The 230,686-nt window shown below is 57.5% G+C and carries 204 protein-coding genes and 1 tRNA gene (1 of these 205 cut by a window edge); 105 read left to right on the top strand and 100 right to left on the bottom strand.

Annotation, left to right across the window (positions count from 1 at the left end; translation table 11 throughout):
- Positions 1-722 carry the 3' portion of a TRAP transporter large permease gene (locus tag F0155_RS05965; RefSeq protein ID WP_150523572.1) on the top strand. 562 nt of this gene lie to the left of the window's left edge, so only the last 722 of its 1,284 coding nucleotides appear in the window; the start codon falls outside the window, past its left edge; it ends in the stop codon at positions 720-722.
- A 76-nt stretch (positions 723-798) separates the two neighbouring features.
- Here F0155_RS05965 and F0155_RS05960 read toward each other — a convergent pair whose 3' ends face one another.
- The 9 genes from F0155_RS05960 to F0155_RS05920 all read right to left on the bottom strand — a co-directional run bounded on the left by F0155_RS05960 (position 799) and on the right by F0155_RS05920 (position 11,892).
- Entirely contained in the window at positions 799-2,580 is a 1,782-nt protein-coding gene (locus tag F0155_RS05960) for a thiamine pyrophosphate-binding protein (RefSeq protein ID WP_150523571.1), read from the bottom strand.
- Complete coding sequence (locus F0155_RS05955) at positions 2,580-3,989, bottom strand: aldehyde dehydrogenase family protein (protein ID WP_150523570.1); 1,410 nt, start codon at positions 3,987-3,989, stop codon at positions 2,580-2,582. Before F0155_RS05955 ends, F0155_RS05960 begins: the two co-directional genes overlap by 1 nt.
- Positions 3,990-4,012: 23 nt before the next feature.
- Positions 4,013-4,891 carry a sugar phosphate isomerase/epimerase family protein gene (locus tag F0155_RS05950; RefSeq protein WP_150523569.1) on the bottom strand — a complete coding sequence of 293 codons (879 nt, stop codon included), beginning with the start codon at positions 4,889-4,891 and terminating at the stop codon, positions 4,013-4,015.
- Between the two features lie 212 nt (positions 4,892-5,103).
- The gene (locus F0155_RS05945; protein WP_150523568.1) at positions 5,104-5,910 is read right to left on the bottom strand and encodes a citryl-CoA lyase; all 807 of its coding nucleotides are present in this window, start codon (positions 5,908-5,910) and stop codon (positions 5,104-5,106) included.
- A 1-nt stretch (position 5,911) separates the two neighbouring features.
- Complete coding sequence (locus F0155_RS05940; protein WP_244303464.1) at positions 5,912-7,795, bottom strand: bifunctional sugar phosphate isomerase/epimerase/4-hydroxyphenylpyruvate dioxygenase family protein; 1,884 nt, start codon at positions 7,793-7,795, stop codon at positions 5,912-5,914.
- Positions 7,792-9,087, bottom strand: a complete 1,296-nt coding sequence (locus tag F0155_RS05935) for a TRAP transporter large permease (protein ID WP_150523567.1) — start codon at positions 9,085-9,087, stop codon at positions 7,792-7,794. The genes F0155_RS05940 and F0155_RS05935 overlap by 4 nt, the downstream gene beginning before the upstream one ends.
- On the bottom strand, positions 9,084-9,644 hold the full coding sequence (locus F0155_RS05930) for a TRAP transporter small permease (protein ID WP_150523566.1): 561 nt from the start codon (positions 9,642-9,644) through the stop codon (positions 9,084-9,086). Before F0155_RS05930 ends, F0155_RS05935 begins: the two co-directional genes overlap by 4 nt.
- Before the next feature lie 29 nt (positions 9,645-9,673).
- Positions 9,674-10,687 (bottom strand): TRAP transporter substrate-binding protein DctP, encoded by a 1,014-nt coding sequence (dctP, locus tag F0155_RS05925; protein WP_150523565.1) that lies wholly within the window; start codon positions 10,685-10,687, stop codon positions 9,674-9,676.
- Between the two features lie 110 nt (positions 10,688-10,797).
- On the bottom strand, positions 10,798-11,892 hold the full coding sequence (locus F0155_RS05920; protein WP_150523564.1) for a Gfo/Idh/MocA family protein: 1,095 nt from the start codon (positions 11,890-11,892) through the stop codon (positions 10,798-10,800).
- A 176-nt stretch (positions 11,893-12,068) separates the two neighbouring features.
- Here F0155_RS05920 and F0155_RS05915 point away from each other — a divergent pair, with 176 nt between their 5' ends.
- Entirely contained in the window at positions 12,069-12,725 is a 657-nt protein-coding gene (locus F0155_RS05915) for a GntR family transcriptional regulator (protein WP_150523563.1), read from the top strand.
- A gap of 13 nt (positions 12,726-12,738) precedes the next feature.
- On the opposite strand, the gene F0155_RS05910 is transcribed toward F0155_RS05915, so the two are convergent.
- The 10 genes from F0155_RS05910 to pobA form a co-directional block, all read right to left on the bottom strand.
- The gene (locus tag F0155_RS05910) at positions 12,739-14,052 is read right to left on the bottom strand and encodes a TRAP transporter large permease (RefSeq protein ID WP_150523562.1); all 1,314 of its coding nucleotides are present in this window, start codon (positions 14,050-14,052) and stop codon (positions 12,739-12,741) included.
- A complete protein-coding gene (locus F0155_RS05905; RefSeq protein ID WP_150523561.1) occupies positions 14,049-14,633 on the bottom strand; it encodes a TRAP transporter small permease in 585 nt (194 codons plus the stop codon). Before F0155_RS05905 ends, F0155_RS05910 begins: the two co-directional genes overlap by 4 nt.
- Positions 14,634-14,701: 68 nt before the next feature.
- Positions 14,702-15,745, bottom strand: a complete 1,044-nt coding sequence (locus F0155_RS05900) for a TRAP transporter substrate-binding protein (protein ID WP_150523560.1) — start codon at positions 15,743-15,745, stop codon at positions 14,702-14,704.
- Positions 15,746-15,876: 131 nt separating this feature from the next.
- Positions 15,877-17,193, bottom strand: a complete 1,317-nt coding sequence (locus tag F0155_RS05895; RefSeq protein WP_150523559.1) for a lyase family protein — start codon at positions 17,191-17,193, stop codon at positions 15,877-15,879.
- A 30-nt stretch (positions 17,194-17,223) separates the two neighbouring features.
- Positions 17,224-18,057, bottom strand: coding sequence for a 3-oxoadipate:acetyl-CoA acetyltransferase (locus F0155_RS05890; protein ID WP_150523558.1), 834 nt, complete (start codon positions 18,055-18,057; stop codon positions 17,224-17,226).
- 12 nt (positions 18,058-18,069) lie between these two features.
- Positions 18,070-18,693 (bottom strand): protocatechuate 3,4-dioxygenase subunit alpha, encoded by a 624-nt coding sequence (pcaG, locus tag F0155_RS05885; protein ID WP_150523557.1) that lies wholly within the window; start codon positions 18,691-18,693, stop codon positions 18,070-18,072.
- Between the two features lie 2 nt (positions 18,694-18,695).
- Positions 18,696-19,421, bottom strand: a complete 726-nt coding sequence (gene pcaH, locus F0155_RS05880) for a protocatechuate 3,4-dioxygenase subunit beta (protein ID WP_150523556.1) — start codon at positions 19,419-19,421, stop codon at positions 18,696-18,698.
- Positions 19,418-19,834: a 4-carboxymuconolactone decarboxylase gene (gene pcaC / locus F0155_RS05875; RefSeq protein WP_150523555.1), complete on the bottom strand. Its 417-nt coding sequence runs from the start codon at positions 19,832-19,834 to the stop codon at positions 19,418-19,420. Before pcaC ends, pcaH begins: the two co-directional genes overlap by 4 nt.
- Positions 19,827-20,618, bottom strand: a complete 792-nt coding sequence (gene pcaD, locus F0155_RS05870; protein WP_150523554.1) for a 3-oxoadipate enol-lactonase — start codon at positions 20,616-20,618, stop codon at positions 19,827-19,829. The genes pcaC and pcaD overlap by 8 nt, the downstream gene beginning before the upstream one ends.
- Entirely contained in the window at positions 20,618-21,787 is a 1,170-nt protein-coding gene (gene pobA, locus F0155_RS05865; protein ID WP_150523553.1) for a 4-hydroxybenzoate 3-monooxygenase, read from the bottom strand. Before pobA ends, pcaD begins: the two co-directional genes overlap by 1 nt.
- A gap of 93 nt (positions 21,788-21,880) precedes the next feature.
- On the opposite strand from pobA, the gene pcaQ reads away from it, so the two are divergent.
- The 10 genes from pcaQ to F0155_RS05815 all read left to right on the top strand — a co-directional run bounded on the left by pcaQ (position 21,881) and on the right by F0155_RS05815 (position 39,704).
- Positions 21,881-22,801, top strand: a complete 921-nt coding sequence (gene pcaQ, locus F0155_RS05860; protein WP_150523552.1) for a pca operon transcription factor PcaQ — start codon at positions 21,881-21,883, stop codon at positions 22,799-22,801.
- A 221-nt stretch (positions 22,802-23,022) separates the two neighbouring features.
- Entirely contained in the window at positions 23,023-24,918 is a 1,896-nt protein-coding gene (locus tag F0155_RS05855) for a DUF4114 domain-containing protein (protein WP_150523551.1), read from the top strand.
- 430 nt (positions 24,919-25,348) lie between these two features.
- Positions 25,349-26,860: an HlyD family secretion protein gene (locus F0155_RS05850; RefSeq protein WP_161599760.1), complete on the top strand. Its 1,512-nt coding sequence runs from the start codon at positions 25,349-25,351 to the stop codon at positions 26,858-26,860.
- Positions 26,861-26,863: 3 nt separating this feature from the next.
- Positions 26,864-28,465, top strand: a complete 1,602-nt coding sequence (locus F0155_RS05845) for a glycosyltransferase (protein ID WP_208999149.1) — start codon at positions 26,864-26,866, stop codon at positions 28,463-28,465.
- A gap of 172 nt (positions 28,466-28,637) precedes the next feature.
- Positions 28,638-29,900 (top strand): hypothetical protein, encoded by a 1,263-nt coding sequence (locus F0155_RS05840; protein ID WP_150523549.1) that lies wholly within the window; start codon positions 28,638-28,640, stop codon positions 29,898-29,900.
- Positions 29,900-31,138: a tetratricopeptide repeat protein gene (locus tag F0155_RS05835; RefSeq protein WP_161599759.1), complete on the top strand. Its 1,239-nt coding sequence runs from the start codon at positions 29,900-29,902 to the stop codon at positions 31,136-31,138. The genes F0155_RS05840 and F0155_RS05835 overlap by 1 nt, the downstream gene beginning before the upstream one ends.
- Before the next feature lie 3 nt (positions 31,139-31,141).
- Positions 31,142-32,650: an MBOAT family O-acyltransferase gene (locus tag F0155_RS05830; protein ID WP_150523547.1), complete on the top strand. Its 1,509-nt coding sequence runs from the start codon at positions 31,142-31,144 to the stop codon at positions 32,648-32,650.
- A 14-nt stretch (positions 32,651-32,664) separates the two neighbouring features.
- On the top strand, positions 32,665-34,617 hold the full coding sequence (locus F0155_RS05825) for a hypothetical protein (RefSeq protein WP_150523546.1): 1,953 nt from the start codon (positions 32,665-32,667) through the stop codon (positions 34,615-34,617).
- 76 nt (positions 34,618-34,693) lie between these two features.
- On the top strand, positions 34,694-38,191 hold the full coding sequence (locus F0155_RS05820) for a PAS domain S-box protein (protein ID WP_150523545.1): 3,498 nt from the start codon (positions 34,694-34,696) through the stop codon (positions 38,189-38,191).
- Positions 38,192-38,222: 31 nt separating this feature from the next.
- Positions 38,223-39,704 carry a sigma-54-dependent transcriptional regulator gene (locus F0155_RS05815; protein WP_150523544.1) on the top strand — a complete coding sequence of 494 codons (1,482 nt, stop codon included), beginning with the start codon at positions 38,223-38,225 and terminating at the stop codon, positions 39,702-39,704.
- Positions 39,705-39,735: 31 nt separating this feature from the next.
- On the opposite strand, the gene F0155_RS05810 is transcribed toward F0155_RS05815, so the two are convergent.
- A complete protein-coding gene (locus F0155_RS05810) occupies positions 39,736-40,308 on the bottom strand; it encodes an NUDIX hydrolase (protein ID WP_150523543.1) in 573 nt (190 codons plus the stop codon).
- Positions 40,309-40,310: 2 nt separating this feature from the next.
- On the bottom strand, positions 40,311-41,153 hold the full coding sequence (locus F0155_RS05805; protein ID WP_150523542.1) for an HAD family hydrolase: 843 nt from the start codon (positions 41,151-41,153) through the stop codon (positions 40,311-40,313).
- Between the two features lie 561 nt (positions 41,154-41,714).
- On the opposite strand from F0155_RS05805, the gene F0155_RS05800 reads away from it, so the two are divergent.
- The 3 genes from F0155_RS05800 (at position 41,715) to F0155_RS05790 (ending at position 44,317) form a co-directional block, all read left to right on the top strand.
- Positions 41,715-43,124: a nucleotide sugar dehydrogenase gene (locus tag F0155_RS05800; RefSeq protein ID WP_150523541.1), complete on the top strand. Its 1,410-nt coding sequence runs from the start codon at positions 41,715-41,717 to the stop codon at positions 43,122-43,124.
- Between the two features lie 252 nt (positions 43,125-43,376).
- Positions 43,377-43,733 (top strand): TA system antitoxin ParD family protein, encoded by a 357-nt coding sequence (locus F0155_RS05795; protein WP_150523540.1) that lies wholly within the window; start codon positions 43,377-43,379, stop codon positions 43,731-43,733.
- An 8-nt stretch (positions 43,734-43,741) separates the two neighbouring features.
- On the top strand, positions 43,742-44,317 hold the full coding sequence (locus F0155_RS05790) for an ATPase (RefSeq protein WP_244303463.1): 576 nt from the start codon (positions 43,742-43,744) through the stop codon (positions 44,315-44,317).
- Positions 44,318-44,321: 4 nt separating this feature from the next.
- On the opposite strand, the gene F0155_RS05785 is transcribed toward F0155_RS05790, so the two are convergent.
- From F0155_RS05785 to F0155_RS05760, 6 genes are all read right to left on the bottom strand, one after another.
- Entirely contained in the window at positions 44,322-44,975 is a 654-nt protein-coding gene (locus tag F0155_RS05785) for a DUF2848 domain-containing protein (protein ID WP_150523538.1), read from the bottom strand.
- Between the two features lie 6 nt (positions 44,976-44,981).
- The gene (locus F0155_RS05780; RefSeq protein WP_150523537.1) at positions 44,982-46,268 is read right to left on the bottom strand and encodes a TRAP transporter large permease; all 1,287 of its coding nucleotides are present in this window, start codon (positions 46,266-46,268) and stop codon (positions 44,982-44,984) included.
- Positions 46,265-46,813 carry a TRAP transporter small permease subunit gene (locus tag F0155_RS05775; RefSeq protein ID WP_150523536.1) on the bottom strand — a complete coding sequence of 183 codons (549 nt, stop codon included), beginning with the start codon at positions 46,811-46,813 and terminating at the stop codon, positions 46,265-46,267. The genes F0155_RS05780 and F0155_RS05775 overlap by 4 nt, the downstream gene beginning before the upstream one ends.
- Positions 46,814-46,841: 28 nt before the next feature.
- The gene (locus F0155_RS05770; protein WP_150523535.1) at positions 46,842-47,879 is read right to left on the bottom strand and encodes a TRAP transporter substrate-binding protein; all 1,038 of its coding nucleotides are present in this window, start codon (positions 47,877-47,879) and stop codon (positions 46,842-46,844) included.
- Positions 47,880-47,881: 2 nt separating this feature from the next.
- A complete protein-coding gene (locus tag F0155_RS05765) occupies positions 47,882-48,730 on the bottom strand; it encodes a putative hydro-lyase (protein ID WP_150523534.1) in 849 nt (282 codons plus the stop codon).
- An 88-nt stretch (positions 48,731-48,818) separates the two neighbouring features.
- Positions 48,819-49,700, bottom strand: coding sequence for a LysR family transcriptional regulator (locus F0155_RS05760; protein ID WP_150523533.1), 882 nt, complete (start codon positions 49,698-49,700; stop codon positions 48,819-48,821).
- Positions 49,701-49,907: 207 nt separating this feature from the next.
- On the opposite strand from F0155_RS05760, the gene napF reads away from it, so the two are divergent.
- The 8 genes from napF (at position 49,908) to F0155_RS05720 (ending at position 56,462) form a co-directional block, all read left to right on the top strand.
- Positions 49,908-50,420 carry a ferredoxin-type protein NapF gene (gene napF, locus F0155_RS24095; RefSeq protein ID WP_150523532.1) on the top strand — a complete coding sequence of 171 codons (513 nt, stop codon included), beginning with the start codon at positions 49,908-49,910 and terminating at the stop codon, positions 50,418-50,420.
- A complete protein-coding gene (locus tag F0155_RS05750; RefSeq protein WP_150523531.1) occupies positions 50,417-50,692 on the top strand; it encodes a chaperone NapD in 276 nt (91 codons plus the stop codon). The genes napF and F0155_RS05750 overlap by 4 nt, the downstream gene beginning before the upstream one ends.
- A 1-nt stretch (position 50,693) precedes the next feature.
- Positions 50,694-53,186, top strand: a complete 2,493-nt coding sequence (gene napA, locus F0155_RS05745) for a nitrate reductase catalytic subunit NapA (RefSeq protein ID WP_150523530.1) — start codon at positions 50,694-50,696, stop codon at positions 53,184-53,186.
- Between the two features lie 21 nt (positions 53,187-53,207).
- Entirely contained in the window at positions 53,208-54,026 is an 819-nt protein-coding gene (gene napG / locus F0155_RS05740) for a ferredoxin-type protein NapG (RefSeq protein WP_150523529.1), read from the top strand.
- A complete protein-coding gene (gene napH / locus F0155_RS05735) occupies positions 54,023-54,934 on the top strand; it encodes a quinol dehydrogenase ferredoxin subunit NapH (protein WP_150523528.1) in 912 nt (303 codons plus the stop codon). Before napG ends, napH begins: the two co-directional genes overlap by 4 nt.
- 21 nt (positions 54,935-54,955) lie before the next feature.
- Positions 54,956-55,399 (top strand): nitrate reductase cytochrome c-type subunit, encoded by a 444-nt coding sequence (locus F0155_RS05730; RefSeq protein WP_150523527.1) that lies wholly within the window; start codon positions 54,956-54,958, stop codon positions 55,397-55,399.
- A 23-nt stretch (positions 55,400-55,422) separates the two neighbouring features.
- Positions 55,423-56,124 carry a NapC/NirT family cytochrome c gene (locus F0155_RS05725; RefSeq protein ID WP_150523526.1) on the top strand — a complete coding sequence of 234 codons (702 nt, stop codon included), beginning with the start codon at positions 55,423-55,425 and terminating at the stop codon, positions 56,122-56,124.
- Between the two features lie 71 nt (positions 56,125-56,195).
- Entirely contained in the window at positions 56,196-56,462 is a 267-nt protein-coding gene (locus F0155_RS05720; RefSeq protein ID WP_150523525.1) for a hypothetical protein, read from the top strand.
- Between the two features lie 44 nt (positions 56,463-56,506).
- On the opposite strand, the gene F0155_RS05715 is transcribed toward F0155_RS05720, so the two are convergent.
- The 11 genes from F0155_RS05715 to tssM all read right to left on the bottom strand — a co-directional run bounded on the left by F0155_RS05715 (position 56,507) and on the right by tssM (position 72,881).
- Positions 56,507-57,766: a molybdopterin molybdotransferase MoeA gene (locus F0155_RS05715; RefSeq protein WP_150523524.1), complete on the bottom strand. Its 1,260-nt coding sequence runs from the start codon at positions 57,764-57,766 to the stop codon at positions 56,507-56,509.
- Positions 57,767-57,918: 152 nt separating this feature from the next.
- Positions 57,919-59,343 carry an amidohydrolase gene (locus F0155_RS05710; protein ID WP_150523523.1) on the bottom strand — a complete coding sequence of 475 codons (1,425 nt, stop codon included), beginning with the start codon at positions 59,341-59,343 and terminating at the stop codon, positions 57,919-57,921.
- Positions 59,344-59,364: 21 nt separating this feature from the next.
- Complete coding sequence (locus F0155_RS05705; protein ID WP_161599758.1) at positions 59,365-61,020, bottom strand: gamma-glutamyltransferase; 1,656 nt, start codon at positions 61,018-61,020, stop codon at positions 59,365-59,367.
- Positions 61,020-62,024, bottom strand: a complete 1,005-nt coding sequence (locus F0155_RS05700) for an ABC transporter ATP-binding protein (protein WP_150523521.1) — start codon at positions 62,022-62,024, stop codon at positions 61,020-61,022. The genes F0155_RS05705 and F0155_RS05700 overlap by 1 nt, the downstream gene beginning before the upstream one ends.
- A complete protein-coding gene (locus F0155_RS05695; protein WP_150523520.1) occupies positions 62,021-62,998 on the bottom strand; it encodes an ABC transporter ATP-binding protein in 978 nt (325 codons plus the stop codon). The genes F0155_RS05700 and F0155_RS05695 overlap by 4 nt, the downstream gene beginning before the upstream one ends.
- The gene (locus F0155_RS05690) at positions 62,995-63,882 is read right to left on the bottom strand and encodes an ABC transporter permease (RefSeq protein ID WP_150523519.1); all 888 of its coding nucleotides are present in this window, start codon (positions 63,880-63,882) and stop codon (positions 62,995-62,997) included. Before F0155_RS05690 ends, F0155_RS05695 begins: the two co-directional genes overlap by 4 nt.
- Complete coding sequence (locus tag F0155_RS05685; protein WP_150523518.1) at positions 63,879-64,856, bottom strand: ABC transporter permease; 978 nt, start codon at positions 64,854-64,856, stop codon at positions 63,879-63,881. The genes F0155_RS05690 and F0155_RS05685 overlap by 4 nt, the downstream gene beginning before the upstream one ends.
- Positions 64,857-65,013: 157 nt before the next feature.
- Positions 65,014-66,624 carry an ABC transporter substrate-binding protein gene (locus tag F0155_RS05680; RefSeq protein WP_150523517.1) on the bottom strand — a complete coding sequence of 537 codons (1,611 nt, stop codon included), beginning with the start codon at positions 66,622-66,624 and terminating at the stop codon, positions 65,014-65,016.
- Between the two features lie 96 nt (positions 66,625-66,720).
- Positions 66,721-67,647 carry a LysR family transcriptional regulator gene (locus F0155_RS05675; protein ID WP_150523516.1) on the bottom strand — a complete coding sequence of 309 codons (927 nt, stop codon included), beginning with the start codon at positions 67,645-67,647 and terminating at the stop codon, positions 66,721-66,723.
- 132 nt (positions 67,648-67,779) lie between these two features.
- Entirely contained in the window at positions 67,780-69,273 is a 1,494-nt protein-coding gene (locus F0155_RS05670) for a TssA family type VI secretion system protein (protein ID WP_150523515.1), read from the bottom strand.
- 5 nt (positions 69,274-69,278) lie between these two features.
- Positions 69,279-72,881 (bottom strand): type VI secretion system membrane subunit TssM, encoded by a 3,603-nt coding sequence (tssM, locus tag F0155_RS05665; RefSeq protein ID WP_192913762.1) that lies wholly within the window; start codon positions 72,879-72,881, stop codon positions 69,279-69,281.
- Positions 72,882-73,172: 291 nt separating this feature from the next.
- Here tssM and tssB point away from each other — a divergent pair, with 291 nt between their 5' ends.
- From tssB to F0155_RS05605, 12 genes are all read left to right on the top strand, one after another.
- Positions 73,173-73,802 (top strand): type VI secretion system contractile sheath small subunit, encoded by a 630-nt coding sequence (gene tssB, locus F0155_RS05660; RefSeq protein ID WP_150523513.1) that lies wholly within the window; start codon positions 73,173-73,175, stop codon positions 73,800-73,802.
- A gap of 73 nt (positions 73,803-73,875) precedes the next feature.
- Complete coding sequence (gene tssC, locus F0155_RS05655) at positions 73,876-75,369, top strand: type VI secretion system contractile sheath large subunit (protein ID WP_150523512.1); 1,494 nt, start codon at positions 73,876-73,878, stop codon at positions 75,367-75,369.
- A gap of 14 nt (positions 75,370-75,383) precedes the next feature.
- Positions 75,384-75,845, top strand: coding sequence for a type VI secretion system baseplate subunit TssE (gene tssE / locus F0155_RS05650; RefSeq protein ID WP_192913761.1), 462 nt, complete (start codon positions 75,384-75,386; stop codon positions 75,843-75,845).
- Between the two features lie 108 nt (positions 75,846-75,953).
- Positions 75,954-77,678 (top strand): type VI secretion system baseplate subunit TssF, encoded by a 1,725-nt coding sequence (tssF, locus tag F0155_RS05645; protein ID WP_244303462.1) that lies wholly within the window; start codon positions 75,954-75,956, stop codon positions 77,676-77,678.
- Positions 77,642-78,736 carry a type VI secretion system baseplate subunit TssG gene (gene tssG / locus F0155_RS05640; protein WP_192913760.1) on the top strand — a complete coding sequence of 365 codons (1,095 nt, stop codon included), beginning with the start codon at positions 77,642-77,644 and terminating at the stop codon, positions 78,734-78,736. The genes tssF and tssG overlap by 37 nt, the downstream gene beginning before the upstream one ends.
- A gap of 10 nt (positions 78,737-78,746) precedes the next feature.
- Positions 78,747-80,243 (top strand): type VI secretion system-associated FHA domain protein TagH, encoded by a 1,497-nt coding sequence (gene tagH, locus F0155_RS05635; protein WP_150523510.1) that lies wholly within the window; start codon positions 78,747-78,749, stop codon positions 80,241-80,243.
- The gene (gene tssJ / locus F0155_RS05630; protein WP_150523509.1) at positions 80,233-80,793 is read left to right on the top strand and encodes a type VI secretion system lipoprotein TssJ; all 561 of its coding nucleotides are present in this window, start codon (positions 80,233-80,235) and stop codon (positions 80,791-80,793) included. The genes tagH and tssJ overlap by 11 nt, the downstream gene beginning before the upstream one ends.
- Before the next feature lie 31 nt (positions 80,794-80,824).
- Positions 80,825-82,174, top strand: a complete 1,350-nt coding sequence (gene tssK, locus F0155_RS05625) for a type VI secretion system baseplate subunit TssK (RefSeq protein ID WP_150523508.1) — start codon at positions 80,825-80,827, stop codon at positions 82,172-82,174.
- Complete coding sequence (icmH, locus tag F0155_RS05620; protein WP_192913759.1) at positions 82,174-82,977, top strand: type IVB secretion system protein IcmH/DotU; 804 nt, start codon at positions 82,174-82,176, stop codon at positions 82,975-82,977. The genes tssK and icmH overlap by 1 nt, the downstream gene beginning before the upstream one ends.
- A gap of 15 nt (positions 82,978-82,992) precedes the next feature.
- The gene (gene tssH / locus F0155_RS05615) at positions 82,993-85,692 is read left to right on the top strand and encodes a type VI secretion system ATPase TssH (protein ID WP_150523506.1); all 2,700 of its coding nucleotides are present in this window, start codon (positions 82,993-82,995) and stop codon (positions 85,690-85,692) included.
- 3 nt (positions 85,693-85,695) lie between these two features.
- Positions 85,696-87,315, top strand: coding sequence for a sigma-54 interaction domain-containing protein (locus F0155_RS05610; RefSeq protein ID WP_150523505.1), 1,620 nt, complete (start codon positions 85,696-85,698; stop codon positions 87,313-87,315).
- Between the two features lies 1 nt (position 87,316).
- Positions 87,317-88,222, top strand: a complete 906-nt coding sequence (locus tag F0155_RS05605; RefSeq protein ID WP_161599757.1) for a type VI secretion system-associated protein TagO — start codon at positions 87,317-87,319, stop codon at positions 88,220-88,222.
- A gap of 14 nt (positions 88,223-88,236) precedes the next feature.
- Here the strand turns inward: F0155_RS05605 and F0155_RS05600 are convergent, their stop codons facing one another.
- The 5 genes from F0155_RS05600 to F0155_RS05580 all read right to left on the bottom strand — a co-directional run bounded on the left by F0155_RS05600 (position 88,237) and on the right by F0155_RS05580 (position 94,317).
- Entirely contained in the window at positions 88,237-89,649 is a 1,413-nt protein-coding gene (locus F0155_RS05600) for a 3'-5' exonuclease (RefSeq protein WP_150523503.1), read from the bottom strand.
- The gene (locus tag F0155_RS05595) at positions 89,649-90,170 is read right to left on the bottom strand and encodes a hypothetical protein (protein ID WP_150523502.1); all 522 of its coding nucleotides are present in this window, start codon (positions 90,168-90,170) and stop codon (positions 89,649-89,651) included. Before F0155_RS05595 ends, F0155_RS05600 begins: the two co-directional genes overlap by 1 nt.
- Positions 90,171-90,331: 161 nt before the next feature.
- Positions 90,332-92,161: a DUF294 nucleotidyltransferase-like domain-containing protein gene (locus F0155_RS05590; RefSeq protein ID WP_150523501.1), complete on the bottom strand. Its 1,830-nt coding sequence runs from the start codon at positions 92,159-92,161 to the stop codon at positions 90,332-90,334.
- Positions 92,162-92,260: 99 nt separating this feature from the next.
- A complete protein-coding gene (locus F0155_RS05585) occupies positions 92,261-94,042 on the bottom strand; it encodes a sodium:solute symporter family protein (protein ID WP_150523500.1) in 1,782 nt (593 codons plus the stop codon).
- Between the two features lie 14 nt (positions 94,043-94,056).
- Complete coding sequence (locus tag F0155_RS05580; RefSeq protein ID WP_150523499.1) at positions 94,057-94,317, bottom strand: DUF4212 domain-containing protein; 261 nt, start codon at positions 94,315-94,317, stop codon at positions 94,057-94,059.
- 765 nt (positions 94,318-95,082) lie between these two features.
- Between F0155_RS05580 and F0155_RS05575 the strand changes: the two genes are divergently transcribed.
- A complete protein-coding gene (locus F0155_RS05575; RefSeq protein ID WP_150523498.1) occupies positions 95,083-96,366 on the top strand; it encodes an O-acetylhomoserine aminocarboxypropyltransferase in 1,284 nt (427 codons plus the stop codon).
- A 75-nt stretch (positions 96,367-96,441) separates the two neighbouring features.
- Here the strand turns inward: F0155_RS05575 and F0155_RS05570 are convergent, their stop codons facing one another.
- The gene (locus F0155_RS05570) at positions 96,442-97,527 is read right to left on the bottom strand and encodes a COX15/CtaA family protein (RefSeq protein WP_150523497.1); all 1,086 of its coding nucleotides are present in this window, start codon (positions 97,525-97,527) and stop codon (positions 96,442-96,444) included.
- Positions 97,528-97,651: 124 nt separating this feature from the next.
- On the opposite strand from F0155_RS05570, the gene F0155_RS05565 reads away from it, so the two are divergent.
- Positions 97,652-97,864, top strand: coding sequence for a DUF2842 domain-containing protein (locus F0155_RS05565; protein WP_150523496.1), 213 nt, complete (start codon positions 97,652-97,654; stop codon positions 97,862-97,864).
- Here the strand turns inward: F0155_RS05565 and F0155_RS05560 are convergent.
- The gene (locus F0155_RS05560) at positions 97,824-98,819 is read right to left on the bottom strand and encodes a polysaccharide deacetylase family protein (RefSeq protein ID WP_208999147.1); all 996 of its coding nucleotides are present in this window, start codon (positions 98,817-98,819) and stop codon (positions 97,824-97,826) included. The two genes, F0155_RS05565 and F0155_RS05560, sit on opposite strands and share 41 nt — an antisense overlap.
- A gap of 283 nt (positions 98,820-99,102) precedes the next feature.
- On the opposite strand from F0155_RS05560, the gene F0155_RS05555 reads away from it, so the two are divergent.
- Positions 99,103-100,248, top strand: coding sequence for a GNAT family N-acetyltransferase (locus tag F0155_RS05555; RefSeq protein WP_150523494.1), 1,146 nt, complete (start codon positions 99,103-99,105; stop codon positions 100,246-100,248).
- A gap of 33 nt (positions 100,249-100,281) precedes the next feature.
- Here F0155_RS05555 and F0155_RS05550 read toward each other — a convergent pair whose 3' ends face one another.
- Positions 100,282-102,603: an exopolysaccharide transport family protein gene (locus tag F0155_RS05550; protein WP_150523493.1), complete on the bottom strand. Its 2,322-nt coding sequence runs from the start codon at positions 102,601-102,603 to the stop codon at positions 100,282-100,284.
- Between the two features lie 197 nt (positions 102,604-102,800).
- Here F0155_RS05550 and F0155_RS05545 point away from each other — a divergent pair, with 197 nt between their 5' ends.
- The 5 genes from F0155_RS05545 to F0155_RS05525 all read left to right on the top strand — a co-directional run bounded on the left by F0155_RS05545 (position 102,801) and on the right by F0155_RS05525 (position 107,670).
- The gene (locus F0155_RS05545; protein WP_150523492.1) at positions 102,801-103,358 is read left to right on the top strand and encodes a polysaccharide biosynthesis/export family protein; all 558 of its coding nucleotides are present in this window, start codon (positions 102,801-102,803) and stop codon (positions 103,356-103,358) included.
- 107 nt (positions 103,359-103,465) lie between these two features.
- Positions 103,466-104,698 carry a glycosyltransferase family 4 protein gene (locus F0155_RS05540; RefSeq protein WP_150523491.1) on the top strand — a complete coding sequence of 411 codons (1,233 nt, stop codon included), beginning with the start codon at positions 103,466-103,468 and terminating at the stop codon, positions 104,696-104,698.
- Complete coding sequence (locus tag F0155_RS05535) at positions 104,695-106,287, top strand: undecaprenyl-phosphate glucose phosphotransferase (RefSeq protein WP_150523490.1); 1,593 nt, start codon at positions 104,695-104,697, stop codon at positions 106,285-106,287. The genes F0155_RS05540 and F0155_RS05535 overlap by 4 nt, the downstream gene beginning before the upstream one ends.
- Positions 106,284-107,546 (top strand): O-antigen ligase family protein, encoded by a 1,263-nt coding sequence (locus tag F0155_RS05530; protein ID WP_150523489.1) that lies wholly within the window; start codon positions 106,284-106,286, stop codon positions 107,544-107,546. The genes F0155_RS05535 and F0155_RS05530 overlap by 4 nt, the downstream gene beginning before the upstream one ends.
- Before the next feature lie 47 nt (positions 107,547-107,593).
- Positions 107,594-107,670, top strand: a tRNA-Pro gene (locus F0155_RS05525).
- 417 nt (positions 107,671-108,087) lie between these two features.
- Here F0155_RS05525 and F0155_RS05520 read toward each other — a convergent pair.
- Positions 108,088-108,276: a hypothetical protein gene (locus F0155_RS05520; RefSeq protein WP_150523488.1), complete on the bottom strand. Its 189-nt coding sequence runs from the start codon at positions 108,274-108,276 to the stop codon at positions 108,088-108,090.
- 247 nt (positions 108,277-108,523) lie between these two features.
- Here F0155_RS05520 and F0155_RS05515 point away from each other — a divergent pair, with 247 nt between their 5' ends.
- The 3 genes from F0155_RS05515 to F0155_RS05505 all read left to right on the top strand — a co-directional run bounded on the left by F0155_RS05515 (position 108,524) and on the right by F0155_RS05505 (position 112,365).
- Positions 108,524-109,753 (top strand): cytochrome P450, encoded by a 1,230-nt coding sequence (locus F0155_RS05515; protein WP_150523487.1) that lies wholly within the window; start codon positions 108,524-108,526, stop codon positions 109,751-109,753.
- A gap of 46 nt (positions 109,754-109,799) precedes the next feature.
- Positions 109,800-111,002, top strand: coding sequence for a glycerophosphodiester phosphodiesterase family protein (locus F0155_RS05510; RefSeq protein WP_425299912.1), 1,203 nt, complete (start codon positions 109,800-109,802; stop codon positions 111,000-111,002).
- A gap of 73 nt (positions 111,003-111,075) precedes the next feature.
- On the top strand, positions 111,076-112,365 hold the full coding sequence (locus F0155_RS05505; protein WP_150523486.1) for a hypothetical protein: 1,290 nt from the start codon (positions 111,076-111,078) through the stop codon (positions 112,363-112,365).
- Positions 112,366-112,415: 50 nt separating this feature from the next.
- On the opposite strand, the gene F0155_RS05500 is transcribed toward F0155_RS05505, so the two are convergent.
- The 6 genes from F0155_RS05500 to F0155_RS05475 form a co-directional block, all read right to left on the bottom strand.
- Positions 112,416-113,024 carry a MerR family transcriptional regulator gene (locus F0155_RS05500; protein ID WP_150523485.1) on the bottom strand — a complete coding sequence of 203 codons (609 nt, stop codon included), beginning with the start codon at positions 113,022-113,024 and terminating at the stop codon, positions 112,416-112,418.
- A 130-nt stretch (positions 113,025-113,154) separates the two neighbouring features.
- On the bottom strand, positions 113,155-113,463 hold the full coding sequence (locus F0155_RS05495) for an integration host factor subunit alpha (protein ID WP_150523484.1): 309 nt from the start codon (positions 113,461-113,463) through the stop codon (positions 113,155-113,157).
- Between the two features lie 158 nt (positions 113,464-113,621).
- Positions 113,622-114,599 (bottom strand): beta-ketoacyl-ACP synthase III, encoded by a 978-nt coding sequence (locus F0155_RS05490; RefSeq protein WP_150523483.1) that lies wholly within the window; start codon positions 114,597-114,599, stop codon positions 113,622-113,624.
- A complete protein-coding gene (gene plsX, locus F0155_RS05485; protein ID WP_150523482.1) occupies positions 114,596-115,660 on the bottom strand; it encodes a phosphate acyltransferase PlsX in 1,065 nt (354 codons plus the stop codon). Before plsX ends, F0155_RS05490 begins: the two co-directional genes overlap by 4 nt.
- Positions 115,661-115,831: 171 nt before the next feature.
- Entirely contained in the window at positions 115,832-116,395 is a 564-nt protein-coding gene (locus tag F0155_RS05480) for a YceD family protein (protein ID WP_150523481.1), read from the bottom strand.
- 48 nt (positions 116,396-116,443) lie between these two features.
- On the bottom strand, positions 116,444-116,968 hold the full coding sequence (locus F0155_RS05475) for a ubiquinol-cytochrome C chaperone family protein (protein WP_150523480.1): 525 nt from the start codon (positions 116,966-116,968) through the stop codon (positions 116,444-116,446).
- Positions 116,969-117,085: 117 nt separating this feature from the next.
- On the opposite strand from F0155_RS05475, the gene F0155_RS05470 reads away from it, so the two are divergent.
- Complete coding sequence (locus F0155_RS05470) at positions 117,086-117,523, top strand: outer membrane protein assembly factor BamE (protein ID WP_150523479.1); 438 nt, start codon at positions 117,086-117,088, stop codon at positions 117,521-117,523.
- Between the two features lie 79 nt (positions 117,524-117,602).
- Here the strand turns inward: F0155_RS05470 and F0155_RS05465 are convergent, their stop codons facing one another.
- From F0155_RS05465 to F0155_RS05390, 16 genes are all read right to left on the bottom strand, one after another.
- Positions 117,603-119,741 (bottom strand): sodium-translocating pyrophosphatase, encoded by a 2,139-nt coding sequence (locus F0155_RS05465; RefSeq protein ID WP_150523478.1) that lies wholly within the window; start codon positions 119,739-119,741, stop codon positions 117,603-117,605.
- Between the two features lie 232 nt (positions 119,742-119,973).
- Positions 119,974-121,200, bottom strand: coding sequence for an MFS transporter (locus tag F0155_RS05460; protein WP_150523477.1), 1,227 nt, complete (start codon positions 121,198-121,200; stop codon positions 119,974-119,976).
- A 264-nt stretch (positions 121,201-121,464) separates the two neighbouring features.
- Entirely contained in the window at positions 121,465-122,463 is a 999-nt protein-coding gene (gene thiL / locus F0155_RS05455; protein ID WP_150523476.1) for a thiamine-phosphate kinase, read from the bottom strand.
- Between the two features lie 2 nt (positions 122,464-122,465).
- Positions 122,466-122,987 carry a transcription antitermination factor NusB gene (nusB, locus tag F0155_RS05450; protein ID WP_150523475.1) on the bottom strand — a complete coding sequence of 174 codons (522 nt, stop codon included), beginning with the start codon at positions 122,985-122,987 and terminating at the stop codon, positions 122,466-122,468.
- Position 122,988: 1 nt separating this feature from the next.
- Entirely contained in the window at positions 122,989-123,438 is a 450-nt protein-coding gene (gene ribH, locus F0155_RS05445; protein WP_150523474.1) for a 6,7-dimethyl-8-ribityllumazine synthase, read from the bottom strand.
- Between the two features lie 134 nt (positions 123,439-123,572).
- Entirely contained in the window at positions 123,573-124,184 is a 612-nt protein-coding gene (locus tag F0155_RS05440; protein ID WP_150523473.1) for a riboflavin synthase, read from the bottom strand.
- 1 nt (position 124,185) lies between these two features.
- On the bottom strand, positions 124,186-125,316 hold the full coding sequence (gene ribD / locus F0155_RS05435; protein WP_150523472.1) for a bifunctional diaminohydroxyphosphoribosylaminopyrimidine deaminase/5-amino-6-(5-phosphoribosylamino)uracil reductase RibD: 1,131 nt from the start codon (positions 125,314-125,316) through the stop codon (positions 124,186-124,188).
- 31 nt (positions 125,317-125,347) lie between these two features.
- Positions 125,348-125,824, bottom strand: a complete 477-nt coding sequence (gene nrdR / locus F0155_RS05430) for a transcriptional regulator NrdR (protein WP_150523471.1) — start codon at positions 125,822-125,824, stop codon at positions 125,348-125,350.
- Between the two features lie 31 nt (positions 125,825-125,855).
- Positions 125,856-127,166, bottom strand: coding sequence for a serine hydroxymethyltransferase (gene glyA, locus F0155_RS05425; protein WP_150523470.1), 1,311 nt, complete (start codon positions 127,164-127,166; stop codon positions 125,856-125,858).
- Between the two features lie 177 nt (positions 127,167-127,343).
- The gene (locus tag F0155_RS05420; protein WP_150523469.1) at positions 127,344-127,550 is read right to left on the bottom strand and encodes a DUF6898 family protein; all 207 of its coding nucleotides are present in this window, start codon (positions 127,548-127,550) and stop codon (positions 127,344-127,346) included.
- A 115-nt stretch (positions 127,551-127,665) separates the two neighbouring features.
- Positions 127,666-128,979: a L,D-transpeptidase family protein gene (locus tag F0155_RS05415; RefSeq protein WP_150523468.1), complete on the bottom strand. Its 1,314-nt coding sequence runs from the start codon at positions 128,977-128,979 to the stop codon at positions 127,666-127,668.
- A 358-nt stretch (positions 128,980-129,337) separates the two neighbouring features.
- Positions 129,338-129,850, bottom strand: coding sequence for a transcriptional regulator LdtR (gene ldtR, locus F0155_RS05410; RefSeq protein WP_150523467.1), 513 nt, complete (start codon positions 129,848-129,850; stop codon positions 129,338-129,340).
- A 156-nt stretch (positions 129,851-130,006) separates the two neighbouring features.
- Positions 130,007-130,948, bottom strand: a complete 942-nt coding sequence (mmsB, locus tag F0155_RS05405) for a 3-hydroxyisobutyrate dehydrogenase (RefSeq protein WP_280176995.1) — start codon at positions 130,946-130,948, stop codon at positions 130,007-130,009.
- On the bottom strand, positions 130,938-131,363 hold the full coding sequence (locus F0155_RS05400; RefSeq protein WP_150523465.1) for a DUF6163 family protein: 426 nt from the start codon (positions 131,361-131,363) through the stop codon (positions 130,938-130,940). The genes mmsB and F0155_RS05400 overlap by 11 nt, the downstream gene beginning before the upstream one ends.
- 42 nt (positions 131,364-131,405) lie before the next feature.
- A complete protein-coding gene (locus F0155_RS05395; RefSeq protein ID WP_150523464.1) occupies positions 131,406-132,440 on the bottom strand; it encodes an enoyl-CoA hydratase/isomerase family protein in 1,035 nt (344 codons plus the stop codon).
- A 33-nt stretch (positions 132,441-132,473) separates the two neighbouring features.
- Positions 132,474-133,613 carry an isobutyryl-CoA dehydrogenase gene (locus tag F0155_RS05390; protein WP_150523463.1) on the bottom strand — a complete coding sequence of 380 codons (1,140 nt, stop codon included), beginning with the start codon at positions 133,611-133,613 and terminating at the stop codon, positions 132,474-132,476.
- Positions 133,614-133,876: 263 nt separating this feature from the next.
- Between F0155_RS05390 and hemB the strand changes: the two genes are divergently transcribed.
- The 5 genes from hemB to F0155_RS05365 all read left to right on the top strand — a co-directional run bounded on the left by hemB (position 133,877) and on the right by F0155_RS05365 (position 139,542).
- Positions 133,877-134,869: a porphobilinogen synthase gene (hemB, locus tag F0155_RS05385; protein WP_244303466.1), complete on the top strand. Its 993-nt coding sequence runs from the start codon at positions 133,877-133,879 to the stop codon at positions 134,867-134,869.
- The gene (locus F0155_RS05380; protein ID WP_150523461.1) at positions 134,869-136,116 is read left to right on the top strand and encodes a threonine ammonia-lyase; all 1,248 of its coding nucleotides are present in this window, start codon (positions 134,869-134,871) and stop codon (positions 136,114-136,116) included. Before hemB ends, F0155_RS05380 begins: the two co-directional genes overlap by 1 nt.
- A 91-nt stretch (positions 136,117-136,207) precedes the next feature.
- Positions 136,208-136,702 (top strand): RDD family protein, encoded by a 495-nt coding sequence (locus F0155_RS05375; protein WP_150523460.1) that lies wholly within the window; start codon positions 136,208-136,210, stop codon positions 136,700-136,702.
- Positions 136,703-136,905: 203 nt separating this feature from the next.
- Positions 136,906-138,738, top strand: a complete 1,833-nt coding sequence (locus F0155_RS05370) for an SLC13 family permease (RefSeq protein ID WP_150523459.1) — start codon at positions 136,906-136,908, stop codon at positions 138,736-138,738.
- A gap of 42 nt (positions 138,739-138,780) precedes the next feature.
- Complete coding sequence (locus F0155_RS05365; protein WP_150523458.1) at positions 138,781-139,542, top strand: arginyltransferase; 762 nt, start codon at positions 138,781-138,783, stop codon at positions 139,540-139,542.
- 21 nt (positions 139,543-139,563) lie between these two features.
- Here F0155_RS05365 and F0155_RS05360 read toward each other — a convergent pair whose 3' ends face one another.
- Together F0155_RS05360 and F0155_RS05355 are read right to left on the bottom strand one after the other, a co-directional pair.
- Positions 139,564-140,241, bottom strand: coding sequence for a uracil-DNA glycosylase (locus tag F0155_RS05360; RefSeq protein WP_150523457.1), 678 nt, complete (start codon positions 140,239-140,241; stop codon positions 139,564-139,566).
- Between the two features lie 4 nt (positions 140,242-140,245).
- Positions 140,246-140,830 carry a LabA-like NYN domain-containing protein gene (locus tag F0155_RS05355; RefSeq protein ID WP_150523456.1) on the bottom strand — a complete coding sequence of 195 codons (585 nt, stop codon included), beginning with the start codon at positions 140,828-140,830 and terminating at the stop codon, positions 140,246-140,248.
- Positions 140,831-141,222: 392 nt separating this feature from the next.
- On the opposite strand from F0155_RS05355, the gene rpoZ reads away from it, so the two are divergent.
- The 9 genes from rpoZ (at position 141,223) to recO (ending at position 149,186) form a co-directional block, all read left to right on the top strand.
- Positions 141,223-141,624, top strand: coding sequence for a DNA-directed RNA polymerase subunit omega (gene rpoZ, locus F0155_RS05350; protein ID WP_150523455.1), 402 nt, complete (start codon positions 141,223-141,225; stop codon positions 141,622-141,624).
- Between the two features lie 99 nt (positions 141,625-141,723).
- Complete coding sequence (locus F0155_RS05345) at positions 141,724-143,964, top strand: RelA/SpoT family protein (RefSeq protein ID WP_150523454.1); 2,241 nt, start codon at positions 141,724-141,726, stop codon at positions 143,962-143,964.
- 37 nt (positions 143,965-144,001) lie between these two features.
- Positions 144,002-144,583 carry an orotate phosphoribosyltransferase gene (pyrE, locus tag F0155_RS05340; RefSeq protein WP_150523453.1) on the top strand — a complete coding sequence of 194 codons (582 nt, stop codon included), beginning with the start codon at positions 144,002-144,004 and terminating at the stop codon, positions 144,581-144,583.
- A gap of 30 nt (positions 144,584-144,613) precedes the next feature.
- The gene (locus F0155_RS05335; protein ID WP_150523452.1) at positions 144,614-145,204 is read left to right on the top strand and encodes a DUF2062 domain-containing protein; all 591 of its coding nucleotides are present in this window, start codon (positions 144,614-144,616) and stop codon (positions 145,202-145,204) included.
- 39 nt (positions 145,205-145,243) lie between these two features.
- Positions 145,244-145,678: a holo-ACP synthase gene (gene acpS, locus F0155_RS05330; RefSeq protein WP_150523451.1), complete on the top strand. Its 435-nt coding sequence runs from the start codon at positions 145,244-145,246 to the stop codon at positions 145,676-145,678.
- A gap of 292 nt (positions 145,679-145,970) precedes the next feature.
- Positions 145,971-146,723 (top strand): signal peptidase I, encoded by a 753-nt coding sequence (lepB, locus tag F0155_RS05325; RefSeq protein WP_150523450.1) that lies wholly within the window; start codon positions 145,971-145,973, stop codon positions 146,721-146,723.
- Positions 146,724-146,754: 31 nt separating this feature from the next.
- On the top strand, positions 146,755-147,459 hold the full coding sequence (rnc, locus tag F0155_RS05320) for a ribonuclease III (protein WP_150523449.1): 705 nt from the start codon (positions 146,755-146,757) through the stop codon (positions 147,457-147,459).
- Positions 147,460-147,465: 6 nt separating this feature from the next.
- Positions 147,466-148,392 carry a GTPase Era gene (gene era / locus F0155_RS05315; RefSeq protein WP_150523448.1) on the top strand — a complete coding sequence of 309 codons (927 nt, stop codon included), beginning with the start codon at positions 147,466-147,468 and terminating at the stop codon, positions 148,390-148,392.
- 26 nt (positions 148,393-148,418) lie between these two features.
- Positions 148,419-149,186 carry a DNA repair protein RecO gene (recO, locus tag F0155_RS05310; RefSeq protein WP_150523447.1) on the top strand — a complete coding sequence of 256 codons (768 nt, stop codon included), beginning with the start codon at positions 148,419-148,421 and terminating at the stop codon, positions 149,184-149,186.
- Positions 149,187-149,205: 19 nt separating this feature from the next.
- Here the strand turns inward: recO and F0155_RS05305 are convergent, their stop codons facing one another.
- The gene (locus F0155_RS05305; RefSeq protein ID WP_150523446.1) at positions 149,206-151,191 is read right to left on the bottom strand and encodes a putative bifunctional diguanylate cyclase/phosphodiesterase; all 1,986 of its coding nucleotides are present in this window, start codon (positions 151,189-151,191) and stop codon (positions 149,206-149,208) included.
- 333 nt (positions 151,192-151,524) lie between these two features.
- Here F0155_RS05305 and parC point away from each other — a divergent pair, with 333 nt between their 5' ends.
- The 3 genes from parC (at position 151,525) to F0155_RS05290 (ending at position 155,496) form a co-directional block, all read left to right on the top strand.
- Positions 151,525-153,783, top strand: coding sequence for a DNA topoisomerase IV subunit A (parC, locus tag F0155_RS05300; RefSeq protein ID WP_150523445.1), 2,259 nt, complete (start codon positions 151,525-151,527; stop codon positions 153,781-153,783).
- 97 nt (positions 153,784-153,880) lie between these two features.
- Positions 153,881-155,044, top strand: coding sequence for an iron-containing alcohol dehydrogenase (locus F0155_RS05295; RefSeq protein WP_150523606.1), 1,164 nt, complete (start codon positions 153,881-153,883; stop codon positions 155,042-155,044).
- The gene (locus F0155_RS05290; protein WP_150523444.1) at positions 155,041-155,496 is read left to right on the top strand and encodes an acyl-CoA thioesterase; all 456 of its coding nucleotides are present in this window, start codon (positions 155,041-155,043) and stop codon (positions 155,494-155,496) included. The genes F0155_RS05295 and F0155_RS05290 overlap by 4 nt, the downstream gene beginning before the upstream one ends.
- A gap of 100 nt (positions 155,497-155,596) precedes the next feature.
- Here the strand turns inward: F0155_RS05290 and smpB are convergent, their stop codons facing one another.
- Positions 155,597-156,079 (bottom strand): SsrA-binding protein SmpB, encoded by a 483-nt coding sequence (gene smpB, locus F0155_RS05285; RefSeq protein WP_150523443.1) that lies wholly within the window; start codon positions 156,077-156,079, stop codon positions 155,597-155,599.
- Between the two features lie 56 nt (positions 156,080-156,135).
- On the bottom strand, positions 156,136-157,014 hold the full coding sequence (gene dapA, locus F0155_RS05280; RefSeq protein WP_150523442.1) for a 4-hydroxy-tetrahydrodipicolinate synthase: 879 nt from the start codon (positions 157,012-157,014) through the stop codon (positions 156,136-156,138).
- A 226-nt stretch (positions 157,015-157,240) separates the two neighbouring features.
- Here dapA and F0155_RS05275 point away from each other — a divergent pair, with 226 nt between their 5' ends.
- Complete coding sequence (locus F0155_RS05275) at positions 157,241-158,158, top strand: alpha/beta fold hydrolase (protein WP_150523605.1); 918 nt, start codon at positions 157,241-157,243, stop codon at positions 158,156-158,158.
- Between the two features lie 122 nt (positions 158,159-158,280).
- Here the strand turns inward: F0155_RS05275 and F0155_RS05270 are convergent, their stop codons facing one another.
- From F0155_RS05270 to parA, 4 genes are all read right to left on the bottom strand, one after another.
- Complete coding sequence (locus F0155_RS05270; protein WP_150523441.1) at positions 158,281-159,444, bottom strand: porin; 1,164 nt, start codon at positions 159,442-159,444, stop codon at positions 158,281-158,283.
- A gap of 436 nt (positions 159,445-159,880) precedes the next feature.
- Positions 159,881-162,034 (bottom strand): penicillin-binding protein 1C, encoded by a 2,154-nt coding sequence (gene pbpC / locus F0155_RS05265; protein ID WP_150523440.1) that lies wholly within the window; start codon positions 162,032-162,034, stop codon positions 159,881-159,883.
- An 8-nt stretch (positions 162,035-162,042) separates the two neighbouring features.
- Positions 162,043-167,493: an alpha-2-macroglobulin family protein gene (locus F0155_RS05260; protein WP_150523439.1), complete on the bottom strand. Its 5,451-nt coding sequence runs from the start codon at positions 167,491-167,493 to the stop codon at positions 162,043-162,045.
- A gap of 173 nt (positions 167,494-167,666) precedes the next feature.
- Complete coding sequence (gene parA, locus F0155_RS05255) at positions 167,667-168,308, bottom strand: ParA family partition ATPase (RefSeq protein WP_150523438.1); 642 nt, start codon at positions 168,306-168,308, stop codon at positions 167,667-167,669.
- Positions 168,309-168,445: 137 nt separating this feature from the next.
- On the opposite strand from parA, the gene F0155_RS05250 reads away from it, so the two are divergent.
- Both F0155_RS05250 and F0155_RS05245 read left to right on the top strand, forming a co-directional pair.
- Entirely contained in the window at positions 168,446-169,147 is a 702-nt protein-coding gene (locus F0155_RS05250; RefSeq protein WP_161599756.1) for a DUF2927 domain-containing protein, read from the top strand.
- Between the two features lie 22 nt (positions 169,148-169,169).
- Complete coding sequence (locus F0155_RS05245; protein ID WP_150523436.1) at positions 169,170-170,138, top strand: aldo/keto reductase; 969 nt, start codon at positions 169,170-169,172, stop codon at positions 170,136-170,138.
- 16 nt (positions 170,139-170,154) lie between these two features.
- On the opposite strand, the gene F0155_RS05240 is transcribed toward F0155_RS05245, so the two are convergent.
- Positions 170,155-171,360, bottom strand: coding sequence for a lytic murein transglycosylase (locus tag F0155_RS05240; RefSeq protein ID WP_204934395.1), 1,206 nt, complete (start codon positions 171,358-171,360; stop codon positions 170,155-170,157).
- A gap of 450 nt (positions 171,361-171,810) precedes the next feature.
- Between F0155_RS05240 and F0155_RS05235 the strand changes: the two genes are divergently transcribed.
- The 4 genes from F0155_RS05235 to F0155_RS05220 all read left to right on the top strand — a co-directional run bounded on the left by F0155_RS05235 (position 171,811) and on the right by F0155_RS05220 (position 174,455).
- The gene (locus F0155_RS05235) at positions 171,811-172,431 is read left to right on the top strand and encodes a glutathione S-transferase (RefSeq protein ID WP_150523435.1); all 621 of its coding nucleotides are present in this window, start codon (positions 171,811-171,813) and stop codon (positions 172,429-172,431) included.
- Between the two features lie 25 nt (positions 172,432-172,456).
- A complete protein-coding gene (locus F0155_RS05230) occupies positions 172,457-173,128 on the top strand; it encodes a cupin domain-containing protein (RefSeq protein ID WP_150523434.1) in 672 nt (223 codons plus the stop codon).
- Positions 173,129-173,267: 139 nt separating this feature from the next.
- A complete protein-coding gene (locus F0155_RS05225) occupies positions 173,268-173,843 on the top strand; it encodes a TetR/AcrR family transcriptional regulator (protein WP_150523433.1) in 576 nt (191 codons plus the stop codon).
- Positions 173,844-173,870: 27 nt separating this feature from the next.
- On the top strand, positions 173,871-174,455 hold the full coding sequence (locus tag F0155_RS05220) for an HD domain-containing protein (protein WP_150523432.1): 585 nt from the start codon (positions 173,871-173,873) through the stop codon (positions 174,453-174,455).
- Here the strand turns inward: F0155_RS05220 and F0155_RS05215 are convergent.
- Both F0155_RS05215 and F0155_RS05210 read right to left on the bottom strand, forming a co-directional pair.
- Positions 174,452-175,261, bottom strand: a complete 810-nt coding sequence (locus tag F0155_RS05215) for a class II glutamine amidotransferase (protein WP_150523431.1) — start codon at positions 175,259-175,261, stop codon at positions 174,452-174,454. The genes F0155_RS05220 and F0155_RS05215 overlap by 4 nt on opposite strands.
- On the bottom strand, positions 175,261-176,727 hold the full coding sequence (locus F0155_RS05210; RefSeq protein WP_150523430.1) for an aminotransferase class V-fold PLP-dependent enzyme: 1,467 nt from the start codon (positions 176,725-176,727) through the stop codon (positions 175,261-175,263). Before F0155_RS05210 ends, F0155_RS05215 begins: the two co-directional genes overlap by 1 nt.
- Positions 176,728-176,831: 104 nt before the next feature.
- Between F0155_RS05210 and F0155_RS05205 the strand changes: the two genes are divergently transcribed.
- Both F0155_RS05205 and bamE read left to right on the top strand, forming a co-directional pair.
- On the top strand, positions 176,832-177,305 hold the full coding sequence (locus tag F0155_RS05205) for an Lrp/AsnC family transcriptional regulator (RefSeq protein ID WP_150523429.1): 474 nt from the start codon (positions 176,832-176,834) through the stop codon (positions 177,303-177,305).
- A gap of 248 nt (positions 177,306-177,553) precedes the next feature.
- Entirely contained in the window at positions 177,554-177,934 is a 381-nt protein-coding gene (gene bamE, locus F0155_RS05200) for an outer membrane protein assembly factor BamE domain-containing protein (protein WP_150523428.1), read from the top strand.
- Positions 177,935-177,986: 52 nt separating this feature from the next.
- On the opposite strand, the gene F0155_RS05195 is transcribed toward bamE, so the two are convergent.
- Positions 177,987-179,096, bottom strand: a complete 1,110-nt coding sequence (locus F0155_RS05195) for a YeeE/YedE family protein (protein WP_150523603.1) — start codon at positions 179,094-179,096, stop codon at positions 177,987-177,989.
- A 124-nt stretch (positions 179,097-179,220) separates the two neighbouring features.
- Between F0155_RS05195 and F0155_RS05190 the strand changes: the two genes are divergently transcribed.
- Positions 179,221-180,174: an MBL fold metallo-hydrolase gene (locus tag F0155_RS05190; protein WP_150523427.1), complete on the top strand. Its 954-nt coding sequence runs from the start codon at positions 179,221-179,223 to the stop codon at positions 180,172-180,174.
- A gap of 44 nt (positions 180,175-180,218) precedes the next feature.
- Here F0155_RS05190 and F0155_RS05185 read toward each other — a convergent pair whose 3' ends face one another.
- From F0155_RS05185 to F0155_RS05175, 3 genes are all read right to left on the bottom strand, one after another.
- Complete coding sequence (locus tag F0155_RS05185; RefSeq protein ID WP_150523426.1) at positions 180,219-181,322, bottom strand: YeeE/YedE family protein; 1,104 nt, start codon at positions 181,320-181,322, stop codon at positions 180,219-180,221.
- Positions 181,323-181,474: 152 nt separating this feature from the next.
- Positions 181,475-181,825 carry an ArsR/SmtB family transcription factor gene (locus F0155_RS05180; protein WP_150523425.1) on the bottom strand — a complete coding sequence of 117 codons (351 nt, stop codon included), beginning with the start codon at positions 181,823-181,825 and terminating at the stop codon, positions 181,475-181,477.
- An 80-nt stretch (positions 181,826-181,905) separates the two neighbouring features.
- Positions 181,906-182,298 (bottom strand): transcriptional regulator, encoded by a 393-nt coding sequence (locus F0155_RS05175; RefSeq protein WP_150523424.1) that lies wholly within the window; start codon positions 182,296-182,298, stop codon positions 181,906-181,908.
- A gap of 105 nt (positions 182,299-182,403) precedes the next feature.
- On the opposite strand from F0155_RS05175, the gene F0155_RS05170 reads away from it, so the two are divergent.
- The 11 genes from F0155_RS05170 (at position 182,404) to F0155_RS05120 (ending at position 192,668) form a co-directional block, all read left to right on the top strand.
- Positions 182,404-183,138 carry a cytochrome c biogenesis CcdA family protein gene (locus tag F0155_RS05170; RefSeq protein ID WP_150523423.1) on the top strand — a complete coding sequence of 245 codons (735 nt, stop codon included), beginning with the start codon at positions 182,404-182,406 and terminating at the stop codon, positions 183,136-183,138.
- Positions 183,139-183,159: 21 nt separating this feature from the next.
- Positions 183,160-183,747 (top strand): thioredoxin family protein, encoded by a 588-nt coding sequence (locus F0155_RS05165; RefSeq protein ID WP_150523422.1) that lies wholly within the window; start codon positions 183,160-183,162, stop codon positions 183,745-183,747.
- A 150-nt stretch (positions 183,748-183,897) separates the two neighbouring features.
- A complete protein-coding gene (gene soxX, locus F0155_RS05160; RefSeq protein ID WP_150523421.1) occupies positions 183,898-184,362 on the top strand; it encodes a sulfur oxidation c-type cytochrome SoxX in 465 nt (154 codons plus the stop codon).
- A gap of 18 nt (positions 184,363-184,380) precedes the next feature.
- The gene (gene soxY / locus F0155_RS05155) at positions 184,381-184,830 is read left to right on the top strand and encodes a thiosulfate oxidation carrier protein SoxY (RefSeq protein ID WP_150523420.1); all 450 of its coding nucleotides are present in this window, start codon (positions 184,381-184,383) and stop codon (positions 184,828-184,830) included.
- 32 nt (positions 184,831-184,862) lie between these two features.
- On the top strand, positions 184,863-185,189 hold the full coding sequence (gene soxZ, locus F0155_RS05150; RefSeq protein WP_150523419.1) for a thiosulfate oxidation carrier complex protein SoxZ: 327 nt from the start codon (positions 184,863-184,865) through the stop codon (positions 185,187-185,189).
- Between the two features lie 63 nt (positions 185,190-185,252).
- Entirely contained in the window at positions 185,253-186,107 is an 855-nt protein-coding gene (gene soxA / locus F0155_RS05145; protein ID WP_150523602.1) for a sulfur oxidation c-type cytochrome SoxA, read from the top strand.
- Between the two features lie 198 nt (positions 186,108-186,305).
- Entirely contained in the window at positions 186,306-188,003 is a 1,698-nt protein-coding gene (soxB, locus tag F0155_RS05140) for a thiosulfohydrolase SoxB (RefSeq protein WP_150523418.1), read from the top strand.
- Between the two features lie 26 nt (positions 188,004-188,029).
- Positions 188,030-189,313 (top strand): sulfite dehydrogenase, encoded by a 1,284-nt coding sequence (soxC, locus tag F0155_RS05135; protein ID WP_150523417.1) that lies wholly within the window; start codon positions 188,030-188,032, stop codon positions 189,311-189,313.
- Positions 189,297-190,403, top strand: coding sequence for a c-type cytochrome (locus tag F0155_RS05130; RefSeq protein ID WP_150523416.1), 1,107 nt, complete (start codon positions 189,297-189,299; stop codon positions 190,401-190,403). The genes soxC and F0155_RS05130 overlap by 17 nt, the downstream gene beginning before the upstream one ends.
- Positions 190,404-190,558: 155 nt before the next feature.
- Positions 190,559-191,338 carry a c-type cytochrome gene (locus F0155_RS05125; RefSeq protein ID WP_150523415.1) on the top strand — a complete coding sequence of 260 codons (780 nt, stop codon included), beginning with the start codon at positions 190,559-190,561 and terminating at the stop codon, positions 191,336-191,338.
- Positions 191,339-191,390: 52 nt separating this feature from the next.
- Positions 191,391-192,668, top strand: coding sequence for an NAD(P)/FAD-dependent oxidoreductase (locus F0155_RS05120; protein ID WP_150523414.1), 1,278 nt, complete (start codon positions 191,391-191,393; stop codon positions 192,666-192,668).
- Between the two features lie 235 nt (positions 192,669-192,903).
- Here the strand turns inward: F0155_RS05120 and F0155_RS05115 are convergent, their stop codons facing one another.
- Complete coding sequence (locus F0155_RS05115; protein ID WP_150523413.1) at positions 192,904-193,236, bottom strand: endonuclease domain-containing protein; 333 nt, start codon at positions 193,234-193,236, stop codon at positions 192,904-192,906.
- A gap of 728 nt (positions 193,237-193,964) precedes the next feature.
- Between F0155_RS05115 and F0155_RS05105 the strand changes: the two genes are divergently transcribed.
- The gene (locus F0155_RS05105) at positions 193,965-194,375 is read left to right on the top strand and encodes a helix-turn-helix transcriptional regulator (RefSeq protein ID WP_150523412.1); all 411 of its coding nucleotides are present in this window, start codon (positions 193,965-193,967) and stop codon (positions 194,373-194,375) included.
- 239 nt (positions 194,376-194,614) lie between these two features.
- On the opposite strand, the gene F0155_RS05100 is transcribed toward F0155_RS05105, so the two are convergent.
- Together F0155_RS05100 and F0155_RS05095 are read right to left on the bottom strand one after the other, a co-directional pair.
- Entirely contained in the window at positions 194,615-195,736 is a 1,122-nt protein-coding gene (locus tag F0155_RS05100; protein ID WP_150523411.1) for a Gfo/Idh/MocA family protein, read from the bottom strand.
- Positions 195,737-195,745: 9 nt separating this feature from the next.
- Positions 195,746-196,471 (bottom strand): GntR family transcriptional regulator, encoded by a 726-nt coding sequence (locus tag F0155_RS05095; RefSeq protein WP_150523410.1) that lies wholly within the window; start codon positions 196,469-196,471, stop codon positions 195,746-195,748.
- A gap of 103 nt (positions 196,472-196,574) precedes the next feature.
- Between F0155_RS05095 and F0155_RS05090 the strand changes: the two genes are divergently transcribed.
- From F0155_RS05090 to F0155_RS05065, 6 genes are read left to right on the top strand one after another with little or no spacing between them, the layout of a single operon-like run.
- Positions 196,575-197,729, top strand: coding sequence for an LLM class flavin-dependent oxidoreductase (locus tag F0155_RS05090; RefSeq protein WP_150523409.1), 1,155 nt, complete (start codon positions 196,575-196,577; stop codon positions 197,727-197,729).
- Positions 197,729-198,619, top strand: coding sequence for an aldo/keto reductase (locus tag F0155_RS05085; protein ID WP_150523408.1), 891 nt, complete (start codon positions 197,729-197,731; stop codon positions 198,617-198,619). The genes F0155_RS05090 and F0155_RS05085 overlap by 1 nt, the downstream gene beginning before the upstream one ends.
- Positions 198,619-199,134 carry a flavin reductase family protein gene (locus F0155_RS05080; protein WP_150523407.1) on the top strand — a complete coding sequence of 172 codons (516 nt, stop codon included), beginning with the start codon at positions 198,619-198,621 and terminating at the stop codon, positions 199,132-199,134. The genes F0155_RS05085 and F0155_RS05080 overlap by 1 nt, the downstream gene beginning before the upstream one ends.
- A gap of 48 nt (positions 199,135-199,182) precedes the next feature.
- Complete coding sequence (locus F0155_RS05075; RefSeq protein ID WP_150523406.1) at positions 199,183-199,773, top strand: TRAP transporter small permease; 591 nt, start codon at positions 199,183-199,185, stop codon at positions 199,771-199,773.
- Positions 199,773-201,062 (top strand): TRAP transporter large permease, encoded by a 1,290-nt coding sequence (locus F0155_RS05070; protein ID WP_150523405.1) that lies wholly within the window; start codon positions 199,773-199,775, stop codon positions 201,060-201,062. The genes F0155_RS05075 and F0155_RS05070 overlap by 1 nt, the downstream gene beginning before the upstream one ends.
- A 26-nt stretch (positions 201,063-201,088) precedes the next feature.
- Positions 201,089-202,147, top strand: coding sequence for a TRAP transporter substrate-binding protein (locus F0155_RS05065; RefSeq protein ID WP_150523601.1), 1,059 nt, complete (start codon positions 201,089-201,091; stop codon positions 202,145-202,147).
- A 67-nt stretch (positions 202,148-202,214) separates the two neighbouring features.
- Here F0155_RS05065 and F0155_RS05060 read toward each other — a convergent pair whose 3' ends face one another.
- A complete protein-coding gene (locus tag F0155_RS05060; RefSeq protein WP_192913758.1) occupies positions 202,215-202,697 on the bottom strand; it encodes a tetratricopeptide repeat protein in 483 nt (160 codons plus the stop codon).
- Between F0155_RS05060 and F0155_RS05055 the strand changes: the two genes are divergently transcribed.
- The 4 genes from F0155_RS05055 to F0155_RS05040 all read left to right on the top strand — a co-directional run bounded on the left by F0155_RS05055 (position 202,638) and on the right by F0155_RS05040 (position 207,447).
- Entirely contained in the window at positions 202,638-204,032 is a 1,395-nt protein-coding gene (locus F0155_RS05055) for a cytochrome-c peroxidase (RefSeq protein ID WP_150523404.1), read from the top strand. The two genes, F0155_RS05060 and F0155_RS05055, sit on opposite strands and share 60 nt — an antisense overlap.
- A 9-nt stretch (positions 204,033-204,041) precedes the next feature.
- The gene (locus F0155_RS05050) at positions 204,042-205,040 is read left to right on the top strand and encodes a YeiH family protein (RefSeq protein ID WP_150523403.1); all 999 of its coding nucleotides are present in this window, start codon (positions 204,042-204,044) and stop codon (positions 205,038-205,040) included.
- 168 nt (positions 205,041-205,208) lie between these two features.
- Positions 205,209-206,741: a methionine--tRNA ligase gene (gene metG, locus F0155_RS05045; RefSeq protein ID WP_150523402.1), complete on the top strand. Its 1,533-nt coding sequence runs from the start codon at positions 205,209-205,211 to the stop codon at positions 206,739-206,741.
- A gap of 268 nt (positions 206,742-207,009) precedes the next feature.
- Entirely contained in the window at positions 207,010-207,447 is a 438-nt protein-coding gene (locus F0155_RS05040; protein WP_150523401.1) for a glyoxalase superfamily protein, read from the top strand.
- A gap of 74 nt (positions 207,448-207,521) precedes the next feature.
- Here F0155_RS05040 and F0155_RS05035 read toward each other — a convergent pair whose 3' ends face one another.
- Together F0155_RS05035 and F0155_RS05030 are read right to left on the bottom strand one after the other, a co-directional pair.
- Entirely contained in the window at positions 207,522-207,917 is a 396-nt protein-coding gene (locus F0155_RS05035; protein WP_150523400.1) for a hypothetical protein, read from the bottom strand.
- Positions 207,918-208,285: 368 nt separating this feature from the next.
- A complete protein-coding gene (locus F0155_RS05030) occupies positions 208,286-208,744 on the bottom strand; it encodes an Lrp/AsnC family transcriptional regulator (protein WP_150523399.1) in 459 nt (152 codons plus the stop codon).
- A gap of 112 nt (positions 208,745-208,856) precedes the next feature.
- Between F0155_RS05030 and F0155_RS05025 the strand changes: the two genes are divergently transcribed.
- Positions 208,857-210,062, top strand: a complete 1,206-nt coding sequence (locus F0155_RS05025; protein WP_150523398.1) for a methionine gamma-lyase — start codon at positions 208,857-208,859, stop codon at positions 210,060-210,062.
- A gap of 51 nt (positions 210,063-210,113) precedes the next feature.
- Here F0155_RS05025 and F0155_RS05020 read toward each other — a convergent pair whose 3' ends face one another.
- Complete coding sequence (locus tag F0155_RS05020) at positions 210,114-210,740, bottom strand: LysE family translocator (RefSeq protein WP_150523397.1); 627 nt, start codon at positions 210,738-210,740, stop codon at positions 210,114-210,116.
- A 178-nt stretch (positions 210,741-210,918) separates the two neighbouring features.
- On the opposite strand from F0155_RS05020, the gene F0155_RS05015 reads away from it, so the two are divergent.
- The gene (locus F0155_RS05015) at positions 210,919-211,695 is read left to right on the top strand and encodes a DUF3108 domain-containing protein (RefSeq protein WP_150523396.1); all 777 of its coding nucleotides are present in this window, start codon (positions 210,919-210,921) and stop codon (positions 211,693-211,695) included.
- Positions 211,696-211,866: 171 nt separating this feature from the next.
- On the opposite strand, the gene F0155_RS05010 is transcribed toward F0155_RS05015, so the two are convergent.
- A complete protein-coding gene (locus tag F0155_RS05010) occupies positions 211,867-213,912 on the bottom strand; it encodes an NADH:flavin oxidoreductase (RefSeq protein WP_150523395.1) in 2,046 nt (681 codons plus the stop codon).
- Between the two features lie 10 nt (positions 213,913-213,922).
- On the bottom strand, positions 213,923-215,491 hold the full coding sequence (locus tag F0155_RS05005) for a trimethylamine methyltransferase family protein (RefSeq protein ID WP_150523394.1): 1,569 nt from the start codon (positions 215,489-215,491) through the stop codon (positions 213,923-213,925).
- A gap of 110 nt (positions 215,492-215,601) precedes the next feature.
- Here F0155_RS05005 and F0155_RS05000 point away from each other — a divergent pair, with 110 nt between their 5' ends.
- A complete protein-coding gene (locus F0155_RS05000) occupies positions 215,602-216,219 on the top strand; it encodes a TetR/AcrR family transcriptional regulator (protein ID WP_150523393.1) in 618 nt (205 codons plus the stop codon).
- On the opposite strand, the gene F0155_RS04995 is transcribed toward F0155_RS05000, so the two are convergent.
- Positions 216,220-217,164 carry a GlxA family transcriptional regulator gene (locus tag F0155_RS04995; protein ID WP_150523392.1) on the bottom strand — a complete coding sequence of 315 codons (945 nt, stop codon included), beginning with the start codon at positions 217,162-217,164 and terminating at the stop codon, positions 216,220-216,222. It abuts the gene before it with no gap.
- A 77-nt stretch (positions 217,165-217,241) separates the two neighbouring features.
- Here F0155_RS04995 and F0155_RS04990 point away from each other — a divergent pair, with 77 nt between their 5' ends.
- The 5 genes from F0155_RS04990 to F0155_RS04970 are packed head-to-tail and all read left to right on the top strand — an operon-like array spanning position 217,242 to position 223,565.
- Positions 217,242-218,402: an acyl-CoA dehydrogenase family protein gene (locus F0155_RS04990; RefSeq protein ID WP_150523391.1), complete on the top strand. Its 1,161-nt coding sequence runs from the start codon at positions 217,242-217,244 to the stop codon at positions 218,400-218,402.
- A 5-nt stretch (positions 218,403-218,407) separates the two neighbouring features.
- A complete protein-coding gene (locus tag F0155_RS04985; RefSeq protein WP_150523390.1) occupies positions 218,408-220,453 on the top strand; it encodes an acetate--CoA ligase family protein in 2,046 nt (681 codons plus the stop codon).
- A complete protein-coding gene (locus F0155_RS04980; RefSeq protein WP_150523389.1) occupies positions 220,443-221,228 on the top strand; it encodes a carnitinyl-CoA dehydratase in 786 nt (261 codons plus the stop codon). Before F0155_RS04985 ends, F0155_RS04980 begins: the two co-directional genes overlap by 11 nt.
- Positions 221,229-221,238: 10 nt before the next feature.
- Entirely contained in the window at positions 221,239-222,150 is a 912-nt protein-coding gene (bcoG, locus tag F0155_RS04975) for a 3-dehydrocarnitine:acetyl-CoA trimethylamine transferase BcoG (RefSeq protein WP_150523388.1), read from the top strand.
- Positions 222,147-223,565: a carnitine 3-dehydrogenase gene (locus tag F0155_RS04970; RefSeq protein ID WP_150523387.1), complete on the top strand. Its 1,419-nt coding sequence runs from the start codon at positions 222,147-222,149 to the stop codon at positions 223,563-223,565. The genes bcoG and F0155_RS04970 overlap by 4 nt, the downstream gene beginning before the upstream one ends.
- A 17-nt stretch (positions 223,566-223,582) precedes the next feature.
- Here F0155_RS04970 and F0155_RS04965 read toward each other — a convergent pair whose 3' ends face one another.
- From F0155_RS04965 to F0155_RS04955, 3 genes are read right to left on the bottom strand one after another with little or no spacing between them, the layout of a single operon-like run.
- Positions 223,583-225,088: a SpoVR family protein gene (locus tag F0155_RS04965; RefSeq protein WP_150523386.1), complete on the bottom strand. Its 1,506-nt coding sequence runs from the start codon at positions 225,086-225,088 to the stop codon at positions 223,583-223,585.
- Positions 225,081-226,403 carry a YeaH/YhbH family protein gene (locus tag F0155_RS04960; protein ID WP_150523385.1) on the bottom strand — a complete coding sequence of 441 codons (1,323 nt, stop codon included), beginning with the start codon at positions 226,401-226,403 and terminating at the stop codon, positions 225,081-225,083. Before F0155_RS04960 ends, F0155_RS04965 begins: the two co-directional genes overlap by 8 nt.
- A gap of 22 nt (positions 226,404-226,425) precedes the next feature.
- Positions 226,426-228,360 (bottom strand): PrkA family serine protein kinase, encoded by a 1,935-nt coding sequence (locus tag F0155_RS04955; RefSeq protein ID WP_150523384.1) that lies wholly within the window; start codon positions 228,358-228,360, stop codon positions 226,426-226,428.
- A 318-nt stretch (positions 228,361-228,678) separates the two neighbouring features.
- On the opposite strand from F0155_RS04955, the gene F0155_RS04950 reads away from it, so the two are divergent.
- Positions 228,679-228,975, top strand: coding sequence for a hypothetical protein (locus F0155_RS04950; protein WP_150523383.1), 297 nt, complete (start codon positions 228,679-228,681; stop codon positions 228,973-228,975).
- On the opposite strand, the gene F0155_RS04945 is transcribed toward F0155_RS04950, so the two are convergent.
- Both F0155_RS04945 and F0155_RS23365 read right to left on the bottom strand, forming a co-directional pair.
- A complete protein-coding gene (locus F0155_RS04945; RefSeq protein ID WP_150523382.1) occupies positions 228,958-229,446 on the bottom strand; it encodes a hypothetical protein in 489 nt (162 codons plus the stop codon). The genes F0155_RS04950 and F0155_RS04945 overlap by 18 nt on opposite strands.
- Before the next feature lie 317 nt (positions 229,447-229,763).
- Positions 229,764-230,686, bottom strand: a 923-nt coding sequence (locus tag F0155_RS23365; protein ID WP_161599755.1) for a CdiA C-terminal domain-containing protein, incomplete at its 5' end; no start/stop codon positions are given.

Below are 230,686 nucleotides of genomic sequence, written 5' to 3'. Positions count from 1 at the left end.
CCATTGGCCGGTTCCTGCTGCGCAAGGAAACCGCCGTGATAGAGGCCACCAAGGAGTTCTCGTCTGCCTCGATGGCCGAGACCTTCCGCAAGTCCTTCTGGGCGCTTCTGGTTCCGATCATCATACTTGGCGGGATTTATAGCGGCATCTTCACACCGACCGAGGCTGGAGCCGTCGCCGTTCTTTATGCTGCCGTGGTCGGCCTGTTCGTCTATGGCGACATAGGGCTGCGCGACCTGCCGGGCATTCTGGCCCAAAGCGCACTGACAAGCGGAACCATCCTCATTCTGGTGATCATGGCAACGGCCTTCGGGCGTCTTGTCACCCTGGCTCAGATCCCCGCAGATTTGGCTAACTGGCTGACGCACCTGTCGGATAATCCGATCCTGATCCTGCTTTTGATCAATCTGCTGCTTCTCATCATCGGCATGTTCATGGAGACGATATCCTCGATCATCATCATGACGCCGATCCTGCTGCCCGTAGCAGCTGCCATTGGCGTTGATCCGATTGTCTTCGGGGTGATCCTGACGGTCAATCTGGCCATCGGCTTCTGCACCCCGCCCCTCGGCGTCAACCTGTTTGTGGCAAGCGGCATATCCGGCGTTTCCATCGAACGCCTGAGTATCGCCATCCTGCCCTTCTTTGCAGGAATGCTCGTGCTGTTGATGATGGTGACCTACATCCCGGCGCTTTCGTTGTTCCTGCCCTCCCTATGGTGACGCAGCAAAAGAGCCAACAAAAATACCCGGTGCAGTGACTGCGCCGGGCATTTTCTTTTCTCACAGCAGAAGCCTATCAGGTCGCGACGTGCGAAACGTCCTTGTCCGGAGAATAGATATCCAGAATGTTCCAGTGGCCCGTGGTTGGTGTCGGGTTGTTGATCATCGGAACATCCAGAACCGTCGGCTTGCCGCTGGCGATTGCGGCTTGCAGCGCTGGCAGAAGGTCTTCGGCGCTCTTGATGCGAATGCCGACGGCCCCATACGCCTTTGCGATGTCAGCATAGCTCGGACCGTTCGTCGGCTCGGCAGCCGTACCCGGAAACGTCGTTCCATAGGTCAGGCCATGATGCGCCTTTTGAAGGCCGGCGATGGTCCCAAACGCGTTGTTGTTCATCACCAGCCAGACAATCCCGAGGTTCAACTCGACTGCCGTTGCCAGCATGGACGGGTTTTGACCAAACCCGCCATCGCCCACAAGGCTGATGACAACACGGTCTGGCGCAGCCAGCTTGGCGCCAATGGCGCCCGGAGGGCCAAATCCCATGGTCGCAAAGCCGCCCGGTGTCAGGATCGAGCCTGGCGTGAGGATGTCGAATTGCTGGCCGACGCCGTTCTTGTTCCAGCCCACATCGGTCGTGATGATTGCGTTCTCTGGCAGCGCCTTTCTGGCATCTGCAAGAATGCGCTCCGGCATCATCGGGAAAGCGGAAGATGTTGCCATCTCCTGATTTCCTGCCTTGAACCTTGCCCGGAAGTCAGAAATCTTCTTCACCAGATCCGGACGCTGGAAGCCGTTCGGGTACATCTCCTTCGCCACCCGCGTCAGAACCTTGAGCGCGGATTTCGCATCAGCGACCACGCCGATTTCGGTCGGGTAATTGCGCCCGATTTCCGAAGGCTCGATATCGATATGGATCACCTTGGAGCCGGGGATGTTGAACGTGTAGCCCGGATACCAGCTGGAGCAGTCGGCTTCCTTGAAACGGGTGCCGATTGCGAAAATGTAGTCCGCATTAAGACAGCTCTGATTGACCAGTTCGGTGCCCCAGAACCCCGTCATGCCGAGCACAAGCGGATGGGCGTCGGAAAGAGCCCCCTTCCCCATCAGGCTATGGGCAACCGGCAGTCCCATATGATCGACAAATTCACGCAATTCCTCGGATGCCTTGGCCAGAAGAATACCGCCGCCGACATAGGCAACCGGGTCCTTGGCCTTGGCCAGCGCTGTCACGATCTTGCGGGCGGTTTCATCGTCGAGAGACGGCTTCACCAAGGTGCGGGTGTTGTCGAGGATGCGGTCAAAGCTCTCTGACGAAATCACTTGCGAGAAGATGTCCATCGGCACATTGACAAGCACCGGTCCCGGCTGGCCGCTTTCGGCCAGATGGAACGCCTTTTCAAGGATTTCCGCCATCAGGTCAGCACGGTCGACACGCCAGGCGCGCTTCACGAAAGGACGATAGATCTCCCACTGCGCCGCATCGGCATGGAGGTTCACCTCCTGATGCGGATGCTTGCCGTAATAGTGGGTCGGAATATCCCCGGCGATAACGACCATCGGGATACAGTCCAATGCCGCATTGGCAACGCCTGTCGCGCAGTTGGTCAGGCCCGGAGACAGGTGCGACAGAACCACGGATGCCTTGCCCTTCACCCGGGCATAGGCATCGGCAGCGTGGCTGGCGATCTGTTCGTGGCGAACGGTGACGAAATCAATCGGGCTTTCGGCGAGCGCTGCCAGAACGGCGATGTTGGTGTGGCCGCAGAGGCCGAAGACATGCTCCACGCCGCGGCGCTCCAGAAAGCTGACAATATGCTCGGCGACAGTCCGTTCGGTCGATGTCTTGTCCAGCATCACGCAACCTCCCTGCCAAAGAACTCTCCAAACAGCTCTTCTTCGGACGGGCGATCTTCCGGGATCGGTCGGCTCACCCACGTGTAGTTCATCATGTGCTTGATGGTGACGTTTTCATTGGTGATGTTGCCGCCCCAGATGCCACAGCCGAGCGATGAGGTCATCGGCATGCCGTTTGTCCATGCACCGGCATTGGCCTTGGATTGCGGCTGGCGAACCATCATGCGGCTGACGGGCGCAAGGCGAGCCAGACGGTCGATGTTCTCGTCGCTGTGGCTGTAGATGCCGCAGGAGTGCCCCTTGCCGCCGACTTCATAAATCTGGCGAACGGTTTCCAGCGCGTCATCAAATGTCTCGAAGTGATAAAGCGCCATCAAGGTGGTCAGCTTTTCCTTTGAGAATTTGTGCTCCGGACCAATCTGGCCCTGATTTTCAACCATCAGGAACTTGCGGTCGTCGGGAATGGAGAACCCGGCAACTTCGGCTGTCTGTTGCGGGCGGCAGGCAATGGTCGGGAATGTCCGGTTGCCCTTCTCGTCCCACATGGCCTTTTCCAGAAGGACCTTTTCTTCCGAGCTGCAGAGATATCCGCCTTCGGCTTCCAGAGCCTTGACCATGCGGTCATAGATGGACTTCTGGATGATGATGTTGCCGTCAGCAGAGCAGCCCGAGCCAAAATCGGAGGTCTTGGAAACCCGGGTATTCTGGGCTGCAATCTCGATGTCAGCGGTTTCATCGATGACGATGGAAGAGTTTCCAGCGCCAACGCCATAAGCCGGACGACCCGAACTGTAGGCGGCCTTTACCATCGGCTTGCCACCGGTTGCCAGCGTCAGATCTGCCCGCGACATCAGATAGTTGGTCATCGGGATGGACGGCTTGCGGATCGACTGGAACAGATCTTCCGGAGCGCCGACGGCCCGGCAGGCGGCCCGCATGACTTCCACCATCTCGTAGGTTGTCAGCGCCGTGCGCGGATGCGGGGAAAAGATGACGGCGTTTCGTGCATTGGCGGAGGACACACCGGTCACAGGTGGGGTCATGGCCGGGTTGGTCATCGGGATCAACGAGGCAATGACACCAGCCGGCTTTGCGTATTTTACAAGGCCCTTCGCCTCATCCACTTCGACAATGCCGGTCGACGGCGTGCGAAGCACATCACGCAGCACCATGTGGATCTTGAAACGTTTTGCCGGGCGCCCGTCCCGGTCACCAATGCCGCTTTCATCCACACCCTGCTGCGCCAGCCGGGTGAATGTCTTTTCGTTACCGGAATACCATGCAATCGCCTGACTGAGCCGATTGAGGTTCTCCTGGCTCCAGTCCTCGATCTCAGCCATGGCCGCTCTCGCGCGTACCAGCATATCGTCGACGAGTTGACGTTCGTCGTCAGTCAGTTCTTTCCCCATGGGGTCCCTCTTTCATTTGAAGATCAGGCGGCAACCTGTTCAAGGGTGCGGCGTTTGGATCGGGCCTGCCCGAAGGTTTTCTTCGCGTGGGTCAGGCAACGTCTGGCGTGTTCCTCGTAGCCGAGTTCGGCCACGCGGCTCTGGTTCGGAAGTTCGATGGAGTAATCGACCGGCGGAATGCGCTCGATGATGCCGGCAAAGTCGATCCAGCCCTCACCGGGATAAAGGCGCGCATCGCGGGCCAGCTGAATCATGCCTTCGCGCGTGTCGGCGATACCTGGAAGACAGTCGGAAATATGGAGGAAGTGCAGAAGGTTCGGCGGTACATGCAGCAACTCGCCGAGATCCACGCGGCTGAGGTGGAGATAAAGCGTGTCCACCAGAATGCCGGAGTTGGGCCGATCAGCCGCCCGGACGATATCCAGCGCCTCATCCAGCGTTCTCAGGCGCGAAAAACTCGGGAATTCAAGATCAACGGTCAGACCATAGGGCGCTGCCAGATCACAGGTTTCAGCATAGACATCGACGATAAAGTTCCGGTCATCCCGTGCCTTGGTCCAGGCGCTCATGATCATCCGGCTTGCGCCAAGCTCTCCGCCGAGTTCCAGAGCGCGCTCGAAGTTGCGCGGGTCGCAGTCTTCAGTCACGCGCGCAAGCTCGATGTCGAGAACCTTCAGGCCTGTGCTGGCCAGCGCAGTTTTCGTGGCCTGTATCTGTGCCTGATCAATCGGGTCTTCGGGAAACTCGCCGGGGACGTTCATCTTGATCAGACGAGGGCTGACAGCATCGTAGCCAGCGCGGGCGGCGATATAGACCAGTTCCGGCGCAGTTGCCCCGATCAGGGTCAAATGCGCCAGAGAATAGAGCGGTTCAGTCGACGCGATCGCTTGCCAGCCCGACATGGCGGTTCACTCCCAATTGGACCTGCGGCCCAAGTTGTAAATTATATTTTTCAAAATATCAGATATTTTTTATTCTATCAACTATTCGAGTTCGAATTTTGACGGAGGGTGGCAGTGCAGCTTCCACCGCTGAAAAAAGACAAGGGCTCCCAAACGGAAGCCCTTGTGACTGCGCATAAAAAGCAGGGCGCGATATATTCGTGAATGAAGCCTCAGGACGGCTCATACATGGGCAGATAGGCAGGTGGCATGGGCCCCTTGTTGCGGCCACCCTGCTGCGTTTGTTCCCAGCCATGGGCCAGAATTCCGATGGAGCGCGACAGGCAGAACAGTCCCCGCGACAGCGGCGCCGGGAATCCCAGCTCGCAGAAGATCACTGCCGTTGCCCCGTCGATATTCATTGCTATCGGGACCTTTCGCTCACTGCCGATAGCTGCCTGCACGGCCTCGCCAATATCGGCAAAGCGGCCTGATACCGTTCCCTGTTCTGCCGCTTCGCGAACGAGCTGCATCAGGCGCGGCGCGCGCGGGTCGACCGGCTTGTGGAACCGGTGACCGAAACCGGAGACGATCTTGCCGTAAGTTTCACGCCAGGCGGCGAGCCCCTCGCTGACGGCGGTTTCCATGTTGGCACCGGCATCAATCCGCTCGGCAATATCATAATAAAGCTCGGCACATTGTTCGCCCGCCCCGCCATGGATATCTCCAAGCATGTTCAGCCCGGTTGCCATGACATTGTTGAGACCGATGCCGCAGGTCGCTGCCATGCGGGCAGCGGCGATGGACGGGGCTTGCGGACCATGGTCGACACCAGCCACCAATGCGCATTCCAGCAGCGCAGCCTGCTGCGGCGTAGGGTTTCCGCCTGCAACCATCAGCCAGATCATCTGACCCAGACCAACATTGCCGATGAGATCCTGTATCGGTGTGCCGCGGAAAGCGATCTTCCCCGGTGCCATGTCGATGATCGAGGTACGCCACCATTTGCGGACGGCTTGCGCATCCGGATTGTCAGTCATGTCATTTGGCCTTGTTTTTCTGATAGCGCATTTGCGCTGCAAGACGGATGGGCGCGTTGCGTGCGCCATACCCCTGATAGCTGCGCCTCCGTTCGACGATTTCAAAGAAGAACCCGTCGAAGATCGGCACGCTGTAGATCTGGAAATACTCGCTCGTGCGGTCCCTGTCGTAGAGGATATGCCCGGCTTGGAGCTGATCGATCACATCGTCAGCAAGGCCAAATCGTGCCTTGAGATCAGCGTAGTAGTTCTCCGGCATCTGCAGGCGCTCAAAGCCTGCCTTTTGCAGTTGGGACGAGGTTTCAAAGATATCATCGGTCAGGAAGGCTATGTGCTGCACACCTGCCCCGAACCGGTCCGCCAGAAAGGCTCCGGCAAATGTCCGCCGCGGCCCCGCCCCATTCAGGTTCAGCCGCACCTCGCCTTCAGGACTGGAGATAGCCTGACTGAGCACGATGCCCAGCGGGTCCGGCACATCGACAATCGGGCTTTTGTCCATCTCAAATGTCGATGTGTAGTAAGTCAGCCAGCTCTGCATCTCCTGATAGCGCATGGTCTGGGCGACGTGATCGATCCGGCGCAAGCCTGCAGGCTGGGTTGCTTCGGCATTGGGAACAGCATCAAACTCAATGTCCCAGACCCGGTGGAGGTCGGACTTCTCGTCAATGAAATGGACTACATTTCCGCCCACCCCCTTGATCGCCGGAATGTCCAGCTCGCCGGTTCCAACGGGCTGCGAAAACACCGGAGCCCCGAGAGCCTTTGCCCGCGCAACCGTCTTTGCTGCATCTGCCACCCGCAGTCCCATGTCGCAGACCGAGGGTCCGTGTTCGCGGAAGGTTTCCGCCGAAAACCCTTCGGTTTCCATGTTGACGACAATATTCACCGCGCCCTGACGCCACAGCTCTACATTCTTGGAAATATGACGCCGTTCCATGCGAAAGCACATGCGGTTGAGCATGGTTTTCAGCTGCGCACCGGTTGCCTCGTTGGTGGCAAACTCGACGAATTCGATGCCGGTTGCATGCACGCGCGGCGGCAGGTCCGGAATCGGAGCCTCCAGAGCAGGCTCCGTTCTGGCCACATCATCCAGAAGATTGACCAGAGAGCGATAGGCATCGCGGGTAAAGCTTTCGCTTCCGGCAAGTGACGTGGTGCTGACACGGGCAATCGACCAGGGGCCCTGATACCCGGCCTTTGCCAGAACGCGGACGAAACCACCGAGCTTCAAGCCACCCTGCCCCGGCAGCATTCCGAATTCCCGTTTCAGCTTGCGCACATCAACATCAAAGGCCGGTGCGTCTGACAACTGAACATGAAACAGCTTGTCACCTGGAATATCCCGCAAATGCGAGGGCATGGACCCGTCGGCGAGCGAGAAGAAACTGTTCAGGGCAAGCCCGAAATTGGCCCTGTCGACCTTCTGAACCATGGCCAGAGCACCGGCATCGGTCTGAACAAACCGGCCCCAAGGCAGCGCGATATAGGCGATTTTGATGCCGCGCGCCGAAGCCCGATCAGCAAGTTCTGTCAGGTCGCGGAGATGATCTTCCTCGTTGGGACTTGCTTGCGGATGCGCCGTTGACCCGACCAGAAGCGTTTTGGCGCCCAGCTGGTTCAAAAGGTCGAGTTTGAGTTCAAGGCGCTCAAAGGCGCTGAACCGGCTTTCCCCATCAAGCCCTTCAAAATCATGGAACGGATGAAAGACCTCGATGCGAAGGCCCAGATCCTCAACCTGCTTGCGGATTTCGTCGGGCGAGCCCGCAAAGCCGGTCAGGTCCGGCTCGTAGAGTTCGATCCCGGTGAAACCGGCCGCGCTGATCGCGGCCAGTTTTTCCGAGAGGTCACCAGGTACTGATGTGGTGGCGACCGAAAGGCGCATCATCCCTGATACCCCAGCAGACGCGGAAGCCAGAGAACGAGATCCGGCGCCAGGATCAGCAGCAGAAGCGCTGCGACCAGAACACCCAGAAACGCCCAGATTTCCGCAATGATTTCCTTCAACGGAATGCCGGTTACGGCATTGATCACAAAGAGAAGGATGCCATAGGGCGGCGTGATCAGCCCAATCATGGAATTCACCACGACAAGGACGCCGAAGTGCACCAGATCGATCCCGAGCGCCTTGCAGGTCGGGATGAACAACGGAACGATCACCAGAATGATGGTCGTTGCATCCAGAACGCAGCCCAACAGCAGGATCAGAACGTTTACGGCCAGAAGGAAGACAATCGGATGAACGTCAATCCCGGTCAGATAGGCCGACATCATGCCCGGAATGTTCTCCGAGATGACGACAAAGTTCAGGATCAAGGCCCCACCGATGACAACACCGACCGCAGCCGACGAGCGCGCGCTTTCGACGAGAATGTCATAGAGCGAGCGGAACGACAGCGCACGATAGAACACCGCAGCAAGGATCAACGCATAGAAGGCAGCAACCGCAGCGGCTTCAGTTGGTGTCGTGACACCGCCATAAATGCCGTAGAGCAGGATGACCGGCATCAGCAAGGCCGGAAAGGCATTGGATGTGATCTTCGGCAGTTCCTTGAGCGGAACCGGCTCTTCCATGGCAAAGCCGCGCTTCGTGGACAGATAGGTGTTCATCCCCATCAACACCGCTCCCATGACCAGACCCGGCAAAATGCCCGCGAGAAACAAGGCCCCGATGGAGCTGTTCGAAACAAGCGCATAGAGAACCATGGGAATGGACGGCGGAATGATCGGACCGATGGTTGCCGTCGCAGCCGTAATGGCGGCTGCATATCCAGAGCTGTAGCGACCGTCCTTTGTCATCATGCCGATGATGATCTTGCCAAGGCCCGCGGCATCAGCCACCGCCGAGCCGGACATCCCCGAGAAGATCAGAGATGCGACGACGTTCACGTGCCCCAGCCCGCCACGGAAGCGACCGACAAGGGCCACGCAGAAATTCAGCAGCCGATCGGAAATCGTGCCTGCATTCATGATGTTGGCGGCAACGATGAACAGCGGCACGGCCAGAAGCACGAAGCTGTTGTAGAGGCCCTGCAGGATCTTCTCGCCTGCAAGGGCAACATCAAGACCTGCCGCACCGAGATAGACGACTGATGCCAGGATAATGGAATACCCGATGGGCGTGCCGATACCGGCAAGTCCGAACAGGGTGATCAGGCAAAGGGCGAGTTCAATACTCATACCACGTCCTCCCCGTGTCTGAGATGCGGCGGCTCCGGCTCATGGCCGGGTATGGCGTGATCGTCATCCGGAGGCCCTTTTCGCAAGACCTCGACAAAGCGCCAGGAGTAGCGAACGATCACAGCCAGCATGAAAACGGCGTAGATCGAAAAGATCGTCCGCATGGGTATCTTTTGGCCGGTGAAGGGATCGGGAACCGTGGTGGTCTTCCGGATCTTCATCCAGTCGATGTAGTCCCATGTGGGCAAAAAGGCCCAAACCATGCCAAGAACAATTGCGGCGGCCGAGATCAGCGCGAGGACCTTGCGGATGCGCGTTGGCGCAGCAAGGTAGAAGATGTCAAAGGTGACATGATCCTTCTCCTTCACCACGAAGGCGCAGCCAAAAAAGACGATCCAGACCCAGAGAATGAGACAAAGCTCAAGCGTCCAGCCGAATGGGGTTTGCAGGACGTAGCGCGAGAATATCTGAACCAGAAAGGTCAGGAACATCGCCGCCAACATTGCGGCGGCGATGAATTCTGCACTACGGGTGAATAGCTTGAGAGCCTTTTGCATCGCATTCCTCCCGTAGCGATGAGCCGCTCTTACTTGCTACCCAGAGCGTTGATCTTTTCCAGAACGCCTTGCGGCCAGCTGGCTGCAAATTCGCTTTCCAGATACATGCCCTGTACCTGGTTGCGGAACGCGGCAAGATCCGGCTCATAAACGGCAAGCCCCTGCTCTTCGAGGAATGCGACCAGGCTGGCTTCCTTCTCAAGCTGCTTCTGGCGGCCGGACTCAGCAGCAGCATCGGCAGCAGCCTGCAGCTTTGCCTGCTGGTCTGCAGCAAGACCGTCCCACAGCGACTTGGAGATCGCGATGTAGTTCAGGTCGACAAGATGCGACGTCAGAACGATCTGTTTGGTGACTTCGTAGAACTTGGCATCGACCACCGTCGGAAGCGGGTTGTCCTGACCATCAACAGCGCCGGTGGACAGAGCCGTGTAGACTTCGGCAAATGCCATCGGGGTCGGGGCTGCGCCGAGTGCCTTGCCGAGGAACTGCCATGCATCGGTGCCCGGCATGCGAAGGTTCACACCGGCGAGATCAGCCGGGGTCTTGACGGTCAGCTCGTCCTTCGACTGGCGAAGGTTTACCTGACGGCGGCCAAGATACATCACGGACAGCAGCTTGACGCCGAGTTCGTCTTCAGCCTTTGCCTTGAACGCATCCATCAGCGGATCGTTGAAGACCGCGACCTGATGGGCTGCATCCTGATGAACATAGCCAGCAGTGAAGATGGAGAACTCCGGGAAGAACTGTGCCAGTTCCTGTGCAGAGGTGATGGACATTTCCAGATTGCCGCGAGAGATCGCGTCCAGCTCTGTGCCCTGCGCAAAGATGGTGCCGTTGTAGCTCGGCTCATAGGTTGCGAAGTCGGCAACCATCGGAGCGAAGACTTCAGCCAGCGCGACAGACCGCTGATCCGTTTCGGAACCGGACGTTGCCATGCGCAATTTGATCTTTTCGGCAGCAAAAGCCGGAACTGCGAGACCAGCAGTCAGACCCAGTGCGGTAACAGTTGCCACAAGGGTGCGGCGTGAGATTTTCGACAGCATTTCAATTCCTCCCATCGATTGACCTATCGAGACCTGAGATCTTAACGCTTAAATGATTATTCCTGTTTTGCAATATGTTTTTAAAAATATCTGATATTTTTGATTTACACTTACGCGGTAGCCGAACTGAACATGTCTTTGGCCGGCGCAAACGCCTGCTCCTGTTCAACGAGAGAAACCGGCTCCCCAATTTCCGAAGCTTTCTCAATTGCCTCAATGACTTGAAGGGACTTCAAGCCTTCCTTACCGGACACAAGGCATACGGTGGCACCCCGAATGACCTCGCAAAAATGCAGCGCCTGCGCTGTCAAAGGGTCATGTGCTTCAGCAAGAAGCGAAGTCGCCGAAATCGGGCTCCACCAATCCGGTTGAGCCTCGTGTTTCCAGACGCGAAGGTCCGGAATGGAGAGAGCGCCTTCCGACCCACCGATGAGGTAACAGCTTTGGTTGGTTGCCGGATATGCAGGATTTTCACGGGCCGTCAGCTCCCAACTCCAGGGCGAGACTACGGAGTCGGACACACTCAGTGTAGCCACTGCCCCCGACGCAAATTCGAGGATTGCCGCAGCAAGATCCTCGTTTTCGTATTTTCGGATGGATGGGCGCGCCACGGCGCGAACACGTTCGACATCGCCGCAAAAATGGCGCAGCAGGTCGACGTCGTGGACGAGATTGACCGACACAGGACCGGCACCATGAAGCTTGCGCCACGCAGCGGCGTCAAAATAGCTATCGGGCTTGTAGAACCAGCAGGTTGCCTGAACCGATCGGATTGCGCCGATCCGCCCCTCATCGATTGCCGCCTTTGCAGCGCGGATGAGTGGATTATGCCGGCGGTGATGCCCGACAAGCAGTGGGACCCTTGCCTGCTCAGCCGCCTCGACAAGGCGCGAAGCCTCGGCGGACGTAACTGCAATCGGCTTTTCCACTAGAACCGGGCATCCGTTTGCAACACATTCCAGGCCCTGTTCAACATGAAGCGGTGTCGGGGTTGCGAGGATGACCCCGTCGGGGCCGTCTTTGGCAAACATGTCCGAGAGGCTTGCGTAGCACGGCACACCATGGCGCAGCACCTGCTCTCTGGCCGCATCGTGCGGCTCCACGATTGCTGCCAGCTCGATCTGCGGGATGCGAATGAGCGTTTCGACGTGACGTTTTCCGACAAGACCGTACCCGACGACGGCCAGACGCGTTATTTCCGGCATTTGAAGTGTCCCAGCTGCCGCGACCAATTCGCGGTCTCAAATGCCTACATCAGATAAATGATATAATCAATAATATCGGATATTTTTAGTTTTTACCTAATAAACCGATACTTGTGATAATTACCCTCAAGCATTAGAGTTCCTGCAACATTCGGAAAAATCAGATGGTTTGAATGATGGCCAAAACGCTAAGCACCGTCGGCTCCACGACCTATCAGCGCATCAAGCGCGACATCATTTTTGGTGAACTTGCGCCGGGTTCCAAGCTGAAGCTGGACCGATTGCGCGAGCGCTATGAGGCCAGCATGTCAACCTTGCGGGAAACGCTCAGCCGCCTTTCAAGCGAAGGCTTTGTTGCTGCCGAAGAACAACGGGGTTTCTTTGTCACCCCTGTTTCCCGGGAAGACCTGACCGAGATCGCCAATCTGCGGGTGCTTCTGGAGTGTCATGCGCTGTCGCTGTCCATTCCCAACGGCGATACAGAGTGGGAAGGAAATCTGGTTGCCGCCCATCACAAGCTGCACCTGATGGAAAAGCGCATGTTATCGGGTGACGCGTCCAGCCGCGAAGAATGGAAACGGTTTGACTGGGAGTTTCATCTCGCCACCATCCAGGCCTGCGGCTCCGCGAACCTTCTGGCCCTCCACGCCATCCTCTATGACAAATACCTCAGATACCAAATGCTCGTCCTGACCCATCGTGGAGACGAAGCCGTTGCCGAGCACCGCGACATTTTTGACGCGGCGCTCGAGCGAAATGCCGACAAGGCCGTGAAGGTACTGCAGGCGCATATCCTGAATGGCCTGCATCACACGCTGGAACAGATGTCCTGATCGCGTCCGGTTGTTACGGCAACAGGAACAAGGTGATTGCCGGGAACAGGACCAGCAAGATCACGCGTAGGATATCCGAGGTAATGAACCACATCACCGCCTTGTAGGTCTGGACCATCGGCGTTGACCGATCCATGGCGTTGATGATGAAGAGGTTCATGCCCACAGGTGGGGTTATCAGGCCGACTTCCACAACGATCAGGACCAGAATTCCGAACCAGATCGCCACATGTTCCGGGCTCATGCCAAAATCGAGGGCACTGATGACCGGAAAGAAGATCGGAATGGTCAGCAGGATCATCGACAAGCTGTCCATCAGGCAGCCGAAGACGAGGTAGAAGATCAGGATCAGCGTGAGCACGGCCATCGGGCTGAGCCCCTGATCTATCACCCATCCCGACAGCTCTTGCGGAACCTGTGTCAGCGCGAGGAAACTGTTGTAGAACCCTGCCCCGAGCACAATGAAGAAGATCATCGCAGTACTGACAGCAGTCTGCAGGATCGCGTCCTTGAAAAGCGCCCAGGTCATGTTGCCGGACGCAAGCGCGACCAGACCCGTACAGGCAGCGCCAACAGCCGCGCCTTCCGTTGGGGTGAACCAACCGAGATAAATGCCGCCCACAACGAGGCCGAAGACGACCAGAACCGGCCAGACATCAACGAGCGCCTTCAGGCGCTCCGAATAAGGCACCGGCTCGCGCGTTCCTGCCGCATCCGGATTGACGCGCACATAGATCGAAATGGTGATGATGTAGCCGATTGCGGCCAGAATGCCCGGCACGAATGCCGCCAGAAACAGCTTGGCGATGTTCTGTTCGGTCAGGATCGCGTAGATCACCAGAATGACGGATGGCGGGATCAGGATGCCGAGGGTTCCTCCTGCAGCCAGCGTTGCAGTCGCAAAGCCGCCCGAATAGCCGTATTGCTTGAGTTCCGGCAAGGCGACGCGACTCATTGTTGCAGCAGTTGCAAGGGATGAACCGCAGATGGCGCCAAATCCTGCACAAGCCCCGATGGCCGACATGGCCACACCGCCCTTGCGGTGACCCAACCAGCTTTCCGATGCCTTGAACAAGGCAGAAGACATTCCGGACAGGGTTGCAAACTGCCCCATCAGGAGAAACATCGGGATGATGGTCAGCGAGTAGTTGGAGAAGGTCGAATAGGTTTCGCTCTTCAGCTTGGACAGCACCACATGCGAGCCACCCATCGCCAGATAAAGCCCCGCGATGCCGCACACCATCATGGCAAGACCGATGGGCGCGCGCAGGAAAATCAGAATAAGGAGTACCGGGAAGGACAGGTATCCGAGCTCGAGCATGCTCAATGGACCGCTCCTTCACCTGTCGGGAGCACGTGGCGCCCGGTAAACAATTCGATCATGCGGGCAGCCGCGCAATAGACCCCGACAAGGGACGCCACAACGGCTGCCACAAAACTGGCGGCATAGGCCCACCAGACGGGAAACTGCAGCAGGAACGTTGTCTCCCCGTATTCCATCTTGGACACCATGCCCTCATAGAGCCGCCAGGTGATCAGGATAATCACCGCAGTCAGGAGCACTTCCCAGAAGGTTCGGAGGAACTTGTTGAAACCATCGCTCATGAAGGAGGCAAAGACATCCACGGTCGCGTGGCCGCCCTTGAGCTGGCAAATCGGCAGAAAGGCGAAGATGGCGAAGGCAATTCCTGCCTCAACCAGCTCGAAGTCGCCCGTCACCGGGCCGACACCTGTACTGATGATGGCGTTGGAGAGGATTTCGGAAAAATCTGTCACCAGACCCGAATGACCAAAGGTGTTCAAGCCGCGTCCCAATACGCTGACACAGGTCAACAAGACCAGAAGTGTCAACACCACGCCGCCGATATAGGCCACCAGTCTCGCTATGCGCTCGATAAAATCGTGCACGCACGCCTCCCCCGCATGTCATAAAAAAGTCCCGCCAGCAGCCTGCGCTGGCGGGATCTGATCTTGTTTTATTTCGTGTTGGCTTCGATCAGCTCAAGCGCCCGACCCCGAAGAGCTGCACCGTCGATGCCCTTGTCAGACATTTCGCCGATCCAGTTGTCGATGGTCGGCTGGGCCGCTTCCTTCCAGCGCGCGACTTCTTCCGGCGGCAGGTCGATCAGGTTGTTGCCGAGATCGATCGCCAGCTGGCGCGGACCTGCATCATCCGACTGCATCTGCTTGCCGGCAGCTGCGGAGAACTCGATGCCAGAGTTGGCATCAATCACCGCCTTCAGGTCATCGGGAAGAGCATTGTACCGATCCTTGTTCATCGCGAAGATGAAGGTGGTCGTGTAGAGCGTCTGATCGCCGAAGGACGTGTGGTTCTTGACGAGCTCACCAACTTTCAGTGCCTGCGTGACTTCCCACGGAATGACAGCTGCGTCGATCACGCCCTTGGACAGCGCTTCGGGAACTGCCGGAACAGGCATGCCAACCGGAGTGGCGCCAAGGTTTCCGAACATGGCCGTGGTGATGCGGGTCGGGCCACGCAGCTTCACGCCGTTCAGGTCTTCCAGCTTTTCAATCGGCGTCTTGGAGTGGATGAGGCCGGGTCCGTGAACCCAAAGACCCAGAACCTTGAAGTCCTTGAAGTCCTGATCCATCATCGTTTCTTCGGCCAACTGCCAGTAGGCGCGCGAAACCGCTTCGGCGTTCGTCATCGTGAACGGAAGCTCGAAAACCTCCGCGCGTGAGAACCGGCCCGGAGTGTAACCGCCAACGGTCCACACCACATCGGCAACGCCATCAATCACCTGATCGATGAGTTCCGGCGGCTTTCCGCCCAGCTGCATGGACGGGAAGTGTTGAACTTCGATCCGGCCACCAGACTCTTTGGCGATCTTGTCCGCCCAGGGCTGCAGGATGTTTTTCGGCACGTTGGCCTGTGCAGGCAGGAACTGGTGCATGCGCAGGGTAACTTCTGCGGCATTTGCCACAGCCCCGCCCAGAATTGCTCCACCTACCGATGCAGCAAGAAGTCCCTTCAAAAGTGTCCGACGCAGTTTGATCATTGTGTCCTCCCTGACAAACTGGTGATCCTCAAGACAATTGCCGTTGTCAGTTTCTTCGGCAATTTAGTTACATTAGAAACTTGTTTTGTCCAGTCGCAATCTTGCGTATTCCGGCTTTCAGACGAAATATTTCATCCCTCACGCCTCTCCATACCCCTTTTGGTTCGGACTGCGAATATTGCATTGGCAACGCTTTTAGCCGGATCGATGTAGTGGGAAAGGCTGTCGAAAGCGCCCCAATCCGCTGCCGGATGGCGCTGTCTGAGTGTTTCAAGGAAAGGCGCTCCACCTGCCAAGGCATCCTTGACTGCGCGGGTAGCGGCCTCGTGTCCAATCTCACCTGCGATCACGCTTGTTGCGGCTTCCACCAATGTCTCGGGCATCGCCATGACACGCTCTCGCATGGCAGCGGCATCGGGTCGAAAGTCATTCATCAGCACCTGCGCGTGGCGCAGCGCTGCTCCGGCTGCAGAAAAAAGCTGAGGCATCAAATGCCATTCGAGAGGCCATGTTCTGCCGTCCCGTTCCTCGCCATGAACGGCGCTGGCGCTGAGACCTGCCATCAAGGACGTCGCAAGGAGCGCGATCGATTGGAGAAATTCGGCAACGACCGGATTGGACTTGTGCGGCATGGCCGATGATCCGCCACCGGGGCCCGCCGAAAGCTCGGCAATCTCGCCTCGCGACGACAGGCTGATGTCAGCGCCGATCTTGGCCAATGCCGCAATCAAGCGCTCCAGCCATCCACTGAGTTCGCGAATGGAAGACCGGTCGGTGTGCCAAGGCGCAGCGTTCTCAAGCCCCAGTCTTTCGGCAAGCCTTGCAGCCAGCTGCTGCCCATGGACCCCGACACTGCTACGACTGCCAGATGCGCCGCCGAACTGGACCTTGAAGGCTCTGGATGCAATGTGATGCTGGTCCGCCTCCAGCGCAACAAGTGGCTGGGCCCATTGGGCAATTCTCAATCCGAGGGTAATCGGTGTTGCCAATTGACCGCGCGTTCGGGCAAGCATCACCGTTTCAGCATGGGAAGATGCTTTTTTCTCCAGTGCATCAATCAGTGCGTTCAGTCGCGCTGTCAGAAGACCAAATGCCTTTTGGTAGGCAAGGCTGAAGGCGGTATCGATGATGTCCTGACTGGTCGCCCCGAAATGCACCCAGCCAGCATACTCACTGCCGACCGCTTTCCGAAACTGACGAACGAACTCGGGAACCGGAACGCCGGCAGACGCCACGCTGTGTTCGATAACGTTGTCCGCACAGGACCACCCCTCACCCGCCTTGCGTATAGCATCCGCTGCGCTTTCGGAGATCAGTCCAAGCTCCGCCTGCACTTCAGCCAGCGCCACTTCCACCCGTACCATTTCACCGGCAATGGCAGTGGACCCGAAACAGGTCTCAATCTCCCTGTCGGCAAATATCGGCGCTGTCAAAGCATCAAATGGCATGGTCTTCCTTGGTCAAGAACACGAGCGATTTCAGGTGGGCATCGGCAGATCAAGAATCCGCCGCGCCTCCTGCCATGTTGCCACAGGTCTTTCATATTTATCGCAGATTTCGGTTGCCCTGCGCACAAGTGCCACATTGGACGGCGCCAGTTCTGTTCCCGAGAGACGGATATTGTCTTCCATCCCTGTGCGCGTGTGACCTCCGGCGGCTATGCACCATTCATTGATGGTTAGTTGGTGCCGTCCAATGCCGGCAGCGCACCATTCGGCGTCCGGTGCAAGACGCTCAACCGTGCGGATGTAATAGTCAAAGACATCCCGGTCGACCGGCATGGCATTCTTCACCCCCATGACGAACTGGACATAAAGCTTGCCCGATATCCGGCCGTCCTTGTTCATCGTTGCCGCCTGATGAATGTGCGAGAGATCGAACGCCTCGACTTCCGGCTTGATGCCGTATTCGCGCATTTCGCTGGCCAGCCAGTCGACAAGATCGGGGGGATTTTCATAGACGCGGGTCGGAAAGTTGTTCGAGCCCACGGAGAGTGACGCCATGTCGGGCTTCAGCGGGAGCATCCCTCCCCGTTCTTTGCCTGCCCCCGATCGACCACCCGTCGAGAACTGGATGATCATGCCAGGACAATGCTTTTCCAGCCCCTCCTTCAAGCGGGAGAACCGCTCCGGATCGGAAGACGGGGTCTGATCTTCGTTACGCACATGGGCGTGCACGATGGTTGCTCCGGCCTCGAACGCTTCCTGAGTGGACTCGATCTGCTCACTGACCGTGATCGGAACAGCCGGATTGTTCTCCTTGCGCGGCAGGGACCCGGTGATGGCAACGCAGATGATGCAGTGCTTTGTCATGCTTCGCGGTTCTCAGATATCAAAGAAAACGGTTTCATCGAGGCCTTGCAGCTTGATGTCGAACCGGTAGACCGGCGTGCCACCCTTTTCGCCGGATCGATGGGCGAGCAGCGTTGCCCGGCGTCGCTCCCATTCAATCAGGTTCAGAACCGGGTCTTCGGCATTGGCATCCGCTTCATCTGCGAAGTAAAGCCGTGTCTGGAGGCCGACATTGATCCCGCGAGCCACGATCCAAAGGCTGATATGCGGGGCCATGGGCTTGCCCTTGGCATCGCGAACCGAACCCGGTTTGATGGTGTCAAAACCCCATTCGCCGGTCTCGAAGTCGGTTATGATCCGGCCCCAACCACGAAAGCCGTCTTCGACCTCCCCTTCATGCTCGGGATGGGCATAGATACCTTGTGAATTGGCTTGCCACGCCTCCAGCAAAACGTCCTTGATTGGCGATCCCATACCGTCGATCACGGACCCTTCGATCCGGATGCGCTCGCCCTTTGCGTTCGGACCGGCAATGTCCCAGCCAAGCTCGTGCTTGTAGATGTCGAACCCGGCAGCACCCGGTGCAAGACCGATATGGACATAAGGCCCGGCAGTCTGGGATGGCGTTTCCTTCAGATAATCCAGCATCTGCCGCATGATCAGTTGCCCTCCATACGATTTTCAAACAACGTCGAGCGGCGCCCGCGCAAAATGATATCGAACTTGTAGGCAATCGTGTCGAGCGGGATCGTTGCGTTCATGTCGAGCTGGGCGATCAGTTGCTCAATGGCCTCAGGATCCGGGATCGTGCTCACGATCGGGCATTGGCGGATCAGGGGATCACCCTCGAAATAGCATTGTGTGATCAGCCGCTGTGCGAAGGCCGTTCCGAACACCGATACATGCACATGCGCCGGGCGCCAGTTGTTCACCCAGTTACGCCAGGGATAGGCGCCGGGTTTCACGGTGCGGAAATAATAGTAGCCGTTCTCGTCAGTCAGCGTCCGGCCGCAGCCGCCGAAATTCGGATCGATCGGCGCAAGATACATATCCTTCTTGTGTCGATAGCGCCCGCCAGCATTCGCCTGCCAGATTTCGACAAGCGTATTGGGTACGGGACGCGCATTTTCATCCAGAACGCGGCCATGAAGGATAATGCGTTCGCCAATCGGGCTCTCGCCGGTCTTGGCGTAGTTTGACAGAAGGTCCCTGTCGAGCGGGTCGATATCATTGTGGCCGAAGACCGGGCCGGTCATCTCGCTGATCGTGGTTTCCAGACTGATCAGGGAATATTCCGGAGACCGCGCGACGCTTGTCTTGTAATCGGGCGTTTTGGCCGGTGCGTGCCACTGCCGGTCCCGCTGGTAAAATGGTCCTGGCTTCATCTTTGTTCCTCCCCGCCGAAGCCAGTATGCATGGTGTCTGCACGTTCCATTTCCGCATAGGTTTCTCTGGCTAGCTTCAACGCCTGATTGGCCCTTGGAACACCAGCATATATTGCGACATGTTGGAAGGCTTCCAATACATCCTGCTTGCTCGCGCCTGTTCTTGCGGTCGCGCGGATGTGCATCGGGATCTCGTCGAAGTTTCCAAGTGCGGCAAGCAGAGCCAGCGTCAACATCGAGCGCTCGCGAGGCGCAATTCCGTCAGAGGCCCAGACCGTGCCCCAGGCACTTTCGGTGATCAGCGTTTGAAACGGCTCATCGAGAGCCGACTTGTTGGCCTCTGCCCTGTCCACATGGGCATCGCCAAGCACACTGCGCCGGACACGCATTCCGGTTTCATATCGCTCAGGCATGGCGTGTCTCCTGCAAAAAGGCGTTTAGATGATTGGCAAAAACCTGTGGGGCCTCGACGCAGGGAAGATGCCCCGCCCCTGAAATCTCGACGTATTGGCTTCCGGCAATGAGGTCGCTTGTTCCACGAACAAGGGATGGCGGACTGGCGAGGTCTTCAGACCCACCGATGCAAAGAACCGGCTGGCCAAGTTTACGGGTCGTTTCGGTCAGATCCGCCCCTGCGATAGCCGCGCAGCAGCCGACATATCCGTCTGCCGGTGTACGTGTCAGCATGGATTTCCAGGCGGAAAGCTCGACAGTCTGGCGAAAGGCGGCGCTGAACCAACGCTCCAGAACTGCATCAGCAATCGAGGAAAGCCCACCTGTGCGCACCGCGTCCATCCGCTGCGCCCACATGGCTGGCTCGCCCATCTTTGCAGCCGTATTGGAAAGCACCAGCGCCTTGACCAGATCAGGCCGGTTGCCCGCGAGTTGCTGGCCGATCATGCCGCCGATGGACAGCCCGACGAACGTGCAGGTCTTCACGCCCAGATGAGAGAGCAGAGCCTCCACATCGGCAACCAGTTCGTCCATCGTGTAGGGAGATGCCGGACAGGACGACAATCCATGCCCGCGCTTGTCGAACCGGATGAAGCGATATCCGGCGCGAGGCAAGAGATCGATCACACTATCCCAAAGCCTGAGATCAGTGCCGAGAGAATTGGCAAAGACAACTGGCTCTCCGGTCGGATCACCGTCTTCTCGCCAATGCAGGTCAAATTGAGGGAGCCGTAAAACCTTCATCAGTAGGGTAGTCCCACATAATTCTGCGCAAACCACTTCTGCGCGATCTCGTTGTGGTGCAGGGATTCGATTTCCGCACGCTGCATCTTGAGATCGAAGTCTGTCTGATCCGGGAACCGGTGCAGCAAATTGGTGGTCGCCCAGCTGAAGCGCTCTGCCTTCCAGACACGGGCCAGAGCCGTCTCCGAATACTGATCGATGCCCGCAATGTCCTTGTCGCGATAGTACTGCGTAAGCGCCTCGTGGAGATAACGAACATCTGAGGCCGCGGTGTTCAGTCCCTTTGCCCCGGTGGGCGGGACAATGTGCGCGGCGTCACCACAGAGAAACAACCTTCCCCATCGCATCGGTTCGCTGACGAAGGACCGCAAGGGCGCGATGGACTTTTCGATGGATGGCCCGGTCACCAGCTTGTCGGCAACCTCCTCCGGCAATCGACGCTTCAGCTCGTCCCAGAACGCTTCGTCGCTCCAGTCTTCCACCTTGTCAGTCAACGGGCACTGAACGTAATAGCGCGACAGATTCTGGTTTCGCATGGAGCACAAGGCAAAGCCGCGCGGGGAATTGGCGTAGATCAGTTCCTCATGCACCGGGGGCGTTTCGGACAGGATGCCCAGCCAGCCGAAGGGAAAGACCTTTTCGTATTCCCGGCGCACGGTGTCAGGGATCGTTTTCCGGCTCACTCCATGGAAACCGTCGCATCCGGCTATAAAATCGCAATCAATCCGCTGCTCGGCACCGTCCTTTGCAAAAAGGACGTAAGGCCGATCAGTATCCGCATCGCATATCCGGACATCCTCTGCCTCAAAGATTGTCTTCGCCCCGACCGCATCCCGCGCGTCATAAAGATCGCGCGTAACTTCAGTCTGGCCATAGACCACCACATTCTGGCCGATCAGCTTCTGGAAATTGATCGCAAACAGCTCGTTTTCGTAGGAAATGCAGGTGCCTTCATGGATGAAGCTCTCCTTGTCCATGCGCTCGGAAACACCTGCATTGCGCATCAAATCAACAAGACCCGTTTCCAGAATGCCCGCGCGGATGCGGGAAAGCACATAGTCACGGGTCTTTCGTTCCAGGATGACCGTGTCGATCCCCGCAAGATGGAGCAGTTGCCCCAGCAACAGGCCCGACGGCCCACCTCCAACTATGACAACCTGTGACCGCATACTCACTTCCTCCAATGACAATCATCTTGATTGATCAAAAATGCGAAGTAAAATGAGTTTTTCCGGCATTTAGTTATCATTTTTGGAAACCATATGATCGATCGCAGGGTCAAATATCGCCATATTCAGTGTTTCGTTGAAATCGCGCAGGAAGAGAGCCTGAAAACTGCCGCTGACAAGCTGCATCTGACCCAACCTGCCATTTCCAAGACACTCAAGGAATTGGAGGAAATCGTCGGCGCGCAGTTGATGGTCCGAAATCGCGCCGGTGTTTCCCTGACCAAACAAGGCAAGGTCTTCCTGCACTTTGCCCGCATTTCGCTGGCCAGCCTGCAACAGGGCTTTGATGGTGTCGAACAGGAAGGCACTCACGCCCGCACCACCTTGAAAGTTGGTGCACTCCCCAGCGTTTCGGCCAGCATCATGCCTGCGATCATCAAGGAATATTCGGAACTTGCCCCTGACGTGATTGTCCGGATCATGGATGGACCACATGGATATCTGATCGAACGCCTGAAACTTGGGGAACTGGATCTTGTCATCGGGCGCCTTGGGCGACCGGCATCTATGGAAGGCGTGGCTTTCACGCAGCTCTATTCCGAGCATGTGGAGTTTGTCGTGCGTGCAAATCATCCGCTGCTGGAACGGCCCGATGTCAAACGGCTCGTGGACTGGCCCGTTCTCTATCCTCCGGAGGGGGCAGCCATTCGCCCGCTTGTCGAGCGGTTCCTGATTGCAAATGGCGTTGGTGAAATCCGCGACCGTATAGAAACCGTGTCGGGTGCCTTCGGGCGCATCTACACCCGCAACACCGATGCCGTCTGGATCATCTCCTCTGGTGTCGTGCAGAATGAAACCAGCGACGGACACTTGGTCCGCCTGCCCTTTGACACGACCATTACAAGAGGCCCGATTGGCCTGATGACCCGCCCGGATGCGGTGCAAAAGCCGGAAGAACAAATCTTCCGTCTTGCCGTGCAAACCATCATCGACGCCTTGAATCTGAGGTCATGAGCTCAAACTGTCAGGCTTTGGTGAACACCAAAACCGCATCCGGATTTGCAAAGAATGATGCCATTCTGCAAATCAGTCGGAGTTAATTCAAAGTCGACCCGTTCTAACGTATTGTTTTTTCATTCAGTTTCTTTTGCACCCGGCAACTGAAGGCTGGCCCATTCCCTGCACCTTTCTCTCTGTTTTGCGCACATGTGCTGTGCAGGAAGGAGCACGAATTCATGGTGAGCTTACCCGCCACTCGCCCCATCATTGGGACGAGTGAAGATGATGTGCTGGATGGCTCGGTCCATTCTGACGTCATGTCGGGCCGCTTTGGCGACGACATTCTTTTTGGAGACAACGGGAATGATGAAGTCTGGGGTGGAACCGGCGACGATATTCTCTACGGGGACAACGGTAACGACAAGCTCTATGGCTCGGGAGGGCCAACCCTCGTCCAGATCACATCTATCGAAATAGCCAACGACTATCCCGTCTCTGTCGTCTTTGAAGGCGAGACCGCCGGCTATAAGAACACGTTTGGCTACTACAAGGTTCAGGAAGATGGGTCGATCACAGATGTCAGCTTCATCTGGCAGAACGCGTCCCTGCAAGGGAGCGGCGGTGACTTGATCGGGGGCGTCAGCCGCGAGTATCTCGATGTTCAAAACGGCGACAAAATAGCGTTCTTCATCATTTCCAACGGCTTCAACCTGAACAACGGGTATGCAGGGCTGGATCTGGAAAACGGAACATTACAGTTCCTGAATGCCGACGGGACACAGGCAACCATCAATAGCGACGGTCCTCGCCTCTATTATATTGCGCCGGACGGCACGAAAACGCTGATCAATACACACGCGTATCACACTGCCGCCTACGACGAGACTGTCGACCTGAACCCGGACAGTTTGCTCCACACGACTGGCGTTTTGAAAACAGATGCCGGCACCGTGACGCTCGGGTTTGAGGATCTCTACAATGGTGGCGACCTCGATTTCGATGACAGTGTCTTCACGGTCGATATCGGCTTGGCCAATGCCCTTCTTCTGAACGCTCACTACCAGAACGAAAATGGGGGCACCGACCCCAACCCCGGTATCGGCTATGAGGTGTCTGAGATCGTGCGCAGCGACAACGACATTCTTTGGGGTGGCAACGGGGCTGACGAGATGCATGGTCGGTCAGGCAATGACCAGTTGGACGGAGGCACCGGTCACGACCGGATGCACGGCGGCAGCGGTAACGATGTCATGAACGGCAATTCGGGTCAGGACACGCTCTATGGCAATTCCGGCGATGATGTCATCTATGGAGGAATGCAGGAGGACACTCTCAATGGCAACAATGGTGATGACAGCCTGTACGGCGAACATGGTGCCGACACGCTCAATGGCGGTTCAGGTCATGACACACTGGACGGCGGAAACGGTGACGACACTGTTATCGGCGGCTCTGGTAACGACATGCTGTATGGTGGTTATGGCAACGACATCCTGAAAGGCGGAGCCGGAGACGACCATCTTTGGGGCGGCCACAACAACGACGAGCTTTATGGCGGTCACGGCGATGATACCTTTTATGGTGATGCCGGGGACGACATGATGCATGGTGGTCAGGGCAATGACACGGTCAACTACGCCGCCTATTCCGTCGACCTGTCCATCTCGTTGCACGACAAGCGGGCCCACGGGCTCCAAATCGGTACGGACACCCTGAAGTTCATCGACAATATCGTCTCTGGATCAGGAAACGATATCCTCAAGGGCACGTCAGGAGAAAATGTCATTGAAGCTGGCGCCGGAGATGATCAGATCAGAGGCCTCGGTGGCAGCGATACTCTGACTGGCGGCGATGGGAGCGACACTTTTGTTTACCGGACATACGACCTGTCAGGGACAGATCAGATCACCGACTTTGAAGTGGGTGTTGACTATCTGGACTTCAGCCATCTTGCCAACGGTCTGACGGTCGAAGCTTTCCTGGAGTTTCTTCAGGCAACTTCTGACGGAACTGACACCACCTTGTCCGTCGATCTGGACGGAGACGGCACTTATCAGGACGTATGTAACCTTCAGAGCGTCGGCAATCAGTCGGTCTCGTCGCTCTATGAAAATGACTGTTTCATATTCTAGTCCATCGAAAGAGGGCTGAAACCGAACTGGGGCCCATCGGTCAATGTTGGCCGGGAGAAATCCTGCCAACTCGACGGCCCGATGGCCCCCAGACCAACCACTTTCATCCCGGGTTTGCAATTTGAGAAACCTGGCCCGGGATGAAAGACACCTCTCCTCATCTGGTTTTGCAATTTGGCAAATTGATGGGTGAGTTTGGGCAGATGAAAATCTTCCAATTTTGCAAATCTCCGACTGAATACTTATTTCTCCTAATTATTTCATGCACTTATGAAACCTTGTCCGCTTAGCGGACTTTGAGTCGATCTTCCCCTGATCTGGCATTGCCCTTGCAATTCCCGAGATGTCACTTCGTAATCTCGGGTTTTTGCAATTGAAGATCGTGCACGAAAGGCCCTGCCAACGCCTCCATTATCGGGTCAGAGCGCCCATGAAGGTGACGCTTGGCGACCACACGTTCGACACGTATGACTGGGGATTGGGTGGCGTCCGGCTGATTGGCTTCAGCGAAGGCTACCCGGAGCTTGGAAGCGAACACGTTCTGTACTGCACGCTTCCCTTTCAGGGTTTCAGCATCACACTCAAGGCCGAGGCCGAGGTTGTCCGTCACGATACCGAGATCGGACACTGCGCATTCCGTTTCACATTTTTGGGCGAGCGCGAAAGCGCCCTGATGCAGCATTTTGTCGAGGATCTGATCCGCGGCAAGATGACGGAAGTGGACGATACCATCGCCCGGATCGACACTCCGGTGACCCCCGTCCCCACCAAGCCCGATCCCAATCCGGTTCAAGCGATCCCCGTCCGCCGGTGGCCGGTGCGGCAGATCATGATGACAATGTTCTACTTCCTCTTTGGTACCGCCGTCTTCGGATATGCCGCCGTCTATTTCTACTCAGCCCTTTTCAGACTTGAGGTGACCGCTGCAGTCGTCGCGTCTGAACGCGTGGTGGTCATGGCTCCCGTTACCGGGACTGTTCTGCAAGCGCCGCACCGCGAGGGAGACACGGTCTCCGCCGGAACACTGCTTGTCTCCGTGGAGGATGCAAATCAGGAGACCGTCCTGAGGCAGGCCCGCTCGATCATGGCGTCCAATATCGCCGAGCTCTCTGAAACGGAGGCGCTTCTTGCGGAAGAAAAACGTCGGGCCAAAGGCTATGCGCTCGTCGCCCGAAACAATATCCGGCAATCCGAATCTCAACTGGTCGGTCTGGAAATCGCGAAGGAAAACGCGCGATTAAAGGCAGAAAGGATGAGGAAGCTCGCCAAAAAGGGACTGGCCCTCGCCAGCGATGTCGAGGAAGCTGAATACAATTTCAAGGCGATGGAGTCGGAACTCGATCGCAAGCGGATCCATATTCAGGAACTTGAGGAACTGGTTGATGCCGGTGAGAGTGTTCAGCTCTTTACCGGCGCAGTTTTTGCGGGTCGGGTCGCCGAAATAGAAGCCCGCGTGACCCGCTTGAAAACCGAACTGGCATTCCGCAGGAAGGCTATCAGCGAACTTGAGAAGAAGCGGATACAGCGGACCATTTTTGCGCCCTTCGACGGGCGCGTCGCACAGATAGACCTTCTGCCGGGTGTCAGCATCAAGCAGGGTGAACCTGTCCTCGCTCTTGAAGAAGCCGGTGCGGAAATCGTGACCGCTTACCTGACGCAGGAAGAAGTCCTTCATATCGAGAAGGACAGCACCGCGAAACTCTACATTACTTCCGAAAAGAGATGGGTAGACGCTCAGGTCAAGACCGTGGATCGCACCATGGGCTTTGTTGACGAGATCATGGAAACCAATCGGTTCCGAGCGCCGGATGCAAGATCTGCTCTTGTAACCCTGCAGGCCGTTTCCGAGCCCCTTCCCCGCAGCGGAACCCCAATTACCGTTTATTTCGAACGCAACCGAAGCAACGTGGTCTGGCAAACCATTCAGCAATGGATGAGCTGACTGATGCGCCAAGAAAATCCAAACCTGATTTACAACGTGGACGAGATCACCCATCAGCCCAAGGGCTGGGAAAAATGGACACCTTTCGTCCTGTACAAGATCGCCCTCTATTTCGGCGTTTGCTTCATTGGGCTGACCACGTTTGAGAATGTGTTTTTCAGCCCGGCGACGAAAGAGATCACGATTGTTATCGGAGTTCTGGGCGCGTGGCGTTATGGCTGGTGGTTTACCCACGCGGTGAGAGCCTGGATCTATGCCAACCGGGTCTATCCGGCGATGCGCGAAGCTGGTCGCAAGGTCTGGGAAGACGGGTGGCGTCCGCGTCACCTTCACTTCATGATGACCACCTACAAGGAGCATCGTGACATCACCGAGAAGGTGATCCGGTCAATCTGCCGGGAGATCCACAATGCCGGGGTGCCCGGAACAATCTGGCTCGGATCAGGTGACTCTTACGACGAGACCCTGATCTCCAATCAACTCCGCAGGGAGTGGCCGAACCTTGACGTTACGCTGCACATCATCCGCCAGAACCAACCCGGCAAACGCCTTGCCATCGGCCTCGTGCTCAGGGCCATGAGCCGTGGCGAGGTTGAGGATGATGACCTCATCATCTTCATGGATGGGGATTTCATCCTTGGTCACAACGCGGTTGGCGCCTGCCTTCCGCTGTTCAAGCTCTATCCGGACCTTCAGGCCTGCACGACAGATGAGGAAGTGATCTGCATCGGACCGCGCTGGATTGCCAACTGGCTCACGATGCGCTTCGCCCAGCGCCGACTGGCCATGCAGTCGCATTCCCTCTCCGGTCGCGTATTGACGCTGACGGGTCGGATGTCAGTATTTCGCGCCAAGCATCTGGTCAAATTGAAGTTCATCCGGTTGCTGGAAGCCGACCATCTGGAACACTGGCTATGGGGTCAGTTTCGCTTCCTCTCCGGCGACGACAAGAGCACCTGGTACTACATGCTCCAGTCCAAATGCCGGATGCTCTATGTCCCTGATTCAATGGGCTACACCGTTGAGGTCATAGAAGGTTCCGGTCTGGGCCGTATGGTGCAGAATTTCCGGCGCTGGTCCGGAAACATGTTGCGCAACGGCTCTCGCGCTCTTGCGCTGGGGCCAACCCAAATGCCCTTCTTCGTCTGGTGGTGCCTGCTGGATCAGCGCGTTTCCATGTGGACCATGCTCGTCAGTCCGGTTCTGGCACTTTGCACGACCGTGCTTCACGAACCGCACTACCTGTTCGGCTATGTCGTCTTCATCTGCATCACGCGCATGTTGCTGTCGCTGTTCCTCTATCAGTATGCCCGCAAGGTGGATCTCAGCTATCCGTTCATTCTCTATTTCAACCAGCTCATCAACGCTTCGGTGAAGGTCTATTGCATCTTCCGGCTGTCAAAGCAGCGCTGGTCGAACCGCGGAGACCAGCGAGCGGGAGAAGGAGATGGCTTCAAAGCCATGTGCCAGAACTGGATGGCGACCTACCTGACGTTTCTCTATGTGACGATCCTGTTCCTGGGTGTCGTGATGATGGCCGGTCTTATTGCCCCGCCGAGCGTCAGCATGATGTCTCTTGCGCTCAGCTTGCCCGGCTTTGGTTGAGGCCGGCCCGTTCCGAATTTGCAAACCGGAATTTCAGATTCGCGAAGCCGAACCATTTCCCAAAACGCAAATTCCCTAGCAATCATTTGTTTTTACAAACTTTTTCACAATCCTCTCACATGGCACCGATCTTGATGAATGAAGCAGAAGATCTCCCAGAAAGGGGCTGGTTATGTCGCTCAAGTTCAAACGCTACACCGCCGCAATCGTCGCAACGGCCGTGTTCGCGCTATCGCCGATCATCTTCAACATCGTGGTGGATGCCTTCAACCACAATCGGTTGGTTGATCTGGAACTCGACAAGCAGGAAATCAGCGTCAAGGCCCACTACCCGCTTTACAAGATGATCGAGTATCCGCGGATCAAGGCACCTGTCGTGGTTCTGGGTGACAGTCGGGCGCGCGCCTTGCAGGATAAGTACTGGCAAGAGCTCGGGCGTGATGACGTCTATAATTTCGCCTATGGTGGCGCCACGGTCTTCGAGATCTACGACACGTTCAAGTACCTGACTAAAACAGTAGAGCTGGACACGCTGATTGTCAGCTTGCCGATGAGGAGCATGGATACGCGCTTCAAGGGCGCAATGAACCGGGTTCCAGAAGCAATCCGCATCGCCAACAATCCCTTCAGCTACTATAGCAACTGGTTTGTAGCAAAAACCGGTTGGACCCTGCTGGAAGCTCGGTATCCTGCCCTGGAGACCGCCGCCAATTCACTTTCCCTCAATCCGGTCAGCACCGCCAAGGCAGCTGCCTCACTCGACGCTGCCGCACTTTCGCTTGACGAGCTGCTGGATCCGAAGCTCTGCGAAGACTGCTCGTTTCCCAAAGCCAAGAACACCGCACCAAAGCCCCTGATGGTATTCCGCTCGGAAGCAAGCCTTGGCTCATGGGCCGACTACTGGCCCGAGATCACCCTGAAGCGCGACTTGCCGAAACTCTTTGCAAAACAGGTCGGGACCAATGGCGCGGCAGACTGGCGGGTCTTCAAGCAGTCGGATCTCCTTTGGGAGATGACCGAGGAAATCGCTGCATGGTGCAAAGAGAACGATGTTCGGCTGCTCTTCATCATTCCCCCAACCGTTACCGAGATGCAGCGCCGGATCAACGACTTCGGGCTGAAGACAGAAAACCACAAGTTTCGGGAGCGGCTCTCGGCTTTGGCGCCTGTCGTCGACTTTGATTTCGACGGACCGTTCACCCAGGATCTGGAGAATTTCACGGACGCCTATCACTTCAGCTCCGGCCCAGCCCGAAAGATCGTGGGCGAGTTGCTGATGTTGTTCGACGACAATCCCGAACGTCTGGCGCGGGCACGCAAGCGGCGGGACATCCTCGCCTGCCCCGCGCAGCCCGAAGACATTACGCAAGCCCATTCCGAGGACATGGTGGAAATGACCGAAGGCACCTCGTGCCGTGTATGGAGGAAACTGTGATGCGCAAGTCCAGCCTGTCTCCAAAGGTCTTCAAGCTGAAGCTTCTATTCGTCGGTGGCTCGATATCCTTTCTCGCATCGATCGCGGTTCTGGGCCCGCAAAGCGGATTTCTCTCTCCACCTTCCCAGCAGGAAACCTCGGTTGAGGAGCTGATCAAGCAGGCACGCGGTCTGCAGAAGCTCGGTCGTTGGGAAAAGGCGGCGGAAATCCTGACCAAGCTGGCCACCGATGGTGAACCCCTCGGGCTGTATCATCTTGGAAGAGCCTACAAGAATGGCTGGGGAGTTGAAGCCGATCTGGATCAGGCTCGCCTGCTTTTCATGGAGGCTGTCAGAAAGCCCTTCGAGCTTCGCGGAGAAACCGCCTATGAATTGGGGCGCATGTTCCAGAGATGCTCAAACGAGAAATGCAGCTCCATTGCGTTGCAATGGTTCCTGAAGTCTCTGGAGTGGGAATATCCGAAGGCTCACGTTCAGCTGGCCAAACATTACGAGCGCGGCATCGGGACGGAACAGGATCTGCCCTCGGCGCTCCACCATTATGAACGCGCCGCTATCGCCGGCTATCCGTCTTCCACCATCAACTTCGCGCACATCCTGTCGGAAGGTCGGCACGGGACGACCCCGGACGAGGAAAAGGCTCAGTTCATGGCTGACCGTGCCATCAGCGGACTTGAGAAGAAAGCTCGAGACGGATCTGCAAGTTCGGCAAAAACCCTCGCGCGCCTCTACCGAGATGGAGAGTTCACTGACCCCGATCCCGCCAAGGCGAAAGAGTGGTTTCTTCGCTCGGCAAGTCTGGGAGATTCCGGTGCCATGCATGATCTGGGCAGCATGCTGCTCAAGCAGGACGACCAGGACGGCAACATCGAGGAAGGCCTCAAATGGCTTCGCCTTGCAGCCGAAAATCAACATGGCGGCGCTTTGACAGCCCTGGCCCGACTTCATCTTCGAAAGAAATACGACCTCAAGCAGGAAGATGCGCTGGGATATCTTGAGCGCGCGGTAAGCACCGGACACCCCGGTGCCATGGAAGAGCTCGCCCGCCTTCATTCCACGGGACTTCTTGTAGAGCAGAACATGCCCAAGGCCATTGAGCTTGCCCGTACTGGCGCCGGCAAAGGGCACAGGGGCAGTCAAAAGCTTCTGGAACAGCTTGAAAATCCGAAACCCAGCGATGGAAAGGCGACCGGCAAGCGGGCCACCAAACAACGCGACCAATCCAATCAGGAGGGATAGATCATGGTTTTCAGTTCCCTTGAGTTTATCTATCTCTTCATGCCCCCGGTATTCGCCGTTTACCTGCTTTTGCGGTATTTGAAATGGGAAACGGGGATCATCTGGTGGCTGTCAATCGCCTCGCTGGGCTTCTACGCATGGTGGACGCCGGTCTACCTGCCGCTGCTCCTCGGCTCGCTTCTCGTCAATTACGGCCTGCACCGTGCCCTGTTGAAGATGAGAAGCAAGGCTCTGCTGATTGCCGGTATCGCGTTCAATCTGGCGCTGATCGCTGTCTTCAAATATGCGGACTTCTTCATCGGCAACGTGAACTTCTTCACCAATGCCGAACTGCCAATGCTGCATCTGGTTCTGCCACTGGCAATCTCGTTCTTCACCTTCCAGCTGATTTCGTTTCTGGTCGACACCTACAAGGGCAATATCACCTCCTGCGACTTCGCCAGATACACGCTGTTCGTCGTGTTTTTCCCGCAGCTCATCGCCGGGCCGATCGTCATGCAGAAGGAGACCATTCCGCAGTTCCGGCTGACAAATTTCCAGAACAAGCTGCTGACCAATCTGGCTGTTGGCGGCACCCTGTTTGCCATCGGGCTGTTCAAGAAGATCGTGCTTGCGGACGGTATCGCACCCTACGCCAACAGCGTCTTCAATCTGGCTGAGACCGCCAATGGTGTTCCGCTTGAAGCAGCCTGGATCGGGGCGCTCGCCTATACGTTCCAACTCTATTTCGACTTCTCCGGCTATTGCGACATGGCGCTCGGCCTTGCACGCCTCTTTGGCATTCGCCTGCCGGTAAACTTCAATTCGCCCTACAAGGCGACAAGCATCTCGGACTTCTGGCGCCGCTGGCATATTACCCTTTCCCATTTCCTGCGGGACTATCTCTACATTCCGATGGGCGGAAACCGCTGCGGCCCGATCCAGCGCTATGCCAACCTGATGATCACCATGCTTTTGGGTGGTCTTTGGCATGGTGCAAGCTGGACATTCGTCTTCTGGGGCGGCCTGCACGGTGCATATCTCGGCATCAATCACGCCTGGGGAGCCTTGTGCGAGAAGGGATATGTGCCGTCTCTCGTTCCGGCATGGCTGGGCAACCTGCTGGCCCGCGGCATCACGCTTCTCGCTGTTATTGTTGCCTGGGTCTTCTTCCGCGCTCAGAGCTTTGACGGGGCAAGCGGCATTCTGGCCGGGATGTTCGGTCTTTCGACGGTTTATGAGCCGGAGCTTTGGACGAATGTGGAAACAGCGACCCTTTCGGTCTGGGCCTCGCTCGCCTGCCTTGCCGCCATCGTCTTCTTCCTGCCGAACGCCATCGAGTTCACCGAGAACTACAATCCGGTTCTTGGGCTGAAGAAGCTTCTGGCACAGCGCAAGACGGAAGGGTTCCTGCCCTTGCGCTGGCGCCCGAGCACCGGATGGGCAATGGCCGTCTCCGCCCTTTTTGCGGTCGCGATGGTGCAGACCTACCGGCTCGCCGAAATCACCGAATTCATCTACTTCAACTTCTGACAGGACACGGGACCATGCTTTCAAGAACACTCGCGCTTCTGTGCCTGTCAGCGGCGATTTCGCCTGCTATGGCGCGGGACGGGAATGCACCGTCAAACCGGCTGGAGCTTCCTGCACAAAACATCGTTGTCGATCTCGATACCGGTCTGGTGTCAAGCAAGGACAGTGAAGGCCAGTGTATCGAAAAGGCCAGCCGCTCCGGCCATCACAAGCTCGTCGTCATGAAGGCTCCCGGCGACGACTATCCAACGGTGACAGTCAATTCTGAACCGAGCTCATATGTGGACACGGCAACAGGTCGCAGCAGGCTCGGCGGGATTGGGCTTTCAAGGGACGGCTCGCTCGCGCATCTGAGAACCTGGAAAACCTCCGGCAAACAAACCGAACTGGTTCAGGATGGCGATGTTGTGGAGAGCTGGGAGCGAGGCTCCACCGTCAGGCTTCTGCGTTTTACGCGACATGCTGCCTATGTGCTTGAGGAAAGCCTCCGCCACCCTGCCCGCCTCACCAAATACATGCGGGACAAACAGGGACGTGTTGGACAGGGAAACAAGGTCCTGATCGATTTTGGCAGCTGTAAACCAGACCGCTTGCTGCTCCGGAATACGGAAGCTTGGGCAAAGCTTCTTTGCGAAGATACAACGAGGAACGGCATCTACAGAATTCCACTGACCACCGGTCAGATTGACCAGCGCCTCGTGGAAGATGCCAACGCGGACTTCTTCACCCTTGCCCGCAATCCGACCATTCCCGACGGCGAAGCCATTGCCACGATTTCAGGAACCGAGAACGCACTGCACTTCTATCACGCGGTGAGCGGTCTGCTGCTCGCCCAAACCGGGGAGGTCCGCGCCTGTTCATCCGATGCGGAAGGTTTGCAAAGCTGGAACCAGAGTTACCGTGTTCGTGCCCTTGCCGAGTTGTTCGAAAAGACTGATGCCAATGTCTTTGCGGACCTTGCTCGAAAGTCCCTGCGCCTCACCCTTGCTGCCAGAGACGGCAAGATGGACCGGGCAAGCCACAAGAACCCCTCTTGCGGGTGGAGTTCCACCATCTACGGCCTCGGGGCCAACCACCGCCTCAGCCTGTTGGTGAACCAGTCAGTCATTTCAAATTCGATCCGCTCTGCTTGTGATCAATTGGGACTTGCCTGCCCCAATGACCTGCGCCGTGAAATCCGAGAAAATGAAAGCTGCCTTGCAGAGGCCTTCGAGTCTGATTTCGACCCACAGACGCAACTCTATCGCATAACCAAGGACGTGGATTTCCGCTTCGCTGGCGCAATCGCACCCTGGAACTGGCAAATCTCGTTCGCCGCCCTTCTGCAAGCTCAGGACAATCCGACGCTGAAACGGCGTGCGGCGGCGATTGCTGAGAAGTTTATCGGCGAATGGAAGAAGGATGAAAATGGCGCGCTATGGCGCTATTGGCCCAACGCTTATTATGTCGAGAAAGGACTGCGAGCTTCCCAAATCGACAACATGCGCTACGAAGATACAGGGCATGCCGGGATCAGCCTGTTGAGCCTGTCTGCTTTTGGTGCCGCAATGCCGGATACCATGGCGAAAAGCATTCGCAACCGACTGGACTTCATGATGGGTTTTGGCCATGCGACGCCCCGCGATCTGAATGGCGAAGGACCGAAAGAAGGAAGATGGTTTCCTTCCGGCGGATGGTCGAACTACGCATCTGACACATTCTCCAGGATCTATGCCAATTCAGCGATAGACCGGCAGTCTGCCGATGCGCTTTTCACCTTTGCGCGCCTTTTTGATCCAAAGAAGGAGTTCCAGCTGAATATCGATGTCCAGATTTGCGGTGAAACCTGTCTCCCGTTTCATCGCTATACATTCGACAGCTGGCAATCCTTCCTGTTTCAAAATCCGCTGTTCCGCCTCACGGCTCCGAATTTTCAGATTCCCTCGGGTCCACGCAATGCCGCGCTGGTTTCCCGCGGTGGAAACTGAAATTCGGGTATGTATTCTTAAGTAATTCTCCTTAAGATTGTACCGCGAATCCGCGTCAGATTGAAGGAATTGCACATTGCGAGACTTGAAAAGGCAGATAAGGCATGACGCGACATTCTGGCTGGTTCTGATCTTTATTTCCGTTTCCGCGATTGCTGCCTACGTTCTCGCCGCCGAACTGGACATCAAGGCCCGCACAGCGGACCTTTCTTCCGCAGCAAAGGCACAATCGGATCTGCTAACCGCATCCAGATCCTTCTATTCCAGAGAAGTGGTGGACAAGCTGTACTCCTCTGGTGACGTCACCGTCAGCCATGACTATCTCAATCGGGAACTGGTCGTTCCCGCCCCTGTCTCCATGACCTTGGCGCTGGAAACCGAGCTGAAGTCCTTTGGGGCGGACAGCAGCATACGAATGTATTCCAAGTATCCGTGGCCTTGGAGGAAGGACCGGGAACTTGACGATTTCGGCAAGGCCGCGCTGGCGACACTGCTCGCCAATCCTTCCGGAGAATATGAGCGGATCGAGACCGTCGGCGACAAGAGCGTTTTCCGCAGCGCACGGGCGGTCATCATGGAAGAAAGCTGTGTTGCCTGCCACAACACCCATGAGAGTTCGCCCAAGACGGACTGGGAGGTGGGCGATATCCGCGGCGTTCAGGAAGTCATCATCCCCACATCCGTCCATTACGGATCCGGATACGGAAGCATTTCCAACCTGGTTTACGTGCTGATCCTGGCCTTCATAGCGGCCCTCGTCCTTACATTCTCCCTGTCGGTACAGCGAACGCGCGTAACCGGCCGCCTGGCGCGGATGATCGAGGAAGAACGGGAGAAAAACGAGGCTCTCAGCAAGGCGACGCGCCGGGCTGAAAAAGGGGAAGCTCGAGTAAACACGATCCTTGCCACGATGCTCGATGGTGTCCTGACAGTTTCAAAAGACGGCACCATCTTGAGCTCGAATCCGGCCAGCAGAAAGATGTTTGGCGCCAAGGACTCTGACCAGCTTGATGCTCGGCCGATTTCACAATTTCTTCCAGAAGCCGACAAGCTGAATTGGCCGATCAACGCCGATACGCCGATAGCCCTTACCCAGAATGGCAGCTATCGGATGGAAACCTTCGCCCGCAAGCTGGATGGTCTTGAATATCCGGTAGAAATCTCGCTTTCCCTGATCAACTCGGAAGACACAGATGCTCTCACGCTGGTTCTTCGCGACCTGACGGAACAGAAGAAAGCGGCGTTAAAGCTGAAGCAGGCGGAAACCCGTCTGATAGACGCGATTGAGTCTCTTCCAGACGGGTTCGTGCTCTATGACGCTGATGACAGGCTGGTGGTTTGCAACAGCAAATACATTGAAACTTATCTGCTGAGTGCCGACCTCATCGTACCCGGCACCCGGTTTGAGGACATCATCCGCGGCGGTGCCGAGCGTGGCCAATACGATACGGGCGACCTGACTGTCGACGAATGGGTGGCCAACAGAATTGCGCAGCATCACACCCCCGGAACGCCCCACGAACAGCAACTCAGAAACGGTCGCTGGATCCGGGTCATCGAGTCCCGAACCCGTGAAGGCGGTCTGGTTGGCTTCAGAGTGGATGTGACCGAGCTCAAACGGCGCGAACAAGCCTTGTTGGGCAGCCAAAGCCTGATGCGAAATGTCGTATCGGCGTCATTCGACGGCATCATCGTCATGGACGGCAACGGGGTTGTTATGGATTTCAGTCCCGCTGCAGAAGAGGTCTTCGGCTGGAGTGCGGACGAGATCATCGGGCAGAAGATGTCCGACTTCATTATCCCGGAGAAGTACCGGTCCGCCCACGATGAAGGACTGGCGCGGTTCCTTGTAACCGGTACAGGACCGGTTCTTGGCAAACGCTTTGAAATCGAGGGCTTGCATCGCAAGGGACACGCCATCGACGTTGAACTGGCTATTCGCCATACGATGGGGGAAGACGGCCCTCTCTTCCTCGGTTACGTCCGCGACATCACAGTGCGCAAGGCGGCCGATGCCGCACTTCGCGAGGCCAAGGAAAAGGCTGAAGCGGCCAATGAGGCCAAGGCCAAGTTCCTTGCCATGATGAGCCACGAAATCCGCACACCGATGAACGGTGTTCTTGGTATTCTCAGCCTTCTGAAGGACACCGAACTTGATGAAACCCAGTCAGGTTATGTGCAAACGGCAAGGGAGTCCGGGCGCTCACTTCTGGAACTGATCAACGACATTCTGGACTTCTCCAAGCTCGAAGCTGGCAGAATGGATCTGGACGAGACACCGTTCCGCCTTCAGAGCTTCGTGAAGAGCGTCTATGACCTATTCTTGCCAATTGCCGATGAAAAAGGCCTGAAGCTCACCCTGGACTACGATGCAAACCTTCCGCAAAACCTTGTGGGGGATGCGGGAAAGGTCCGCCAGATCATCCTGAATCTGGTCTCGAATGCCATCAAGTTCACAGAGACTGGTTTCGTGGACATAAAGGTGACGATCGAAGATCCAGATTCGGCAAAGCCGAGCTTCTGCTTCAGCGTTCAGGACACGGGTATCGGTGTTCCTCCAGACAAGCATGAAATACTGTTCGGCGAGTTCATGACCGTCGACGCCAGCTACACCAAGAAGCAAGGCGGCACGGGGCTTGGTCTGGCGATCAGCAACCAGATTGCCAAGCTGATGGGAGGGTCTATCACGCTGGAAAGCGAAGTGGGCGTTGGTACCACCTTCCATTTCAAGGTCCCGATCAAGCTGGCAGAAGACCAAACCCCACTGCCAACACCGGAAAAGTCCAGCAAACCGGTCCAGATCGCTGAAAATCTGACGATTCTGGTCGCGGAAGACAATGCCACCAACCAGATTGTCGTTGGGCACACACTGGAAGCTGTTGGCTATGATTTCGACATCGCCAATAACGGCCGTGAGGCGCTACAGGCCGCGCAGAGACGAGACTATGATTGCATCCTCATGGATATCTCCATGCCGGAAATGGATGGTCTGGAAGCCACCCGCCGCATCCGTACCGGAGACCGCAACCAAGACACGCCGATTATCGCATTGACTGCCTATTCGCTTCGCGGCGACCGGGAACGTTTTCTGGCTGCGGGAATGTCGGATTTCCTGTCAAAGCCGGTGGAAAAAGACCAGCTGCTCGCCTGCATTTCTCGCAATATTCATCCTGATGCCAAGCAGGGCGAGCCTGCACAGACACAGGCCTCGAGTGCGCCACTTTCCGCTGCGCGGGAAATTCTCGAGACCATGCCCCCGGAGCTGAAACAAAAGCTCCTTCAGCAGTTTGTCGACGATACACAGAAGCGGCAGGAAGCCATTCAGCAAGCACAAGAGCATGACGATCTTGAACAGCTTGAGCGGGTAACCCACTCCCTCAAGAGCATGGCGGCGACCTTTGGAGCAACAGAGATGACAAACATCGCCGGAACGATCAACACACGGGCTCGCAACAACAAGAGCCGGTCTGCAATGGACAAAATTCCCGAACTGTTGGAAGTTTGTGACCATACTTTAGAGCATGTGAAACTCTTGGCAGAAGAAATGGCCATCCCGGTAGAGTTCGACGCGTAACTATCCGGCTCGCGGAGCGGAAGGAGTTATTTTGAAAGTCCTGCTAGTTGAAGATACCTTGTCGATTGCAACGGTCTATAGCCACCAGCTTTCGCGTGTCGGCATAGATACGATCCACGTTGAAACGGGGGATCAGGCGCTGGCGTCCATCCGTAAGGGAAATATCAGCGTTGTCCTGCTCGATCTTCAGCTGCCGGACATGAACGGCATGGATGTCCTTTCCGCCATTCGCACGGAAGAACTTCCCGTAACCGTGGTGGTCGTGACGAGTTCCGGTTCCATCAAGACAGCTGTCGAGGCCATGCAAGCCGGGGCCTATGACTTCCTCGTCAAGCCGGTCTCCGAAGAGCGGCTCATTACGACAACACGCAATGCGCTCGAACGGGAAGTCTTGACCGAGGTTGCGGCCGATGTGCGCAAACCGAAGACAAGCGCAGCCCATGGCGGTTTTGTCGGCTCCTCCCTGCCCATGACAGCGGTCTACAAGATGATCGAAAGTGTGGCGCGGTCGAATGCGTCCGTGTTCATCACGGGAGAAAGCGGAACGGGCAAGGAAGTCTGTGCCGACGCCATTCATCGCTCCAGTCCACGGTCAAACGGTCCCTTTGTGCCGCTGAACTGCGCAGCCATCCCGAAGGACCTGATTGAATCGGAAATCTTTGGCCATTTGAAAGGCGCCTTTACCGGCGCAACATCTGATCGCGATGGCGCTGCGGTGAAAGCTGACGGCGGCACCCTGTTTCTTGACGAAATCTGTGAACTGGAGCTGGGTCTGCAGGCCAAACTACTGCGGTTCCTGCAAAGCGGTACGGTTCAGAAGGTGGGCAGTGACAGTCTCAAGAAGGTCGATGTCAGGATTGTTTGCGCAACCAACCGCGATCCGCTGACGGAAGTGGAACAGGGACGTCTGCGCGAAGACCTTTATTACCGGCTGCACGTTCTTCCGATTGCCCTTCCCCCCTTGCGCTCGCGGGGTGGAGATATTCTGGAACTCGCACGGCATTTTCTCGAACAATTCTCCAAAGAGGAAGAAAAAGGCTTCGAAGGCTTCTCGGTAGAAGCGGAGGATGCGTTGATGGCACATCCTTGGCCGGGAAATGTTCGAGAAATGCAGAATACGATCCGCAATCTGGTTGTTTTGAACGAAGGGCCGATTGTTTCCGCCGAGATGTTGTCGGGACTGTCCGCAAAGCCTCAAGCACCCGGACATGGCGGTAGCCCCATGCCCTTCAACAATCCTGCCAGCCGGTATTCGAGGCAATCTGTTGCCGATGCTTCGGCCGGTGCGTGGCCTGAGTTGACCCTTGAACTTGGTCAACCGTTTGAGGTGCTTGAACGTCAGATCATCGAGGCGACGATCGATTTTTGCGGCGGCAGCCTTCCCAAGACCGCAAGAGTTCTGCAGGTCAGTCCTTCTACCCTCTATCGCAAGAAGGAAATGTGGGCGGAAAAGGACGAGGACCAGCCCGCCGACGAGCTGGAACCGTCGAACAGTCGTGCCGATTTTGGCTGATTGCGGATTTTACGTCGATCCCGAGGCTGATCTAGAGACCAGCCAGCAAGGTTTCCGCAATTCCGGCAACAGCCACATGGGTCGTGATCGGAAGCTGACCGTCCATGATTGTCTTCCAGAGCTCGCTGCGCGGTCTGGTGACCAATGACGCCTGTTCCAGATCGCCGGAATTGGCCTCGTTCAGCTTGATGACATGACACGCCACGAAGGTGTGAGCCACGGATATGCGCTGATTGCCGTGAAGAACCAGTGAGGGACCGGAAAGCCACCGCCCTCCGCCGTAACCGGTTTCCTCAAGCAATTCCCGGCGCGCTGCAAACTCCGGTTCTTCTCCGGGATCAATTTGACCGCCTGGCAAGGTCAGGCACACTTCTCCAACGCCGTGCTTGTACTGTTCGAGCAACAGCACTTCGCCCTGCTCGTTGACGGCATAGATCGTGACGAAGGACGGCAGATCGATATGGTAATAATCATCGATCACCCTGTTGTCGGGGAGCCAGACCTTGTGCCGGTTGACTCGGACGCGGTTCTTGATTTCAAAGACTTTTTCGTTTTCCAAAAGAAGCCAGTCATCGGTCAATCGTTCCTGAAGCGGCGCATCCATTGTCATACCCTCCGAAGGTATTCATTGAGGAAGACAATGCTCTGGTATTCACCGGCCAATCGCCCCTTCTCGTAGCTCAGAAGCTGCAGGACCTCGTTCGGCGCAGATGCCGCGTTGAAGATGTCATCCTCGCCCATCGCCTTGCGCAGGTTCTCGCCGTAACTGTTGGACGTTTGACGAGACATGTATGACACAAGCCGCATGGACGAGTGCTTGGATTGAAGGTGATCGTAGACCAGGGATGTCGAGAAACTGGCAGGTGTGATCAGGACGCTGTGTTCGGTATCCTTGAAGACCCGGTACTCCGGAAACAGGTCGCGTACGCCAAACATCATGCGCGCCAGCTCAAGCTGCTCACGCCTCAACAAGGCGTCGGGAATGCTTGAGCGTTCAGAAAAGACGCGCAGCTCCAGTGATACTCTCAGTGTAGCGACCCCACAGGACAACTGCAGCTGCAGGTTATCCGGGTGATTGCCCGACTGGAAATCCTTCACCAGATAGTCATAGAGCTCCGCGGAAAAGGCATGTTTGTGCACGACCTGTATCGAGTTGTTCTGCCACAGCTCCGTTCCTGACGCGGCAAAGATACCTTGGAAGCTCTCGCGCAGCTCCGGGCTCAGTCGCTTCATGACCTCACCATAATTGCTGCTCGTCAGGAGATAACAAATATTCTCCATCGCGAACTCGGAGAGGATAGATGCCAGCGGCTCATCAATCGGGCCACGCGTTTTGCCAACAAGTGCATCCAGGTCAAACAGGAAGACCTCGGTTTGAGGGTTGACCCCATCGGTAACGAACGGACCGGAAACCTGACCAACAGGTGCGAAAACGGCTTGCGGGAACATTTCGGTATCTCCTTCGCAGGGCGATGTTTGTTCCCTTACGTGCAATGTCTTTGCCAAATGGAGACCAGATGCCAATTCTTAAATACTATTTATATTTCAGATACTTGTGGCATTCTCCACAGAATCTGGCATACGAGTAAGCTGCTCAGCCTTTGCGAAAAGGGAAAACCGCTATCCAAATTCGCAAAGTTGGAATGGGCAAGATGCTTTCCCGCAAAACCAGGCCAATTCCTGCCTGCTGCTGACTTTATATATACGGGCTCATACCGGTTATCGGCTGCGCACGTTCCCCCTCTCAGCGACCAGCCACAAGAAGTGGCGGCAGGAAACGGATGCTGCAGCCTCTGGCAGAGTTTCTCATCGGTCCGATGTTGTTTTCATTTTCGGGAAGATATTGCCATTCTGCAATTGCAGCACTGGAAAAGCTGATACCAATGAGAGCACCCACCAAAATTCAATAACACCCCAACTAACTGTTACTTCTATATTTTTCCCACTTCCTACGAATGTGGCACGGTCCTTGTTTCTCTCCTGCCAAAAGCCTCATACGGGAGAGATCCGATGAACAAGTTTGTAGGAAATCTGGAATTTGCTCGTGAGATCGACCTTCTCACGCTCAAACTGCTTGATACCAAGGTTGCGATCAGCGTGATTGGTCTTGGCTATGTTGGTGCGGTTTCCCTCGCTTGCCTCAGCTCTCTCGGTCACCGTGTTGTTGGCGCAGACATTGATCAGGACAAGGTCGACAGCATTGCATTTGGCGAGAGCCCGATTGTCGAAGATCGCCTTGGCGAGCTCTTGACCAGTGGCGTTGCCATGGGCCTCCTGACCGCAACAACCAACATCAAGCGCGCAGTCGAACATACAGATGTGACCTTTGTGTCCGTCGGAACCCCGACAAGCGAAGATGGTGGATGCGATACGCGTGCCATCCGTGCTGTTGGTCAGGCAATCGGCGAAGCTCTGGCAGTAAAGGATGATTTCCACGTCGTGGTCCTGCGCTGCTCGGTTCCTCCCGGAACAACTCTCGGCATCATGAAGCCGGAAATCGAAAAGGCCTCCGGCAAGATTGCTGGCGTGGATTTCGGCATCTGCTTCAACCCGGAATTCCTGCGTGAAGGCACCGCTGTTGCCGACTTCCATGCACCCCCGAAAACCGTAATCGGCGTTACCGACGAACGCTCTGCCCGTGTCCTGTCCAAGATCTATGCCCCGGTCGACGAAAATCCGATCGTAACCGAGATCGAAGTCGCCGAACTGGTGAAGTACGTCGACAACGTGTGGCACGCCACCAAGGTGTGTTTTGCAAATGAAGTGGGCCGCCTGTGCAAGCCGATGAACATCGACAGCCACGCCGTGATGGACATCTTCGTCAAGGACACGAAGCTGAACCTGTCACCCTACTACCTGAAGCCGGGCTTTGCTTTCGGGGGCTCCTGCCTTCCGAAGGAAGTTCGCGCCGTCAACCATCTGGCCGAAGAGCTGGGGGTCGATGTCCCAATGATCAATGCACTGATCCCATCGAACAACGAACAGATCGAAAACGCGATCGAACTGGTCCGCAAGTCCGGAGCAAAGAAGGTGTCTGTCATCGGCATCGCCTTCAAGCCCGGCACAGATGATCTGCGCGAAAGCCCCATCCTGGAAGTCATCTCCGCGCTCAAGAAGGAGGGACTTGAAATCAGCGCCTATGACCCGGCCATCGAACCGAGCCCGCGCATCGCCATGCAATTCAACTACATGCAGTACGCAGCCCCACACCTAAAGGACGTCGTCGATACGTTGCCCGAAATGCTCAAAAAGACACCGGCCTCTGCAATCGAAGACGCTGACGTGATCGTCATTTCCCAGAAGATTCCGGGAATTGAAGACTACCTGAAATCCAAGAAGGAAAAGGCAACTGTCCTTGACCTCGTCCGCATAACAAAGGAGGCCCCATCATCAGCAGACTACACAGGTATAGCCTGGTGACCCCGGGCTGCCGCATCTGATGGCTCACCTCTGACAGATAACGGCAGCTCCCCCAACCGGTCACTGGTCATATCCATTGCTACTATTCCAACAACCCGTTCATGGGTTGCCCGCAACCGATAACCTCACCCCGCCAGTCTCCCCAGATTGGCGGGTTCTTTTTGCTGTCAGGAAGCTCTCTCGGCTGACCACTCAGGGAAATTGACAAGAAGGTGGCAAATTGCTACCTTTCATGCAAATGGAGGTCGTGACATGGCTCAATCCGTGAAGCTGAGTGATGATGTGATGGCGCTTGTTCGGCGCGAGAGTGAACTGCAGAGCCGGTCTGTGGCCGGGCAGATCACCCATTGGCTGCGCATAGGACGCGCCATTGAAAAGTCCGGGAATTTCGATCAATCCCGGATTACCTCCGTCTTGTCAGGCGAAATGGAAACCACCGCGCTGACCGACGAGGAAAAGGATGTCTGGCTCGACAGCTTTACCGCAAAGATGGCACAGCCGGGTCCGGAAGAAGAAGCCTTTTTCAAGAACCGCCGCCAACTTGGTCTTGGCGTCGGGCTTGATGCGTCCGGCAATCTGGTTCGCGCGGACGCCCCGTCCAAGGCATGAGCCCAACCATGATCCTGCTCGCCGGTCCGAACGGATCCGGCAAGACGACCCTTTACCAGACCCGCGTCGCCCCCTGCTTCGCGGGTCCGTTTATCAATGCAGACATCATTCAGCGGGATGAGTTGAAGGACCCAGCCCCGGCCGCCTCTTATGAAGCTGCGCGCATCGCGGAAAGCCGCCGCGCGGAGTTCATCGCTCAACACCGCGACTTCGTGACCGAAACTGTCTTCTCGCATCCTTCAAAACTGGACCTGATCAGTGCGGCACGACAATCTGGATATACCGTCATAGTCATGCATGTCAGCGTGAACTCGCCGGACTTATCCGTCGCCCGTGTGTCGGCGCGTGTCGATGAAGGTGGTCATACGGTTCCGGAGGAAAAGATTCGGGCGCGCTATACGCGAAGTGCATCCCTCATCCGCGAAGCAGTTCTGCAGGCAGATCGTGGCATGGTGTTTGACAATTCGAACCTGAACCAGCCACCCAGCCAGTGCCTTGTCTTTGCGAAGGGCCGGCTCGTGTCCGCACTCCCTCTCCTGCCGGACTGGATCAGGACCGTCTATGTTCAGGATCTGGTTTACTGATCACCTACTCTACAATCGGCAGTGTTTTCACCGAGTAGGACAGTTCAAGCGCGCGGCCCAGCTTTTCGTCAACCAGTTCCATGAGATAGCTGGTCGCCGGCCTAACTCCGCCAATGGCACCAAGAGTGCCGCACAACATGGCGCCACCGTCCTGGAGTTCTGCGCTTTTCAGGAGCTCGGGCAGCGGCCTTATTCGGGCGAGCGTCCCTTCCTGATAGAGCACCCACCTGCCGTTTTCCTCGATACAGCAGCGCAGGATCAACTCGTCAAGATGGCCTTCCACCTCGGAAAACTGCCACAACGCACGGGCAACCGGTTTTGGACACGCCTGCTTGGACGCGGCTACAGAATACGCCTCCAGTTCCCGATCCGTATGATCAGAGGCAAGACCGAGCCAGAGATCTCCATTTGCACGAAGAAGGAGAGGTTCGACCTCTCCAGATGTTGCCGACCCCACAACCTCGATCTCGGTTTCCCGTGTCAGCAGCGATCTTGAGGTTTTGTAGAAAAGCGGCACCTTGGAAGGTGGCTTTACGCCGATTTCCGCCAATTCATCAATATGGTGCTGAACCGCTGAAACATCGCGGCCGGTCCAACCGGCCACGACAAGTTGCGCGATATCAATGTCTTTTGGTCCGCCGACCGTCGAAAACCGCATGATAGATCACCCGCCAAGCGCTGATGGCAGGAACAACGCGATCTGCGGAAAGGCGATCAATGCGGCGACCATTACCAACATGGCAATGACATAGGGAATGACGCCAAGCATGACTTCGCTGAGTTTTCCGCCCTTGCGCGCGCCCTGCACCACATAGAGATTGAGGCCTACCGGGGGCGAAATCAACGCCATTTCGATCAGGACAATCATCAGGATCCCGAACCAGATCACGTCATAGCCCTGTGCCAGAACCAGAGGCACGATGATCGGGATCGTCACCACCATCAAAGACAGGGTTTCGATGAAGAAGCCGAGCACGATGTAGATCACGACAACCACCAGAATGGTCATCAGCGGGGAAAGTCCGAGACCGTCCAACATGTTCTTGAGTTCAGCACCGAGGCCTGCTGACGCGAGGGTGAAATTCAGGAACGACGCGCCGATCACGATCAACATGATCATGGACGTGATCTTGATCGTGCCAACCACGCTTTCGCTTACCATCTTGATCGAAACACCGCCGAAATAGGCAGCAATGACAAGGGCGCCTGCGACCCCGACGGCCGCCGCTTCGGTTGGGGTTGCCCATCCGCGGTAGATCGTGCCGATGATTGCGCCGAAGAGAAGAATGATCGGCACCAGCTGGATCAAGGCACGAAGCATTTCACCGATCGGGAACACCCGCCGTGTTCCCCCGAGATCCGGCCTGACGACACAGATCAATGCAGTGACGGCCATGAACCCGGCTGCAAGCAACAGCCCCGGCAAGAGCCCCGCCAGAAAGAGCTGCGGGATCGAGGACTGGGTCAAAAAGCCATAGACGATCAGGTTGATCGAGGGCGGGATCATGATGCCAAGCGTTCCGCCTGCGGCAATCGCGCCGGAAAAGAGTTTCGGGTCGTAACCCAGCCTTTCGGCCTGCGGCATGGCAACGGTCGCAACCGTCGCTGCCGTTGCAACGGACGATCCCGAGATTGCCGAGAACATGGTGGAGGTTGCCACATTGGCATGCACAAGCCCGCCCGGCATCCACGACACCCAGCGATCCAGCGCCTCATATGTCCGCGTTGCAATGCCGCTGCGGACCAGAATTTCCCCCAGCAACACGAAGAACGGAATGGCGATCAGGGTCGCATTGTTGGACGTTGACCAGACAAGGTTTCCGAGGCCCTTGGTCAGCGGAAACGGGCTGAAAAAGGCATCAACTCCAAAACCCAGAAGGAAGAGCACAATGCCAACGGGGATGGAAAGGGTCAGCAATGCCAGCAGACCGATGGAGATAGCGCCGATCATTGCACATTCCCCTCTTCAACAAAGGCACCGATGGCAGCTTCGGATTCAGCAAACTCACCGCGAAGCACGAGGTAAATGGCAGCAAGCAGCGTGACGATGGACACTATGGCGAACCAGAGCCAACCGGCGAACCACGGGATCTGGACGAGCGCCAGGGGCGTCTCCAGAGGCGTGTTTGCGCGCGATCCATTGATGAGCGAGCGCTCAACCACAGGCCAGCACCTGAAGGCGACAACGGTCACCGTGGTTGTCAGAACGCTCATGGCCAAGAGGTCGAACATCGCCTTGCCGACCTTGTTGACCTGGGCACGAATGATGTCGATGCGAACATGCGACAGCTCCAGCAGGGCAAATCCCATGCCCCAGGACGTCACGATAGCCATCACATATCCGCTGATTTCATCCGTACCGCCGAGGGACGACCCCAACTGGCGCACGACAATCTCTGCAAGAATGAAAACAACACATGCCAGCAGCACGATACCTATCAGCATCGCCACAAAGCGATTGAGCCGTTTCATCAAGGCTAAGACCTTCAGAGCCATCGAGGTCGTCTCCCTATTCTTGTTGCGCTTACTTGGCAGCGATGGTTACGCCGACGGCCTGACCGACGGACTCATTCCAGCGCTTGACCCAGTCGCCACCTGCGCGTTCTGCCCACTCGGGAAGAACCTGCTCGACGAGAATGGTCCGGGCGTGCTGGAAGTCGGCATCGGAAACTTCGACCAGCGTCATGGAGCGGCTTTCACCAGAAGTGCATTCGCCTTTGCCAGTGAGGCAGGAAATGTCGTTTGCAAGCGCCCCTTGAGCAACGCTCCATGCCGGATCTTCAAAGTCGGCAGCGATGGAGTCCTGAATAAGCTTCTGGCTGTCTGCGGACATACCGTTCCACTTGTCGAGGTTGATCGCGGTGACAACGGAGTCCCAGCCGCCGAGCGGGATCGGCAGAAGATGCGTGGAAACTTCCCACCAACCGGCGCTGTAGCCCGAACCTGCACCGGTGACAGCGCAATCGACAACCCCCTTCTGCAGAGCACCTGGAACTTCAGAGAAGCTGACATTGACGCCTTCTGCGCCCAGCGCTTCAAGGAACTTTGCAGTCATGCGGCCGGATGCGCGAACCTTCAGGCCTTTCAGGCCATCAAGGTTTGTCACTTCCTTGTTGCAGAACACGACCTGCGGCGGATATGGCGCGATGGCAAGAACATGGCTGTTGAAGCGCGTCTTGAAGATGTCCTCCACCATCGGGCGGGCTGCATCGACCATCTTGCGGGCATCGTCGGCCGTCAGGGCGAGAAGCGGAACATCAAGACCTTCCAGCTCCGGTGCATCGGCTACCGCATAGTCGGCCACAGTCATGCCGACGTCATAGACGCCATCCCCCAGAAGACGGAAAACGTCGGCAATGCCGAGGTTCATTTGATTGTGCGTGGTCAGGTTCACATTGATGCTGCCGCCGGAGGCCGCAGGCAGCTTTTCCGACCAGAACGGCGCTTCAAACTGCTTGTGCAGCGGCAGGCTGGACCAGCTGCCGACGACCGACAGGTCTTCTGCGGCGACCGGCAGGGTCATCAGGGCCGTACCAGCGAGGGCCAATACTGTTCTTTTCATGTTCATTCTCCCAGTTGATGCATTTGTTGATCTGTTTGCCAAAATTGCGAAATGGAAAGGTTCACCTTCGGGGCCTGCATGGACGGCACATCTGTCACCAGCATGCAGCCCGGGGCGTGGGTCATGCAAAAATCGGGTTTGGCGCTGTCAATCGCCGCCTGTGGGGTCACTCCGCAGGCCCAGAATACGGGCACCTCGCCCTCCGGAACGCCCATCGGATCGCCATAGTCCGGCTTCATCAGATCGCTGATCCCGATGACCTCCGGGTCTCCCCAATAGATCGGCGTGCCATGCGCGTGTGGATACTGCGCGGATAGCTCATAGATGTCGGGGATCTGGCTTTCCGGATAGGAACGCATGGTAACCACCAGCGGGCCGCTGAAGATACCGCCTGGCATGGTCTCGATATTGGTGCGGAACATCGGCACATTCTGTCCTGCCTCGATATGGCGGACAGCATAGCCGTTCTGGATCAGGGCTTCCTCGAAGGTGAAGGAACAGCCAAGGACAAAGGCAACCAGATCATCGCGCCAGAACTCACGGATATCGGTGGTCTCGCCTTCCAGATGCCCTTCCCGGAACAACCGATATCTCGGAATGTCGGTGCGGATGTCGATATTACCAAGATCGGGAAGAGTTGGGTCCCCCACCCCGGATACGCCGATGACGGGACATGGCTTGGGATTGTTTGCGCAATAGAGCATGAAGTCCTGCGCATATCTCAAAGGGAGAATGACGACATTGCCTTGCAGGAAATTCGGGGCCTGCCCGGCTGTCTGGCCGCTGAAACGACCGGCGCGTACTTCCGCACGCAGATCCTGTCCAGTCTTGAACTTGTTGTTATTGAGCACATCTGCCTCCCAGTACACCTAGGGAAGTAGAAATCTCAATATAAATCAAATCGAATTATTTTTTCATATCCGATAGAAATTTTTTATCTTACTTTCCGAGATACCGCAGAACAGCGCTGGCAATTTCCTCAACAAGCGCGCCGTTTGCAGCCCCGGAAACATAACTCGCCGTGAACGCGATTGGGGCAACCTTCAGGTTGGAATTGAGCAACACAAGGCTGCCCTCTTCCAACTCCGAGTGGATGATGGATCGCGGCAGAGCGCATATGCCGTAGCCTGCACGCCCCAGACGAACGATAGCCCCCAAAGAGGCCGATCCGGTGATATTCACCTGCCCCAGTGTGTGTTGCGTCAGCAGCTCGCGCAGTTGTCGGTGGGGTCTGGAACTAGCCGAAAAGGTGACCACCGTCTGGCGGGCGATTTCTTCCACGCTCCAGAACTCCCGTTGGGCGGCCAGTTCGGGCGCAGCGGCCAGCACCATCTCATACTCACACAGATCAAGGTTCTTGATGCTGGCCTCGGCAATCGGGCCCATGAGAAAGGCCAGGTCGATTTCCCGAGATACCAGCGCATTGCGCAAGTGATTGCTTGCGTCAACGGTCAGGTCAAAATTCAGCTTCGGTCTCGTTCTGGAATATTCGGTCAGAAAGTCGGGCAACCAGCTGCTGACGATCGACTCCGATGCGCCCAAACGAACTGTCTGCTCGACGGTAGCGCTGTCGGAGAAGGCGTTGATAACCGCGTAGTCCAGCTCCATCAAACGCTCGGCATAAGGCAGCAAACGCTTCCCTGCCGGTGTCAGCTCCGCACTGCGGGTATCTCGTACGAACACTTCCGTACCCAAGTCCTGTTCCAGCACCTGAATGCGTGCGGTTATGGCCGGCTGGGTCAGGTTCAGCTTCTGCGCGGCAGAGCGAAAACTGCCTAGGCTGGCGACCCAATAGAAGGTGTCGAGATTGCGTATCTTCATGTGACAGGCATAGCACCGGTGATTGCTTGTGTCAGGCAGGCTATTTCCACAATAGACGCAATAGGGTGATTTCATTGATCTAACGCAAGGAAAGAAATCTCCTCGAAAACTAGGTTGCGCGCAGGAACAAGGGACTTGCCGGACCTGCCATGCGGGAACGATTTCAAGATCCCCCTTGTTCAGGTAGCCAGACGAGAGGATAGCGCAATGCCGCTTTCTGCTCCCAGCCGAAGAAATTTCCTGAGAGGCAGATTTCAGGAAACCGACCACGAGGTAATGCGCCCACCCGGTGCATCGCAGGACTTTGCGCGCCTTTGCGATGGCTGCGCAGCCTGCGTGGACGCGTGCCCTGAAGGCATCATCGTCCGTGGGCCAGATAACCGCCCGACGATCGACTTCTCCAAAGGAGAATGCACCTTCTGCGGCGACTGCGCGCGCGCCTGTCCAACGGCAGCTCTTGTCGCAGACAACGTTGCAGACTGGGACTGGAAAGCTGAAATTTCTAACACTTGCCTGTCTCTCAACAGCGTCATGTGCCGCAGCTGTGAAGATACCTGCGATGCAAGAGCCATCCGGTTTCAGGTTTTGCCGCACGGTAAATCGATGCCGATTTTTGATTTAGATCAATGTATAGGGTGCGGCGCATGCGCACAGTCCTGCCCGGCGTCGGCTATCCGATTCACCAGAAGAAGACCGCCGTCTGAGGGAGATACAACATGAATATCTGCGGTTGCCTCGTGCACGCCTCTGCGGAGACGGCGAGCACGGTCCGGCATGCCATTGAGGCGCTGGGCGGAGCCGAAATTCACGCAGATGGCGAAGACGGACGGTTTGTCGTCGTCGTCGAGGATACGGATACTTCCCTCGCATCAGAGCTGATTATGGCCATCCACCAGATCCCCGGTGTGATTTCGGTCACCCTCACCTATCACCACTTCGAAGACCTGTCGCAGCCGGTTGATTGCGCAACTCCCATAATGTCGGAGGCCTGACATGACCATCTCGGAATCCCGCCGCTCCTTTCTAAAGGCCACTGCGGCCACGACCACAGCGGCAGCTGCTGGCCTCACGCTGAAAACCGCGCCGGTAATGGCGCAAGCACAAACATCCGACATCCGTTGGGACAAGGCCCCGTGTCGCTTCTGCGGCACCGGGTGCTCCGTGCTTGTCGGCACGAAAAATGGCCGGGTCGTCGCCACACAAGGTGATCCCGATGCTCCGGTGAACCGGGGGCTGAACTGCATCAAGGGCTATTTCCTGTCCAAGATCATGTACGGCAAGGACCGCCTGACAACGCCGCTCTTGCGCAAGACCAATGGCGTCTACGACAAGAATGGCGATTTCGAGCCTGTGAGCTGGGACGAAGCCTTCGACATAATGGCCGAGAAATGGAAAGAAGCGCTCGCCAAGAAGGGCCCGACTTCCGTTGGCATGTTCGGCTCCGGCCAGTGGACCGTCTGGGAAGGCTATGCAGCCGCCAAGTTCATGAAGGCAGGCCTGCGCTCCAACAACATTGATCCGAACGCACGTCACTGCATGGCGTCTGCCGTGGTTGGTTTCATGCGCGCCTTCGGCATTGATGAGCCGATGGGCTGCTATGACGACTTCGAGCATGCCGACACGTTCGTTCTGTGGGGCTCGAACATGGCGGAAATGCACCCGATCCTGTGGTCCCGCCTGACCGATACCCGGCTGACCAAGGAAGGCTGCGAAGTCCACGTTCTGTCGACCTACGAGCACCGGTCCTTTGAACTGGCCGACAACGGCATGGTCTTCACACCCCAGAGCGATCTGGCGATCCTCAACTACATCGCCAACTACATCATCCAGAACGACGCGGTGAACTGGGACTTCGTCAACGCTCATGTCAACTTCAAGCGCGCTGACACCGATATCGGTTATGGGCTGCGCGACAACCATCCGCTTCAGGAAGCGGCGGCCAACCCGAACTCCGGCAAGATGTCCGACATGACGTTCGACGAGTATGCGGCATCCGTTGCCGAGTACACCGTTGAAAAGGCTTCGGAAATCTCCGGTGTTCCGGCAGAGCAACTGGAACGCCTTGCCCGCCAGTACGCCGACCCGAACCGCAAGGTCATGTCGCTGTGGACCATGGGCTTCAACCAGCACACCCGCGGCTCCTGGGTGAACGGCCTGATGTACAACGTCCACCTTCTGACCGGTAAGATCTCGGAACCGGGCAACTCACCCTTCTCCCTGACAGGTCAGCCCTCAGCCTGTGGAACGGCTCGCGAAGTCGGTACCTTTGCCCATCGCCTGCCGGCGGACATGGTGGTTACCAGCGACAAACACCGCGAGATCTGTGAAAAGGCATGGAACATCCCGGCAGGCACCATTCCGCCGAAACCGGGTTACCATGCGGTCCTGCAGCACAGAAAACTCAAGGATGGCGAACTGAACGCTTATTGGGTGATGTGCAACAACAACATGCAGGCCGCCCCGAACATGAACGAGGAAGGCTTTCCCGGTTACCGCAACCCGGAAAACTTCATCACCGTTTCCGATCCCTATCCGACCGTGACTGCGATGGCTGCGGACCTGATCCTGCCGACAGCGATGTGGGTTGAAAAGGAAGGCGCCTATGGCAATGCGGAACGCCGCACCCAGTTCTGGCGTCAGCAGGTGGATGCTCCGGGCGAGGCAAAGTCCGACCTTTGGCAGCTGATGGAATTCTCCAAGCGCTTCACCGTTGAGGAAGCTTGGGGCGCAGAGCTTATTGCCGCAAAACCGGAGTTTGCAGGAAAGACGGTCTACGAGGTTCTGTTCGAAAACGGCAAGGTCAACAAATATCCGCTGACGGAAACAGCTGAAGGCTTTAACAACGATGAAGCCAAACACTTCGGCTTCTACATTCAAAAGGGCCTTTTCGAGGAATATGCAGACTTCGGGCGTGGGAAAGCGCACGATCTGGCACCGTTCGAAACCTACCACAAAGCACGCGGGCTTCGCTGGCCGGTCGTAGACGGAAAGGAAACGCTGTACCGTTTCCGCGAGGGCTATGACCCTTATGTCGGCGAAGGCAAGGGCGTGGAGTTCTACGGCAAGCCGGATGGCCGGGCGAACATCATCTTTGCTCCGTTCGAACACGCTCCGGAGGTTCCGGATGCCGAGTTTGATCTGTGGCTCTGCACGGGCCGCGTGCTGGAGCATTGGCATTCGGGTTCCATGACCCGTCGGGTTCCCGAACTTCACCGAGCTGTTCCCTCCGCCATGGTGTTCATGCACCCGGACGACGCACGAGATCGCGGTGTTCGCCGTGGACAGGAGATCCTCATCTCCACTCGTCGCGGGGAAATGCTGAGCCGTGTGGAAACCCGCGGACGCAACAAGCCGCCGCGCGGCCTCGTGTTCGTGCCGTGGTTCGATGAAGGCCAGCTCATCAACAAGCTGACCCTTGATGCCACCTGCCCGCTTTCCAAGGAGACGGACTTCAAGAAGTGCGCCTGCAAGGTCGAGCGAGCCTGAGCAGAGCCAAGGTAGCCAGCAATGTCAGCCACCGGAAAGCCCATCTCACCAGAACGCCGCCGTTTCCTCACGGATACGGCGCGAGCTGCAGGTGGCTGTCTTTTGGCTGGCTCGGCGCTGGCCTACTTGGCGAGTGACGCTAAGGCCCTTCCGGCGGAAGCCCTTCGCCCGCCGGGGGCACTTGCCGAGGAAGCCTTTCTGTCGGCTTGCGTACGCTGTGGTCTATGCGTTCGCGATTGCCCTTATGACACCCTAAAACTTGCCGAGCTGGGTGAAGACGGTCCGGCCACGGGAAGCCCGTTCTTCACGGCGCGGGATGTCCCCTGCGAAATGTGTGATGACATACCCTGTGTGGCGGCCTGTCCGACGGGTGCGCTTGATCCGGACCTCACACGCATTGACGAAGCCCGCATGGGCACCGCTGTTCTGGTGGATCAGGAAAACTGCCTGAATTTCCTCGGACTGCGCTGCGACGTCTGCTACCGGGTATGCCCGGTGATCGACGAAGCGATCACGCTGGAACTCTCTCACAATAACCGCTCCGGCAAACACGCCATCTTTGCCCCGACCGTTTATGCCGACAAATGCACCGGCTGCGGAAAGTGCGAGAAGAGCTGCGTTTTGCCGGAGGCGGCCATCAAGGTCCTGCCCATCCGGCTGGCGCGCGGGTCTTCCGCCGAGCACTATCTGAAAGGCTGGGAAGAAAAGGAACGCAAGGGCGCACCCCTGGTCGACGGCATCATCGATTTGCCGGACCGGATGCCAGACGGCCTTCCCTCAGTTTCGTCTGATCCGGGTGCTTTCGAGCCCGCCTTCAAGTTGCCGGGGAGCAGCCAATGAGTGCGTCCTCCTCCCTGCCTGTCGGGGCAGAAGCCATTCAAGTCAAGGGCTGGCTCAAGGCAAATCGCTTCTTGATCCTGCGCCGACTGTCTCAGGCATTCTTTCTTGGATTGTTCCTGCTCGGTCCCTGGTTCGGGATCTGGTGGGTGGAAGGCACGCTTGCCAGTTCGCGCACATTCGACGTCCTGCCGCTGACCGACCCTCTTGTTCTGATCCAGTCGATCATTGCCGGGCATTTGCCGGAACTGACCGCGGTTACCGGCGCCATTATCGTTGTTACGGTTTATGCGCTTGTCGGTGGCCGGACCTATTGCTCGTGGGTTTGCCCGATCAACCCGGTGACCGACGCAGCCCATTGGCTACATGTCAGACTTGGCTTGCCCAAGGGCTGGCAACCCAAGAAGTCTACGCGGCTCTGGCTTTTGGTCGGCGTTCTTGGAGCAAGCGCCCTTTCCGGAACCATCGCCTGGGAGCTGGTGAACCCGATTACAGCCCTTCATCGCGGCCTTGTCTTCGGAATGGGGTTTGCCTGGATGCTGGTCCTGTGCGTCCTCCTGTTCGATTTGCTCGTATCGCGACGTGGCTGGTGCGGTCGCCTGTGCCCGGTTGGCGCCTTTTACGGCCTTGTAGGCACGGCAAGCGTGCTTCGCGTTACCGCAGCAAAACGGTCGGCCTGTGACGATTGCATGGACTGTTATGCCGTCTGCCCGGAAAACCACGTTATTTCGCCAGCCTTGAAAGGTGCAAAGGGCAGCACACCGCTGATCCTTTCGTCCGACTGCACCAATTGCGGGCGCTGCATCGATGTCTGCGCTGTCGACGTCTTTGCCTTCACGCACCGCTTTGACAACGCCCACAACGATATTGCCGCCCCCTCTGGTGCGGCCCCTACCAAACAAGCCGTTTGAACGGAACAACGGAGAAGAGAGATGAAACTGCCGGTCCTTGTAGGAATACCAATCCTAGCAATCTCGACGCTCCTGGCGGGTCTGGCCATTGCACAGTCTTCCGGCGGCGTACATAGCTTGCGGGGAACTGAAATCGAAGACCTGCGTGCGGTGGATGAGGTCCACAAGCAGGTCGAGGGACGCTTGACCCGCAACTATCGCCAGCAACCGCCGCTCATCCCGCATGCGATTGAGCAATACCAGATCGACAAGCGCACGAACCAGTGCCTGAGCTGTCACGACTGGACCGTTGCCGGTGAGCGCCGGGCCCCCACCTTGTCGATGACCCACTATCTCGACCGCGAAGGCCGCCAGCTCGATACGGTTGCCGGAACCAGATGGTTCTGCAACCAGTGCCATGTGCCGCAAGTCAACGCGCCGGAACTCGTCGGCAATGACTTCCTTCCCTCCAGCGCCGAGCGCTGAGTTCGATCGGGGGACACAAGACAATGTCAGATACAAATGGCGGCCCGAAACAAGGGCTCCTGCGCAGACTGTGGAACGGCTTCTGGAGCCCGGCTTCAGCCTTCAGCCTCGGCTTCATTCTGATCTCCGGTTTTCTCGGCGGGATCATCTTCTGGGGTGGTTTCAACTGGAGCCTTGAACTCACCAACACGGAGGAGTTCTGCGTTTCCTGCCACACGATGGAGACCAACCTTGGCGAATATCGGGAGACGATCCACTATAACAACCACTCCGGTGTGCGTGCGATCTGCTCCGACTGCCACGTTCCGCATGAATGGCAGCATAAGGTGAAAGCCAAGATCATTGCCGTGAAGGACGTCTATCACGAGCTGGTCGGCACGATTTCCACTCCGGAAAAATACGAAGAACATCGTCTTGCCATGGCCGCTCAGGTCTGGAAGAAGATGAAGGCATCGGACAGCCGCGAATGCCGCAACTGCCACTCTTTCGAGTACATGGACTTCACCATTCAGGAAACCCGGGCGGCCAGTGAGCACCAGCGAGCCATCGACAACAAGATGACCTGTATTGATTGCCATCAAGGCATCGCCCATGCCCTTCCCGAAGGTTATCTGGAACAGTACCGCAGCGTGGTTGAAGACCTTCAGGCCAGCAATGGCAAGGCAACCCCGCACAATGCTGATGTGGCTGCAATTCAAACCTATGTCGGCGGACTGCCGAAGTAATCCGGACCGTTTGAAGCCAGCCTCTCCAAGGGGGCTGGCAATCAGACCGGCGGTCTGAAGAAAGGTGCACAATGCTTGGATTTCTTGATCTTCTGGGAACCATCGGCGGCAATATCCTGAGTTTTCCCGGCATCCTTGGCCTTGCGCTTGGCATGATGACCCGCAATTGGATGCTTGCAGCCGTCATGGGCGCAGTCGTCGGCATTATGAAATCCCTGATCTTTGCAGGATTTCACTTCTCCAGTGTCGACATGATCGACCTTGGCGTTGCCATCGTGATCGGGGTGCTTGCGGCCAGTGTCGGCTGCGCCATTCGTCACAAGGGCGCAACAGCCTGACGTTTCACAACATGGTCGCGGGCGAACTGCCCGCGCCTATTGGGTCAAAGGCCCATGTCTGCCCGGAACGGGTAGAACTGCAAGATCCCGCCGGGTTGGACCTCGGTGCAGTCGGCGGCGACTACGCCCAGACCATCGGCCTCGATCAGGGGTGTCAGGCGTGCAGATCCGGCCCGGCCGGTTTTTTCCAGCAAAGGCAATCCTTCGTCCGTCCGCCCGACGATGTTGCAGGGGAAGAACTCCCTGCGGCCAGCCCGACGACTCCAGGAAAATGCCGCGCGTGCCTGCTGAACCAGAGGGGCACGATGGGCAGCACCAGTCAGAGCATCGAGAATGGGACGCCCGACAAGCAGGTAGTCGACGAAGCATGCCAACGGATTGCCCGGAAGCCCCAGATAGACAGCCTTTTCGATCTTGCCGAGGGCAATCGGTTTGCCGGGCTTGATGGCCATGCGCCAGCTGGTGATTTCACCGCCAGCCGAAACCACGGCAGCTTTCAGATGATCTTCCTCGCCGACTGAAACCCCACCGGACGTGATGATCAGATCGTGGTTTTTTGCCGCTTCCGCCAGTGCGGAGACAATCTGTTCCTGACTGTCGCGAACGATGCCGAGATCCGTCACTTCGACATTTCGCGTGGACAGCAGTGCTTTCAGCATCGGCCTGTTGGTGTCGAAAATCTGCCCCGACCCAATACCCGTTCCGGCATCCAGAAGCTCGTTACCCGTTGAAAGCAGAGCGATTTTCACCTTTCGCGCCACACTGATGCGCTGATAGCCGCTGGCGGTCAGAATGGCGGCGTGACGTGCATCCAGCCGGGTCCCCGCCTTGACCAGAATGTCGAATGCCTGAACGTCTTCACCCGCGCGCCGGATGTTATCGCCCTCCGGCACCTCGAAATCAGGTTTCACCCTGTCGCCAGCAACACTTGCATGTTCCTGCATGACGACACATTGCGCCCCCTTGGGAATGGGCGCTCCGGTCATGATGCGCACGGCTTGCGAAGCTCCGATCTCAAGTTTAGAGCTATCGCCCGCAATCCTCCGACCGACGATCTGAAACTCTCCGCCCCCGCTTGCGCCTAGCGCATAGCCGTCAACAGCCGAATGATCGTGCAGCGGCAAGGCAAACAGCGAGACCGTGTCCCCGGCACTTACGCGCCCAACCGCCTCGCTGAGGAGCACATCCTCGGTTCCCTGAATGCGGGTTGAGAGCGCTACGGCCTGCGCCACCGTCTCTTCCACCTGGAAAAGCCTGCCGCTTTCCAGGTGATCGCAGCAGTCGGGATGAGCCGGATTTTTCATGAGGCAAGCCTGACGTCAAAGTGTCGTGAACCAAGGCCCCGACCCTACCGCAAGCAGCCTGAATTTACAAAGCAGAACCACGCTTGGCGCGTTGATTCTGCTTTGTTTCTTTGTTCTTTCCCGCCGGGTGGAGACCGGCTGGATTTGGTCGCTTACTGGTTGCTCATCGCCTTGAGCGGCGGATCAACATCATCCGGAATCGGACACATATAAGGATCGCGCTCGAGTGCCTTCTTGTGGCTTTCAATGGCGGCCGCCAGTGTCGGTGCATCTTCGAAAAGTTCGACGGCGGTACCAGCCATGATCTTGGCTGCGTGCAGCATGCCCTTGTGGGCGGCGGGGGACTTGCCCTGTGCCGTCAGTTGCCAGGAATGGAAGGGTGTTCCAACTGCACATGTTGCGACCCTCGCCTGTACCGTCGGGACTGCCCAGCTGACATCGCCAACATCCGTGGAGCCTTCGCCACCATCTCCCTGCCGATCCAGCGGCGCAAAGAAGTCGCACAGCGCAAGATCGGGGTCGACCTCAACGCCAATGCGGCGGAAGGACGTCGCAATATTGTCGTCGCTGAGGGTTTTGCGGATCTTGTTGGCGAATGCCTTGTCAGCGTCGTCGAATTGTGGCGCACCAAGCCTTTCGAGGCTCCGTTGCATGGCTTCTTCAAGGGGCCGGTTGCCGATCAGATTGGACACACCGCTGACAACGCGGGTTTCGACCCGAGTTTCGGTCATCAACGCCGCACCTTCTGCGATCTTGCGCACCCGCTCGACCAGACCGCGCAGTTGTTTGAGGTTCCGTGCACGGATCAACTGGCGCACAGTTGCGCGGGCCTGAACAACGTTCGGCGCAATCCCGCCGGCATCCAGATAGGCGTAGTGAATACGTGCGTCGTCGGGCATGTGTTCACGCATGTAGTTGACGCCGACATTCATCAATTCGACTGCATCGAGCGCGCTTCGACCAAGATCCGGCGCGCCCGCTGCATGCGCCGCCTTGCCGTGAAAGGTGAAGTCGATCCGGGTGTTTGCCAGTGACTTTGCCTCGTTGACAGCGGTGAATGTCGACGGATGCCAAGAAATGGCAGCATCGACATCATTGAAATATCCAGCCCGCACCATGAACGCTTTTGCGGCGCCACCTTCTTCCGCCGGACAACCGTAGTAGCGCACCCGTCCCTTGATCCCACGCTCGGCAAGGTAGTCCTTGACGGCAGCAGCAGCGCAGAGCGCGGCAGCTCCCAAGAGGTTATGCCCGCAGCCATGGCCGGGACCACCGGGAACCACCGGCTGGTGCTCGGCTGAGCCTGCGACCTGCCCCAGTTCAGGCAAGGCATCGAATTCGCCGAGGATGGCGATGACCGGCCCTTCGTCACCCGCTTCACCGATGATGGCCGTGGGGATGCCAGCTACATTTTCGGTAATCCGGAAACCTTCCTGCTCCAGCATCAGCTTGTGCTCGGCGACGGATTTGAACTCCGTATAAGCGATTTCCGGCACATCGAAGACCCGGTCGGAAAGACCGATATAGTCTTCCCGGCGTGTATCAACCAAATCCCAGACACGATCCGTATTTTTCACTTCTTACCTCCAAAATCGCACTTAACACACGCCTGCCGCCCCTGCATAAGCAGGGTCTGCGGAAGCTTCAAAACTCGCCCCGCACCGCCCGACAGCGTGTACGATGCCCAGATGGTCAACGGGACCACGGTCCGTTATTTCCGTATTGATTCCAGCGTGTTGCAGCTTCTCAAGCAGCGACTTTGGAGCATCGACATGCAGCCGCACGAGCGGGCCAACCCAGTTGGCCCTTGGCTGACACATAGCGCTCGCAAGATTGTCGCCTGCGATCAGATGCCTGACGACATTTGCAACCGCTCCCGGAATGCGCTCGCTTCCCGCACCACCCAGCGCATAAACAGCATCGCCCTTTCTGAGCAAGGACGGGCACTGTTCGGTTACGTCTTCTGCGAGAGGAACCGGATCGAACTCCATCCGGTAGGAATGCCCGAAGAGAATGCCGTATTTCGGATCGACCACCCGAGCTCCAAAATGCGGTCCGATGGACTGGGTTATGGATACTTGCAGTCCGCTTGCATCAATCACGCTCATATGGGTCGTGTCACGCTCTTCAGAAGCCACTCCAAGAACGCCTCGATCCATCCCCGGCGCGATATTCGCAATATCGCCCTTGTCCAGCTCCCCGGACAGCGCCGAACGTACATTTCGCCAAGCCTCGGCTTCAGCGAAAAGCGCCCTGTCGAGAAGGTCCTCAAAGGGGATCGGACTTGATTTCGGCTTGAGTGAACGAAGGTGCTGCGGGCGGTCATCAAACGCTTGTGCGATGGCCATAAGCTCCGCAAGTTCAAGAGCCGCGCCGGAATGCCCCGCCCGTTTGGCCCATTGGTTCAGTGCCGTAATCTGGAGCAATGTATGGCCCCAACCCTGACGGCCAATGCTGACAAGTTCCCAGTCCTCTTCGGCAAGCCTGACAACCTCGCCCTCTCTTGGGAAAATGTGCCAGACATCCTTATCCGACCAGGTCAGCCCCTTGGAGGCGTTCCGCTCGCAGAAACCGGATACAAACTCGATATTCGTGAAAGGGTCTTTGCCCGTCGCCGCCAGTTCCCTGAAGAAAAGCGCCAGACCAGCGTGGCAGAAAATATCACCTGCGACCGGAATTTTTCCGCCGGGAAGATACCAGTTGCGCGCGTCTTCGTCCCTCAGGTCTCCAGCCCGAACAGCCCAGATCTGAGCCAGTTCATCGGGCACCTCAAAGCCGGTTTCGGCCAGCTCGATAACCGGCTGCAGGATCGTTTGAAGGGAAAGCCTGCCGCTTTTTCCGTGCAGATGAAGCAATGCTCCGACGATCCCCGGCAGAGGAATTGGTGCCGCTCCTTCCCGCACATGTTCCGGCGCTCGCGTCGTCCCGTTGATCGCGTGCGGTTCTTCTCCATCTTGCCGATAGAGGACATGCCCACGCCCTGCCGGAGAACAATTGACCGGGTCGGCGACCATCATCGCGCAGGCCATCCCGACAGCCGCATCGGCAGCGCTGCCGCCGGACTTCAGGAGATCAAGGCCAATGCGGACGGCATGCGGACTGCCGCAAGCAACAGCGCCGTATCTTCCTTCAACTGACTGAACATGCCGCGGCAAACCAAGGCTCGTGCGGTTCTGGAGGCTTGCCACCAGATCATCCGAAGCGGGATCGCCTTCGGAAGCTCCGCCGCCTCCCTTTGCCGAAAAGCCTGCCATCATTCCACCTCGGCCGGTTGGCGCACCAGACAAGCGGCGACGCGGCCATCCGGATGACTTTCAAGCACGGGAACCTGTTCGCGGCAGGCCTGCACTGCCAATGGGCATCTTGGGTGGAACGTGCACCCGGGCGGCGGATTGAGCGGCGACGGGATTTCCCCCTTGATCGGCGCAAACTCCTGCTTTCTGCGATCAAGCCTCGGCGCTTCTTCCAGGAGCGCCGTCGTATAGGGATGGATCGGGCCGGCAAAGATGTTCTCAGACTTGCCCATCTCCACGACCCGGCCCAGATACATAATGGCAATCCGATCGGAGATGTGTTCGACCGCTCCAAGATCATGGCTGATGAACAGGTAGGTCAGCTGGAACTCGTCTTTCAGATCCATGAACAGGTTCAGGATCTGTGCCTGAATGGAAACGTCGAGCGCGGAAATCGCCTCATCACAGACGATCAGCTTCGGCTTGACGGCCAACGCGCGGGCGATGCCGATGCGCTGGCGCTGGCCACCGGAAAACTGGTGGGGATAGCGCTGCATGTAGTCCGGGCCGAGCCCGACTTTTTCCATGAGATTGGCGACATAGTCGCGGCGGTCTGATGCCTTGATCAGACCGTGCGCAACCGGTGCCTCACCGACAATCTTTTCCACGCGCAAACGTGGATTGAGGCTGGCAAACGGATCCTGGAAGATCATCTGGACGTCCAGATCATACCGCCGACGCTGCGCCGTGGTCATGTCGGCGATAGCTGTGCCGTTGTAAAGTATGTCTCCGGATGTGGCCCGCTCGACACCGGCGACCATTCGGCCCAGTGTCGACTTGCCACAACCGCTCTCCCCTACAAGCCCCAGCACTTCTCCGGGCTGGATTTCCAGATCCACACCGGAGACCGCCCGAACAACGGTTTCCTTGTAGTTCGCGCCAAGCATGTTGGCGATCTTTTCGGCCGTGTCCGGCTCGTTGACATAGCGCTTCGTGAGGCCCTTGAGCTGCAGGAGTGGTGTCATCCCTTTGCCTCCAGAACAGGATTGTGGCACCGCACCCAATGTCCCTCGCTGAGTGTGTGTTCGTCCGGATCAACGGCACAGGCATCCGTTGCCTTCGAGCAGCGCGGCCGGAAGGGGCAGCCGTCGCCAAGATTGAGCAGACTGGGCGTCATGCCCGGGATCTGGGTCAAGCGTTTGCCATGGGAGGCGTTGCTGGGAATGGAATCGATCAGGCCCCGGGTATAGGGATGCGCCGGAGCATCAAGTAGTTCGTTCACAGAGCCGTATTCGACAATACGGCCTGCATACATCACAGCCACCTTGTGGGCGAGACCGGCAACCACGGTCAGATCGTGTGTGATCCAGATCAGTCCCATGTTGCGGTCACTCAAAAGCCGCTGCATTTCATAGAGAATCTGGGACTGGATCGTGACATCGAGCGCCGTTGTCGGCTCGTCAGCAATGATCAGGTCCGGCTCCAACATCAAGGCAATGGCAATCACCACGCGCTGGCGCATGCCTCCGGACATTTCGTGCGGATAGGTCTTCAGCCGCTCCGCAGGTGACGGAATTCCGACCTGTGCAAGAGCGTCTTCAGCAATCTGGCGTGCCTCTGCCTTGGAAACGTTGCGATGCGCCTGAATGGTCTCGATCATCTGCGTGTCGATGCGCAGGACCGGGTTCAGTGTCATCATTGGGTCCTGAAAGATCATCGCGATCCGGTCGCCACGCAACTTACGAAGCTCTCTCGAATCTTCCTTGTTCAGGTCCTTGCCGTTCAGCAGGATTTCGCCGGATTTCACTTTCCCGGGTTGGTCGAGCAACTGCATGATGGAAAAACCGGTGATGGTCTTGCCGGACCCGGACTCCCCGACAATGCCGAGAACTTCTCCCGGCTGAACATCGAAGCTGACATTGTTCACAGCCCGAAGAGTGCCCGCACGCGTATCGAACTCGGTGACAAGGTTGCGGACAGAGAGTACCGGCGCGGTCATTTCTTTGTCCTCGGATTCAGGATTTCACGAATGTGGTCGCCCACGACATTGATGCAGACCAGTGTCACCAGCAGCATCACGCCGGGATAAAAGCTGATCCAGTAGCGCCCCGACAGCAGGTAGCCAAACCCGTTGGAGATCAGCAGGCCAAGCGAGGGTTCGGTGATTGGCACGCCCACCCCGAGGAAGGACAGCGACGCTTCGATCGCAATCGCGTTGGCGACCTGAACCGTGGCAATGACAATGATCGGCGGCAGGCAGTTCGGCATCACATGGCCAAACAGGATCCGCATTGGATGAAGCGCAAGGCAGCGGGCCGCCATGACATAATCCTTGCGGATCTCAACGAGCGCTGCCGCACGGACGGTTCTGGCGAAATAGGCCCACTGGACCAGCACCAGCGCAATGATCACCTTGTCGACACCCTTGCCGAGAATGGCGAGCAACAGCAGCGCCACCAGCAGTGTCGGGAAAGACAGCTGGATATCAACGGCCCGCATGATGAGGGACTCGATCCGTCCCCCGGCCCAGGCTGCCAGCATTCCAAGGCTCATTCCGATAAAAACCGCGCTTCCCACGGCAATCAGGCTCACCGACAGGGAAATCCTGAGGCCGTAGATCATGGCCGACAGCATGTCACGGCCCTGCTCGTCCGTGCCGAGCAGATAGTAGAAGCCATCAAAACCGACAGATCCCGGAGGCAAGCTGCCGTCCATGATGTTGATCTCTGCAAGATCATACGGATTTTGCGGAGAAATCGGTCCAGCGAAGATCGCAAGACACGCGATCACGAGAACCCCGAAACCGGCGATGACGGCTGTCGGACTGCTGAAGAAGTCTTCGGCAAACCGCTTGAACGGGCTTTCGACAGGAATGGTGCTCATGCCTTGCCTGCCTTGATCCGAATGCGCGGATCCAACATTGAATAGGCCATGTCTACGAAGAAATTGATCATTACGAACATAAAGACTGTCAGCATCATGTAGGCGACCACCACGGGGCGATCCAAAAGTCCGATGCTGTCGATGAGAAGTTTGCCGATGCCCGGCCAGGCGAAGACGGTTTCAGTGACCACTGCAAAAGCGATGACGTTGCCCAGCTCCAATCCAAGGACAGTGACAACCGGAATGAGAATGTTCTTCAGGATATGCACTCCGACGACCCGCTTTTCGGAAAGCCCCCTCGCCCTTGCATATTTCACGTAGTCCTGAAGGGAGACTTCCGCCGTCCCCGCTCGGGACAAGCGTATGACCAGGGAAATCTTGAAGATGGCGAGATTGAGCGCGGGCAGGATGAGATGCTTCAGGCCGTCGAGGGTCAGAAAACTGACGGGAACACCGAAGAGTTCCGTCGTTTCCCCTCGCCCGCCAGACGGCAGAACGCGCCAGAACACGGCAAACAACATGATCAACATCAGCCCCTGCCAGAAATTCGGCGTCGAAAAGCCGATGATCGATCCCCCCATGATGATGCGGCTTCCGGGGGACTTCGGGTAAAGACCTGCAAACATGCCCAGCGGAATTCCGATCAGCACCGCGAACAGCATTGCAAAGAATGCAAGCTCAAGCGTGGCCGGAAGACGGGAGAGGATCAGTTCCAGTGCCGGCGTGTTGTGAACGAAAGAAACACCGAGATTGCCGGTGGCAACACCCTTCAGAAACTGGAGAAACTGAATATAGACGGGCTGATCCAGCCCAAGACGGCGGATCGCCTCTTCCTGAGCGGCAAGATCGTCTTCCGGATTGATCAGCAGATCGATCGGATTTCCGACCATATACAGTCCGAAAAACACAATTGTAGCCATGACCGCCATGACCAGAAACGACTGGCCGAGACGGCGAATGAGATATGCAAGCATGAATCAGGTCCGGTTGGGACGGGCCGGGAAAACCCCGGCCCGAAGAGCTTGGCCCCAGAGCATCGGGCGTTTTGGTAGAAACGCCCAACGATGCTCGTTCACTGCTGGATCGATCAGCTTTGGGCGCTCAATCGATTCCGATCTCGCGCCCGCTGAGTTAGTTGGCAGGACGGACCGTCGTCAGAACGGTGTGCTGGTCTGCCCGCGGCGTCGTTGTCAAACCTGCGCGCAGAGCCCACGGGGTGACTTCGAAATGCAGCGGCAGGATTGCCACGTCATCCACCACGATCTTGCTGGCCCGGCGAAGGGCGGCATCGTGTTCTGCCGGATCAACGGTTGCCAGAGCGGCTTCGATTTCCGCATCAAGCGCGGCATTCGAGTAACGACCACGGTTGGTGCCGCCCAGTCCCTTGTCCTTGTTCTGGGTTGCGACCAGAGCGCGGAGCGGAGATGCCATGCCGGCACCTGATGCGCCCCATCCGGCCAGGTAGAGCGAGAACTCATACCCATTGCGGCGCGAGAAGAAGACGCTGGCAGTCATTGCGTCAATCTCGGTCTTGATGCCAACGCGGGTGAACATCTGCGCCACGGCCTGAGCAATCTTGGAATCGTTGATGTAACGATCATTCGGCGTGCCCAGCACAAGGTTGAATCCGTCCGGATATCCGGCTTCAGCCAGAAGGCGCTTGGCTTCTTCCGCATTCGGCTCTTCCAGAGCGATTTCCGGATCAACGCCACGCATGAAGTCCGGCACCAGCTGGCGGGCCACAACAGCCTGACCGCCCATGATGCGATCCACAATCAGCTTGCGGTCGATTGCCAGCGACATGGCCTTGCGGACTCGGATGTCCTTGAGCGGGTTCTTGTCGTTGGTTCCGGTGATGCCCGGGCTTGGCTCGCCTTCATGATCGAAATGCAGATAGATAACACGCGAGGAAGGGCCTTCGACCACGTTGACCGCAGGATCGGACTTGAGACGCTCAAGATCCTGCACTGGCGGCTTTTCGATGATGTCCACGTCGCCGGCCAAAAGAGCGGCAACACGGGCACCGCTGTTGGTGATCGGGCGGATCACGATCTCATCCCAATACGGCTTGTCGCCCCAATACCCGTCATTGCGGGTCATGGTGATGCGATCACCGGGAACAAAGCTGGCAAACTTGAACGGACCGGTTCCAATGGCCGCCTTGCCGGAATTGTAATCTTCTGAGGGCGGATAGGAGGCGATGCCCTCGCAACCGTCCTTGCTATAGGTTACCGGACCATCGTGCCCGTTGGCGCTCGCAGACACCACGCCGAAGCTGGCAAAATCGCTCAGCAGCAGCGGATATGGTGCTGCCGTCGTCACCCGGATCGTGTGAGAATCGGGGGCCGTGATTGTCTCGGCGGTCTTTGTGAAGCCTGCCATGGACGATGGGCTGTTCGGCACATTGGGAATGCGGCAGGCGGTGTAAAGGAAATCACGCGAAGTGAAGTCGCCGCCATCATGGAACTTCACGCCTTCACGAAGCTTGAACTCCCATGTGAGTGGGTCCGGGTTGCTCCAGCTCACGGCCAGCATCGGAACGATGGCCAGATTCTCGTCTTCGCCAACCAGAGCTTCGAACATGTGCTTGCGCAGCGCATTGTTCGGTCCAAGGTTGTGATAGAGCGGGTCGACCGAGCTTGGCTCCGATGCGAAGCCTGCGGTCAAGGTTTCGGCGTTTACTGCCGAACTTCCGACCGCAAGACCGGTAGCAAGGGCCAGCGTCCAAATTCCGTATTTCATCTCCACCTCCGTATTTTTCAGGGAGTTTCAGAGACGGAAATCCGAAATTCAACTGTATTCACAATCGGAAAACCCTATTCCCACACGGAATACCGCTCAGGGATTGCCAAGGGTATCGACTTCCAGACCGGTAGTGGCACACATGTGCTCAACGCTTTTCTGGAGGCATTTCAGGAAACTGTCGACCTCCGGCTTGCGCTCGACACCCGCCACTTCCACCAACGCAAGCGTGTGAAAAATCTCGGATGAAAAGGGACGGATCACCACATTGGAACTGTCCGAGTATCCGGCCATCAAAGCGTTGACGATGGCGACACCCAAACCCTGCTCCGCGCATTTGCACGCGGAAAGAACATTTGCGGTCTCCACCCGGATCACGGGCTTGATCCCCTTGCGCCGGAAGGCTTCATCAATCTGTTGGCGCGTCGGCTGGCGAGCGGACAGGAGGATGAGTGGCTCGCCGATCAGGTCCTCCGCCGTTATGTGATCCTTGGCCGCGAGCGGATGGGATTTGAGCAAACAGCAGTGGCTTGTCGAGCGATATAGAGGCTTGACGGACAGCGTTGGGTGAGAAACCGGCAACGTGACCAGAGCGAAGTCGGCCGCTTGCCGGATCATCATGTCGATGGTCGCCTGTGTCGTGCGAACGTCAAATAAAACACGGACTTGCGGGTGGTACTTGTCAAATTGATTCAGCACCATCGGAATGACCGCGTGCGCCAGACTGGGCACGGTTACAAGCTTCATGATCCGTTGGCTTGCATCTTCCCGGTCGTCGCGGACCTCGCGCAGGGACGAGACCGCTTCGAGCACACGGCGCACCCTTTCAAGCACTGAAGACGCCCGTGGCGATGGCAACAGCTTGCCGTTCTGGCGATAGAAAACCTCGTAGCCGAGCTCTTCCTCAAATCGGGCCAGGATCTTGCTGACAGCCGACTGCGTCATGCCCATTTCACGCGCTGCCGCAGAGACGGAGCCGGATCGGACAATGGCGTCAAACACTTCAAGCTGCTTCAATTGCATGGGAAAAACTGACCGGTTGGAAAAAATGCCCAGTCAGTATTGTCTGCAAAGCCGGTAAACTGCAACTCGGGTCGTCCTTGTTCGACCCATGCGTCATGCCGGACCAGCTCCCCTCAACAGAAGGTCAGGTCTTCATTTCCCGCTTCGGTTGTTCAGGGCATCTAGCCGCGCGACGATTTCCGGGTCCCATTCGGCAATGGAATGGCCTTTGGCCCAATCCTTCAGACGGCCTGCCTGATCGGCAGCAAGGCTGAAAAGACCTGCGCCGGACAGTTGCTCCAGAACATCGATTTCCATGAGAGTCCGCGTCCGGGGTGACCGCGCATTGCGGAAGGTGCGGTTCCAGCTTTCGGCCTCGCCCTCACCGGAGACGAGGCGGGAGAGATCGGCAGGTGCAGGAAGCGGATTTTCTTTAGAAGGCTGCGAGCTTTCCGCCCCTTCGTCATCTTCGGCTCCCAGTCGAGATGTCCCTTCGAGCGCGTTTAACGTCTCTTGAGACGCAAGCGGCGTTCCGTCTGCAAATTCAAGGTCTGCCAGCTCCGGAAATCTCTTCAGGAGGCGGGAAAGATCTGCCAGGATTGCTTCTTGGACCGCCTTTCGCCCGGCGAGAGCTGCAAAGTCTGCGGCCAACTTATGCCCATCCAGCCAGAACGGCATGGACTGCAAGGTACGTTCAAGGCGTTTCACCACGTCGCGGTCAACCGTACCACTTGAAAGCGCCAGACTGTAGCGATCAACCGTGTCGACGGCCACCGGTGGAACGATGGTCTTGTTGCCTTCGCGAATGGGCGGGCTGGCCGTGATGTCGCCCCATGTGACGGTCCGCCGAAGCTGGTAGGACACGGGAGCAGTTGGGTCGAGATCAAAGAGGATATCTGCAATTTCTCCGGCAGACCGCTTGAGCGCGCGCCAGTCCGTTTCTTTCGCGGCATCCCCTCCCTTGTCCGACGCCGCTTGAGCAGCAATTGCGGGGGAGTTCACGGCAGCCTTCTGGACGGGTTTTCCGGCCTCCGACGGCCTGTCGCCTGCCACCTTCTCAACTTCCAGATCCAGCCGGGCGCGCATGTCGGCAAAGGACTTTCCGAGCCCTGCGGCACGGATCAGTTCGTGACTGGCCAAGGCACCAAGAGCAGATGTCAAATCCGCCTTCAGCTCCCCATCAGGACCCGGAAGGTCCTTGCGAGACAGATTGCCTACAACGCGCCCGAGCTGAGTTTCGAACTGCTTCTGATTGGCTGGCTGGCGTGTGGCCGGGTCGAGATCAAGGAAAGCAAGCAGCCCTTGAAATGCGGACAGGAAGGTTTCGCGCGTCGGGTTCTGGGTGAGCGATAGGCACATGGCTTCAACCAGCCGCAAATCCTTGGCCTTGACCTTCAGAAGATCGAGGGCGGCCTCCTGAACTTCAGACCAGTCAATGGACCCGTGGGCCAGTGTCCCGCGCTTCATCAAGGCATCGTCGACGACATCAAAACGCGGCTCGTCCTCCAGATCCCGCGATGACGGAGCGGACAGATTGGCCCTGACAGCGTCGACAAACGGATCGGTCGCACCCGTCTCCTCAACCTTGGCAGGTTTGGCCGACCTTGAGCTCTTTTCCGCGTCCTTCGTCGCCGCTGTCTTTGCCATATCAACTACATCCGGGCTGGCAGGACAAGATCGGTCAGAGGGCTTTGGCCTGCCGGATTCTTCTGCCCTTCCTGCACCACGACATAGCTTGCACTGGCTCCACCAATGTCGAAGCGAACGACCGTCCCGTTGCCGGTGAAATTGGTTACCGTTCCTGAATCCAGCAGGCGGAAACCGGACCATGGCCCCGTGAACGAGACCGTTTGAGGACGATCCCTGCCCGCCGGGAAAACGGTCAGCTTGCTTTCAGCCTGCTTGGACAATTCGTTCGGCCAGATCACCCGGATCGGACGGCGGGGTCCGTGGGTGTAGGAGATGATCTGTCCTTCGACATTCATCACGGCACGGCGGAATTTTCCAGAAAGATTTTGCGGTTCAATGGTGTAGCTGATGCCAAGCGTGCCATCGCTGGCAAAATAGTGCTTGCGCAGGTCAAGCGCCTTTTTCAGCTGCGTCAGGAATGTTCTGTTGATGACCAGACTGCGCCCATCGATTGTGCGCGGCTCGCCGGTCCCCTCGTCCACGAAAAGCACCAGATTGTCTTCGTAGAACTTTTCGATCTTGCCGCCGGGTCCGAAGAACGCCTCGAAATCCTGAAGCGGGACTTCCTCGCGAGCATCTGTCGTGAATGGATAACGGGTCGCAAGGCTGAGATTGTACTCGGCATAAACCTCGTCGTTCCAGCCGCGCTGCAGCTCTTCCTTGGACTTCTTCAGCACCACCTTCCAGCTCTGGTCGGCGATCTTCTCGAAGAAGCGATTGAGAGGTTCGGGAAGATCCACGCCAAGCCGCTTGATGACGTAGATCGGATCATCACCTTCCAGCTTGATACGGGCCTTCGCCTTGGTCAGGGCAACCTCGCCGGACCGCTCGCCAGCCTGCCGGATTTCCTTTAAATACTCGTAGAGGCGATCAAGTGCTGTCTGGAGGTCTTCCAGATAGGCCTTCTCGTTTTCGCCAGCGGTCCCAACGTCGTTGAGGCGGAAGAACGCACGGCGGATGCGCAGGCCCTGCTCCCGGTTGAGATCAAACGGCAATTCCGCGTCAGTTGCCTGATTTGCCTCAAGCTCGACCAGCTTTTCCTCATAGACCTCGGTTTCGTCCTTTACCCGCCCCAAGAGACGGCCAAAAGGATTTTCCGGGCCGGTGATCTGCTCAAGTACGTCAACCGCCTGATCGACATTCTCGAAATCCACCATGTCGAGTGCATTCAGGGCGTCGGACCACGCGGTGATGTAGTTGGTTGCATAGCGCCCGGCGACCTTGCGACGGAACGTCTCCAGATCCTTTGGCGAGTAGCTGACCGTTTCTCGCTCACCCGCCACCCAAGCATCTTCAACCGCAACAACCGACAATGTGTCATTTTGCTTGATGAAGAACTCAAGGAAGGCATCCTTGGTGAAGAAGGGTTTGACTTCAACAGGTTCTGCCTGCTGCCCGGCTTTGCTGCCAGCTTCGAATATGATGTTGTAAGCTGGGCCGATATCGTTCCGCAGATTAACCGGTGTCACAAGCTGGCGGTCGCCCAGCTGCTCGATATTGCGGTATAGCCGCAGGTCTCGCGGGACTTCACGCAAGTCCGCTTGAGCGGCCTGAACCATGACGTCGTCCAGCTGCGTTTCCAGCCCCACCGTTTCAATCGCGAAATTGAGGTGGTCCTGCAGTTCGGCCTGCGTCTTGCTGTCCCCCGTGAAATCGTTCTGCCAGACTTCACCTACCCAGCCTTCAACCAGGGTATTGTTGCGCCGCTCCTTGTCGCCGAGCATCAGGTAGATGCGCAGGGCTTCCAACCGCTCGTCGCTGTCCTTGGTTGCCTTCACCTTGCCCAGTTTGTCAATGCGTTGATGCACATGCGAGCCGATGTCGGGCAGAAAGGCCTTGTCGAGCAGTGCGACATAGGATTTCTCGATTTCCGGTCCGATCTTTCGTCCCTGATAAAGGGTCGCCGCAGAACTGATCGCGTTCCAGTCGCGGTAGTTGCCGAAGATCCCGGCAGCCGATTTCAGCGAGTTCAGCGGAGGCAGGAATACAGCGCCTGCCGTCTCGCCGCTGACATCAGCATTCTGACCGCGAATCTCCTGGAACCCCTTGGCGATATCAACAACTTCGTCAGCTTTCGCCCGGTTGTTGGTGTATGCGAGCCAGTAGAACCCGGTGAAGCCGACAAAAAGCACCGAGGCTGCTGCAGCGGACACTGCGAACTTGAGCTTTTTCGCCCGCTCGATGCGAACATTGTCCCCGGCGAGCCCGGCTTCCCGGAAAACGACCGTCTTCAGGAGATCGCTGGCGAAGAAGTTGCGGGAATATCCGTTGTGAACGGAGAGCACAGGCGTACGGATTTCGTATTTCTGGGATGCGGCTGTCAGAACCGCGTTGAAGGGCACGGCCTCCTGACGGCTCGACGTCATGAACACGCCCCGCACCTGAGGCGCGGTGGAGAACTTGTCCTGATGCAGGCTTGTGGTCAGGAACTCGTTCAGCAGGTCGCGCAGACCGGCCAGCTGACGGGAAAAGGTGTAGAGCTTGCGCCGCGCCATTGTGGACCTCTGATCGACAATGCGGTCGAGCATCTGGTCGTTGACGCGATCAAGAAACGCGTCATAGGCCTTGGCAAATTCCTCCATCCACGCGTTGGCAGAGCTTTCCGGCTGGAGGTCGAACGAGAAGCCGAACGGTTCCTGCCGCTGGCTTTGTGGCAGCCCTGCTACGAACTCGTTGAAACCGTCGAGCAGATCAACCTTTGTTACCAGAACATGGACCGTGTAACGCGTTCCAAGCGCTTCGGACATCTCCACTAGACGCGCATGAAGAAGCGCCGCCTTGTTGTCGCGCACCTCAGGGGAAGACTGAATGAGATCAAGGACATCGATGCAGACGATGGCTCCGTTGATCGGCCTGCGCGGACGGTACTCCTGAAGAAGGCCAAGGAATTTCTGCCAGAGCAATGCCGATACATCGAGGACATTGTCGGAAAGACTGCTTCGCTGATGCGTCAGGATTTGACCGGCGACGTCAAAAAGAATCGCATCATCTGTGACCCAGTAGTCCACGTCCTGCGTTTCGGAAACCTGCTTGGCGTCCTCCTGCGAAAAGAGATGGGCGAGCGGGAATTTCAGATCGGATTCGACGATCAACGACGTCTTTCCGGCCGCTGGAAAACCGAGCACCACATACCACGGCAAAGCGTAGAGGGAATCGCGGCTCCCCTTGCAGCCATCCATGCCCAGCCAACTGGTACGGATGGTCGCCATCGCGTTTCGAAACGACTGTTCGAAGGCGCTGATCCGCTCCTTCATGGGATCGCGCGGCTTGTCTTCCTGCTTTTTTTGGGCTTCCCGCTCCTGCTTCCGCTTTCGATAGAACTCGGTGACCAGATTGTTGAGGCCCCAGATAAAAATCGCGGCACTGATCGCCACAAGTCGGAAAGTAACAGGCTCGAGAGGTCTGTAACCGGAGATTGCAATCTTTGGGCCAAGGAACCAGATCGCAATGCATACAAAGAGAGTGAATACAAAACTTGCAAACAAATAGGATCTGACTGCTGACCATATACTGAGCACAAATTTCTTCAGAAAGCCAAATATCTTCGAAACAACGCTCGAAATCATGGAGAAATACCCACCAATATTGAGTCAAAGCCAAGAAAAACCGCATGCAACCCTGAATCTAGTGACAGTTGCAACATGGTTTTATTTATCAATTTATTTCCGATTATATGTCGACATTAGGCTTGTCAATGACAACAACATACTGTTATGCAATTCAACATGATTGCCGCTTCGGCATCTTGAGGTATTGAAAACCTCAGAAACAAATTCGTTTTCATAACCGGTCGTTAGACGGCTACCAATTTCCGGTAGTGCACGAGAACGTTCCGGAATTTATTGAGGAGGTTTCAAATGGCCGGAAAAGAAGGCTCAGTTGCTCCCAAGGAGCGGATCAACATCCGTTACGTGCCTGCAACCGGTGATCAGCAGGAAGAGGTGGAACTGCCGCTGCGTTTGGTCATGCTCGGCGACTATCTTGGCCGCGAGGACGATACGCCGCTGGAAGAACGGGACGTCCTTTCCGTCGACAAGAACACCTTCAATTCTGTCATGCAGGAAGCAGGGCTTTCGCGTGAACTCAACGTCAAGAACACCCTATCTGACGATGAAGACGCTCGACTGACGGTCAATCTGAAATTCAAGGGCCTCAAGGATTTTTCTCCGGACGAAATCGTCAAGCAGGTCCCGGAACTCGAACGTCTGATCGAACTGCGCGAAGCGCTGGTTGCGCTCAAGGGACCGCTCGGAAACATCCCTGCCTTTCGCAAGCGCCTGGAACAGATCCTCGAAGACGAGGATTCCCGCCAGAAGCTGATTGAAGAGCTGCAGAGCATTGAAACACGCGCCGACAACGCGAAACGCGGCCAATACCTGAATGGGGCCGCTGCATCCGATAACGGCGAAGCACCTGAGGGTGACGGTACATCAGCCCCCTCTGCAGATGCAGACGAAGACGGCGCCCGCCCTGATTTGAATAGCTGATTTTGGCGGCCCTGCGGGGCTGCCCAAACCCAAATAATTGCGCCGGTTTCGGCACTTGAGAGAGAGTACAGAAATGACACAGACAGGCTCGGCCGCGGCAACTGCTCCGCGGACAGGCGATGCTGCGCATGTATCGCTTCTCGACCAGATCATGGAAGAGACACGCATCCAGCCGGATGATTCTGAAAGCTATTCCATAGCGCGGCGGGGCGTTGAAGCCTTCATCGCGGACATGATTTCCAGCCGCAAGCCAGGCGAGCGCATCAACCGCGTGCTCGTAGACCAGATGATCGCCCAGCTGGACGAAAAGGTGTCACTTCAGATCGACGAAATCATGCACGACAAGAGCTTTCAGGAGCTCGAATCTGCATGGCGCGGCCTGAAACTGCTGGTGGATCGCACGGACTTCCGTGAAAACATCAAGATCGACATTATTTCAGTATCCAAAGACAAGCTTCTGGAGGACTTCGAGACAAGCCCCGAAGTGGTTCAGTCCGGTCTATACAAGCATGTCTATGCTTCCGGATACGGCCAGTTTGGCGGTGAGCCGGTTGGCGCGATGATTGCCAATTACGACTTCGGCCCAGGTGCACGCGACATAAAACTCCTCCAGTATGTCGCCGCTGTGGGTGCGATGGCGCATGCCCCGTTCATTGCAGCCGCCGCCCCACAGATGTTCGATGTCGACGACTATGTCGACCTTCCGGCGCAAAAGGACCTGTTCTCGATTTACGAGGGCCCGCGCTATCGCAAATGGATGGGCTTCCGCCAGAGCGAAGATTCCCGCTATGTGGGCCTAACCTGCCCGCGCTTCCTGCTGCGGATGCCGTATGACGCGGAAGAGAATCCGATCAAGTCATTCGTCTACAACGAGAATGTCACCAAGGATCATGACAACTATCTTTGGGGCAACACGTCTTTCCTGATGGCAACTCGCCTGACGGAGTCCTTTGCCAAGTACCGTTGGTGCCCGAACATCATCGGCCCGCTGTCTGGCGGCGCCGTGTATGATCTTCCAGTCCACGTTTATGAAGCGTTTGGCCAGCTGGAAGAAAAGATCCCGACTGAAATCCTGATCACCGACCGGCGCGAATACGAGCTGGCGGAAGAAGGTTTCATCGCGCTGACCATGCGCAAGGGATCCGACAACGCGGCCTTCTTCTCCGCGAACTCTGCCCAAAAGCCGAAGATCTTCCAGAACACCAAGGAAGGCAAGGCAGCGGAGACCAACTACAAGCTTGGTACCCAGCTTCCCTACATGATGATCATCAACCGCTTGGCACACTACATCAAGGTGCTGCAGCGCGAGCAGATCGGCAGCTGGAAAGAGAAGGAAGACCTTGAGCGCGAGCTCAACACCTGGCTCAAGCAGTATGTGGCCGATCAGGAAAACCCGCCGCAGGACGTTCGCTCCCGCCGCCCGCTGCGCGCAGCGCAAGTGGAAGTATCGGATGTCGAGGGCGATCCGGGCTGGTACCAGGTTTCCCTGAAGGTGCGTCCGCACTTCAAATACATGGGTGCCAACTTCGAACTCTCACTTGTCGGCAAGCTCGACAAGGATGATTGATCGGGGGATGTGTCGTGAGACGGAGAACGGACACGACCGAGGTATGGAATAGCCGGAACCGCGCTGCGGCCGGCAGCCTGTTTGAACGACTGGTCCTTGATGAAGAGGACCGGTCGGTCGACAGCACGGGGACAGAAGTCCAGGGCACCGTGCGGTCGATCAAACGGCATTTGCTGCGCCTGTTGAATGCCCGCGAGGGCGGCGCAGCCTCTGCCCCGGAGCTTGGGCTGGTCGATTTCAACGTCTCCTCCGTGGAATCCAACGACCTGACCCAGCACATCGCGGCCTCTATTCGGCGCTGCATTGACCGGTACGAACCACGTGTTCGGGTCCGAACCGTCGAGTGCTCAAAAGACCCCGACCGTCCGCTTGACCTGAACTTCCGGATCGTTGCCGACGTCCCGGCCGGAAACAACAAGGAACTTGTTCAGATCGACCTGCTCATGCGGGACGGGCGCGCCGCCCATATTCGCTAGATTTAAGACGCTAATTTCAGGGCCCGAAGCCGGTATTCGGGATGGTTTTGACACGTGAGATCACGATACTTTCAGGACGAGCTTACATACCTTCGGGAAAGCGGTCGGATGTTCTCCGAAAGCAATCCGAAGCTCGTCAAGTATCTGTCGGAGCGCTCGACCGACCCTGATGTCGAACGCATTCTGGAAGGCTTTGCCTTTCTGACATCCAAGCTTCGGGAAAAGCTGGATGACGAGCTGCCGGAACTGACCCATTCGGTCCTGAACCTTCTGCTGCCGAATTTCCTGCGCCCCTTCCCGTCTTCGACCATGATGAAACTGGCGCCGATCGAAAAGGCAATCACAGAACGTCAGGTTGTTCCTCGCCATACGGAGATCCTCTCTCGCCCGGTTGACGGCGTCGTGTGTCCGTTCAAGACGACATCGGACGTGGAGATCTATCCGCTTGAGATCGAACGTCAGACAATCGAACGCTCCCGTCAGTCGACCACGCTGCACATCGATCTGGAAACGCTGTCGGGCTTGCCACTGTCGAAGATCGACCTGAAGAACCTGCGTCTCTGGTTTTCCGGCGACGAGGTCACCGCACAGACACTTTATCTGTGGTTCGGTCGATACCTTTCCTCCGTCGAAATCACGCCAACGGGGGAAAACGGATCCGGACCTTCCTTCCGTCTACCGAAGGATCTGATCAGGCCGGGTGGATTTTCCCCGAACGAGGCAATGCTGTCTGCCGGAAATGCCGCCTATGAGGGCTATCGGCTCTTGCGGGAATATTTTGTCTTTCCGGCAAAGTTCCTCTGTTTCGACCTGCTCGACCTTGGTCGGCTGTTCGCCCAATCGGATGCGCTTGGGTTCCGTATCACTGTGCGCTTCGAGCGCCCTCTTCCGCCGGACATCAAGGTGCGTCCGGGGACAGTGCGGCTCTATTGCACGCCTGCGGTCAATCTCTTCAGTCATGACGCTGAGCCGATGATGATCAATCATCGCCGGCTGCATTACCCGCTGCGCCCCTCCTCCAACGCCAAGAAGACCATGAACATCTTCTCGGTGGACCGTGTGATGAGCTGGCGATCGATAGAGGATCCGAAAACCGGATCGCATCTTCGGGACTATCCGCCATTTGAGTCCTTCCATCACGAGGTGGAACGGGCACAGGGTCTGAAGCAGATTTACTACAGGCTCAGAATGCGTGAGGCGCTGCAGGGCGCTGGCATGGATCACCTGCTATCCTTCGTGCGGCATGACAATTCCCCTGTCGTGCCTGACCATGAAGTTCTGTCAGCCGAACTGACCTGCTTTAATGCGTCTCACGCCCACGAGCTTGGCGGGGGTGACATATGCGTGCCGACCGAGGATACGCCAGCCTACGCCCAGTTCAGGAACCTCGACCAACCGACCCCTCCGGTGTTTCCGCCGCTCGACGGCAGCTTGTACTGGAACATGATTTCCAACCTGTCGCTGAATTATGTCTCACTTCTCGACAAGGATGCATTGAGCGCGGTTCTGGCGGTTTACGATTTTCAGGCTCAGGCGGACCGGCGGGCCGAAAGGACCAGCCAGCGCCGGTTGAGCGGCCTGTTGTCCATCCACACGAAACCCTTTGACAAACTGTTCCGCGGCCAACCGGTGCGCGGGCTTCTGTCCACTATGAAACTGCAGGAATCCGCCTTTCAGAGCGAAGGCGACATGTACCTGTTTGCGAGTGTTCTTGCCGAATTCTTCACGCTCTATGCCAGCATCAACTCGTTTCACGAGCTGATCGTTGAGGGCGCGGAAAACAACGAGGTGTACCAATGGCCAGCGAAAATCGGTCGGCAGCCGATTATCTGACGGACCGTTTGGTCCAGGATGCCCGCACCTGGTCGTTTTTCCAGGCGGTGGAGCATATTCAGCGCCTTTATGACGGCGGCAACGAAGTGGGGAGCCACCTGTTGCCGTCTGACGAAAAGATCTTCTTTTCGGTCGATCACCGCCTCGGTTTTCCGATTTCCGACATCAATCGCATCGAGCTGCCGCTCTCACCGAACACAGATCACAAGAGCGGCAATGGTCCGGTTCCTGACTTTCCGTCGGATATCAAGCTGAACGGCACTTCCAATGCCGAACTCGCCCAGCCGTTCCAGCTGGAAGTTGCCTTTTTGGGGCTACACGGAGCAAACTCGCCCCTACCCTCCTACTATCAGGAAACGATTGCCCGCTATGACGCGGAAGGCTCTCTCCTGAAGGGCTTTTTCGACTTCTTCCATAACCGGTTGATCGGCCTGATGCACCGCACGATGCGCAAGTATCGTTACTACGTGCGCTATCAGCCGGAGGCGCAGGACAACTTCTCGCAGAACATGTTCTGCGTATTCGGGCTGGCGGATCGGGAAGCACGGGACACCTCTTCGATCAACTGGGCCCGACTTCTGACCTTTACAGGCATTCTGGCCTCCAGAAACCGCTCGCCGCAGGTGGTTGCGAGCGTGGTAGCCCATGCCTTCTTTCACGAGGATGTGGAAGTGGAGGAATGGATCCAGCGCAAAGTGGACATTCCCCTGAACCAACGCTCGGCACTCGGGACACAGAATTTCCAGCTCGGCGAGAACGTCGTTATCGGTGACCGGGTTCCCGACATTGCCAGCAAGTTCAACATCTATCTGAAGAACCTCAGCTTTGAGCGGTTCCAGGACTTCCTGCCGAGTGGCAAGGACCATGCGGCGCTCAAGCAACTGATCGAGTTCATGCTTCGAGACCAGCATGCTTACGACATCAAGCTGGGCCTTGCCCCCCGTCAGGCACGGCCGCTCGACTTGTCAGATTCCGATGAAGGCCACCTCGGTTGGTCTTCCTTTCTTGGCTCCGGAGATGCCGGTCAGCGTGATGTGCTGATCACGGCACGATTGTGAGGAGGCTGCCATGAAAATGATCCTCGCCGTCAACAATACGACCAATCTGGAAAGTGGTATCGCCGCGACTTCGGTTTTCGAAGCAAGCGGTGGCGTCATAGGCTCGGCTCCCGATGCCGACTGGCAGCTGATGGACCGGGCCGGATCGGTGGCGGACTTCCACGTCAAGATCTTCCAGCAGGACGGCCATTTCTGCGCGACACCTCTCGACCGCGAGGGGATGATCGTCAATCGCTCGTCCCGACCCATGCGCCCCGGCTCGACCTTTTCCGTCTCGGATGGCGATACGTGGAACATCGGGGATTTCAATGTCTCGGTCTACATCGCGGAGAGCGAGAAGTCCGCATCCGGCGGCAAGACACCGGGCGAACAATGGGCGGGCCAGTTCTCGTCCATCGAGACCCTCGTGCCCGGAAGCCTGCAGAACGACGACCGGCGTGAGCAGCTGAACGCGGAAGCGATCCTCGCCGACTATTCCGAAGCCGATGATGAAAAGGCCGAATTTTTCGCCACGCGGGATCGCGCCGTCAAGGAAGCGCTCGATCCGATCACACATTTGAACAAGGTTTCACAGAGCCTGGAAGACGACAGCACGGATCCGGTTGCTCTGTTTGATCGCAAACGGGGGACAAGCTCGATGTCCGATGACAAGACATTGATCGACGATTTGAATATCCGGCCTCAACAGGGCACCGACAGTCTCGGGCTTGATGATCCGATGGCGCAGAACGCACATTTTTCCGGACCAAGACCGACCTCGAATGGCGAGGATCTCGACAGCTATCTGCAGGAATTGACCCAAGCCGGCTCGCGCAGCATCAGCCAGATCCGGGCGCGTGAGGAATGGCATGACGGCGTAAAATCCGGAAACTTTGACGAGGATCAGCAGGTCGACCATGTGGTGTTGCGCCCCCTCCTCAACGCCATGGGCCTGCCGGTTTCGGACATGAGCGTTCCGGAGGCAAACCGCGTTGCACGCGAAACCGGGGAAGCCATGCTGGCGGCCATTATCGGCCTGATGGAAATCCACAATCGCCAGGGCGGTGACCGCAACAGCCTCAACGATACCCATCTGCATCCGGTAGAAGACAATCCGCTGCGTTTGGGCATGACGCCGGGTGATGCTGTTCGGGACCTGTTTCTGGTTCAAAGCCCGGTGCATTTGAACGCGCCCGCTGCAATCGAGGAAAGCCTTGCGCAGATCACGGCGCATGAGGAAGCCAGCCAGACAGCCATCGAGGCTGCCCTTGATGCCGTGCTGGGCGCGTTGTCTCCGGCCCAGCTTTCTCGCCGCTTCGCCCGCTACAAGGGGCATGCGCCGAAGTCCGGTGATGCCGATGCATGGCACTGGCAGATGTACCAGCACTATTACAGCGAGATGAAGTCTGACCGCCAGCGCGGACTGGGTCGCATGTTCTGGGAAATCTTCCGTCAGGTTTATGACCGCGAAATGCGGAGCAAAACGCTGGAAAGCCAGTTCGGGAGTGCGTCCGTTCATGACCTCTAGCGGGTTTGGTGTGCAGCGTATCTTCAAGTTTCTGATCGTCTTGTCGGCGATCGCATTGGTGTGCCTGCTTCCCGGATGCGGAGCGCAGGAAATTCCGGGCAAGGTGATCAAGGTCATCAAGGACCCGAAAATCCCCGTTGGCGAGCCGAAGGACCAGCCCTCGCTCGTCGACATCACGGTCTATTCCGAGACTGGAGCCAATCGGAACGAAGGCGGGGAATCTGTTCCCATCGACGTTTGGGTCTTCCAGCTGAGCGATGACGGCAAGTTCTTTCAGGCCGATTTCGAGACATTGGTCACCGATCCGAAGGCCGTTCTCTCCACCACCTTTGTCAAGGTGAAGGAGGTTCAGGTGGAGCCCGGACAATCCAAGACAATCAACGAACTGGAACTGGAAAAGGACACGACCTTCATCGGCATCGCCGGTGGCTACATGGAACCGGACAAGGTCGATTGGCGAACGGTGGAAGCCGTCAAGTCCAAGGGAGAAACCTACAAGCTTCTTGCGGTCATGAACCGCCGCAAGATCATCACGAACCTTCACCGCTGAGTACGCGCAAACACTGCAGGATCGCTTTCGAATGTCATTGAGAAACCATGTTGTCTGGCGGGACGGGCTGTTCTTGAAGCCCCACCACTTTCAGCAGCAACAGCGATACATGGAGTATCTGGTCAAGACCCGGGCCGACACGCTGGACCCGTATCAGACCGGCTTGTCGCGTATCCGGATCAATCTGGAGAATCTTCTGCATGGCAAGGTTCTGGTTGACCACGCGCAGGGCGTTTTCCCGGACGGTTCCATTCTGGACATCCCGGGGGAAACCAGTCCGCCGGACGCACTGGATGTCAGCACGCGCAACATCGTCGACCAGAGGGTCTATATCGCCCTGCCCCTGCGCCTGAACGGCGTCCCGGAAATCGAGGATGCCATCCAGCCGCAGGACAACACCCGCATGCGGTCGGTCGATCAGGAAGTACGTGACAATGCCTCTGCCGACACCGAGCCCTTCGTGGTCGGTGTTGCCCAGTACCGTGTCCGGCTGATGTTGGAAGAAGAAGACCGCTCCTCCTATACCTGCCTGCCGATTGCCCGCATTCGCGAGAAGCGTTCTGATGGCAGTCTGGTTCTGGATGACGAGTTCCTGCCAACTGCGTCCAATCTGGAAGCGCTGCCGACCTTGAAGAAGGTACTTGATGACTTCGTCGGTCTTCTGCAGCAGCGCGCCCGGCAGATTTCGGCACGTCTGGGGTCTCCCGGACAGCGCGGGGTATCGGATGTTTCGGACTTCCTGATGCTGCAGACGGTCAACCGCCTGTGGCCGGAGTTCCGGCATTTGTCGACCATTGCCGGCGTTCATCCGAAAGACCTTTTCATGACCTTCGGAAAGGCTGCCGGGGAACTCGCCACCTTTTCCCATGACCAGCGCATGCCACCTCCATGGCCTGCCTATCACCACGAAGAGCCACGCATCTGCTTCGACCCGGTGATCTCGTCGCTACGCCAGTCCCTGACGGCGATCTTCGAGGCCAACGCGATTGCCCTGCCGCTCTACAAGCAGAAATTCGGCATCTACACGTCACCGATTGCAGATCGCAGCCTGATGGAGAACGCGATCTTCGTCATCGCGATCAAGGCCAGCGTGCAGCTTGAGAAGCTGGCGCGGGACTTCCCTGCCCAGACCAAGGTGTCGTCCATCGAAAAAATCCGGGAGCTTATCCAGCTCCACTTGCCGGGCGTTGTCCTGCAGCGCCTGCCCTCGCCGCCCCGGCAGCTGCCCTACCACGCCGGGTTCACCTACTTCCAGCTCGACCAGAATTCGGCCGGTTGGGGACACATGACCAATGCCAGCGGCTTCGCGTTCCATGTCGCCGGCACGTTCCCCGATCTCGACATGCAGTTCTGGGCGATCCGAAATGAAAGGTCATCGTGATGAACGAGGTCGCAAGCATTTTTGAAATGGAACCGGCCAAGACGGTCGACGCAACCCCGGCAACGACGCAAAAGAGTCTGCCGCCGTCGCTGCAACTGAGCAATCGGCTTGCCTTTCCGCTTCGCGGCAACAGCGTCAACAAGATCGTTGATGCCAGCCAGTCGTTGCTCGCCCTGATCGCCCGGATTCCGGATGTGTCGGAATTCAACAACATCGACCACCTGCACCGGGACATCAAGGCAGAGATCGAGTCACTGGAACTGGAACTGCACCGGGAAGGATATGACCGCGCGACGATCCTCGCCCATCGCTATTGCCTTTGCTCGGCGATAGACGAAGCCGTGATGTGCTCGAAATGGGGTGAGGAATCCGACTGGTCAGAACGCAGCCTTCTGGCCCTTTTTCATTCGGAAACCTGGGGCGGCGAAAAGTTCTTCATCGTTCTCGGCCGCCTGATGCGTGATCCGCCAAGATATGTCGAACTCATCGAGTTCCTCTACCTGTTGCTGTGCCTTGGTTTTGAAGGCAAGTACCGGGTGATGCACAACGGGCGCACCCAGCTGGAAGACGTCATCCGCGAGGTTCACGACGCCATCCGCAAGGAGCGCGGCGATGCGCCGGAAACTCTCGTCTCATTCCGCGACAAGGTGTTCGACAAGGTCCACTTCATCCGCCGCCAGACCCCGGTTTCCTACATCTGGATCGTGTTCGCCTGTCTGTGTGTGGCGACTTTCGCCGGGTTCTACTACGCGATTGACCAATATACCGACACTGTCGTCGAACAGTTGAAAAACATGCTTTGATTTCTGGAGTTTAATATGGCTCGACTGGATATCCGGTCCCTGATCGACCGCCTCAACACCTGTTCCCGCCGCGCGATCGAAGAAGCTGGCTCGGTGTGTGTTGCCAAATCCCACCGCGAAGTGACCGTCGAGCATCTCCTGTCGGTTCTCCTCAAGCAGCCGGGCGCCGATGTCAGGATTATCCTGAAGGACAACGGGGTCGACCCGGACCATCTGCATGAAGATGTGGAACGGACCTTTGCGCGCTTCCGTCAGACCCAGTCCGACCGCACGCCGACCTTCTCGCCGTTGCTTCTTGATCTCCTTCAGGATGCGTGGATCATCACCTCCGTTCAGCTGCAGGAACCGGCCATTCGCTCCGGCGCAATCCTGCTCGCCATTCTCGGCGACCTTGGACGGTATTGCGACTTTGCCTATTACGACCGGCTGTCTCCACTGTCGCCGGACGACCTGACACGCCGTTTTGCCGGCCTTACGAACGGGTCTGTCGAAGAACAAAATGCCGGAGTCCCGGCGCAAGGGGCCGCATCTTCAGGTGGTGCCGATCCGTCCGGAGACAGCGCCCTTGCCCGCTTTGGCACGAATTTCACCGACCTTGCCCGCGAAGGCCAGATCGACCCGATTTTCTGCCGCGACCGGGAAATTCGCCAGATCATCGAGATCCTGTGCCGTCGGCGCAAGAACAATCCGATCTGCGTTGGCGAGGCCGGGGTCGGCAAGACGGCTCTTGCTGAGGGCTTTGCGCTGAAAGTGGCCGAAGGCGATGTTCCCGAGGCCCTTAAGGGCGTGGCTGTCTGGGGACTCGACGTTGGCTCCCTGCAGGCAGGCGCATCCATGAAGGGTGAGTTCGAAAAGCGCCTGAAGGCCGTCATCGAGGAAGTGAAATCCAGCCCTGATCCAATCATTCTCTTCATTGACGAAGCCCACACGCTGATTGGTGCGGGCGGCGACAAGGGCGGGTCGGATGCGGCCAACCTCCTGAAACCGGCTCTTGCCCGCGGCGAACTCAAGACCATCGCCGCGACGACCTGGAGCGAATACAAGACCTATTTCGAAAAAGACCCGGCCCTCACCCGCCGCTTCCAGCTGGTGAAGCTGGACGAACCGACCGTGGAAGATGCAGTCATCATCCTGCGCGGCTTGAAAGCGTCCTATGAGAAGGCGCACGGGGTCTACATTTCCGAAAAGGCGCTTGAGGCGGCTGCCCGGCTTTCTGCCCGCTACATCACCGGTAGACAGCTGCCGGACAAGGCTATTGACGTCATCGACACTGCTTGCGCGCGCGTCACTGCCTGCTTCGACTCGCTTCCGGCCGAAATGGAACGGCTGATGCAGGAACAAAAGGCGCTGGAGCGCGAGCGCCTTGGCCTGTTGCGCGATCAGGCTCTTGGCACCTTGCCGCAGGACCAGCAGGACCGCCTCAACTATCTCGATAACCGCGAGGGTGAGCTTGTTGCCGAGATCTCCGAGCTGGATTCCAGACTGGACCACCAGCGCGAACTCGCTGGCGAACTCGTTGTTCAACGACGTTCACTCCTTAATGGCGGCGAGCAGGCAGAAGGCGTTGAGAGCCTTTCCCGCGCCGAACTTGACCGTATCACGCGGGAGTTTGGTGCCATTCGCGAACAGGATAGGCTTGTGCCCATTGAAGTGGGGGCTGCGGAAGTGGCCGCCGTTATCGGCGACTGGACCGGCATTCCGGTGTCTTCCATGGTGGAGGATGACTACCAGCGTCTTTTGACGCTGAGCGAAACCATGAAACAAACCATTCGAGGGCAGGATCATGCCCTCGCTGCGGTGGAAGAACGGTTGCGAGCCTCCCGGCTGGATCTGCACCGCAAGGGGCAACCTCTTGGCGTCTTCCTGCTGGCCGGACCTTCCGGCGTCGGCAAGACCGAGACAGCGCTGGAGGTTGCCCGCCAATTGTTCGGCGGGGAACAGTTCCTGACGACGATCAACATGTCCGAATATCAGGAACGCCACACGATCTCGCGCCTGATCGGTTCTCCCCCCGGCTATGTCGGTTATGGCGAAGGCGGCATCCTGACCGAAGCCATTCGCAAGAAGCCCTATTCCGTCGTTTTGCTGGATGAGGTGGAAAAAGCGGACCCGAATGTTCTGAACCTGTTTTATCAGGCCTTTGACAAGGGGGAACTCGCCGATGGCGAAGGCCGCCTGATTGATTGCAAGAACGTCGTTTTCTTCCTCACCAGCAACCTCGGATCGGATCAGATCGAAAACTGGGTGGCGACTGCCGAAGAGGGCAAGATCCCCTCGCCCGCCGTCATGGGACGCTCCTTGCAACCGCTTTTTGCCCAGCATTTCAAGCCGGCGCTTTTGGCCCGTATGGAGCCGATCGTCTATCTGCCGCTCTCCGACGAAGTTATGGCAGAGATTGTCGGGTTGAAACTCGATGCGCTGTGCCAGCTTTTGAAGGACAGCCAAAAGATCACGTTGACCATCAGCGAGGCTGCGGCCGGACGCGTGCAGGCCATGTGTGGTGTATCGGCCAACGGGGCCCGCTTTGTCGATCAGGTTATCCAGCGCCAGCTCCTGCCGACCCTTTCGCTTGAAATTCTGGAAGCCGGGCAACGCGGCGAAACCCTCTCCGACATTCTCGTCGACTATGAGGAAGACAAGGGCTTTGCCTTCCAGACCAGCCTCAGGCAGGAGGAAAACGAGGAGCCCAGTCTGGAAGCCGTTCAGGAGGCTTAGGCTGTGCTGCGCCGAACCATGACCGCAAATCTGGAACGACCGCTTCTTGAGGCCCGGACCTCTGCGCGTCTTCACGCAGCGCTTGCGCATGGGGCAATGGAGCTGTGCGAGGCGCAGTCCGTTGCGTTTTATGTCGTGGACGCGACAGGACGAACGCTTCGCCCTCTGGCAAGCGAAGGCACCTATGCGGTTGGCAAACTGCCTGATCTCGGACTTGGCTGGGATCGGCAACAGTCTGATGTCGTGGCGGCCCTTCAGACATCGGTGATGTTTGCGCAAGGCCCCAGCGCCCCGGAAACGGCGGAAACCTTCCGCCAGCAGATTTTCGCAACGCGCGGCTGGTTGCTTGCCCTGCGTCTGGAAGTTCCCGGTTCTGACGGCGAGCCTTCCATGCTGAAGGCCGGCTCCGGGGTTCTTCTAGCCAACCTTTCTGCTCCGCCTCCCCGTGACATGGAGCTTGTGCGCGAAGCGCTCAGTGAACTCTTCGATGTATTCCTGAAACTGCGCCCGCTGGTTGATGCCTATGAACACAAGGACGAACCTCGGGTTTCACAAAAGGAAAAGCAGGCCGAAGGATGGGCCCGGCTGAATGCCGCACTTGCAGAGAGGCTTGTCGGCACATCGGCGCAAGTGAGTGAAATGCGAAGCCAGATTGCCCGTTATGCCACTCGGGACTACTGCATTCTTGTGCAGGGAGAGACCGGAACCGGCAAGGAACTCGCCGCCCGCGCGCTGCACCGTCTGTCGACCCGGTCCGGTGGCCCATGGGTTGCCGAAAACTGCTCGGCCCTGCCTGAAAACCTGATCGAAAGCGAGCTGTTCGGCTATGAAAAAGGAGCCTTTACCGGCGCTGATCAGGCTCGCGAAGGCCTGATGATGAAAGCGTCCGGAGGCACGTTGTTTCTCGACGAGATCGGCGATCTGCCGCTATCGCTTCAGGCCAAGCTCCTGCGCGTCCTGCAGGAACGCAAGATCCGTCCGCTTGGTGCCCGCACCGAGGTCGAGGTCGACTTCCGCCTGATCACGGCAACCCACAAGGACCTGCGCAAGGCGGTGGAAACCGGCACTTTTCGTGCCGACCTCTATCACCGGATCGCGCAGCTGACACTCAAGCTTCCGCCGCTTCGCGACCGGTTCGGAGATATCACCTATCTTGCGCGCTATTTCCTCTCGGAGATGGCAGCACGCGAGGACCAACCGGTCAAGCTCCTGTCTGATGACGCACTTGAGCGCCTTGAGGCGCATCCCTTCACCGGGAATATCCGCGAACTCCAGAACTGCATGATCCGGGCAGCCCTTCTGGCGGTGGACGGATCGGTGATAACCGGTACCATCATTGACGAGGTCCTGCATTCGCTCGCCGTGGGCACGCAGCCCCCAGCATCAAGTGAACCGCAAGCTGCCACACTGGACGCACAGATCGGTCGCTCTGGCCTGCCCGATACCCTCGCTCTCGTCGAGCGCGATCTTCTGACCCGCTGTCACGAACAGTTTGCCGGGAACCGCCAGTTGATGGCCTCCCATCTCAAGATCCCGCGCCGCACCCTTGCAAACAAGCTGGCCCGCTATTGCATCGGCTCTGCCGACACTGATGCGACCGAGCCGGACCCCAAAGGACACTGACATGCCCTCAGCTTCTCCCTTCTCGCGCCAGCTGTTCAGCTCCCTGCTTCTGGGGACGGCTCTTTGCCTTTCAGCCCAAGGGTCGGCTTCTGCCCGTGACGTTGCTGACAAGGCAATCGAGGCCTGCACGCAGGAACCGGACCGGTTTGATCGCCTCGCCTGCTTCGACGCACTTCTTGGCACGCCAAAATCCGTCATTGCCGGAAAGAAACCGATTCTGTGGACACCGGAGACCTCTTCCGCGCCCGCACCTTCAAAATACGAGAACTTCGGCCCGCTGGAACGCATTGCCCACGAGATGGAAGACGCACGGCCTTCCGGCGACCAATCCTGGCAGTTCCGCTATTCGCGCGTCGGGCAACCGAGCCTTCGAACGCTGCAGGAACTGATTGTCGATGTGCGGCAGGCGGCTGAACAGCCACTCCCGGCGGATTTCGGTGATGAAAGCGGCGCAATCCTGCCGGAAAAGGCGGCTGCAGCCTTGGTGGAGCGCAGCCCGGAGGACACTTTGGAGCCGGGAACCGCCAACATTTACCTGACCATGGGCGAAACACTGCCAGCTGATGCTGCAGCAGACGAGCGCAAGACAATCCTGATGCTCTCTTGCGAAGCTGACATTACGACCGCACGGCTGATGCTTCCCAGTGAGGCTCCAGTTCGCCGGAACCAGGTGGAAGTGCGTGTCGACGGAAACATTGCCGAGCGTGATATCTGGCAGACATCGGAAAATGACCGCGTGTTGATGGCAGCGCGTGGTCTGGTCAGCATTTCGCACATCACGAAATGGATCCAGTCCGAGCGGCTTCAGTTCGACGTCGTCGTTGATGGCCGGGAAAAGGCGATTGTCTTCGAGACGTCAAACCTGAAGGAACTGCTCCAGCCGCTGCGCCGCGCCTGCCGTTGGTAAAGGCCAAACCCTACTCAGTTGAGGTCCTTCAAAAGACGGCCATGCTTGCGGGTCTGACGGACGATATCTCCAAAGGTCTTGTGACCCTTCGAAATCAGGATCGGCAGCATCTTGCAGAGGACTTCTGCCGTTGCACGGGCATCCCCAAGCGCTGTGTGCCTGAGCTCTGGCGGAATGGTGACGCCGAGACGATCGCAGAGTGCATCGAGCGTATGCTTCTCCGTGGTTCCATAGAGCACGGCGGACAACAGCACAGTGTCGAGAACCGGATGATCCCACACAAGGCCCGATGTCTTGCCGTGCCGTTGCATGAAGGCCATGTCAAACGGCGCATTATGGGCGACGATAACGGAATCCTTGGCAAAGGTATGAAAATGGCGAACCGAGGTCACAGCATCAGGCGCGCCTATCACCATGTCATCGGAAATGCCATGCACCTTGGTTGAGGCCGGCGGGATCTTGCGGCCCGGATTGACCAGCTGATCGATGATCTCGCCCGGCACGATCTTGCCATTGACCACGCGCACGGCGCCGATCTGGACGATCTCGTCCTTGTTGGGCATCAAGCCAGTGGTTTCCGTGTCGAAAACCGTGAAACTCAGGCTTTCCAGTGGCCTGTTTTCCAGCTCATGCCCACCATCAAGCTCAGACAAGGCAAAGTCGTAGACGAGCGGACGTTCGGCTTCGGGCGTGATGCGGGCGTGGGTGTTGTCCACCAGCACCATGTAGCCTTGCACGTGTTTCAGCTTTTTCAGACGCAGTTCAAAGCACAGGTTATCCCGGGCGCAGCGCACCTCGCTGACCACTTCGGTCAACGTCTCGGAAAGCTGATCATGGGCCTTTCGCATGTCAGCTTCATTGAAATAGTCGAAGATCGATGCGCTGAGGCGCGGGACATGTACCTGACCCAGCACATCTGCCGCCTGCCCGTCATAGAGGATGATCTTGTGGTTCGGGCTGATCAGGATGATGGCGACCGGGATTTCTGTCAGCAACAGTGCCAAATGCGCCCGTTCCGCCGCCAATCTCGCCGTTTCTTCCGCCCCCGCCTGCCTGACCTCGGAACCGGACTTCACCAGCAGTCCGGAGACAGCATGAACTGCGGGCGCCAGATCACCGAGGTAGCGCGCCTCGTGAAGGTCCACGGCTGCCTCCACATCCGTATGCGCGCGGGTGCGCATGGCGATGGCGATTTTCTCGATCGGGCGCGCAACGTTTTCATCGAAGAGAAGCCAAAAGATTACAGCGAGTGCTGCAACGCCAAAGGCCGCCACAACGCCTGAAAACAAAAAGGCTGACGCGACATCCTGCCCGTCCAGCCTTTGATACCCCCAATAAAGCGCTCCTCCCACCAGTGCCGCCCCGGCCAATGCCAGTCCCAGAAACATCAGGAAAATGCGGAGGCGGAGGGAGAGCTGGGTGAGCATCAGACCGTTCCGCACACCGTTGTCAGAATGGCGTCCTCTCCCGGCACCTTGATCCAGTCGGCTCCGTCGACGGTGCCATCATCATCAAAACTGATTGCATCAGCCAGCGCCGCCCGCTTTTGCCCCGGACAGTCGGTGATCACCATCATCTCGTTGATGGGCGACCAGCGACCGAAGAAATAGACCTCGGCGAGCTTTACGCCGGGATGATGGGGGTGGGTGCGGATTGTTGCGATATCCACGGCCGCAAAACGCTCGACATAGGGCCAAACGTAGGTCCATGGGCGATAAACCGCCTTGCTCTCAACCGTTTGAGCCACAACCACACCTTCGGGCAGCGTGGCTTTCGTGCGGGAGAACCAGTCATATTCGCTGTAGATTGTTGTGGCGATCATGACTGCGCCTGCAGCAACCGGTGTCAGCCAACGGGGAAAGCGCCCGCCCAGCACCCGGTTTGCCAGCAGCACGACCCCGGCTGCTGCCAAACCGGCGATGAAGGTTGCGATCAATTCCAGGAACATGTCATCTCACTCCGCTTCAGGCCGAGACCGTTGCGGTCGATGGTCCTGAAAGTTATTCCACTTGCACCGTAGTCGGACACTGCCGACTTCACACCTTGAATCTGCAGATCATGCCAAGTGTCTGTTTTATTGCATACCCTTGCTTTCGGTGAATACCGCCCTTAACCCAGCAAGCCGGTCCCGTGGCCAATGGCAGATTGCATGGTCTTCACCACCACAAAGGCATCGCGCAGGTGGCTTCTTTCGAAATCCGACAGTTTGGACGGAAGCAGGAAGTTGTCTGGCTTGTTGCCCTGCTTGACCAGCTCGGCCTGATGTAACAGCCGTGTTTCGGCGATCAGGTCATAGGCGTCCAGAAGATCCCCTGCCCCTGACTGACTGAGCTGCCCGAGTTCCCGTGCCTCGACCAACCGGGCCCGCGTGTTCACCGCGCCAATGCGCCCGCGAAGCGCGTAAACCCGCGCTAGGTCAACCACAGGCACCACGCCATTATGTTTCATGTCGAGCGTATTCTTGTGCTCGCCGGACCGGATCGTTGCCAGACCGCGCAGGAGGCTAAGCGGTGGCTGGTGCTTCAGAGAGTTGGCGATCATGTGGGCGACGAAGATCGAATTCCTTGAAGCTGCTTCCAGCGTTGTTTCCTGCAGGTTTTCAAACAACGGCAGGTGACCGCCAATCGGCCGCAGGTCAAACATGACGGAAGAGAGCATCTGTGCCATCGGATCAGGCTTGGCGATCCAGCCTTCGAAATAGGATCTCCAGACCCGCATCGGCTGGCACCAGCGCGGATTGGTCGCCATCATATCACCGGGGCAGTAGATGTAACCGCAGGTGTCGAGGCCGTCGGAGACGAATTTGGCGAGATCGGCAAAATAGCCATCGCGTTGCTCGTCTGTCACCGCGTCATCAAGAAAGAGGCAATTGTCCTGATCGCTGACGCCGGTCTGTTCCTGACGTCCCTGCGATCCGCAGGCTAGCCAGAGATAGGGAACCGGCGGCGGGCCCAGCTTTTCTTCCGCCAAGGCCAGCAAGCGGCGCGTTGCTGTGTCTGCTATATCCGTGATCAGGCGCGTGACGACTTCATGGCGACTGCCACCGCCCACAAGCTGCACCAAAAGCTTCGGAATACGCGCGGTGACCCTGGCCATTTCCTCAGCAGATGCGGCATAGGCGATCTCGCTGACCATATCTGCGGAGCTGACGGCCTGATAGCGGGTGAGATCCGTCTGCGTGATGATGCCGACGAGCCTGCCACCCTCGACAATCGGCACATGGCCAATGCGCCGTTCCATCATCAGGTGCAGCACGTCCGAGCCGATAGCCGACGGACTGAGAGTGAACGGTGCTGCCGTCATGATATCCGCAACCGGGGTGTTGAACGGAAGGCCTTCCGCGAGCACCTTGCCGGACAAATCGCGGACCGTGACAATGCCTTTCAGGGCCTTGTCTCCCGCCGTGATGCACAGGGACGACACATGCTTGTCGCGCATCATGCGGGCAGCGTCCTGCACAGGTGTCTCCGGCAAACAGGTGAACGGGTTTGCCGCCATAAGCGTCTCGGCTCGGGTCGTCGCCAGCTCTCGCCGATGAGGTTCGCGTTTTCCTGACCGGTCAAAGAACCGTCCGATCACGTCATGTTCGGCGATGAGTTTGCGGAAGATGTCCGCCGGCACGATCAACAGCGTGCTGTCTTCCGAGGCCTGCGCAGACGTGACCGCCAGACCGCCATGCATGAGGCCACGTTCACCGAATGAATTTCGAACACCAAGAAGGCTGACCGGCGCGCCGTGTTCGTCGCGGATCTCGATCACTCCGTCGTGGATCAGGTAGAGGCCGGGCAGCCCGTCGCCAAGAGCGTAGACAATCGTGCCTTTTTCAACGCGCTGGACCTTGCACTCGCGCGCAAGTCGGGACTGAGCATCCGGGGATATGGAATCGTAGGGATGAACCGATTTCAGAAAACCGAGGATTTGCTCAGGTGTCAGGGGCATGGGCGTCGCTCTGAAATCAAAAGAAAAGTCCTGCCCGGTTTACACCGGACAGGATCTGATTGGAAAGGAAGGCCGACTTCCCGGCCTTCCCATAGAGGCTTAGTGAGCCTGTGCAGTACCTGCACCGCGCGGGACGCGAACGCTCTCGACCAGCTTCTCGATGTCCGCCGGGATCGGAGCGGAGGACTTCGATACGAAGTAGGCAACCGCGAAGTTGACCAGCGCACCAACCGCACCGAAAGAGGTGGACTTGATCGTGCCGAGCAACGGAGCAGCATCGGTGAAGCTGTTCGTGTCCGGAATGAAGAGCCAACCCTTGTGCAGGAAGATGTAGATTAGGGTCACGGAGATACCTGCGATCATGCCAGCTACCGCACCACGGCTGTTGACCTTGGTGAAGATACCCATCATGAGAGCCGGGAAGATCGAGGCCGCAGCCAGACCGAAGGCGAGAGCCACCGTTTGCGCCGCAAAGCCTGGAGGATTGAGCCCCAGATAGGTTGCGACCGCAATGGCGACAGCCATGGACACACGTGCCCACATCAGTTCGCCCTTTTCGGAGATGGTCGGGTTCAGCCAGCCCTTCACAAGGTCATGCGACACTGCGGAGGAAATTGCCAGCAACAGACCAGCAGCCGTCGACAGAGCAGCAGCGAGACCACCAGCAGCCACGAGACCGATAACCCAACCCGGCAGGTTCGCAATTTCCGGGTTCGCCAGAACGAGGATGTCGCGGTTGAAGTTGGTCAGCTCGTTGCCTTTCCAGCCGTTTTCTTCTGCACGTGCCTGAAGGGACTCAGCCTTGTCGTTGTAGTACTGGATCTTGCCATCGCCGTTCTTGTCTTCCCAGCCGAGAAGACCGGTCTTCTGCCAGGTCTGCATCCAGTCGTACTTCGGATCGTTTTCGATCGTCTCGATGGAAACAGCTTCACCAGCAGTGCCGTTCGGCCACATCATGTCGGTGATGTTCAGGCGAGCCATTGCACCAACTGCCGGAGCGGTGAGGTACAGGAGCGCGATGAACACCAGCGCCCAGCCAGCGGACCAACGAGCGTCGGACACCTTCGGCACGGTGAAGAAGCGCATGATGACGTGCGGCAGACCTGCAGTACCGATCATGAGCGACAGGGTGAACAGGACCATGTTGAACGTGTCACCGTTATGCGTGGTGTACTCGTTGAAACCCAGTTCAACCAGAAGGCCGTCCAGCTTTGCCAGCAGCGGCTCGCCGGAAGCAACATGGTCACCGAAGAGACCAAGAGCCGGGACCGGGTTGCCAGTCAGCTGCAGGGAGATGAACACTGCCGGAATGGTGTAAGCCGTGATCAGAACGACATACTGAGCCACCTGGGTGTAGGTCACACCCTTCATGCCACCGAAAACGGCGTAGGCGAACACGACAGCTGCACCGATCAGAAGGCCGGTTGTGTTGCTGACTTCAAGGAAGCGACCGAAGGCAACGCCAACGCCGGTCATCTGACCGATAACGTAGGTTACCGACGCGATGATCAGGCAGACAACAGCCACGATACGTGCGGTCTGGCTGTAGTAGCGGTCACCGATGAACTCGGAAACGGTGTACTTGCCGAACTTGCGCAGATACGGAGCAAGCAGCAGGGCAAGAAGCACGTAACCGCCGGTCCAACCCATCAGGAAGGTGGAGTTGTCGTAACCGGTGAAGGCGATGAGGCCAGCCATGGAGATGAACGAAGCAGCGGACATCCAGTCAGCAGCCGTTGCCATCCCATTGGTGACCGGGTGAACGCCGCGACCTGCAGCGTAGAACTCGGAAGTGGAACCCGCACGGGCCCAGATCGCGATGCCGATGTAGAGGGCAAAGGAGCCGCCCACAAACAGCAGGTTAATGGTAAACTGATCCATGTTCTCTACTGCCCTTATTCTTCATCCACGCCGTGTTCACGGTCGAGGCTGTTCATGCGCCATGCATAGAAGAAGATGATCCCGAGGAAGACCAGGATCGATCCTTGCTGGGCAAACCAGAAACCAAGATCGGTTCCGCCAACGGCAATGCCGCTAACCAGAGGGCGCAGCAGGATGCCGAGCCCGAAAGAAACCAGCGCCCATATGATGAGGCTGATCACAATGAGACGCAAATTGGCGGACCAATAAGCATTACTGGATGAGTTGTCGGACATGTAGGCTCCTCCACTTTGTCCTGTTTATTCCCCGTGCAACCGGAGACGTGGAATCTCCGCAATCCCATCTGACGACGCTGGATTATTTGCTGAAACATCCCCACCGGGTCGTCGCGCTCCCAAACAAGTTCGGAGCAAAACGATTTAAAGCCCTGATCCCTGCCGCCGCTTGACTACCGGTTTCCCACACCGGCTTCCGACGTTTTCTAGACCCCAGGAATTACGGGTCAGTTGGAATGCGAAAACGCCTTGGATCAAAACTTCCCAGCCAGCAAACCCCCATGCCGGTTGATAGAATCATTTGCACCTATCTTTAATTGCATCCGCGTGTTTGTGCGAAACGCCAGAAAAGATCAACCATGCACGCAGGCCCAGAAAGCCGGGTCCATGATCAAGGTGGACAATTTTAGTATCAGCAGTTGCAGGGCGTACAAGCCTACTTAGGTATGGCCGACTTAAGTCTAATTTAACTTTTCCATCAGGATTTCTGCCGATTTTTGATACACCACACCCGCCGGAAGGTGCTTCACGCAGCGGCATTTCGAATTAGCAATTGGGAGCATTGCCCTTGAAATCGAGGCCAAAGCACATGTCTGGTCAGAATTTGCATTCGCCCACCTCCTCGCGCTCTGCCCGGCACCAGGGTGGAATATGCCAATGCCATCACCGTCCGCCGAGGGCGCTTGCTAAAATTCCGGAGCATACCTTTGACCTTTCGGAAGGCATCAGCCAAGATGCCGCCCGATCAAGCTCGGAGACATCTAAATGAGTGACGGAATTCCTGGTTTTTCCACTTTGGCCATCCACGCTGGTGCACAGCCGGACCCTTCCACCGGTGCGCGGGCAACGCCGATCTACCAGACGACATCCTTCGTCTTTGACGATGTTGACCACGCCGCATCGCTGTTCGGTCTGCAGGCTTTCGGCAACATCTACACCCGCATCACCAACCCCACGACCGCAGTTCTGGAAGAACGCGTTGCAGCGCTGGAAGGCGGCACGGCTGCCCTCGCCGTCGCGTCCGGACACTCCGCACAGCTCCTGTGCTTCCACACCATGATGCAGCCGGGCGATAATATCGTCGCGGCCAACAAACTTTACGGCGGATCGATCAACCAGCTGAAGCACTCCTTCAAGAGCTTCGGCTGGAACGTGAAGTGGGCAGACCCGTCCGATCTCAGCACGTTCGAAGCTGCAATCGACGAGAACACCAAGGCCATCTTCATTGAAAGCCTCGCCAATCCGGGCGGTGTGGTGACCGACATCGAGGGAATCAGTGCCATTGCAAAGGCAAAGGGCATTCCGCTTGTTGTCGACAACACGATGGCGACACCCTACCTCTGCCGCCCGATCGAACATGGTGCGGACATTGTGCTGCATTCGCTGACCAAGTTCATGGGAGGCCACGGCACGTCCATGGGCGGTGTGATCGTGGATGGCGGGTCCTTCAACTGGTCTGCCAATGACCGCTATCCCCTGCTCTCAAAGCCGCGCGACGAGTATCATGGCCTCGTGATCCACGAGACCTTCGGTAATTTCGGTTTTGCGATTGCTTGCCGCGTCCTTGGCCTGCGTGACCTTGGCCCGGCCATCTCGCCATTCAACTCCTTCATGATCCTGAATGGCATCGAAACCCTGCCGCTGCGTATGCAGCGCCATTGCGACAACGCCCTTGCCGTTGCCAAGCACCTGCAGGCGCATCCAAAAGTGAAGTGGGTGTCCTATGCCGGCCTTGAGAGTGATGCGCACCATGGCCTGCAGCAGAAATACATGCCGAAAGGCGCCGGCGCCGTGTTCACCTTCGGTGTCGAAGGCGGGTACGAGGCTGGTGTGAAGATGGTGTCGAATACCCAGCTCTTCTCCCATCTTGCCAATATCGGTGACACACGCAGCCTGATCATCCATCCAGCTTCGACTACGCACCGCCAGCTGGAAGACGATCACAAGGTCGCCGCCGGTGCGGGCCCAGATGTGGTTCGTGTTTCAGTCGGCCTCGAAGATGTCGCGGATATCATTGCCGATCTGGATCAGGCATTGGCGTCAAGCTAAGTGCAGCTTTGAAATCCAAAAAAGCAAAAAGCCCGGAATCACTTGTCCGGGCTTTTTCATTTTCTACTGTAATTTTTATCGAACCGGATAGCTGCCCTTCAGCGCCACCAGATAGTCGATGCTGGCGGCGAGAACGAACACTGCAAATCCCTGATGCACGAGAGCGATGCTGAGCGGTACGTTCCAGATCAGTGTCAGGATACCAAACAGAACCTGCAGGCCGATGAAGCCGACCAGATGCCAGGCCGGTCGCATGACATGCATCCGTCCCGAAACCCGCAGAGACTTCCAGGCGAGCAACCCGACAGCAACGACCAACGCATAGGCGACCATCCGGTGCTGGAATTGCACCATCTTCACGTTCTCGAACATGTTGATCCACCAGGGATCCATCACGAACAGACGTTCGGGGATGATGGCTCCGTCCATCAGCGGCCAGGTATTGAAGGTGAAGCCGGCGTTGAGGCCCGCCACCAGACCTCCAAGGAAGAGCTGCAGGAACACGAGCGCCAGAAACGCCCAACCTACCGTCAAAAGGCCCCTCCGCTCGCTTTCAGTTGCCGCTTCCCGAGGCGCCAAGCGCCGTGCAATCCAGAACAGATAGGCGAATATGAAAAACGCGAGTGTGAGATGGGTCGCCAAGCGGTACTGGCTGACATCGGTTCGCTCGACAAGGCCGGAGGCAACCATCCACCAGCCAACCGCGCCTTGAAGACCACCAAGGAAAAGACCGAAAACAAGCCTTGGCTTCAACCAGGGCTCCAGCCGCCCCTGCGCCCAGAACACGACCATCGGGATGAAGAAGGCGACGCCGATGAAACGCCCCAGCAGCCTGTGACCCCACTCCCACCAGAAGATGAACTTGAACTCCTCAAGGCTCATCCCCTTGTTGATCAGCTGGTATTCCGGAATCTGGCGGTATTTCTCAAGCTCTTCTTCCCACTCGGCTTCGCTCAGCGGCGGGATGACGCCATGGATGGGCTTCCACTCGGTGATGGACAGGCCCGACTCCGTGAGCCGGGTCGCGCCACCGACCACAACCATCGCAAGGATGAGCGCGCAAACCGCATAGAGCCACCAGCGGATCAGGGTTCTGTTGCGCTGAATATCGGATGCAGCAATGCCTGCAGTGACTGAAGTATGTTCAGAAGTCGTTGTCATGCGCGTCCCGGATTTGACCTTTGACCGGGTGAGATATAGGTGCACAGGGAAATCGGCAAGTCGTCAGCCTGCGTTTGCGACACTTGACCGCTGGGAAATGGCCATTTGCGCGAGGAACACAGGCATGCCTTCACTCAGGAAATTCATCGGCATGGTGCTGCTGGTGGTCTTTGTCATCAGCTACGCCTTCATCGCCATGGTGGTTGGCGACATGACGCTGCAGACAGCCGATGGATGGGTGGTGTTTGCCTATTTCGCCGTTGCCGGTCTGGCGTGGGTCATTCCGGCCGGGGCCATCATCTGGTGGATGGAAAGAGGCGGGAAAAAGACGACTTGATCCCGAACCCGCCCGCAAGCCAGTTGGCGGCCTTGTAGAGCGCAAATGGCGCGCCTGTAAGATACTGGTCGAGAATATCGCTGGTCTGGTAGAGGCCGTTCAGTGAAATGCGCGGCAGTTTCATCGGGGTCCGCGCACTGGCCGAGTTCAGGACTCCCGGGAACGTCGTCAGCGCAGACGAGAAACCGGACCGTTCGAGATAGTCGGCATCCCGATCGCAGACTGAGAACGCCTTTCCATAAGGATAGGCGAAATGCCTTGGCCGCAGCCCCAGTTCCTGCTCAATGCGCTGCATGCCCTTGTCGATATCGGCCCAGGCATCGCCCTCGGACAAGCGCGCCAATGCAAAGTGGTCATGGGTGTGCGCCCCGATCGTGACCAAAGGATCAGCGGCCAGTTCGCGCAGCTCATCCCATGTCATCATGTATTCATTGGCAAGCGCACCAAGATCCAGACCATAACGTTCAGCCAGCGCCCGAGTGATCGCACGTTGATCCGGCTCCTGAACATCCTTGCCCAGAATATCCATCAGACGGTCGAAGCACCGATTTTTCTCTTCCGGCGTTGCGCAACTTATGGGCCCTTCCCCGCTCTGTCCGCTGATAACCAACTCGCTGTTTTCCGCAACAAGGCGCTCGATTGCCACCCACCAGAGTTCACTGGTGCGATCAATCAGTCCGCTGGTAACGAAAACAGAGAAAGGCGCGTCCAGCTCCTTCAGGACCGGATAGGCAACTTCAAGATTATCCCGGTAGCCATCGTCAAAGGTCAGAACAGCATATCTCTTGCTACCGTAGCCGGTCTTCAGCTGATCCACTGCTTCATCAAGATGCAGGATCTCGTAGCCCTTTTCGCGAATTCGGTTGACCGAAAAGCGCAGAAACTCTGGCGTAATGGAGAGATGGGCATTCGGCCGAAAGGCGTTGTCGGATGCCGGGCGCACGTGATGCATCATGAAAACGGCACCACAGCCTTGGGTGACAGGAGCCAAAAAACGGCCAAGACCGCTGACATTCAGCAGTTTTAAGCCGCTTTTAAACACCCTGTGGCGTCTGTCCATCTCGCTCACCCGATAATCTCTGGGGTATCCTATGATACTGAATGTTTAACAATTATTGCTACTTCTGGCGATGAATTCGCCTTGGTAACACCTCACGTCGAAACGCGGCAAGGCCCCCGGGACCGAAGGGGCAAATATCCATCGCTTATGTACACCTCAATTGTAACCGGGGCAAAGTTTGACAAGCTTCCAGATCAGGATTGAACAGAGCGTTGAGGCAGCGACCGGCTATTGGGGCGCTCTTTCCGGCGATGCGCTACTTTCTCCCTATCAGTCAGTAGGATGGTGTTTATCCTACACGGCAGCTGCCCGCAAGTCCAAGGTACCGGAATGCAGGATAGCAGTCATCCTGCAGGAGGGCACAGTTGTTGGACTCCTGCCTTTTCAACTGACACGTCGCATGGGCATCCGCGAACTAAGCTTTCTCGGAGCAGATAAAGGAAACCAGAATACGGGCGTGTGGGCGAAGAATTTCTATCAGGAAATGACCGGAGAAACCGCGCAACGGCTGCTTGCGGACATCGCGCAGCACACAGGTGCGAACCTGATATCGCTTCAAAATATCCCAGACACGTGGCACGAGCGCCAACACCCTCTTCTTCTTGAGACCGCGACACAAAGCCCCAGCATGATCTTTGTCGGCGAAGTGACCGACGATTTCGACGCATTTTTCAAAGCGACACAGAGCAAGGCGACACGCAAGAAGCTTCAGCGCAAGAAACGGGCACTGGAAGAGGCTGGTGGATACAGGGTGCGACTTGGCTCAACCCCGAGCGAGACGAACGCCATTCTGGATATCTTCCTCGACCAGAGAGCACGCCGGGAGAGCCTGACCGGTATTCCGAATGCCTTTTCGGATGAGGCATCGCAGGAATTTTTGAAGACCCTTGCCTCAATCGATCAGGAAGGACTCACATTTCAGGCATGGGCCTTGGATGTCGCCGACGAACCGCGCGCAACCTACCTGTGCCTTCGTCAAGGCGACACTCTGTTTGGGTACGCCAACAGCCTTGCTCATGACGAGTTCTTTCCGCAAAGCCCCGGTATCGTCTTGCTGATGGAAATCATCCGATACGCGTGTGCTGATCCTGCCATCCGGTTTCTCGACCTCGGACTTGGCGATGAAAGATACAAACATGGCTGGACCGAACCGGCCTCTCTGTCCGACTGTTATCTCGCCGTGTCTGCCAAGGGGAAAGCTGTGGCTGCACTCGACCGTGCCAAGACCCGCCTGAAGACGAGAGTTCGCAATTCCCCGACCCTTTGGTCAGGCATTCGCAAGGCGCGGCGCCTCATGGCACGCGGGCACGATCAGGCCTCTTGACACTGTGGCCAATCCAGCACTCGACGATGAAAATCAGGCAGCGTATCCGGGGCCGCGTCCACGACCGCTGGCCTTCTTCGGCTGATACAGAATGTCGACCTTGTTGCCCGTGTTCAGTTTCAGCACCTTCGCGGCATCGGAAAGATCCTGCGCATACTCATCAGAGCTTGCACCGATGATCACCTGCTCGGCAAAGCCAAGGATGTTGGCGCTGGCCTGAGACCCGTCGATCGCCCCGAGATCAATGACAACGACATCATGTGTCTTGGCCAGAGCCTCAAGCGCCCGACCGAACCGTTCGTCCTTTGCCATTTCATCGGTGATCGGCACTGTCCCCGCCTCGATGATGTGGGCATTGGTTTTGGAATCCCGGTAGATCACCTTCGAAAACACTTCCTCACCGGCCACCAGATCGGAGAAGCCCGGCGCTCCATCGGGATCGATGTCTTCCGGGAAGACCTCGACAAAGACCGCTGACCTGCCGGCCATTGCGGCAGAGCGAGCCAATTCGAAGGCTACCGCGTGTGAAACATCAGGCTCATCAACGCTCAAGACAACATAACGTCCATTGATCTCGTGGCCTTCGGGAAGGACGTATTCATCCTTCTTGCGGGTCGGCTTCGGACCGGCAGCCATCATTTCGTCAGCAGCTTTCAGGGCGGCAGCCATACCACTCAGTTTGCCATTATCCTGTGCGGCCTCGGATTGCGGCTTCAGGTCAGAGACATGGCTTTCAGCGCGATCGCCCCGCTGGGGCGACAAATCGTAGTTGCTGGCAGAATAGAACCCGTATCCGGTCGGCGCGAACGCACTGTCCCTTGCGGATGCTCCTTCTCGTGACGGTGCTCTTCGTCTGGAGCGATCATCACGGCGCTCGTCTTCCTCGATCCATTGGCGAACAACTTCGGGCGGCTCGGACGAACGTGCCCCACGGTGGCCACCGTAGGAAACCTGACGGACGGCGCGGCCGGACAGAAACTCGCGCATCAATACCAATGTGCAGCCAAGCAGGAACGTGATGAGGGCGGCGATGACCGTGGTTGCAAATACCTTGGGTGTATAAGCCTCGACCGGGACGCGGGCCCGGGAAATGATCCGCGCATCTGCAGGCAGAACCTGTGACCGCAACCGGGTGTCAGCCTCACGGAACTTTGCCATGACTGATTCAAGCTGCGATGCCTTGGCATTTGCCACGCGTTGCAGTTCGCTCAGGCGCACCAGATCGTCGTTCGATTTCGCAGCTTCCTGCTTGAGCTCGTTCAGCCGCGTTTCAAGCGCCCTCGCCTGCTGACTGGCAACCTTTGCATTGTTTTCCAATCCCTGCAGCACCTTGCGAGCCTCGGACCTGATCTGGCGATCATAGTCGCTGAGCTGCGAGTTCAGGGCGCGCAGCTGCGGATGGTTCGGCAGCAGCGTGATGGAGAGTTCCGCGATATTCGACTGAATGGCAACCTGACGCTCGCGCAGACGCTGGATCAACGGGGATTCCAGAACTTCCGAAGCCGTCTCAAGCGACCCGCCGGAATTCAGAAGTTCGCGAATGAGGTCTGCCTTTGCCTGTGCTTCTGCCTTGGAGGCCTGAGCTGAAGAATATTCGCTGCTGATCTCGGCGAGCTGTGACTGGGCCAGCGGCACGTTGTCGGTGCCGATCAGGAGATCGGCCTGAGCACGGAAATCCTCGACGGCCTGCTGAGCTACCCGGACCTCATCTTCCAGCTGGGCAATCTGCGGTTCCAGAGAAGATGCTGCCACTTCCGTTGTTTCACGCTTCGCCGATGACTGCAGCGCGATGTACTCATCCAGGATGGTGTTGGCAACGAGCGCTGCAAGCTGAGGGTCTTCAGCGGAATATTCGACCGCAATGACGCGGGAATCCTCAAGACGATAGATCGCGAGGTTCTCGTAGTAGTGCTTGAGGACACGTTCCTCGACCGTGGAAGGAAGCGGCTGACGATCAAGCCCCGCCTCGATCAGCAGACGATTAAAAAGCTTATCGCTCTTGTCGGCATTGAACTCCTCAATGGAAGCGAGATCCAGCTTGCGGACGACCTTGCGTGCAAGATCGGCTGATTTCAGCAATTGCACCTGGCTGGCAACACCTTCGCTGTCCAGAACCGCACGTTCGACCTCAACACCGCGCGACCCGCCGGGGATCTCCGACTCCTTACTCTCTATAAGAAGACGTGCTTCACCCTTGTATTTGGACGGAACGAACTGGAGAACAAAAAGCGTGCCCATGCAGACAAGCACAATGAGCGGCAACAACCAGAACAACGAGCGGAAAATCGCACGAACGATTCCGCCGAGGTCCAGCGCCATATCAGGATCATAGTCTGCGTTACGCGCAGTGCTCATTGCAAAAACTCCACGAGGTCATCGCAACTATGACGAAATAGGGTAAGCGATCAGTTAAACACCCCCTCCCCGCACTGATTATCGCGTTAATATTTATTGCTGCAATTTTTACGCTAAATTTATCGACCTCAGGCAGACCTTCACCTCCCATTAACCATAGATTGCGATTGTGACTTTGCATCTTTGGAGAGTCTTTAATGTCGTTTCGCGCGTTCCTTGTTTTGGTTGTGTGCGGGCTGCTGACCGCATGCAGCGGATACAAGCGCCCACCCACCGCGTTTCATGAGATCCTTACTCAGCCCTATCAGCTGGACTCCAGCGACAGGCTGCGCATCCTCGTGTTCGGCCAAAACGACCTCTCCAACACCTATACCATTGATCAAGCAGGATATATTTCCTTCCCCCTGATCGGCAGCGTGGCAGCACGCGGCATGACACAGCAAGAGCTGGCAACCGAAATTGCCCGGAAGCTGAAGCAGGGCTACCTGCGTGATCCGGATGTTTCTGTTGAAGTGGATACCTATCGCCCGGTCTTTGTCATGGGTGAGGTGCAAAGCGCGGGCCAATATAACTATGTCCCCGGCATGACGGTGCAGAATGCGATCGCGACTGCAGGTGGTTTCTCGACCCGGGCGCAACAAGCCGATGTCGATGTCACCCGTCAGATCAATGGTGAAATCATAAACGGACGTGTTCCCATTTCGGACCCGATCCGGCCCGGCGACACAATCTACGTGCGAGAACGGTATTTCTGACAAGTATCGGGAATTAACCGGGGACTCATCTGTTTTCGATAATGTGCAGGTAACCAACCCTACAGGTCCAAAAAGAGACCCGAGGGCGGAAACAGGGAACCTGCGCAATGACAACGAACACGCTTCGGATTGTCCATTGTGTCCGATCGCCCATTGGCGGCATCTTTCGCCATATCCGGGACCTGGCCGAATGTCAGGTTGATCAGGGACACGAAGTTGGACTGATCTGCGACAGTTCAACGGGCAGCACATACGACAACGCCTTGCTGGACGAGTTGCGTCCACGGCTGAGCCTTGGCATTGGCCGCTTTCCAATGAAGCGCCAGCTTTCGGTCGCGGATTTCAAGGCCGCACACGCCCTCTATAATCATGTTCGCAACCTTGAGCCCGATGTCCTCCACGGTCATGGCGCCAAGGGTGGCGCCTACAGCCGCATCATCGGATCAATCCTTCGCATGAAGGGACAGGACGTCACGCGTCTCTATTCTCCGCATGGCGGCAGCCTTCATTATGATCCAAACCGGATCGAGGGCCGCGTTTATCACACGCTTGAGCGTCTGTTCAGCCGGATGACCGACGGTCTGGTCTTCGTGTCGGACTATGAAAGGGCAGCCTTCGAGAGCAAGGTCTGCCTCCCGACCGCATCAAGCCGCGTCGTCTATAACGGATTGAAGCCCGAGGAATTTTCGCCTGTTTCAGTTGGTCCTGACGCTGTAGACTTCCTGTTCATCGGCATGTTGCGTGACCTCAAGGGCACGGATCTCTTCATTGAGGCCCTCAACAACATCAAGCTCGCGACAGGCACCGCTCCAACAGCACGTATCGTTGGCGAAGGGCCGGATGAGGACCGCTATCGGCGAATGGTCCATACTTATGGGCTTGAGGAGAAGGTCACCTTTCAAGGCGCCATGCCCTATCGCATGGCCTTGCAGCTTGCAAAGACAGTGGTCGTTCCCTCTCGCGCTGAAGCGATGCCCTATATCGTTCTGGAAACGATCGCCGCAGAACGGCCGCTGATCGCTACCCGTGTCGGCGGCATTCCTGAAGTCTTCGGCAAATACGCCGATCGGCTGGTCGAGCCGGGGCATCTTGGCGGTTTGACCGCTGCCATGCTCCAGGCCTTGTCGAACTCCCAGGACATGGCACGCACCGCCAAGGGGCTACGTTCTTGTCTGGCAGAGACCTTTTCCGCCGATCTCATGAGCGAGCGGATCACGGATCTCTACAAGGAGCTCAGGGGTCATCCCGTTCCCAGCAATGACGCTCGTACAGATAAAGCGGTCGATGACGTCGCATCGCATACACAATCCTATTTCGCCAAAACACGACAAATCCGATGACCATTTCAGCCCGCGAAATACTCGATCAAAAAGCACCACCGCCGGCCCCCAACCCCGCGCTGGCCCTCCAGCGCAGGCTGCAGGCGAGTGTTGAAAACCCGTCATGGAAAACCGGAAACGTCGACCCGGAGGTTGATCACCTCCTTTCGCCGGAGGCGCAGGAAATTGCGGATTCGCTTCGCGACGACGGCATTTCTGTGCAGGTTCTGGCAGGCACGGTACGCTTTACCGACCTTTGCATTCTTGTATTTGGTGCTCTTGGATCCGGCATCAGCTACTTGGATGTCATTGGAACGGATCTGCGGCTCGCCAGCGTGATTGCCATTACCACGCTCTTGGCTCTGGCATTCATGCAGGCTGCGGATGCCTATCAGGTGTCGGTGATGCGCCAAAGTGTTTCGCAGCTGGGCCGTGTTCTGGCCGCGGTTGCCTTGGCTTTCGGTACGATGATCGGCCTGCACACAACAACACCGTTTGGCGAAGTCGCGTCACTTGACTGGATTGGGTTCTGGTTCATGGTCACCGCGATCGGCATGACGTTGTTCCGGACCGGAGTCTATTTCTGCGTGCGCCACTGGATGACGCAGGGACGCCTCGAGCGCCGCGCTGTCATTGTGGGCGGAGGCACGGCGGCAGCAGAACTGATCCACGAGCTGGAAGCCCAGAGCGACAACGATATCCGCATTTGCGGCATCTTCGATGATCGCGCCAATGACCGGTCCCCTCCCGTCGTTGCAGGCTATCCCAAGCTTGGAAACATCAACTCTCTCATCGAGTTTGCTCGCCGCGCTCGGGTCGACATGCTGATCGTCTGCATTCCGCTGCGCGCCGAACAGCGCGTCCTGCAGCTGCTTGCCAAACTCTGGATTCTCCCGGTCGACATTCGCCTGTCAGCCCACACAGACAAAGCGCGGTTCCGTAGCCGTGGCGCATCGTTCATCGGCACGGTTCCCTTTGTCGACATGGTGGACAAACCCATCGCCGACTGGGACGGCGTAGCCAAACGGGTGTTCGACCTCTTCTTTGCCACACTGGCGCTTGTCGCACTCACCCCCGTGATGATCGGGACGGCCATTGCGATCAAGCTGAACAGCAAGGGACCGATCCTGTTCCGCCAGAAGCGCTACGGCTTCAACAACGAGATCGTTGAAGTTCTGAAGTTCCGCTCGATGTATACCGAGTTGGCCGATCCGGATGCCAAGAAGGTCGTGACGAAGAACGATCCTCGCGTCACGAGCGTCGGCCGGTTCATCCGCAAGACCTCGATTGACGAGCTGCCGCAACTCTTCAACGTGCTGGCTGGCAGCCTGTCGCTCGTCGGCCCCCGCCCCCACGCCGTCAATGCCCATACGGACAACAAGACCTGGGATGAAGTGGTTGACGGCTACTTTGCCCGCCACAAGGTGAAGCCCGGTGTGACCGGATGGGCGCAGATCAATGGCTGGCGCGGTGAAGTGGACACCCCGGAGAAGATCCAGAAGCGTGTCGAGTGCGACGTCTATTACATCGAGAACTGGTCGATCCTGTTTGACCTCAAGATCCTCCTGATGACGCCGTTCAAGCTCCTGAACACGGAGAACGCGTATTGACCCTTGCGGCCGAAACATATGGCACCCGCCATCCGGGTGACCCCGGCTACTTCGTTTCGACCTATGCGCTTGGAAACGGCGCGCTTTGGCTTGCCATTTTCCTTTCCGGTTTCGTTATTCGCGAACCTGCTCCCTATGAGCTGTATCTGGTCTTTCTCTCCGTTGTCTGGCTAGCCTGTGGCTTGAGACTGCGACGCGAGTTCGGACCGCTTATCGTCTGCATGATGCTCTATACGACGGGCGGGATTGCAGCAGCGCCATTGGCGAGGGAGTTCGGAGATGCAGTCATCTACATCGCGGTGACCGGCTTTCTGGCAGTTACATCGATCTTCTATGCCGCCATTCTGGCCGAAACGCCGAAACGGTACCGAACCATCCAGACAGCCTTGCTGGCCAGCAGCGTATTTGTGGCGCTGGCAGGGATTGCAGGCTATTTCAACCTCTTCCCCGGCGCCGACTTCTTCACTCTCTATGGCCGCGCACGCGGCACATTTGAGGACCCGAACGTGTTCGGACCGTTTCTGGTGCTGCCGATCCTCATCCTGATGCAGGACTTTTTCCGCCGGCCGATCCACTTTAATGGCGCGGCCCTCTTGCTGCTGCCAGTGCTGGTCCTCGCCCTCTTTCTCAGCTTTTCACGCGGGGCCTGGGGAGCTCTGGTCGCTGCCAGTATCATCTTGTATTTTCTTTCGCTGGGAGCAGAACGCCACCCCGGACGCCGGGCGCGGCTTGTCGGCATCGGGCTATTGGGCATTTTCGCCGCGGTAGGCCTGCTGGCCATAGCGCTTTCAATCGACAGCGTTGCAGACATGTTCCAGCAACGCGCGAAACTCGTTCAGGAGTATGACGGTGCCCGTCTTGGTCGCTTTGCCCGCTATGCGCTTGGCTTTGAACTGGTGATGGAAAGACCGCTGGGGCTCGGCGCGCTGGAGTTCAACAAGTATTTTCCCGAGGACGAACACAACGTCTATCTGAAGGGGTTCACCACCTATGGCTGGCTGGGCGGTGTCGTCTACATCATCATGGCTATCTGGACCGTGCGCTCCTTGCTCGGCGTCGTCTTCAAGGCGCGCCCCTGGGCCCCCTTTGCTCAATGCGTCTTTGCCGCTCTGGTCGCTCACCTGCTGCTGAGCTTCGTGATCGACACCGACCACTGGCGCCACATGTATATGCTCTACGGTCTTGCCTGGGGCCTGATCGCTGCGGACAAACTGGAAATACGCAGACGCCATCAGGGGATAATCTCCCCCGGCCACTGATTTAGCGGCTTGCGAAGGCGAAGCGAACGCGATAGGTAGGAGCCGTTCGGGCAGTAGCGCAGCCTGGTAGCGCACTTCACTGGGGGTGAAGGGGTCGTCGGTTCAAATCCGGCCTGCCCGACCATCTTGCGGACATCGCTCCGCCTTCCCCCACTTCATATCCTCGAATTTTTTCGCAAATTTTCCGACCGGTTGACTGATGACCGGCAAAGGCTGTTTGTTGCCAGCCTTTTCCTTCGAAATCCGGCATTTGGCAGCCCGCTTGAGCGGTGCAGATTCCCCTGTTGAAAGTACCTACTGTTGAAATACACCCCGTCTACAACAGGAGTGCCGTAGCGCCATCTAAGCACTTGCGCTTAACTGTTGAAGCATTCTGTAGTTTCCTCTTTCGGAAAGCATTCAACTGTATCGCTCCGGGCCCAAGGCTCCGGAGCTTTTTTCCGACCGTTATCTCATCGGCTTTGCGGAGGGCTGGTCTGAACCACGCATCTTGACCAAGAGGGATCATGGCCGAGACGACGCGTAGCAACGGCAGTCCCGATCAGGCCGCCCTGTCGCGACTTTCCTTGACCTTACCCAAAAACTCGGAAAGCCAGGCAACCTCACGGAAATAGACATCCATGCTCAGGGAGGCCAGTTCCATCAGGAGGGCTTGCGGATTTTCGTTCTGAAATCCTGTTCTCTCCAGGAACTCACGATAATCTTTCTGGAGTGTTCGCGGTACTTGCATGCTGCCCTCTACTCACTCGGTTCTGGTTCAGGCATCTTGGATACACACTACTTGGACGCGACTTGGAGCCTAAGCCTGCAACCGGTTTTGCCCTTATTGTCAAAACTTGCAATTCCCTCAGTATCCCCACTTTTTATCCACAGCCTTCTCTCTTGCCGTGCATTTCCGTATTTTTGCAATTTACACGCGCTTTTTCCTCGTCCTGCAACACGTTAGCTTCAGCAGAATTTCCCAAATCGGAGACATTATGTCCGAGTCCCAGAATGCCGGATTTGACCCGCTCTCACAGAGTTTTGCGCAAGATCCGTACTCCCATTACGCCAAGCTGCGCGCCATTCCCGGCCTGACCTATTATCCGTTCTTCGACATTTGGCTTGCGGCCCGATTTGAGGATGTGACGCGGATCATTACCGATCCTGTCATGGTGCGTTCAATGGCGCACATAGCAACTCCTGACGAGATTGAGACGCAGCGCCGGGCCGGAAACTGGCATGACATGCCGCATCATTCCCGCTTTGTGCAATTTTCACTACTTGACAGCGATGGAGCGATTCACGACCGACTTCGCAAGCAGGTATTCAAGCTGTTTACGCCGGTCATGGTGGGTAATCTCCGACCGGAAATCGAGGCACATGTCAGCGATCTCGTCGACAAGCTGGCCGAGCGCGAGGAATTCGACTTTATCGAAGATCTGGCGGCCCAGGTACCTGGGCATGTGATTGGCCGTATCATCGGTGTTCCCGATGAGGATTGTCCGCAACTTCGGATCTGGTCGGAAAACATTGTCCAGTTTTTCGACATTGACCGGAGCGACGAGCGCAAGGCGTTGGCGGAACGCAACACCACCGAATTCTATCATTACCTCACAGACCTCAAGCACGAGCGTGAGAAGGCACCCAGGGACGACCTCATTTCGCTGATGATCGAAGCCGAACGGCGCGGGGACATGAACGAGGATGAGTTCATCTCCACGGCCATGCTCATCCTGATGGCAGGGCATGGCTCGACCATTGATGTGCTGGGCAGCGGCATGCATGCTCTGCTCAGGTTTCCAGACCAGATGAAGCGCCTGCGCGAGGACCGCAGCCTGATGAAAACGGCTGTGCAGGAGATGTTCCGGTATGAATCGCCCCTGCCCTTCTTCCACCGCTACTCGACCGAAGACGTCGAAGTGGCCGGACAGAACTACCCGGCGAGAACGAAGTTCGGCGTGCTTTATGGTTCCGCCAATCGCGATCCGAAACAGTTCCCGGATGCAGACACGTTCGATGTCGGCAGGACACCCAACTGGCACTCAGCCTTTGGCCGCGGGGCGCATTTTTGCCTCGGCAATCACCTCGCCCGACTCGACATGGACATCGTCTTCACCACCCTGTTTGACCGATTCAGCACAATTGAGCTGGCGGAAGACGATCCCGTCTACAAGCGCGGCCTTTCCGTGCGAGGACCAGAGCGGCTTATGGTACGAATGAGCTGACCGACCAAGTTTTTAGCCCTCATGTTTTGGAGATTTCCTTTTGAGCCTGCGCGCCCTTTCCATCGTAATTGCCCTCACATCTTTCACTTCCTCCGCAATGGCCGAAACCGCACAGGTTGGTCCCCGCCCGGCCTATCTTGTTTCGAAGATGAAGGACGGCCCCTTGAAGACCCGGTTGGAGGCTTGTCTTGGGCAACCGGTCAAGCGGACGGACTTCTCCATCGGGCACCGCGGGGCCGCGCTTCAGTTTCCCGAACACACCGCAGAGAGCTATCGGGCGGCCGGCGTCATGGGCGCAGGCCTGATCGAATGCGACGTGACCTTCACCGCCGACAAGGAACTTGTCTGCCGTCACGCTCAGGATGACCTCCACACCACCACAAACATCCTGACCAGCGATCTGGCTGATAAATGCACCGACCCTTTCCAGCCTGCCGCAAATGGACAAAAAGCGTCGGCTGATTGCAGGGCATCTGATGTGACGCTAGCTCAATTCATGACGCTCTCCGGCAAAATGGATGCCGCAGATGCTCAGGCCACCACACCGCAGGCCTACCAAGACGGCACCGCCGCATGGCGAACGGACCTTTACGCTACCAATGGCACACTGCTTACCCACCGCCAGTCCATCGATCTGATCAGGTCAATGGGCGGCAAATTCATTCCCGAACTGAAAGCGCCGAAGGTTTCCATGCCGTTTGATGGCATGACACAGGCCGATTATGCACAGAAGCTTGTCGACGAGTACAAGGCAGCCGACATTCCGGCAAAGGATGTGTTTCTGCAGTCATTTGACTTGAAGGATGTCGTCTACTGGATTGAAAATGAATCTGAATTTGGCAAGCAGGCCGTCTTTCTCGACGGGCGCTTTGCTGCGGGTCCCTTTGATCCATCCCGCCCGGACAGCCTGTCTCCCACCATGGGTGAACTGAAGGGCATGGGCGTCAATTACATCGCTCCACCAATCTGGGTCCTGCTGGCGCTGGAAGATGGAAAGATCGTTCCCTCCGCCTATGCAAAGGCTGCGAGGGAAGCGGGACTGCAGATCATGACTTGGACGCTGGAGCGTTCCGGCCCGTTGAACGGTGGCGGCGGCTGGTATTTCCAGACCATCAGCGATGCCGTCTCCGATGACGGAATGGTCTATGAAATCCTTGATGTCCTTGCGCAGGATGTGGGTGTTGTCGGAGTCTTTTCCGACTGGCCGGCAACCACAAGCTTTTATGCTTCCTGCGTGGGATTGCCGTAAACGGAGCGACTTTAAGGTCTAAACAAGGGATTGCAACTACACTTCACACAACCATAACTTACGGTACGTGAAGATGAAGGTTATCCCGTTAGAAAAAGCTTGCTGCGAAATCCTGTGCAACTCGCAGCAACCTCTTGAAGCGGAACAGCTTCTGGAACTCATCGACAACGCGGCTTTTACCGCAGGTCTTAGCAACCCGGTGCCTGTCGCGTCCGGGTCGGACGACCTCTTTTGGTTCGACTGCGGGGCATATCGGGTGGAGATCACCCAGAAGGCGGAGCCTGCGAAGCCGACACGATATCTGGCTGCAGCCCTGTCGCAGATCACGCAAGATACCTTTCCAGACGCCGCTTCGAGGGTCACCGCCCATCAGGCGGTCTGTATCGTTTCGGTCTACCGTCCCTTGAGCAGCACTCATCAAGCTTCGGCGGTTGGAGATGACCAACGCGAGGTTTCGGCGCTGCAGACCAGCCAGCAGGTTCTTGCTGCCATGGGCCTGTTGCGAGCTGTTGCGCTTCCTCTCGTCATGCAGCTGGATACGTGTGCGGTCTACTGGTCCTCAAACGGCTATCTGCTCAGTCCCGATACGTTCAGGACCTTTGCCAGCGCGGATTCGCTGACCTTTCTTGCGCTTCATCCGAGTTACTATTCGCTTGGGCTCGTGCGGAATGGCCCGGCCCAGATCGGCATGTTCGCGCTCGGTGCACAGAACCTCATTGGTCATGAAGTCTCATTTGAAGCAGGGCCCTACCCGCAGGATTATATTGCAACGGTGACGAACGGTTTCATCCGTCAATGCGAACGGCAGGGAACCTTGCTCGAAGATGGCGCCACCTTTGGCCCCTCGCCGGACGAGGTATTTCTGGTTTCGCACCAGCAACGCAGCGACAGTGAGCCCTTCTCCGTTGTTCTCTCGCCGGTCCGGAGCCAGATCCTCGGTGTAACGGATAGCGATACAGATGAAGACACCGAGATCGATCAGGATCTCTATATGGAGGAGCTTGGCGGGCTGGATCTGAATGATCCGGTAGATGCAGCCATTCTGCAAAATCTGAAAACTGCTCGGCGAGCAACGAAAGCTGTGACAGCGAACGCAACCTGGACGCAGGTATCGCTTGAACGCGAGCCGGTGATGAAAGTCACAGGCTCCGTACCTTCGGAACAAAGTGACGAAGCCAAGGAGGACCTGCCAGCCAGCGCCTTGAAAGAGTATGTGCCGGCCATCAAACCCGCACCGCCACCAAGGGCATCAGTTCATGAGGTGCGCGAGATTGCCAGGCGGATGCAAAGGCCCATCACAGAACAGACACGTCCGGTGCAGAAAAAAGGCCTCGTTGGACGCCTTAAAAAGCTGTTCGGCTGAATGACGGGGCCGCAGTGCCGAGCAGCACGTCTCGCCTTCCGTGAAACGCTCTAGCGGGCCTGATCAAGGATGCGCTTGCATTCCAGAAGCTCGAACAACGTCGACTGGAGCCGACGAACGTCTTCCTTCGACATCGTTTGAGAGCCAGAGATTTCGGTCTCGACTTCGTCGGCAGCAGGCTCGCCGCGCAACCGGTCCATGAATTTCAGACCGGACAACTTGCTGGCAGATTCCGGCTTTTCCATCGTATCCGGCAAAACACCGCGCGGAAGAGGTTCAGATGGTGCCGCATCCCGCGCAAAGGCTTCGGCAGCTGCCTCTTCGGCTTCCTGCTCGTCCACCTCATTCTGGCGCGCCAGAACTGGCACAGGCAGGCCGTCTTCCCGCCATACCTGCATGACAAAGCGGACGCCCTGTTCTTTCAGGATACGCTGCACACCCTTGATGGTGTAGCCCTCGCCATACAGTAAATGTCGGATACCCTTGAGAAGTTCCACATCATCCGGGCGATAATACCGCCGTCCGCCACCCCGTTTCAGTGGCTTGATGTGGGAAAACCGTGTTTCCCAGAAACGCAGAACGTGCTGCGGCAGATCCAGATCGTCAGCGACCTCGCTGATCGTCCGAAATGCATCCGGGCTTTTATCCGGGGTACTCAAAGGTTCCTACCCCTCTTCAGGTCTTGGGTTCCGGAAAGGCCGAGATGGACATTGTCCAATCGACCTGACCGATTGTCTTGGGAAGTGCGCTTTACGGCCTGTCGGGCGTTTTTGCCCGCCCGAAGACGCTTCAGCTCTTCCCGGTGAGGGAATCGTTGATGCGCTGTTTCAGCACGTTGCTCGGCTTGAATACCATCACTCTTCGCGGCGATATTGGCACCTCTTCCCCGGTTTTCGGGTTGCGGCCAATACGCTCTCCCTTGGAGCGAACCACAAACGAGCCGAACGACGATAGCTTGACCGATTCACCGGTTACAAGACAATCGGAAATTTCGGCAAGGACGCGCTCGACGAGTTCTGAGGATTCAGTGCGGGACAAACCCACCTTCTGATACACAGCCTCGCAAAGATCGGCGCGAGTGATAGTCCTTCCTCCCATAACCTCTCCCCGGCTCTTTATCTCTGATATGTCTGATTTTGTTAGAGAAGTGCTAGTTCAGCGCTACGGTATTGTCTCCCTGCGGGTCGGTCAACAGGAAGTACGGGTTTTAAGGGCCTTCGCAGGAAAAATATGACCCCAACTTTAGTCTGTAGTTGTTACCAGCGTAACAATACCGATCCCCAGGTGAATCCACCACCCATGGCCTCGAGCATTACGAGGTCACCCTTTTTGATACGACCATCACGAACGGCGGTATCGAGGGCAAGGGGAATCGATCCTGCAGACGTATTTCCGTGCAGCTGAACGGTCGTTACGACTTTCTCTGGTGCAATGCCCAGCTTCTTTGCGCTGGCATCAATGATACGCTTGTTCGCCTGATGGGGAACAAACCAATCCAGATCATCGGACGTGATGCCGGTGGCTGCATAGGCATCCACGATCACATCGGTGATCATGCCGACTGCATGCTTGAAGACTTCCTTGCCTTCCATGCGCAGAAAACCAACGGTCTTCGTGGACGACGGGCCGCCGTCGACATAGAGCTTGTCCTTGTGGCGACCGTCGGACCGCAGATGGGCGGTCAGGATACCGCGATCGGCAAGTGTGCCCTCGCCTTCCTGCGCTTCCAGCACCACCGCGCCTGCACCATCTCCAAAGAGAACGCAGGTCGTGCGGTCTTCCCAATCAAGGATGCGGGAGAAGGTTTCCGCCCCAATAACAAGGCACCGCTTCGACAGGCCTGTCTTGAGATAGGCGTCAGCGGTTGTCATGGCATAGACAAAACCCGAGCAAACCGCGTGAACGTCAAATGCAGCACCGTGGGTGATGCCCAGCTTTTCCTGAACAGTCACAGCGGCAGACGGAAACGTGTTGTCCGGTGTTGCAGTTGCCAGAATGATCGTGTCGATGTCCTGCGCGTCGATCCCGGCGTTTTCCAGAGCAGCCTTTGCAGCAGCAACAGCGAGATCTGACGTTACCTCACCCTCAGCCGCGATATGGCGCTGGCAAATGCCGGTCCGTTGAACAATCCATTCGTCCGACGTGTCGACCATGGTCGCCAGCTCGGCATTGGTGAGCACCCGCTCCGGCAAATAACTGCCACAGCCCAGAACGGTTGACCGAATTACACTCACAAATCACCTTCCGATTTTTCTGCTTCGTCTGCAAAGGAACTCCGGTGGTAATGCACCAGGTCCTGCGCGATCTTCTGGGTCAGCTCGTTGCGGACCATGTCATAGGCAAGATCGATTGCAGAGGCGTAGCCCTCGGCGTCCGTGCCGCCGTGGCTTTTGATTACAATTCCATTGAGACCGAGGAAGACACCGCCATTGACCTTGCGCGGGTCCATCTTTTCCCGAAGCCGATCGAAGGCGCTCTTGGCAAAGAGATAGCCGATCTTCGACATCAGCGTGCGGTTCATCGCAGCGCGCAGATATCCGCCGATCTGTTTGGCGGTGCCCTCGGCGGTCTTGAGCGCGATGTTCCCGGCGAACCCTTCTGTCACGACAACATCGACCGCACCTCGGCCAATGTCATCGCCTTCGACGAAGCCCTCGTATTTCAGGGACCGGAGCTGGGTTTCCCGCAACAGGCGACCTGCCGTGCGAACCTCTTCGAGCCCCTTCACTTCCTCAACACCGATATTGAGAAGGCCGACAGTCGGCTTCTTGATGCCAAAGAGAGCCCGCGCCATCGCGCCGCCCAGAATGGCGAAATCAATCAGCTGCTGTGCATCGGCACCGATGGTTGCGCCAACATCAAGAACGATCGATTCCCCGCGCGCGGTTGGCCAGATGGCAGCAATCGCGGGGCGCTCGATATTCGCCATCGTGCGCAGGCAGAATTTCGACATCGCCATCAAGGCACCAGTGTTGCCTGCAGAGACAGCCACAGAGGCTTCGCCGGTCTTTACCGCTTCGATGGAGCGCCACATGCTGGATTTCCAGCGCCCCTGACGAAGGGCCTGGCTTGGCTTTGAATCCATGGCAATTGCGACTTCGCAATGCTGGAACGTCGATGCCTGCTTCAGCTTCGGATACTTGTCCAAAAGCGGCAGAACGACCTTTTCGTTGCCAAAAAGAATGTAGCGAATGTCAGGATGGCGGACGAGAGCGATTTCCGCGCCTGGCAGCACCACTTCAGCGCCGTGGTCGCCGCCCATAACATCAAGTGAAATCGTAATGGTCTTAGCCATTCAAACCGTCAATCTTGCGGCCATCCAAAAGCACATCCGGCTCATTTGCCAGCAACGCTGCCTGTGAAAAGACCTGTATCATTCATAGTACCGGACCGGCGCGAACATACCTGTTTCCAACCGGGAGACAACATTTTTCGCCTATGGCGGGGATGTTTCCCTGCGCGTCACTTAATGTTCGGGGTTTGACTTCAGCTTTGCAAGAGCTGCGAACGGAGACGGCTCACTTTCGTCCCCCTCACTGTCGTCTTCCACAACTGGTTCGAACTCTGCACCGGGCTTGCGGGGAAACGGATCGAGATTGAGAGCGAGCTGCTCGCAAACGAGGGCCCCGAGATCAATCTTGCCGTCAATCATCACATCGGGCGGATCAAGGGATTCCAGTTCGATTTCGATCTCGCCGTCTGCGTTCAGATCCTTGGCCTTGCGCGGGCGCGAAGACACCGCCTCAAGCGTCCGGTCGATTTCGTCCTGAAACTCTTGCTCAAAGTCCTCAAGGGTGACGATGCAGGTTTGCTGAAGCTTGGCCTTGAGCTTTCCGACAACCCGCACGCCGGTCTTGCGCCATGGCTTGAGGGTAAGATCCGCCATCAGGCTGGAAATGTCTGTGATGTCATAGGCCTTGGCAATCGCCTTCAGCTCCTCGGCATTCGGCTGGACAAGAACCTGCTTTTCCGAATCTCCCAGACGGTCCCCGAGAACGATTTGGGAGAATGGAAACTGGCTGTTGGACATGGGACTCGGCTTTCGTCTAATTCGGTGGCGGCAGCGTTTAGCGCAAACTCAGGGCGCAGGCCAGTCAATTTGTCCGTCAATCAGGACATCTGTCTGCTGCGCCGCCAGTTGCTCCGCGGCCCTGATCATGTAGTGGGCCAGAGCCTCCTGTGCCACAGGTTCCTCCGCATCGGGAAACACGTTTCGCCCAATCGCTGCTGCGAGCGCTGCAACATCGCCGTCATTGAGAGCTGAGGAATAGGCTTCGGCCCGGCCATAGAAGGCTTCCCCCATGCGCCGGACTTTCTTGGGAACACGGGTATCGCTGACGCCCATTTCCCGCAGCGAACCGTCCATGTCTTGCATGAAGATGTCAAAGACAGCCTGCGAAAACGCGGCTACCTTCTTCCCCTCGCCCCGCAGCCGGCGAAAATAAAGAACCGCATGAACCAGTACCATATCGAACCGGCCATCGATTGTGTCCGGCACGCAGTACGTCGTATAGAAGGACGGTTGCCGCGCTTGGGCCACGATTTGACTGTAGATGGCTAGCTCGGCATCCTGATTTCGCCGTCCGAAGAGGCCAAAGAGCATGGTGGTCTCCAAGATAAGAATGTTGCCAAAGGGCCCTAACCCACGCTAGGGACTTTGCCAAGAACCGAAAAATGGAAACATGCCAATATCCTGCGTTGGCGTAACAGGAATGACTGCATGAAACTGAAGGCCCAAGCCGTACTAGTTCCGCTGTTGCTGGCTTTGCCGCTCGGCGGATGCTTCACCCAGACATATACCCATGGCCATGTCATCTCCAATGACATGTTGTCCCAGGTTCAGGTTGGTTCAAGTCAGGAACAGGTCGAACTGGTCCTCGGCTCACCGTCCACCACATCGAACCTGAACGGTCAAGCCTATTACTATATCTCGCAGACAACGGAAACGACGGCATTCCTTGCCCCCGATATCGTCGGGCAGCGCGTAGTGGCCGTTTACTTCGATGATGACGGCTATGTGCGCGATATCGGCAACTACGGCATGGAAGACGGCAAAGTGGTGGACTTCATCACCCGCGAGACCCGCACGGGTGGCTCGGACTATGGCTTCCTGACACAGATCCTGCGCGGCGCGGCCTCTCCAAGCGTTGGCCTCTGAGACGCCTCACATTTTCGAACGCATCAAAAAAGCCCGGCAAATCGCCGGGCTTTTTCAGTTTCAGGATCGTATCATCTCATCAGTGGGCAAGGATTGCCAGAAGCAGGAGCGCCACGATGTTGGTGATCTTGATCATCGGGTTCACCGCCGGACCGGCTGTGTCCTTGTAAGGATCGCCGACCGTGTCGCCGGTAACTGACGCCTTGTGCGCTTCGCTACCCTTGTGGTGTGTCACGCCATCCTTGTCGGTAAACCCGTCCTCGAAGGACTTCTTGGCGTTGTCCCATGCTCCGCCGCCGGCGGTCATCGAGATAGCGACGAACAGGCCAGTCACGATCACGCCGAGCAACATCGCGCCAAGCGCCGCGAAGGCGTCTGCGGGAGTTGCAACGGCTCGCACCACGACAAAGACGAAGATCGGCGACAGGACCGGCAGCAAGGACGGGATGATCATTTCCCGAATGGCCGCTTTTGTCAGCATGTCGACCGCACGGCCATAGTCCGGCCGCTCGGTGCCCTGCATGATGCCCGGCTTCTCCTTGAACTGGCGACGGACTTCCTCAACCACGGCACCCGCTGCACGACCCACGGCCGTCATTGAAATGCCGCCGAAAAGATAGGGAAGCAGACCGCCGAACAGGAGCCCCGCCACCACATAGGGGTTGGACAAGGTGAAGAGCGTATCGACATTGATGCCGTGGAAGATCGACCCCTCCGCCGCAGATGCGGAGAAGAAGCGCAGATCCTCCGTATAGGCTGCAAATAGCACGAGTGCACCGAGACCGGCAGAACCGATTGCGTATCCCTTGGTTACGGCCTTCGTGGTGTTGCCAACCGCGTCGAGAGCGTCCGTGGTAGAGCGCACTTCTGCCGGAAGATCCGCCATTTCAGCTATACCACCAGCATTATCTGTTACTGGACCAAACGCATCCAGCGCAACAACCATGCCCGCCAGGGCCAGCATCGTTGTCACCGCAATTGCTATGCCGAAGAGGCCGGCAAACGAATGGGTAATCAGGATACCAGCGATGATGATCAAGGCCGGGAGTGCCGTTGCCTCTAGGGAAACAGCAAGACCCTGAATGACGTTGGTGCCGTGACCGGTAACAGAGGCCTGAGCAATCGAGCGCACCGGACGATAGTTGGTTCCGGTGTAATATTCCGTCACCCAGATGATCAGACCGGTTACGATCAGCCCCACGATGCCGCAATAGAACAGATGGCGGCCGGTGAAGGATGCGGACCCGTTTTCCGGAGCAAAGGTGCGGTCGAAACCGAGCCAGAAATACGTGATGAGGAACAACGCCACTGCAGAAAGCACGGACGTGACAATGAAGCCTCGATAGAGAGCCCCCATGATCGAATTGTTGGTTCCCAGCTTCACGAAGAAGGTGCCAATGATGGATGTCACCACACAACTCGCTCCGATCACCATCGGGAACAGCATCAGCGTAATGGCATCGGCACCGCTGAAGAAAATCGACGCCAGAACCATGGTCGCAACGACCGTAACGGCATAGGTTTCAAACAGATCGGCCGCCATGCCCGCACAGTCGCCGACATTGTCGCCAACGTTGTCGGCGATGGTTGCCGGATTGCGTGGGTCATCTTCCGGAATACCGGCTTCCACTTTCCCGACGAGGTCACCGCCAACGTCGGCGCCCTTGGTGAAGATGCCGCCGCCAAGGCGGGCGAAGATGGAAATGAGGGAGGCTCCAAAACCCAGCGCCACAAGTGCGTCGATCACGACACGATCAGTTGGGGCATGTCCCATGCCCTTGGTCAGAAGCGTGTAGTAGACCGCAACGCCCAGAAGCGCGAGGCCAGCAACGAGAAGACCGGTCACCGCGCCCGACTTGAATGCGATTTCAAGGCCGGCGGCCAGGCTCTGGCTCGCGGCCTGCGCTGTGCGGACGTTCGCACGGACCGACACCATCATGCCGATATACCCGGCAGCGCCGGACAGGACCGCACCGATCAGAAAGCCGAAAGCAGCCGTTGCTGACAGGAGAAACCAGGCCAAAATGAAAACAACCGCCCCGACGGCGGCGATGGTTGTGTATTGACGGTTCAGATATGCCTTGGCGCCTTCCTGAATGGCGCCTGCAATTTCCTGCATGCGCGCATTTCCGGCGTCCGCCGCCATGACGGATTGGATGGCCCAGATCCCGTAGGCAATGGACAGCAATCCGCAAACAATAATAACGAGTTCGGTCATACTTCCTCCTCATTGGTGGGCAGACCCGGTTTTATTATTGTATTTCAGCCAGCCCCTGGCACGACGCCTGCCGACTCCCTTTCGACTCCCGGCGTGTGTATGGCGTTACGATAGCAGCAAAAAGAAGAGGCTCGTCAAGTCTACTGGGGCAGAACGCCGGTATTGCGTAACGGAAACATGTTTTGCACTGCAGCAACCGCAGGGAGAGGACGCCTCCCCCTGCAACATGTTCTCAAATTTGCGCTGCGGCGGATCGGGAATTGTGCTTCCAGAGCCATGCCAGGAGGGCAAGGCACAAGAGCACGAACGGAAACACCAGCGTCGTGACGGAATCCCAGCCGAAGGCATTCAGCAGAGCGCCGGAAGAAAACGAAGCGCAAGCCACAAAGCCAAACACCAGAAAGTCGTTGGTGGCCTGGACCATGTTCCGCTCTTCCGGGCGATAGGTGTCAGTCAGCATGGCTGTCGCGCCAATGAAACCGAAGTTCCAGCCCAGCCCAAGAAGAATCAATGCCGTCCAGAAATGCGCCAGATCTACGCCGGACAGGGCAACCACAGAGCAACTTGCCAGCAACAGAAGACCAATCGCGACAATCTTCTCCTTGCCGAAACGTGCGATCAGGCTTCCGGTGAAGAAACTTGGTCCGAACATGGCGATGACATGCCACTGGATGCCAAGCGCAGCATCGGTCTCGGTCAGCCCGCAACCGATCATCGCAAGTGGCGTTGCCGTCATGACAAGGCTCATCAGCGCATAGGAGCAGATGCCACAGGCCGCAGCCACGATGAAACGCGGTTGCCGCATGATCTCCAGGATTGGCCTGCCACCTGACTTTGTCGTCTGTGTCGGAGGTTTTGGAATATTGATGAAGGACACAAGGATCAGCGAAATGATCGATAGACCGGCCTGCGCCAGATAGGTTCCGGCAAAAAGGATCGGGCTAAACATGTCCTTGGTGAAGATCACGGTTTGCGGGCCAACAACGCCTGCCAGCACCCCGCCTGCCAAGACCCATGAAATTGCCTTTGGCTTGAAGGCTTCACTGGCAGTATCGGCTGCCGCAAATCGATATTGCTGAACAAATGCCCCTGCAAATCCCCCCAGGCAGCAGGCCAGAACGAACAGAGAAAAAGTATTCTGAAAGACCGCATAGGACGCGATCAGGCCGGACACTGCAGCCAATGCAGATGCCCCCATGAACCCGGCGCGACGCCCGTAACGCCGCATCAGAACCCCGGCAGGAAGCGTACCGAAAGCGGTTCCCAGCACCATGGCGGACACCGGCACGGTTGCCAGCGACTTGTCTTCTGCCAGCATCATATAGCCCACCAGCGGGCCCGTCGTAATGACGATGGAGGCCAAGGCCCCGCCGATCGCCTGCGCCATCGCGAGCAGAAAGGCATTGCGACGGGCAAGGCTGTCATCGGCCTGATGGGCCGCTTCGGTCAAAGAAGACATGCTCTATCCTGATTGGCAGTGATGCGGAACGGTCACCTACGGGTTTCCGGATGACCCTAGGAAAACTGACTACACCAACCAAACGAGAGATGCAGTAAAATTTACCTACCATTCAATCGGTAGTCATTTCCAGCAAAAATGTTTCCTTGGCTGTGTAGCCCGGAAATACTGCGGCAATCCCGAGGCATAATCGCTCAGCTGCCACCGGCAGTGAGCGGCCAAAGTCTGTTGATCTCACGTGTGATTTCGTTCAGACGACAATAATCAGAAGTGTCGGAAGCCGGCCAGAGCCGAAGGCGAGCAACCTGCGGGAATATTGGCAAGCTCGATCTTGCCAGCCCCCGTCTTGACCTGCCCGATTGCCTGAACACGGCATCCGATGGCAGCGGCCTGTGCCGCGAATTGATCTGCCTTGTCTTGCGGTATACTGGCGAGGATTTCGTAGTCATCGCCGCCATTGAGGCACGCCATGAATGTGTCGGCGGAAGCTTGCCGTATCTTCTTCAAGGCGTCAGACAGTGGCACCTGGTCGATGTCAATTTCCAGATTCACCCCAGACGCGCTGGCCATGTGAGTCGCATCGGCAACAAGGCCGTCTGAAATATCCATCGCAGCGGTCGCATGATCCAGCAGGAGTGGGGCGAGCGCTGTTCTGGGACGCGGCAGAAGGTAGCGGTCCAGCAGATGTCGCTCTTCTTCCGGATCAAGACGGAACACGGTGACAAACCGATGATCTAGCCGCGCTTTCAGCCCGGCTGCCGCATCGCCTATGGTACCGCTCACGAACAGGACATCGCCAACCCTGGCTCCGGTCCGGCGGACAGCCTTGCCGGTCGGCACTTCACCAATCGCCGTGATGGAAACCTGAAGCCCGCCGGTGGAGCGAATGGTGTCTCCACCAAAGAGGGTAATGTCGAAAGCGGATTGGTCTGCGCCGAGCCCCTTGGAGAACCGCTCAAGCCAGGGCGCTTCCCAGTTATCGGGCAATGCCAGCCCAAGGAGGTATCCGACCGGCCTTGCCCCTTTGGCGGCAAGATCGGAAAGATTCACCCGCAAGGCCTTGGCAGCGATGGCTTCCGGAGTGTCGTTTGACAGGAAGTGGACGTTTTCCGCCAGCATGTCCTTGGTGAGGACCAGATCATGCCCGGCACGCGGTGTCATGACCGAGGCGTCGTCGGTCAGTCTCAAGCTTCCGGGCGTTTCGGCCAGGGGCGCGAAATATTGCCGGATGAGCTCGAACTCACCGGGACGCTGGGCAGTCATTCTTATTCCCCGCTATCGGGCTTCTTGATTTCCAGCTCCGCGCTGCGCAGCTCGCGTGCCAGGCGGTCCAGAACACCGTTCACGAGACCCGGTTCATCTTCCTGATAGAAGGCCTTGGTCACGTCGATATATTCGGAGATGATGACCTTCGGCGGCACGTCCTTGCGACGCAGAAGCTCATAAGCACCAGAGCGCATGATGGCGCGCAAAAGGCTGTCGATGCGGCGCAGCGGCCAGCCTTCGGCGAGTGCCGTGTGAATGAACGGATCAAGAAACTTCTGATCATCCACCACGCCGGACACAATGGACTTGAACCACTGCTCGTCGGCTTCAAGATACTGCTCGCCGTCCAGCTCCTTGCCGAGGCGGAAGGCGGTGAACTCGCTGATCACGCTGGACAGAGGCACCTCGCCCACATCCATCTGATACAGAGCCTGCACAGCAGCCAAACGGGCGACGCCACGCTTGTTGGCCGGGCGGACAGCCTTGCTGGCCATCTTCTTGGGTTCGGCCTGTTCGCTCATGTTATGCTCCAAGACGTTCGCGCAACTTGATCATTTCCAGAGCAGCTTCCGCAGCAAAACCGCCCTTGTTCAGCTCGTTTACACGGGCCCGGGCCCATGCCTGCTTGTCGTTCTCGACCGTCAGAATGCCGTTACCAAGCGCAAGGTCGGCATCGATCACCAGATCCATCAACGCACGTGCGGATTCGTTGGCGACGATGTCGTAATGGGTGGTTTCACCACGGATCACACAGCCCAGAACCACGAAGCCGTCATACATCACGCCGCCATCTTCCATTGCCGTCATGGCCATGGCGAGCGCCGCCGGAATTTCCAGCACACCGGGAACGGAAACCCGGTCGTATTTTGCCCCTGCAGCCTCTAGAGACGCAATCGCGCCTTCTGCCAATGCGTCAGCGATATCCTGATAGAAGCGGGCTTCAATAATGAGAATCTTGGGCGCTGTGGTCATGGCGACGGTTTAATCCTTGTTGGGGGTCGCGACAGGAACCATGCCTGAGCCTTTTTGTCCAGTCCAAAGGGCAAGTTCCCTTGCGCGAATTCGGCGGATATCCTGAATTCTGGTAAAGGTGCCGCTCAGCCGGGTTATTTCGGTTTGGAGAACTCGGCAAGTCGCGCAGCGTATCTGGCCATCATGTCCACTTCGAGGTTGACCTTGTCCCCCACTTGACGCTCTGACCACGTGGTCACCTCAAGCGTGTGCGGGATCAGGAACACCGAAAACAGGTCGTTGTCCGCCTCATTCACGGTCAAGGATGTCCCGTCCAGCGCAACCGATCCCTTCTTGGCGATGAAAGGTGCAAATCCCATCGGTACACGAAACTGGAAATAGACTGAGTCCTGATGATCTTCCCGCTTGGTGATGGTCGCGAGCCCATCGACATGACCGAGAACAAGATGACCGCCAAGTTCCGTTCCCATCTTGAGAGACCGCTCAAGGTTCAGATGCATCCCGACTTTCCAGTCGGATACGGTGGTCAGGGCAAGGGTTTCGGCTGCCGAATCCACTTCAAACCAGTTGCCACCCTCATCCGTTCCCTTGGCGACGACCGTATGGCACGGGCCCCCGCAGGCAATCGAGGCCCCGATATCGATGCCATCAGGATCATAGGATGTCCGGATGCGGGTCTTGAGGCCAGCCGGGATCTTGTCCACGCGCGTGATTTCACCGAGGTCGGTCACGATGCCGGTAAACATGTCAGGCTCCAGTCCGTCTGAGATAGATGAAATTGTCGGACCCGATCACGCCCGCTTCAATCTTTGCAAACTTGGGGTCGGCGATGACATCTTCAAGATTGAGACCATTGAGAACCGGGATGCCACCCTCCCCGACTTCCACGTCGCCGGTCACGATGCACATGTCGTCAATAAGCTCGGCCTTCAGGAAAGCCGTCGCAATTCTGGCTCCCCCTTCCACCATCAGCCGGGTGATGCCCCGTGTAGACAAGGCACTGACGATAACGGAGGGTTCGATTCCCTCATTGCCGACCGGCACGCGAATGACATGCACACCAGCCTTGGCAAGAGCGTCTACCCGAGCAGCCGGAGCGGTATTGGCGCAGATGACCCAGACCGGCACCTCGGCAACACTCTGAACCAGCTTGGAATTGAGAGGAAGACGGGCCTTGCTGTCGATGATGACCCGCACCGGAGACCGGCCTGCCATGCCCGGAAGGCGGCAATTCAGCATCGGGTCGTCTGCAAGCGCAGTTCCTATCCCCACCATGATTGCATCATAGGTGGAGCGAAAGCCGTGGACGTGGCGCATTGAAAGCGGGTTGGAAATCAGAACCTGACCTGCCCCTTCCCGGCCGATAAAGCCATCTTTGGAAACCGCAATCTTCAACAGCACCTTGGGGCGGTGCCGGGTGATGCGCATTGTAAAGCCGGAATAGAGTTCCTGACAGGCAGCCTCATGAACGCCGACAGTGACTTCCAGACCGGCCTCTTCCAGCATCTTGATCCCGCGACCGGCAACCCGCGGATTGGGATCGCGCATGCCGATCACCACGCGTTTGACACCGGCCTCGACAAGCGCCACCGCGCATGGCGGCGTCCGGCCATAATGCGAGCATGGCTCCAGCGTGACGTAGCAGGTCGCTCCCTTGGCCTGCTCTCCGGCCATCCTGAGCGCATGCACCTCGGCATGCGGACCTCCGGGCTTTGACGTTCGCCCGCGCCCGACAACGATCTCGGCGCCCGCCTCGTTCCTGCTCACGACCAGTGCGCCAACGGGCGGATTTGGCCAGACTTCGCCGAGACCTCGCCGAGCATAACGCTCGACAGCAGCCATGAAACGCAGGTCTAAGGATGATTGCGACTGGGACACTCAGGCCGTCTCCGAAAGGGATCTGTCTGGATCAATGCTCTTCGACAGGTCCGTCATGCGGCTCGTTCAACTCGTCGAGCAGAGCCTCGAAGTCCTTGGCCTCGCGGAAGTTCTTGTAAACGGATGCAAAGCGGACATAGGCGACGTCATCGACACCCTTGAGGCCTTCCATCACGTGATTGCCGATGGTTTCCGCCGTGATGTCGCTTTCACCGGAGCTTTCCAGTTGGCGGACAATGCCACTGACCATGCGCTCGATGCGCTCCGGTTCAACGGGACGCTTGCGGACCGCAATCTGCACGGATCTGGCGAGCTTCTCCCGGTCGAACGGAACCCGGCGCCCGCTGCGCTTGACCACCATCAGTTCGCGCAGCTGGACACGCTCGAACGTGGTGAACCGTCCGGCGCAGGTGTTGCACACCCTGCGCCGGCGGATTGCCGTGTTGTCCTCGGTCGGGCGGGAATCCTTGACCTGGGTTTCCTCGCCGCCGCAATAAGGACATCGCATCTTTCAAAGCTCCTGACAGATGCCCGCCAATTTACGAATAAATCGGGAAGCGGGCCGTCAGTGCTTCTACCTTGGCTTTGACCGCAGCTTCAACTGCCGCGTTGCCTTCTTCACTGTTGGCAGCCTTCAAACCGTCCAACACTTCCGTGATCAGCAGGCCAACTTCGCGGAATTCCGCAACACCAAAGCCGCGGGTCGTCGCTGCCGGGGTTCCAAGACGGATACCGGACGTGATCATCGGCTTTTGCGGGTCGTTCGGAACGCCGTTCTTGTTGCAGGTGATTGCAGCGCGGCCAAGAGCATGCTCAGCAGACTTGCCGGTCAGCATCTTCGGGCGCAGGTCAACCAGCATCAGGTGAGTGTCGGTGCCACCGGACACGATGTCCGCCCCACCCTCGCGAAGTGTTTCAGCCAGCACCTGGGCGTTTTCGCGAACGCTCTTGATGTAGCTCTTGAAGCCCGGCTGCAGTGCTTCCCCAAAGGCAACCGCCTTGGCTGCAACAACGTGCATGAGCGGCCCGCCCTGCAGACCCGGGAAGACGGCAGAGTTGATCTTCTTGGAGATCTCTTCGCTGTTTGTCAGAACCATGCCGCCACGCGGACCGCGCAGGGTCTTGTGGGTCGTGGTCGTTGCCACATCTGCATGCGGGAACGGGCTCGGATGCTCACCGGCAGCTACCAGACCTGCAAAGTGAGCCATGTCGACCATGAAATACGCACCAACCTCGTCGGCAACGGCACGGAACTTGGCGAAATCGATCTGGCGGGAATAGGCAGAGCCACCAGCGATGATGAGGGCCGGCTTGTGCTCGCGAGCAAGCGCTGCCATGGCGTCATAGTCGATCAGGCCGGTCTCGAGGTTGAGACCGTATTGAACAGCGTTGAACCACTTGCCGGACATGTTCGGCTTTGCGCCGTGGGTCAGGTGCCCACCAGCATCAAGGCTCATGCCGAGAATGGTATCGCCCGGCTTGATCAGGCCGAGAAATACGGACTGATTGGCCTGGCTGCCGGAGCTCGGCTGAACGTTGGCAAACTCACAGCCAAACAGCTTCTTGGCGCGGTCAATGGCAAGTTCTTCGGCGATGTCGACGAACTCGCAACCACCGTAGTAACGGCGGCCCGGATAGCCTTCCGCGTATTTGTTGGTCAGAACCGAGCCCTGCGCTTCAAGAACGGCGCGCGAGACAATGTTTTCAGAGGCGATCAGCTCGATTTCGTGCTGCTGACGACCCAGCTCCTTCTGAATGGAGCTGAACAGTTCCGGATCACTGTCTGCCAAAGAACGGGAAAAGAAATCGGAAGTGGCCGATTGATTGGCCGCCAGATCAGTCAGGGACATTGCGCCATCCTCAGTTTGCAAGTTCTAGCCAGTGCGAAGGTGCCAGCGTCTTTGCTCGGTTCCATCACACCCTGTCAATTTCCCCACAGCACGTATCACAGCCCCGCGGAGGAACCAAGGCCCCAACCGACCTGATGGCGAGTGAAAGCGACAAGATCACGCTGAGGTGGAAATCCGCTAATCCCCGTTCTGGGCGAGCTGCTCCAGTCGGCGCTTCAGCTTGCGTATGGCAAGTTGCTTCAGGTCTTCCTGAGAAGCGGACGCGGGACCGAAAACCGACACCTCGACGCCGGTGGCGGCGTCAATCGCGGCAACCTTCACCTGCTGTCCGATCGGATAGAATTCCAGATAGACCGAACCCGGGCCACCAGACTGACGCGTCATGTCCGTCATTCTCCAAATGTCGTTGCCCGGAACGTGTCAGCCCAAGCAAACAAGGCGTGTGACCGATACGGAGCACACGCCTTGTTGAATAGATGCTGGACCTGAAATTTCAAGCCTATTGCAGGCTTGCTGTTACATCATCCACCGGCGTGCCGCTGTAGAGCCCATCGCGGTTATAGACGTCGTCGCGGAAGTGGATCACGCCGTCGGCATTGGCCCATGCGGTGATATAGGTCAGATACAGCGGAATGCTGGTCTTCAGCTTAACGTCTTCACGAGCACCGGTGCGGATGACTTCGTCAACCCGGGCACGATCCCAGTCCGGCGTGGTGGACTGAAGAAGCCAGGTGACCATTTCGCGGACATTCTGGACGCGCACACAGCCTGACGAATGGAACCGGTAGTCGGATCCGAACAGGGTTTTGGACGGCGTGTCGTGCAGATAGACCTGATGCTTGTTGTGGAAGTTGATCCTCACAGTCCCAAGCGAGTTGATTTCACCCGGTTCCTGACGGAACTGGTACTTGGTCGCCTCGTCGGTATTCCAGTCGATCTGCTGCCAAGTCAACTCGTTGTTGTTCCAGTCGAAAATCCGAATCCGGTTCTTCGCCAGATACTGCGGGTCCTGCTTCATCTTCGGGATCAGGTCCTTGCGGATGATGGAGACCGGAACAGTCCAGTACGGGTTGAAGTTCAGCTCATAGATCTTGCTGTTCAGGATCGGCGTCTGGCGGTCGATCTTGCCGACAACAGCCGTGTGGCGCGAGCGTACGCGGCCGAATTCGACGGCTTCGATCTCTGCAGCCGGAATGTTCACCATCACATAGCGATCACCGAGGAAGCCGGACATCGAGCGAAGACGAATCAGGTTTGTTTCAAGCTGGCGAAGGCGAACATCGGCAGGAACGTTGAGGGCAACGATCGTGGATTCTCCCACCACCCCGTCAGGCAGAAGGCCATGGCGCAGCTGGAAGCGGCGAACCGCACCATCAACATAAGAATCGAAAACGTTTGAATAGCCGGCAGTCTGCTGCAGATCACCCGACGCGATCAGGCGCTGGCGCAGCTCAAGCACGCGGTTGTCCTTGGCCCCAATGCGGAATGCCTTCCCGCCACCGGTAACGCGACCCCAGCCGCCGGCCTGAACGATGCGCGAATAGCGGTCAATCGCCACAGCAATATAGTTCGCGGTCTCCGGAGAGAGTGTCGGCGAAGTGGATTCCATCGCCTGGAGGCTCTGGACGGTGCTCTGGAAATTATCCTGCCACTCGACCCGCTGATTGTAACTCTGAAGAGCCTGAAGCGGAGATTCCGCCATCACTGGAGAGGAAACCGTTCCAAGGGCGACAATACCAGCGGTCGCAGCAAGGTTTTTTCTGGAGGCAAGCGCCTTCAGGGCATGGACTAGTTTGCTTGGGAACACGGTCATGTGTTCACTCCCACTTCAATTCGTTTGATCGACTAGCCAGCCCGCCAAGCCCGGCTTTCGACGAGAGACTGTATCCGGTGACACTTAACAAATTCCCGGCACTCGATGGATGCAAAATGGAGACAATGCCCCATCAAAATACATCACCGCCTCTCGGCCTTGAAATCTTCGCATATACGGATTCCAGCAAGACATAAGTCATTCCAATGTGTCGACATCATGTCCTTTCCGGGACCGCTAAGTCATATGAGTGAAGGAATACAGGACTCAGCAGGCTTCATTGTCCCGACAAACAACAAAAAACGCCGTTCCGGAGCCCGGAAACGGCGCTTTGTGATTTTGATGACCCGGTAGTCGCTTAGAGGCGATACAGGATCTGGTCGGTCCAGAACCGCTCGAGGCGGCGAAGGGACTTGTTCAGGTTTGTGAAATCTTCGCGATTGATTTCACCAACCTGCTCAACCGACAGCATGTGACGCTCATAGAGATCGTTCACGATGCGAGCCACTTCCTGGCCCTTGTCCGTCAGACTGACACGAACGGACCGACGGTCCATGCGGGAACGCTGATGGTGGATATAGCCGGTCTCAACAAGCTTCTTCAGATTGTAGGACACATTGGAGCCCAGATAGTAGCCACGGGTGCGGAGTTCGCCCGCCGTCAGCTCTGCATCACCAATGTTGAACAGAAGGAGAGCCTGAACGCTGTTTACGTCCGAACGCCCCATCCGGTCGAATTCGTCTTTGATTACGTCAAGAAGTCGTCTGTGCAAACGCTCAACGAGCGTCAGAGCTTCGAGGTACAGCGGCTTGATGTCCGCCTCCTCTTCGTTCTGTATCACAGCATCGACTGCCCTATTAGCGGTGATCATTTTTTGCGCCTCTTATTATCCTGTCATTGGTGGTTGTTTTTTTCTTTCCACCGTGACTGAAGATTACAGACTCGCTTCTAAGATCCGCTTAAGAGACACACTAAATCATAAGTTAAAATTCAGCGCTTCTTTTCGAATGCCTTCTCAAAGACTCGTTTACCTTGTTCCTCGCAGGAAGTTAACGATCGCAGAGAAATCAGATCCTTGCCCGCCGTTCTTGCAGAAGACGTCATACAGAACTGACGCTTCGGCACCAAGCGGCGTCGCGGCGCCGGCGCTTCCAGCAGCTTCCTGGGCAAGCTTAAGGTCCTTTAACATCATTTCAGCCGCAAAGCCGGGCTTGTAGTCATTATTGGCAGGTGATGTTGGCACCGGGCCTGGGACAGGGCAGTAAGAAGTTAGTGACCAACATTGTCCTGAGGCTGTGGAAGAGATATCGAAAAGCTTCTGCGCATCAAGTCCGAGACGCTCTGCAAGAACGAAAGCTTCGGACACCGCAATCATGGAAATGCCGAGGATCATGTTATTGCAGATCTTGGCCGCTTGCCCGTTGCCCGCACCGCCGGCATGAACAATGTTCTTGCCCATAATGTCGAGATAGGGCTTCGCCTTGGCAAAAGCCTCGTCCGGTCCGCCAACCATGAAGGTGAGCGTTCCTGCAGTTGCTCCGCCGACACCACCGGAGACCGGGGCATCCACCATCGACATGCCCTTCTCTGCCGCCGCACTGGCTACGGCGCGGGCACTGTCCACGTCGATTGTCGAACTGTCGATCAGAATGGTTCCCGGTTTGGCATTCTCCAAAATGCCACCCTCTTCCATATAGATCTTGCGCACATGAGCGCCGGCCGGAAGCATCGAAACAACAACATCGGCTGCAGCGGCCAGTTCGGCAACACTTGCCGCGCGCTTGCCACCGGCAGCCTCGAGAGCGCCCAGCGCCGCTTCGGACAGGTCGAAGCCCAGCACTTCATGCCCCGCCTTCACCAGGTTTGCGGCCATCGGGCCACCCATGTTGCCAAGGCCGATAAAACCGATCCGCGTACTCATAACTATCCTCCGAAAGAAAGCGCTCGCAGTTTGACTGCTATGTTGCAGGTTTGTGGGCACGAGATTCCCGCACCGACAGATAATAAAGAAGGGCAAAGATGCCGATGGTCAGAAAGTAGAAGCTGATCTCGTAGGGACGCCGACCAAAGATCTCCCAGAATGCCGTATGCATGACAATCTGGCAGAAGGCCCGGAAGATCCACATTACTGTTCCCCAGGACACGGTCAGCCAGAGGCCGATGGCTGCCACCATGTCGAGAACGCCGAAAAAGACGGTCGCCGTTTGCCAAGCCAGCGGCATGTCCCAGAACCAGACGTCGCGCCAGGGCACAAACCCGATGATCCGGGCCCAGTGAATAATACCGCCGCCGATCAGCAACAGGGCCATTGCCCGCAGATACCAGACCAGAAGCGTGTTCCAGTGCGGGCGACCGCCGATGAGGTCCTGAAGGTTGCTGATCATGGTGGCTCCGAGTTGAATTCAGGAAGGGTGACCTACTGCCGCTCAGAACGTCAGGTCGCCGCAAACCGGTTCCTCGAAATACGCCGCCAGCGCGGCGCTGTCCACTTCCTCCAACGACGATGGCAACCACTTCGGGGCCTGATCCTTGTCAACGATGACGGCGCGGACGCCCTCATAAAAATCGTGCTGGCGCAGGATTTCGTTCACGATCCGGAATTCCAGATGCATGCAGCCATTGAAGTCCAGCTCCGCTCCCCGGCGCATTTGTTCAAAGGCAATCAGCACACTTGTCGGAGACTTGGAACGAATGATGCCTGCCACCTTTGAAGACCAGTCGTCGGCTTCTCCGTCGAGCCGCGCAAGGATTTCCGCAACCGAACCTGCACCGAAAATCCGATCGACCCGATCTGCACGGGCCAGAAGATCTGAGGTGCCGGGGTTTATGGAGAACCTGTCCAAAAGCGCATCGACGTCTGTCTCTGTCTCCAGCGCTGTTTCCAGCTCGGCAAGTCGCTCACCATCGATCGCGTGAGTCAGGACGCCGGTTGCCAGCGCATCGGCCTGCTTCAGCCTGCCAGCGCTCAGCGCGCAATAGATACCTGTGGACTTTGGCATGCGGGGCAGAAAATGGGTGCCGCCAACATCCGGGAAGAAGCCGATTCCCACCTCGGGCATGGAGAACATCATGTTGCCGGTGCCAACACGATGGCTACCGTGGACAGAAACCCCGACGCCCCCGCCCATCACGATGCCGTCTATCAGCGCCACATAAGGCTTCGGATAGGCCTTGATCCGCGCGTTCAGGCGATATTCGTCCATAAAGAAGTCGGAGACACCTTCGGTCACTCCTTCCTGACGCGCGTCATAGAGATTGCGGATATCCCCGCCAGCGCAAAAGGCCTTCTCCCCTGCCCCCTTGATGACCACATGGCGCACGCGAGCATCGATTTCCCAAACGGAAAGCTGACGGGCCATTGCAATGACCATGTCATGGTTCAGCGCGTTGAGCGCTTTTGGACGATTGAGCGTGATGACACCGGCATGGCCGCGCAGTTCGAAGAGAACGTCTTCAGTCACTTGAAATACTCCGGAAAGCGGGAATGTCGGAAATCAGGCCTTGAGCAGATGGCGGGCGATGATCATTCGCATGATCTCGTTGGTGCCCTCCAGAATCTGGTGAACACGAACGTCTCGCAGGAAACGCTCGATCGGGTAATCCCGCAAATAGCCGTATCCGCCATGAAGCTGCAGCGCTTCATTGACCACGTTGAAGCCTGTATCGGTCGCAAGACGCTTTGCCATCGCGGCAAGCTTGGTGGCATTCGCCGTCTTGGCATCCACCTCTGTTGCGGCCTTGTGCAACAGCAGGCGCGCGGCTTCCAGCTCGGTTGCCATGTCTGCAAGGCGGAATTGCAGCGCCTGAAACTCGGCCAGAGACTTGCCGAACTGCTTGCGTTCTTTCAGATACTCGGTCGCCCGCTCAAGACAGGTTTGCGCCGCTCCCAAAGAGCAAGCGCCGATATTCAGCCGTCCTCCATCAAGACCCGCCATGGCAAACTTGAAACCTTCGCCTTCTTCCCCGATCCGGTTGGTTTTGGGAACACGGCAGTCCTGGAAATTGACCTGAGCTGTTGGCTGGCTCTTCCAGCCCAGCTTGATTTCCTGGGCACCGAAGCTGAGACCGGGCGTCCCCTTCTCGATGACGAGACAGGAAATGCCTTTCGGGCCCTCCTCACCTGTACGGACCATCGTCACATAGATGTCGGACACTCCGCCGCCGGAAATGAAGGCCTTCGAGCCATTCAGAACATAATGGTCGCCGTCATCAGCGGCTCTGGTTCTCAGGCTTGCTGCATCAGACCCCGAACCGGGTTCAGTCAGACAATAGCTGCCGATGATCTCCATCGTACACATGCGCGGCAGATACTTCTGGCGAAGCACCTCGCTGCCGAACGTGTCGATCATCCAGGCGGCCATGTTGTGAATGGAGATAAAGGCTGCTGTCGAGGTACAGCCCTTGGACAGCTCCTCAAAGATGATTGCCGCATCCGTTCGGGTCAGCGCCGAGCCGCCGACATCCTCGCGCACATAAATGCCTCCGAAGCCGAGTTCGGCTGCTTTTCGCAGGGTCTCGATGGGGAAGTGAGACGTCTCGTCCCATTCGCGGGCGTGGGGTTCCATTTCCTCGCGAGCAAAGGCTGTTGCCATGTCCTGAAAGGCACGCTGGTCTTCGTTGAGTGCAAAATCCACGTCCGGACCTCCCGTTACGCCCGTGTTGTTCCGGGCTTCCATCCTTGAAATTGCGGTATGAAAGGAATTATCCAATTTTGACGTTTTGGTCAATCAATCCATTTTTCATATGTAATTACATAGATTTTTCTAGGTGTTGGACAGCAAAGAAAGCCGTGATAGTTTCGGCGCAACATGTTCCATTTCCGCTCTGCCGGCACTGCACTCAGGATTCCCGTTCAATGACATCCTCCTTTCATGTCCCGTCCGTATCCGCCGACCACATGGACGAGCTTCTGGCAGGGCGCCGCATGCGCCGCAATCGCCGCACGGACTGGTCGCGGCGTCTGGTTCGCGAAAACACCCTGACCGTGGACGACCTGATCTGGCCGATCTTCCTTGTTGATGGCGAAAAGATCCGCGAAGCCGTGCCCTCCATGCCGGGCGTTTATCGCTATTCGGTTGATGAGGCTGTTTTGGAAGTTGAGCGTGCAGCCGCGCTCGGCATTCCGGCTGTGGCTCTCTTTCCGAATACCGACCCGTCCCTTCGGGATGCCACCGGAACGGAAGCCCTGAACTCGGACAACCTGATCTGCCGCGCCTGCCGTGCCATCAAGGAAAAAGGCCTGAATGTCGGCCTGATCACCGATGTCGCCCTGGATCCCTATACAAGTCATGGCCATGACGGGATCATGGAAGGCGAGACCATTCTCAATGACACGACCGTCAACCAGCTTTGTCATCAGGCGCTGATTCAGGCTCAGTCCGGCGCAGATGTGATTGCCCCGTCGGACATGATGGATGGCCGCATCGGCGCCATTCGCCAGTGTCTTGATGCCAACGGTTTCCGGGATGTGCAGATCATGGCCTATTCGGCCAAATATGCGTCCGGCTTCTACGGTCCGTTCCGCGATGCTGTCGGCACCAATGCGACGCTGATCGGCGACAAGCGCACCTACCAGATGGATCCGGGCAACACGAATGAAGCGCTTCGGGAAACCGAACTCGACATTCAGGAGGGCGCGGACATGGTGATGGTCAAGCCGGGCCTGCCTTATCTCGACATCGTTCGCCGTATCAAGGACACCTTTCAGGTCCCGACCTATGCCTATCAGGTATCGGGGGAATACGCGATGATCGAGGCGGCGAACGCCAATGGCTGGATTGACGGCGAGCGCGTGATGCTGGAAAGCCTTCTTGCCTTCAAGCGCGCTGGCGCTGATGGCATCCTGACCTATTTTGCACCGCGCGTTGCGGAACTTCTGGCCAAGAAATAATGACACAGCAAACGTCCCTGCCCGTCACGATCGATGACATCCGGCAGGCGGAAGAAAGCATCAGGGGCGCGGTTCTCAAGACACCGTGCCTTCCGGCTCCCCGTATTTCCAAACTGACTGGCGCTGATGTTTTCGTCAAATACGAGAACATGCAGGTGACTGGCTCGTTCAAGGAACGCGGGGCTCTGGTCAAGCTTCTCAGCCTGAGTGAGGAAGACCGCAAGCGCGGCGTCATCGCCATGTCTGCCGGAAACCACGCGCAGGGAGTTGCATTTCACTCCAGCCGTCTCGGCATTCCGGCAACCATCGTCATGCCGGAAACGACCCCGTTCGTGAAAGTGGCGGCAACCCGCGAATTTGGCGCCAATGTCATTCTCGCTGGCGAGAATGTTGACGAAGCGCGCGAAGAAGCGCGCCGTATCGCGACAGAACAAGGCCTTGTCTGGGTTCACCCGTTCGATGATCCTCATGTGATTTCAGGTCAAGGCACCATCGCGCTGGAAATGCTGCAGGATGTTCCGGACCTTGACGTCCTGATTGCCCCGATCGGTGGCGGCGGCCTTGTGTCGGGCATGGCTGTTGCCGCCAAGGCCATCAAGCCATCCATTGAAGTCATCGGTGTCGAAACAGAGCTCTACCCGGCCATGTGGGGCGCCGTTCACGGCAAGGACGTGACCTGCGGCGGACCGACGATTGCGGAAGGTATTGCGGTTCGCAATGTGGGCGAACTGACACGACAGATCGTCAAGTCGATCGTCGACCGGGTTGTTCTGGCGAAGGAAAGCGTGATCGAGGAAGCGATCAACGCCTATCTGATCTACCAGCACACGATCGCCGAAGGGGCCGGAGCTGCGGCCCTGGCCGGTCTTCTGACCGAGAAAGAAAGCCTGAAGGGCAAGAAGGTCGGTCTGGTTCTGTGCGGCGGCAACATTGACCCACGGCTGATTTCTTCCATCGTGGTGCGCGAATTGGCCCGCGGGGGACGGATGGTCTCCATACGGATCGACACGCCGGACCGCCCGGGCGTCCTCGGCGATATCACAACCATCATCGGCGCTGCGAAAGGCAATGTCGTGGAGGTCGCCCACAACCGGTTGTTCCTGAATGTTCCGGCAAAGGGTGCGACGCTGGATGTGACCTTCGAAGCCTTTGACCGCGCCCATGGTCAGGAGATCGTCGACCGTCTGCGCGCCGGAGGCTACACGGTCAAACGTCTGGACCTCGGGCAAGCCATCACCGAGCCTTGAGAGCACTGGGCGTAAAGCTTTTTGATCTCGGGTATTTGCGTTTTGTGGTTGCAGTCCCCACATGTTTCCCTGAAACACAATGGAGACCTTGATGACGACCGACACTACGACCGCAGACAGCAGACAGGATCAGTACGATCCGCTGGTGCATCCGGAGCTGTTTTCCGGGGTTCGGTCGCGGCGGCTTTTTGCGTTTTTCATCGACGTGGTCGGGATCTTTATCCTCACGAGCATTGCCGCAATCGTGGTGTTCTTCCTCGGCATCTTTACGTTTGGCCTCGCCTGGCTGCTCTATGCGGCCATCGGACCGGTAGTGGCCCTCCTCTATGTGGCCTTTACCCTCGGCGGACCGGCAGCGGCAACCCCGGGCATGCGGGCCATGGGACTGGAAATGCGCCTTTGGTACGGAGCAAAACCCTACCCGCTTCTGGCAGCTGTCCATGCCCTGATGTTCTGGTTCTCCGTCAGTCTGCTGACCCCGCTTATCGTGCTGGTCTCGCTGTTTTCGGATCGCAAGCGCCTGTTGCACGACCTTGTTCTGGGAACAGTCGTGATCAACACAGACGCAAATCGGGATCGATTCTGATCCGCCGAAGCTGCCGCACCGGTTTGGAATGAAGAACCGGGACCGTGGTCCGAAATGGAAAGACTTTCTCCCCAAAGCCCGTTCTTCTCAAGAACGGGCTTTTTCTTTCTATTCAAGCTGTTCTATTCTCCGCGCTGAGGCTGGGCGGCTCCTAACTGCGTTTTTCAGGCGTTGCCCGTTATTGTGTGAAAACAGGCGGGTGTATGCATTCCATTGACATAGCCATGGCGCTGACCTTTTTGGTTATCGCCACAACAGTCATCCTGTACGCCACTGAAAGGTTTGCCATTGAAACGATCGCGCTGGGCTCGGTCGTTGCCTTTATCGCCATCTTTACCGTCATCCCGGTCGAGACAAATGGCGCACTAATCACGGCTGGCGATTTCCTGAGCGGATTTTCAAATCCGGCGCTGATCACGGTGATCTGCCTTTTGATTATCGGTCAGGGATTGTTTCAAACCGACGCGCTTGAGGGACCGGCAAAAGCCATCGTGCGCTGGACACGCGGCAAGACCGCCCTTGCGACCGTGCCGATCCTGATTGCTGTCGGGATCCTGAGCGCCTTTTTGAACAACACACCGGTTGTGGTGATGTTCCTTCCGATCTTGAGCGCGGTTGCGGCAACGACCGGCCGCTCCGCCTCCCGGGTGCTGATGCCGCTGTCATTCATTGCCATCCTCGGCGGCATGACGACCCTGATCGGCTCCTCAACGAACCTGCTGGTGGCGAACTATGCTGCCCAGAGCACAGATCTGAAGCTCGACTTTTTCAGTTTTACGCCCATCGGCCTTATCCTGGCGGGGGTTGGCTCCCTCTATGTCCTGATTGTTGTTCCGCGCCTGCTGCAGCCCAGAAAGACGATGGCGGAAGAAATCCAGGGCCAGTCCGGCAAGCAGTTTATTGCCCAGATCCATGTGACCTTCGGCCATCCGTTGGTGGGGATGGAATCAGTCTCGGGCATGTTCCCGGCCCTCAAGGACATGACGGTTCGCCTCGTGCAACGTGGCGAAAAGCCGATCCTTCCGCCATTTGAGAATGTGTCCCTCCAACCCGGAGACACGGTGATTGTCGCGGCAACCCGCACGGCTCTTGCAAATGCTCTGGCTCGCCGCCAGCCGATCATGGACCCGGAAGCAGCCACAACGCCGGATGGACAGGATACCCCGTCCCTTTCTGCCGATTCGATGACACTTGCCGAAGTGGTTGTTGCTCCGGCTTCGCGGTTGATGGGGCGCACCTTGCCGCAATCCGGTTTCCACGCAGAAACGGATTGCGTGGTCATGGGCATCCAGCGCCGCAGCCGTATGCCGCGCATGGCGATGAATGACATTCGCCTCGAAGCCGGTGACGTTCTGCTTGTAGCGGGCGGCGCCGAGGAAATCGCGCGACTACGCGGAAACCGCGATGTGCTGCTGCTCGACTGGTCGGCTGCGGAGGTTCCGCGTCGCCGTCACGCTCCCAAGGCTCTGGGGATCTTCGCCACGGTCGTTCTTCTTTCCGCCACAGGACTTGTTCCCATCGTCGCCATGGCTGTCGCCGGAACGTTTGCGATGATTGCGACCGGCTGCCTGAATACGCGTCAGGCTCTGCGAGCCATCGACAGTCGGATCTTCATGCTCGTGGGCGCATCCCTTGCCGGCGCTGTCGCGCTGGAAGCAACGGGCGGCGCGTCGGCTATTGCCAGCGGTCTTGTAACGGTCCTTCAGGGACAGCCGCCTGCAGTGATGCTCTCAGCGCTCTTCATGATCGTGATGATCCTGACCAACTTCCTGTCGAACAACGCCGCCGCAGTCTTGTTCACGCCGATCGCCATCAACATGGCAAACCAGATCGGTCAGTCGCCGGAGGCTTTCGTCGTCTGCATCATCTTTGCAGCCAACGCGTCCTTTGCAACGCCCATCGGCTATCAAACAAACCTGATCGTGATGGGCCCCGGGCATTACCGCTTTTCGGACTTTGTACGGGCCGGTGTTCCCCTTGCGCTAATTTTGTGGTTGACCTTCACTCTCGTCGCCCCATGGTATTACGGACTGTGATAGGCTAATCTTCCAGAGAACAGACGGGAACGGGAACAGGCTTTGACACGCCACCATACGGACCACCCGCAATTCTATCTGACAGCCCCCTCGCCTTGCCCGTATCTGGATGACCGGCAAGAGCGGAAGGTTTTTACGCACCTGATTGGTCACAATGCGCCTGCACTGAATGACGTCCTGACACAGGGCGGCTTTCGGCGAAGCCAGAACATTGCCTATCGTCCGGCCTGTGAAAACTGCCGGGCCTGCGTGTCCGTGCGCGTCCGGGTGAAGGACTTTGTCTGGACCAAGTCGTTCAAGCGGCAATGGAAGCAATGCGCGGACATTATCGGTGCCCGTCTTCCCGCAAGCCCGTCAGCGGAACAATACGACCTCTTCCGGGATTATCTGCTTTCCCGACACGAAAGCGGCGGAATGACGGAAATGAGTGTGCTGGACTATGCCATGATGGTCGAGGACACCCATGTGGAAACCATGGTGATCGAATACCGCCGCCGGGGACCGGACACGTTTTTGACCGGTATGGGCGAAGGTCCGCTGCTTGGCGTCGCACTTAGCGACCAACTGGCCGACGGCCTGTCGATGGTCTACTCCTTCTACGATCCGGCAAACGACAAGGCCGGTCTCGGCACGTTCATGATTCTCGACCACATCGAGCGAGCGCGCCGGATGAACCTTCCCTATGTCTATCTGGGATACTGGGTCGATGGGTCACCGAAAATGGCTTACAAGGCCCGCTTCCGGCCTCAGGAACACCTCGGGCCAGACGGCTGGACCCGCGCCGATAGCCCTGATCTCAAGTAGAAAGTGGTCTCCACCTGCCAGTTAAGGCCGGGGAATCATGTTCCGGATATCTGCAAACACCGACTTGAACATTTCCGGGGTCAATCGCCCGGTGTTGGTGTTGTATCTCGAGCAATGATAGCTGTCGAAGAGCGTCAGGTTTCTGACGCCTAGATCATGCCGTCCGCCATGGGAAAAGGGATAAAGCGTCTTTTTCAGCCCGAGCGTGGTCAGGAACGTGTCGTGGGCAATCCGCCCCAAGGCAAGAATGGCAACGATGGATGGGTTCGCGTCAAGCGTTGACAGGAGATAGGGCCTGCAGGCTTTCACCTCGGCACCAACCGGCTTGTTTTCCGGTGGCAGGCAGCGAACTGCGTTGGTGATCATCGCCTGGTGCAAGGTCAGACTGTCATCCGGTCTTGCTTCATAAGTGCCCGAAGCAAAACCGAATTCCAGCATGGTCTCGTAAAGAAGGTCACCGGCATAGTCGCCGGTAAAAGGCCGCCCCGTCCGATTCGCTCCCTTCAGCCCAGGCGCCAACCCAACGATCAAAAGCCCAGGGTCCCGGTCCCCAAACGAAGGAACTGGGCCATTAAACCAGTCGGGATATTGCTGCTTGAGCTCCGTCCGCAATGAAACAAGGCGCGGACAAAGGGGGCAGTCCAGGGGCGGATCAGTCGGAAGTGTCGTCTGGCCGCCCGGTGTCTTACCGGGCGCCATCAGATCAGTAATCGTCGTCTTCGTCGAAATCCTGCTCCGGAGCCGGACGCATCGGCCGCTCGGACGGATCACGGCCGATCTTGTTTGCAAGATTCGCAAGGTCGATGAAGTGGTCTGCCTGACGGCGCAGGTCGTCGGCGATCATCGGAGGCTGGGTCTTGAGTGTGGAAACCACACTTACCTTGCGGCCACGGCGCTGCAGGGCTTCAACGAGCGAGCGGAAATCACCGTCGCCTGAGAAGAGAACGATGTGATCCACATGTTCAACAAGCTGCATGGCATCAACGGCGAGTTCGATGTCCATATTGCCCTTGACCTTGCGACGACCGGAGCTGTCAACAAACTCCTTCACCGGCTTGGTGATGACCTTGTAGCCATTATAATCTAGCCAGTCGATCAGCGGGCGAATAGAAGAATACTCTTGGTCTTCGATCAGTGCGGTGTAATAGTAAGCACGCAGCAGATAAGCCTGTCCCTGAAATTCTTTCAACAACCGCTTGTAGTCAATGTCGAAACCGATGGCTTTTGCCGTTGAATAAAGGTTTGCTCCGTCAATAAACAAAGCAACCTTTTCTCTTGCATCAAACATTCTTTTGGAGACCTTTCTCGTACTATATGCACCTTACGATAGTGGCGCTCTCAAAAAATCAGCAGAAAATAAGCAGCTGATAGGTCGCCCACCGTTTAGCCCATATAATAGCCGGAGCCGATTAACCGACTCCTATTTTTGTTTTTGTTTTCCCGCACGGTTATTGCATTCGTAATTTTACCGCCAGACTTCGCTACACTATTTCCCGACGACTACGCAATGCAAAATACGTACTCTTAATGTTACTACATGGATTTTCGGGGATTGGGCTAACGTAACCGTACTTTCGAACATGTTTATGCATTTAATGTCAGGGGTTGCTTCCCCTATATACCCATACTATAAGCTGGCAACTCAAGACTCCCTAATTCAAACGATAATGGAGACGTGGTATGGCGCGCGTGACCGTCGAGGATTGCATCGACAAGGTCGAGAACCGGTTTGAGCTGGTTCTGTTGGCTGCTCATCGCGCTCGCATGATCTCAAGCGGCTCCCCGCTCACTGTTGAGCGTGACAACGACAAGAACCCGGTCGTGGCCCTCCGAGAAATTGCCGAGCAGACTGTAAGCCCGGAAGACATGAAAGAGGACCTCATTCATTCCCTGCAGAAGTATGTGGAAGTGGATGAGCCGGAAGAAGATGCCGTTCCGCTGGTTCCTTCATCCAACCAGAACGTCACTCAGGTCAATGCTGTGGACGATAGCGCCATCGAATTCGACCGTATGTCGGAAGAAGATCTGCTGCGTGGTCTTGAAGGTCTGGTCCCGCCGGACCGCAGCAACGACGACGTTTAATCAAATCCTGCATGACACTCGGTTCGTGGGACACCTCATGGCCGAGTGTTTTTGGTTCCGGACTACCGTCCCGGCCCAGAAGTGGAGTCGGTCTCGGCCATGATGCGCCAATATGAACTCGTAGAACGAGTCACACGATACAATCCGGACGCCGACGAAGCCCTTCTCAACAAGGCCTACGTTTACGCCATGCAAAAGCATGGCTCCCAGACGCGAGCTTCCGGGGACCCTTATTTCTCCCATCCTCTCGAAGTTGCCGCGATCCTGACAAATCTCAGGCTTGACGATGCAACGATCGCCGTTGCGCTGCTTCATGACACGATTGAAGACACGGACGCGACGCGGGCGGAAATCGACAATCTCTTCGGCCATGAAATCGGCAAGCTCGTTGACGGCCTGACCAAGATCAAGCGACTGGACCTCGTGTCCCGCAAGGCCAAGCAGGCCGAGAACTTCCGCAAGTTGCTTCTTGCCATCGCTGATGATGTTCGGGTGCTTCTGGTCAAGCTTGCCGACCGCCTGCACAACATGCGCACGCTCCATCACATGCCGGAGCACAAGCGTGGGCGCATTGCCGAAGAAACGATGGAGATCTACGCTCCCCTCGCCGGCCGGATGGGCATGCATGACATGCGCGAGGAGCTGGAGGACATCTCCTTCAAGACGCTCAATCCCGATGCCTACGAGACGATCACGGAACGCCTCGACGGGCTGCGCGAGCGCAGCATGGACATGATCGCCAGCATCGAAAAGACACTGACCGAGCGCCTCGCTGAACGCGGTATGGCCGCCGTGGTCCAGGCGCGGGAAAAACGTCCCTATTCGATCTTCCGCAAGATGCAGCGCAAATCCATCGGCTTCGAGCAGCTGTCGGACATTTACGGCTTTCGCGTCGTGGTCGGGACAGTTGAAGCGTGTTACCGCGTTCTGGGTGTCATCCACACTGCTTGGCCGACGGTTCCCGGCCGCTTCAAGGACTACATCTCGACCCCGAAGCAAAACGACTACCGGTCGATCCACACCACCATCGTCGGTCCATCCCGTCAGCGCGTCGAACTGCAGATTCGCACCGCCTCCATGGACCGTGTTGCCGAGTTCGGCATCGCAGCCCACGCGCTTTACAAGGACGGCGAGTTTGGCGGGCGGAACATCGCCAGCCACACCGACGATTCGCGTGCCTATGAATGGCTGCGCCGGACAATCGATCTGCTTTCACAAGGCGATACGCCGGAAGAGTTTCTCGAGCATACCAAACTTGAGCTCTTCCACGATCAGGTGTTCTGCTTCTCGCCAAAGGGTCGACTGATTGCTCTTCCCAGAGGCGCGACGCCGATCGATTTTGCCTATGCGGTTCACACCGACGTCGGCAATACCTGCGTAGGCTGCAAGATCAACGGCAAGATCATGCCGCTGGTCACGGAACTGCGGAATGGTGACGAGGTCGAAATCGTACGCTCTGCGGCCCAGACACCTCCTCCTGCGTGGGAGAACATTGCGATCACCGGCAAGGCCCGTGCCGCCATTCGGCGCGCGACGCGCGAGTCGGTTCGCAAACAATATAGCGCGCTTGGAGAGCACATCCTGCAGCGGGCCTTTGCCAGGGCGAACAAGTCCTACTCTGAAAACCTGCTGAAGGTGGCCCTGGAAGAGCACAACTTCCCGTCACTCGATGAAATGATGGCAGCGGTTGGACGGGGCAACATCGGAGCCGGAGAAGTCCTGAAATCGGTTCACCCGGACTATCAGGATGAGCGCGCGCATCACACGCCACGGGCGCCTGAGGAAGGCTGGTTCGACCTGAAGAAGGCAACAGGTCTGAAGTTCCGGATACCTGTCGATCAACTTCATGCTGATGCCCCGGACACGAACGACGATGACACTGCCGATCCAGCGCTTCCGATTCGTGGTTTGTCGGGCGATGTTCCCGTTCGGTTTGCACCCGATGGCGGCGCTGTACCCGGCGACAGGATCGTTGGCATCCTGACGCCTGAGGAAGGTCTGACTATCTATCCGATCCAGTCGCCGGCCCTGAAGGAATTCGATGATCAGGCAGATCGCTGGGTCGATGTGCGCTGGGATATCGATGTAGATGATCCGGAGCGTTTCCCTGCCCGGCTGACAATTGCCGCTGTCAACGAGCCCGGCTCATTGGCCACGATTGCTCAGGTGATCGGGGAAAACAACGGCAACATCGACAACGTTAAGATGGTTCGAAAGGCCGAAGACTTCCACCAGATGATAATTGATCTGGAGGTATGGGATTTGAAACATTTGAACCGGATAATCAATCAACTGCGCTCAAAGCCAAACGTTTCGTCGGTAAGCCGTGTGAACGGCTGACAACGTTTTGACATATCAAAGGGGTTATATCTGGACCATGACTCGCGACCAGGTACTCGACATTTTCCGTGAAGCAGGTGCCTTTCTGGAAGGTCACTTCATTCTGACCTCCGGCCTGCGCAGCCCCGTGTTCCTGCAAAAGGCGCGGGTATTCATGTATCCGGAAAAGACCGAGCGGCTTTGCAAGGCGCTTGCCGAGAAGATCAAGTCCGCCAATCTTGGGGAAATCGACTACATCGTCTCCCCTGCTCTGGGCGGCCTGATCCCCGGTTACGAGACAGCCCGCCACCTGAATGTTCCGGCCATGTGGGTTGAGCGCGAAGGCGGGGAATTTCGTCTGCGCCGCTTCGAACTGCCTGAAGGCGCACGCGTGATTATTGTCGAGGACATTGTCACGACAGGTCTTTCCAGCCGTGAAACCGTGAATGCATTGCGGGCCCTTGGTGCGGATGTGAAGGCTGTTTGCTGTCTGATTGATCGATCCGGCGGCGAGGCAGATGCAGGTGTGCCTATTGTCGCACTTGCCGAATACAAGGTTCCGGCCTACGAAGCTGATAAGCTTCCTCCTGAACTGGCCGCCATTCCGGCGGTAAAACCGGGTAGCCGCGGACTGGCTTGAGTATGATGAGTATGTGAGTACGGATACCCGATGCTTTTTAAGAGACGAAATTCGCCGACACGGATCGAAAAGCTGAGGGTAGCCGTTTGGCCGCGTCACAGCTGGGCCCGGTCGACGCGTTATCTTGGAAAGCGGGTTCTTCGCCTGACCGCAACACCGCATGTCATTGCCATCGGATTTGCTGCTGGCACCTTTGCTTCCTTTACTCCCTTCATAGGGCTGCACTTCATCCTGTCCTTCGCCCTTGCCTATCTGGTTGGCGGAAACATGATTGCGTCAGCCTTTGGAACCGCCGTTGGCAATCCGATCACGTTTCCATTTATCTGGGCCTCGACCTACAAGGTCGGGCAATGGATTTTGACCGGCAGTGCGCCCAAGCACCATGACGCGCGTTTGAATATGGAGCTCCATGAGGGCCTGTTCTCCCGCTCTCTGGACACCATTCTGCCGTTGATCAAACCGATGGTCATCGGTGCGATCCCGTTGGGCCTGATTACAGGTGCTGTGTGCTACTTCATCGTGCTGAAGAGTGTGGAAGTCTATCAGCGGCGTCGGCGTAACGTACTGGATCGTAAGAAACTGTTTCGCGGCAGACCCTTCCGCGGCTCCACGCAGGACTGAACCTGCGCTTGCCCTTCCCTCTCTCAGTGATGGCACCAGATGATCATCGGAATCGGCAGCGACCTCATTGATATCCGGCGGATCGAACAGACGCTGGAACGTTTCGGGGATCGGTTCACCAATCGCGTCTTCACCGAAACTGAACGGCGTAAATCGGACCGGCAGAAACTGCGGGCGGCCTCCTATGCCAAGCGGTTTGCGGCAAAGGAAGCGTGTTCCAAGGCGCTTGGCAGCGGCGTTCGCATGGGCGTGAGCTGGCGCGAGATGGGTGTTGTCAACTTGCCGAGCGGGAAACCGACGATTGAACTCACGGGCGGAGCGATGGACCGTCTCATGGCTCTGGTCCCAGAGGGTTTTCGCCCGAGGATCGACCTTACCATCACCGACGATTATCCGCTGGCTCAGGCCTTCGTCGTGATTTCCGCATGGCCGTCGGACTGGCCGCAGGCACCGGATGCGCCGGTCGCGGATTAGGGTCAGGAGCCATTAATTTGATCGAAATGGCGCAGCAAACGGCAAAGAGTTGCAAGGAAAAGCGTGATAAGCGGGCTTCCTGCCCGATTGAGCGGTTTGACGCCGCAGATCAAAGCTGTTTTAGCGTCCCTCCGGGATCAAACACCTAAGGCTATCCACATACCGCCTCGTTTTGGCCATGGCAAACTGCCATCAAAACAGCCAATGACATTGCTAGTCCCCCTTCTAGGGGTTATGAGTTTTTCCACTTCGCCAGAAAACTGTTCCGTGTTGCGGAACACCAAGGGACAAAATGAGCGTGACTGAAGAAAAAACCGAGAATGAGGGCGGGCTTTGGGAAACCGTGAAGGTCATCATTCAAGCCCTGGTTCTAGCGCTTCTCGTCCGAACCCTGTTGTTCCAGCCGTTCAATATCCCGTCCGGTTCCATGAAGGACACGCTTCTGATCGGCGACTACCTCTTCGTGTCGAAATATAGCTACGGCTATTCGCAATATTCCTTCCCGTTTGGGCTTGCTCCCATAGAAGGCCGGATCATGGCCAGCGAACCGGAGCGCGGCGATGTCGCTGTCTTCAAGCTGCCGCGGGACAATTCGACCGACTATATCAAACGCGTAATCGGCCTTCCTGGCGATCGGATCCAGATGATCGAGGGCGTGCTGCACATTAATGATGTGCCTGTCCCGCGCGAACGGATCGACGACTATATCGAGCAGACCCCGTTTGGCGGCGTGCAGCGTGTTGCAAGATACCGCGAAACCCTTCCGAACGGCGTGAGCTATGAGACCCTTGACCTCACCGAGCGGGGACAATGGGACAATACGCGCGTTTATGAAGTGCCTGAAGGGCACTATTTCATGATGGGCGACAACCGCGACAATTCCGTCGATAGCCGTGTGATACCGGCGGTCGGATTTGTGCCTTTCGAGAACTTTGTAGGCCGTGCCGAGATCCTCTTCTTCTCCGTTGAGGAAGGCCAGTCTGCCTGGATGTTCTGGAACTGGCCGTGGAGTGTTCGTTGGGATCGTCTGTTCAAGACACTCTGATTGCTTAGGCCCAGAGCCTGAAAGAGCTGACATGGCAAAACAAGCTGACAAGGCGCTGAGGCAACTGTCTGAGCGCCTCGAATACGTTTTCAAGAACGAGGCGCTTCTCAAGAAGGCCCTGACCCATGCAAGCGCACTTGGGCCGGGAGAAGGCGTGAACGAGAGCTATCAGCGGCTCGAGTTTCTTGGCGACCGTGTTCTTGGAATTGCCGTCGCGACGATGCTGCACCAGAACTTCCCCAAGGCCGATGAGGGCGAGCTGGCTCGTCGCTTCAATCACATGGTCAAGCGGGAGACCTGCGCGGAAATCGCCATCGAGCTCAATCTCGGCGAAGCCATGCGGATCGGTCACAGCGAAGCGCAAACCGGCGGACGCAAGAAGACGGCGCTTTTAGCCGATATCTGCGAAGCGGTGCTTGCGGCCATTTACCTCGATGGCGGTTTCGATGCGGCTTATGATTTCGTCCAGCGTCTGTGGAAAAGGCGGATGATGACCTGGAGCGGTCCACTGCGTGACGCGAAGACAACCCTGCAGGAATGGGCACAGTCCAAGAGCCTGCCCACCCCCACATATGACGTCATATCCCGTGACGGTCCCGACCATGCGCCGCAATTCGTTGTGGGCGTTACCGTCAAGGGACTGAAACAAGGGGAAGGCAAAGGCGGTTCAAAGCGCCTTGCGGAACAAAATGCTGCCGAGGCCGTGTTGCGGCGCGAAGGCGTCTGGAACGGATAAGATCACTTGACCGACGAAAACACACAGCTTCCGACCGAGGAACCGACCCGCGCAGGCTTTGTTGCCCTGATCGGCGCCCCCAATGCCGGCAAGTCGACGCTGCTCAATCAGCTGGTTGGCACCAAGGTGTCGATTGTCACACACAAGGTGCAGACGACGCGCGCCATCGTGCGCGGCATTGCAATGCATGATCGATCGCAGCTGATCTTCGTGGACACGCCCGGGATCTTCAAGCCCAAGCGGCGCCTGGACCGGGCAATGGTAGACACCGCATGGAGCGGTGCGCGCGATGCGGACCTGACCGCCCTCCTCATTGATGCGCGCAAGGGCATTGACGAAGAGGTCGAGGCGATCATGACCCGCCTTGCCGATCTGCCGGGAGACAAGGTGCTGATCCTCAACAAGATCGACGTCACAAAGCGCGACCACTTGTTGACCCTTGCCCAGAAGGCCAACGAAATCCTGCAATTCAAGGAGACTTTCATGGTCTCCGCCCTGAACGGCGATGGGGTTACATCCATTCTGGATCACTTCGCCAAGGCGGTGCCGATGGGGCCATGGCTCTATCCGGAAGATCAGCCTTCTGACTTGCCAATGCGTCTTCTGGCGGCAGAAATCACCCGCGAGAAGCTGTTCGAGCGCCTTCATCAGGAACTTCCCTATATTTCGACCGTTGAAACGGAACGTTGGGAAACCAAGAAGGACGGCTCCGCCCGGATCGAGCAGACCATCTACGTGGAACGAGACAGCCAGAAAAGCATCGTTCTTGGCAAGCGCGGCCAGACGATCAAGGCCATCTCGCAAGCATCACGCGAAGAACTTGCCGATATCATCGAAGCACCGGTACACTTGTTCCTGTTTGTGAAAGTGCGCGAGAACTGGTCCGATGATCCGGAACGGTATCGCGAAATGGGGCTTGAGTTTCCAAGCTGACCTGACCGGGATAGACGGACGCTGAGATGGAATGGACCGCCTCCGGCATTGTTCTTGGTTCCCGAAAACACGGCGAAAATGATGTAATTCTGGAAGTGATGACCGAGTTGCACGGTCGTCATCAGGGGCTGGTGCGCGGCGGACGATCCCGCACCCGTCAACCGCTCGTCCAACCTGGCAACGAGCTGCAATTGACCTGGCGCGCACGCCTGCAGGATCATCTAGGCATCTTCTCGATTGACCCGGTCCGCTTTCGGGCCGCCGAACTCATGGCCAATCCTCTGGGTCTCCATGGCGTGCAGCATATAGCTGCACTTCTACGGCTCCTGCCGGAACGCGATCCCCACCCGTCCCTCTTCAAGGCAACAGAAGTCGTGCTGGACAACCTGTCCGATTGCGGCGTCGGCGCTCCGCTGCTGATCCGTTTTGAACTGGAATTGCTCAACGAACTTGGTTTCGGTCTGGACCTCGGCAGCTGCGCCGCGACCGGGACAACCGATGACCTTGCCTATGTATCGCCAAAATCCGGACGGGCAGTCAGTAGGGATGCCGGACAGCCCTATCACGACAAACTGCTGCCCCTGCCCGATTTCCTGATCGACGGACAAAGGCAACCGGGCTCTGAACTGCTTTTCAAGGACATCGCCAACGGTTTTCGGCTGACCCGCTATTTCCTGTCACGGCACGAAAACTGGCAATCGTCCCCTGCCCTTGAGAACGTCCGCCAACAACTCATTCTCAGTATCGAGAAGGACTACAGGCAGAACCACGCGTGGCAGTTCACAGAGGACTGATTTTTGTCGGAGATGCGTTTCAGGAAGCAGACGCCCAGGCTTCCCGCTGCTTGCATTCGGCCTTTTCCAGACAGTCGGCAACATCTGTCGGGGGAAGCGGGCGGCCAAGCAGAAACCCCTGAACCAGATCACCGCCAATTTCCTTGACCGTTTCAAGCTCTGCCGCGGTTTCCACCCCTTCAATCACGCAGTCGATATTCATGTCGTGGCTGAGGGTCAGAAGCGACTTCACGATGCCGTAGCTCGTGGGGTCAGAGGTGATGCCTTGCACAAAGCTGCGATCCACCTTGATCTTGTCCAGTGGCAGTTCATGCATCTGCTTCAGGCTTGAATACCCGGTCCCGAAATCGTCGAGAGAAATGCGAACGCCCATTTTCTTCAACGTCCGAACAGCCTTCAGCGCCTGATCATAGTCCCACATGACCGCCGTCTCTGTGATCTCGAATTCGATGCGCTCCGGCTGAAAGCCCGACCTTTCGACAATGCCCAGAAGCTGGTTGACCGTATCGGCAGAAGACAGGTTTGTGGCGGACAAGTTGAAGGAAAGACCAACCTCCTCCGGCCAGTCCTTTGCTTCCCGCAAGGCGCGTTCCAGCAGGTAACTTGTCAGCTGACTGATATAACCGGAATGTTCAGCAACCGGGATGAAGTCCGACGGCGGAACATTGCCGAGTTCCGGACTATTCCATCTGGCAAGCGCTTCGAAGCACCGCACACGATGCGAGCGGATATCGATGATCGGCTGGTACTCCAGCGACAGTTCCTCGAACAGATTTGCGTTCAGAAGGGTTCGCTCAAGAAGAACCGTCTTTCGCATCTCCTCCCGCTGCGCCTCGCCAAAGAGGATGAACGGCTGGTCACTCTTGCGCTTTGCAACCCGAAGGGCAAAAGCTGCGTTTTCATAGAGATGGACATAGGAGGATGTTTCCCCCTCGAGAATGGCAACGCCGACGAACCCGGAAAGAGACACACCGCCGCCCGGCACGAGGAACGGTGCGTTGAAGATGTCCCGGATTTCCCGGCCCTTCATCTCAATTTCACGTGCATTGGCAGCGTTTTCGATCACCACGCAAAACTCGTCCCCGCCAAGACGCGCAATAAAGCTTTTTCCGACATTCGCTTTCAGCCGTGTTCCGACCTGTAGCAGGAGGCTATCACCCGCCACATGACCAAAGAGGTCATTCAGGGCCTTGAAGCCGCCAAGATCGAATAGGCACAGGCCCAGAAGCTGTTCTTTGGCCAAGGCTTCGGAACACTTTGATTCCAGAACATTGAAAAATAGTCGGCGATTGGGCAACCCCGTCAGCGCGTCATGATTGGCGAGCTTTTCGTTTTCCCTCGCAAGGCGCTCCGTTTCCTCAGCCTTCAGCTCCAACTGCGTCTGCTTCGCCTTCAACTGCTGACCAATGGTCACCAGCTGCAGGAAGTCGTCGTAATAGTTCCGGAAAACAAAGACAAGCGCGCCGCAAAACACGACAGAGCTGATGAACACGGCAAAATGATCAAAGTTCTGATAGACCAGAAAATAGGTCATGCCGATCACGTTGATGCAAAGCACTCCGACCAGCATTGCTGTACGAAGATGCAGAACGCAGAACATGATGGAAACTGTTCCCACGCAGACCGTAAAGATCACCTGCCCCTGCAGGGCAAGGTCCCCGTAGGGAAACAGACTGAATCCCCAGAAGCCAAAGAGGAGCGGCACAAGGATCGCCATGACGTGCGACCGGTCGAGCTGCTTCTTTGCCTCCAGAACAGAGACGTCCGCCTTTCGCGCTTTCAGCCAGTTGACGATGCGAAACGCCGAAACAATCGAAACGAGAATGGGATAATAGATGACAGCCCAGGCGGGAGCGACCGACCAGTGAGAAATGGCAAGACTCCACCCCCCGACCAGTCCGATCAAGTAAATGAGCGGCGCCTGTCGGGACAGGGATTTATATTGCGCAATCACCAAGTCCGGATTTGATATCGAAGCCGGCGGATTCTTGTCCAACCAGCTCATGCCCACCCAATCCTCGCCGGTGTTATTCCTGCCTTGTCTGCCACGTTTCACCGTACGTTCGAGTTGACAGCCCTCTCAGGCAACCAAGCGAATTTATGTCGAGGCCCTACCCGTCTACGTGTTTTAACTTACCACATTTACTTTACGCTGCGACAGAATTCTAACACTACGCTTAATGCAGCGTCGGCACAACCACGGGGATCCTCAATATTCCCGATGATTTGAAAACATGGTTTCAAGCATATTGTGAAAACCGGTGAATGATCGCCATATGCTCGCGTTTGCGCTCTGTTGAGATTGTGCAAGCCTTCCGAAGACGGTAGACCTCAATTCATGGGAAACGAGACGATTCCGCCGAAAGGCCCGGATGGCGTACAGGGCATTGATTTGCGGACAGCGCTTGAAGAGCGCTATCTTGCCTATGCGCTTTCCACAATCATGCACCGGGCGTTGCCGGATGTCCGCGACGGCCTGAAACCTGTCCACAGACGCCTGCTTTATGCAATGCGGTTGTTGAAACTTGATCCGGGCTCTGGCTTCAAGAAATGCGCCCGTGTTGTTGGTGATGTGATCGGTAAATACCACCCGCACGGTGATCAGGCGGTTTATGACGCCCTCGTGCGCCTCGCGCAGGATTTTGCCCAGCGGTATCCTCTGGTCGATGGTCAGGGCAACTTCGGTAACGTGGACGGCGATAACGCGGCCGCCATGCGTTACACCGAAGCCCGCCTGACGGACACGGCCAAACGCCTGCTGGACGGTCTTGACGAAAACGCGGTCGATTTCCGGGAAACCTACGACGGTGAAGAACGCGAACCTATCGTGCTGCCGGGCGGGTTTCCGAACCTGCTTGCGAACGGGTCGTCGGGAATCGCGGTCGGCATGGCGACGTCCATTCCGCCGCATAATGCGCATGAACTCTGCGAAGCCTGTCAGGTCCTGATCAAGAACCCGAACGCGGAAGTCGACGAACTTCTGCAACATATCAAGGGCCCGGATTTCCCGACTGGCGGGCTTCTGGTTTCCGACACGGCAACCATTCGCGAAGCCTATGCCACAGGCCGTGGCAGCTTCCGCGTTCGCGCCAAGTGGGAAGTGGAAGACCTTGGGCGCGGCCAGTGGAATGTCGTCATCACGGAAATCCCCTATCAGGTGCAAAAGTCCCGCCTGATCGAAAAGATCGCGGAACTCCTGACTGCCCGCAAGCTGCCGCTTCTGGACGACGTTCGCGACGAATCGGCGGAAGACATCCGCGTCGTGCTGGTACCGCGCTCGCGCAATGTCGACCCTGCCCTTTTGATGGAATCGCTCTTCAAGCTGACGGACCTGGAAAACCGGTTCTCGCTGAACATGAACGTTCTGTCGCGCGGCAAGGTGCCGATGGTGATGGGCGTAAAGCAGGTTCTGCGTGAGTGGCTCGACCACCGCAAGGAAGTGCTGATCCGTCGTTCAGAGCACCGGCTTGGCCAGATCAATCACCGGCTTGAGGTTCTGGAAGGCTATCTGATTGCCTACCTGAACCTGGATGAAGTGATCCGCATCATCCGCGAGGAAGATGACGCCAAGGCAGAGTTGATCCGTACCTTCTCGCTGACCGATGTTCAGGCCGAAGCGATCCTGAACATGCGTCTGCGCTCCTTGCGCAAGCTGGAAGAGCTGGAGATCCGCAAGGAACACGAAAAGCTCACCGCCGAGAAGGACGAACTGGTCAAACTGCTCGGATCAGACGCACGCCAGTGGACGCGAATTTCCAAGGAAATCGCAGAGATCTCCAAGGCCTATGGCCCTGAAACGGATCTGGGCAAACGCCGCACAGGGCTTGCCGAGGCTCCGGAACACGATCTGGGCGATATCCAGCAAGCCATGATCGAAAAAGAGCCGATCACGGTGATCATCTCCGAAAAGGGCTGGATCAGGGCGCTGAAGGGCCACCAGAGCGACTTGTCGACCCTGACCTTCAAGCAAGGCGATGCGCTGAAACTGTCCTTCCATGCCGAGACGACGGACAAGCTTCTGGTCTTCTCCACGGGCGGCAAGTTCTTCACCTTGTCTGCGGCCAACCTTCCCGGTGGACGCGGGCACGGCGAGCCGATCCGTCTGATGGTGGAGATGGACGAAGCGCAGGATGTCGTGTGTGCGTTCGTTCACAAGCCCGGGCGTATGCTCCTTATCGCAAGTAACGAGGCGCGCGGCTTTGTCGTTGCCGAGGAAGACGTTGTTGCCAACACGCGCAAGGGCAAGCAGGTTCTGAACCTCTCAGCTCCCGCAGAAGCGACCTTGTGCGTTGAGGCCAACGGCGACCATGTTGCGGTCATCGGACAGAACCGTAAACTGCTGGTGTTCCCGCTTGCGCAGATTGCCCAGATGAACCGTGGCCGCGGCGTGCGCCTGCAACGCTACCGCGATGGTGACATTGCCGACATGCGGGTCTTCAAGGGCGAGGAAGGCCTCACTTGGGTCGATTCTTCCGGCCGCAGCTTCAACAGATCTCTGGATGACCTGGCAGACTGGCGCGGTGACCGCGGTCAGGCCGGACGCCTCCCCCCAACCGGTTTCCCGCGCACCAACAAGTTTGGAACACCCGGGCTGTAAATCCGGGGATGCGGTTTTTGCTATCCCCCTCTCGACGTGACCCAGAACTCCCGGCATTGTGACCGGGAGTTTTTTGTTGTGGCACGAAGAGGTCCAGATGATCGGGGCGTTCACGTTCAACACCAGTCAGCGGATCGTTTTTGAACGTGGCTCTTCCGCAAGGCTTGCAGAGCACGGTGCAGCTTTTCTTGGCGATCACCCGTTCATAGTAACCGACAAGGGCATTGTTGCTGCGGGGCTGCTTTCACCGGCTTTGAACGGTCTGCGAGGCGCGCAGAAGCAGTTTGAGGTCTTTGATGCAGTCGCGGCGGACCCGTCACGATCCATCGTGATGGAGGCTATCGAGACCGCGCGCAGGCATCGTGCGACCTCAGTGATCGGGCTCGGCGGTGGCTCCTCTCTTGATGTTGCCAAACTGGTGGCCCTTTTGGTGGGGAGCGGTGAAGACCTTGACGAGGCCTGGGGCGTCAATCAGGCAAAAGGCCCTCGCCTTCCGCTGATCCTTGTTCCAACCACTTCCGGGACCGGCTCGGAAGTCACGCCTATTTCGATCATTACCGTGGAGGACGACGAAAAGCGGGGTGTCGTTTCACCGCTAATCCTGCCCGATATGGCTGTTCTGGACCCGGACCTGACCCTTGGGTTGCCTGCTCCCGTTACGGCAGCGACAGGCATTGATGCCATGGTCCACGCCATCGAGGCCTATGCGTCAAAAAGCGCCAACAACAATCCGGTATCTCGAACACTTGCGGTAGAAGCCCTGAAGCTCCTTGGCGACAACCTTGAAACGGCTGTCAACGAGCCGGGCAACATCGATGCGCGAAGCGGCATGCTTCTCGGTTCCATGCTGGCCGGGATGGCGTTCGCGAATTCACCTGTGGCCGCTGTTCATGCGCTCGCCTATCCGATTGGCGGCACCTTCCATGTTCCGCATGGCCTTTCCAACGCGCTTGTTCTGCCGCATGTGCTCCGCTTCAACATTCCGGCCGCAGCCCAGGCCTATGCCGAGCTGGCACCCCATGTCTTTCCGGAACTCAGCTTCCTGCAGGATGCCGGGGAAAGAGCCGATGCCTTTGCCGCAGAACTGGCGATCCTCTCGCAAAGAGTCGGCCTGCCACAACATCTTTCGGATGTTGGAATTTCGGCGGTGGACCTTCCGAAAATGGCAAAGGATGCGATGAAACAAACGCGGCTTCTCGTCAACAATCCAAGGCCACTTGAAGAAGCAGATGCGCTTGCGATCTATGAGGCCGCCCTGTGACAAATGCAGACCAGCACAAAGCTCCGCGTCCCACTCCATTGTCGCGCGATCAGTTCCGAAACTTTTCCACAATCCCGACGCGGTGGATGGATGTGGATATCTACGGTCACGTCAACAATGTCCAATATCTGAGCTTCTTCGATACCGCAGTTAACAGCTGGCTGGTCAGGCAGGGTTTGCTGGACCCGGCAAACTCGCCGACCGTCTTCCTCGTCGTCGAGACAGGGTGTCACTACTTTGAGGAACTGAAGTTCCCGGAAATAATCGACGCAGGGCTCAAAATAGAAAAAATAGGTTCTTCGTCAGTCATTTACAGCATCGGCCTGTTCCGCGAGGGAGCGAATACCACAGCTGCTCTGGGACGGTTCGTTCATGTTCTGGTGGACCGGAAGGAACGAAAGCCCGTGACGATCTGCGGGCCTATGCAAGACAAATTATCAGAGCTTCTCTAAGCAGAATATTGCGGCTTGACAGGCGCATGTTTTCCACATGCTATCCACATACTGCGCACAGGCTCCCCACATGTTTTCCTGTGGGATTTCTGTGAACCGATCAGCCCATGGTCTTCATGATGCGGGATTTTTCGCGCTGCCAGTCGCGCTTCTTTTCAGTCTCGCGCTTGTCATGCAGCTTCTTGCCCTTTGCCAGGGCCAGTTCCAGCTTCGCCCTGCCCTTGTCATTGAAATAGAGCTTGAGCGGGACAATCGTCTTGCCCTCTTTCTGCACGGCGCCGGCAAGCTTGCCTATCTCACGCTTGTGCAGCAGGAGCTTGCGCGGTCGGCGCGGCTCATGGTTGAAGCGGTTGCCCTGCAGGTATTCAGGAATATAAACGTTGTAGATCCAGATCTCGCCCTGATGTTCAGCCGCGTAGGATTCGCCAATATTGGCCTTGCCGGTGCGAAGAGACTTTACTTCTGTCCCCTTCAGCTCGATCCCGGCTTCCAGAACATCCTCGATCTCGAAATTGAAGCGCGCCTTCCGATTGTCTGAGACAACGGTCTTTGCGGGCGCGTTCTTGGAGTTCTTTTGGGCCATTCTTTTATCCTTTTTGCCCAAGGCAAGACGGCTCGAAGACCGAGCCGTCCGTCAGATCAGTTGATCAGGCCTGCATGCACCATTGCATCGCGGATTTCCGCGCGGGTACCTTCGGAAATCGGCACCAGCGGCAAACGCAGTTCTTCCTCAATCTTGCCAAGCAGAGACAGGGCGTATTTTGCACCAGTCGGATTCGGCTCAATGAAGATTGCGCGATGCAGGGGGGTCAGTTTGTCCTGGATTTCCAGAGCCTTGGCATAGTCACCAGCCGTGCAGGCATCCTGAAACTGCGAGCAGAGACGCGGCGCGATGTTCGCCGTGACCGAAATGCACCCTGCCCCGCCATGCGCATTGAAGCCCAGTGCGGTAATGTCCTCGCCGGACAGCTGGACAAAGTCCGGGCCACACAGGTGCCGCTGACGGCTGGCAGTGGCTAGGTTTGCCGTTGCATCCTTGACGCCGATCACATTCTTGCAGTCACGGTAGAGCTCTGCCATCGTTTCCGGTGTCATGTCGATCACCGACCGGCCCGGAATGTTGTAAATGATGATCGGGATGCCGACCGCGCTGTCGATCGCCTTGTAGTGAGCCTTGAGACCAGCCTGATTTGGCTTGTTATAATAAGGTGTTACAACAAGAACAGCATCGGCACCGGCCTTTTCGGCGTGCTGGGCAAGGTCAATCGCTTCACGGGTATTGTTGGAGCCTGCACCTGCAATGACCGGAACGCGGCCATTTGCTGTTTCGATGCACAGCTCAACAACACGCTTGTGTTCATCATGGCTGAGCGTCGGGCTTTCGCCAGTCGTTCCAACAGGAACAAGGCCGTGGCTGCCCTCTTTTATCTGCCAGTCCACAAAGTCCTGAAACCGTTTCTCATCAAGCGCTCCGTCCTTGAACGGTGTAATCAGCGCTGGAATCGATCCTCTAAACATCTTCCGGTTTCCTTGGGTCTTTCTTGTGAACTTCAATTGGTGTGAACCGGCGGTGACAATACTGTCCAGCCGGAAGCGGGGCAATGGGTAACCACCTTATCGCGGCACCTTTTTCCCTCACCGTTGCAATAAAGGAATTCTTTCAACCCGAGCAAGTCTTCCACTGGCGATTCTGTCAGTTTTTTCCTAGGTTTTTGCCAGACAGTATAAGGATTTTCCTTTGACCATGACCCATATACCCATCGCGCCCAATCTGGCGTCGTTACAAAGCACCGAAGCCCCAACACAGCACTTCACCTGGCTATCACCAGATGGCTTGACTTTGGCTGGTGTGCGCTGGTCACCGCAAGGCAGCGTTGGAAAGAAGACACCTGTTCTGTGTTTGCCGGGCCTTTCCCGGAACACGCGAGATTTTGGCGCGATCGCAGGCTTTTTGACGAAGCAGGGGCACGAAGTGATTGCCCTTGATTATCGTGGTCGCGGTGCAAGTGAATGGTCGCCGGATTGGCAAACCTACACGCTTCCTCAGGAAGCCGCCGATATCGATTTGGCGATATCAGAGCAAAATCTTGACCAATTTGTCCTTCTGGGGACATCCCGCGGCGGGCTTCATGCCATGGCAATGGCGCAAAGATACCCGGCGGACCGCATGATCGGGGTGATTTTGAACGATATCGGACCGGAAATCCCCCTCGCCTCGCTCCTTCGCATCCGCGACAGCATTGGCCTGAAGATGGCTTTTGCGGGATGGCAAGAGCTTACGATCCATCTGCGGACCGGTTTGGGAGATCAGTTTCCTGCACTAACTGAGTGTGACTGGCTTAGATTTGCCCGTCAACTGGCCACTGAGACAGATGGCAATGTTACACTGGACTATGACCCACAGCTCCGCCGCCAATTGGACGGACTTGAAGATGGCGATGCTTTTCCGGATCTTTGGCCGCTCTATGACGGCCTTTTCAATATCCCAGTGCTGATTTTACGCGGAGAACGATCTGATCTTCTCTCGACGGGAACGTCGAAAGCGATGATTCAGCGGCATAATCGGTCCGACTTGATAGTCATTCCCGCTGAAGGACATGCGCCGCTTTTATGGGACCCTATAAGTCAGCAGGCGATCCTACAATTTCTAGGGAAGTCGTAGTGAAACAAGGCGCTTCCTGTCCGGTTCGACAGTTCCAGCTATTCCGATATGTCTAAGAAAAACAAAAAGAAAACCCGGCGTTTCCGCCGGGTTTTCCCGTTAGTCTCGATTAAGAGATTAACTTAGAAAGTGCGCTGAATACGGAACGCAGCCAACAGCTCGTCAACATCAGAGGTGTTGTCGATGTCGGTGTTGGCGTAACCAACTGCGACACCCATGTCGAGGCCGGAAACCGGGGCCCACTTGACGGAACCGTCGATTGCCCAACGAGTTACGTCGTTGTTGGTGCCTGCGAGGTCAACATCGAGGTAAGAACCATCGAGAGACACGCCGATTGCGCCCATCTGGTGGTAGATACCGCCGCCTACGTTCCAACCAGAGCTTGTCTTGCCGTTGCCAGCAACAGCAGCCAGATCGTAGTAGATGGAGTCGTCAGCTGCACCGAGGTAAGCCAGTGCGCCGTCTGCATATGCAGCCTGGAACGCAATGTTCGAAGAAGAGGAGAGCATCGGCAGGTTGATGATCACACCACCCTGAACAGCCCAGCCCAGTTCCGAATCAATGCCAGCAATATGTGCTGCGTCGTTGGAACGAACGTCATGCAGAGCTGCAGACAGCTGAGCAGAACCCCAACCCTGATCAACGCGCAGGTTAGCAACGAGGTCCGGCAGATACTGGCCGCCGTACAGAACGCCGTTTACTGCAGTATCGCCTTCGTCAACTTCACGGTAGCCACCCTCTTCCAAGGAAACCGTCGCGGAGAAACCGTTGCCGAAAGCTGCGGTGTAAGCGATGAGGTCGGTTGTCTGGTCAGACCAGTTACGGGTAACCGGACCGATGTAGGACTGACCGGTGAAGAAGTCGAAGAACGACGTTGCGTAACCAGCAGTCAGGCCGCCCCACTGGATGAATGCCTTGTCTGCAACAACAGAACCACCAGACGTACCCTGGAACTCAGCGTAAGTACGCAGAAGACCGAATTCGGTGGACGTACGGCTATCGAGGTACAGGTAACCACGGCCAATCATGGAATAGTTGTCAGCATCACGACCGCCGAAGCCGTCAGAGTTGTTGTCGCCCATGTTGTTCAGGGTGTACTGTGCACGAATACGGCCGCCAACGCGGAGGCAGGTGTCGGTGCCCGGGATGTAGTAGAAGCGTGCACCGTAAGCGTCACAAACTTTTACGTAGTCGACCGGCTCCGGAGCTACCGGAAGATCTGCAGCGGAAGCGCCGGTAGCAGCAGTGGCTGCAGCGGCTGCGAGCATCAAGCCCTTAAAGTTCATATCTGACCTCCAATCAGTCAATTCTATCAGACTTTGCAAATGGCCTTTGCCTTTAGCAAAATCGTTTCCCCGCGAATTACTCTGTCTTTGTCCCCGACCGGAGGATCTTCTTCCGAGTGGGCAAAGCAGCGCGACCCGAAAGCCGCTCGCAGAAGTGACCATACCCATCCCGATTGCCGGTTCAACATCGAAGTGAGCCGAAGAGCCCGGATCGGCTTCCTTTGGATATGTGTGTGGCAGGAATGTCACGCAATTGGGGATGAACGGTAAGGAACTGGTAACACTTCGGGCGATTTCGCCACATTTCCGCCCCATAAAACCCAAGCATTTACGCGGAGTTCGAGCAGTTGGATCGATGTTTACCGTGGATTCGGCTCCCAAACACAGCGCCGTTTGACGACGATTGCACGCAGCTTTTCGCCAGACCCTGGCTCAGTTAGCCGCCAATGGAACGAATGTCGAGACGCACGGTCGCCGCGTTTCCAACCCTGTCGATCACCGCGAGCGACGTCACACCCGGCCCCGTCGGCACAAAGTGAAACTGTCTTGAGTAAGCTTTGCCCATACCTGAAACTGGTTTGCCGTTTTCCAGAATCACAAATGGCAGTTTCCCGCCTTGCAGTTTGATGACCAACTGGTCGGCAGCGCTTCGGCTGGAAGTTCCGGCCAATTCGAGGACTGCGTTGTCTGGCGGAAACATGATCTTGAACGTCTGATCGTGTTGGTTAGGAGATGCTCTGGCGTCGATTCGCGCCCTTTGGAGGGGAATCGGTAGCTCCGCAGTTACCAGATCGGCCACGCCGTCGGGCCTTTGTGGCAGGGCGACACGCGCCGAGCCAATCCGCTGAAAAACCTCAAAGAGAATCGGACTGGCTGATTCTGCCCCTGTTTGCCCCGAAACAGGCGACCCGTCCGGTCTGCCGACCCATACGCCGACAACGTGCTGCCCATCAAAGCCGACAGACCACGCGTCGCGATATCCGTAGGACGTGCCAGTCTTGTAAGCCACGGCCTGAGCCTTGGCTGCTTGAGGCTGAGGCAAGCCCGACAAAATGTCGACAACCTGCCATGCGGCGGCTTCCGAAAGGAACGGTCGGCTTTGTTGCCGGTTTACAGAGGACTTCGTGGTTTCGCTTTCGCCATCGCGGGAAAAATGAAGATCGACCGGACGCCCCAATTCGGCGAGACCGGCATAGAGGCGGACGAGGTCCATCAGGCTGACCCCCACACCACCGAGACCGATTGCCAGTCCTGCCGCATCCTGTCCGGGAAGATCGGGGGAAAGCCCTGCCCGCTTCATGCGTGCCATGAGCCGCGCCGGACCGACGGTATCCAAAAGCTGGACTGCCGGAGTGTTCAGCGACTGCTGGAGTGCGTGGCGGACCGTGATCGCCCCCTGATAGCCTTGGTCAAAATTCGTCGGACGATAGCCGTCGAAGTCTACGGGGCGGTCCTGAATAAGGCTTTCGGGTAGCGCGATACGGTCCTCGAAAGCGAGTCCATATATATAAGGCTTCAAGGTGGACCCTGGAGATCGGACAGCTTCCGTCATATCCACATGGCCCTGACGGGCGCGATCATGCAGGCCCGGAGAGCCAACCGCGGCGAGAATTTCGCTGCTGGTGTGATCGGCAACCACGATCGCCATCGAGACCTTTCGGCCAAGCTTGCCGACCCGCTTGCTCGCCAGACTTTCCAGCGATTTTTGCAGCTCAAGATCCAGTGTCAGATGATGAACGCTTCGAGCAGGGTTGGCAGCAACCACCTGCCGCGACTTGTGCGGGGCGTGTTGCGGCATCTTCCGCCAGCTGACCGGGAGCCGTTCCCGTTTTGCCGCAGCAATTTCATCGAGCGAGGCAACACCGGTTGCAGCCGCCACATCAAGCACACGGTCCCGCGCGTTTCTTGCAGCCTTTGGCGAACGATCCGGACGGCGTCCTTCCGGTGACTGCGGCAAGGCCACAAGCAAGGCCGCCTCTGCCAACGTGAGACGGGATGGCTCCTTGCCGAACCAGATCAGCGAAGCCGCGCGAATCCCTTCCAGATTTCCGCCAAACGGCGCCCGCAAGGCATAGAGCGCCAAAATCTCGTCTTTGCTCAGGGCGTCTTCCAAGGCAATTGCCTTGAGGACCTGATGGTATTTTGCAGCCAGGCTGCGCGTTCCCTCTTCAGACAAGAGTCGCGCGACCTGCATGGTGAGCGTGGAGCCGCCGGAAACGACCCTGCCCCGGCTAGCCAATTGAACGCCTGCTCTGACCAAGGCGCGAAGGTCGACACCCGAATGCTCACGAAAGCGCCGATCTTCATAAGCAATTAGAAGCTTGAAATAGATCGGATCGATCGCATCCAGTTCGACCGGTAGGCGCCATTTTTCGTCAGCACTCAAAAAGGCTCGCAACAGCCGGTCATTCCTGTCCAGCACGACGTTTGAAACCGACAGGTCTGTTTGTTCCAGTATCGCTTCAGCTGCCTTGTAATCTGCAGCAATCTTGAAGCCTCCGGAAACCAGGAGCCCCGCCACGGCCAAAGCTGTTCCGGCAGCGTAGAAACGCTGCCGGTTTGTCTTTCGGGTCTTTGTGAGCGAGGCCATCGTTCCGCTTATCTGTCGGGTCCGAGGATTTGCACCCGGCCGCTCGCGGTATTGGCCCGGCGATCCGGTCGATACATGTCCTCAACGCTCGCCGCGGGTTGAGCGTATTCACCCGGTATCACTGCCCGCGCCAGATACGCAAAGGTCAGCTCGCTTCCGCCGTAACGGGTCTGGTCGATCGCGGCCTCCACTCGGTCTGCATGGAAGGCAATGTAATCTGGCTGATCGATGGTGGAGAGGAAATCGAGCCCGCCGAGGTCCCCGGAGCGAACCAGCCGTGGATTGTCGACCGCAAATCCCGCCGGTAGGCGATCAACGACCATCAATCGCCCTGCCTGATCCGACAAGGTCCGGACAGTGACAACAACCGCAATTCGTGTGTTTACCGGAATGGCAGAAGGCTCCAGCTGGTTGCCATCCAGATCATACAGCACCCTTTCGATGGAATAGCCGTTTTCACTGGCAGGTTCGGGCGCAGTCGGCTGACCGGCGACAGATACCAGAAGACTGACTGGCTCTGCGGTCTCATTCCTGAATTCGTTCGAAGCTGCGGCAAGTTCCGCACCATTGAATGACCAGGCTATTCGCCCCTGCTGAGCAGTCCCGTTGACAGAGAGCGACGTTTCTGCGGCTTCCTTTTGCAGCTCGTTGGCCGCGAGCAACATCCACGCCATGTCTTGCGTGGAATAGGACCCGGCTTTTGCCTGACGCTCTTCCAGAATGGACAAGGCCCGGCTCTGCAAGGGCGCATCCTTGATCCCTGCTGCAATATACCCCAGCACACCGGCGTCATCACGAAGCGGCGTTCCGAAATCGGAGCGATACCCCGCCTTGACCGGTTCGCTGAGGGCCGAAACCGCAGCATCAAAGCCGATGGTTGCCCTTTCCTGTTCGCCGTAAAGCGCAAGACCGGCGGCAACCTGCGCCTTTGCGAGCGGCGTCGAGAAGGCGTTCAGCTTGGCATCCAGATAATATCTGAGGTCTCCGATGGACGCTCTGCCATTGCGGGCGAGAACGTAGAGGCCATAGCCGATGTCCTCGCCGCCTTCGGCAAAGTCGGAGGCATAGGCCAATCTGTTTTCCAGATTGTCGAGCGCCGAGTCGAGAGCTCGGGCAGGAACATCGAACCCTTGCTCCTTGGCCCTTGTCAGGAAGTCGGTAACATAGGCGTCCAGCCATCCGTCTCCCGTAGCATAGCTGTTCCAGAGCCCGAAGGAGCCGTTCGAGGATTGATTGGCAAGAACCCTCTGGATGCCTGTCTCCACCTTTTCGCGCAGATCTTCCGCCGACCCCAATCCGGCATTTTCAGCGACGGAGCTAAGGTAAAGCAAAGGCAAGGCGCGGCTGGTTGTCTGTTCGGTGCAGCCATAAGGGTACCGGTCGAGGGCGGTCAACAAACCGCCGATATCTATCCGACCGGCAAGCCCCGCAGTGACGGACACCCTGGCTGTATCTGCCTTCAGGCCGTCCAGAACGGCACTATCGAGCACAAGGCTGCCATTGGCTGCAAGCGTGAGTGTCGAGCGACGCAGAACCTCTGGCTGGTTGTCTTTCACGTCGATATTGACCGTTTCAACAAATTCCTCGCCGTTCGGGCCAGTCAGTGACGCAAGGATCTCTCCACGTCCGAGCGCACCGGTCGCCCGAACCGGGAGCCTCAGATCAACCCGTTTGCCCTTCTCAAGCGTGAGGATCTGAGCCGCCAGAGAAGATTCGGTGATTTCCAGCCCCTCGCCTGCAGAGACGGTCAGCTGATACTCTCCGCTTTCACCATCCACATTGTCGATGGCAAGCAAAAGCCGTGACGCATCGGACGGGGCAAGGAACCGGGGAGCCGTCGCCGTGACCACGACAGGTGAGCGGACTTCAAGATCCTGTTCGCCATGCCCCACACCATCGGCGCTCCAGGCAACGACCATGATCCGCAGGCTGCCGTTGAAATCCGGCAGATCAAGTGGAACAGAGGCGGTGCCATCATCCGAAACTTTGACTATGCCGGAAAAGAGTGCAACGGGCTCTTCGTCTGGCGGAGGCGCATCAAGGCGCATTGCCCCGGCATCCCCGCCCGACCGCACGCGTCCCCGTTTTCCGAGCGTCGTATCGATCAGCTGGCCGTAAAGGTCCCGTATATCTGCGCCCAGTCTGTGCTGGCCGTAATACCATTTGTCCGGCGCCGGGCTTTCAAAACCCGTCAGATTGAGAATGCCCACATCAACCGCAGCCAATGTCAGATAGGCTTCACTGCCCGGGGCAAGGTTTGCAATCTTCACGGGGACATCAAGGCTGGTCATCGGCAACACTCGCTCAGGCAAGCTCAGGCTGACATCCAGCACCCGATCCTGCGGGTCGACCTTGAGCCAGCTCAGACCGATTGCCCGCGACGGCATGCGGCTCGCAGAGGCGTCCATCGGCCTTGCGAGGTTTGCAACAATATAGGCGCCTGCCCCCCACTCGGCCGAAACTTCAATCGGCACATCAAGCGGCTCGGTTCCAACTTCCAGTGTTTTCGTTTCCCGAACACCACCGGACACAACCTGAACCGTCACCTCGCCCGCCATTTGAGGAACGATCCGCAATTTGGCGGTTTCGCCTATCCGGTAAGCTTCCTTGTCGAGACCAACGTCCAGATAGTCCGGCGTTTCCGATGTGGCGCTCGCCGTATACCAACCAGCCGAAAAATCGACACTGGTGACGATGCCAAGCTCTTCGGACACCATTTCCAGACGGTATTCGCCCCACTGAACAGGGACAGAAAACTCCACTGCGGCGGATGCCTGGGCATCGATTTCGCCGCTTTCCACCCGCCGGGTTGAAGTGATCGGTTCATATTGCCAGCTGCCATTGGTGCGATACCACTGATACTGGCGATCCAGCTTGGAGAGGATCCATTCAATTCCGGCCTGTTCCTGCCGTTGGCCCGACGCGTCAATCACCATGACCGAGAATGACGCTGGGCCGCCCTCATCCACTCCACCATCGAAATTCGGCTTGATGCCAATGCGCGGCCCGTCCGAAGTGACCGGCAGGTCAAGTCGGCGCTCGACATAGCGCCCACCTGCTTCCACCAGTCGTGTGGTCAGCTCGGCGGCATAAAGTGCTGTCGTTTCCGGAACGTCCGGCAGATCAACGGTGAAGGTCAGATTCCCGTCGGCGTCCGTGACAAGCCCGGACGGCAAGACGGCAGACACCGGGTAGGTTTCGCTGTCGTTCAATCCGAACTGGTATCCCGGCCAGGCAGCAAGTTCGCGGGTCGGTTTCACGCTGACCGTGCCTTCCAGCTTCTGGCCGCTGGCCGGCGCACCGTAGAGAAAGCGAGCCTGAAGGGAGACTTCGGTTCCTGATTGCGTACTGAATTCGCCCGCGTCGCTCTCAAGCGTGAAGTCCACGCGCTCCGGCTGATAGTCCTCGACAAGGAACGTCTTTTGGGCAAGCGCCTGCGCCTTGGGGTCCGCGTAGACTTCTAAGGACCAGACACCCTGTTGTGCAGACGAGGAAAGCACAATGTTTTCCAGATACCCGCCAAGGCCCTGATCCTTGAGCACAGCACTCAAATGTTCGACGCCGTCTGGCCGGATGACCTTGAGCGTCAGCGGCAAGTCTTCCTGGGCATGGGCCTTGGCCGTGCGAAGCAGAGCCTGCAGATGCACGACTTCTCCGGCCTTGTAGATACCACGGTCCGTCCAGGCGAAAACATCCAGAGGGCCGGGAGCAGGCCTTCCCGTCACTCCCCTGTCGGAGAGATCAAAAGCGGGTTTGCGAAGATCGAGAAACGCATGGTTGCCGTGTTCGGGAGCGGCGGTAATGTGAGATGGCTCACGCCCACCAATACCGCGTGTGATGCCTGCTGCAAAATGAGCGATGCCGTCTTCGTTCGTCGATGCCGTATCAAGCGTCTCATTGTTGACCGCAACCAGATGCACCCCGACGCCTTCAACCGGCTTTCCGTCCAGCAGCGAGCGGACATTGACCGTGATACCATCTTCGGACGTCACCGCAGTCAGCCCCAGATCGGTCACCACGAACCACTGGGTCGCCATAGGGCCCCACTCGTTTTTCGTGTCGGATCTGGACCTTGCCGTCATCACGTACAGGCCCGGTTTCATTTCAACGCCAATGTCATTCAGCGGGATGGCGGTCGTCACATCCTCGTTGAGTGGATTTTCCGTTTCGACAACGCCGGACCACACCGCCTCTCCCAGCTCATTTTCGATCTGGTCTGCCTGATAACCCGCAAGTTGCTGAAGGAACTTCCCGTCGCGAATAACCGGCGCCAGACCGCGATAGCCGATCCGATAGAGTTTTGTTTCAACTTCCGTCGTGTTGACCGAAATCACCGGGATCGTCGGATCTCCGCCAGCTGGCAGGACATAGGAACGCCCGATAAAGCGCACGGTGGGTGCCCGGTCGCGCACATAGATTGAAAGACGGGCTTCCTTTTCCAGTTTTTCGCCGTCTGCTGCCGGAAGACCACTTCTTGCGGTCACGTTGTACCGTGCCCCGTGCTGAACACCGTCAACACAGATCTGGTTGTCATCGGTCTCAATGGACAATGTGCCCGACCCGGTCGCCTTCACATAGGGAGCCAGATCGCTGCCGCGCGGCAGGTTGTCTGAAAAGACCAGACAGATGCGGGGAGACACGGCATCGGAATCAACCTGATGATCGACAATCCGGAAGCCGTGTTCTGCAATGGCATCGTCATAGCGCTTGCGAGTATCCGGCTGGTCTTCCAACTCAAGCGAGGCGCGAAACGCCTTGATGGCAGGCTTCCAGTTGTCCTGCCGACCAAGACCGAACCCCAACAGGTCAAGGGCATCGGCCCGTTCCGTACGGGTCACCGCCTTCAAATAGGCGATAGTGGACGCCAGAACCGCGTTGTCCCGCTTTTGCTGGCGCTCCTGCCAGTCGTCAGGATTTTGTCGATAATAGGCACGAGCAAGTCCGGCCCACGCGTCAAAACTGTCTGGTTCAAGTGCGGCGAGGCCCTGATACGCAGGCTCTGCTGCCTGCCCGTTTCCGTCTGCCAACGCCTGTCGACCACGCTGCAGAAGAGCATCGACACTTTCTGCGCCTGGATTTCCGTCCGCCGTGGTACGCACTTCAAATGTGCGGGCTGCCTCGATCTGGTAAGCCGTCAGAAAAGACAGTTCCTTGCGTCTTTCCCCTTCCGCTGTCTGGCGCGGCGCTTCCACTTCCAGCACACGTCCGGCAATCGCTCCGGCAAAGCTCTGCAGATGTCCGGTATCGGATTTCAGGAAACACCATCCAGCGGACGCATTGAACGTGAAGGCCCGACATTGCTTGTCATCGAGACAGACAGCCTTACAGGCATCCAGATCCACATCTTTTACCGTGCGATAGTCCGCGCCGAAATAATCGGCATCATCGATCGTGACAATCCGGCGATCCGCTGCGGCGGCCACCGTTGAAAGGCTCGCTGCGACCAGAAAGGCCGACACTAGTTTCCCGAGATGAAACTCTTTGAATTCAATGGATTTTTTAGAAAAAGGACCGGACACGACAATACCCTCGCGGCGAGATGTGACAACCCAGACTTGCCGAGCCCATCATGAGATCGTGTCGAAGGCATGGCAACTGCCGCAGCCGTGATTTTTCGCAAGGGTAAATGGTTTCAGTCGATGCGGGCCAAAAGTTCTTTGATCAGTGCATCCATCTCTTCCGCCGCCTTGCTGGACGGCGCTTCTTCCATCACGGTTGCCCCCTGCCCCATGGATGCGGCAAAGCTGGTTCTGTTGCCCAGCCGACTTGCAAACGCCTCATAGCCGGACGAACGAATGGCCTCATCCATTTCAGCTGTCAGCGCAGCGCGGGGCGGAACCCGGTTCATGACGAGGATTGCCGGGGTCTTTTCGCGCGCCGCAAGCTCGATAGTCTGCTCGGTGGCCCAAACGTCGACCGGGGTCGGTTGAACCGGCACGAACACGAAGTCGGCAGCTTCAATGGCGGGCCGTGCATCCGTGTCAGTCTTGGGCGGCGTATCAATCACCACAAAGCCGTGGGATCGGGCCAGAGAACGGGCCTCGCGCCGCGCGCCCCAGCCGGAGGCCGTGCGGAAGCAAAGGCCGGTATTGTCCTCGCCGAAGGTGTTTTCGCGGGCCTCATACCAGGTGCCGAGAGACCCTTGCGGATCAACGTCCAGAATCGCGACCGGCTCACCCGTCTTGCGCGCGAGCGCCACTGCCAGATGAGCACTCAGGGTCGTCTTGCCCGACCCACCCTTTTGCTGCGCCACGGTCAATATCCGGCCCGACATAGCGAATCCCTTCCGCCTTCCAATGCATTTTGACGATATTGCATTGCAGCATGAAACTTTGCAACTCATCCGATTTTGGGGCTGGACGCAGCGGCAATGGGGCGCTCAAATCAAGCCAAAGCAGCTTGGGAGGGATCATGAAGCAGCGATTTCTGAAAATTCTTTTCTGCGCGTCCACGATTTGCCTATTGATTGCCGAGCCTGCATTTTCTGAAAGCAGAGTCTTGCTTGCAAACGAAGTGACCGACGAAGACTTTCATAAAGCCGTTGCGTGCGCTGCTGAACCAGAAGGCAAGTGCCGCACACCACTGGTTCGTTGGCCCAAAAAGCGAGCCCAAGATCTGCGCGTCGCCCTTGCCCATGTTGCACCATTTTATCCGCCAGAGGACGCAGAATACATCAGCCAAGCTCTGGATGCTGCAATTACCGAAATCAATTCTGTTACGCCGGCGTTGCAATTGAGACGCGTTGCTCCTGCAGCCAAGGCAGATGTCAATGTTTATCTTCTGAGCATTCATCCCAATACAAAGCTTATGAATACCAAGATCAAAGGTGTGAAGGGGAAATTTATCGAATGGGCACACGTAAATATTTGGTGGAACAATAATAAATATATTAATCGCGCTGTTATCATATTCGCCAACATCCCGGACAAAAGACCTAATACATTCAAGTCAATAATGCTTGAAGAGCTTGCACAGTCTTTAGGTCTCCTCTCAGACATAGAGGGATATGCATATGAATTCGGTTCAATTTTTTCCGAGAAGAGAAATGCCCGAATTACGCTTGGGAAACAGGACCGTGAAGCCATAAAACTTCACTATCCTCAAAGGAATTGAAACCGCATTGCACGGAGGGATCATGAAGCGCGTACCATTGGGTCGGACTGGCGTTGAAGTATCAGAATTGTGTTTCGGCACAATGTCGTTTGGCGCGGAAGCGGACGAGGCCACGGCCGCCGCCATGTACCGGAACTGCAGAGAGGCCGGGATCAATTTCTTCGATTGCGCCGACATCTACAGCTACGGCGTTGCAGAGGAAGTTCTCGGAAAGCTCATCAAGTCAGAACGCGACGACCTCGTCATCACCTCCAAGGTGTTCAACCGCATGGGGTCGGACAGCAATTCGGGCGGCACAAACCGGCGGCATATTGCACGCGCCATCGAAAAGAGCCTGAAGCGGCTGCAGACGGATCGGCTCGATGTCTATTTCGTGCATCAATTCGACCATGCCACCCCGCTGGAGGAAACCCTGCGCGGCCTTGAAGATGTGGTTCGATCCGGCAAGGTTCTCTACATCGGTGCCAGCAACTTCGCGGCATGGCAGATTGCCAAGGCTTTGGGGCTGAGTGCCAAACAGGGCTGGACCGGCTTTTCGGTGCTCCAGCCGATGTACAATCTGGTGAAACGACAAGCGGAAAGCGAAATCCTGCCGCTTGCGATTTCCGAAGGCCTTGGCGTGATCTCCTACAGCCCGGTTGGCGGCGGGCTCTTGTCAGGCAAGTTCCGGCCCGGCGTGAAGCCGGATGGCACACGCCTCTCGGAAAACACCATGTATTCCAAGCGCTACGGAGAACCGTGGGTGTTTGAGGTGGCAGAGAAATTCACGGCCTTTGCCGAGGCCAATGGATACCACCCGGTATCGCTCGCAGTTGCCTGGGTAAAGGCGCATCAGGGGATCACCGCGCCAATCATCGGCGCCCGCAATCCGGAGCAGCTTGCCCCATCCCTGAAAGCGGTCGATATCGACATGACTGCCGAGCTTCGCAAGGAGCTGTCTGCCCTGTCTCGCACGCCGGCCCCAGCCCATGACAGGCTGGAGGAGCAATAGGGTTCAGAACGAGAGACTACCTGCCGCCCAGCGCATAATAGACATTCCAGGCCGGGCGGCCGGTAATCGGCAGGCCGTATTTGGCTTCCGCCTTCTTGATGCCTTCCCGGGTGGCCGGACCGATCTTTCCGTCCGGCTCTCCGACATCGATCCCATTCTGGTTCAACAGCTTCTGCAACTCCCAGCGCTGCGCACGGGACAGGCCGGGATTGTCCGTCGGCCAAGGGGCCTTGAATGGCTCCCGTCCAACAATCAGTTCCGACAACAACGCAATTGCGAGCCCATAGGATGTGGAAGCGTTGTAGGATCGTAGGGCATTGAAGTTCCGTGTCACGAGGAAGGAAGGACCGCTCTTTCCGGCAGGTTGGATCAAAGCAGCTTCAGTTTCGCCCGACACCCGCTTTCCGGACATGGTGACAAAACCCCTCTTCCCCCATGTGCTGAGAGATGCACGGCTTTTGAGACCCTCCGGTCCGGAATAGCCATCCGGCGCCTTGACCTCATAGCCCCAGGGGCGAGAGTTGCGCCATCCCGCGTCTTTCAGAAAATTTGCCGTCGATGCGAGCGCATCAGCGGATGAATTGACGAGGTCCTTTCGACCGTCGCGGTCATGATCGACAGCAAGGCGGGTGTAGGTGGTCGGCATGAACTGCGTTTGCCCAAAGGCCCCAGCCCACGACCCCCGGAAATCCTGCACGGCAACATCGCCGCGTGAGGCGATTTCAAGTGTTTTCATCAGCTCGCCGCGGAAATATTTCGCCCGGCGTCCTCCCGCGCAAGCCAGATTGGCAAGAGCATGGGGCGTGTAGAAATCACCCTGAAACTTGCCGAAGTCGCTCTCGATGCCCCAAACGGCGACGACCACGTTTCCAGGCACCCCGTAGCGCTTTTCGATGGAAGCCAATGTGCTGCGATGTTTCTGCATCAATGCCTTACCATCGGCGATCCGCTCTGGATCGACGAGGAACGCCATGTAATCCCAAATTGGCGTATTGTATTCCGGCTGGCTGGTGGAGAAGCGAATGACCTTTTCATCATAGGTCGCTCCCCCCAGCATTTTCTCCGCGACACCGGGGCGGACGCCGGACGAAATCGCCTGCTTCTTCAAAGATGAAACGCAGCTTTCGATCGCCGATGCCGGTTCGCTCACGACCGCAAAGCCCAACAGAAGCGGCAACAGTCGTGTCATCCCTTGCATGCGAAACCCTGCGACTTCCGACATTTTGCCCCCCACGGCTGACAATCCAGACCTTATCTCCATGGTGAGCCCAATTGCGGCAAAAAAACGCCGTCCATCCGGAATGCCACATGGACGGGAAGATGTGCACAAGATCCAAGCAAATTTGCCGAAACCTGCACTGGCAGGAACAGGGACAGCCACTTTCGTCGGAAGTGACGCTAATACGCATTATTGCGTATACTAATCCCGATTTTGACTTCGTTGGTTTTACGCCCTGGGTTAAGCGAAACTTGAAAGCAGGTGCACGCTGGGGGTTACGGCCGCAAACACATCGCGTTCATTTCCGAAGGCGCAGGGCTTAAAGATGAGGGCCGCGTCGCCCGCATCCTTCCCTCCCTGCAGCGCCATGCCACAAAGTCAGCTCAATCCAACACCCCCTCTTTACAAATGCAAAACAATAAACTACCTATTGATAGGTAGATGGAGGTGGCAATGAAGATTTATGACGTGGAAGGCTTCCCTAATCCGACACGGGTCCGCATGGCTCTGGCTGAAAAAGGTGTGATTGACGAAGTCCAATTCATTCCGGTGAATGTAATGGCCGGTGAGCACAGAAGTGCGGAATTCAGGGCCAAGAATCCTGACGCATCTGTTCCCATGCTTGAACTTGCCGACGGGCAATTCATTTCCCAGTGTACGGCGATTACCGAATATATCGACGGCACCTATCCGGGAGAGAACCTCTGCGGTCGCACACCCTGCGAACGAGCGGTCATTCACATGATGAACCGCCGAATGGAGGCGGGCCTTCTGGATGCTGTAGGCGATTACTTTCACAACGCCACACCGGGTCTTGGCCCGGAACTGGAGGCGGAACAGAACCCGCGCTGGGGCCTGATCCGCAAACGTAAAGCCATCGAGACGATGGAGTATCTCGACGAAGTCCTCAAGAAATCGGACTATGTCGCGGGAGATCGCTTCTCAATGGCTGATATCACCGCATATGCCGGTCTGGCATTTGCCGACTTTGCGCAGATTGAAATTCCTGACCGCTTGAAAAAGCTGGCGGCGTGGCGCCGCAGGATTGCTTCAAGAGCCAGTGTGGCATCCTGATACCCCGAAACACGGAGATAAACCCATGGAAATTCGTTCAGATTTCTCCCAGAAGGCTCTGGTGCATTCGGAGTCTGAGCCGTGGCATGCTTCCCCCATGCCGGGCGTGGACCGGCGTATGCTTGACCGGATCGGCGGAGAGGTGGCCCGGGCAACAACCATCGTCAGATATGCGCCCGGTAGCAAGTTTTCAGCGCATACCCATACGGGCGGCGAGGAATTCATCGTTCTTGACGGCGTGTTTCAGGACGAACATGGAGATTTTCCGGCCGGAACCTACGTTCGAAATCCACCGACGACCAGCCATACGCCCGGCTCGGACGAAGGCTGCACGATCTTTGTAAAGCTCTGGCAATTCGACATGAATGACCGCACACAATTCCGAAAGGATATGGAAGCAGAGCTGGGAGACGTCAAAGACGGAGTTGCCAGTGCGGAACTGCACAGGGATCCACGCGAGATCGTGACCTATTATTCTGCAGTCCCGGGTGCAAAGCTCCACCTGAAAGCCGAAGGTGGCATCGAGTTGCTGATGATCGGTGGGGCCCTCTCCCCCGAAGGCGAGGAACCGCTTCAAAAAGGGTCCTGGCTCCGTCTTCCCGAGGGTGTCGATTTGTCGGCTGTCGCGGGTCCCCAAGGAGCCAAGCTATGGGTCAAAACCGGACATCTGCCCTATGCTCAGCCGCCGGCGGCATAACGGGGTCGGAAGCGTTCTTCGCAAGAGTTCCGGTAGTTGATCTTCACATCGGAACGTCTTCAAGGTACACAGGCGGGTCAGTGATTTTGCTAATGGCAAGTCACCAAGCCGCCTGTAGTCCTCCAAAAGACCCTGTCCGATGAGCGCCAAAGATACAAAAACCGAACTGATGGACGTTGCCGACTACCTCGTCAGGCACAAGGGGGCTGACGGTTTCAGCTACTCTGACCTTAGCAGCGTGGTGGGGATCAGAAAGGCCAGCATTCATCACCACTTCCCGACGAAGGCGGACCTTCTGACGGCCATCATGCAGCGTTACGATTCCCGCGTAATGGAAGACCTTGAAGCTTTCTCGGCGCAATCCAGGACGGTCAGCGAGAAACTTCGCCGGTTTGTGTCCTTCTACCGGGACGCCCTGAATGGTGGCGATACGCTGTGCATGTGCGTTGCCTATACGGTAACCCATAGCGAGCTTGCAGAGCCGACACAGGCCGCGATCCATACCTTCAGATCACGGGTTGCCCAATGGCTGAAGACCCGCTTTGACGAGGCGCGCCAGAGCAAGGAAGTCAAGGATTTGCAGGATCCGGGCGCTGAGGCGGCCGCCCTTCTGGCACTGGTCGAAGGAGCGCAGATTGCAACGCGCATCAGCGGCGATCTGGCCAGTTATGATGCTGCTACCAAACTCTTTCTGGACCGCCTTCAAGCGGCCTGACATATCGCCCGAAAAGGTTGTTCGCTCGTGCAGACGCTCCGGGACGTCAATGGAATCCTGACCTTCCTGCAAAGTGCGGAACGCCTAAAGGACACTCTGCGCTCCGGAAAAACGCGACAAGGCCGACAGGAAAGCGTCGCGGAACACTCTTGGCGACTGTGTCTATTGGCAATGCTTGTCAGCAGCAATGATCCGGACATTGATCTTTCCCGCCTGCTGAAACTCTGCATCATCCACGATCTTGGAGAAGCCATTGGCGGAGATGTGCCCGCCATTGCGCAAACGGCGGACGACGACCGGAATGCAAGGGAATTGAAAGACCTTGAACGTCTCTGCACTCCTCTGGCAGCCGAGCTGCGGGCTGAAATCCTGTCGCTCTGGAAGGAATACAACACTGGCCAAACGCCGGAGGCTGTCATGGCCAAGGGCCTCGACAAGATCGAAACGATGCTTCAGCACAATTTGACCCCGGACAATCCGGATATCGATTTTGCCTTCAACCTGACCTATGGCGCGGCACAAACGGACAAGCACCCGCTTCTTTCGAAAATGCGGGAGCTGGTCGACCAGGAAACGTCTGCGATTGTCGGCAAGTCGGGGAAGCCGGATTAAGCCGACTTCCGCACTTCTTGTTGCACAGCCTCATATCGCTCACTGAGAAACGAATGAAAGACCACGTTGTCGCTTGAGACTTCGATGGCCTGACCGGGGCGAACTTCTTCCCAGCATCCGGTCACGTCGTCATAGGGTTCGGAGACCACGCTGACGCCATCATCAAAGCGCCGGAAAAACAGGGTCGGAGCCAGATGATCCGACGCGTAGCGCGCTGCAAAGATCCTCTTGCCGTTTGACCACGAAGCAGCAAAGCGCATGGCAGGTGAGCCACCGTGCTTTTCAGCAATCGTCTGGATTTTCGAAACGGTGCGCGCCATCGCGCCGATCGGATCGTCGTCGAGCCCCTCGCCCATCGCGATCAGGAACAAGGCTTCGGAATCCGTTGTCCCGGAGCGATGCTTGTAGAGTTCATCCGGTACAAGAGCATCCAGATGCTTGCGAATACGGTCATACCCGCCAATCTGCCCATTGTGCATGAAGGCCCATCGACCAACCGCGAAGGGATGGCAGTTGCCGCGTGTTGTCGCTGTTCCGGTCGAAGCACGCACATGCGCCATGAACAGGGGGGAGCGGACATGACGCGCGATTTGCATAAGGTTCGCATCTGACCATGCAGGGCAGATATCCTTGTAGACGCACGGCGTTTCGCGTTCGCCATACCAAGCGGCGCCAAAGCCGTCAGCATTGATGGCGGTTTTGCAGGACAGCGCATTGCGGCTCTGATCAATGAGCGAATGCACCGGATCGTAAATCAGGTTCTCAAGAAACTTGGGAGCACCATGCCAGGCAGCCCAGCGGCACATCAAGCAACCTCCTTCAGGGGCCTGAACCGGGCCGTTGCACTGTCACATTCATAGAGTTCGCACATCGGATAAGGCTCGGATGCGAGCGTGTCGACGGCATCAATGATGCGATCCGCCTTCTCGTCGCTGGCCAGCACGCTGAGGTTCAATCGCGTCCAACCGGGTTTCAAAGTCTCTTCTCCGGACAAGATGGCGGTTCTGATCTCCTCCGAATCGGCTTCTGTCAAGCCGAGCAATCGGTGGGCATACGGCCCCGCACAAGCACACCCGCCACGCACCTGCAGACCGTATATGTCTGAAAGCATACGCGTAACTAGTTGCTGATGTATGTATCCGCCCTTCTTCTTGTCACGCACTCGGATCGAAAAGATTGGAAGCGGCATGTCGGCTGCCGGATTGCCCATGATCTCGATGGCAGGATTGTTCTGCCAGCGGGAAATCGCCCGCTCGCGCAACTCCGCATGCCGACGGTCCATTGTCGCCTGACCGATGGCGGCCTTGACCATGAAGACGAGAGCCGTGCGGATGTCTCCAACCACATTCGGCGTGCCACCTTCTTCGCGAGTTGCAAGGTTTTCGCTGTAATCATGCGCCCAAGGGGACACGAAGCGGACCGTGCCGCCGCCCGGAAACACCGGCTTGCGCCGATCGACAGCAGCCTTTCGAACGATCATGATGCCGGTTGCGCCAGGGCCACCAACGAACTTGTGAGCCGATACGACAACCGCATCCTTCTGCGCATCGGTCCCAACCTTCATGTCAATCGGCAGATACGGGCCGCTGCCCGCGCAATCCCACAGGCTGCGGGCACCGTGACGATTGAGAACGCGGGTGACGGCATCGGCATCTGTCACAATACCGGTGACATTCGACATAAGGGAAAAGGCACCGATCTTCAGACGATCAGCCCCGGCGGCGGCAAGCACGGCGTCCAGATGCTCCAGATCCGGGCCACCTTCAGCGCTTTCACGGATCTCGATCACCTCGGCACCGCTTTCGCGCCAGGGAAGAATGTTGGAGTGATGCTCATAAGGGCCAATGACAACAAGCGGCGCCGCACCGCTCTCACCTGTCGTGCCAGCTCCTAGCAGATGGACCAGCCGGTTGATGCCCGTCGTTGCACCTGAGCCCGTGAACACGACCGCATAGTCGTCATCTGCGCCGCACAGCTGTCCTATGATCCGTCGGGCCTCCTGCCGCATGCGCGTCATGACACCACCGACATAGGAAGCTTCGGTATGGCTGTTGGCATAGAAAGGCAGAACCTCGGTCATGACGAAGTCCTCAATCTGACGCAGAGGCCGACCTGATGCCACGTAATCGGCATAAATCAGTTCTTTAGGGCCGAACGGACCATTGATGATCGTGCCTTCGCCGATCAGGCCACCGCGCAGCCACTCGATCAGATCGGGACGCTCCAGCGAGGTGCGAAACCGGTCAAAAACCGTCTCATTTGAATGTGTCATTGTCCTGCCCTTCCTTGAGGACACAGACTATATGATAGACCTCAAGGTGTATTCCTCACCTTCTTTCATCGCAAATGCTCAATTTTTGTGTCATATGATCTCATATGGGAAAAGATATAGATCAGATTGACCGCCGCCTGCTCGCAGCCCTGCAAAAAGATTCGCGGCTGTCGCAGCGGGATCTCGCAGACAAGGTCGGCCTGTCCCAGAATGCCTGCTGGCGACGACTGAAGGCATTGGACGAACTTGGCCTGATCAAGGGGCACACGATCCGGCTTGATCCGGTCGAACTCGGGTTACCGCTGACGGTGTTCATGATGGTCCGCACGCGCCATCACTCAAAGGAGTGGCTGGAGAAATTCCGGCGGGAAGTGCTGGCCATTTCCAATGTCATCGATTTTTACCGGATCGCCGGTGATTACGACTACATGCTGAAGGTGGTGGTGAAGGACATGAATGCTTTCGACCGCGTCTATCAGCGCATTATCGAGAAGGTCGATCTGGACACGGTTACATCCTACATGACCATGGAAGCGATTGCGGATGCTCGCCCCCTGCCCGTCATTTCGGAGGGGTGAGTCGCATAGAGAATGCCGGGCACATTACGCATGCATTAGACGCGCAAATCTTCGCGTTTGCGCAATTACATCAAGCATAAATTGCAAGATGACGCAGCGGCGTGTTGCCTTTTTGCCCATATGGTAAAATTTCAGGACCTCCATAACCACAGAACCTGCAAGCCCACTTGCCATATCTACGTAAGTCACCCTATCCGGACACTCCCATTTACTGGACAAAGTCGACCACCGATTAAGGGACTGGGGATTTGAAAAACATCATTTTGGCAATTGCCATTGCAGCAGCTGTCGGAGCTTGCGCTTCGAAAGGAAACGAGAGCCTTCGCGAGGAAACCGAGACGTCGGTTGCCGGCAAACTGACCGAGGGCAAGACCACCCGCTCACAGGTTCAGCAGATGTTCGGCTCGCCCTTTGAAACGAGCTTCACGGATTCTGGCGATGAAATCTGGACCTACCAGTTCGACAAGCTCCAGGCCGACGCGGTCAACTTCGTGCCGATCGTCAACAGCTTCGGTTCGTCCTATTCCGGCAAGCGCAAGCAACTCGTCGTGCTGTTTGACCGCAACAACGTGGTGAAGCGCTACTCCATGACGGATTCCGATGTCTCGGTGAAGTCCGGTCTGTTCTGATATACGGCCACACAGCCTAGCCCCGACATTGATTTGCCGGGGCTTTTTGCTGTCATCCGGAAAGGCTGGCCACAGGAGACGTGTCTGCAGATCCTGTAGCTGTGGATGCTTCGCGCTTACTGCGATTGACCAGCCGGTCCGTGATGGCGGCAGAAAGCCAGATACCTGTCAGCGTGATCCACGCGGTCAAAGCAAATACCGACGCGCCGGTCACGCCCGCCCCCACGGCGCATCCGCCTGCCAGCATGCCGCCAAAGCCCATCAGCGCGGCTCCTGTCAGATAACGCGCCATGGACCTGCCGCCTTCAAACCCTTGCAAGGCAAGTTCCCGTGTCAAAAGCGCGGCGATGAAGGAGCCGAGGAATACACCGGGGACGAGACCGATATCAAAGTCGAGTGCCGACCCCGGAGGCGACAGGAACAACATCAATGTGTCGGCAGAGGGCCCCGTGAAGGTGACCCCCTCGACCTGAACCGGTTCGAAGGCTTGCGACGCCATGGAGGAAGTAAACCACCATGCTAGCGGGATCGCCAGACCCGCCCCACACGCGGTCAAGGCTTGCCAGATCGGTGTGCGGGCGCGGAATGCAAAGAAGAGACCGGCGCAAAGCCACAAAAGCGCGAAGACGATTGTGGCCGGATAGGAAATGGCCAGGTGGGCCGTCAGATCATTGCCACCAATATCAGCCGTGGTCCACCAACCGGCGATCCATTCCCGTGCGGGTTTCAGGATGCCACGCAAACTCGCCTGAGCGATCACAGCGAATACAAGCCCGGACAGCAAGGCCCTGAGATTTCCAGTCGCTGACAGAACCAGAAGGCGACTGGCACACCCGCGTGCAAGCACCATTCCCGCGCCGAACAGCAATCCGCCGATCGCAGCACCTGACAGGCTTTGGGGAGACGCCAGCTGTCTGGCTTCATGCGCCAGAACTGCTCCGGACAGGCTGAGGACCTGCGTCACCAATACGGCACAGGAAAAGGCCAACAGCCACACGGACAAGCGCACGCCGAAAATGCCATGCGAGAAATCCAGGGCAGCGGCGCGTAGGCAAAAGCGGCTTTGCTGCGCACAAGCACCGAAAATGAAGCCAACAAAAAGTCCGCCAATAGCAAGGATTTGCGCCTCCGAGACGCGTTCGAAAAGAAACCCCAGATCCAACATCCCCTGCTCCCTGAAACGACAGCCTGACTGCGGAAAATCAGCTCCTTTTCCGAGTGTTTCGCATTGACGCTAGTCAAGGAAACATGGATTAATATGAATAATTGAATGTGTGGAGGACAACATGACGAAATCGGCTTCTGGGCTCCTCGACAGGCGCCGCTTCCTGCAAGGGGCAAGCGGGCTTGCGGCAGCCACGGTTTTTGGTGGCGGGCTTTCGCTGCCGCGCTCGGCGCGGGCTTCCTCCTCCAGCTTCGCATTGGGTGACGCGGAAATCACCGTTCTCAGCGACGGCACGTTGAGCTTGCCGATGAATTTCATCCTGCCCAACCAGAGCGAAGCGGACATCAAGGCGCTTCTGGAACCGCACGGCCTTGCCACCGACATGCTGCGCCCCGACTGCAATGTGACCTTGCTGCGAACCGGAGATCATCTCGCACTCTTCGATGTTGGGTCAGGTGCCAACTTCCAGTCTTCTGCAGGCCAGTTGCTGGCCAATCTTGAAGCTGCGGGTGTAGACCCGTCCGAGATCACGGATATCATCTTTACCCATGCTCACCCTGACCACCTTTGGGGGGTTCTGGACGAATTCGAAGACCCGCTGTTTTCAGAAGCCCAATACTGGGTTCCACAGGGCGAATGGGACTATTGGATGGCGCCTGACACGCTGGACACCATGCCGGACGAACGCAAGGCCTTCGTGGTGGGGGCCCAAAGCCGGTTTGAAGCCATTTCTGAGCAGGTGTCCATGATCACACCGGGAATGGAGGTCCTGCCCGGCGTGGAGGCCATGGACACTTCGGGCCACACACCTGGCCACATGTCCTACATGATCCACGGCGGCGGAGAGAGCGTGCTTGTTCTTGGTGACGCCATTTCGAATGCGGTCATATCCTTCGAAAAACCCGATTGGGCTTCGGGCACCGATCAGGATCAGGCCAAGGGCGTTGAAACGCGCAAGGCCCTTTTGGACCGGCTCGCTACGGATCGCTCGCGGATCATCGGCTACCACCTGCCCCACCCCGGACACGGGATTGCAGAACGCCATAACGGCGCATACCGCTTTGTCGCCAGCTGATAGAATATCAGCAATCATGTGAGACTTTTTTCGGCGGTCGGGACCTACTCGGCCGCCGACCTGTTTTCCGGGGCATTCAGTTGAAAAGCGGCTTTCAGCGACCCTTCAAGCAACCATGCCAACCCGAGGCGTGCGCCCATGGCGATAGAAAGAAGCACGATTGGAGCGGAGATGGCCATCGTGGAGAACCCACTGATCCCCTGCCCGATCGTACAGCCCATGGCCATGACACCGCCGACCCCCATCATCGTTCCGCCGAGAATGTGGCGCCCAAGCTCGCGGGCATCGTCGCAAGCTTCCCAGCGGATATCTCGTTTTCTGACAGCGGCGGCAACCGCGCCAAGCAGAACGCCGGCAATCAAGCCGACGCCGTAATCCGGCAGGACGCCCGTATAGGTGATCAGCTGCAGAATGGCGTCGCCGACCGGGACGACGAACGACCCGGCCTCGATCTGAACCGGATCCATCGCGGCGCGAGAGGCCCATGTTGTTGCCACCCAGCCAAATGTAATCGCGAGCCCGATGACAACTCCGGTCGCAATCCGTGCTCTATCGGCGCGAAACGAGGCTGAGGAGAAAATCCAACCAAAGCCGACAGCGGCGATGACACCGGCAACAAGCCAGGAAACGGAGGCGCCGACAGCCGCAGAAACGAGACTGCCCATCGACTGGTCCCTTGCGAAGCTGAGGTCCATTGCAAGATCATCGACCAAAGGCACGCGTATGACCCCAAGAATGCCGCGCTGTGTCGCCAATGCCGCCAGACCAATGACGGTCAGAACAACAAGCGCCCTGAGGCTTCCGCCTCCAAGACGGATAACAGCGCCGAAGCCGCATGTGCCAACCAGCGCCATGCCAAAACCGAACATGATCCCGCCAAGGATCGCGCCGGTCCACGGAAATGACGGAGAGAGGTAGAAGGACGCGGTGGTGTTCGCAAAACCGAGATGCACCAGCACCTGCGTAGCTGCAAGGGCTGTGAACGCAGCCAGCGCCCAGGTTCGAAGCCCCGAGCTGTCACCGGCATACCAATGCCGTTCCAAAGCTGACAGCGTGCAAAAATGGTTGGACCGCGCAAGATAACCGATCACCAGACCAGCGAGAATCCCGGCGAGCGGCAAGACATAAAGTGGATTGATCCAGTCCATTACAGTCGCGCGACCTCCCGAACACATCGCCCTGCCGCACGCATTGACAGGGGTAAATTCCGCAAGGGAGTCTAGCAAGCGCATCAAGGCCCGGCAAACGAACTCAATGCTGCAGCGCAATCAGCCCGTGAGCCTTCATGCGAGGCACGGCGCTATTCTGCGGCCTGCCGAACATCCTTGCAGAAAAGGTCATAAAGCGTGGCGACAATGGAACTGACTTCCTTGTTCTCCAGGCTGTAGTAGATCATCCGCCCTTCCCGGCGCGAGCGCACCAGACCCTCAAGCCGAAGCCGCGCGAGCTGCTGCGACACGGCGGCCTGCGGCATGGACAGGACTTCCTCCAGTTCGGACACAGACTTTTCGCCCTCCGACAACAGACAGAGGATCAGCAGGCGAACCTCGTGGGACAGCGCCTTCAACAGGTCACTGGCCTTTCGGGCCTGTTCGACGAGTGCATCAAACTCGTCCTGATCAATGTCCTTATTCAGCACTGGCAAGTTCATGAGATCTACCGGTGTATTCCCCTGGAAGCGTCCGCAAGCGGAACTATAACATTTTCGAAACTACAGGAACAGCTTGTCCCTCAGCCACCTGCTCCCGGCGCTTTTGGTGGAAGCTTTGCCAACATGTCCGCCAGCAGCGGCCAAAAGAAATGCTCCCCCGGATAGCCCCTGAGGCGCTCAACTTCCCGCCCGTTGTCGACAAGGATGAAAGTTGGCGTCATGCGCTCAGGGCGGACAGCTGCAAGGTCTTCGGGCCAGCCTTTGCTGATATCTACCCTGCGCAACGGGGCCAGCTTCCCCTCCTCCGTCTTGGGATAGGCGACGCCGATTTCACTGTTCCAGCGCTCGCACCAATGGCAGCCCGGCTGTTCCAGCATGAGCAGTTCGGCGGCTTGCACCGACGGCACAAACAGAATTGAAAGCAGGGCGAACGCCCAAACCCGCCAATGCCTCAGCCTTGATATCCTGCGCATTTCCACGCCCCTTCGAGCATTTCAAACTCTTTGATTGCAATATATAGCAGTTTTTGAATATTTATAAAGACACACCTTCGTGTGGGGCGTTCTGGGAGGAACGAAATGCTGGATGTTTCCATTTGGGCTGCGTTCGTTGCAGGACTGCTGTCCTTCGTTTCCCCCTGTGTGCTGCCAATCGTCCCACCCTATCTGTGTTATCTGGCAGGTGTCAGCGTCGAGGAACTCAAGGGTGAGACCGCGACCAAGGCAACCAGCCGCAGGGTTCTGCTATCCTCCATCGCCTTTGTCTTCGGATTTGCCGTTGTCTTCGTAGCGCTCGGCGCAACTGCAAGCATTGTCGGGAAGTCGATTGCCCAACATTTTGACACGCTTTCTATCATCGCAGGCGTGCTGATCATCGCAATGGGCCTGCATTTCCTCGGCATCTTTCGAATCGGCCTGCTCTATCGCGAAGCGCGTGTGCAAGTGGACAGCAAGCCTGCCGGATTGGTCGGCGCCTTTGTCATGGGCCTTGCCTTTGCCTTCGGCTGGACACCCTGTGTCGGGCCAGTGCTGGCAGCCATCCTGTTTGTCGCCGGATCCTCCGACACGATCTGGAACGGCGCAGGCCTCCTCTTCGTTTATGCACTCGGGCTCGGCATTCCCTTCATCCTTGCCGGGGCCTTTGCCGGTCGGTTTCTCAAATGGGCCGGCTCGTTCCGCAAGCATATGGGAACGGTGGAAAAGGTTATGGGCGGGTTTCTGATCCTCACCGGCATCCTTTTCATCACCGGACAGATGTCCGCCATTGCCTATTGGCTTCTCGATACATTCCCCGTGTTCAGTCAGGTCGGCTAGGCCGCCGGAAGGAAGAGAATCATGTTGAAGACGCTTGCCCGGATTGCCCTCGTTGTATTTGTCGGGACCGCTCCCGCCCTTGCAGCCACCGTCGGCGAAGACGGTCTGCACAAGCAGGACTGGTTCACGATCACTTTCAAGGACATCGCAGAAGATATTGCAACCGCATCAGAAAACGGAAAGCGCCTCGCGCTCGTCTTTGAACAGCGCGGCTGCATTTACTGCGCCAAGATGCACGAAACCGTGCTGTCTGATCCGGAAGTCGCCGACTACATCAAGGCGAATTTCATGGTGGTCCAGTACAACATGTTCGGCGACGAGGAAGTGATCGATCTGGACGGCGAGGAGCTGACGGAGAAAACCGCTGCCCGCAAATGGGGCTTCGTTTTCACGCCGACGATTGTCTTCCTGCCGGATGAGATTCCTGAAGGCCAGACGGTTGCTCAGGCCGCCGTCGCCACCATGCCCGGTTCTTTCGGAAAATGGACATTCCTCAACATGTTCAAGTGGGTGCAGGAGAAAGGCTACGAGGGCGACGAGCACTTCCAGAAGTATCATGCCCGCATCATCAACCAGCTGCGCGAAGAGGGGAAACTGGCATCTGAGTGAGCGTAATTGCTACGTCTTTCGACTGAGCCGGAGAAAGGACCTCGACAACACATTCAAAATTTCATATCTTTCTATATGAGGAGAGTGCCGGAGACGAAAAACCGGCATTGGAACGGAGGAACGTCCGTTTTGAGGAGGAAAACCGACACAATGACCAAGAGCCTGATCTATTCGCTCGCCGTCGCGACGATGGCGCTGGGAGGCACCGCCCTTGCGGAAACCATTGCCCCTGACGCTGTCGAAATCGTCGACATGGAGGTCAATGCCTCCATCACCGGAAGCGCGGGAAACGCCACAGATGGTCGCGATGCTTTTGCTGATCGCAAGAAAGGCAACTGCCTCGCCTGCCACGCCAACAGCGACCTGAAGGAACAGCTTTTCCACGGTGAAGTCGGCCCGTCTCTGGATGGTGCAGCTGACCGTTGGAACGAAGCCCAGCTGCGCGCAATCGTGATTGACAGCAAGCAGGTTTTTGGTGAGCAGACGGTGATGCCGGGCTTTTACAGCCTGAACGTTGGCATCAATGTCGCCGAGGACTTCAAGGGCACGACGATCCTGACTGCTGAGGAAGTGGAAGACGTTGTCGCCTATCTGATGACTTTGAAAGACAACTAAGGCCCAAAGGAGTTAGGGATGACCCTCACAAGACGCCAAGCGCTCGGCCTCTCCGCAGGCGCAGCAGCTTTCCTGGCCTTCGGCACCAAGGCTGGCCTTGCCGCCAGCGATGCGACCGAGGCCGCCATCAAGGCATTTACAGGTGGTGCCATGCCGGGAAGCGGCAAGGTGAGCCTGGATACGCCTGAAATCGCCGAAAACGGCAACACTGTTCCAGTCGGCGTATCGGTCGACAGCCCCATGACCGCCGACAACTACGTTGTTGCCGTCATGATCCTGGCGGACGGCAATCCGAATCCGGCAGTTGCCACATTCAACTTCAGCACCATGAGCGGGTCCGCTGAGGCCAAGACGCGCATTCGTCTTGCCAAGACGCAAAACGTCATCGCTGTCGCCAAAATGAGCGACGGTTCAACCTATATGGACACCAAGGAAGTCAAGGTCACCATTGGCGGCTGCGGCGGCTAAGAGACGAGACCGGACAAGAAGGAAACGCAATCATGGCAGCTCCAAAACCGCGCGTAAAAGTCCCCAAAAAGGCGTCCAAGGGTGAAGTCATCACCATCAAGACGCTGATCAGCCACCCGATGGAATCCGGGCAGCGCAAGGACAAAGAGGGCAACCTCATTCCGCGCCAGATCATCAACAAGTTCACATGCGAGTTCAACGGTCAGACCGTCTTCTCATGTGACATGGACCCAGCCGTTTCGGCGAACCCCTACATGGAGTTTTCCGCAAAGGTCGAAGAGTCCGGAACCTTCAAGTTCACCTGGGTGGACGATGACGGGTCGGTCTACGAGACCGAAAACGAAATCGCGGTCAGCTAACGGCCAGTTGGCGGGTCTTGCGCCCGCCATTTTCTCAAATCGGGAGGAGACGATTTGATCAAGATGAGAACACTGACAGCCGTTATGTCCGGTCTGCTTGCAGCAACAGCCGCAACAGCCGTCCTTGCGGGAGGACCCGTCGATGAGGCGCTGATCATCGATGGTGAAACTGAAATCACGACACGTACCGCCGCCCCGGAAGGCCATCCTTTTGATGAACTCATTTCGGGATGGCATTACCGGACGGATGAAACACGCGCCTTGCAGGCTGACAGCTTCCAAAACCCCGGCATGCTCTATGTAGAGCGCGGCGAGGAAATCTGGAACACGGCCGACGGGGCTGCGGGCAAGTCCTGTGCGGACTGTCACGGAGATGCATCTGAAAGCATGAAAGGCGTGGGTGCTGCCTATCCGAAGTGGGATGCGGCCTCCAATCGACCGGTCAATATCGAACTTCAGATCGATGCCTGCCGCAAAAACAACATGCAGGCAGAGCCTTACAAGTTCGATGCTGCTGATCAGAAGGCCCTGACAACCTACATCCGGCACCAGTCGCAAGGCATGCCGGTTGGCATTGATCTCAGTCAGGGGGAAATGCAGTCCTGGTGGGATAACGGCAAGGACCTCTATTACACACGGACCGGTCAGCTGAACCTGTCCTGCGCCAATTGCCATGAAGAAAACAATGGCAACTACATTCGCGCAGACCATCTCAGCCAGGGCAACGTCAACGGTTTCCCGACCTACCGTCTGAAGCAGAGTGAAATGGTGTCGCTGCATAACCGCTTCCGCGGCTGCATTCGTGACACTCGCGCAGAATTCCCGGCAGCCTTCTCTGACGAGCTGATGGCTCTGGAAGTCTACGTGACCTGGCGCGGTACCGGCCTTGCGGTGGAAACACCGGCAGTGCGCCAGTAATCAGCTTATCGGCCCATGGGCCGGTATCGGTGCGGCGGCATGTCCGCCGCACCATAAAACCGGGCAAGATTGCCCACCAAGTAATTGAATTTTTATCGGTATCTTGATCCGGGCGCGGAGAATGCTTCAGCGTCAAAGGGTGAGTTGTGCCTGACCTCCCATGTCGTCTGAAGGCACGCCGATTGACCGGAGGCTTGAATGTTTTCAAGACGCGAATTCCTGATGGCTGCTACGGCGACCAGCGCGCTTTTAGGGTCCGGCATGGCCGGAAACTGGTCCCGGCTTCTTGCCCAGCAGGGATTGACCGAGGACCTTCTGCTCGGCATGCAGCCGAAGGGCAACCTCACGCTTGTCCACATCACGGACATTCACGCGCAGCTCAAGCCGATCTATTTCCGCGAGCCCTCGATCAATCTCGGCATAGGAGATGTTGAAGGCAAACCGCCTCACGTGACTGGGGCCGACTTCCTCAAGCTCTACAACATCCAGCCCGGCTCGCCAGACGCCTATGCCCTCACCTCGGACGACTTCGTCAATCTGGCGAAGTCCTATGGCCGATTTGGCGGCCTGGACCGGGTGGCGACCGTGATCAAGCGTATTCGCGCCGAACGCGGCGAAGAGAACGTGCTGCTGCTGGACGGCGGAGATACGTGGCAGGGCAGCTACACCTCGAATATCACTGAAGGTCAGGACATGATCACGGTGATGAACGCCCTCAACCCCGATGCGATGACCGGGCACTGGGAGTTCACCTATGGCGAGGACCGGGTCAAGGAGGTGATCGAGTCCTTGCCCTTCTCGTTCCTCGGCTCCAACATTTATGACAGCGAGTGGGACGAGCCCGCTTTCGAACCCTGGAAGATGTTTGAACGCGGTGGCTCCAAGGTCGCCGTCATCGGACAGGCTTTCCCCTATACTCCGATTGCCAATCCGCGCTGGATGATCCCCGGCTGGTCCTTTGGCATTCGCGAGGAAGACATTGCGACCCATGTCGAGGACGCGCGCTCGGAAGGCGCGGATGTTGTGGTCCTCCTCTCCCACAATGGTTTCGACGTGGATCGCAAGCTCGCCTCCCGGGTGGACGGGATCGATGTGATCCTGACCGGGCACACGCATGACGCCCTGCCCGAGCCGGTGATCATCAACAACACGCTGGTGATCGCTTCCGGTTCGAACGGCAAGTTCGTCTCGCGTGTCGATCTGGATGTGCAGGATGGAAAGATTGCCGGTTACGGCTATCGCCTTATCCCGATATTCTCCGACGTGATCACGCCCGATCCGGAGATGGCGGCACTGATTGATGAAGTCCGCGCGCCCTATGAGGCGGAACTTGGCCGCAAGCTGGGCACGACGGAAAGCCTGCTTTATCGGCGTGGCAACTTCAACGGTACCTTCGATGACCTGATCTGTCAGGCGCTTCTGGAAGAGCGGGACGCGCAGATTGCCCTGTCACCGGGCTTCAGATGGGGCACCTCGCTCCTGCCCGGTCAGGACATCACCTTCGAAGACCTGCACAATGCCTGCGCCATGACCTATCCGGCGGCCTATCGCTCGACCATGACCGGCCAGATGCTCAAGGACATCCTGGAAGACGTTGGCGACAACCTCTTCAACAAGGACCCCTATTACCAGCAGGGCGGCGACATGGTTCGCGTCGGTGGCATGGGCTACACGATCGCGCCCAACAAGGACATTGGCGAGCGCATCACCGACATGACGCTGCTTGCAACCGGCGAAGCCATTGACCCGGCAAAGGACTATGTCGTTGCAGGCTGGGCCTCGGTCAACGAGGGCACGGAAGGCCCGGCCATCTGGGACGTCGTCGAAAGCCATATCACCAAGAACCCGACTGTAAAGCTTCCGGACAATCAGTCCGTGAAGGTGGTCGGCATCTGAATTTAAGAAGACCTGAGGACACATTCATGACTGAGACAAAGGACAAGGGATCTCCCTCCCTCTCCCGGCGGTCGCTTCTCAAGGCCGGTCTTGCCACAGGTGGGGCTGCTGTTGCCGGTGTTGCTGCGTCGGGAGCCCGTGCAGAAGGCGACCCGCTGATCACCGAGATTCAGGACTGGAACCGGTATCTTGGTGACGGCGTTGATGCAGCTCCCTATGGCCTGCCGTCGGAATTCGAGGCGGATGTTGTTCGCCGCAACGTTCCGTGGCTGACAGCTGATGCCGTATCGTCCATCAACTTCACGCCCTTGCACGAACTGGACGGGATCATCACCCCGAACGGGCTGTGCTTTGAACGCCACCATGGCGGCGTTGCCCAGATCCGTCCGCAGGATCATCGGCTGATGATCAATGGTCTAGTGGACACACCCCTCGTCTTCACCATGGAGGATCTCAAGCGCTTCCCGCGTGAGAACCATGTCTATTTCCTTGAATGCGCGGCCAATGGTGGCATGGAGTGGCGTGGGTCCCAGCTCAATGGCTGCCAGTTCACCCACGGCATGGTCCACAACGTCATGTATACCGGCGTCAAGCTGAAGACATTGCTGGAAGAAGCTGGCGTCAAGACCAACGGCAAGTGGGTCATGCCTGAAGGGGCGGATGCCTCGGCCATGACCCGATCCATCCCGATGGAAAAGGCGCTGGATGACTGTCTGGTCGCGTGGAAAATGAACGGCGAAGCGCTGCGCCCCGAACAGGGCTACCCGCTTCGCCTCGCCGTCCCCGGCTGGGAAGGCAACATGTGGGTCAAGTGGCTGCGCCGTCTCGAAGTGGGCGACGAGCCGTGGCATCACCGCGAGGAAACCTCGAAATACACGGACCTTCTGGCAAACGGCAAGGCTAGGCGCTTTACTTGGGTCATGGATCCGAAGTCCGTCATCACTTCCCCCAGCCCGCAAATGCCGATTTCTCACGGCGAGGGCCCGATGGTGATTTCCGGTCTCGCGTGGTCCGGCAATGGCCGCATCACCCGTGTGGACGTTTCTCTGGATGGCGGGAGGAACTGGAAGACGGCCCGCCTCGACGGCCCGAGCCTCTCCAAGTCCCTGCACCGGTTCTATCTCGACATCGACTGGGACGGTTCTGAAATGCTGCTCCAGTCACGTGCGATGGACGAACACGGTTTCTATCAGCCAACCAAGAATGAACTTCGCGCCGCTCGCGGGGAGAATTCGATCTACCACAACAACGGCATCCAGACTTGGTATGTCCAAAAGAACGGGGCGGTTGAAAATGTCGAAGTTGGTTAAGTCTCTCGCCCTTTCTGCCGCCGTTTTCACCACAGGCCTGATGGTCGGTGCAGCTCAGGCCGGCGATGCAGATGCCGGCGAAAAGGTCTTCAAGAAATGCAAGGCCTGCCACGCCGTCGGAGACGGCGCGACGAACAAGGCCGGGCCGCAGCTGAACGACGTCATTGGGCGTACCGCCGGGACAGTGGATGGTTTCAAGTATTCCAAAGGCATGATCGAGGCTGGCGAAGGCGGCATGGTCTGGGATGAAGCCACCATGACTGCCTTCCTGATCAAGCCGAAAGATGTGGTCAAAGGCACAAAAATGGCCTTTGCAGGCCTCAAGAAGGATGAGGATCTGGAGAATGTAATCGCGTATCTGGCGACCTTCTCTTCCTCTGCTCCCGCTGACAGTTCGCAGGCTCCTGCGGAGCCGGCACCGGCGCAGACTGCCGAGGCTGCAGCAACACCTGATGCGGCCTCCTCTTCCTCACTGCGCGAAAGCGGCATCTTCAAGCTTGGCCGCGTTGCCACGCAGGATGAAATCGCCGCCTGGGACATTGACGTTCGTCCGGACGGTCAGGGTCTTCCGGAAGGATCGGGCAGCGTTGCCGATGGCGAAGTGCTGTTTGCCGACAACTGCGCGGTTTGTCATGGAGACTTTGGCGAGGGCGTCGGACGCTGGCCGGTTCTGGCAGGTGGGCACGACTCGCTGAAGGACGACCGCCCGGAAAAGACGATTGGGTCCTATTGGCCGTATCTCTCCACGGTATACGACTATGTTCGCCGCGCAATGCCCTTCGGCAATGCCCGCTCCATGTCCGATGATGATGTTTACGCGCTGACCGCCTATCTCCTCTATCTCAATGACGTGGTGACGGATGAGGAGTTCGTGCTGTCCAAGGAGAACTTCCTTGAAGTTCGTCTTCCCAATGAGGAAAACTTCTTCATGGATGACCGCTCCGAGGAACCTCACTACGCATCGAAGTCCGAGCCCTGCATGACAAACTGCAAGGCAGATGAGGTGAAAATCACCATGCGTGCGCGGGTTCTGGATGTGACCCCGGAAGATGGCGGCGATGACGATGCAGGTGTTGGCGCGGTCGACTAGACGCGCCTCGGCATCCACACCTTAGCAAATCTATCCGTATTTACACGTGTGGCCAGCGGCGATACACCCTCAGCCTTCGTCCTTAGATCAGCATCGGGCGCTTCCAACAAAACGCCCGATGCTCTAGCCGAGCCAGACCACGGGAGAACGATGGAATGCGCCTTCAGATTTATACTCAGGCAATCTGGCGGCCGCGCGTCCCTTCCTCCAACCGTGTGCGCTCTTCATTCCCGCAAACAACACGCGCGTTGATCTTTGCCGGACTGACTGCAATTGGCGCCCTCACTTCCGGCTCCACCTTCGCGGGTGATATCCAGCAAGGCGAAAAGCTCTACAAGGCCTGCAAGGCCTGCCACCAGATAGGCGAAGGCGCCCGTAATGGTGTTGGACCGCATCTTGATGGCCTGTTCGGGCGTGTGGCCGGATCAATCGACGGCTTCAAGTATTCCAACGCCATGAAGGCAAAGGGAGAAGACGGGCTTGTCTGGGATGAGGCAAGTCTGGATCAATATCTCGCCAAGCCCCGCGCCTTCGTACCCGGCACACGCATGTCCTATCTCGGCATGAAGAAGCCGGAAGACCGGACCGCGATAATTGCCTACCTCAAGGCGCAATCCGTCGCCGCCCCCTCTGTCGACCCGACCGCTGCAGCTCCCGCCCGAGCGGAAATTGGCTCGGCGGCCATGCAGATCGAGGGCGATGCGGAATATGGGGAATACCTGTCATCGGAATGTGTGACCTGTCATCAGTTGTCAGGCCATGCGGACGGCATTCCGTCGATTGTCGGCTGGCCGAACGAGGCCTTCATCCGTGCCCTGTTCGAATACAAATCCAACATACGGACCAATCAGGTCATGCAGAACATGACCCTCAACCTCGGAAACGAGGAGATCGCCGCTCTGGCTGCCTATTTCGGTTCCCTTGATCCCAAGTAACGGGTAAGGAGAGAAAAACGCAGCCAAGGTTTTAGAAGGAAGGAAGCAAATAATGCCAAACTTGACCCGTCGCAGTTTCGGTTTGCTGGCAGGCGCAGGTGTCGCCTCACTCGCAATGCCGTTCTATGCTCGTGCACAAGGCAAGCCCCGCGCCGTGGTGATCGGCGGCGGTGCCGGTGGTGCGACCGCAGCTCGTTATATTGCCAAGGACAGCGGCGGCGACATTGATGTCACGCTGATCGAAGCCAACCCGACTTACACGACCTGCTTCTTTTCGAACCTTTATCTGGGCGGCTACCGCACATTTGAATCCATCACGCACAGCTATGACAAGCTGGCCTCGAACTATGGCATCACCGTCATCAACGGCATGGCCATGATGGTGGATCGCGATGCCAAGGTTGTCGTGATGGCCGACGGCTCCAAGGTGCCTTATGATCGCCTGATCGTGTCTCCGGGCATCGATCTGATCTATGACAGCGTTCCGGGCTATTCCGCAGAAGCTGCCGAGATCATGCCCCACTCCTGGAAAGCGGGCGCGCAGACACAGCTGCTCAAGGCCAAGCTGGATGCGCTGGAAAACGGCCAGAACGTCGTTATGGTCGCACCGCCGAACCCGTATCGCTGCCCTCCTGGACCTTACGAGCGCGTCTCCATGTTCGCGCATGTCTTCAAGGAAAAGGGCTTCACCGACAGCAAGATCATCATCATCGACCCGAAGGAGAAGTTCTCCAAGCAGGCTCTCTTCCAGGAAGGTTGGGCGAAATACTATCCGGGCATGGTCGAGTGGTACGGCCCGGACGTCCATGGCGGTCTGGTGAAAGTCGATCCGGCAACCGGCGAAGTCGAAACCGATCTGGACACGTTCAAGGGCGACCTCGTGAACGTCATTCCGGCACAAAAGGCAGGCATGATCGCCGAAAAGGCCGGCCTGACCAACGAAACCGGCTTCTGCCCGATCGACCCGGCCTCCATGCGTTCCAAGGCCGACGACACCGTCTTCGTCATCGGTGACGCCTGTATCGCGGGCGACATGCCGAAGTCCGGCTTCTCGGCCAACAGTCAGGCCAAGGTTGCCGCCATGGCAATTCGTGGTGACCTCACCGGATCCCGCGTCTTCCCGGCGAAATACTCCAACACCTGCTGGAGCCTTATCGAGACCAATGACGGCGTGAAGGTTGGCGCACAATACGCCCCGACCGAAGAAAAGATCGCCTCAACGTCCACCTTCATCAGCCAGACCGGCGAAGACGCAGCCCTGCGCCAGCAGACCTACGAAGAATCCGTCGGCTGGTACAACGGCATCACCGCCGATATCTTCGGATCGTGATCCTCGCGACCTGCTCTTGAAACAACGCATCAACGCCCGGTTCCAACCGGGCGTTTTTGTTTGCTGACAAGGCTTGGCGCTTTTTCTTTCGTCATGCTCGGGCCTGTCCCGTGCATCTACAAGGCCTTGAATTCATTAGATCCTCGGCACAAGGCCGAGGATGACGGCAGAGGGGCATGGGTTTGTCATCAACCTTACGCCCGGTTCCGACCGGGCGTTTTTTGTTTTCCGGTTCTCAGATTTTTTCAAGTCGAGTCAGGATATCCTCCAACACAGTCTCAATGGATGCCTGCACTTCGACATTGCAATATCGCTGAACCCTGAAGCCGAGACTTTCCAGAATGAGTGTCCGGTGCTGGTCAGATGCCTCGCGCATGCCGTGCCCTGATCCATCAAGTTCCACGATCAACTTAGCGTCCAAGGAAACAAAATCGACTACAAACCGATCGATTGGATGTTGGCGACGAAACTTCCAACCATTCAGGCGACGGTTTCTCAGACGAGACCAGAGCAGACGTTCGGCTTCCGTTTGACGTCGCCTAAGAGCACGTGCACGGGCTACAGACATCCCATCCCCTCACCCGGCGCCTTGCGCCGACCTCTCCCCATGGGAGAGGTGACCTCCGCCTCTACATTTGACCCTCCATGGAATGCTATCGGAGAAAGTGGGGGGCGATAGCGTGAAAAATTCAGAAGACCATCAATTCGTGATCTCGCGGCAAATTCTATTCAGCTCTCCTCGCGCACCAATTTCTCCAGATGGGGCAGGTTTTCAGAACCATGCCCCGCATGGGCAACACCAAAACGCATAATGAGCGGGAGTCTGTTCTTATTGCCGAAATGAAGAGGAATAGCTGAAAGGCCTCTCCGGCCTTGCTACATTCGAATTGCTTTCCCATCTCGAACAGGGGCTGTTCACTCAAAATCAGGCCACGTGCTCGATCCAGTCCCCTCTCCCGTTGGGAGAGGGTTAGGGAGAGGGACAGAGATTTTTAGATACACCTCAAGCCGCCGAGGTCAGGCGGTTGGTTGACAAGAGCACGGCCTGACCTGTGCGGGCGGATTCCTGGGCGGCGAGGCCCATGGAGACAGACTTGCGGCCGTCCTCGAGACTGACTTCCGGAGACGCATGATGCCGGACAAATCGAGACCGAAAAGTGCATCATACTCCGTTGACAGCACGCATTACTTGTGCTTTTTGCAAACTACAACTCTCAACGCATTAAATGAAGTGCTTTTTGCTTCATGCAATGCCGCATTAATGAGAGGACCTATTGACTTGAGGCGATTTAACAGATGAATCACAAGAAGCTACAGGAAGCCCGCGTTAAAGAGGGTTACGAAACCGCAACGGATGCAGCCCGCGCTATGGGTATCCCAATCCAGACATATATCAGCCATGAGAACGGCGACCGGAGCCCACGCCTGCACTCAGCAAGGCGTTACGCTGATTTTTTTAACGTTGATTATGCGTGGTTGTTGTCAGAGGACGACGACGTGCCCACCACAAAAGCCACAACGCATTCAAACAGCAAAGCAGGAGATACAGGAAAAGCCGTCGGTTATGATCCCGAGCTTTGGGAAGCGGCGGAAAAGGAGGCCCGCGATATAGAGGAAGAGTTGGAAAACGGCGGATATATGCCGTCTGATAGGTTCACCCACCTGCTAAAGAGCACCTACAAACATATGGCAATCAGACGCAAATAACGCGAAACACACTGATATTAGGCGAGTTTCTGAAGCTAACAGCTCAAATAGCAAGAAACGCAGAAAGCTGACACTCAATGTGGTATTTGCGTAGCCAGCCTTCTCCTCCAGATAGCTGAAGCGTCTTTTAGTCCATAATTGTGGTTGCTTTTACTAAAATATTTGCCTCCGCACCCGATCCAGTCCCCTCTCCCGTTGGGAGAGGGTTAGGGTGAGGGACAGAGATTTTAAGGTACGCCTCAAGCCGCCGAGGTCAGGCGGTTGGGTGACAAGAGCACGGCCTGACCTGTGCGGGCGGATTCCTGGGCGGCGAGGCCCATGGCGACGGATTTGCGGCCATCCTCGAGACTGACTTCCGGAGACGCCCGCTCGCCGCGGACTAGGGCAAGGAACTGCTGATGCTGGTAGAAGGTTGACCCGTTGTGGTCTCCGGCCTCCAGCAATTCGGGATCAACCGGGACGTCAATTTGCCGGGGGCCTTTGGGATCACGCGGGCTGACAATGACCTGCGGCACCGGTGGCTCACCCAGATGATCGGGCCAGAAACGACCGGGACCGGGGACAAGGGCCTCGATCTTGCCCTTCGGCCCGACGACACTGACCTCTTCCTGATACCGGGAGCCTTCGGCGAACATGCAGAGTTCGAGCATGGCGCGGGCACCGTTTTCAAAATCGACCAGAACGTAACCATGGTCGAGAATGTCCGGAACTTCGCCGTTGTAGGTCTCATCGAGATGATTGACCGCCTGCCCGGCGGATGCCATCACGCGGACCGGTTCTGATTGCATGATCAGCCGCATGAGATCGAAGAAGTGGCAGCATTTCTCGACAAAGGTGCCGCCGGTGTTGCGGTTGAAGCGGTTCCAGTCGCCGACCTTGGGCAGGAACGGAAAGCGGTGCTCGCGGATCGTGAGCATGCGCACCCCGCCGGTTGCCTCCGCTACCTGCTCCACGAGAGCGGCGATTGGCGGCATGTAGCGGTATTCCATCGCGACCCATACCGGGGCGGGATAGGACTTTGCAAAGGCTGCGACCCGGGCCTCGTCTTCGGGGCTGGTGAAGAGCGGCTTTTCCACCAGCAACGGCAAGGGCCGCTTGCGGCGGATTTCCTCCATCTGGCCGACATGGCAGTGGTTCGGACTGACAATGACAAGGCAGTCCAGATCGGCGATGTCGAGCAGGGCATCAAGGGACGCGACCATTTCGGCCTCAGGCGCAAACGTCTTGGCAATCGCTGCCATTTCCGCATCCGGCTCGAAGATGGCCCGTATGCGCGTGCCATCCAGAAGCGCAATATTGCGCAGATGCTCCTGCCCCATCATCCCGCAGCCGATGATGCCGTAGTTTACTGTCGCGGACATCCAGATCTCCTATTTGAGGCGCTGCACATAAAGCGCCTTGTCCGTGTCAAACCATGTCTTTGAAAACTCGATCGGCTCTGCCCGATCCGACCAGCTCAGCCGTTCGATGTAGCCTGTCGGTGCGCCGCGCGAGAGCGGGAACTCCGGCGGCGCCCAATCGGGTGTCATGCCGATCCCGACCCGGTCCTCCGCCCGTGTGATCCAGAACCCAAGCTGCTTCTGGTAATAGCGGTAAAGGGAATCAGACAGGAGGTGGGTCATCACCTCCCCGGCGCTGCCATCAAGCCAGATTTCCTCAACCGCGATCACCGTGGTGTTCAGGAAGCGAAGGCGGCGGATGCGGGTCCCCCAATTGGCAAGTCCGAACTTCTCCGGCCAATGGGTCACCAGTTTCTCCGGGATCTGCGCTCGTGAGACATCCAGATAAGTTGCTTTCGGCAAACCGCCACCAGAATGCAGCTCCAGCCGGAACATGCCGTAGACGCTTTCGGTCCGCCCGCCATGGCGGATGTAGTTTCCCGACCCTTGGATACGCTCCAGAAGGCCTCTTTTCGTCAAGTCCGCCAAGGCCTTGCGCAACGTGCCGACGGAAATGCCGAGCTGAGCGGCCATCTCCCTCTCGGGTGGAAGACGCTCTCCGTTGATCAGGCGACCGGCTGCAATGTCACGGATCAACAACTCGCTGATCTGGACATAGATCGGCAGCGCATTCGGATTTCTGTTGGCTTCTGACATCCTTACCCATTCCGCTGGGGCAGAAAAAATTGATACACTATTGATCTACATCAATGCGGGTGATACGCAAGAAAAAAAGGCGATCCTTCGGGAGGAAGTTTCAATGACGGTCGTACCGGTCACATCACCGGATCTGGATGCAGCTGAAGTGTCCTGGTTTGCAGCGCTTTGTTCGGACGATTACCAGTTTCTGGGCGTGCCGGACGGAGACCTTCGGTCCTCATGGGCCCATTGCTCCAGCATCGTGAAGAAGGCCGAAAGCCTCGGCTTCCGCAACATCCTGTGCCCGTCGTCCTATCAGGTTGGCCAGGATACGCTGTCCTTCGTGGCCGGCTGCGCGCCGATCACCGACAAGATCAATCTTCTTGCGGCCGTGCGCTGTGGCGAGATGCAGCCGATCATGCTGGCGCGGACCATTGCCACGCTGGATCACATGCTGGAAGGCCGCCTGACGGTCAATATCATCTCTTCCGACTTTCCCGGCGAGCAGGCCGACAGCAAGTACCGCTACCAGCGCTCGCGAGAAGTCGTCGAAATCCTGAAGCAGGCCTGGACCCAGGATGAAATCAACTATGAAGGCGAAGTCTACACCTTCAAGGGCCTGACCACGGACCCGGCTCGTCCTTATCAGACCGGCGGCCCCCTCCTCTATTTCGGCGGCTACTCTCCGGATGCACTGGAACTGTGCGGCCAGCATTGTGACGTCTATCTGATGTGGCCGGAAAAGATCGAGGAACTGGAAGGCCGGATGAAGGCGGTTCACGCCGTGGCTGACCGATATGGCCGCACGCTCGACTACGGTCTGCGCGTTCACATGATCGTTCGCGACACGGAAGCCGAAGCAAGGGAATATGCAGATTACATCGTCTCCAAGCTGGACGACGCCCAAGGCACCAGCATTCGCGAACGCGCGCTGGATGCCAAGTCGCTCGGCGTAAGCCATCAGTCCAAAAACCGCGAGATCGCGGATGAATCCGGTTTCATCGAGCCGCATTTGTGGACTGGCGTTGGCCGGGCCCGCTCGGGCTGCGGCGCGGCTCTGGTCGGTTCCGCAGATCAGGTGATGAGCAAGATCGAGGCATATCAGAAGATGGGCATTCGGGCCTTTATCTTCTCGGGATACCCGCATCTGGACGAGGCCGACCACTTCGGCAGACTTGTTTTGCCAAATCTGAAAACCTGTTCGCTGCCTCATGCGTATGGTCGTGTACCGGCACATACGCCCGCAACACCGCTTGGAAATGGAGTTCGCCGCTGATGCAACGCATCTCGCTGTCCCCGACACTTGAAATGAGCCGCCTCGTCTACGGAATGTGGCGACTGGCTGAGGATACCGATACGTCCGCGGCCCATGTGGAACGCAAGATCCAGACCTGCCTTGATCAGGGGATCACCACTTTCGATCAGGCCGACATTTATGGCGGCTATGAAGCCGAACGTGTTTTGGGGGCGGCCCTGAAGGCCAACCCGGCCCTGCGAGACAAGATGGAGATCGTCACCAAATGCGACATCATCGCGCCGGTCGGTCGTTATGCGGATGCGCCGGGCAAATACTACGACACTTCCCGCGCGCACATTCTGAGGTCGGTTGAAGCATCCCTTTCCGAAATGAACATCGAGACGATCGATCTGCTTTTGATCCACCGTCCCGATCCGCTCATGGACCACAAGGAAACCGGTGCGGCGCTGGATGAGGTGGTCAAGAGCGGCAAGGTGCGCAATGTCGGCGTTTCCAACTTCCGTCCGTGGGACTGGGAGTTGCTGCAATCGGCCATGACCACGAAGCTGGCGACCAACCAGATCGAGATCAGCCTTTCGGAAATCTCGCCCTTCACAAATGGGGATCTTGCCTTCCATCAGCGTCTGGGGACGCATTTGATGGCCTGGTCGCCGCTTGGCGGCGGCTCGCTGATGACCGGAAGCGGCAAGGTGGCCGAGGTGCTGGATGATCTTGCACGCCAATCGGGTGTCGACAGGGCGGCTGTTGCAGTTGCGTTCCTGTTGGCCCATCCGGCGGGGATCATACCGGTGCTTGGTACCAACAATATTGAGCGGATCGCACGGATATCGGACGCCCTCAAGGTGAAGCTGGATCGTCCGTCCTGGTTCCGTCTCTACGAGGCAGCCCTTGGAAAAGAGGTTCCGTAATGAACATGCAGAGCCCGAACCATCCCGTCACGTTTCAGCCCCAGTCCGACAACACGCGTTTGCTGCGTGATGCCTTTGGCCGGTTTGCGACAGGCGTCACCATTGTCACCGCCATGTCGGAGGACGGCCCTGTCGGCATCACGGCGAACAGCTTTTCGTCCGTGTCGCTGGATCCGCCGCTGGTCCTGTGGGCGCCTGACAAGGGCTCGCGCCGGTTCCGCTACTTCGAACAGGCGGAACACTATGCAATCCATGTGCTGTGCAATGAGCAGTCGTCGGTTTGCCACGGGTTTGCGAAGAATGCCCACGCGTTTGACGGACTGGATCTGGAAAAGAACGAGCATGGCGTGCCCTTGATCGAGCATTGCCTTGCCCGCTTCGAGTGCCAGCGGGTAGCGGCCTATGAGGGGGGCGATCACCTGATCGTTCTGGGCCGGGTCCTGCGGGCCGAAATGCGCGAGGGAGACGCGCTGACCTTTTTTGCTGGAAAATTCGGGCAGATCGCGCCGAAATAAGGACGGAGACGGCGGCTCGCTGAGCCCCGTTCATGAGGAGGAGCCCATATGGGGGCATTGCTGGCAGTGGTTTCGCTGCTTGGAGGAGTGAACGCATTTCTGTTGCGTATCGGGCGGGCGATCGGTGTGGTCGCTGTCGCCTTTATGGTCGTTGCGATCCTCGTCCAGGTGTTTTTCCGCTATGTCTTGAACAACGCCCTGCCCTGGCCTGACGAAGCCTCGCGCTTCTGCATGCTGTGGTCTGCGGGGCTTATGGCTCCAACGGCGATGCGGGCCAGCGGGTTTGTCGCAATCGACATGGTCAGCCACCTTCTGCCGACCAAACTGGCGCAGTTGCTTCAGGTTCTACTGTTGAGCCTCAGCCTGCTCGTGCTCGTCGTTGCCTTCCGCATCGGCTGGTCCGAAGTTACGGGCTTTGGTGGAAAGTTCGCGACGGCTTCGCTCTACATTCCGACAAGCTTCGATTTTTCCCAGTGGATGCGCGTTCCGCGCAGCTGGATGATGTCGTCCCTGCTGGTCGGCATCGGCCTTCTGGTGCTGGTCAATGTGGAACTGGTTCTCAGGTCCATCGTGCAAATGCTCGGCGGCAAGGATAGACTCCCCGTGATCGAGGGTGAGGAAATGGCGGGGGCTGAGTGATGCTGGTCTGGTTTCTACCTCTCTTTCTCGTCTTCCTCCTGATCGGCTTCCCGGTCTTCTTCGGCCTTCTGGCAGCCCCGGGCCTGCTCCTTTGGCTGAACGGACAGGAGAAGGACATCACGCTCCTCTATCGCAATGTTTACAATGGGATGGACAGCTTTCCTCTCATGGCGATTCCGTTTTTCATGCTCGCTGGCGAGCTGATGAACAAGGGCGGGATCACATTGCGGCTTGTCGAATTCTCGCAAGCCATGATGGGCCACCTGCGCGGCGGCCTTGCCCATGTGAACGTACTGTCCTCCATGCTGTTTGCCGGATTGTCCGGCTCTGCAGTGGCGGACACGTCCGCGCTCGGGTCCATGTTGATCCCGGCGATGGAAAAGCAGGGCTACACCCGCCGCTTTGCTGCTGCCATTACGGCAGCCAGCTCGGTCATTGGACCGATCATCCCACCATCGGGCATCATGATCATCTATGCGTATGTGATGGGGGAAAGCGTTGCTGCGCTGTTTCTTGCGGGCATTGTCCCCGGCGTCATGGTTGGCATCGGCCTGATGCTGATGGTCAAGTTCATGGCCGACAAGTACGACTTTCCGATCGCCAGCCGCAAGGCAACATGGCACGAACGTGGACAGGCAAGCCTCAAGGCCTTCTTTCCTCTGCTGACCCCGGTGATCATTCTGGGCGGCATTCTCGGCGGGATTTTCACTCCCACGGAAGCTGCGGCGGTCGCCGTTGCCTACGCGCTGTTCATCGGCCTGTTTGTCTTGAAGACCTTGAGGGTGTCAGAACTTCCAGAAGTACTGAACCGGGCCGGGATTACCTCTGCCGTGGTTCTCCTGCTGGTTGGCGCGGCGATGGCCTTCAAGACGGTGGTGTCGCTCTCCCATGCACCGGAGCATCTGGCTGCTTTCATTCTCAGCCTCTCCGAAAACCCGCTGATCCTGCTGTTCCTGATCAATCTGCTGCTGTTTATCGTCGGCATGTTTCTGGATGCGGGACCGGCAATCATCATTCTCGGCCCTATTCTTGGACCGATCTTCCTCAATCTGGGCGTCGACCCGATCCACTTCGCCATCATCATGAGCGTGAACCTGACCATTGGTCTGGCAACACCGCCCATGGGGTTGGTGCTTTTCGTGGCAGCATCCGTTTCCAAGGAACGGGTGGAAACAATCGCCAAGGCGATCCTGCCGTTTCTGGCCGTGGAAATTCTGGTGATCTTCCTGGTCACCTACATCCCCGCGATTTCCATGACCATTCCGCGTTTGACGGGATTTGCGGATTAACCGAGCATTTCAAGGGAGGAACCATGATGCTCAAATCGACACTGAAATACCTGACGGTCGCGGCCATGCTGGCTGGCTCGTCGCTGAGCGCAGTTGCAGCTGACTACACGCTGCGCGCAACAGCCAATTCCAACGAGAACGACGAGGACTATGACGGCCTTGTCGTGTTCAAGAACTATGTGGAAGCCGCCTCCAACGGTGCGATCGCCGTGGAACTCTTCATCGGCACCCAGCTCTGCTCCAACGGTGCAGAGTGTCTTCAGGGCGTCGCTGACGGATCCATCGACATCTATATCTCCACCTCTGGCGGCGCGTCGGGCATCTTCCCGTATGTGCAGGTTCTCGACCTTCCCTACCTGATGGCCGATGACCGTATTGCCGAAGCCGTCCTGCAGGGTGACTTCACCCGCAAGATGCGTGACATGGCTCTGGAAGACTCCGGCGGTGCCGTTCGCCTGATGACCATCGGCAATACCGGCGGCTGGCGCAACTTTGCCAACACCAAGCACCGCGTCGCGAACCCGTCCGACCTTGCCGGCCTCAAGATCCGGACCGTCGTGGCCGATCTGCCGCAGGAACTCGTCAAGGCTCTTGGCGCTTCGCCGACCCCGATTCCGTGGCCGGAACTCTTCACCTCGCTGCAGACAGGCGTTGTTGAAGGCTCCAAGAACGGCATCACCGACATCATGGGCATGAAGTTCCCGGATGCGGGCCTGCAGTATGTCACCCTCGACGGCCACGCCTACATGGGCGCCCTGTGGTGGATGAACAACGAGAAGTTCACCGGCATGCCGGAAGACATGCGCCGTGTTGTCGTCGATGGCTTCTACGCTCTTCAGCAGGCGACCTTCGCTTCGCCGAAGCGCAAGTCCATCAAGGCCTATGAAGACTTCGTCGCCGGTGGCGGTGATCTTTATGTTCCGACACCGGACCAGAAAGCAGCCTTCAAGGACGCTGCTGCTCCGGTTTATGAGTGGTTCAAGGCAAATGTCTCTCGCGGCGACGAGATCTTCACTGCCCTGACCGACGCAGTTGCCAAGGCTGAAGGCGATATCAACGCTGCCCGCGCTGCGGATGTGAAGTAAGCTTCAAACCCTTGCAGGCGGGGACCTCTCCGCCTGCAATTCTTCCGCTCGGGTTCGTCCACTCAGCCTAGCGGAATGGATACATCCAGACCTTGTAGTCGTTGACCAGAATATGCGCCTTGTCGATCTCAGCTTTGGTCATCTTCTTGACCACCTCTTCCAGCGAGATGGCGGCATCCGGATCGCCTCCGATGGCAGAGAGCGTGTACCACATATAAGCGCGGGTCAGATCCGGCGCGGGCATTCCCCGTCCGATTTCGTAATACCATCCAACGCCCGACTGAGCGCCGGGATGCCCTTTCATGGCGCTCCTGAGATACCAGTCGAAGGCTCGCTCGTCGTCGCGTTCCACACCCAGCCCCATGGCATACATCACGCCGATCAGCTCCTCGGCATCCGCGTTGCCGGATCGGGCAGCGGGCCAAAGCTCTTTCATTGCCTCGCCAAACTGCCCTTCTTCCATCAGATCACGCGCCTTTTCGATTTCCGCATGAGCCGGCGCGAGCCACATAAGCACGCAAAGCGCGGCAAGAAGACGAATGGCAGACATTGGCAGGCACTCTCCCTCGGACTGGTTCTGACGGCCTTTGCGACCGCCGCCTCGGCGCAGGCAACCTCCCTGCCCGAGCCACTGACCGCTGACGATTTCCTGTCCTTTGATGAAAAGCAGGCCCGGATCGGTCAGCTTCTCTTTTACGACAGGATCCTGTCCGGCAACAGGAATATTGCCTGCTCCACATGCCACCACCCGGAGTTCGGGACGTCCGACGGGCTGTCGCTCGGCATTGGCGAAGGCGGCGTTGGCCTTGGGCCGACAAGAACTGCTGGTACCGGTGACAGCAGGATCAGGAAGCGCATTCCGCGCAATGCGCCCGGCCTTTGGAATCTGGGCGCAAAGGAGCTGAAAGTCTTCTTTCACGACGGAAGGCTGTCCATTGCCGACACCTTCGAAAACGGCTTCAACTCGCCTGCCGAAGAGTGGCTGCCGACCGGTTTCAACTCGATCCTTGCCACACAGGCGATCTTCCCGCTTGTTGCCCAGTTCGAGATGGCTGGAAATCCGAAGGAAAACGAGATCGCTGGCGCCATCCACGACCGGATTGATGCTGCCTGGCCCATACTCGCCAAGCGCGTGCGCACCATCCCGGCCTATGGAGACATGTTTGTCGAGGCCTTTGACCACATCACGTCACCTGAGGACGTGACAATCACCGAAATCGCCAATGCATTGGCTGCCTTTATGGCGCTGGAATGGACCAGCCATGACAGCCCTTTCGATGCGTATCTTGCAGGCGATGAGGAGGCCTTGAGCCAAGCTGAAAAACGCGGGCTTGATCTCTTTTACGGCAAGGCAAATTGCGCCTCCTGCCATTCGGGCAAGCTTTTGTCCGACCAGCAGTTCCACGCCCTTGGCCTACCGCCTTTTGGCCCCGGACGTACCCGCAACTTCGATCCGATGGTGCGCGATGTAGGGCGGATGGGCGAAACGGACAGGCTGGAAGATGCCTATCGCTTCCGCACACCCATGTTGCGCAATGTGGCGTTGACAGCCCCCTATGGTCACAACGGAGCCTATCCGACGCTGGAAGGCATCATTCGCCATCACCTTGATCCTGATGCCGCATTGGCCAGCTGGACACCGCAAACAGCAGCCCTGCCCGCTGCTCCCTGGCTTGAGGCCATCGACTTTGTCGTGTGGCAGGACCGCTTCGAAATGGAGCGCCAGAGAAGCGTACGCGACGTTACTGCGATGACCTTGACGCAAGGTGAGATCGATGATCTTGTCGCGTTTCTCAATGCCCTAACGGGCACCTCCCTCAAGACACCTCCCTTTGGCGTCCCTCAGTCCGTCCCAAGCGGCCTGCCGGTTGACCAGCCCGATTAGAGTTTTGCCATGACGATCCCCTTCAAGGAGCAGGCCACTGCCCTCTTCCCCGGCATTGCTATTGCCGGACTGGTTGCGATTTCTGCCCAGTTTCTGAATGAACATTACGGCGCCCCGGCCATGTTGATGGCGATCCTTCTCGGAATGCCGTTGAATTTCCTTTCAGAGAAGGGTCAGCGCACCGCAGAAGGCATCGCCTTTTCCGGCAAGACGCTGCTGCGCATGGGGGTTGCCCTGCTGGGAGTTCGCATCAGCATCGAAATGGTGCAGACACTTGGGCTCCCGATGCTGCTTGTCATTGCAGGCGGCGTTGCCGCAACAATCGGCTTTTCCCTGCTGGTGTGCGGGCTGTTCGGTCGGGACAAGCTGTTCGGCTTTCTGTCGGGCGGCGCTGTTGCCATTTGCGGCGCCTCGGCAGCAATGGCAATCGGCTCCATCTTGCCGAAGCGCGAACATGCGGAACGTGACCTTGCCTTCACGGTGATCACCGTGACCGTGCTCTCCACCCTCGCCATGATCATCTACCCGATCATCACCGCCAATCTTGGCCTCTCGACAGAGGCAACCGGTGTGTTTCTCGGCGGCACGATCCACGATGTTGCACAGGTGGTGGGTGCAGGCTTCTCCATTTCAGAAGAAACGGGCGATCTTTCCACACTCGTCAAGCTGATCCGCGTAACGCTTCTGGCTCCGGTCGTCTTCATTGCGGCGCTTATCTTGCGCAACCAGGTTGAACCGGGCACCCAGCGCCCACCGCTGATCCCGACTTTCGTCGTTGCCTTCCTTGTTCTGGCCACGCTCAATTCCTTTGGCTTGATCCCCGAAGTTCTGCGCGATGCAGCAGGTCACATCTCCCGCTGGGCGCTGCTGGCGGCGATTGCCGCTGTCGGCATGAAGACCTCGATCCCGAAACTGCTGGAAGTCGGCGGCCCGGCGATCTGGATGGTCGTTACCCAAACCATCTTCCTCGCCCTCTTCGTGATGGCCGGGATCTGGCTACTGGGATAAACTCGGTCCGCTGTCAGACGATGCGGTTTGCCGCCGGGGCTTTTCATCCCCGGTGGACTGTGAAATATAGCCTGACAGAGAATTCCAGGACCGGTTGATTGCATGAAAGCCGATACCCATTTGTGGCAATTGGCCTTTTGACCGCCGTCCCAAACCCGAAAGCGTCCGATGAAAAGCTACATCACGACCCCGATCTATTACGTCAATGGCTCGCCGCATATCGGCCATGCCTACACGTCGATTGTTGCCGATATCATGAAGCGCAATCGCAGGGCGCTGGGGTATGACATGATGCTGTCCACCGGCGTGGACGAGCACGGGCAGAAGAACCAGGAAGCGGCAGCTGCTCTGGGCATGGAGGCAATTGCCTATCTCGACATGCGCTGCAAGGAATTCCGGGAAGTCTTCGACCTCTTCGATGTCGACTACGACTATTTCGTGCGCACCAGCCGCGACGCCCACAAGGCGGCGGTTGCCAGCATGGAACAGACGATTTTCGACAAGGACCTGATCGTCAAGAAGGAATACACCGGCAAATACTGCAAGGGCTGCGAGGAGTTCAAGCGCGACAGCGACCTGACCGAAGACGGCGACTGCGGCCTTCATCCGACGATGAAGATCGAGGAATCCAAGGAGATCAACTACTTCCTCAAGATGGAGCCCTTCCGCGAGAAGCTGCTGCAACACATTGAGGATCACCCGGATTTCGTCCAGCCGAACGCTTTCCGCAACGAGCTGAAAAAGATGCTGGCCGAGCCGCTGGAAGATCTTTGCATCTCCCGGCCAAAGTCCCGCGTCACGCTTGGTGTTGAACTGCCGTTCGATCCCGACTTTGTCACCTATGTCTGGTTCGATGCGCTTGCCAACTACCTCACCACCATCAACTGGCCGGAAGGCGACTATTCTGCCTGGTGGGCCGAGTGCGAGCATCTGATCGGCAAGGACATCCTGAAGCCGCACGGGGTCTATTGGCCGATCATGCTGATGGCCGCCGGTCTTCCCCTGCCCAAGAAACTCTCGGTCCACAGCCACTGGACCGGTGAAGGCGGCATCAAGATGTCGAAGTCCATCGGCAATGTGGTCGATCCGAACGAGGTGATGGACCTGATGGGCGTCGACGCTCTGCGCTGGTACCTCGCCCGTCACATGCGTGCCGAGAGCGATAGCCAGATCTCTGTCGAGCTGATCCGCCAGACCTACAACAGTGAGCTGGGCAACAAGATCGGCAACCTTCTGTCCCGCGTCGCGAAGTTCTCCAACAAGAACTTTGACGGCAAGGTTCCGGTTGCGGGCGCGCTGACTGGCGAAGACGAAGCCTTGCGGAAACTGGTTCTGGAGGCAGCTGCCGGGTTTGGCGAATGGATCGACATGCCGGACATTCCGGCCCGCATTCAGGCCATCGTCGCGGCGGCAGATGCTATGAACGAGTATATCGACCAGCAAGCCCCATGGTCGCTGTTCAAAAACGAAGACACCCGTGAGCGCTGCGCCACGGTTCTGTATGTTACGCTTGATTGCCAGCGCGTGCTGTTTGAAGCCCTGCGTCAGGTGATCCCCGGATCAGCGGAGAAGGCACTTGCGATGTTGAACGCACCTGCGCCAGCTTCTCCCTGGAAAGCGGAACTCGACAAGCTGCCAGGTGGCAATCCGCTGGGTGAAATCGACTCCCTCTTCCCGCGGGTCAATGCTCCCGAGGCCTGATCGAAGGGTCGCGTGTCAGAATGTTTTACGGCGGGTCTTTTGGCCCGCCGTTTTTCGTTTGCAGACGGCTCGCTGCAAATCGCCTTGACAATTTCTCCCCGCCATCCCACATCTGACGACGGTCGCAGGCACCCGCCTTCCGCATGCCTTGAGCAATGGTGAAGCCCTGACGCAGAAACACTCTGTTGAACACACCGCGTCTTTTGCGCGGATGGCAACGCGGATCCCATCCTCTCTCGCACCAATGACGCGACAGTGGAGCAGAGCTATGACCCAGACCATACACCTTCTGACCCTGAATGATGCCAAGGCACAGGCAAAGCGGCTTCGGACGCAATTGCAGTCGGACGGCACCGATATCAGCCACAGCAAATCGCTGGAGCTTGTTGCCAGCCAACATGGCTATCGCGACTGGAACACGTTTCATGCCGCGATTGGCAACCAGCCGCGCGCGCTGGTCTCCCTTGGCGACAAGGTCAGCGGGATTTATCTCGGCAAGTCCATCAGGGGAACGGTCGTGTCGCTGGAAACCCTGAACAAGGGTGGCTGGAAAAGAGTTGGAATTGAACTCGATACACCCGTCGATGTGGTGACGTTCGACAGCTTTTCGTCCTTCCGAAAACGGATCAACGCCACCATTGGTCCAGATGGCAGGACAAAGGAAAAGACCTCAAACGGTCAACCGCATCTGGTCCTGAACCTTTAACACCAGCATCGGGTCCGTCTCCCCGGCGGGCCCGTATGTTGTGCGTTTCAAAAGCAAATGTAATACCCTTGCCCTTAAGCCTTTTCAGTCACTGATGCTGCTTTGCTTTTCCTTTTTAGCTCGGAAGCTACTAAAAATGACTGCCGAGAAAAGATCGCAACGAATATACTGAAGATCAGCAGCAATATGGGCACCCGCCCGCTTATTACGGTCAAAACCGCATCGACCATAAACAAGGCAAAGAGAGCTGCAATTGCAAATCTGAGGTTCATAAAAACAAGAGCTGCCAAGAGCCAATAAGCACCCAAATTATATATTAATTCCTCCGAAACAGGAAAAAACATAAGCGCCAAAACTGTCTTTACTAACACGATCAGAACAAGAACGTTTTTCGATTTATCTAAAAAACCAAGCTTAGAATATTCTTCAGCTTCCTTCTGAATTTCTTCTTTGGACGCAATCCAACTCATAACACCTCCTATTTTTTACCCCTGAGGCTCAAATACGCGCTTTCAATTCCTTACGACGAGGAAACTCACCTCGTTCAGCAGAACTCCTAGGGCAAGATTTTCGCAGTTCCAAGCGACAATCATTGTTACGCTCCAAAAACCTTGTTGAATAGACTTGGTAGGTATCCTGCTACCGTATCAATTGTTGCGGAGATAATGGTGAAGGGCAGCCGGGACTGCGGTTTGTTTACATTGGAAATGAGAATCAGCTTGAAGATGCGCAACAGTCGGCGACATTCTCCTCATGTGGAGATTTCGATACACTAAATCCTCGCACAGAGCGTTTTGAACCAGATGAATTGGCTAACGGATCGAAAGTGTAATACCCCCTAAGACAACTTCGGCAAAACGTTCGTCTTCTTCACCACACCATAGGCAAAACTGGTGTCTATCGAGGCAATGCCGCCGATCGTGTGGATACGGGCGCGGACGAAGTCCTCATACCCCTCCAGATCCGGCACGAGCACACGAAGCTGATAGTCGATGGCGCCGGTCATGACGTGGCATTCCAGAACCTCGTCGATCCGCTGGATGTGGCTCTCGAACCGCTGCACATCTTCCTCGTTGTGCCGCTCCAGCTTTATCCGGACAAAGACCGTGACTGGCAGGCCGTAGGCCTTTTCGTCCACTTCCGCCGAATATCCCCGAATGATACCCGCCTTTTCCAGATTGCGCACACGCCGCAGGCATGGGGATGGGGAAAGACTCACCTCATCGGCCAGTTCCTGATTGGTGATGCGTCCATTGCGCTGCAGCGCGCGGATGATCTGGCGATCCTTGCTGTCCATTTTTCACCTGACTGGCAGTTTCTGCCAATTTTTAAGAGCATAAAGGCGAAAATAGCAAGCACCTGCCCTTCGGAGTTACCTATAATTTCCTTCACCGACTGGAGGAAATTCGATGCACAAACCGACCAATGGCTTTGCCACCCGTGCCATCCACCATGCCTATGACCCGCTGGAAAATGGCGGAGCGCTGACCCCGCCCCTGCATTTGACCTCCACCTTTGCCTTTGAGACTGCCGAGGCTGGTGGCGAGATGTTTGCAGGTCTTCGCGAGGGACACATCTACAGCCGCATTTCCAACCCGACCTGCGACCTGCTGGAGCAGCGGATTGCTGTTCTGGAAGGTGCGGAAGCCGGTCTTGCCCTGTCCTCGGGCATGGGGGCGATCACGTCCGTTCTCTGGACGGTGCTATCACCCGGCGACGAACTGATCGTCGACAAGACGCTCTACGGCTGCACCTTTGCCTTCATGCAGCATGGTCTTGCCAAATGGGGTGTAACGATCACCCATGTCGACATGTCGGACCCGGCGAATGTCGAAGCTGCCATTTCAGCCAAAACTCGCGTGGTCTATTTCGAAACTCCGGCCAATCCGAATATGCGGCTGGTGAACATTGAGACCGTCAACGCAATTGCCCACAAAGCCGGCGCGATGGTGGTTGTCGATAACACCTATGCCACGCCCTACCTCACCCGCCCAATCGAGTTGGGTGCCGATATCGTCGTGCATTCCGCCACCAAGTATCTTGGCGGCCATGGCGATGTGATTGCCGGCCTTGTGGTTGGAAAGAAGGAACAGATCGCCGAAATCCGCCTCGTCGGCATGAAGGACATGACCGGCGCGGTGATGTCACCATTCAATGCAATGCTGGTGCTGCGCGGCCTCAAGACGCTCGCCCTTCGCATGGAGCGCCATTGCCAGACAGCCGCCACGGTTGCCAGCTGGCTGGACACGCACCCTGCCGTCGGACCTGTCTACTATCCGGGCCTGAAATCCTTCCCCCAGCATGATCTGGCTTCACGGCAGATGGAAAAGCCCGGTGCGATGATCGCGTTTGAGCTCAATGGTGGTCTGGAGGCAGGCATTGCCCTCATGAACCGGCTGCAGATGATCCAGCGCGCGGTTTCTCTTGGCGATGCAGAAAGCCTGATCCAGCATCCGGCATCCATGACTCACTCAACTTATTCGCCTGAAGAGCGCGCCGAACACGGAATCAGCGACGGCCTGATCCGCCTGTCCGTCGGGCTGGAAGATATCGACGACATTCTGGCCGATCTTGAGCAGGCACTTCCTACAGCACGACTGGAAGCGGCTGAATAAGCGACGTAAGAAAACAGAAAGGGCCCGCTCAATTGGCAGGCCTTTTTTGCATCAGCGCTCCGTCATGATCAGGCGCATGGCAAGACCTGCGAAGATGACCCCGGCAACCTTGTTCATCAACCCTTGCGCCCAAGGGGTCCGCTGCAAGATGCCGCCAAGCGTTCCTGCGCCGATGGCAACTGCTCCGAAGACCAGCAGTGTCGTGCAAATGAAGACAAGACCCAGCTGCACAATCTGCAGGGCAACCGGGCCACGAGCCGGATCTGCGAACTGCGGCAGGAAAGCCAGAAAGAAGATCGCGACCTTCGGATTGGTGACATTCATGATGATGCCACGGCGATAGAGAGCCCAATGCGACAGTTTTGGCGTTTTGCCTGCATCAAGGTCCGATGTCCCGGCGCGCCAGGCCTTGATGGCCAGATAGAACAAGTACCCGGCGCCGGCGAATTTTAACGCGGTGAAAGCGACTGCCGACGTCTGGAAGATGGCCGCAACGCCCAGCGCAACCGCGGCCGTATGGACGAATATCCCGGTGCACAGACCCAGCGTCACCACAATGCCCGAAACCCTGCCGTAAAGAGCAGACTGGGTCAGGACGAAGATGTTGTCCGGACCGGGGGTTGCGCCAAGAGCCAGCGAGGCAAGAAAGAAAAGCGACGAAACATCAATGGGAATCATGAGTGTGATCTTCAGTTTTTGGAGACCCTGAATGCCTGCCACATCGCGTCCTGCGCTGCAAGCCACCCAATTTTGGCCGAGCGGATCAGATGAATGCCAGCTGAACGACGCTTTCAGCCTGCGGCCACATTCAAAATGCAATATGCTGGTCAGGTTTCACAGTGAGGTCGATAAACCCATGAGATTTTTGTCCCTGGCTGCACTTGCGCTTTTCTTGTCCGCCCCGGCCCATGCTGAGGGCCTGCATGTCAAATACCACGTCAATTTTCTCGGCGTGAAGGTTGGCGAAGGAAAGCTCAACGTCAATTTCAACAACAATGGCTACTCCATCGGCGGTGATGGTGCGATGGCAGCCTTTGGCAAACTGGTATCGGATGCCAAGGCCGATGTCTCTGCCGGCGGTGTGATCGATGGCGATACAGTCAAACCGGCCTCGTTCAACATGAAGGCCGTTGATGACGGAAAACCGAACACGGTCGCGCTAGCCATGAACAAGGGCAATGTGGCCTCCCAGTCGGTATTTCCGGCTCAGGACAAGATGGATCAACGCATCAAGGTTGAAGACGCCCATCGCCGCGGGATCGTCGACCCCTTGAGTGCGATGGTGTTCCCTGCTGCCAAGGGCATTCATCCTGACAGCTGCAATCGCACGGTAAAGATCTATGATGGCCGCGAGCGCTATGATGTCGTGCTGAGCTACAAGTCGAAGTATCAGCAACGCGGTAGTTCGAAGAATTATTCCGGACCGGTTCTGGTCTGTTCTGCCCGCTACAAGCCAATTGCCGGTCATCGCCCCAATCGCAAGACCATCAAGCAGCTGGAAGCCAACAAGTCCATGGAAGTGGAACTGGCACAGGTTCCCGGCACCTCCTACCTGATCCTCTACAAGGCGAGCCTCAACACCCCCGCAGGCCCTGTTTCCGTGAACTCGGTGAAGATGAAATTCTTCAACTGATTTTCAAGCGTCAGGTCCAATTCCTTTTTCACTCCATTCGTCATGGTCGGGCTTGTCCCGACCATCTGCCATTTGGCGACTTGGGCAGATCCTCGGCACAGGGCCGAGGATGACGGTTTGGGGCAATCTCGGTTTGATTTCCAATAACCGTATGTGCCTCGATTGCGACGCTCAGATGTCCTTCACGAAGCGCAGCGCGTCATAAATGGCCGCGTGGGTGTTGCGGGCCGAGACCGCATCACCGATCCGGAACAACTGGAACCGACCTTGCGGGTTTCGCACGAGCGTCTGCGGCTGTCCGTCGATCAGTGCGTCATAGTCGACCGCGCCCAGATTGGAAGAGAACGGCTTCAGCTCGAAATAGAGATCAGCGTTCGGCATCGTGCCGTAATTCACGACCACATGGTCGTAAATCGCTTCTTCTCGAAGGTCGCTGTAATCCGTGCCGATGACAGCCTTCAGCCGGTTTCCATCTCTGGTGACGCCCATCAGCCGCCGTGTCACGGTGAAGGTTGCATCCCGTCCCTGAAGCGAGCGCATATAGGGTACGAGGTTCATACCCATGATTTCAGGCGCAAAGGTGCGGTCCGGGGTCATGATCTCGACCCTTGCTCCGGCATCAAGCGCAATCTCGGCCGCCATCAGGGCCGGATGATCGCCGCTCTCGTCATAGATGAGAACGCTGCCAGAGAGTTTTACATCTCCTGCAATCACGTCCCACGCTGTCACCACATGCTCTGCGTCAACGCCGGTCTCGAACAACTCGATATTCGGCAGGCCGCCGGTTGCGATGATGACCGCATCCGGGTTGAGTGCCGTGACATCGTCGGCTTCCGCCCATGTGTTGAACCGAAACTCGACACCCCTCGCCTCGCATTGCGCCATGCGCCAGTCGATGATCGAGATCATCTCGCGGCGACGGGTTGCCTGCGCTGTCAATCGTACCTGACCGCCGGGATCAGGCTGGGCCTCGAAGACGGTGACCTGATGTCCGCGTTCCGCCGCCACGCGGGCGGCCTCCAGTCCTCCCGGGCCGGCTCCGACCACGACGATCCTTTTGTGTGCCTCTGCCGGGCTCGCCACATGCGGCATGGTCAGCTCACGGCCCGTGGCCGCATTGTGCATGCAGAGCGCTTCACCGCCCTGATAGATGCGATCTAGACAGTAAGTCGCCCCGACACAGGGACGAATGTCATCCTCCCGTCCCTCGATGATCTTCTTCACGATATGCGGGTCGGCCATATGGGCGCGCGTCATGCCGACCATATCGAGAAGCCCGGCGGAGATGGCGTGACGGGCGGTTGCCACATCAGGGATCTTCGCCGCGTGGAAGGTCGGAAGACCGGTTGCCTTGCGCACCTCCCCGGCAAAGTCGAGATGAGGCGCGTTGCGCATGCCCTGCACCGGGATCACATCGGTCAGCGACGGATCGGTGTGAATGCGCCCGCGGATCACATTGGCGAAATCAATGTGGCCACTCTCTGCGAGCTGTTTTGCAAAGGCAATACCCTCGGAAGAGGTGATGCCGCCGGGCGCGACCTCGTCGGCGACAAAGCGCATGCCAACGATAAAATCGCTGCCGACCCTGTCGCGCACAGCCTTGACCACCTCCATCGGCAATCTGGCTCTGGTTTCAAAGCTCTCCTTGCCGTAGGGGCCGTCCAGATCATTCGTCAGCGGCGACCAGAACTGGTCGAGAAGATGGCCGTAAATTTCAACCTCAACGCCGTCCATGCCGCCTTCCTTCATGCGCTCGGCAGCATTGGCGAAATCGGAGATCACCCGCTCGATGTCCCAGTCCTCGGCGAGTTTCGGAAAGGCGCGATGCGCCGGTTCGCGATGTTTTGTGGAAGACAGAGAGGGCAACCAGTGGCCCTTGTTCCACCCTGTTCGCCGTCCCAGATGGGTCAGCTGGATCATCACCGCTGCCCCCTCTTCGTGGCAGGCGTCGGTCAGCTCCCTGATCCACGGCACCACCTCGTCCTTGTAGGCGAGGATGTTGTTGAAGGATGGCGGGCTGTCTTTCGAAACGGCTGCCGATCCGGCAGTCATGGTCAGCGCCACACCCGCCCTTGCCCGCTCGGCATGATAGGCACGGTATCGGGCCTTGGGCATGCCGTCTTCCGGATAGGCAGGTTCGTGCGCGGTGATCATGATCCGGTTGCGAAGGGTCAGATGCCGGATCTTGAGCGGCTGGAGAAGCGGGTCATTGGACATGGCTTGATCCTCAGTACCAGGCATCTTCCATGGACGCCTTCTTGCGATCCATGAAATCCCTCAGGGCTTCATCTGTTGCCTCGTCAATCGGCGGGGCCTCATAATCCTGCAAGATCTGCTTCCAGCGCTGATTGGCCCGCTGCGCAGCATCCACCCGCCCGGTCTCGTCCCATGTCTCGAAGGTACGATCGTCGTTGAAACCGCTGTCCCAATAGGCGGTTTCATAGTGGCGGAGCGTGTGCTGGCTGCCGAACATGTGCTCACCGGGCCCGAACTCGGCCAGCGCCTCAAAGCCCAGCGTGTCCTCGTTCACCTCAAAGCCGCGCAGATAGGAATGCAGGGCTCCGGCCATGTCGCAGTCCATGATGAACTTTTCGTAGGACATGGACAAAAGCCCGTCCAAAAAACCTGCGGTGTGCAGGATGTAGTTTCCGCCAGCCTGAATGGCGGACATCATCGACATCATGGCCTGCTGCATGGCCTGCCCGTCCGGCATCTTGGAGGTCGAGAAATTGCCGGCAACGCGAAGCGGCAGTTTTGCGCGGCGGGCCAGCTGGCCAAGAACCAGCGAACCCAGCGCCGGTTCCGGCGTGCCAAAGGTCGGCGAGCCGGACCGCAACGACATGGACGACAGGAAGCCCGCCATGAGAACTGGCGCACCCGGACGCACCAACTGGGCAAGAGCTGCAGAAGACAGGGATTCCGCGAGGCACTGGGCGATGGAACCGGGCATGGTCAGCGGCGACACGGCACCACCCAGCAGGAACGGCAGATGGATCGACCCCTGCCCCGCCGCGGCATAGGTGCGGATGCCTGCCGCCGTCACACCGTCCAGAACCAGTGGCGAGGTCGTGTTGAAGTTGCCCATGATCACGCAGTTCTGGTCGACAAAGTCCGCGCCAAAGAGAATGCGGCACATGTCGATACTGTCTGCCGCCCGTTCCGGCGCGGTGATCGATCCGAGGAAGGCCCGGTCGGAATAGCGCATGTGCGCATAGACCATGTCGAGATGGCGCTTGTTCACCGGCACATCTGTCGGCTCGCAGATTGTTCCGCCGGAATGATGCAGCCAGGGAGACGACTGACCGAGCTTCACCAGATTGCGAAAATCCTCGATCGTGCCGTAGCGCCGCCCGTTGTCGAGATCCATGACAAAAGGCGAGCCATAGGCCGGAGCAAACACCATGGCATCGCCGCCAATCTCGACGGACCGAGCCGGATTGCGCGCGTGCTGGGTAAAGCGTTCGGGAGCGGTCTTGAGGATGTCCCGCACCATGCCCGGCTCGAATTTCACATTCCAGACGTTTTCGCGCATATCCGAGACACTGGCCCCGGCTTCACGAAAGAGGCGCACGGCTTCTGCATCTTCACGCACTTCAATGCCGAGTTCGGCGAGTATGCGATCAGCCGTCACCTCGATCCGGACAAGCGCTTCCTCGTCCAGCAGGTCGTAGGTGGGAATGCGGCGCGTGATGTAGGGCACCTCCAGCGTCGGGTTCTGCCCCGGCTCGCCGGATCGCTTTGCCTTGCTCCTCCCCCGTCTGGAACGCCCTTCCCGAACCTCTGCTGCCACTGCCATGATGCCCTCCCACACCAAACTCCTGACATTAGCGATCATTGAATCGACACCTGTGTCAAGTCACTTGTTCACCTGTGTCGAAATTGCTACTGAGACGTATGGACAAGGGTATGGAACAGACAAACTCGCAACGCGGCTCGGAGGCTCTCTGGCTGGAGGCTGCCTATGAGCTCTTGACCGAGAGCGGTGTGGAAGCGGTGAAGGTGATGCCGCTGGCCAAACGACTTGGCCTGTCGCGAACCAGTTTCTATTGGCATTTCAAGGACCGGGACGCGCTTCTTGAAGCGATGATTCAAAAATGGGAAGAGAAGAACACCGGCAATCTGATCGCCCGTGTCGAGGCCTATGCCGACAGCATTGTGGAAGCGATCCTCAATCTCTTTGATTGCTGGCTGGACAACAGCCTGTTTGATTCAGACCTTGATCTGGCGATCCGCAACTGGGCGCGAAACGATCCCGCCTTGCAAAAGCGCCTTGATCTTGCCGACAAGCGCCGTCAGGACGCCCTGACCGCCATGTTCGAGCGCTTCGGCTTCGATCCCTCACAAGCCCGCGTTCGCGCGCTCACCGTCATGTATACCCAGATCGGCTATATCTCGATGAAGATCCGCGAGGATCAGGCCACCCGCATCGCCAACATCCCGGACTATGTCCAGGTTTTCACCGACCAGCGCCCGACAGCTGCGGATATCGAACGGTTCGAGAGCAGGCACAAGAGATCCGGTTGATCAACCCCGCCGGTGCCCCCTTGGGGCAACGCCAAATTCCTGCCTGTAGGCGCGGGTCATGGCGCTGGCGTTTTGATAGCCGCAGCGGGTGGCGATTTCGGTGACGCTCATGGGCGTGAGCTCCACGAGGCGGCGGGCTTCGCGCAGGCGAATGGCCTTGTAGACCCTTGCCGGAGAAAGGTTCATTTTCTCGCGAAAACGCTCTTCCAGCACGCGTTGGTCAACGCTCAAGGCAGTTGCGAGAGCAGGAATGGACAGTGGCTCTTCCATGTTCTGGCGCATTACCGTGGTGGCGCGGCGGACCAGCCCGTCGGCGGAAGTTGCCCAGCGCATGTCCCCCGGCTGCGGCTTGTCGCCATGCATGAAGTTGGCCGCAACTTCCAGCGCCAGCATGGGGCTGTGATCGCGGCGGATCAGGTCCAGCACCAGTTCAAAGGCCGTTGACGCACCGCCACAGGTCGCAACAGGGCCGTCCAGCACGAACCGGTCCGGCACCACATCGACAGCCGGAAAGGTCTCTGAAAGCCTTGAATATTCGTCCCAGTGAATGGTTGCCTTACGGCTGTCCAGCAGTCCCGCCACCGCGAGCAGCCAGGCCCCCGTATCCAGACCAACAATCATGGCGAACCGTCGCGAGGCCGCCCGCAAGATTTCGCTCATGCGCGGTGTGGCATAGCCCAGAAACCCGTAGCTCGGCATGACACAGAGAATGTCCCCGGCTCCGGCGTGCTCGCCCCACGAAGCCGTTTGCACCGGCAGCCCGCTGGACGAGACAATTGTGCCACCTTCAAGGCTCAGATACCGCCAGCGATACAGCGTCTTTTGCGCAATCGTGTTCGCTGCCCGAAACGGCTCGATGGTGTTCGCAAGGCAGTGATTGGAAAACTCATCGAACAAGAGAACGGAAATCTCCTGTCCATCCTGCGGAATTTTCCTTTTCTGCATGCTTTATACCCAAACCTGCATGATAGATGTCTTTGAGTTGTCTCACTCTTGTCAAGGTTACGCAAGAGGAGCGCGGCATGCAGTTCGGTCTCAGCGAAGAGCAGGAGATGATCGTTTCGACGGTCCGATCCTTTGTCGAAACCGAGATTTACCCGCATGAGGAGATGGTCGAACGCATCGGTCAGGTGCCGCACGAGCTTGGGCTGGAGCTCAAGCAGAAATGCATCGACCTTGGCTTTTACGCCTGCAACTTCCCCGAAGAGGTGGGCGGCGGCGGCCTCAGCCATATGGATTTCACCCTTGTGGAGCGGGAGTTGGGCCGTGGCTCCATGGCCCTCACCCACTTCTTTGGCCGCCCGCAAAACATCCTGATGGCCTGCAAGGGCGAGCAGCGGGAACGCTATCTCTTTCCAGCCGTACGCGGCGAAAAAATGGATGCGCTGGCGATCACAGAGCCGGATGCCGGGTCGGATGTGCGCGGCATGAAATGTCAGGCCGTGCGCGATGGTGGCGACTGGGTGATCTCCGGCTCCAAGCACTTCATTTCCGGCGCCGAACATGCGGACTTTTTCATCGTATTCGTGGCGACCGGGGTCGATGACACCCCGCGCGGTCCCAAAAAGCGCATCACCTGCTTTCTGGTCGACCGGGACACACCGGGCTTTGAAGTGCGGGACGGCTACACCTCTGTCAGCCACCGGGGCTACAAGAACTACATTCTCTATTTCGACAAGTGCCGCCTGCCCGACACACAGGTTCTGGGCGAGGTCGATGGCGGGTTTCAAGTGATGAACGAATGGCTCTACGCCACACGCCTGACTGTTGCCGCCATGAGTGTTGGCCGTGCGCGCCGCTGCTTCGACTATGCGGTGAATTATGCAGCAGAGCGCAAGCAGTTCGGCGAGGCGATTGCCCGTTTTCAGGGCGTCAGTTTCCAGATTGCCGACATGATCACCGAGATCGACGCTGCCGACTGGCTAACCCTTGCCGGAGCCTGGCGGCTGGATCAAGGGCTTCCGGCCAACCGCGAGATCGCCAGCGCCAAACTCTATGCCACCGAAATGCTGGCCAAGGTCACGGACACCACGCTGCAGATCTTCGGCGGAATGGGCTTGATGAGTGATTTTCCGATCGAGCGCTTCTGGCGCGATGCGCGGGTGGAACGGATCTGGGACGGCACCAGCGAAATCCAGCGCCACATCATCAGCCGGGACATCTTCCGGCCCTTGGGTGTCTGACGAAAATGCGCCAACAGAACAGCCCGCTGGACCGCCTATTGCGCCCCAAGTCCATCGCCGTGATTGGCGGCGGGGTCTGGTGCGAGCAAGTGATCGAGCAGAACCGCAAATTCGGGTTTTCAGGGGAGATTTGGGCGGTGCATCCCACCCGCTCCGAGATTGCAGGCATTCCCGCCTTTTCTTCCTTGGCTGATCTTCCGCACGCGCCAGATGCCGCCTTTGTTGGCATCAATCGTCAGGCCACCATCGAGATCGTTCGGGATCTGGCAGCCAAAGGCGCCGGTGGCGCGATCTGCTTTGCTTCCGGGTTTCGGGAAGCCTCGGCAGAACTGGCAGATGGCGGCGACCTTCAGTCGGCACTGGTTGAGGCTGCCGGGTCCATGGCGATCCTCGGCCCCAACTGCTACGGCCTGTTGAATGCCACCGCCAATGTCGCGCTTTGGCCGGATCAGCATGGCCTAGTTCCTGTCAAACGCGGCGTCGCCATCGTCTCGCAATCCTCCAACATCGCGATCAACCTGACCATGCAGGCGCGAGGGCTTCCAATTGCAGCCGTCGTCACCGTCGGCAATCAGGCCCAGACCGGACTTTCAAGGATCGGCGCTGCTCTTGTCGAGGACGAGGCGGTCACGGCCATCGGCTTCTATATCGAAGGGCTGGATGACCTGCAGGCTTTTGAAGTCTTTGCCGCAAAGGCGAAGGCGGCAGGCAAACCGGTCGTCGCCCTCAAGATCGGGCGCTCGGCACAGGCGCAAGCTGCCACCATCTCGCACACCGCCTCCCTTGCCGGAAACAGCGCTGGCGCGTCCGCGCTTTTCTCCCGTCTTGGCATTGCGGAAGTTCGCAGCTTGCCGGTTCTTCTGGAAGCGTTGAAGATCGCTCATGTCGTCGGCAAGCTGCCGAACACAAATATCGCCTCCCTCTCCTGCTCCGGCGGAGAAGCAAACCTGATGGCCGACACAGCGATCGGCCACAGCGTCAGTTTTCCGGCGTTGAGCGAGCCCCAGAAAGCCGGTCTGCGCTCCGTTCTTGGACCCAAGGTCGCCCTCGCCAATCCGCTCGACTATCACACCTATATCTGGGGGAATGTGGATGCGATGGCCGAGACCTTTGCGCATTTGGCGAGTGGAGACGCCTCGCTTGCGCTCGTCATTCTGGATTTTCCGCGATCCGACCGATGCAACAGTTCCGAATGGGCCAAGGTGATTGCGGCGGTCGAGGCCGCCAAGAACAAGGCCGGGAAACCCTTTGGCATCCTCAGCTCCCTGCCCGAAACCATGCCGGAAACCATCGCGCAAGACCTGATGGCGCGGGGCATTGTCCCCCTGACCTGCCTTGATGATGCCTTGGCTGCAATCGAGACGCTTGGCGCGCCGCCCGGCGAACACAGCGCCCCGCTTCACATTGCGCCAAGTCCCGAAAATCTCCGGACCTTGAACGAAGCGGAAGCAAAAGCCCTTCTCAAAACCTTTGGCGTTCGCATTCCTCAAAGTCGCGCGGTGCCGTCTGCGAGCGAGGCGGCACGGGCGGCGTCTGACATCGGGTTCCCAGTCGTTCTGAAGGGCACAGGCATCGCCCACAAGACCGAGGCTGGAGCTGTTGCCTTGAACCTGCCGGACCCTGTCAGCGTCGAGAAGGCAGCACTGACCATGCCTCCAGCCGGTATTCTGGTGGAGGAAATGATCACGGGCACCATAGCCGAGCTGCTGGTCGGTGTGGTGCGCGATCCCGCCCATGGCTTTGTGCTGACCCTTGCTGCAGGCGGCGTGCTGACAGAGCTGCTGCAGGACAGTGTATCCCTGCTGGTGCCGAGCTCCCGCGATACAGTCCACGCGGCCCTGCTCTCGCTGAAACTCTCGAAGCTCTTGACCGGTTATCGCGGGCAACCTGCCTGTGATCTGGAGGCCATTCTCGACACGATTGAAGCCGTGCAGGCCTGCGTGATGGAACGCCCCATAGAAGAACTCGAAATCAACCCGCTTTTGTGCGGAGCCGACTTTGCGATTGCAGCTGACGCGCTGATCCGATGTGGAGGACAAGATGACGGATAATCCGATCAGGACAAAACGGGATGGCCATATTCTCGAAGTCACTCTGGATCGCCCCAAGGCCAATGCCATTGATCTCGCCACAAGCCGCATCATGGGCGATGTGTTCACTGACTTTCGGGACGATCCGGATCTGAGGGTCGCGATCATCACCGGTGCGGGCGAAAAGTTCTTTTGCCCCGGCTGGGACCTGAAGGCGGCAGCCGACGGCGATGCGGTTGACGGAGACTATGGCGTTGGCGGCTTTGGTGGACTGCAGGAGTTGCGCGGTCTCAACAAACCGGTGATCGCTGCGGTCAACGGCATCTGCTGCGGCGGCGGGCTGGAACTGGCGCTGTCCGCAGACATCATTCTGGCGGCAGAGCACGCGAGTTTTGCCCTCCCGGAAATCCGTTCCGGCACGGTCGCAGATGCCGCTAGCATCAAGCTACCAAAGCGTATTCCCTATCACATTGCCATGGAAATGCTGTTCACCGGCCGCTGGCTGGAGGCGGAGGAAGCCTCCCGCTGGGGTCTGATCAACCACATCTACCCGGCTGCCGATCTCATGGCAGAGGCCCGCAAGATGGCGGCGCTTCTGGCCTCTGGTCCTCCCCTTGTTTATGCGGCGATCAAGGAAATCGTGCGCGAGGCGGAAGACATGAAGTTCCAGGACGCCATGAACCGCATCACAAAGAGCCAGTTTGAAACCGTTGAGCGCCTTTACCGCTCGCAAGACCAGAAGGAAGGCGCCCGCGCCTTCGCGGAAAAACGCGACCCGGTCTGGACAGGAAAATAGGGAGATCACCATGCCGCTGGAAATGAACCGGGATGTTTTCATCACCTGTGCCGTCACCGGATCGGGCGGGACGCAGGACAAGTCCCCGCATGTGCCGCGCAGCCCGAAGCAGATTGCCGACAGCGCCATTGATGCGGCCAAGGCAGGCGCTGCCATCGTCCACTGCCATGTGCGCGACCCGGAAACCGGCGCACCATCCCGGCGGCTGGATCTTTACCGGGAAGTGACCGACCTCATCCGCGCAGCAGATGTGGATGTTGTGCTGAACCTCACGGCGGGCATGGGCGGCGACATCGTGTTCGGCTCCACCGAGGCCCCCTTCCCGGTGAAGGAAGGCGCGACCGACATGGTGGGGGCAATGGAACGGATGGCGCATGTCGCCGAGTGCCTGCCGGAAATCTGCACGCTGGACTGCGGCACGATGAATTTTGCGGAAGCCGACTATGTGATGACCAACACGCCCGGCATGCTGCGGGCCATGGGCGCGATGATGACAGAGCTCGGCGTCAAACCCGAAATCGAGGCCTTTGATACCGGGCACCTCTGGTTTGCCAAGCAACTGGTGAAGGAGGGAACGCTTGCCTCACCTGCGCTTGTTCAGCTCTGCATGGGTGTTCCGTGGGGCGCACCGAACGACCTCCATACGTTCATGGCAATGGTCAACGCCATCCCGGATGACTGGCATTGGTCAGCCTTCAGCCTTGGCCGGGATCAGATGCCCTTTGCAGCGGCGGCGGTGCTGGCTGGCGGCAATGTACGGGTCGGACTGGAAGACAATCTCTTTCTGGAAAAGGGCGTTCTCGCCACCAATGCGCAGCTCGTCGAAAAGGCTGTTGGCGTCATCGAAGGCATGGGCGCCCGGATCATCGGCCCGGAAGATGTTCGCAAGCGACTGGGTCTCACCAAGAGGGCTCCGAAATGAAGGCGGCAATTGTTGGTGGCGGTGTCATCGGCGGCGGTTGGGCCGCAAGGTTCTTGCTCAATGGCTGGGATGTTGCCGTTTTTGACCCTGATCCGGAAGCGGAACGCAAGATCGGTGAGGTTCTTGCCAATGCGCGGCGCAGCCTGCCCGCGCTCTATGACCGGGCCTTGCCCGCAGAAGGTCGTCTCTCCTTCCATACCGATCTGACCGAAGCAGTTTCCAACGCTGACTGGGTGCAGGAAAGCGTGCCGGAGCGGCTGGACCTCAAGCACAAGATACTCGGACAGCTCTGCGACCTTTCCCCCGCATCGGCGGTGATCGGTTCGTCGACGTCCGGCTTCAAACCATCCGAGCTGAATGAAAATGGCGCGTGCGCCATTGTCGCCCACCCGTTCAATCCGGTGTATCTGCTGCCACTTGTGGAGCTAGTCGGCCCATCGGAAACGACCGTCAAGGCGGCTGATATCCTTACATCCATAGGCATGTATCCACTGGTCGTGCGCAAGGAAATCGACGCCCACATCGCCGACCGTCTCCTTGAAGCCGTCTGGCGGGAAAGCCTTTGGCTGGTCAAGGACGGTGTTGCGACAACGGCTGAGATCGACGATGCCATCCGCATGGCTTTCGGCATTCGCTGGGCGCAGATGGGGCTTTTCGAGACCTACCGGATCGCTGGCGGCGAAGCGGGCATGAAACACTTCATGGAACAGTTCGGGCCAGCATTGGAATGGCCCTGGACGAAGCTGATGGATGTGCCGGAGTTCACTCCGGAACTAGTGGACCTGATTGCGGGCCAATCGGATGCCCAGTCCGGCCACATGTCCATTCGCGAACTGGAACGCCTGCGCGATGACAATCTGGTTGGCATGATGCGGTCCTTGAAGAAAACCGGCACGGGCGCTGGCGGGGTTCTGATCCGGCATGAAGCCGCCCTTCCCCAGCCGGTTTCCGATGATCTGCCGATTACCGCCAGCCGCCAGATCCCGCAAAGCTGGACCGACTATAACGGCCACATGAACGAGGCGCATTATCTGGAAGCGGGCGCGGCTGCGACCGACCGTTTCATGGAGATGATCGGAGCGGACGCCGACTATATCTCAACCGGCAAGAGCTACTTCACCGTCGAAAACCACATCCGCTATCTGGAAGAACTCCATGCAGGAGAGCATCTGACCATCCGAACACAGGTTTTGAAGGGAGAAGGCAAAAAGCTCCACCTCTTCCACTTCCTCCACGGTTCCCGCGACCAGCTGGCTGCGACCATGGAGACCCTGCTCCTGCACGTGGACCTCAACACCCGTTCAAGCTCTGAACCGGATGCAGCGGTTCAGGAGAAACTCACCACCTTCACAAAGGCCCACGCGGCACGTCCAATGCCGGACGGCGCGGGCCGGTTTGTTGGTGAACGGCGGTGACAGGATGCGACCACCGCTCAGGTGGTCGCCTCGACTTCCTGCAAATCAACCTTGAAGCCCCAAAGCCTCTCGATATGGGCGAGCGTTGCATCGCGGCTGGCCACATCGAGTGCAATTCCGTCACAGCGAACGGCTTTCAGATGCAGGCAGCGGTCGCCCAGAAGATCGGCATCAACCACCTGAATGTCAGGCTCCAGCGTTGAATAGTCGTGATTGCGGGCGAGCACATCGCGCACATGGCGATATCCATGGGTGTCGTGAATACCCGTCACCGTGCAGAACCGCTCCTTCACCTCGTCTGACAGGGCGAACATGTGGAAGCGCCGCATGACCTTTGGCGACAGATACTGCTGGATGAAACTTTCATCGCGATAGTTTGCCCAGGCATCCTTCAAAACGCCGCGCCAGTCCTTGTTCCCGGCGATATAGGGGAACCATTCCTTGTCCTCTTCATCTGGCTCAAGACAGATCCGCTTGATGTCCTGCATCATGGCAAAGCCCAGCGCATAGGGGTTGATGCCCGAATAGCGTGGATCATCAAAGTCCGGCTGGGTCACCACATTCGTGTGGCTGTGCAGGATCTCCAGCATGGCTCCGTCGGTCATGCGACCGTCTTCATAGAGCTTGTTGATGATGTGGTAATGCACGAAACAGGCGCAGCCTTCGTTCATCACCTTCGTCTGTTTCTGCGGATAGAAATATTGCGCAATCGTCCGCACGATCTGGATGACCTCCCGCTGCCACGGCTGCAGGATCGGGCTGTATTTTTCCAGAAAGAACAGGAGATTTTCTTCCGGCAGTTGCATGTCTTCCCTGCGCTGCGCCAGAGCACTGTCATCAATGACCGGGTTTGCATGTCCGGGCATCGTATTGGACAGGTGATAGAAGCTCTGCTCCAGCGCCTCCAGACGCAACCTGCGCTGTTCGGCTTCCTCGCGGCTGGAGAGCTGGCGCGGGCGGCGATGGCGGAAGACGCCGTAGTTCATCAAGGCATGGGCTGCATCGAGCAGTTTCTCGACCTCGCTCACCCCATGGCGTTCCTCGCAGCGGGCAATGAACTTTCTGGAATAGTCCAGATACTCAAGGATCCCGTCCGCATCCGTCCACTGGCGGAACAGGTGGTTGTTCTTGAAAAAATGGTTATGCCCGAAGGCGGCGTGCGCCATCACAAGCGCCTGCAAGGCCATGGTGTTTTCTTCCAGGCAGTAGCTGATGCAGGGATTTGAGTTGATGACGATCTCGTAGGCCAGACCGCGCGCGCCCTTGCGATAGAGATGCTCGTGGCCGAGGAAGTGCTTGCCGAAGGACCAGTGATGGTACATCAGCGGCATTCCAATGGAAGAATAGGCATCCAGCATCTGCTCGGAGGAGATGATCTCGATCTGGTTGGGATAATAATCCAGCTCCAGATCATCGCGTGCGACATCCTCGATTGCGTCAAACGTTCGCTGAAGCGTCTCGAAGTCCCAGTCAACCGCTTCGAATACCGGTTGTTTTCTGGTTGCTTTGGTCCTGCTAGCCATGGCGTTTTCCAACCTTGTCACGCGCAAACAATTCTCTAAAGACCGGATAGATATCCGTTGCCCGGCTCACCCGTTTTTGGGCAAAATTCGGCCAGTGCGCGGCAACGCCGCGATACGCCTCCCAAAGTTCCATGCCGCTGGCCTCGCTGCTCATCAGCATGGCTTCCTCCTCGCCGAGGATCTCGACATAGGCGAAATACTGACACAGCTTCATGAGGTCGTCGGAGAGAAGCGACGCACATTTCTTGGAGTCGCCGCTGAAATTCTCACCGTCCGACGCCTGTGCCGCATAGATGTTCCATTCCAGAGGCGAATATCGCTCTGCGATCACTTCCTTCATTTTCACCAGAGCGGTGCTGACGACCGTGCCGCCGGTCTGCCGCGAATAGAAGAAGGTTTCCTCATCCACCTCGCTGGCATCATGGGTATGGCGGATGAAAACGATATCCGTGCGGTCGTATCTGCGTTTCAGGAATAGGTGCAGCAGCATGAAGAACCGCTTGGCAAGGTCCTTCTCCCGTTCCCCCATGGAAGCAGAGACATCCATGAGGCAGAACATGACAGCATTGGCATTGGGTTGCGGTTGCTGGACGAAGTTGTTGTAGCGAACGTCCATCGGGTCGATATAGGCAATGGCCCGCCGCCGCCGCAACAGCCTCTCATGCTCCTCGCGAAGAGCTTCCAGACGCTGGATCTCAGTTTTACTGGGAGTGACAACCGCTTCCAGGTCTGCGATCTCGGCTTCAACCTGCAACAGATCTGAAGCCTTGGGCCGTTTCAGGCCGATCCGCCGCCCGTAGGCATTGCGCATGGTGCGGCTGATGCTGATATTGGCCGGCGCGCCGACGACCGAGTATCCGGCGCGCGCGGGTTTGGTCTTGGAAATCTCGGCAAGGCTCTCCTTGACGAGATCGGGCAATTCGAGGTCCTCGAAGAAGTAGTCCAGGAATTCCTCGCGGGACAGGGCGAAGAAGAAGTCATCCTCCCCGTCTCCGTCCTCCGATCCTTCCTTTCCACCGCCTCCAGCGCCGCCGCTCGGCGGCTTGGAGATCCGGTCTCCGGTCTGGAAGGACTTGTTGCCGGTAAAGACACGTTCGTGCCGTCCAGTTTCCCTTCCATTCCTGAAGCTTGGTTCGGCGACGCCTTCTGTCGGCACCGAAACCTTCTTGCCGCGATCGACATCCGCGATACCGCGTTCGCGCACCGCTTCTTCCACCGCATGCTTGATCTGAGACCGGACCCTTTTGAGAAACCTGCGCCTGTTGCTTAGGCTCTTGTCCTTGGGGTTCAGCCGACGATCCACAAAGTAGGTCATGTTTCACCCGGCCTCCCCTGTCCTATCCGGCTTTGTTGACGCGCATGTACCAGTCGACCAGCCGCCGAACCTGTCGGGTCGTGTAGCCGTGGCTGTTCATGCGTTCGACAAACTCGTGATGCTTGGCATCGGTCTTCTTGTCCCGCTTCGCACCGAAGCTGATGACAGGAAGCAACTCTTCCACCTTGCCGAACATCCGCTTCTCGATGACGGTGCGCAGTTTCTCGTAGCGCCGCCAGTCGGGGTTCTGCCCGTGGTTCTCCGCCCGTGCGCGCAGCACGAACTTGACCACCTCGTTGCGGAAGTCCTTCGGATTGGACACCCCGGCAGGACGTTCGATCTTCTCCAGTTCCTTGTCCAGAACACCGCGGTCGAAGATCTGGCCCGTGTCAGGATCCTTGTAGTCCTGCTCCTCGATCCACGCATCGGCATAGGCGATGTAGCGGTCGAAGAGGTTCTGGCCATAGTCGGTGTAGGACTCCAGATACGCCTTCTGGATCTCGTTGCCGATGAACTCCGCATAGTGCGAGGCCAGCTCGGACTTCAGGAAATCCAGATACTTGGTTTCCGTGTCCTCATCGAACTGCTCGCGGCGAATGGCCTGTTCCAGAACATGCATGAGGTGAACCGGATCAGCCGAGACTTCTTCGGTATCATAGTTGAAGGTCTCGGACAGAACCTTGAAGGCAAACCGGGTCGAGATGCCATTCATGCCCTCGTCCACGCCCGCGGCATCGCGATACTCCTGCATCGACTTCGCCTTGGGATCGGTGTCTTTCAGCATTTCGCCGTCATAGACCCGCATCTTGGAATAGAGCGTCGAGTTCTCATGTTCCGTCAGCCGCGTCAGCACGCTGAACCGCGCCAGAAGCGGCAGGGTTTCAGGCGCACATGGCGCATCGGCCAGGGCACTTTCATGCAGAAGCTTGTTGTAGATCCGCGCTTCTTCCGAGGCCCGCAGGCAATAAGGCACCTTCACGACGCTGACGCGATCGAGGAACGCCTCATTGTTCTTGTTGTTCTTGAACTGCTGCCACTCGCTTTCGTTGGAGTGAGCCAGGATCAGCCCCTGGAAGGGCATGGCGCCGATATTCTCGGTGCCCACATAGGACCCTTCCTGGGTGGCCGTCAGCAGAGGATGGAGCACCTTGATCGGCGCCTTGAACATCTCGACGAATTCCATCATGCCCTGCGTTGTCCGGTTCAACGCACCGGAATAGCAATAGGCGTCAGGATCGTTCTGGCTGAACTCTTCCAGCTTGCGAATGTCCAGTTTGCCAACAAGGGCAGATACATCCTGATTGTTCTCGTCACCCGGCTCGGTCTTGGTCACACCGATCTGGTGCAGCCGCGAGGGATAAAGCTTCACGATCGAGAATTTCGAGATGTCGCCCTCAAATTCCTGCAGGCGTTTTGCAGCCCAGGGCGAGATCAGGCCCTTCAGCAGGCGTTTGGGGACATTGTACTTGTCCTCAAGCATGTCTCCCATGCGGTCGGGATCAAACAGACCAAGGGGAGATTCATAGAGCGGGCTGATCTGGTCCCCCGCCTTGAGCACGTAGATCGGCTCCTGCTCCATGAGCTTCTTGAGAATTTCGGCCATGCTGGACTTGCCGCCGCCGACAGGCCCGAGCAGGTAAAGCACCTGCTTTCGCTCTTCCAGTCCCTGACTGGCATGACGGAAGAAGCCGACGATCCGCTCGATCGTGGATTCCATTCCGTAGAGATTTTTAAAGGGTTTGTACCGCTTGATCGTCCTGTTCATGAAGATCCGGCCAAGGGTCTGGTCCTGGCTGGTATCGACGATCTCCGGCTCTCCAATTGCAGCCATCATTCGCTCGGCTGCAGTTGCGCGCATCATCGGGTTGTCCCTGCATCCCAGCAGGTAGTCCTGGATCGAAATCTCCTCCAGGTGCTTGCTCTTATAGTCCTCGGCGAACCGTGTATAAATCTCCATCTGTCTACATCCACTCTCAGGCGACCACGCAGCGTCTGCCCTGTCGTTTCCGACAGAACGGCTATTCCCTAAGGCAATGATTTTGCTTGCACTTCAAGCCCTTCCCCTTTGTCTTTGGCGCTTGTTCATCACCACCGGGCAGCAGTCAAAACTGCTACTTTAAGTATACGCCCGGTTGTTCACCACCATCGCAACCAAGGACCACATATCCACAATCACAGGTGTTGATTATGCAATTATAACGCTTGGTGAGGCCTTTTCGCGCAACTTTCTGAAACGAGGATTAAGTGTTCATGACCCTCGGCAGCTAATAACCATGTGAAAAATATCAATGATTTGCCCAAGCACTCAATCGCCGGAGAGCCAGACGGGATTCGAACACTAGACGCGAGTCTTCCGGCCAGCGGAGAGGGTCTCGCCGTCCAGCGTCATGTCCGCTCTCTGGGAAAGGCTGAGATCGAGCGCTGCCAGTGCCGCTGTGCCGGTGTTGTAGCGGTCGATGGTGTTCAGCTGGCTGGATGCGCTGATCAGGCCGAAGAGGAAGCTGCGAGACTTCTTGACCTCTTCCTGGAAGATGTCCGTGTAAGTACCGGATTCTCACGTTCCTATGTCTGAAGAGGAAGAAATAGAGTAAAAACTTACAGTAGGCCCATAGTCTTCGTCAGTATTCGATACAATTACACGAAACTGTCGATTTGGGTAGCAAACCCTGAGAGCTATATTGATTGTCTCAGCCATAAGGTTGGCAATTCCTTGGTAGGAGTCATCGGAAATATCGTCCGTTACGGCGAACAAATCATACACATGTTGATGATTAAGCATATTTTCGACTTCGCTCAGCTCAGCCAAACGAGTTGTCCATTCCAAATAACGTTCAACCGTAAAATTGTGCTCTAAAAACACCCCACCTTCGTATTCGACGAATTTAGGCAACAATAGGCGAGCAGCAGCTACAACCGCGTCAGGATGCACGAAGTAATTAAGATGGGATAACCAAGCCTTTTCAATCGGCGGCAAACACTCGCCACCCCATTTGTTTATCGCATAAGGCACCGACCATTTTGGTAAAGGGTCACGTTCTATCATGGAAATTCACCCGGTGTGGCCAGTGAGTTAGAGCTGATAAACGTCGCAAACGCGTCGGAGCTGTGATCATTGATTAAATATGCTTACTCTTTTCATAGCATTCAGCTGGACCGTTAAACCCGTTCCAAAAAAACCAAAGCCGCCCGCAATTATCGCATTCTAGGAAATGTGTGAACTTCTCGTAGAGAGCTTCGGCGTCAACTTGTTCCGAGTAACCATCATAATCAACATCGGATATAGCAAGCCACTCATTTGGGTTAGGTATCGTACCAATATCCAAACGTTTACCACACTTGCATTTAATTGAAGGCATCAGATCAGTCCCCAATAATCACGATGTCAGTAATGTTTGTTGCTCCCGCACCGTTCACACGTCCAAGCACGTTGCCCAATTGCTCTGCCGTCACAGGTGAATTTGAAAGATCAACGACGATACCTGTCGCTTGATCATTTTTCTTCGCAATCGCAGAAATGATCCGATTTGGATTAGCAGATGTTGGCGTGTAAACATCATATGGAACTCCGTCGACAAGTAGATCTGATGTTCCGCCACCTGCCCTTGTCCCGACTGGATCGCGTAACTCCACATTTCGACCCAAGCCCGTCATGTGTTCAGCGGCAGCGCGTTCACTTGCTGATGGATTTGCAGCTGTAACGTTTAGTGTTCCCCTATTTGGTGCAAACCGCCCTGCATCGTCAAGATAACCATAAGCACCATCAGTCGCCTGTAAGAGAATACGACCGGCATCATCAGGTGTTTGGGAAACAGGCTGCAAAACCCGCCCAAGATCATCGACAACACCGACAATTTCATCGCCATGCTGCATGACAAGGCGTCCGCCGAGCGCGGTTCCAGCACCTGCTACGGTAAAGAATGTTTGACCTGCCGTGGCACCGGATGCACCAAGTGTTAGTTCACCGGCAAGTACTGGCAAATCCGCAAGACAAGCAACATTACGGGCGCATTGTGCTAGTGCCGAAATCGCTGATGGAGCAACACTCAACGCCGCTCCGCCAAGCGCCAATCCGAACATCAGTTTGGCACTCTCTCCAGTTTTGTACTGGTGCGCCAAACCATGCAACCCGTGGACTTCGTAAGTTTGAAAGTTTGCCATACATTGGTCGGCAGAAAGTGACGCGCAATTTTGACCTGACCATTCGGGATACAGGCTATAGGCGTAAAACTGATCAGCCCCACCTAAGCGGTCCAGTTTGAATGTTAGTGCATGATTAGCCTGGG

The organism is Roseibium sediminis, from assembly GCF_008711325.1.
GTDB lineage: Bacteria > Pseudomonadota > Alphaproteobacteria > Rhizobiales > Stappiaceae > Roseibium > Roseibium sediminis.
Note: the sequence above shows the minus strand (reverse complement) of the source record. Positions and strands in the feature narration are given on the sequence as shown.

Excerpts from the sequence above, each read along its gene's own strand:
- pyrE (WP_150523453.1), top strand. The coding sequence starts at position 144,002 with ATGACTCGCGACCAGGTACTCGACATTTTCCGTGAAGCAGGTGCCTTT.
- F0155_RS05460 (WP_150523477.1), bottom strand. The coding sequence starts at position 121,200 with ATGTCTTCTTTGACCGAAGCGGCCCATCAGGCCGATGACAGCCTTGCC.
- F0155_RS05105 (WP_150523412.1), top strand. The coding sequence starts at position 193,965 with ATGAATCACAAGAAGCTACAGGAAGCCCGCGTTAAAGAGGGTTACGAA.
- F0155_RS05420 (WP_150523469.1), bottom strand. The coding sequence starts at position 127,550 with ATGACGCGTCAGTCTGGTGGCCCGGGTTCGGTCTATCTGGAATTCTAT.
- F0155_RS04960 (WP_150523385.1), bottom strand. The coding sequence starts at position 226,403 with ATGACCTACTTTGTGGATCGTCGGCTGAACCCCAAGGACAAGAGCCTA.
- F0155_RS05270 (WP_150523441.1), bottom strand. The coding sequence starts at position 159,444 with ATGAACTTTAAGGGCTTGATGCTCGCAGCCGCTGCAGCCACTGCTGCT.
- F0155_RS05170 (WP_150523423.1), top strand. The coding sequence starts at position 182,404 with ATGCTGGATGTTTCCATTTGGGCTGCGTTCGTTGCAGGACTGCTGTCC.
- F0155_RS05210 (WP_150523430.1), bottom strand. The coding sequence starts at position 176,727 with ATGACACATTCAAATGAGACGGTTTTTGACCGGTTTCGCACCTCGCTG.
- dctP (WP_150523565.1), bottom strand. The coding sequence starts at position 10,687 with ATGCTGTCGAAAATCTCACGCCGCACCCTTGTGGCAACTGTTACCGCA.
- nusB (WP_150523475.1), bottom strand. The coding sequence starts at position 122,987 with ATGAGCGAACAGGCCGAACCCAAGAAGATGGCCAGCAAGGCTGTCCGC.
- metG (WP_150523402.1), top strand. The coding sequence starts at position 205,209 with ATGAAAAGCTACATCACGACCCCGATCTATTACGTCAATGGCTCGCCG.
- F0155_RS05850 (WP_161599760.1), top strand. The coding sequence starts at position 25,349 with ATGAAGGTGACGCTTGGCGACCACACGTTCGACACGTATGACTGGGGA.
- napH (WP_150523528.1), top strand. The coding sequence starts at position 54,023 with ATGAGTGCGTCCTCCTCCCTGCCTGTCGGGGCAGAAGCCATTCAAGTC.
- napF (WP_150523532.1), top strand. The coding sequence starts at position 49,908 with ATGCCGCTTTCTGCTCCCAGCCGAAGAAATTTCCTGAGAGGCAGATTT.
- F0155_RS05275 (WP_150523605.1), top strand. The coding sequence starts at position 157,241 with ATGACCCATATACCCATCGCGCCCAATCTGGCGTCGTTACAAAGCACC.
- F0155_RS05915 (WP_150523563.1), top strand. The coding sequence starts at position 12,069 with ATGGCCAAAACGCTAAGCACCGTCGGCTCCACGACCTATCAGCGCATC.
- soxZ (WP_150523419.1), top strand. The coding sequence starts at position 184,863 with ATGGCAGCTCCAAAACCGCGCGTAAAAGTCCCCAAAAAGGCGTCCAAG.
- F0155_RS05000 (WP_150523393.1), top strand. The coding sequence starts at position 215,602 with ATGGAACAGACAAACTCGCAACGCGGCTCGGAGGCTCTCTGGCTGGAG.
- F0155_RS05080 (WP_150523407.1), top strand. The coding sequence starts at position 198,619 with ATGAACATGCAGAGCCCGAACCATCCCGTCACGTTTCAGCCCCAGTCC.
- F0155_RS05495 (WP_150523484.1), bottom strand. The coding sequence starts at position 113,463 with ATGGGAGGAAGGACTATCACTCGCGCCGATCTTTGCGAGGCTGTGTAT.
- lepB (WP_150523450.1), top strand. The coding sequence starts at position 145,971 with ATGAGCGTGACTGAAGAAAAAACCGAGAATGAGGGCGGGCTTTGGGAA.
- pcaQ (WP_150523552.1), top strand. The coding sequence starts at position 21,881 with ATGATCGATCGCAGGGTCAAATATCGCCATATTCAGTGTTTCGTTGAA.
- F0155_RS05845 (WP_208999149.1), top strand. The coding sequence starts at position 26,864 with ATGCGCCAAGAAAATCCAAACCTGATTTACAACGTGGACGAGATCACC.
- parC (WP_150523445.1), top strand. The coding sequence starts at position 151,525 with ATGGGAAACGAGACGATTCCGCCGAAAGGCCCGGATGGCGTACAGGGC.
- F0155_RS05835 (WP_161599759.1), top strand. The coding sequence starts at position 29,900 with ATGCGCAAGTCCAGCCTGTCTCCAAAGGTCTTCAAGCTGAAGCTTCTA.
- F0155_RS05355 (WP_150523456.1), bottom strand. The coding sequence starts at position 140,830 with ATGTTTGATGCAAGAGAAAAGGTTGCTTTGTTTATTGACGGAGCAAAC.
- ribH (WP_150523474.1), bottom strand. The coding sequence starts at position 123,438 with ATGACCACAGCGCCCAAGATTCTCATTATTGAAGCCCGCTTCTATCAG.
- F0155_RS05070 (WP_150523405.1), top strand. The coding sequence starts at position 199,773 with ATGCTGGTCTGGTTTCTACCTCTCTTTCTCGTCTTCCTCCTGATCGGC.
- F0155_RS05955 (WP_150523570.1), bottom strand. The coding sequence starts at position 3,989 with ATGGGGAAAGAACTGACTGACGACGAACGTCAACTCGTCGACGATATG.
- F0155_RS05855 (WP_150523551.1), top strand. The coding sequence starts at position 23,023 with ATGGTGAGCTTACCCGCCACTCGCCCCATCATTGGGACGAGTGAAGAT.
- F0155_RS05570 (WP_150523497.1), bottom strand. The coding sequence starts at position 97,527 with ATGACAACGACTTCTGAACATACTTCAGTCACTGCAGGCATTGCTGCA.
- F0155_RS05590 (WP_150523501.1), bottom strand. The coding sequence starts at position 92,161 with ATGCCCCTGACACCTGAGCAAATCCTCGGTTTTCTGAAATCGGTTCAT.
- F0155_RS05540 (WP_150523491.1), top strand. The coding sequence starts at position 103,466 with ATGACAACGAACACGCTTCGGATTGTCCATTGTGTCCGATCGCCCATT.
- pbpC (WP_150523440.1), bottom strand. The coding sequence starts at position 162,034 with ATGGCCTCGCTCACAAAGACCCGAAAGACAAACCGGCAGCGTTTCTAC.
- thiL (WP_150523476.1), bottom strand. The coding sequence starts at position 122,463 with ATGACTGCCCAGCGTCCCGGTGAGTTCGAGCTCATCCGGCAATATTTC.
- F0155_RS05185 (WP_150523426.1), bottom strand. The coding sequence starts at position 181,322 with ATGGACTGGATCAATCCACTTTATGTCTTGCCGCTCGCCGGGATTCTC.
- F0155_RS05190 (WP_150523427.1), top strand. The coding sequence starts at position 179,221 with ATGACGAAATCGGCTTCTGGGCTCCTCGACAGGCGCCGCTTCCTGCAA.
- ldtR (WP_150523467.1), bottom strand. The coding sequence starts at position 129,850 with ATGATCACCGCTAATAGGGCAGTCGATGCTGTGATACAGAACGAAGAG.
- icmH (WP_192913759.1), top strand. The coding sequence starts at position 82,174 with ATGAACGAGGTCGCAAGCATTTTTGAAATGGAACCGGCCAAGACGGTC.
- bcoG (WP_150523388.1), top strand. The coding sequence starts at position 221,239 with ATGCCGCTGGAAATGAACCGGGATGTTTTCATCACCTGTGCCGTCACC.
- tssG (WP_192913760.1), top strand. The coding sequence starts at position 77,642 with ATGGCCAGCGAAAATCGGTCGGCAGCCGATTATCTGACGGACCGTTTG.
- F0155_RS05960 (WP_150523571.1), bottom strand. The coding sequence starts at position 2,580 with ATGCTGGACAAGACATCGACCGAACGGACTGTCGCCGAGCATATTGTC.
- F0155_RS05015 (WP_150523396.1), top strand. The coding sequence starts at position 210,919 with ATGAGATTTTTGTCCCTGGCTGCACTTGCGCTTTTCTTGTCCGCCCCG.
- plsX (WP_150523482.1), bottom strand. The coding sequence starts at position 115,660 with ATGGCTAAGACCATTACGATTTCACTTGATGTTATGGGCGGCGACCAC.
- pcaH (WP_150523556.1), bottom strand. The coding sequence starts at position 19,421 with ATGAAGCCAGGACCATTTTACCAGCGGGACCGGCAGTGGCACGCACCG.
- hemB (WP_244303466.1), top strand. The coding sequence starts at position 133,877 with ATGGACGAGCTTCTGGCAGGGCGCCGCATGCGCCGCAATCGCCGCACG.
- F0155_RS05335 (WP_150523452.1), top strand. The coding sequence starts at position 144,614 with ATGCTTTTTAAGAGACGAAATTCGCCGACACGGATCGAAAAGCTGAGG.
- tssF (WP_244303462.1), top strand. The coding sequence starts at position 75,954 with ATGTTCTCCGAAAGCAATCCGAAGCTCGTCAAGTATCTGTCGGAGCGC.
- F0155_RS05930 (WP_150523566.1), bottom strand. The coding sequence starts at position 9,644 with ATGCAAAAGGCTCTCAAGCTATTCACCCGTAGTGCAGAATTCATCGCC.
- F0155_RS05685 (WP_150523518.1), bottom strand. The coding sequence starts at position 64,856 with ATGCTTGCATATCTCATTCGCCGTCTCGGCCAGTCGTTTCTGGTCATG.
- F0155_RS05890 (WP_150523558.1), bottom strand. The coding sequence starts at position 18,057 with ATGACAAAGCACTGCATCATCTGCGTTGCCATCACCGGGTCCCTGCCG.
- F0155_RS05900 (WP_150523560.1), bottom strand. The coding sequence starts at position 15,745 with ATGATCAAACTGCGTCGGACACTTTTGAAGGGACTTCTTGCTGCATCG.
- F0155_RS05125 (WP_150523415.1), top strand. The coding sequence starts at position 190,559 with ATGCGCCTTCAGATTTATACTCAGGCAATCTGGCGGCCGCGCGTCCCT.
- soxC (WP_150523417.1), top strand. The coding sequence starts at position 188,030 with ATGACTGAGACAAAGGACAAGGGATCTCCCTCCCTCTCCCGGCGGTCG.
- F0155_RS05470 (WP_150523479.1), top strand. The coding sequence starts at position 117,086 with ATGAAACTGAAGGCCCAAGCCGTACTAGTTCCGCTGTTGCTGGCTTTG.
- F0155_RS05690 (WP_150523519.1), bottom strand. The coding sequence starts at position 63,882 with ATGAGCACCATTCCTGTCGAAAGCCCGTTCAAGCGGTTTGCCGAAGAC.
- F0155_RS05550 (WP_150523493.1), bottom strand. The coding sequence starts at position 102,603 with ATGAGCACTGCGCGTAACGCAGACTATGATCCTGATATGGCGCTGGAC.
- tssK (WP_150523508.1), top strand. The coding sequence starts at position 80,825 with ATGTCATTGAGAAACCATGTTGTCTGGCGGGACGGGCTGTTCTTGAAG.
- soxX (WP_150523421.1), top strand. The coding sequence starts at position 183,898 with ATGACCAAGAGCCTGATCTATTCGCTCGCCGTCGCGACGATGGCGCTG.
- napG (WP_150523529.1), top strand. The coding sequence starts at position 53,208 with ATGTCAGCCACCGGAAAGCCCATCTCACCAGAACGCCGCCGTTTCCTC.
- recO (WP_150523447.1), top strand. The coding sequence starts at position 148,419 with ATGGAATGGACCGCCTCCGGCATTGTTCTTGGTTCCCGAAAACACGGC.
- F0155_RS05240 (WP_204934395.1), bottom strand. The coding sequence starts at position 171,360 with ATGTCGGAAGTCGCAGGGTTTCGCATGCAAGGGATGACACGACTGTTG.
- pcaC (WP_150523555.1), bottom strand. The coding sequence starts at position 19,834 with ATGCCTGAGCGATATGAAACCGGAATGCGTGTCCGGCGCAGTGTGCTT.
- F0155_RS05595 (WP_150523502.1), bottom strand. The coding sequence starts at position 90,170 with ATGTTCCTGGAATTGATCGCAACCTTCATCGCCGGTTTGGCAGCAGCC.
- F0155_RS05600 (WP_150523503.1), bottom strand. The coding sequence starts at position 89,649 with ATGCTCACCCAGCTCTCCCTCCGCCTCCGCATTTTCCTGATGTTTCTG.
- F0155_RS05720 (WP_150523525.1), top strand. The coding sequence starts at position 56,196 with ATGCTTGGATTTCTTGATCTTCTGGGAACCATCGGCGGCAATATCCTG.
- F0155_RS05005 (WP_150523394.1), bottom strand. The coding sequence starts at position 215,491 with ATGGCAGTGGCAGCAGAGGTTCGGGAAGGGCGTTCCAGACGGGGGAGG.
- F0155_RS05370 (WP_150523459.1), top strand. The coding sequence starts at position 136,906 with ATGCATTCCATTGACATAGCCATGGCGCTGACCTTTTTGGTTATCGCC.
- F0155_RS05940 (WP_244303464.1), bottom strand. The coding sequence starts at position 7,795 with ATGATGCGCCTTTCGGTCGCCACCACATCAGTACCTGGTGACCTCTCG.
- F0155_RS05065 (WP_150523601.1), top strand. The coding sequence starts at position 201,089 with ATGCTCAAATCGACACTGAAATACCTGACGGTCGCGGCCATGCTGGCT.
- F0155_RS05520 (WP_150523488.1), bottom strand. The coding sequence starts at position 108,276 with ATGCAAGTACCGCGAACACTCCAGAAAGATTATCGTGAGTTCCTGGAG.
- F0155_RS05760 (WP_150523533.1), bottom strand. The coding sequence starts at position 49,700 with ATGAAGATACGCAATCTCGACACCTTCTATTGGGTCGCCAGCCTAGGC.
- F0155_RS05950 (WP_150523569.1), bottom strand. The coding sequence starts at position 4,891 with ATGTCGGGCTGGCAAGCGATCGCGTCGACTGAACCGCTCTATTCTCTG.
- tssJ (WP_150523509.1), top strand. The coding sequence starts at position 80,233 with ATGACCTCTAGCGGGTTTGGTGTGCAGCGTATCTTCAAGTTTCTGATC.
- F0155_RS05670 (WP_150523515.1), bottom strand. The coding sequence starts at position 69,273 with ATGGCAAAGACAGCGGCGACGAAGGACGCGGAAAAGAGCTCAAGGTCG.
- F0155_RS05415 (WP_150523468.1), bottom strand. The coding sequence starts at position 128,979 with ATGACCGTGTTCCCAAGCAAACTAGTCCATGCCCTGAAGGCGCTTGCC.
- F0155_RS05695 (WP_150523520.1), bottom strand. The coding sequence starts at position 62,998 with ATGACCGCGCCGGTACTCTCTGTCCGCAACCTTGTCACCGAGTTCGAT.
- F0155_RS04995 (WP_150523392.1), bottom strand. The coding sequence starts at position 217,164 with ATGCAGAAAAGGAAAATTCCGCAGGATGGACAGGAGATTTCCGTTCTC.
- F0155_RS05800 (WP_150523541.1), top strand. The coding sequence starts at position 41,715 with ATGAACAAGTTTGTAGGAAATCTGGAATTTGCTCGTGAGATCGACCTT.
- F0155_RS05795 (WP_150523540.1), top strand. The coding sequence starts at position 43,377 with ATGGCTCAATCCGTGAAGCTGAGTGATGATGTGATGGCGCTTGTTCGG.
- F0155_RS05360 (WP_150523457.1), bottom strand. The coding sequence starts at position 140,241 with ATGGCGCCCGGTAAGACACCGGGCGGCCAGACGACACTTCCGACTGAT.
- F0155_RS05055 (WP_150523404.1), top strand. The coding sequence starts at position 202,638 with ATGAGCCGGCGCGAGCCACATAAGCACGCAAAGCGCGGCAAGAAGACG.
- F0155_RS05730 (WP_150523527.1), top strand. The coding sequence starts at position 54,956 with ATGAAACTGCCGGTCCTTGTAGGAATACCAATCCTAGCAATCTCGACG.
- napA (WP_150523530.1), top strand. The coding sequence starts at position 50,694 with ATGACCATCTCGGAATCCCGCCGCTCCTTTCTAAAGGCCACTGCGGCC.
- F0155_RS05475 (WP_150523480.1), bottom strand. The coding sequence starts at position 116,968 with ATGCTCTTTGGCCTCTTCGGACGGCGAAATCAGGATGCCGAGCTAGCC.
- F0155_RS05465 (WP_150523478.1), bottom strand. The coding sequence starts at position 119,741 with ATGACCGAACTCGTTATTATTGTTTGCGGATTGCTGTCCATTGCCTAC.
- F0155_RS05040 (WP_150523401.1), top strand. The coding sequence starts at position 207,010 with ATGACCCAGACCATACACCTTCTGACCCTGAATGATGCCAAGGCACAG.
- F0155_RS05085 (WP_150523408.1), top strand. The coding sequence starts at position 197,729 with ATGCAACGCATCTCGCTGTCCCCGACACTTGAAATGAGCCGCCTCGTC.
- F0155_RS05810 (WP_150523543.1), bottom strand. The coding sequence starts at position 40,308 with ATGGATGCGCCGCTTCAGGAACGATTGACCGATGACTGGCTTCTTTTG.
- soxY (WP_150523420.1), top strand. The coding sequence starts at position 184,381 with ATGACCCTCACAAGACGCCAAGCGCTCGGCCTCTCCGCAGGCGCAGCA.
- F0155_RS05245 (WP_150523436.1), top strand. The coding sequence starts at position 169,170 with ATGAAGCGCGTACCATTGGGTCGGACTGGCGTTGAAGTATCAGAATTG.
- soxB (WP_150523418.1), top strand. The coding sequence starts at position 186,306 with ATGTTTTCAAGACGCGAATTCCTGATGGCTGCTACGGCGACCAGCGCG.
- tssB (WP_150523513.1), top strand. The coding sequence starts at position 73,173 with ATGGCCGGAAAAGAAGGCTCAGTTGCTCCCAAGGAGCGGATCAACATC.
- F0155_RS05375 (WP_150523460.1), top strand. The coding sequence starts at position 136,208 with ATGACGACCGACACTACGACCGCAGACAGCAGACAGGATCAGTACGAT.
- F0155_RS05095 (WP_150523410.1), bottom strand. The coding sequence starts at position 196,471 with ATGTCAGAAGCCAACAGAAATCCGAATGCGCTGCCGATCTATGTCCAG.
- pobA (WP_150523553.1), bottom strand. The coding sequence starts at position 21,787 with ATGCGGTCACAGGTTGTCATAGTTGGAGGTGGGCCGTCGGGCCTGTTG.
- F0155_RS04970 (WP_150523387.1), top strand. The coding sequence starts at position 222,147 with ATGAAGGCGGCAATTGTTGGTGGCGGTGTCATCGGCGGCGGTTGGGCC.
- F0155_RS05935 (WP_150523567.1), bottom strand. The coding sequence starts at position 9,087 with ATGAGTATTGAACTCGCCCTTTGCCTGATCACCCTGTTCGGACTTGCC.
- F0155_RS05825 (WP_150523546.1), top strand. The coding sequence starts at position 32,665 with ATGCTTTCAAGAACACTCGCGCTTCTGTGCCTGTCAGCGGCGATTTCG.
- F0155_RS05010 (WP_150523395.1), bottom strand. The coding sequence starts at position 213,912 with ATGTCCAATGACCCGCTTCTCCAGCCGCTCAAGATCCGGCATCTGACC.
- F0155_RS05215 (WP_150523431.1), bottom strand. The coding sequence starts at position 175,261 with ATGTGCCGCTGGGCTGCCTGGCATGGTGCTCCCAAGTTTCTTGAGAAC.
- tssM (WP_192913762.1), bottom strand. The coding sequence starts at position 72,881 with ATGATTTCGAGCGTTGTTTCGAAGATATTTGGCTTTCTGAAGAAATTT.
- F0155_RS05515 (WP_150523487.1), top strand. The coding sequence starts at position 108,524 with ATGTCCGAGTCCCAGAATGCCGGATTTGACCCGCTCTCACAGAGTTTT.
- F0155_RS05705 (WP_161599758.1), bottom strand. The coding sequence starts at position 61,020 with ATGGCAGGCTTTTCGGCAAAGGGAGGCGGCGGAGCTTCCGAAGGCGAT.
- tssH (WP_150523506.1), top strand. The coding sequence starts at position 82,993 with ATGGCTCGACTGGATATCCGGTCCCTGATCGACCGCCTCAACACCTGT.
- pcaD (WP_150523554.1), bottom strand. The coding sequence starts at position 20,618 with ATGAAGGTTTTACGGCTCCCTCAATTTGACCTGCATTGGCGAGAAGAC.
- F0155_RS05130 (WP_150523416.1), top strand. The coding sequence starts at position 189,297 with ATGTCGAAGTTGGTTAAGTCTCTCGCCCTTTCTGCCGCCGTTTTCACC.
- F0155_RS05505 (WP_150523486.1), top strand. The coding sequence starts at position 111,076 with ATGAAGGTTATCCCGTTAGAAAAAGCTTGCTGCGAAATCCTGTGCAAC.
- F0155_RS05750 (WP_150523531.1), top strand. The coding sequence starts at position 50,417 with ATGAATATCTGCGGTTGCCTCGTGCACGCCTCTGCGGAGACGGCGAGC.
- F0155_RS05840 (WP_150523549.1), top strand. The coding sequence starts at position 28,638 with ATGTCGCTCAAGTTCAAACGCTACACCGCCGCAATCGTCGCAACGGCC.
- F0155_RS05585 (WP_150523500.1), bottom strand. The coding sequence starts at position 94,042 with ATGGATCAGTTTACCATTAACCTGCTGTTTGTGGGCGGCTCCTTTGCC.
- F0155_RS05785 (WP_150523538.1), bottom strand. The coding sequence starts at position 44,975 with ATGCGGTTTTCGACGGTCGGCGGACCAAAAGACATTGATATCGCGCAA.
- F0155_RS05775 (WP_150523536.1), bottom strand. The coding sequence starts at position 46,813 with ATGGCTCTGAAGGTCTTAGCCTTGATGAAACGGCTCAATCGCTTTGTG.
- F0155_RS04985 (WP_150523390.1), top strand. The coding sequence starts at position 218,408 with ATGCGCCAACAGAACAGCCCGCTGGACCGCCTATTGCGCCCCAAGTCC.
- F0155_RS05535 (WP_150523490.1), top strand. The coding sequence starts at position 104,695 with ATGACCATTTCAGCCCGCGAAATACTCGATCAAAAAGCACCACCGCCG.
- soxA (WP_150523602.1), top strand. The coding sequence starts at position 185,253 with ATGAGAACACTGACAGCCGTTATGTCCGGTCTGCTTGCAGCAACAGCC.
- F0155_RS05560 (WP_208999147.1), bottom strand. The coding sequence starts at position 98,819 with ATGATGCATCACGTGCGCCCGGCATCCGACAACGCCTTTCGGCCGAAT.
- F0155_RS04990 (WP_150523391.1), top strand. The coding sequence starts at position 217,242 with ATGCAGTTCGGTCTCAGCGAAGAGCAGGAGATGATCGTTTCGACGGTC.
- F0155_RS05545 (WP_150523492.1), top strand. The coding sequence starts at position 102,801 with ATGTCGTTTCGCGCGTTCCTTGTTTTGGTTGTGTGCGGGCTGCTGACC.
- F0155_RS05225 (WP_150523433.1), top strand. The coding sequence starts at position 173,268 with ATGAGCGCCAAAGATACAAAAACCGAACTGATGGACGTTGCCGACTAC.
- F0155_RS05725 (WP_150523526.1), top strand. The coding sequence starts at position 55,423 with ATGTCAGATACAAATGGCGGCCCGAAACAAGGGCTCCTGCGCAGACTG.
- F0155_RS04965 (WP_150523386.1), bottom strand. The coding sequence starts at position 225,088 with ATGGCTAGCAGGACCAAAGCAACCAGAAAACAACCGGTATTCGAAGCG.
- F0155_RS05580 (WP_150523499.1), bottom strand. The coding sequence starts at position 94,317 with ATGTCCGACAACTCATCCAGTAATGCTTATTGGTCCGCCAATTTGCGT.
- tagH (WP_150523510.1), top strand. The coding sequence starts at position 78,747 with ATGAAAATGATCCTCGCCGTCAACAATACGACCAATCTGGAAAGTGGT.
- F0155_RS05895 (WP_150523559.1), bottom strand. The coding sequence starts at position 17,193 with ATGCCATTTGATGCTTTGACAGCGCCGATATTTGCCGACAGGGAGATT.
- F0155_RS05830 (WP_150523547.1), top strand. The coding sequence starts at position 31,142 with ATGGTTTTCAGTTCCCTTGAGTTTATCTATCTCTTCATGCCCCCGGTA.
- F0155_RS05380 (WP_150523461.1), top strand. The coding sequence starts at position 134,869 with ATGACACAGCAAACGTCCCTGCCCGTCACGATCGATGACATCCGGCAG.
- F0155_RS05675 (WP_150523516.1), bottom strand. The coding sequence starts at position 67,647 with ATGCAATTGAAGCAGCTTGAAGTGTTTGACGCCATTGTCCGATCCGGC.
- F0155_RS05715 (WP_150523524.1), bottom strand. The coding sequence starts at position 57,766 with ATGAAAAATCCGGCTCATCCCGACTGCTGCGATCACCTGGAAAGCGGC.
- F0155_RS05020 (WP_150523397.1), bottom strand. The coding sequence starts at position 210,740 with ATGATTCCCATTGATGTTTCGTCGCTTTTCTTTCTTGCCTCGCTGGCT.
- F0155_RS05205 (WP_150523429.1), top strand. The coding sequence starts at position 176,832 with ATGGGAAAAGATATAGATCAGATTGACCGCCGCCTGCTCGCAGCCCTG.
- rnc (WP_150523449.1), top strand. The coding sequence starts at position 146,755 with ATGGCAAAACAAGCTGACAAGGCGCTGAGGCAACTGTCTGAGCGCCTC.
- F0155_RS05235 (WP_150523435.1), top strand. The coding sequence starts at position 171,811 with ATGAAGATTTATGACGTGGAAGGCTTCCCTAATCCGACACGGGTCCGC.
- F0155_RS05945 (WP_150523568.1), bottom strand. The coding sequence starts at position 5,910 with ATGACTGACAATCCGGATGCGCAAGCCGTCCGCAAATGGTGGCGTACC.
- nrdR (WP_150523471.1), bottom strand. The coding sequence starts at position 125,824 with ATGCGATGTCCTTATTGCGGCGGCGAGGAAACCCAGGTCAAGGATTCC.
- F0155_RS04980 (WP_150523389.1), top strand. The coding sequence starts at position 220,443 with ATGACGGATAATCCGATCAGGACAAAACGGGATGGCCATATTCTCGAA.
- glyA (WP_150523470.1), bottom strand. The coding sequence starts at position 127,166 with ATGTCCCTGACTGATCTGGCGGCCAATCAATCGGCCACTTCCGATTTC.
- F0155_RS05120 (WP_150523414.1), top strand. The coding sequence starts at position 191,391 with ATGCCAAACTTGACCCGTCGCAGTTTCGGTTTGCTGGCAGGCGCAGGT.
- F0155_RS05345 (WP_150523454.1), top strand. The coding sequence starts at position 141,724 with ATGATGCGCCAATATGAACTCGTAGAACGAGTCACACGATACAATCCG.
- F0155_RS05175 (WP_150523424.1), bottom strand. The coding sequence starts at position 182,298 with ATGCGCAGGATATCAAGGCTGAGGCATTGGCGGGTTTGGGCGTTCGCC.
- F0155_RS05230 (WP_150523434.1), top strand. The coding sequence starts at position 172,457 with ATGGAAATTCGTTCAGATTTCTCCCAGAAGGCTCTGGTGCATTCGGAG.
- F0155_RS05100 (WP_150523411.1), bottom strand. The coding sequence starts at position 195,736 with ATGTCCGCGACAGTAAACTACGGCATCATCGGCTGCGGGATGATGGGG.
- F0155_RS05090 (WP_150523409.1), top strand. The coding sequence starts at position 196,575 with ATGACGGTCGTACCGGTCACATCACCGGATCTGGATGCAGCTGAAGTG.
- F0155_RS05305 (WP_150523446.1), bottom strand. The coding sequence starts at position 151,191 with ATGAGCTGGTTGGACAAGAATCCGCCGGCTTCGATATCAAATCCGGAC.
- parA (WP_150523438.1), bottom strand. The coding sequence starts at position 168,308 with ATGTCGGGCCGGATATTGACCGTGGCGCAGCAAAAGGGTGGGTCGGGC.
- F0155_RS05805 (WP_150523542.1), bottom strand. The coding sequence starts at position 41,153 with ATGTTCCCGCAAGCCGTTTTCGCACCTGTTGGTCAGGTTTCCGGTCCG.
- F0155_RS04945 (WP_150523382.1), bottom strand. The coding sequence starts at position 229,446 with ATGATAGAACGTGACCCTTTACCAAAATGGTCGGTGCCTTATGCGATA.
- F0155_RS05035 (WP_150523400.1), bottom strand. The coding sequence starts at position 207,917 with ATGAGTTGGATTGCGTCCAAAGAAGAAATTCAGAAGGAAGCTGAAGAA.
- F0155_RS05780 (WP_150523537.1), bottom strand. The coding sequence starts at position 46,268 with ATGATCGGCGCTATCTCCATCGGTCTGCTGGCATTGCTGACCCTTTCC.
- F0155_RS05250 (WP_161599756.1), top strand. The coding sequence starts at position 168,446 with ATGAAGCAGCGATTTCTGAAAATTCTTTTCTGCGCGTCCACGATTTGC.
- F0155_RS05680 (WP_150523517.1), bottom strand. The coding sequence starts at position 66,624 with ATGAAATACGGAATTTGGACGCTGGCCCTTGCTACCGGTCTTGCGGTC.
- F0155_RS05700 (WP_150523521.1), bottom strand. The coding sequence starts at position 62,024 with ATGACACCACTCCTGCAGCTCAAGGGCCTCACGAAGCGCTATGTCAAC.
- F0155_RS04955 (WP_150523384.1), bottom strand. The coding sequence starts at position 228,360 with ATGGAGATTTATACACGGTTCGCCGAGGACTATAAGAGCAAGCACCTG.
- F0155_RS05025 (WP_150523398.1), top strand. The coding sequence starts at position 208,857 with ATGCACAAACCGACCAATGGCTTTGCCACCCGTGCCATCCACCATGCC.
- F0155_RS05075 (WP_150523406.1), top strand. The coding sequence starts at position 199,183 with ATGGGGGCATTGCTGGCAGTGGTTTCGCTGCTTGGAGGAGTGAACGCA.
- rpoZ (WP_150523455.1), top strand. The coding sequence starts at position 141,223 with ATGGCGCGCGTGACCGTCGAGGATTGCATCGACAAGGTCGAGAACCGG.
- tssC (WP_150523512.1), top strand. The coding sequence starts at position 73,876 with ATGACACAGACAGGCTCGGCCGCGGCAACTGCTCCGCGGACAGGCGAT.
- F0155_RS05180 (WP_150523425.1), bottom strand. The coding sequence starts at position 181,825 with ATGAACTTGCCAGTGCTGAATAAGGACATTGATCAGGACGAGTTTGAT.
- F0155_RS05575 (WP_150523498.1), top strand. The coding sequence starts at position 95,083 with ATGAGTGACGGAATTCCTGGTTTTTCCACTTTGGCCATCCACGCTGGT.
- F0155_RS05115 (WP_150523413.1), bottom strand. The coding sequence starts at position 193,236 with ATGTCTGTAGCCCGTGCACGTGCTCTTAGGCGACGTCAAACGGAAGCC.
- F0155_RS05030 (WP_150523399.1), bottom strand. The coding sequence starts at position 208,744 with ATGGACAGCAAGGATCGCCAGATCATCCGCGCGCTGCAGCGCAATGGA.
- F0155_RS05790 (WP_244303463.1), top strand. The coding sequence starts at position 43,742 with ATGATCCTGCTCGCCGGTCCGAACGGATCCGGCAAGACGACCCTTTAC.
- F0155_RS05440 (WP_150523473.1), bottom strand. The coding sequence starts at position 124,184 with ATGTTTACCGGCATCGTGACCGACCTCGGTGAAATCACGCGCGTGGAC.
- pcaG (WP_150523557.1), bottom strand. The coding sequence starts at position 18,693 with ATGCGGCAGATGCTGGATTATCTGAAGGAAACGCCATCCCAGACTGCC.
- F0155_RS05605 (WP_161599757.1), top strand. The coding sequence starts at position 87,317 with ATGCCCTCAGCTTCTCCCTTCTCGCGCCAGCTGTTCAGCTCCCTGCTT.
- F0155_RS05565 (WP_150523496.1), top strand. The coding sequence starts at position 97,652 with ATGCCTTCACTCAGGAAATTCATCGGCATGGTGCTGCTGGTGGTCTTT.
- smpB (WP_150523443.1), bottom strand. The coding sequence starts at position 156,079 with ATGGCCCAAAAGAACTCCAAGAACGCGCCCGCAAAGACCGTTGTCTCA.
- F0155_RS05060 (WP_192913758.1), bottom strand. The coding sequence starts at position 202,697 with ATGTCTGCCATTCGTCTTCTTGCCGCGCTTTGCGTGCTTATGTGGCTC.
- F0155_RS05050 (WP_150523403.1), top strand. The coding sequence starts at position 204,042 with ATGACGATCCCCTTCAAGGAGCAGGCCACTGCCCTCTTCCCCGGCATT.
- F0155_RS05295 (WP_150523606.1), top strand. The coding sequence starts at position 153,881 with ATGATCGGGGCGTTCACGTTCAACACCAGTCAGCGGATCGTTTTTGAA.
- F0155_RS05400 (WP_150523465.1), bottom strand. The coding sequence starts at position 131,363 with ATGATCAGCAACCTTCAGGACCTCATCGGCGGTCGCCCGCACTGGAAC.
- F0155_RS05770 (WP_150523535.1), bottom strand. The coding sequence starts at position 47,879 with ATGAAAAGAACAGTATTGGCCCTCGCTGGTACGGCCCTGATGACCCTG.
- F0155_RS05165 (WP_150523422.1), top strand. The coding sequence starts at position 183,160 with ATGTTGAAGACGCTTGCCCGGATTGCCCTCGTTGTATTTGTCGGGACC.
- F0155_RS05480 (WP_150523481.1), bottom strand. The coding sequence starts at position 116,395 with ATGTCCAACAGCCAGTTTCCATTCTCCCAAATCGTTCTCGGGGACCGT.
- F0155_RS05920 (WP_150523564.1), bottom strand. The coding sequence starts at position 11,892 with ATGCCGGAAATAACGCGTCTGGCCGTCGTCGGGTACGGTCTTGTCGGA.
- acpS (WP_150523451.1), top strand. The coding sequence starts at position 145,244 with ATGATCATCGGAATCGGCAGCGACCTCATTGATATCCGGCGGATCGAA.
- dapA (WP_150523442.1), bottom strand. The coding sequence starts at position 157,014 with ATGTTTAGAGGATCGATTCCAGCGCTGATTACACCGTTCAAGGACGGA.